Below are 201,883 nucleotides of genomic sequence, written 5' to 3'. Positions count from 1 at the left end.
ATCCCGCTGCGGCAGCAACGGCTCAATCCGAGCCCACGCAGCATCCGTTATCTCTCCTCGACCCACCACAAGATCAATTATGAGACACGGCCTAGAGCAGTTGGCCTGGTACGGCGACCGCCCGGCCCCGGGTGGTCAGCCCCCGGCGGCGGTGCGGACGTGGCAGTCCGCCAGGTGGTCGTCGACCAGTCCGCAGGCCTGCATCAGGGCGTAGGCGGTGGTCGGGCCGACGAAGCGGAAGCCCGCCTTCTTCAGCGCCTTCGCCAGCGCCGTCGACTCCGGCGTGACGGCCGGCACCTCGCTCAGCGCGCGGGGGGCCGGCCGGCCCGGCTCGGCGGCGAAGCGCCAGATCAGCGCGTCCAGACCGCCCTCCAGGTCGCGGGCGACCCGGGCGTTGGCGATCGCCGCCTCGATCTTGGCCCGGTTGCGGATGATGCCGGCGTCGGCGAGCAGGCGCTCCCGGTCCGCCTCGCCGAACTCGGCGACCCTGGCGATCTCGAAGCCCGCGAACGCGGCCCGGAAGCCCTCCCGGCGGCGCAGGATGGTCAGCCAGGACAGGCCGGACTGGAAGGCCTCCAGGCAGACCCGCTCGAACAGCGCGTCGTCGCCGTGCACCGGCCGGCCCCACTCGGTGTCGTGGTAGACGCGGTAGTCGTCGGTGGAGTCGCCCCAGCCGCAGCGGCGCAGGCCGTCCGCGCCGAGCACCGCGCCCTCGACGGCGTCCGTCACTTCTCCGTCCCCGGCCTGGCGTCCTCGGGGGCCTGCTCCGCGGCCGGCTGGGTGGCGGTCACCGCGGCCGGCTCGACCACCTGGGCGAACTGCTCCAGGCCTGGCAGCGGTTCGGCCGCCGGGTCGGGGGCGCTGGTCGCCTCGACCGCGCCGCGCAGGTGGGCGGCGGCCTCCAGCTCGGCGATCCGCGCGTCCCGGTAGGCGAGTTCGGCGCCGAGGCGGTCCAAAACGTCGTCCACCTCGTCCATCCGGTAGCCGCGCAGCGCCATCGGCAGGCGCAGTTCGTCCACGTCCGCCTTGCCCAGCGGGCGGTCCTGCGGCAGTCGCGCGGAGATCCGGTCCGGTGCCGCCTCCGGCATCGAGCCGCCTCCGCCGAGCGCCACCAGGGCGGCACCGCCGACCACCACGGCCATGGCGACCACGATCACCCAGAACACGAGCTGTCCTCCCGAACTCCCGGCCGGTCCGCTATGTGGTGGCAGGTAACCACACTGATCATGACAGCATGGTCCCTTAGTGAGGCCGGGGGCCATCATCGCACCCGTAGGAGCTGTGGAGGAGACATCGGTGGCACTGCGCCTGGGACCGCGGGAATTCGCCGACGACGAGCTGGTGATCATGGCGATCGTCAACCGGACGCCGGACTCGTTCTTCGACAAGGGCGCGACCTTCGCCGACGAGGCCGCCTTCGCCGCCGCTGACCGGGCGGTGGCCGAGGGCGCGGCGATCCTGGACATCGGCGGGGTGAAGGCCGGGCCGGGCGACGAGGTCACGGTCGAGGAGGAGCTGCGGCGCACCGTGCCCTTCGTGGCCGAGCTGCGCAGGCGCCACCCCGGGGCGGTGATCAGCGTGGACACCTGGCGGCACGAGGTCGGCGAGGCGGTCTGCGAGGTGGGCGCGGACCTGCTGAACGACGCCTGGGGCGGGGTGGACCCGAAGCTCGCCGAGGTGGCCGCCCGGTACGACGCCGGGCTGGTCTGCACCCACGCGGGCGGCGCCGAGCCCCGTACCCGGCCGCACCGGGTCGGGTACGAGGACGTGATGGCGGACATCCTGCGGGTGACGGTGGGCCTGGCCGAGCGCGCGGTGGAGCTGGGCGTGCGGCGGGACGCGGTCGTGATCGACCCGGGGCACGACTTCGGCAAGAACACCCGGCACTCGCTGGAGGCCACCCGGCGGCTGCCGGAGATGACCGCGACCGGCTTCCCGGTGCTGGTCTCGCTCTCCAACAAGGACTTCGTCGGCGAGACCCTGGACCGGCCGGTGAACGAGCGGCTGCTCGGCACCCTGGCCACCACCGCGGTCTCGGCCTGGCTGGGCGCCCGGGTCTACCGGGTGCACCAGGTCGCGGAGACCCGCCAGGTGCTGGACATGGTCGCCTCGATCCGGGGCACCCGCCCCCCGGCGGTCGCCCGCCGGGGGCTGGCGTGACCTAGATCTCGCCGGCGGGCCGGCGGGCGTCGGCGAGGATCTTCATGACCTCGTCGATCTCGTCGGTGATGTGGAACAGCTCCAGGTCGTGCGGGGCCGCCTTGCCCTGCTCGACCAGGGTGTTCTTCAGCCACTCGTAGAGCCCGCCCCAGTAGGCGCTGCCGTAGAGGATCACCGGGAAGCGGGTGACCTTCTTCGTCTGGACCAGGGTGAGCGCCTCGAACAGCTCGTCCAGCGTGCCGAGGCCGCCGGGCAGGACCACGAAGCCCTGCGCGTACTTCACGAACATCGTCTTGCGGACGAAGAAGTAGCGGAAGTTCAGTCCGAGGTCGACGAACTCGTTGAGGCCCTGTTCGAAGGGCAGCTCGATGCCGAGCCCGACGCTGAGGCCGCCGGCCTCGGAGGCGCCGCGGTTGGCGGCCTCCATCGCGCCCGGGCCGCCGCCGGTGATCACCGCGTAGCCGGCCTCGGCGAGGGCCCGGCCGATGGCCACGCCCGCCTGGTACTCGGGTGAGTCGGCCGGGGTCCGGGCGGAGCCGAAGACGCTGATGGCGGGCGGGAGTTCGGCGAGGGCGCCGAAGCCCTCGACGAACTCCGAGGTGATCCGCAGCACCCGCCACGGGTCGGTGTGCAGCCAGTCGGTGGGACCGGTGGTGTCCAGCAGGCGCTGGTCGGTGGTGCTGGTACCGACCTGGTCCCGGCGCACCAGCACCGGGCCCTGCTGCTTCTCGGGCCAGGCCTTCTTCTTCCGCGGCACCCCGACCTGCTCGGGACCGTGACCGTAGTGCTTCTCGTCTCCTGTGCCTGTCATGACGAAACCCTACGCCCGCCCTCCCCCGTTTTCAGGCAACGGGGGAAGGTCGGTTGGGCAACCGGAAGGTGGCGTTCGGCCGTTGATCGGACGATCGGCCCGGTGCCCTGCTCAGCTGGTCAGCCAGGCGCGCAGCCGCTCCTCGACCTCGGCGATGGCGCTCAGCGAGCAGTGCTCCTCGCGCTTGTGCGCCAGGTTCGGGTCGCCGGGGCCGTAGTTGACCGCCGGCACGCCGAGCGCGCTGAACCGGGCGACGTCGGTCCAGCCGAACTTGGCCCGGGCCTGGCCGCCGGTGGCCGCCAGGAAGGCCTGGGCGGCCGGCTGGGCGAGCCCGGGCAGGGCGCCGGCGGCGAAGTCGGTGACGGTCAGCTCGAAGCCGTCGAAGACCTCGCGCACGTGCTTCTCCGCGTCCGCCTCGCTGCGGTCCGGCGCGTAGCGGAAGTTGACGGTGACGACGCACTCGTCCGGGATCACGTTGCCGGCCACGCCGCCGTCGATCCGGACCGCGTTCAGGCCCTCGCGGTACTCCAGGCCGTCGATCTCCACCCGGCGCGGCCGGTAGTCCGCGAGCCGGGTGAGCACCTCGGCGGCGTGGTGGATGGCGTTGTCGCCGAGCCAGCTGCGGGCCGCGTGGGCGCGCACGCCGGTGAGCCGCACCTGCGCCCGCAGGGTCCCCTGGCAGCCGCCCTCGACCATGCCGCCGCTGGGCTCCATCAGCACCGCGAAGTCGCCGGCCAGCCATTCCGGGCGGTCCTTGGCGAGGTGGCCCAGGCCGTTGCGGTGGGCCTCCACCTCCTCGCAGTCGTAGAACACGAAGGTGAGGTCGCGGTTGGGCTCCGGGAGCGTGGCGGCGAGGCGCAGCTGGACGGCGACGCCGGACTTCATGTCCGAGGTGCCGCAGCCGTAGAGCAGGTCGCCCTCGACGTACGAGGGGAGGTTGTCGGCGATCGGCACGGTGTCCAGGTGGCCGGCCAGGACGACGCGCTCGGACCGGCCCAGGTTCGTCCGGGCGACCACGTTGTTGCCGTGGCGGTCCACGGTGAGGTGCGGGTAGCCCCGCAGCGCGGCCTCGACGGCGTCGGCGAGCGCCTGCTCGTCGCCGCTCACCGAGGGGAAGTCGACGAGCCGGGCGGTCAGCGTCCCGCCGTCGAGAGTGAGGTCCAGGGGCGTCGGGTTCGGGCTGCTCATGGGGCCAGCCTAGTGCGCGGCGCGGTCCCTCCGGCGGGTCCGCCCGGTGACACGGACCGGACCGCCGGCCGGGGCACGGGGAGGCGCGCGGACGGACATCGGCAACCGGGGGGCGCCGCACATCCGTCCGAGTGGGTACGGTGTCGCATTCAGGGAGCAGGCGCGAGAGGGGCGACGGTGGCCAGGAGAAGGAGCAGCGAGGAGTTGGGCGACGAAGAGGAGCCCACTCGCCGCCGCGGGCCGCTGCGCGCCCTGCTGATGGTGATCGTCGGGCTGCTCGGCCTGGCCCTGGTCGCCGGTCTGGCCGTGGTCGGGATCTGGTGGTTCGGCTTCAGGCCGGGCGCGTCCGAGGAGTGCTCGGTGAAGACCGCGGCCGGCAACGGCACGCTGGAGCTGCCGCAGGCCGCCAACGCCGCGACGATCGCCGCCGTGTCGCGCTCGCGCGGGCTGCCGGACCGGGCGACCACGATCTCGCTGGCGACCGCCATGCAGGAGTCCAAGCTGCGCAACCTGGCGGGCGGCGACCGGGACTCGATCGGCCTCTTCCAGCAGCGGCCGTCGATGGGCTGGGGCACCCCGGCGCAGATCTCGGACCCGGTGTACGCGACCAACAAGTTCCTGGACGGCCTGGTCAAGGTCCCCGGCTACACCCGGATGCCGCTGACCGACGCCGCGCAGACGGTGCAGAAGAGCGGCTACCCGCAGGCCTACGCCAAGCACGAGACCAAGGCGACGCTGCTCACCACGGCGCTGGCCGGCCGGGAGCCCGCCTCGTTCACCTGCGTGGTGCACGACTACGCCAAGCCGGACCCGGCGGACTCCGCCTCCGCCTCCGCCGCCCCGGGCGCGACCGCGACCCCGGCCGCGGCGCCGGACCGGGCCCAGGTGCTGTCCGACCGGGTGCGCCGGGAGTTCGGCCGCACGGTGACCCCGGCGACCGGCTACGCCTCGACCATCAAGGGCGCCGAGAACGCCGTCTCGCTGACCCCGGACCCGGCCACCGCCGCGCTGACCTCCTCCTCGGAGGCGGGGGCGGACGGCGGGGTGGGCGCCGAGCGGGCGAGCGGCTGGGAGGTCGCCCACTGGGCGGTCGCCCAGGCCCAGCAGCTGGGCATCGCGACGGTCGCCTACGACGGGAAGATCTGGCGCAAGTCCAAGTCCGAGGACGGCTGGCAGACCCAGACCTCGGGGACCTCGACCAAGCTCGTCCAGGTCACTCTGGCCCCGGCCGACAAGGGCTGACGCACTGGTGTTCGGGTTGCCGCCGATCGGGTGATTCCGGTCAACCCCGGTGGACCGACCCCCCGTTCCGGCGAACCGGGGTGGAGAACCGTCACTCCCCTTGGCCGGGCCGGTTCGACGGCGTCCGACCGGGCCCGGCGGGCGACCCTGCTGCGGTCGTACGATCCGATGGTCGGTCAGGAAGCTTCCTTGCACCGGCCGAAACCTTCTGGCTTCTCAAGCGGTAACAACGTCGTCCGCCCGGTCGTCCACTCCCGGTCCCCAGGGCGGACGGGACTGACCCAGACCCCTTCGAGGAGCCCCATGTCTCACCCCCTCACGCGCCGGATCGCCCAGGCCGCGCTCATCGTGGCCGCCGGAGCGACCCCGCTGGTCGCGGCCGGTTCCGCGTCCGCCCTGGGCGGGGACGCCCTGCTGCCCAAGAGCGACCTCGCGGCACCGCTGGGCCAGCTGACCAACAACGACACCGGTTCCACCCTCCAGCACACCACCCACCAGCTCGGCCAGGCCGCCGGCACCACCGGCGCGGCCACCGTCGCCGCGGGCGTACCGGCCTCCGCCGACGCCGCGGGCAACATCGTCGCCCAGCAGCTTCCCGAGGCGAACGAGAAGGCCGGCTCACTGACCGCTCCGGTCGACCAGACCGCCGCGACCGCGGGCCAGCTCTCCTCGGTCACCCCGAAGGTCGCCTCGGCCCTGGCCGGCAAGCTCGGCGAGGCCGTCACCGGCAAGAGCGCGGGCACCCGCAGTGCCACCGCCGACACCGGCCCGCTCGGCGGGCTCACCCAGACCGGCTCGGTCACCCAGGCCGTGCCGGGCGCCGAGACGCTCACCGGCGCCGTCCCCGGCGGCACCGCCGTCGCCGACGCCCTGCCGGTGGGCGCGGTGCAGCGTGCGCTGCCGCTCGGCTCGGTCGAGCGCGCCCTGCCGGCCGACCTGCCCGCCACCGACGTGCTCGGCCTGGCCGAGCACGGGTCGGCCAACCGCCTGGGCGGTGCCGACCTCGGCTCGAACAGCCCGCTGTCCGGCCTCACCGGCGCGCTCGGCCCGCTGGGCGGCCTGCTGGGCGGCCTCAACGGCGGCAACCTCGGCGGCGGCCTGCCGCTGTAACCCCCGCCTCCCCGGAGAAGCCCGAAGGGGGCCGGTGTCCGTGACACCGGCCCCCTTCGCCGTACGGCCCCCCGGGTGCGGTCAGCGCGCCGCGCCCAGCCGCTCCACGGCCGCGGCGACCCGCTCGTCGGTCGCCGTGAACGCGACCCGCACGAAGCGGTCGCCGGCCGGCCCGTAGAAGTCGCCGGGCGCCACCAGGATGCCCAGGTCGGCCAGTTCGGCCACGGTCTCCCAGCACGGGCGGTCCTGGGTCGCCCACAGGTAGAGGCTGGCCTCGGAGTGCTCGATCCGGAAGCCGTACGCCTCCAGCGCCGCCCGCAGCGCCGAGCGCCGGGCCGCGTACCGCTCGCGCTGCTCGGTCACGTGCGCGTCGTCCGCGAGCGCGGCGACCGTCGCCGCCTGCACCGGCGCCGGCACGATCATGCCGCCGTGCTTGCGCACCTCCAGCAGCTCCCCGACCACCACCGGATCGCCCGCCACGAAGGAGGCGCGGTAGCCGGCCAGGTTGGAACGCTTGGAGAGCGAGTGGACGGCCAGCAGGCCCTCGTGGCCGTCGCCGCAGACCTCCGGGGCCAGGACCGACACCGGGTCGGCCTCCCAGCCCAGCTCCAGGTAGCACTCGTCGCTGACCAGCAGCGCCCGGTGCTCCCGGGCCCACTCCACGGCGCGGCGCAGCTCGTCCGCGCCCAGCACCCGGCCGGTCGGGTTGGACGGCGAGTTCACCCAGAGCAGGCGCACCCGGGAGCCGTCCAGCTCGTCCACCGAGTCGTACTCGACCGGCTCCGCGCCGCACAGCCGGGCGCCCACCTCGTAGGTCGGGTAGGCCAGCCGCGGGTAGGCGACCTGGTCGCCGGGGCCGAGGCCGAGCTGGGTCGGCAGCCAGGCCACCAGCTCCTTGGAGCCGACGGTCGGCAGCACGGCCTGCGGGCCGATCCGCGCGCCGAGCCGGCGGTGCAGCCAGCCGGCGATCGCCTCGCGCAGCTCCAGCGGGCCCCAGACGGTCGGGTAGCCCGGGGTGTCGGTGTGCGCGGCCAGCGCCTTCTGGACCACCTCGGGGACCGGGTCCACCGGGGTGCCGACGGAGAAGTCGCAGAGCCCGCCCGGATGGGCCAGGGCGGTCCTCTTGTACGGCTCCAGCTTGTCCCAGGGGAAGACCGGGAGCTTGTCCGAAACGCGGCGCGCCGCCCCCGGGTGGCCCGGGAACGGCGCGCGCGTGCTGTTGGTGCTCACAGCTGAATTGCCACCGATCGTCAGTGGTCGGCGTTCTGCGGCGGCAGAGCGGCGATGAACGGGTGGTCACGCTCGATCAGGCCGAGCTTCGAGGCACCGCCGGGCGAACCCAGGTCGTCGAAGAACTCGACGTTCGCCTTGTAGTAGTCCTTCCACTCCTCCGGAGTGTCGTCCTCGTAGAAGATCGCCTCGACCGGGCAGACCGGCTCGCACGCGCCACAGTCGACACACTCATCCGGGTGGATGTAGAGCGATCGCTCGCCCTCGTAGATGCAGTCAACCGGGCACTCTTCGATGCACGCCTTGTCCTTCACGTCGACACAAGGCTGCGCGATGACGTAGGTCACGCTGTCGTTCCTCCTCGGAAGGGCCTGGTGGCCCGTTCTGTTCTGCTGCCGTGCGCGGTGAGCGCGGCGTCGTCGATGCCCGCCCCTAGTATCGCGGGTCGGGGACCGCAAATGCACAGGAGGTGGCCAGATGGCGACGGACAACCCGGTCGGCGACCGTCCGGAGGTCCGGATAGATCGCTCTGACGTGGGACGACGCGTGTCCGTCCGGCGCCTCGCGGAGTTCGTGGACGACCGGCCGGTGTTCCGTGATTCGATCGGCGTGCTCACATCGTGGGACGATCACGGCCTGACGGTCGCCCCGCGCTCCGGCGATCCGGTGTTCCTGCCGGAGAGGCTGCTGGTGGCGGGCAAGGTCGTGCCGCCGTTCCCGGCCCGGCGGGCCCCCCTGCCGGCCACCACGCCGGTCGGGCTGCAGCGGATCGCGGGTCGCGGCTGGCCCGCCGTCGAGCAGGAGCGGCTCGGCGAGTGGACGCTGCGCGCGGCGGCCGGGTTCACCCGGCGGGCCAACTCCGTCCAGGCCCTCGGCGACCCCGGACTGCCGCTGCCTCAGGCGCTGGCGGAGGTCCGCGCCTGGTACGCGGCGCGCGGACTGCCCGCGTACGTCGAGGTGGTCTCCCCCGGCTCGCCGGAGACGCTGGTCGCCGAGCTCGACCGGCTCGGGGCCGGGTACGCGCCCACCCTGGTCCTCACCGCCCCGCTGGCCGGGCTCGCCCGGGCCGGCGCCGGGCTCGACCGGGTGCGGCTGGCGCGCACCGCGGACGACCGGTGGCTGTCGGTGTACCGGCGGGTGAGCGGCGACCCGGCGGTGGAGGAGGCGGCCCGGCGGGTGCTGCACGGCGGCCCCTCGGTCTGGTTCGCCACCGTACCGGGCGCCCCCGGGCAGCCGCCGGCGGCGATCGGACGCTGCGTCATCGAGGGGGACTGGGCCTGCTTCGGCGCGATCGAGGTCCAGCCGTACGCCCGGCGGGCCGGGCTGGCCACGGCGGTCATGGCGGTGCTCGCCTCGCGCGCGGCCGAGGAGGGGGCGAGCGGCGGCTACCTCCAGGTCGAGGCGGAGAACGCGGGGGCGATCGCGCTCTATGACGGGCTCGGGTTCACGACCAGTCACACTTACCACTACGCCCTGCTTCCCCAGGGGTAGCCGCCAGGCCGTACCGTTCGCCCGTCCACCGGTTCGCCGGCCGGTCCGTCCGACCGTTCGTCCGACCGCTCGTCCGCTGGTTCATCCGCCAGTCCGCCCGTCCGCCGTCTTGTCCGTCCGCCGTACGAAAGCCGTCGCCGTCACCGTGACCGAGCAGAGCAGAGACCGCTTCCGGACCGCCGCCCGCTCCGAGCAGCCCGACCCGGTGCTGCTGTGCCTGCTCGCCGCCGCCGAGCACGGCATGGTGCCCGACCCCGGCGACCCCGGCGAGCCGCCGGGCGTGGACGCGCTGCTCGCCGCCTGCGAGGCCGCGCTGGAACGGCACGCGGCGGCGGTCCGGCAGGCGGTCGCCGAGCGGGCGCCCACCGGGCCGGAGGAGACCGCCGCCCTGCTCGCCGCGGTCCTCGGCGGGCGGGAGCGCTTCCACGGGCGGCAGTCGGACTACCGGCGGCTGGAGTCCTCGCTGCTGCCCGAGGTGCTGCGGCGGCGGCGCGGACTGCCGATCACCCTCTCCCTGGTGTGGATGGCGGTCGGCCGGCGGGCCGGGCTGGCCGTCCACGGCATCGCGCTGCCCGGCCACTTCATCGTCGCGGTCGGCGGCCCGGCGGGCGGCGAGGAGTACGTCCTGGCCGACCCGTTCCACGGCGGGCGGCTGCTCGACCAGGAGGACGTCGAGCGGCTGGTCGCCGCCGCCGGGGAGGAGTTCACCCCCGCCCTGCTCACCCCGGCCCAGCCGTTGGAGATCGTGCTGCGGGTGCTCGGCAACATCCGGGTCTGGGCCGCCGACCGCCCCGAGCACGCCCGCACCCAGCTCTGGGCCACCGAACTCGCCCTGCTGCTGCCCCGGCACCCCGCCCAGCTGCGGCTGGAGCGGGCCGAACTCCTCGTCCGCACCGGGGACTTCCTCGGCGGCTCGGCGGAGATGGACGCCTACGCGCAGATCCTGGACGCCTTCGACCCGGACACCGCCGCCAAGGTCCGGCAGGAGGCCCGGGCGGCCCGGCACCGGCTCAACTGAACCCGGCGGCACCTCCGGGGCCGCCCGGGCCGCCGCCTAGAGCCAGCCCTTCTCGCGGGCGATCCGGACCGCCTCGGTGCGGTTGCGGGCCTCGGTCTTCTGGATCGCCATCGACAGGTAGTTGCGCACCGTCCCCTCGGACAGGTGCAGCCGCCGGGCGATGTCCGCGTTCACCGCGCCGTCGGCGGCCGCGCCCAGCACGTCCCGCTCGCGCGGGGTCAGCGGGTTGGCGCCCTCCGCCAGCGCGGCGGCGGCCAGCACCGGGTCGATCACCCGCTCGCCGCGCAGCACCCGGCGGATCGCCTCCGCCAGCTCGGCGGCCGGCGCGTCCTTCACCAGGAAGGCGTCCGCGCCCGACTCCATCGCCCGGCGCAGGTAGCCGGGCCGGCCGAAGGTCGTCGCGATGACCACCTTCGTCCCGGGCGCCCGGCCCCGCAGCTCGGCGGCCGCCTCGATGCCCGTCATCCCCGGCATCTCGATGTCCAGCACGGCGACCTGCACGTCGTTCGCGAGCACCGCCGCCACCACCTCGTCCCCGCGGCCGACCTGCGCGACGACGTCGATGTCCCCCTCCAGCCCGAGCAGCGCGGCCAGCGCCTCCCGGACCATCCCCTGATCCTCGGCGAGCAGCACGCGGATCGAGGCCCCGTTGTCAGTGTCGTTCATGGCCAAGACATTAGGGCCCGCGCCGAACCCCGCGCCGACGGGCTTGCGTCTCCGGTAAGGGGAGAGTCCAGAGTGGGCCCCATGGACGGCAGCGACACGCTCTACTCGATCGGCGACCTGGCCCGCCGCACCGGGCTCACCGTCAAGGCCATCCGGTTCTACGCCGACACCGGCCTGGTGCCGCCCACCGACCGCACCGCCGCCGGCTACCGGCGGTACGACGTCCACGCCCTCGCCCGGCTGGACCTCGTCCGCACCCTGCGCGAACTCGGGCTCGACCTGCCCGCGATCCGCCGGGTGCTGGAGCGGGAGGCCCCGCTGCACGAGGTCGCCGCCGCGCACGCCGAGGCGCTGGAGGTGCAGATCCGCACGCTCCGGCTGCGCCGGGCGGTGCTGCTCGCCGTCGCCCAACGCGGCTCCACACCCGAGGAGATGAGACTCATGCACAAGCTCGCCAAGCTCTCCGACGCCGAACGCCGGCGCCTGGTCCACGACTTCATCGACGAGGCCTTCGGCGGCCTGGACGCCAACCCGGAGTTCGTCGCCATGATGCGCTCCGCCATGCCCGAACTGCCCGACGAGCCGACGGCCGAGCAGGTCGAGGCCTGGGTCGAGCTGGGCGAACTCGTCCAGGACCCGGACTTCCGGGCGGCGGTGCGCCGGATGGCCGAACAGCAGGCCGCCGAGCGCGCCGACGGGGACCGCACCGGCCTGCACACCGGGCTCACCGGGACGGTGGCCTCCCGGGTCCGGGCCGCGCTGGCGGCCGGCATCGCCCCCGGCTCCCCCGCCGCCGACCCGGTGGTCGACGCCCTCACCGCCGCCTACGCCGAGGTCTTCGGCCGCCCGGACGACGCGGGCCTGCGGCAGTGGCTGTCCGACCGCCTCCGGGTCGCCGACGACCCGAGGGCCGAGCGCTACTGGCAGCTGATGGCGACCGTCAACGGCTGGCCGGTCCAGGAGAGCCTGCGGGACGTATTCGAGTGGTTCGGCGAGGCCCTTCGGGCCAGACTGGCGGAATGCTGACCCTGGAACCGCTGCGCCCCGACCACGCCGAGGCCCTGCTCGACTTCGAGCGCACCAACCGTGCCTTCTTCGCCCGCAGCATCCCGGACCGCGGCGACGACTACTTCGCCCGGTTCGCGGACCGCCACGCCGCCCTCCTCGCCGAACAGGCCGAGGGCGTCTGCCGGTTCCACGTGATCCGCGACGCGGCCGGCGTCCTGGTCGGCCGCGTCAACCTGGTCGACCTCGCCGACGGCGGGGCCGAACTCGGCTACCGCGTCGCGGAATCCGCCACCGGCCGGGGCGTCGCCGGCGCCGCCGTCGCCGAGGTCTGCCGCCTCGCCGCCACCGCCTACGGCCTGCGCTTCCTCACGGCCGTCACCACCGTCGACAACCCCGCCTCCCAGGCGGTCCTCACCCGCAACGGCTTCGAGCTCGGGCACGAGTTCCTCCTCGGCGACCGCCCCGCGCTCGCCTACCGCCGCGAGCTGACCGACCTGGCCGACCCGGCCGACCCGGGCTGAGGGCACGCCCTGACTTCCGGAACGACCGCGCCCCACCCGCGAGTACCGGAGCCCGCCGCGCGGGAAGCCGGCCGGGCCGGCTTCCCGCTACGGCAGCCAGCGCCTGGCGGCTTCGACGCTGTCGGTGATGCCGGTGTTGAAGGCGAGCGCGGCCCGGGGGGCGTGGCGGCGGACGAGGTTGACGACGAGTTCGAAGAAGAGGAGCGCCGGTTCGGGCTTGCGGATGCCCCCGCCGATGACGACGACGTCCCAGTCCCGGCCGGTGAGGGCCGCCACGACGGCGGGCTCGGCGGTGCCGTCGGGGGCGACCAGCGCGGTGGCGGCCTCGATGCCGTGCTCGGCGAAGCGGACGAGCTCGGCGTCCAGGACTGCCTGCACGGCGTCGCCGTCCATGCCGGGCACGGCGTACGGGTCGAAGCCGATGACGAGAACAGTGGGCATGTCCGGTACGACGCTCGATCCCGCCGCCCGGGTTCCCCGTTCCGTGCCGGAACCGCCGTCGCTCAGGGGGACTTCGACACGGGGGCGGGCGCCGTCCGCAGCGGCACCGAGGCCCGCAGCCGGAAGCCCCGTCCGCGCTCTCCCGGCCCGGTCTCCAGCCGCCCGCCGACCAGCGCCAGCCGCTCCTCCAGCCCGGACAGGCCGTTGCCCGGCTGGGACTTGCCCGGCCCGCGCCCGTTGTCGGTGATCTCCAGGACGGCATAGCGCTCGCCGCTCGCCTCCCAGCTCTCGTCCGCCGTCACCGTGCAGACGGTGGCGTCCTCGCCGTGCCGGACGACGTTGGTGACGGCCTCGCGCAGCGCCCAGGCCAGCGCGCCGGTCTCCTCGTCGGCCAGCGACGGCCAGGCGTCCACCAGTTCCGGCGAGGCCTCCAACCGGACCTGCGCGGCGGCCAGCGCGGTACGGGCGGCGGCCAGTTCGACCGGCAGGGTCGGGCGGCGGAAGCCGGTCACCGCCTCCCGGACGTCGATCAGCGACTGCCGGGCGACCTGCTCGATGTCGGCGACCTGTGCCCGCGCCGCCTCGTCCTTGCCGGCGTCCATGAACCGCCCGGCCAGCTCGCTCTTCAGGGTGATCAGCGACAGCGAGTGCCCGAGCAGGTCGTGCAGGTCGCGGGCGAGCCGCAGCCGCTCCTCGGAGGCGGCCAGGTGGGCGACCGCGGCCCGGGCCTCGCGCAGTTCCTTCATGGTGGCGACCAGCCGCTGCAGCCCGGTCATCGCGATGCCGGAGAGGAAGGCGCTGAGCGCGAAGGTGGAGACGGTGTCGGCACCGGCCCCGACGCCCGTCCCGATCGCCGCGGTGAGCACCGCCATGGCGACCAGGGCGCGCACCGCGTACCGGACCGGCACGATGATCGCGACGCACACCGAGGCGTAGATGAACAGGGTCAGGAAGGCGGGGCCGAGGCCGACCGAGGCGGCGACGGCGAGCCCGACCATCGTCGTGACGATCACCAGGCAGGCCCTCGGCCGCATCCCGGCCTGGGAGCGGAAGATCACCAGCAGGATGTAGGCGACCACGAACCCGGCCAGGCAGCACCAGCCGAGCACCGTCCCGACCGTGCTGTGGCCGCCGCCCAGCAGGTCGCCCGCCGGGTACGCCAGGTAGAGCATCCACAGCGTCATCCAGGCGACCTTGACCAGCAGCTGCCGCCTGCTCTCCACCGGGGAACCGGGCACGTTCAGGAACGACGCGCGCGCCACGCCCACCTCCGGCGGTTCGTCGGGGCGGTGGGCCTGGCGCGCGTCACTCATGTGGATCATCATGCCTGGCGGGTGTCGCGGCGGTACAGCGCCGCGGCGGCGGTGGTGAACACCCCGAGGAAGGCGGCCAGTCCGAGGACGGCGACGGTGTCCAGGGAGTGCCCGGGCTGGGTGAAGGTGGCCAGCTGGTTGTACAGGTACACCGGGTTGAACCGGGCGAACCTCTCCATCGAGCCGCTCACCGGGAACCAGGTGCCGCCGAGCAGCGCCATCGCCATGTAGGTGATCATCACGATGGTCTGCACCGCGTCCGGCGCCGCCGCGTACCCGAGGGCCACCCCGAGCGCGGCGAAGACGAAGCTGCCCAGCCAGAGCGCGACGGCCAGTGCGGTCCACTGCGCCGCGGTGAGCGAGACCCCCTGGCTCGCGCCGACCGCGAAGACCACCAGGATCGCCGGCAGCGTGGTCACCGCGCTCGCCGCGATCTTGCCGACGGTGTACGCCCGGCCGGGCAGCGCGGTCAGCCGCAGCTGGCGCACCCAACCGCTCCGGCGTTCCAGCGAGATCCGCTGCGCGCTGTTGGTCAGGACGGCGCCGACCGCGCCGAACGTGGCCATCGAGACCATGAAGTAGGTCTTCACGGGCAGGCCGCCGGCCAGCCGGGTGGAGCTGTAGGCGTTGATGAAGAAGACGTACATCAGCGCCGGGTAGGCGACGGTGAAGAGCAGGTAGCGGCGGTTGCGGAGGGTCCGCAGGACCTCCAGCCGGATCAGGGTGGTCATCGCACGCCCTCCTTGTCGGCGTTCTCGGTGCGGTCCTCGCGGTCCTGTTCCCCGGTGATGGTCAGGAAGGCCTGTTCCAGGCCCACGCCGGTGACCTCCAGCCCGCGCGGGTACAGCCCCGCCCGGTAGATCCCGGCCACGCAGGCGTCGGCGTCCGCGGTCCGGATCCGCACCGTCCGCACCCCCGGGACCCTCGCGGTGACGTCCAGCGACCGCACGCCCGGCAGCGTGCGCAGCACCGCCTCGTCGGGGAACCCCCCGTCCTCGTCGTGGAGCTCGAAGGCGACCCGGCGGGCGCCGGCCCGCGCCTTGATCTCCGCCGAGCTGCCGTCGGCGATCAGCCGGCCCCGGTGCAGCACCAGGACGCGGTCGGCGACCGAGTCGGCCTCCTCCAGGTAGTGGGTGGCGAACAGCACCGTGCGCCCGGCGTCGGCCTGGGCGCGCATGCTCGCCCAGAACGACTGCCGCACGCCGACGTCCATGCCGGTGGTGGGCTCGTCCAGCACGATCAGATCGCTGTCGCCGGCGATGGCCAGGGCGAAGCGGACCCGCTGCTCCTGGCCTCCGGACAGCTTGTCGACCCGTCGTTCCGCCAGCTCGGCGATCCCGGCGTCGGTCAGCACCCCCGTGACCGACCGACCGCGCGGGTGGACGTCACAGGCGAGCCGTACCAGCTCGCGCACCTTGACGTCGGACATCAGCCCGCCGCTCTGCAGCATCGCGCCGACCCGGCCGGCCTCGATCGCGGCCCGCGGGGCGCCGCCGAACAGCGTCACACTGCCCTGGTCGGGGTCGCGCAGGCCGAGCAGCAGGTCCAGGCTGGTGGACTTCCCGGCGCCGTTCGGCCCGAGCAGGGCGACGGTCTCGCCCGGCCTGAGCACGAGGTCCAGTCCGTCCACGGCGCGCACCCGCCCGTAGCTCTTGCCCACGCCGCGGAAGGCGGCCACCTCGGTCACCATCGCCCCGCTCCTCTCCCTGGTGGTGTCACGCCCGTGGCGTCGGTGCTGTTCGCACCACCTCAGAGTCCCGCGCGGGCGGGTGGCGGCGGCAGTGTCCGCCGTCGTGCCTTGGGCATGACGGATGTCATGCCGGCGGCCGGTACCCCTGTCAGTCCGCGGGGACAGGGGTACCGGCCGCCGGGAGCGCGGGTCAGGCGGGTGTCACAGGCCCAGCGAGCGCTTCACGAAGTCGACCTGGAGCAGCAGCAGGTTCTCCGCGACCTCCTCCTGCGGGGTCATGTGGGTGACGCCGGACAGCGGCAGCACGGTGTGCGGGCGCCCGGCGGCGAGCAGCGCCGAGGACAGCCGCAGGGTGTGCGCGGCCACCACGTTGTCGTCCGCCAGCCCGTGGATGATCATCAGCGGGCGCTCCAGGCCCGCCGCGTACCCGCTCAGCGAGTTGGCGGCGTACACCTCGGGCCGCTCGGCCGGGTCGCCCAGGTAGCGCTCGGTGTAGTGGGTGTCGTACAGCTCCCAGTCGGTGACCGGCGCCCCGGCCACCGCCGCGTGGAAGACGTCCGGGCGGCGCAGCACGGCGAGCGCGGAGAGGTAGCCGCCGTACGACCAGCCCCGGATGGCGACCCGGTCGAGGTCCAGCGGGAACTCCCCGGCGAGCGCCCGCAGCGCCTCCACCTGGTCGTCCAGGGTGGAGCCGGCGAAGTCGAAGGCGATCGACTTCTCCCAGGCCGGCCCGCGCCCGGGGGTGCCGCGCCCGTCGGCGACGACCACGGCGAAGCCCTGGTCGGCGAACCACTGCGACTGCAGGTGCGGGTTGTGCGCCTGGTAGACGCGCTGGCCGCCGGGGCCGCCGTACGGGTCCATCAGGACGGGCAGCAGGCCGTCCCGCTCGCGGTCGTAGCCGGTCGGCAGGAAGACGGCGGCCGGGATGCGGCGCTCGCCGGCGAAGCGGAAGACCGGGCGGGCGGTGATGACCGGGGTCTCGGCGTACGAGGCGACGGTGGCGACGTCGTCGACCACCACGCCCTCGGGCAGGTCCCGGGCGACCTGCACCAGGGTGCCGGGCAGGTCGGGCTCGGCGGTGGCGCGGACGGTGATCCCGCCGCCGTGCACCGCGCTGGTGACGGAGGTGAACGGCCGTCCGTTGGCGGACTCCCAGCCCAGCCGGGTGCCGTCGTGGCTGATCCGGCCGACGCCGACCCAGCCCGGCTCGGGGTCGGCCTCCTCGGCGCCGCCGGAGGCGCTGAAGAACACCTCCCGCTCGGTGACCGCGACGACCGAGCGGACGTGCAGGTCGGCCCCGGTCACGGTGCGGTCGCCGATCACCAGCGCCCGCACTCCGCCCTCGTCGGAGATCCGGACCAGCTTGCCGTCCGGGGTCCAGGCCGGCGCGCCCGGGAACAGCTCCAGCCAGGCGCCGTCCTTCTCCTCGTGCAGCACCTCGGTGGCCCCGGTGGCGGTGTCCAGGCCGAGGATCCGCTGGCCGCGCTGGTCGCGGGTCTGGACCTGGAGCAGCGGTACGCCGCCCTTCGACCAGTGCACCCGGCCCAGGTACGGGTAGGCCTCGCGGTCCCAGACCACCTCGGTGCGGCCGCCGTGCAGGTCGAGCAGCCAGAGCCCGACCTCGGCGTTGGCGCTGCCGGCCGCCGGGTAGGCGATCTCGGCGGGCTCGCGGTCCGGGTTCGCCGGGTCGGCGATCCACCAGCGGCGCACCGCGCCGTCGTCGGCGCGCTCGACCAGCAGCCGGTCGCCCTCCGGGGACCACCAGAAGCCGCGGTCGCGGTCCATCTCCTCCTGGGCGATGAACTCGGCCTGGCCCCAGGTGACGTTCGGGCCGTCCGGCTCGGCGAGCACCCGGTCGCCGCTGCCGTCGGTGCGGGTCAGCCGCAGCTCGCCGGCGGTGTTGGCGTACGCGACGTGGGTGCCGTCGGGGGACGGCCGCGGGTCCAGCAGCGGCCCCTCGGCGGGCAGTTCGGCGGTGGCGCCGGTGGCCAGGTCGGCGGTGAACAGACGGCCGGAGAGGGCGAAGGCGGCGAGTCCGCCGGCCGCGTCCAGGGCGTAGCCGACGATGCCGGCCGAGCCCTCGCGGCTGCGCTCGCGGCGGGCCCTCTCGGCCGGCGAGAGGTCCTCCTCGCCACCGCCGAGCAGCGCGGCCGGGTCGGCGGCGACCCGCTCCTCGCCGGTGGCGGTGTCGAGGGTCCAGAGCAGGTTGGCCCGGTCGCGGCCCGAGCGCGAGCGGAGGAAGACGACCCGCGAGCCGTCGGGCGCGACGGAGAAGGAGCGGGGCGCGCCGACGGTGTACCGCAGGGTCCGCGCGTACTGCCGTGGAAAGGTGTCGGCAGAGGTGTGGGAGGTCATGGCACCAGACCTTATGACGCCGGACCACCGCCCCCGGACGCACGTTGATCACTCGTTCGGAGCATCGTCCGCAAGTGCACCCCAAAGGGGTCGAAACCGCCTCCGACCGGCCCATGCGCCCCTCGGACGCCACCGTGCCCCGGCGCGCACGGCCTCACCGAAGGTAATGGCACCCTCACCCATCGGGTATGACTTGTCCGGTGGGTGACCGTCGGGCCCCGTCCCGGACCGCGGTCGCCCGCAGCCCGCAGTCCCGCACCGTCCCTCGCCGCCCTCCCCCGGGGCGGCGTGCCCGAGAAGGGGTGTGAGCCGACATGGCCATGAACATCTCCGCCGCCGTGCTGATGCTGGTCATCGTGGTGGTGCTGATCCGCCGCTCCGGCCTGAAGCTGGCGCACGCCATCGTCTGCGCGCTGCTCGGCTTCTACCTGGCCTCCAGCTCGATCGCCCCGTCGATCAGCCAGGTCACCAGCAACCTCGCCGGAATGATCAACGGCCTGCGGCTCTGACCCCCGAGGCGGTCGCTAGGCTTCCTCCATGACCGCGACTACCGGACGCCGCCTCCTGCTGGTGCACGCGCACCCCGACGACGAGTCGATCGGCAACGGCGCCACCATGGCCCGGTACGTCGCCGAGGGCGCCCGGGTCACGCTGGTGACCTGCACCCTCGGCGAGGGCGGCGAGGTGATCCCCCCGGAGCTGGCCCACCTGACGGCCGATCGGGACGACACCCTCGGCGCGTACCGGATCGGCGAGCTGACCGAGGCGATGCGCGCCCTCGGCGTGACCGACTTCCGCTTCCTCGGCGGCCCCGGGCGCTACCGCGACTCCGGGATGATGGGCGTGCCCGAGAACGACGCGCCCGGCTGCTTCTGGCGGGCGGACGTCGAGCAGGCGGCCGGTCACCTGGTCGCGGTGGTCCGCGAGGTGCGCCCGCAGGTCCTGGTCACCTACGACCCGGACGGCGGCTACGGGCACCCGGACCACATCCAGGCGCACCGGGTCGCGACGCGCGCGTACGAGCTGGCCGCCGACCCGGCGTACCGCCCGGAGCTGGGCCCGGCCTGGCGGATCGCCAAGGTGTACTGGAACCGGATGCCCTGCTCGGTGCTCGACGCCGGACTGGCCGAGGCCGCGGCCAAGGCCTCCTTCCCGGGTGTCGCGCGGCCCGCCGACGTCCCCGGCGTGGTCGACGACGAGGTGGTCACCACCGTGCTCGACGGCGCCGCGTACGCGGGGCGCAAGCGCGCCGCGATGGCCGCCCACGCCACCCAGATCACCGTGGACGGCGACTTCTTCGCACTCTCCAACGACCTGGCCCAGCCGCTGTTCGCCACCGAGTACTACCAGTTGGTGCACGGCCAGGCCGGGCCGGGCGAGCCGGAGGACGACCTGTTCGCCGGCCTCGCGTCCGACGCCCCGCGGCCCGAGGAGGGCACCCGATGAGCAGGTCCGCCGCCCCGTCGCCGCGCCGCCCGCTGCCCGCCGTCGTCCTCGGCACCCGCGAGGAGCGGCTGGCCGAGGCCCAGCCGCCGCGCGTCGCCCGGCTCGCGGCCTATGTCCTGTTCTTCCTGCTGGGCGTCGCGGTGTCGGTCTGCGGATCCTTTGTGCAGGCCCTGTGGCCGCCGGTGGGGGTCCTGCTGGCGCTCGCCGCGACCGCCGCCACCTTCTACGGCGGCCTGCGGGTCACCGGCACCCGGCTCGGCGCGGGCGTGCCCGCCGCCGGCTGGTTCCTGGCGATGCTGCTGCTGATCGTGCCCCGGGCCGAGGGCGACAACGTGCTGTGGTCCAACGCCACCTCGCTGGCCTGGCTGTTCGCCGGCTCGGTGCTGGGCGTGATCTGCGCCACCCTGCCCACCCGCACCAGCTGGTTCCCGGGAGCGCCCGGCCCCACGCGCTGACCCGGGTCGCGCGCGGCGTACGCACCGCGCACGACGAGCAGTCAGGAGCTCGCGGCCTTACTCTCATACCGGAGGAACCGGACGTATCAGGATCTGTCCGAAGCCGTTCGCCGCTCAGTTCTTCCCAGTATGGTGGTCCCGCAGAACGCCGTACCCGACCGCCGCCCGCCCCAGTCAAGGCCCGGCGACCACGAACCGCGGTCGCGCCGCACGGCCCGCCCGCGAACCCGGAGCAGAGCAGCATTGAGCAGCCGCGAATCTGACAACGCCCACCCGACGCCCCGGCGCACGGGCCCGGACGCCTACCCGTCGGGCACCCCGCCCTACGGCACACCGGGGCTCCCCGGCGGCGACCGGGCCGACGCCGGACCGGGCGCCGCGTCGGGCGGCGAGGACGACGGTCCGAAGACCGAGACCACCCTGACCACCCGGGTCCGGATCAACATCCCCGGCTCGCGTCCGATCCCGCCGGTCGTCGTCCGCAGCACCGTCAAGAACGAGGACGGCCCGGGCGATGACGCCCCGGCCGCCGCCGAGCCGGGCGGCCCGCGGCACCGCTCCGCGCCGGCCTCGCCCGTCCTCGGCGTGATGGACGACGGCGGCCAGCAGGCCGCCCAGCCGAACCTGCCGCCGGAGTGGCAGATCCCGCCGATCCCGCCGGCCACCTCCGAGTCGGAGTCCACCGGCGCCTGGTTCCGGCCGCGCCAGAAGAAGGCCCCGGCCGCCGAGCCCGCCCCGGCCACCGTGCCGGCCGGCGCCGCGAGCCCGACGGAGGCCCCGGCCGCGCCCGGCACCGCCGCCGAGCCGCGCCCGCGCGGTGCCCGCCCGGCCGCGCCGGCCGCCCGCGCCAACGGCGCCCCGAACGGCCGCCCGGTGCCCGCCCAGGGCAAGCAGCCGAACCCGGCCGCGCCCGCCGCGCCGTTCCGCGCCGAGGCCCCGGCGGAGGAGCCCGGCGTGTACGAGGCCGCGGACCCCTTCGCCCCGGTCGCCGACCCGTTCGGCACCTCCGTGCCCGACGCCGGCCCCCAGGGCGGCCTCCCGCAGCGCAACCGCGGCCAGCAGAACGGGCAGCGGCAGAACCACGGGCAGCGGCGCGACGAGCGCGGCCCGCGGCAGCCCGGCCCGCAGAACGGCTTCCAGCCGAACGGCCACCCGGCGCCCGCGCCGCACCCGCAGGCCGGGCCGGCCGGCGAGCCGAACCCGGAGGACACCTCGGTCGACGGCTTCGCCCCGATCCGCGACAACGCCCCGCCGCCCGCCGCGATACCCGGCCTGTCCCGGAACGGCGCCCCGAACGGCGCCGACGGCCGTCCCCAGCCGGGCCTGTTCGCCTCGGCCCCGACGGGCACCGACCCGTTCGCCGCCCAGCGCCCGACCGGCACCGACCCGTTCGCCGCCCAGCGCCCGACGGCTCCCGGCCAGGACGTCCCCGCCGCCCCGGCGGGCCCCGGCGCCCTCTTCCCGGGCGCGCCCGGCGGCGCGCAGCTGCCCGGCGACCCGGAGGCCACCGCGGTCACCCCGATGCCGGCCCCCGGCCTCCGGCCCGAGGACACCGAGACCACCGAGGGCGACCAGGGCGACCGGTCCGCCCCCGCTCCGGCCCCCGCCAAGGCGAAGGCCGAGCCCGCCGCCCCCGCCAAGGCCAAGCGCGGCGGAGCCGGCAAGAAACTGGTCAAGCTGGGCGTCTACGGCGTCGTCGCGGTGCTCTTCCTCGGCGCCGCCGCGTACGGCACCGGCCTGATGCTCAACCAGTCCGACGTCCCCAAGGGCACCGTGGTGCTCGGCACCGAGATCGGCGGCAGCAGCCGCGACCAGGCGATCCACCAGCTGGACGAGTCGGTCGGCAAGGCCGGCCAGCAGCCGATCAAGCTGAAGATCGGCGACCAGACCGTGGACCTCGACCCGACGGTCGCCGGGCTGAGCTTCGACACCACCGCCACCGTGGACGGCCTGGCCCAGCACAGCTACAACCCGGTCGACGTCATCAAGTCGCTCAAGGGCGGCACCAAGGCCGTCGCCCCGGAGGTCAAGGTCGACAAGGCCAAGCTCAGGGCCGCCCTGGACACCCTGGCGGCCGGCTCCGGCCAGGGCCTCCAGGAGGGGTACGTCAAGTTCGGCGACGTCAACGGCGAGCCGATCGTCGTGCCCGGCCGGGCCGGCCAGGCGGTCGACTCGGCGGGCGCCCTGGACGTGATCGCGCAGGCCTACCGCGACCGCGCCGACGGCAAGCCCGAGCAGCCGATCGCCCTCGCCGTCACGGCCGCCCAGCCGAAGAACTCCACCCAGGCCCTCCAGGCCGCCGCCGACAGCCTCGGCAAGCAGGTGGCCTCCGGCAAGGTGCACGTCGTCGCCGGTACCAAGTCCTGGGACTTCGGCCCGAAGACCGCCGCCAAAGTGCTCACCCTCGTCCCGGACGCCTCCGGCAAGATCGTGCCCAAGTGGGACCTCGACGCGCTCTCCGCCCAGCTGGGCAACGTGTTCGACAAGGTGAAGGTCAAGAAGAACGGCCAGCTGGTCGCGGTCACCCCGCAGGACGTCGCGGACGGCATCGCCTCGGTCCTCGACAAGACCGGCGACAAGGACCGCACCTTCAAGTTCGCGGTCTGACCGATCCGCGGTCCGACCGACCGCGCTTCCGAGGGGCGGGCCCGCATCCGGGCCCGCCCCTCGACAACGCCCCCTCCCGGTCAGCAAGATGTGACGCCACACCATCCGCCACGTCCACCACGGGGAGCACGCCGATGCGCCGCCGCCTCCAGCACCACGGGACGGCCCTGCTCGCCGGTCTCACCGCCCTCACGCTCTCGCTGGCGCTCTGCTCCTGCACGTCCGGGAAGGACGGCTCCGGCTCCGACGCCCTGCCGTCCGCCCCCGCGTCGCCCAAGCTCACCTCGGTCGACATCAACCCGCAGGACCGGGCCCGGCTGCGCCAGGGCGGCACCCTGAACCTGGCGATCGCCCAGTTCTCCCGCCAGTGGTCGCCGATCCACACCGACGGCAGCGAGTCCTCGACCATCGCGGTCACCAAGCCGCTGCTGCCGACCTTCTTCCGCTCGGACGCGGCCGGCACCCAGACCCCCAACCCGGCCTACCTGCAGGACGTGCGCGCCGAGCTCAGGGACGGCCGGCAGGTGGTCACCTGGACCCTCAACCCGAAGGCCCACTGGTCCGACGGCACCCCGATCACCTGGCGCGACATCGAGGCCAACTGGCGCGCCCTGAACGGGAAGGACCCGGCCTACAAGTCCTCCAGCAGCACCGGCTTCGAGCTGGTCTCCGCGGTCGAGCGCGGCAAGGACGACTTCCAGGCCGTGATGACCTTCGACCGCCCGTTCTCCGAGTGGCAGTCGATGTTCAACAGCGCCGGCAACGCCCCGCTGCTGCCCGCCAGCCGGATCTCCACCCCGGAGCTGTTCAACAGTTCCTACGTCGACGCCGTCCCGGTCACCGCCGGCCCGTTCAGGGTCGAGCAGCTGGACCGCGCCGCCCAGACCGTCACCCTGGTCGCCGACCCCTCCTGGTGGGGCGACAAGCCGGTGCTGGACCGGATCGTCTTCCACGCGATGCTCCCCGACGCGATGCCCGCCGCCTTCGCCAAGGGGCAGCTCGACCTCGTCAACATCGGCCCGGACGTGGCCGGCTACCAGGCCGTCAAGAACACCAGGGGCGCCGTGGTGCGCCGGGCCGGCGGGCCGGACTTCCGCCAGTTCACCCTGAACGCCCGCTCCCCGCTGCTCGGCGACGCGACCGTGCGCCAGGCCGTCTTCCAGGCGATCAACCGCGACGCGGTGATCCGCGCCGACCTCAGCGGTCTGGACTGGCCGGCCGTCCCGCTCAACAACCACCTGCTGGTCACCAACCAGAGCGGCTACCGCGACAACTCCCTCGGCCTGGCCCGCTACGACCCCGCCGAGGCCGCCCGCAAGCTGGACTCGGCCGGCTGGAAGCAGGACGGCGACGTGCGCAGGAAGGACGGCCACGAGCTCAACCTGCGGATGGTCGTCCCGGCCGGCGTCACCCCGGCCCAGACGGAGGCCGCCAGCACCACCAGGATGCTCAAGGACGTCGGCATCAAGGTCACCACGGTGACCGCCCCCGCCAACGAGTTCTTCGACCGGTACGTCAACCGCAACGACTTCGACATCGCCGCCTACTCGCTGCTCGGCACCCCCTTCCCGGCCAGCGGCAACCGCGCCAACTTCGTCCAGGGCGGCGGCACCAACCACGTCGGCGCGGGCAGCCCGGCGGTGGACGCCGCGCTCGACCGGGCCGCCGCCGCGACCGACGCCGCCACCGCCTCCGAGGCGATCAACCAGGCCGACGGCGAGCTCTGGAAGGTGGCCGGCGTCCTGCCGCTCTACCAGCGCCCGCAGCTGTTCGGCGCCAAGGCCGACCTCGCCAACATCGGCGCGCAGGGCCTGTCCGACATCGTCTGGGAGAACGTCGGCTTCGTGAAGTAGCCGCCGTCCGGGGCGGGCGGGCCTCAGCCGTGCAGCGTCTCGCGCCAGTAGTGGCAGGCGCTGCGGCGGCCCGCAAGCTCCGTCCCGTGCTCGCCGGTCACCGGTGTCAGCGACGGCGGTTCGGTCCGGCAGCGGTCCTGGGCGCGGTCGCAGCGGGGGTTGAAGGCACAGCCCTCCGGGAGGCTCAGCAGGCTGGGCGGCAGGCCCTTGATGGCGTGCAGGTTCCGGCCCTTCTGGTCCAGCCGGGGGATCGAGTCCAGCAGCCCCCGGGTGTACGGGTGGGCGGGCCGGGCGTACAGCTCCCGCACCGGGGCCGTCTCCACGATCCGGCCCGCGTACATCACCGCGATCTTGTCCGCGACGTCGGCGACCACGCCCAGGTCGTGGGTGATCAGGATCAGCCCCATGTTGTACTCGGCCTGCAGGTCCGCGAGCAGGTCCATCACCTGGGCCTGGACGGTGACGTCCAGGGCCGTGGTCGGCTCGTCCGCGATGATCAGGTCCGGTTCCAGGGCCAGCGCCATCGCGATCATGATGCGCTGGCGCATGCCGCCGGAGAACTGGTGCGGGAAGTCGCCGACGCGCTGCCGGGCGGCCGGGATGCGCACCCGCTCCATCAGCTCGACGGCCTTCTCCCTCGCCTCCCTGCGGGAGACGCCGCGGTGCGCCCGGAACATCTCCCCCAGCTGGTAGCCCACGCTGAGCACCGGGTTCAGCGCCGACAGCGCGTCCTGGAAGATCATCGCGATGTGCCCACCCCGGATGGACCGCCGGGCGTTGGCGCCCATGGTCAGCAGGTCCTCGCCGCGGAACAGGATCCGCCCCGCGGTGATCCGCCCCGGTGGCATGTCCAGGATGCCCATGACCGCCTGCGCCGTCACCGACTTGCCCGAGCCTGACTCCCCCAGCACCGCCAGTGTCTCCCCGGCCGCGACGGAGTAGCTCACCCCGTTGACCGCCCTGGCGACGCCGTCCCGGGTGTGGAACTCCACGTGCAGGTCGTCGACCTCCAGCAGCGGCGTCCCGGGCTCCACGCTTCCCCGGCCGCCGCCGATCACCTCCACCGCGTCCATCAGAGCGGCCCTCCTCAGCACCACGGCGTCCACCACTGGGCGCAGAGCAACTATCAAGGAGCGGGCCGCACTTGGCGAGCCTGCGGCAGATCTCTTTTCCGTCACGGGACAGGGCGCGCCCCCACCTGCGAGGACGCGCCCTGGTCGTGGCCCCTCGGCCGTCAGCCCGGCCCGGCGCCCGGCCCGGCCGCGCCCGGCCCGTCCCCGCGCTCGGCCGCGAAGTGGCACGCCGAGTCGTGCCGCGCCGCCCCGTCCAGCCAGGACGGCGCGGCCAGCAGCGGCTCCTCGACCTCGCACCGCCGCTGCGCCTTCCAGCAGCGGGTGCGGAAGCGGCAGCCGGACGGCGGATTGGCCGGCGAGGGCACGTCGCCGGTGAGCACGATCCGGTCCCGCGTCTCCCGCGCCGTCGGGTCCGGCACCGGCACCGCGGAGAGCAGCGCCTGGGTGTACGGGTGCGTCGCGTGGTCGTAGATCTCCGTGTCGCTGCCGATCTCGACCATCTTCCCCAGGTACATCACCCCGACCCGGTCCGAGATGTGCCGGACGATGGAGAGGTCGTGTGCGATGAACATGTACGACAGGTCGAAGTCGCCCTGCAGCTGCTCCAGCAGGTTGATCACCTGCGCCTGCACCGAGACGTCCAGCGCCGAGACCGGCTCGTCGCAGATGATGATCTCCGGCTTGAGCGCCAACCCCCGTGCGATGCCGATGCGTTGGCGCTGCCCGCCGGAGAACTGGTGCGGATAGCGGTTGATGTACTCGGGGTTGAGCCCGACCACGTCCAGCAGGTCCTGGACGGCCTTGCGGCGGTCCCCCTTGGGCGCCACCTCGGGGTGGATCTGGAACGGCTCGCCGATGATGTCGCCGACCGTCATCCGCGGGTTGAGCGAGGTGTACGGGTCCTGGAACACCATCTGGATGTTCCGCCGGACGGCCTTCAGCCCCGCGCCGGAGAGCCGGGAGATCTCCTCCCCCTTGTACCGGACCGATCCCGCGGTGGCCGGCTCCAGGTTCATCAGCACCTTGGCCAGCGTGGACTTCCCGCAGCCGGACTCGCCGACGATCCCGAGCGTCTCGCCCTGCATCAGGTCGAAGGTGATCCCGTCGACCGCCTTCACCGCGCCGACCTGCCGCCTGAGCAGGACCCCCTTGGTCAGCGGGAAGTGCTTGACCAGGTCCCGGACTTCGAGGATCGGCTCGCCCCGCGGCACCTCCTGCTCGAAGACGACCTCCTCCGGCAACGCCGCGCCCAGTGCGCTGGCCCCGTCAACGGTCATGGAGGGTCTCCTTCCAGAAGAAGCAGGCGCTGCCGCGCCCCTCCAGCGGCGTCCCGTCCTCCTCGGTGACCGGGAACAGCTCCGGCACCTCGGCCCGGCAGACGTCCCGGGCGCGCGGGCAGCGGGGGTTGAAGGCGCAGCCGCTGGGGATGCGCAGCAGGTTCGGGGGCAGGCCCTTGATCGCGTAGAGCTCCTGGCCCTTCTGGTCCAGCCGGGGGATCGAGTCCAGCAGCCCCCGGGTGTACGGGTGGGCGGGCCGGGCGTACAGCTCGTGCACCGGCGCCGTCTCCACGATCCGGCCCGCGTACATCACCGCGATCTTGTCGGCGACGTCCGCCACCACGCCCAGGTCGTGGGTGATCAGGATCAGCCCCATGTTGTACTCGGCCTGGAGCTCGGCCAGCAGGTCCATCACCTGGGCCTGCACCGTCACGTCCAGGGCCGTGGTCGGCTCGTCCGCGATGATCAGGTCCGGTTCCAGGGCCAGCGCCATCGCGATCATGATGCGCTGGCGCATGCCGCCGGAGAACTGGTGCGGATAGTCGTTCACCCGCTGCTTGGCCGCCGGGATGCGCACCCGCTCCATCAGCTCGACGGCCTTCTGCCCGGCCTCCTTGCGGGAGGTCCCGCGGTGCGCCCGGAACATCTCGCCCAGCTGGTAGCCCACGCTGAGCACCGGGTTCAGCGCGGACAGCGCGTCCTGGAAGATCATCGCGATCTTCCGGCCGCGGATCCGCCGCCGCTCCTCCTTCCCCATGGTGAGCATGTCCTGGCCCCGGTACAGGATCTCGCCGCGCGGGATCCTGGCCGGCGGCATGTCCAGGATGCCCATGACCGCCTGCGCCGTCACCGACTTGCCCGAGCCTGACTCCCCCAGCACCGCCAGCGTCTCCCCGGCCGCGACGGAGTAGTTGACGCCGTTCACGGCCCTGGCGACGCCGTCCCGGGTGACGAACTCGACGTGCAGGTCCCGGACGTCGAGCAGCGGCCCCTGGTACGGCGCCTCCTGCCCGCGTCCGGTGATGCCCACCGCTGTGCTCACGATGCGCTCCCTCGCTCAGCGAAGCTTCGGATCGAGGGCGTCGCGCACCGCGTCGCCCAGCATGATGAAGGCCAGCACGGTGATCGACAGCGCCACGGCCGGGAAGAACAGCACGTACGGCGCGGTCCGGATCACCTTCTGGGCGGAGGAGATGTCGATGCCCCAGGAGATGGTCGGGTCCTGCAGACCGATGCCGAGGAAGCTCAGCGTCGCCTCGGTGGCGATGTAGCCGCCGAGCGCGATCGTCGCCACCACGATCACCGGGGCGATCGCGTTCGGCAGGATGTGCCGGAACATCAGCCGGCCCGTCCCGGCACCGAGCGCCCGGCCGGCCACCACGTAGTCGGACTGCTTGACGGTCAGCACCGCCCCGCGCATCACGCGGGCGATCTGGGTCCAGCCGAGCACGCCCAGCGCGATGACCACGCTCCACACCGTGCGGGTGGCGAAGGCGTTCAGCAGCACCAGAGCGCCCAGCAGCAGCGGGATGCCGAAGAAGATGTCGGTGATCCGGGAGAGCACCGCGTCGATCCAGCCGCCGAAGTAGCCGGCCACCATGCCGGTCAGCCCGCCGAGCACGGTGACGGCGGCGGTCACGAAGATGCCGACGGTGATCGAGGCCCGGGCCCCGTACACCACCCGGGCGAAGATGGACCGGCCCTGCGCGTCGTAGCCGAACCAGCCGGCCCCGAAGACGTCGCCCCAGTCCGGCCGCCTGAGGTAGTTGTTCACCAGGTCGGCCTTGCGCGGGTCGGCGTCGGTGAACGCCCAGGGGAAGACCGCCATCACCACCAGCAGCAGGATCAGGACCGCCGAGACCAGGAAGATCGGCCGCCCGCGCAGGTCCCGCCAGGCGTCGGCCCACAGGCTGCGGGCCTCCTCCCGCTTCACCACGTCGGGTTCGACTAACGTCTCCTGCTCGACCGCCATGCCCTGTTCGCCCGCGTAGTCGAGGCGCGAGACCCCGGGCTTGGGGTGCGGCTCGTACGACTCCTCGTCGTGGATGTCAGGCATAGCGGATCCTCGGGTCCAGGACCGCGTAGAGCAGGTCGACGAGCAGGCTGGCGACCAGGTAGACGATCACCAGGACGGTCACGATGCCGACCACGGTGGGGCCCTCCTTCTGGTTGATCGCCCGGTACAGGACGTTGCCGATGCCCTGCACGTTGAAGATCCCCTCGGTGACGATCGCCCCGCCCATCAGCGCGCCGAGGTCGGTGCCGAGGAACGTGACCACCGGGATCAGCGAGTTGCGCAGCAGGTGGCGGGAGATGATGGTGCGCCGGGGCAGGCCCTTGGCGACCGCGGTGCGCATGTAGTCCGCCCGCAGGTTCTCGCCGATCGACGTCCGGGTGAGCCGGGCGACGTACGCGAGCGAGAGCGAGCCCAGCACGATCGCCGGCAGCACCAGCTGGGACAGGTCGTAGCTGTCCTGCACCGTCGGGGTGACCCAGCCCAGGTCGGTGGCGATCACCGTCTGGGCGATGTACGCCAGCACGAAGACCGGGATCGAGATCACCACCAGGGTCAGGACGAGCACCAGGGTGTCCACCAGGCTGCCGCGCCGCAGGCCCGAGAGGAGGCCGAGGACCAGGCCCGCGATCATCTCGAAGACGAAGGCCAGCAGGGCGAGCCGGATGGTGACCGGGAAGGCGTCCGCCATGATGTCGGTGACCGGCCGGCCGGTGAAGCTGGTGCCGAAGTCCCCCTGGAAGAGGTTGCCCATGTAGTGCAGGTACTGCTTCCAGAGCGGCTGGTCCAGGTAGTACGTGTGCTTGATGCTGGCGACCACGGCCGGGTCGGCGGCCTTCTCGCCGAACAGCGCCGAGACCGGGTCGCCGGGCAGCGTGTAGACCATCAGGAAGATCAGCAGCGTGGTGCCGAAGAACACCGGGATCATCTGCAGCACCCGCCGCAGCACGTAACTGCCCATCCGAGCCTCCTTCCTAGGTTCCGACTGGGTGCCCGGCCGACCGGTCCGGCCGACCGGGAGACCGCGCCCCGCCCTCCGTGCGGGGAGGGCGGGGCCGGAGCGGGGGCCCGGCGGCTCAGCCCTTGACCTCGACCTGGGTCCAGGCCGGGTTTCCGAAGGAGTCGAACTTCACGTTCTGCACCTTGGTCGAGTAGCCCGAGGTGGTGCGGTAGTACCAGAGCGGGATGGCGGGCATCCCGCTCGGCAGCACCGCCTCGGCCTGCTGGTAGCCGGTCACCGTCTCGGCGACGCCGGCGGCCTCGTCGGCCTTGGTGGCCGCCTCGTCGAACTGCGGGTTGCTGTAGCCGAAGTCGTTGGACGCGGCACCGGTGCGGTACACGTCGGCGAGGAAGTTGGCGTTCAGCGGGTAGTCCTGCACCCAGCCGGTGCGGAAGGCGCCGTTGATCGTGTGCCCGGTGATCGCGGCCCGCGCGGTCTTGAAGTCGGGCTTCGGGTCGCCCAGGCAGTCGACCCCGGTGTTCTGCCGGATCGAGTTGCAGACCGCGTCGACCCACTCCTTGTGGCCGCCGTCCGCGTTGTAGGTGATCAGCAGCTTGTTGCCGGGGGCGCCGCCGCCCTCCTGGATCAGCTGCTTGGCCCTGGCCGGGTCGAACTTGCAGAAGTCGCCGCAGGCGCCGTCCTTGTAGCCCTCGACGCCCTCGGCCACCCAGGCGGTGGCGGGCTTGCGGGAGCCCTGGAGCACCGTCTTGGTGATGGTGTCGCGGTCGATCGCCATCGACAGGCCCTGGCGCACCTTGGCCTTGTCCGGCGAGGCCCAGTCGGCCTGGTAGAGCGTGAAGCCGATGTTCTGGATGGCGCCCTGCGGGGCGTCCACCGCGCGGTCGCCGAGGTCGCTCTTGTAGGTGGCCAGCGCGGACGGCGGCACCTGGTCCATCACGTCCAGGTTGTTGGACTGGAGGTCCGCGTAGGCGGCCTCGGACGTGGTGTACATCTTGAAGACGATGCCGCCGTTCTTCGGCTTGTCCACACCCTGGTAGTCCGGGAAGGCCTTGGTCACCAGGTTGCTGTTGTGCGACCAGCTGACGAACTGGTACGGGCCGTTGCCCACCGGCTTCTGGCCGTACCCGGCCGGGTCCTTGAAGAAGCCGTCCGGCAGCGGCGAGAAGGCGATGTAGCCGAGCTTGTACTCGAAGTACGAGACCTTGTGGTTCAGCTTGACGGTGAAGTGCAGGTCGTCGGTGACGGTCAGGCCGGACATCTTGTCCGTGGTCGGCTGGCCGGAGGCCGGGTGGACGTCCTGGTAGCCCTCGATGTCGGAGAACCAGGAGCTGTTGATCTGGTTGTTGGCGGGGTTGGCGCTCCAGTTCCAGGCGTCGACGAAGTTCCGGGCGTGCACCGGGGTGCCGTCGTGGAACTTCCAGCCGTCCTTCAGCGTGATGTCGAAGGTCAGCGAGTCGCTGGTGTCGATCTTGTCGGCGACCTGCATCCGGATCTTGGCGTTGCCGGGATCGTAGTCGACCAGCCCCTTGAAGAGGTTCTGGATGATGCGACCGCCGCCGGTCTCGTTGGCGTTGGCGGGCTGCAGGGGGTTCTGCGGCTCGCTGCTCTGGTAGCTGAAGGTCTTGCTGGCGTCCGACGAACCGCTGCCTCCTCCGCTGTCGTTGCTGCTGCACCCGGTGGCCACCAGGACCACGGACGTCGCAACGGCGAGGACCCAACGAGCACGGGCGGCTACGGGCATGGAGGTCCCTCCTCAGGGTGTGTGTCGCATCACACCCCATGAGAAGCGCGCCCCGGCGACGGCGCGAGTCAGGAGCACCCGGACGGGTGCCGTGACCCGCTCCGGAGTTGACGCGGCGCCGGATCGGCGCGCCGGCCCCGCCGAACGCCGGAAGGGCCCGCGGCGCGAACGCCACGGGCCCTTCCTGGGAACAGCGGGGATCAGGCCGCGGCCTGCTCCCGGACCTCCGGGAAGTGGCAGGCCGTCTCGTGGGCGGCCGCGCCCTTCAGCACCGAGGGGACCGCGAGCAGCGGGATCTCCTCGGAGCAGCGGTCCTCCGCCTTCCAGCAGCGGGTGCGGAAGCGGCAGCCGGACGGCGGGTTGGCCGGCGAGGGGATGTCGCCGGTCAGGATGATCCGCTCGCGGGTCTCGCGCGCCGCCGGGTCCGGCACCGGCACCGCGGAGAGCAGCGCCTGGGTGTACGGGTGGGTGGCGTTCTCGTAGATCTCCTCGTCCGAGCCGATCTCGACCATCTTGCCCAGGTACATCACGCCGACGCGGTCGGAGATGTGCCGGACGATGGAGAGGTCGTGCGCGATGAACATGTAGGAGAGGCCGAACTCGCCCTGCAGCTGCTCCAGCAGGTTGATCACCTGCGCCTGGACGGACACGTCCAGCGCGGAGACCGGCTCGTCGCAGATGATGATCTCGGGCTTGAGCGCGAGACCGCGGGCGATGCCGATGCGCTGGCGCTGACCGCCGGAGAACTGGTGCGGGTACCGGTTGATGTACTCCGGGTTCAGACCCACGACGTCCAGGAGGTCCTGGACGGCCTTGCGGCGGTCGCCCTTGGGCGCCACCTCGGGGTGGATCTCGAACGGCTCGCCGATGATGTCGCCGACCGTCATGCGCGGGTTGAGCGAGGTGTACGGGTCCTGGAACACCATCTGGATGTTGCGGCGGACGGCCTTGAGGGCCGCACCCTGCAGCGTGGAGATGTCCTCGCCCTTGAAGAGCACCTGGCCGGAGGTGGCCCGCTCCAGGTTCATCAGCACCTTGGCCAGCGTGGACTTGCCACAGCCGGACTCGCCGACGATCCCGAGCGTCTCGCCCTTCTTCAGCTCGAAGGAGATGCCGTCGACCGCCTTGACCGCGCCGACCTGCTTCTTCAAGAGGATGCCCTGGGTCAGCGGGTAGTGCTTGACCAGGTCCTTGACCTCCAGGATGTTCTCAGCCATGGAGGGTCTCCTTCCAGAGGTGGCACGCGCTGCGGCGGCCGGTGAGCTCCTTGCCGTCCTTGTCCGTCACGTGGTGCAGCGCCGGGATCTCGGTGCGGCACAGGTCGGTGGCGACGTCGCAGCGGGGGTTGAACGCGCAGCCCGTGGGGACCTTGAGCAGGTTCGGGGGCAGGCCCTTGATCGCGTAGAGCTCCTGGCCCTTCTGGTCCAGGCGCGGGATGGAGCGGAGCAGGCCCTTGGTGTACGGGTGCGCGGGGTTCGCGTACAGCTCGTGCACCGGGGCGGTCTCCACGATCCGGCCCGCGTACATCACGGCGATCTTGTCGGCGACGTCGGCGACCACGCCGAGGTCGTGGGTGATCAGGATCAGCCCCATGTTGTACTCGGCCTGGAGCTCGGCCAGCAGGTCCATCACCTGGGCCTGGACGGTGACGTCCAGGGCGGTGGTGGGCTCGTCCGCGATGATCAGGTCGGGCTCCAGGGAGAGCGCCATCGCGATCATGATGCGCTGGCGCATGCCGCCGGAGAACTGGTGCGGGTAGTCGTTCACCCGCTGGCGGGCGGCCGGGATGCGCACCCGCTCCATCAGCTCGATGGCCTTCTCCTTCGCCTCCTTCCGGGAGGCGCCCTGGTGCACGCGGAACATCTCGCCGAGCTGGTAGCCGACGCTGAGCACCGGGTTCAGCGCGGAGAGCGCGTCCTGGAAGATCATCGCGATCTTCCGGCCGCGGATCCGCCGCCGCTCCTCGTTGCTCATCTTGAGCATGTCCTGGCCGCGGTACAGGATCTCGCCCTGGGTCACCTTGCCCGGGGGCATGTCCAGGATGCCCATGATGGTCTGCGCCGTCACGGACTTGCCGGAGCCGGACTCGCCGAGCACGGCGAGGGTCTCGCCGGCCGCGACGGAGTAGTTGACGCCGTTCACGGCCTTGGCGACGCCGTCCCGGGTGTGGAACTCCACGTGGAGGTCCTTCACCTCGAGCAGAGGCGTGCCCACTTCGAGCCGCTCGTTCTTCTGGTTGTTCTCGATCACGGTGGTCATCGGGTCGTCACCTCTTCTCTCAGCGGAGCTTCGGGTCGAGGGCGTCGCGCACCGCGTCGCCGAGCATGATGAACGCAAGAACGGTGAGGCTCAGCATTCCGGCGGGGAAGAACAGGGCGAACGGAGCCGTACGGATCACCTTCTGGGCGGAGGAGATGTCGATGCCCCAGGAGATGGTCGGGTCCTGCAGACCGATGCCGAGGAAGCTCAGCGTCGCCTCGGTGGCGATGTAGCCGCCGAGCGCGATGGTGGCGACGACGATCACCGGGGCGATCGCGTTCGGCAGGATGTGCTTGAACATGATCCGGCCGGTGCCGGCGCCGAGCGCCTTGGCCGCCGTCACGAAGTCGGCCTGCTTGACCGTGATCACCGAGCCGCGCATGACACGGGTCATCTGGGTCCAGCCCAGGGCGACCAGCGCGAAGACCACGCTCCAGACGGTGCGCGAGGTGAAGGCGTTCAGGACCACCAGCGAACCGAGCAGCAGCGGGATGCCGAAGAAGATGTCGGTGACGCGGGAGATGATCGTGTCGACCCAGCCGCCGAAGTAGCCGGCCACCATGCCGGCGAGGCCGCCGAGGATGGTCACGCCCAGGGTGACGCAGATGCCGACCACGACCGAGGCGCGGGCGCCGTAGACGATGCGGGCGTAGATGCTGCGGCCCTGGAGGTCGTAACCGAACCAGTCGGCCTGGAAGAAGTGGCTGTAGTTCGGCTTGGTCAGGTAGTGGTTGCGCAGGTCGCCGGCCCGCGGGTCCACCGAGGTGAACAGGCCGGGGGCGATGGCGATGACGATCAGCAGCAGGATCAGCAGCGCGGAGATCACGAAGATCGGCTTGCGGCGCAGGTCGTGCCAGGCGTCCGAGCCGAGGCTGCGGGCCTTCTCCTGCTTGGGGGCCGGGGTGTCGGCCGCGCGCTGGGCCGGGATGTCCCCGGCGGTCTTCTTCTCGGTCAGGTCAGGCATAACGGATCCTCGGGTCCAGGACCGCGTAAAGCAGGTCGACGATCAGGCCGGCGGCCAGGTAGACGATCACCAGGAAGGCGACGAAGCCGGAGACCGTCGCGCCCTCCTTCATGTTGATCGCTTGGTAGAGCGCGTGGCCCACGCCCTGGACGTTGAAGATGCCTTCGGTCACGATCGCGCCGCCCATCAGGGCGCCGAGGTCGGTACCGAGGAAGGTGACCACCGGGATCATCGAGTTGCGGAGCAGGTGGGTGCCGATCACCTTGCGCCGGGGCAGACCCTTGGCCACCGCGGTGCGGACGTAGTCGGCCTTGATGTTCTCGGCTATGGAAGTACGGGTGAGGCGCGCGACGTAGGCCAGCGAGAGCGAGCCGAGCACCACGGCCGGCAGCACCAGCTGGGTGATGTCGTTGCTGTCCTGGACGGTCGGGGTGACCCACTTCAGGTTCTGCCCGAAGACCGTCTGGAAGATGAAGCCCAGCACCGGGACCGGGATCGAGATCAGCAGCAGGGTGAGGACCAGGGCGCCCTTGTCGAACACCTTGCCGCGGCGCAGGCCGGCGTACAGGCCGATGCCGATGCCCAGCACGATCTCGATGGCGAAGGCGAACAGCGCCAGCCGGACCGTGACCGGCAGCGCCTCGGTGATCTTGTCGATGACCGGTCGCTGGTCCAGGCCGGTGCCGAAGTCACCGGTGAACAGCTTGCCCATGTAGTCGAAGTACTGCTGGATCAGCGGCTTGTCGAAGCCCTGCTGGTGCTTCAGCGCGGCGAGCTGCACCGGGTCCGGTGCCTTGTCGCCCCACAGCGCTGCCACCGGGTCACCAGGCAGCAAGTGCACCATGAAAAAGATGAGTGCGGTCGTTCCGAGGAACACCGGGATCATCTGGAGCAGTCGCCTCGCGACAAAGCGCCCCATCGTGCCTCCATGTATGACTCTGCCGAGCCCGTCAACTCGGCAAGAGATAAGTCGGCGTGCCAACGGCCGGTGCCAGTCCTCGCCCTTGTGGGGATGGACGGGCACCGGCCGTTGTCACCGGGTCAGGCGGTGCCGACCGATTACTTCTTCTTCTTGACCTCGACGTCGGTGTAGACCGGGTCGCCGAAGGAGTTGAACTTCACGTTCTGGACGTTCTTGGAGTAGCCGGAGCTGGTCTTGTAGTACCAGAGCGGGATGGCCGGCATGTCCTTGGCCAGAACGGCCTCGGCCTGCTGGTAGAGCTCGGCGGTCTTCTCGACCGTGGTGGCCGCGTCCGCCTCCTTCGACAGCTTGTCGAACTCGGGGCTGGAGTAGCCGCCGTCGTTGGCCGCGGCACCGGTGCCGTAGACGTCGCGCAGGAAGTTGGCGTTCAGCGGGTAGTCCTGGACCCAGCCGGTGCGCATCATGCTCGGGACCTGCTTGTTGGTGATCAGGTCACGCGAGGTCTTGAAGTCCGGCTTCGGGTCACCGAGGCACTCGACGCCGGTGCTCTGGCGGATCGAGTTGCAGACCGCGTCCACCCACTCCTTGTGGCCGCCGTCGGAGTTGTAGACGATGCCGATCTTGCCGCCGGGGACGCCGCCGCCCTCGGTGATCAGCTGCTTGGCCTTCTCCGGGTTGAACTTGCAGGCGTCGCCGCAGGTGCCGGCCTTGTAGCCCATGACGCCGGGCGCCACGAACGAGTCGGCGGGCAGGCGGTTGCCGTTCAGCACGGTCTTGGTGATCGTCTCGCGGTCGATCGCCATCGAGAGGCCCTGACGGACCTTCTCCTTGCCCGGGGTGTCCCAGCCGCCCTGGTACAGCGCGAAGCCGATGTTCTGGATGGCGCCCTGCGGCTGGTCGACCGCGCGCTTGCCCAGGTCGTCCTTGTACTTCGGCAGGTCGGTCGGGTCGACCTGGTCCAGCACGTCCAGCGTGTCGGACATCAGGTCCTTGTACGCGGCCTCGCCGGCGGTGTAGTTGCGGAAGACGACGCCGCCGTTCTTCGGCTTGTCGATGCCCGTGTACTTGTCGAACGCGGCCAGCGTGATGGCCTTGTTGTGCTCCCACGAGACGAACTTGTAGGGGCCGTTGCCGACCGGCTTCTGGCCGTAGCCGGCCGGGTCGGCGAAGAAGCCCTCGGGGAGCGGGAAGAAGGCCGAGTAGCCGAGCTTGTACGTGAAGTACGAGACCGGGGTGGTCAGTTCGATGGTGAAGTGGGTGTCGTCGACGACCTTCAGGCCGGACATCTCGGTGGCGGTGGGCTCGCCCTTGTCCTTGTCCGGGTGCACGGCGTCGTAGCCGACGATGTCCGAGAACCAGTCCGAGTTGATCTGGTTGTTCTTCGGGTTGGCCGACCAGTTCCAGGAGCTCACGAAGGACTTGGCGGTGACCGGGGTGCCGTCGTGGAAGGTCCAGCCGGACTTCAGCGTGACGGTGTAGTTCTTGGCGTCGGTGGTCTCGATCTTGTCGGCCACCTGGTTGCGCAGCGCACCGGTCGCGGGGTCGTAGTCGACGAGGCCCTTGAAGAGCTGCTTGACGATACGGCCGCCCTGGTTCTCCATGGCGTTCGCCGGCTGGAGCGGACGCTGCGGCTCCGCGCTCTGGTAGCTGAAGCTGGCCCCGGGGTCGACCGCAGCACCATCGGTGCTACCCCCGGAGGAGTCGCCGCCGCTGCTGCACGCAGTCGCAGCGAGGGCGACAGCAACAGCTGCGACAACCCACTTGGCCTGGCTCGCACCGCGCATCGGTGTGCCTCCTGAATTCGACGTTGCAACGAGGAGGGCATCGCGGAACGGTTGTTCACCGGGCCCGCTGTGCCGTCCGCGCTCGTGGTTTCGGCGCGCACCCCTGCGCGTTCACCCTTGACCCGAGCCTGACTGCACCCACTATCCGTCACGCACGGACACGAAAGTGACCAGTGACGATCTCAATTAGGTCACATGAACAGTCGGTAAGTTTCGAAAACCGGACATTTGAGACATAGCCAGACAGGCACCAAACGGACAGTCGTCACGGATGACGAACTGTCATGTCCGCTCAGCGGACACTCGGGTGTGATGAGCGCTATTCCGTTAATAGCGGCCCCGACAACTTGGAGTAGTTGAAAAAGTTCGCCCCCCTCTCCATGGGAAAGGGGGGCGAATCATTCCGGCCAATGGCCGTTCAGTGCGTCCGGATCACGCCTTCTTGGCGCGCGAGGCAGTGCGTCCGCGGTCCTTCTGGTCAAGGACGACCTTACGGATGCGAACCGTCTCCGGGGTCACCTCGATGCACTCGTCCTCGCGGCAGAACTCCAGCGACTGCTCCAGCGAGAGCTTGCGCGGCGGGACGATCGACTCGGCCACGTCGGCGGTCGAGGACCGCATGTTGGTGAGCTTCTTCTCCTTGGTGATGTTCACGTCCATGTCGTCGGAGCGCGAGTTCTCGCCGACGATCATGCCCTCGTACACCTCGGTGCCCGGCTCGCAGAAGAGCACGCCGCGCTCCTGGAGGTTGGTCATCGCGAAGGCGGTGACCACGCCGGCGCGGTCGGCGACCAGCGAGCCGTTGTTGCGGGTGGTCAGGGTGCCGAACCACGGCTCGTGGCCCTCGTGGATCGAGTGCGCGATGCCGGTGCCGCGGGTGTTGGTGAGGAACTCGGTCCGGAAGCCGATCAGGCCGCGGGACGGGACGACGAACTCCATCCGGACCCAGCCCGAGCCGTGGTTGGACATGTTGTCCATCCGGCCCTTGCGGATGCCCATGAGCTGGGTGACGGCACCCATGTGCTCCTCGGGCACGTCCACGGTGAGGCGCTCGACCGGCTCGTGGGTCTTGCCGTTGACCTCCTTGGTGACCACCTGCGGCTTGCCGACGGTCAGCTCGAAGCCCTCGCGGCGCATGGTCTCGATCAGGATGGCCAGCGCGAGCTCACCGCGGCCCTGCACCTCCCAGGCGTCCGGGCGCTCGGTGTCCAGCACGCGCAGCGAGACGTTGCCGATCAGCTCGCGGTCCAGGCGGTCCTTCACCTGGCGGGCGGTGACCTTGCGGTCCACCTTGGCGCCGGACTTGGCGTCCGCGCCCTTGCCGCTGCCGCCACGGCCGACCAGCGGCGAGGTGTTGGTGCCGATGGTCATCGAGATGGCCGGCTCGTCCACCGTGATCAGCGGCAGCGCGATCGGGTTCTCCGGGTCGGCCAGGGTCTCGCCGATCATGATGTCGGAGATGCCGGCGACGGCGCAGATGTCACCGGGGCCGGCCACCTCGGCCGGCTTGCGGGTGAGCGCCTCGGTCATCAGCAGCTCGGAGATGCGGACGTTCGAGATGCTGCCGTCGCGCTTGATCCAGGCCACGGTCTGGCCCTTGCGCAGCTCGCCCTGCTCGACGCGGAGCAGCGCGATGCGGCCGAGGAAGTTGTCGGCGTCCAGGTTGGTGACGTGGGCCTGGAGCGGGGCGTCCTCGTCGTAGCTGGGGGCCGGGACGTGCTCCAGCAGGGTGGAGAAGAACGGCTCCAGGTTGGTGCTGTCGGCCGGGACGGTGCCGTTCTCCGGCTTGGTCAGCGAGGCGACGCCGTCACGGGCGCAGGCGTAGACGATCGGGAACTCGATCTGGTCCTCGTCCGCGTCCAGGTCCAGGAACAGGTCGTAGGTCTCGTTGATGACCTCGTCGATCCGGGAGTCCGGACGGTCGGTCTTGTTGATGCAGAGGATGACGGGCAGACGGGCCGAGAGCGCCTTGCGGAGCACGAAGCGGGTCTGCGGCAGCGGGCCCTCGGAGGCGTCGACCAGCAGGACGACGGCGTCCACCATCGACAGACCGCGCTCGACCTCGCCACCGAAGTCGGCGTGGCCCGGGGTGTCGATGATGTTGATGGTGATCGGCGCGCCACCATCCTTGGGGTGGTACTTGACCGCGGTGTTCTTCGCGAGAATGGTGATGCCCTTCTCGCGCTCCAGGTCGTTGGAGTCCATCATCCGGTCGTCGAGCTGCTGGTGGGCGGCGAAGGCGCCGGCCTGCTTCAGCATGGCGTCGACCAGCGTGGTCTTGCCGTGGTCGACGTGGGCGACGATGGCGACGTTACGGATGTCGTTGCGCGTGGGCATGCCTAGCGGATTCTCCCGGAATCGTGGGTTGCGGCGCCCGGCTGCGTGACGCGCACTTGCGATCCCTGTCGATCGCCGCCGCCCGTTCCGCCTGCTACTACCGGTCCACCCGCCGGGCACATGGCCATGCCTCGGCTTCCTCCTATCGTACGGGGAAGCACCGAGGTGGGCAGAAACGAGCAGGTCGGGCGGGATCAAGATCACAGGTGGGTCACACGCCCGCCACCTCGCGGCCGGGTCCCGGCCCCCTTCCGTTCGTGATCCGACGACTCGGTACCCCGCTGCCCCGGATGCTCCGCGCCGGCGTCGGGGGCGGCCTCGTGGGACGGGACGGCTACCCGCTCCAGCCCACGTCCTGGAAGCGCGGCCACCCGAAGCCGTACGCGCCCGCGCCGACCACCCCGGTGCGGACCCCGACCAGCTCCGGCCGCTGATAGAGCGGCACCGAGTGCCCGAGCTGCCAGATCCGTACGTCCGCCTCCTGGAGCAGGTCCAGCCGGGCCGCCGGGTCGGGTTCGGCGGCGGCCCGGTCGAACAGCCGGTCGATCTCCTCGGTGCCGCCGCGGCCGAAGTTGCCGCCCGGGTCGGGCACCCCGTCGGGGTCCGGCCGGGGCTTGGCGTAGGCGGGGCGCTGTTCGCCCGCCGGGCTGGGGCCGACCGGCCAGGAGAAGAGCGCGAGGTCGTAGTCCCCGGCCGCCAGGTGCTGCCCGACGAAGGACTCGGCGGGCGCGGGCACCTGCCGCACCGCGATCCCGGACTCCGCGAGGCCGGCGGTGAGCGCGTCGGCGGTGCGCCTGGCCGTCGCCGAACCGGCCGGGACGAGCAGCGAGAGGTCGAGCGGCCTGCCGTCCTTGGTCCGGGCGCCACCGCCGGCGGGCCGCATCCAGCCCGCGTCGTCCAGCAGCCGGCCCGGGTCCCCCGGACCGGCCGCGCCGCTGTTGTCCCGGTAGCCCTCCTGGTCGCCCGCGAGCAGGTGGTTGCCCAGCGGCGCGGCGGGCAGGCCGAGCGGGGTGAGCGCGGCGTCGGCGACCCGCCGCCGGTCGACGGCCAGGGTGAGGGCGCGGCGCACCACCGGGTCGGTCAGCGGGCCGCGCGCCGTGTTGAGGGTGAGCTGGGTGAGCGAGGCCGCGGCGGCCCGGTGCACGGTGACGCCGGGCAGCGACTCGGCCCGCCGCAGCGCCAGTGCCGCCGCCTCGGGCGCGGCCGCGGGAGGCGGTGCGGCGGACCCGGAGGCGGTGGCGGAGGCCGAGGCGGTGGTGGAGGCGGAGGCCGGGGCCGAAGCGGTGGCGGCGGGGGTGGCCGGCACCGCCCGGTCCACCGCCGCGGTGAGCGGGGCGACGTCCAGCCGGCCCTGGCCCAGCGCGTCCAGCCGCTGGTCGGGCGGCACGGCGATGAAGTCGATCCGGTCGGCCTTCGGCCGGTCGCCCCACCAGAGCGGGCTGCGCGTCAGGCTGACCGTCCCGCCCTCGGCGTCGTACCGGGAGAGGGTGTACGGCCCCGCGCTCGGCCGACCGCCGGTCAGCGGCCGGCCGAAGGCGGCCGGGGTGGCCGTCTCGGCGGCCGGGTAGAGCGGCCCGAACAGCGAGCGCCACTCCGCGTACGGCCGCCGGAAGGTCACCCGCACCTCGTGCGGGTCGGCGCCCTGGACGACCGAGTCGACGGCGTCGTACCCGGCCGCCCTCCGGCCCCGGTAGGCCGGGTCCAGGCCGGACAGCGCGGTCCGCTGGGCGTCGAGGTCGGCGGCCGAGACCGGGGTGCCGTCGCTCCAGACGGCGCGCGGGTTGAGCCGGTAGGTCACCACCTGCGGCGACTGCCCGGGCGGGGTGGACTCGGCGCCCGCCAGGTAGTCCGGGTCGGGGACGAGCCGGCCGTGCTCGTCGGGCCGGAACAGCGAGGGGTACAGCGCGTGGGCGAGCAGCGCCGAGTCGGCGGTCGCCGCGCCCTGGTAGGCGTTCAGCGTGGCCGGGACGCCGTCCACCGCCCAGCGCAGCGTGCCGCCGTCCCGGACGGCGGTGCGGTCGGCGGGCCGGACGTCCCCGGTGGTGGCGGTGGGCTCGGCCGGGACGGGCGCGGGGGCCGGCGTACGGGCGGGCCCCGGGTCGCCGGAGCAGCCGCCGAGGCCGGCGGCGAGCAGCAGCGCGGCGGCTGCGGTGGTGAGCTGGCGGACGCGCATGGCGGCCATCGAACGCCGCCCCGGGCGCCGGGCCCGGGCCGACACGGCGGGCCGCCGGGCGACTGCACCCGTCCGGCCCACCGCTCCGGGCGGTCCAGGGGGGTCCTTCGGGTTCCAGCCGGGCCCGCGGGACCGTACGACCCGCCCTACAGCGCCAGCTCGAACCAGACGATCTTGCCCTTGGGGGTGCGCCGGCTGCCCCAGCGCTCCGCCAGCAGGCTGACCAGCTGCAGGCCGCGCCCGCCCTCGTCGGTCTCCTGGGCGCGCCGCTGCCGGGGCTGCGCGTAGCCGTCGTCCCAGACCTCGCAGACCAGGCTGCGCTCGCGCAGCAGCCGCAGCCGGATCTCGCCCCGCCCGTGCTTGAGCGCGTTGGTGACCAGCTCGCTGACCAGCAGCTCGGTGGTGTCGACCAGCTCCTCCAGCCCCCGGGAGAGCAGCCAGCTGCACGCCAGCTCGCGGGCCTTGGCCACCGAGGTGGGCTCGGGCGGCAGGAACCAGTTGCCGACGGCGTCGTCGGGGAAGGCGTGCACCTTGGCCATCAGCAGGGCGATGTCGTCCTCGCCGTGGTGCGGGTTGAGCTCGCCGAGCACGTGGTCGCAGAGGTCCTCCAGCCCCTTGCCCTGGTCGGAGAGCGCGGAGCGGAAGGCCCGCAGGCCCTCGTCCAGCTGGTGCTTGCGGCTCTCCACCAGGCCGTCGGTGTAGAGGGCGAGCACGGCGCCGTCCGGGAGGTCGATCTCGACCTCCTCGAAGGGCTCGCCGCCGACGCCGAGCGGCAGCCCGGGCGGCACGTCGAGCATCCGGGAGCCCTCGCCGGGGCTGAGCAGCACGGGCGGCAGGTGGCCGGCGTTGGCGAAGATGCAGCGCCGGGTGACGGCGTCGTAGACCGCGTAGACGCAGGTGGCCAGGTAGACCTCGCGGGCCTCCTCGTCGGCCGTCGAGGTGAGGCGGCCGTACGGGGTGGGCGGGCCGGCCGGCACCGAGTCGTCGCCGAGGCCGCGGGCGATCTCGTCCAGGGCGCCGAGCACCTCGGCGGGGTCGAGGTCGAGCATCGCCAGGGTGCGGACGGCGGTGCGCAGCTGGCCCATCGCGACGGCGGCGCGCAGACCGCGGCCCATCACGTCGCCGATGACCAGCGCGGTGCGGTTGCCGGGCAGCGGGATGACGTCGAACCAGTCGCCGCCGACCTCGGTGTTGTTGTTGCTGGGCAGGTAGCGGCAGGCGATCTCCAGGCCGCTGGCGGCCGGGTTGCCCGGGGGCAGCAGGCTGCGCTGGAGGATCAGCGCCCGCTCGTGCTCGCGCCGGTACAGCCGGGCGTTGTCGATGCAGACGGCGGCGCGGGCGACGAGTTCCTCGGCGATCGCCACGTCGCGGGCGTCGAAGGGCTCGCTGCCGATCGCCCGGGAGAGCTGGACGAGGCCGAGCACCTGGTCGCGGGCGACCAGCGGGACGATCAGGGTGGAGCGCAGCAGCGGGTCGGGCCCCGGCTCGGGGACGACGCTCCGGCCGGTGCGCAGCGCCCGGGCGTGCGGGGAGCGGCGCGGGTAGCAGAGGGTGCCGCCGGCCTCGGCGATCGGCAGGCCGGTGACCGAGCCGAGCACCGAGGAGGCGCCGCCGACCACGCTGGAGACGGCGACCCGGCGCAGTTCGCCGCTGCCGTCGGTGAGCACGGTGTCGCCGAGCCGGCCGGCGCTGGGCACCGTCTCGCCGGAGAGCAGGGCGGTGTAGAGGTCGACGGTGGCGAGGTCGCAGAACGGCGGGACGACGACGTCCAGCAGTTCCTTGGCGGTGGTCTCCAGGTCCAGCGTGGAGCCGATGTGGGCGCTGGCCTCGTTGAGCAGGGCCAGGTTGCGGCGCACGCCGTCGGCCTCGCGCTCGGCGACGTGCCGGCTGGTGACGTCGGAGACCTGCCCGGCCACGCCCATGGTCTGCCCGGCGGAGCCGTTCAGGCGGTACAGCGAGACGGCCCAGAGCCGGTTGCCCTCGCGGGTCGGGACGGCGCCGTGGAAGCGGAGGTCGAAGACGGGCTCGCCGGTGGCCAGGACCTTGCGCAGGGCGGCGCTGAGCCGGTCGGCCTCGGACGGCGGGAAGAGGTCGTGCGGGGTGAGGCCCTCCAGGTCGGTGGGGACCAGGCCCATGCCGGAGGCGAAGGCGTCGTTGACCCGCTGCAGCCGCAGCCGGTGGTCGAACAGCACGAAGCCGGTGGGCGTCTGCCCGAAGACGGCCTCGGAGGCGGCCAGGTCGGTCTCGATCCGGCGCAGCCGCCCGAGGTCGACGGCCAGACAGGTGGCGCCCGCGGTGGGCAGGGCGCTGTCGGGCATCAGGTAGAGCTCGGCGAGCCCCTCGCCGCCGGCGGCGTCCCGGTACGGGGTGGTGCCGACCCACTCCTCGCCCGCCAGGGTGCGCTCCAGCCGGACCCGGCCGCGCTGCCAGAGCTCGCGGGGGACGAAGGTGGTGATCGGGTCGGAGCCCACGGCTTCGGCGGCCGGGACGCCGAAGAACTCGGCGGCGCGCTCGCTCCACTGGCTGATCCGCCCGTCGGGGCCGATCGCGAAGGTGGCGACCCGGATGTAGTCGTAGATCGAGCCCGGGTCGCCGCCGCCCCACGCCCGGTCCTCGGGGACGGGGCGGTGGCCGCGGCCGGTGACCGCGCCGTCCGCCGCGGGCAGGTGCGCGGAACCGGCCTGCCCGGGTACGGCGGCATGACCGCGGCTGCTCGGCGACGCGCTCCGCGCCGGAGTGCTGTTCAACGGACCGACCCCTCCAACCCGCGACCGTCCGGATGTCGAGAAGACCGAGTATTCATCATCGAGGGGTGCGTTCACACGCCCTCAACATCACAACATCAGATCGGGCGAAGGTTTTTGTCCTACCGCCCGCGCAACCACAATGCCACGCTCGCGCCCCCTTCCGGAGCGCGCGCTCCCCCTGAGCGCCCGATGGCATATGCGGCACCGCTCCCCTGCTGTTCGCTCCGCTCACGATCCGTCGGACTCATTACCCGGCAGCGCCTGCTCGAACCAGACCACCTTGCCGATGCCCTCGGCCCGGGCGCCCCAGCGCAGCGCCAGCCGGTGGACCAGTTCCAGTCCGCGCCCGCCCTCGTCGGCCTCGGCCGCGTGCCGCTCCCGGGGCGGGTCGGGCAGCGGGTCGGAGATCTCGACCAGCAGCGTCTCACCGAGCGTCAGCCGCACCCCGATGGGGGCGCTGGCGTACCGGACGGCGTTCGTGACCAGCTCACTGACCAGCAGCTCGGCGGTGTCGGTGAGCTCCTCGACACCCCACTCGACGAGCGTGGCGCGGACCAGTCGGCGGGCCCGGGAGACGGCGGTGGGCTCGGCCGGCAGCGTCCAGCCCGCCGTCGGGGTGCCGGCCTGGCCGTGGCCGAGCCGGGCCAGCAGCAGCGCGACGTCGTCCGGCTCCCGGCCCTGTTCCATGGTGTCCAGCACCGCCTCGCAGGCGGCCTGGATCGAGGCGTGCGGCTCCTGGAGCACGGTGACCAGCCGGCCGAGGCCGACGTCCAGGTCCTTGTCCCGGGACTCGACCAGGCCGTCGGTGCACAGCGCCAGCAGGCTGCCCTCGGGGATCTTCAGTTCGACCGATTCGAACGGGACTCCGCCCACGCCGAGCGGGGCGCCGGAGGGCAGGTCGAGGATGCGGCCGGCGCCGCCGGGCAGCGGGCCGCCGGTGCGGGTCGGCTCGCCGGCGTCCCCGCCCGGCACCACCAGCACCGGCGGGATGTGCCCGGCCTTGGCGACGGTGAGCCGGGCCGTCGCCGGGTCGAAGACCGCGTAGACGCAGGTCGCCAGCAGCGCCTCGTCCGGGCCCTGGGCGAGGTCGTCGGCCAGCTCGTGGACGTGCCGCAGCAGGACGTCCGGCGGCAGGTCGAGGGCGGCCAGCACCCGGACGGCGGTGCGCAGCCGCCCCATGGTGGCGGCGGCCCGCAGGCCGTGGCCCATCACGTCGCCGACCACCAGCGCGGTGCGGTCGCCGGGCAGCGGGATGACGTCGAACCAGTCGCCGCCGACCTCGGTGCCGCTGCTGCCGGGCACGTACCGGTAGGCGACCTCGACGCCGGTGGGCTGCGGGACCTGCTGCGGGAGCAGGGTGCGCTGGAGGGTGAGCGCGGCGGTGCGCTCGCGGGCGTAGAGGCGGGCGTTGTCCAGCGAGCTTCCGGCCCGGTCGGCCAGCTCGACGGTGAAGGCGAGGTCGTCCCGGTCGAAGCCCTCGCGGTAGCCGGCCCGGCTGACCAGCAGCAGGCCGATCACGATGCCGCGGGCGCGCAGCGGCACGACCAGCATCGAGTGCACGCCGAGGTCCCGGGCGGCCTGCATCTTCGGGTCACCGGGGTAGGTGACGTCCTCCAGCTGCTCGGCGCCGGAGAGCAGCTCGGGCACGCCGGTGCGCAGCACCCGGCCGCAGACCGAGTCCTCGGCGAAGGTGATCCGGGCGCCGCGGCGGAGCATCACGTCCACCTCGGGGCCGTCCTGGACGGAGGCGGTGCCGAGCTGGAGCAGCGAGGTGCGCCGGTCGTGGCCGTGCCGGGGCAGGTCGTCACCGTGCGCGACGGCCTGGAGCAGGACCACCGCCGAGTGGTCGGTCAGCCGGGGGACGACCGAGCCGGCCAGCTCCTGGGCGATCCGGGAGGCGTCCAGCAGGTCGCCGACCCGGGAGCCGAACTCGTTGAGCAGCGAGAGCCGGCGCCGGGCGTGCTCGACCTTGGCGACCGCCCGGTAGCGCTCGGTCACGTCCATCACGGTGCCGGAGATGCCGAGGACCCGGCCGGAGCGGTCGGTCATCCGGCTGTAGGAGATCGAGCGGTAGCCGGCCCGGGTGGTGACCGGGGAGGCCAGGGTGACGTCGATGACCGGCTCGCCGGTGGCCAGCACCTGGCGCTGGATGGCGGTGATCTCGTCGGCGGCCCGCTCCGGCAGGGTCTCCCCGGTGGTGCGGCCGACGTGGTCGTCCGGGGCGACGCCGTTCATCTCGGCCAGCGTCCGGTTGACGGCGGTGTAGCGCAGGTCGGTGTCCAGGATGGCGATGCCCAGCGGGGACTGCTCGAACAGCGCGTCGCGCACCGCGAGGTCCCGCTCGACGGCCCGGACGGCGGCCGCCTCGGCCATGTTGACCTGGAGGAAAGGGGTGCCGTCGCCGTCCACCAGGAGGGAGATCCGGGCGTCCACGGCGACCGGCAGGCCGTCCCGGTCGCGCAGCTCGGTGTGGCCGGCCCAGCGGCCCTGCCGCAGGGTGTCCTGGATCGCGGCCCGGATCCGGGTGACCTGCTCCCGGTCGGGGATCAGCTCGTCGATCCGGCGGCCGACCAGCAGCTCGTTCGGCCAGCCGAGCAGTTCCTCGGCGGCCGGGCTCCACAGCACCACCCGGCCCGCGGTGTCCAGGATCGCGATGGCGACCTTGAGCATGTCCAGCAGGCTGCCCTCGGCGGGCGTGCCCTGGCCGCCCTGGACGTCGGCGGGCCCGCCGGGGAACGGCCGGGCGGGGCGGCCGCGCAGGCCGGACCGGGTGCCCGGGTCGGCCACCGCCAGGGTGGGCGCCGGATGGTCGGGCCGCACGGTGTCGGGGGCCTCGACGGTGCCGCCGCGACGACGGCCGGCCGGCGGCTGGGGGGCGGCCGGACGGGCGGCGCGGCGCAGTCGGGCGCGGGCGGCGGCGCTCCCCGCGGAACCTGCCCGCCGCTCTTCCCCGCCACCGTTCCCGGTACTCGACACCGACGGGGCCTCCGGCTCTGGTCGGGATCGGCGTCGCCGGCTGGGGACGGCTCACCGATGGTGACGAATACTGCCGAAAAGTGACATACCCAGCAGCACCCAGGCTATCCCGGCCCCTGGGTCGTCTTGTCCGATTGACCTACCCGGCGGACGGCGCGTCGCCGGCCGTCGGCACGCCGTCCGGGGTTCCTGTCGAGGCGTCCGTCCGGGCCCGGCACGGGTGGCCGAGCGGGGCGCCTGACCGGGTGTCCGGGCGGGCGTCCGCTGGGGTGTGCGGTCGGGTGTGCGGTCGGGCGTGCGGTCAGGCGTCTGCTCAGGCCTCCGCTCGGGTGCCCGTGAGCAGGCGGGCGACGTGCGGCAGCACGTCACGGTCGTGGTCGATCCAGTCCACGGTGTCCAGCTCGTCCGGGCCCAGCCAGCGCAGCGCGTCGTGGTCCTCGAGCGCGCGCGGCTCGCCGGCCAGCAGTTCCGCGGCCCAGAAGCGCAGCTCCAGGCCGGGGCGCACGGCCCACGCGCCCGGCAGCCGGGTCAGCGCGCGCGCCCGGACGCCCAGCTCCTCCAGCAGCTCCCGCTCCAGCGCCTGCTCCTCGGTCTCACCGGGCTCGGCCTTCCCGCCGGGGAACTCCCACCGGCCGGCCACCGACTCGGGCGCGCTGCGCCGGGCGGCGAGCACCCGGCCACCGCGGACCAGCGCGCCGCCGACCACGATCCGGGGGGTGGCGGGGGTCTCGGGTGCGGCGGGGGTCGCGGGGAGGGCGGGGCTGCCGGGTGTCCCGGGCGTGGGGTGGCTGGCGTGGGTCGCGTCCATGGCCCCGACCCTACGACCTGTCGCAGGGCGGCTCAGGCGTTGCGGAGCGTTCCGTCCGCCGCCTCCGGCCGGGCCTCCCCGTCCGCCTCGACCCAGTACATCTGCTTGTGGCCGCGGGCCTCGAACTCGGCGGCCAGCCGCCGGGCCCCGGCCCGGTCGAGGTCCTTGGCGACCAGGAAGCGGTTGCCGTTGTCGTCCTGCCGCATCACCCGGTAGGTGCCCATGGCGGGAGCGTACCGGGGGCTGCCGCGGGCCGTCCCGATCCCGGCCCGTTCCGGCCCGTTCCGGCCCGTGCCCGTTCAAGGGACCGGCCGGGCCGGTCCCCGGCTCGCGTGGGGGTCGGGCCGGGGACGTGCCCACGACCGTACGGCCGACGGGTTACCGGCAGGTACGGGCGCGGTCAACGGCCGGTAACCGCCGGGCGCGGCCGCTCAGACCCGCAGGTCGGGCGCCTGCTCGCCGGTGGACAGGCCCAGCCCCCGGCGGATCTCCAGGTTCGTCGGCGCCGTCTTGGCCACCAGCGCCCTGGCCCGGCGGACGTCGCCCGCCACGTCGGTGCCGACGGCCGCGGCGTCCCAGGCGGCGGCGGCCTGGGACTGGGCGTCGACCAGCTTGGCGATGTTCGGCTGGACGTCGGCCGGCCAGGGCACCGACAGCCCGCCCAGCACCGCCGCCTCGGTCCGGGAGGCCACGGCCACCCGCCGGGCCCACGCCCGGTGCTCGGTCTCGGCCCCGGCGGGGTCGCCCTCCGGCGGGTCCCGGTAGACGTCGTTGAAGTCGCGGACGGCCTCCAGGTAGGCCAGCTGGGGCGCGGTCAGGCGGCTCCGGTCGGTGCGGACCGTCCCCTGGTGCCGGTCGTCGCGGTCCTCGAAGGCGCAGGTGACGGACCGCGCGCCGGACTCCCAGTTCCTCGCGGTCGGGTAGAGGTAGACGTCGTCCATGCCGTCCGGGACGACCCACTGGTCGAGCGCGTAGCCGTCCAGCACCTTGCGGCACAGCCGGCCGGCCGACTCACGGGCCTCGCTCTCGCCCGGGTAGAGGCCGTTGCCGCTCGGGATCTCGGCGCTGCCCGCCACCTCGCCGTGGTGCGGCTGGGCGCAGGCCACCCGGTGCACCCAGTACACCGTCACGTCGCCGTCCGCGTCCGCCGTCGAACCGCCCTCGGGGGAGTCGTAGCAGTCGCCGGCCCTGAGGTCGGACCAGTGCACCGAACCGGCCGGCGCCTTCGGGGCCTGGCCGAAGCGGCCGGCCCGCGGTGAGCTGAAGTCGGCCGCGCCGAGCAGGAGGGCCAGCAGCACCGTGCCGATCGTGCCGAGCACCAGGCCGGTCACCGCCATGCCGGAGCCGCGCTCCTTGCGGCGCTTGATCTGGACCAGCGCGAGGATGCCGAACACCAGGGCCACCGGGGCGACCAGGAGCAGCCCGGTGACCAGGGAGCCGACGGCGAAGCCGTTGGTGGGAGCGGGACCGGGGAGGTACCCGGGGAAGGGGGCGGCGGCCGGGCCCTGGCCGGGGCCCGTGCCCGGGACCGGGGCGTAGGGGTGGGCGGGCTGGAAGCCGGACTGGGCGGCGGGGGTGACGGAGGCCCAGCCGCCGGCGGGCAGCGGGTGCGGGGGCTGGGGCGGGGCGGCCGACGGCGGGACGGCGGCGGACGGGGCCGGGGCGGGCGGGACCGGGGCCGCGGACGGGCCGGCGGAGAAGTCGGGTGCGGCCCAGGGGTCGGCGGGGGCGGACTGCTCGGGTTCGGGTTCCGGCTCCGGCGCGGCTGCGGCGGGCTCGGCGGGCTCGGCGGGGCTCGGAGCGGGTTCGGCGGCGTCCTTGCGGAAGTCCACCCGGGGGTCCTGACCGGCCGTCGGCGCCTGCGCCGGATCCGTGACCGCGTCGGCGCCCGCGTCCGCGTCCGTACCCGTGTCCGCGCCGGTCCCCGAGACCGCGCCGGCCCCCGTGGCCGCGGGCGACTCCGGGCCCGGGACGGGCGGCTCGGACTCAGGCTTGGACACGTGGACTCCCCCAACCCGCCGGAACGGGCGTCGGCTCGGCGCTCGGCATCATGGCTCGGACCCGAACGGGCCCGATCTGAACGGTCGCGCGACTTTACCCGATCTTTCCGAACGCCTGCCCGTCCTCCCGGCCCGCCGTCCGCCGGCGCCCCTCGGCTCGCCGACCGCCGCCCGGTCGGCTCGGCCGGCTCGGCCGGCTCAGCCCCGGGCCAGGACCTCACCGTGCAGCATCGAGAACCAGCCGTCCCCGGCGGAGCTCCACTCCCGCCAGCCGTCCGCGATCAGGCCCAGCTCGTCCCGGTCCGCGAAGCCCAGCCCGACCGCCGTCCGGCCCAGCGCGGTGCCCGTCACCCGGTCCGCCCACATCCCGCCCCACCAGGCGCGCTGCTCGGGCGTCGCGTACGTCCAGGTGGAGGCGCCGGCGGTGACGTCGGTGAAGCCGGCCGCGCGGGCCCAGGACAGCAGCCGCCGGCCGGCGTCCGGCTCACCGCCGTTGGCGCGGGCGGTCCGTCGGTACAGCTCCAGCCACCGGTCCAGCGCTGGCACCTCGGGGAACCAGGTCATCGAGGCGTAGTCGACGTCGCGCACCGCGACCACGCCGCCCGGCGCCGTCACCCGCCGCAGCTCGCGCAGCGCGGCCACCGGGTCGGCCACGTGCTGGAGCACCTGGTGGGCGTGCACCACGTCGAACTCGCCGTCCCGGTACGGCAGTCGGTGCACGTCGGCATGCTGGACGACGACATTGGTCAGGCCCAGCCCGGCGATGTGTCCGGCGGCCCGCTCCAGCACCTCGGCGGAGGTGTCCACCGCGACCACCCGCCCCTGCGGGCCGACCAGCCCGGCCAGGTCCGCGGTGATCGTGCCGGGCCCGCAGCCGACGTCCAACAGGGCCTGTCCGGGCCGCAGTTCGGGCAGCAGGTAGCCGGCCGAGTCGGCGGCGGTGCGGGAGCGGTGCGAGCGCAGTACGGCCTCCTGGTGGCCGTGGGTGTAGACGGCGGCGGGCTGCGGTCCGGTCATGGGGTCCCCCTGGGCGTGGCGACTGGCTGCGGTCGGCCGCGGCGCTCCACGGCGCCTCCGACGCTACTCTTCGTCCCGCATCCCGAGAAGATATGTCTCATATTCCGATCACCAGGGGACCGGACCGCACCCCGCCGCCGTACCGTGGAGGCGCCCCCGACAGAACGGTCCCGCCCGATGCCCGGCCCGCGCCCCTACGTCCTGCTGAGCGCCGCCGTCTCCCTCGACGGCCACCTCGACGACGCCTCCCCCGACCGGCTGCTGCTCTCCAACGCCGCCGACTTCGACCGGGTCGACGAGGAGCGCGCGGCCGCCGACGCGATCCTGGTCGGCGGCAACACCCTGCGCGCCGACAACCCGCGACTGCTGGTCAACGACCCCGGGCGCCGGGCCGCCCGCCTGGCGTCCGGCCGGCCCGAGCACCCGCTGAAGGTGACGCTCTCCGCGAGCGGTGCACTCGGCGCCGACCTGCGGTTCTGGCACACCGGCGGCGCCCGGCTCGCCTACACCACGGACGCCGGAGCCGCGGTGCTGCGCCCCCGGCTGGAGGGGCTGGCCGAAGTGGTCGCGCTGGGCGGCGCGGTGGACCTCGGCGCGGTGCTGGACGACCTGGGCGCCCGCGGGGTGCGGCGACTGATGGTCGAGGGCGGCGGCGGCGTGCACACCCAGTTCCTGGCGCAGGGCCTCGCGGACGAGCTCCAGCTGGCCGTCGCCCCGCTGCTGGTCGGCCAGGCCGAGGCGCCCCGGTTCGTCCGCCCGGCCGCGTTCCCGGGCGGCCCGGCCCGGCGGATGCGGCTGCTGGAGGCACGTACCGTGGGCGACGTCGTCCTGCTCAGGTACGCCCCCAAGGAGCCCGCGCCGTGACCCAGCCCGCGTCCACCGACCTCGACCACCTGCGCCGAGCCGTCGAACTCTCCCGCCGGTGCCCGCCGTCCGAGACGGCCTTCTCGGTCGGCGCGGTGATCGTCGGCGCCGACGGCACGGTGCTGGCGGAGGGCTACAGCCGGGAGACGGACCCGCACGACCACGCCGAGGAGGCGGCCCTGGCCAAGCTCCCGGCGGGTGACCCGCGGCTGCGCGGCGCGACCGTCTACAGCTCGCTGGAGCCCTGTGGACAGCGCGCCTCGCGGCCGGTGCCGTGCGCCCGGCTGCTCGTCGCGGCGGGCGTGCCGCGGGTGGTGGTCGCCTGGCGCGAGCCGGACCTGTTCGTCACCGACTGCCAGGGCACCGCACTGCTGGCGGCGGCCGGGGTCGAGGTGGTGGAGCTGCCGGAGCTGGCCGAGGAGGCCCGCGCGGTCAACGCCCACCTGCTCGGACTCGCGTGACGTTTTGTACCATTCAGGAACAAATGCTGTTCACCCCTTGAGGAGCCGTCCCATGCCCGCCGCCCCCGTCCGGCTGACCGCCCGAGCCGTCCTCCTGGACATGGACGGCACCCTGGTCGACTCCGACGCCGTGGTCGAGCGCTGCTTCGGCCGCTGGGCCGAGCGGCACGGCCTGGACCCGGCCGAGGTGCTCGCCGTCGCGCACGGCCGCCAGGGCCACGCGACCATGGCCCACTTCCTGCCGGACCGCCCGATGGAGCTCAACCTGGCCGACAACGAGCGGATGCTCGCCGAGGAGCGCGCCGACACCGAGGGCGTCGTGCCGGTGCCCGGCGCCGGCGCCTTCCTCGCCTCGCTGTCCGGCCACCCGCACGCCCTGGTCACCTCCGCCGACCAGCCGCTCGCCCGGGTCCGGATGGCCGCCGCCGGGCTGCCGCTGCCGCCCGTCCTGGTCACCGCCGAGTCCGTCGGTGCCAGCAAGCCCGACCCCGAGGGCTTCCTCAAGGGTGCCGCCGCCCTCGGCTTCGCCCCCGCCGACTGCCTCGCCTTCGAGGACTCCGCCGCCGGCATCGCCGCCGCCAGGGCCGCCGGCACCCGCGTCGTCGGCATCGGCCCGCGCGCCCTCCCCCACCACCCCGACGCCCACGCCGCCACCCTCACCGCCGTCACCGTCACCGCCGCCCCCGACGGCCTCCTCACCGTCACCATCGGCTGAGCCCTCACACGACACCGATCCGGCGCCCCGGGCAGGCCGGACGACAGCGAAGGGGCCGGACCCCGTGTCGGGAGTCCGGCCCCTTCGAACCGTGCACGGTGACCGGTCACACGTTGAAGCGGAACTCCACGACGTCGCCGTCCTGCATGACGTACTCCTTGCCCTCGATGCGGGCCTTGCCCTTGGCGCGGGCGTCGGCGATGGAGCCGGTCTCGACCAGGTCGGCGAAGGAGATCACCTCGGCCTTGATGAAGCCCTTCTGGAAGTCGGTGTGGATGACTCCGGCGGCCTCGGGGGCGGTGGCGCCCTTCTTGATGGTCCAGGCGCGGGCTTCCTTGGGGCCGGCCGTCAGGTACGTCTGGAGGCCGAGGGTGTCGAAGCCGACCCGGGCGAGGGTGGCGAGGCCGGGCTCCTCCTGGCCCATGGACTGGAGGAGCTCCAGGGCCTCGGCGTCGTCCAGCTCGATCAGCTCGGACTCGATCTTGGCGTTCAGGAAGATCGCCTCGGCCGGGGCGACCAGCTCGCGCTGGGCCTTCTTGAAGTCCTCGTCGGCCAGCTCGTCCTCGTCCACGTTGAAGACGTAGAGGAAGGGCTTGGCGGTCAGCAGGTGGAGGTCGCGGATCGGGGCGGTGTCGAAGCCGGCCTCGAAGAGGGTCTTGCCGGTCTCCAGGATCGCCTGCGCGGCCTCGGCGGCGGCCAGCACGGCGGCGGTCTCCTTCTTGAGGCGCGCCTCCTTCTGGAGCCGCGGCAGGACCTTCTCGATGGTCTGGAGGTCGGCCAGGATCAGCTCGGTGTGGATGGTCTCGATGTCGTCCTTGGGCGACACCTTGCCGTCCACGTGCACCACGTCCGGGTCGGTGAAGGCGCGCACGACCTGGCAGATCGCGTCCGACTCGCGGATGTTGGCGAGGAACTTGTTGCCCAGGCCCTCGCCCTCGCTGGCGCCGCGCACGATGCCGGCGATGTCGACGAAGTCGACGGTCGCCGGGAGGATGCGCTGGGAGCCGAAGATCTCGGCCAGCTTCGCCAGCCGCTCGTCCGGGACGCCGACCACGCCGACGTTCGGCTCGATCGTGGCGAACGGGTAGTTGGCCGCCAGCACGTCGTTCTTGGTCAGGGCGTTGAACAGGGTCGACTTGCCGACGTTCGGCAGGCCGACGATTCCGATCGTGAGCGACATGAAGCGCAGTCCCGTGGGCTTGGAGGAGTTGGGTCGGCACCGTACGGGCCGACCCCCAAGTCTACGGGCAGCCCCCGCACTGCCTCACTCCTCGGTCGCCGCCGCCCGGGGCTCCAGGAACTCCAGCCGGTTGCCCAGGCTGTCGTCGGCGTAGAAGCGCCGGTGACCGGGCAGGTTGTCGTCCCAGGTCACCTGGTGGCCGTGCGCGGTGAGGCGGTCGGCCAGCGCGTCCAGCGAGCGGACCAGGATGCCCGGGTGCCCCTTGCGGGACGGACGGAAGTCCGGGGTCACGCCCAGGTGCACCTCGACCCCGCCGCCGCGGAACCAGCAGCCGCCGCGGGCGGCCAGCACCGGCGGCTTCGCCAGCTCGGTCATCCCGAGCACGCCGGACCAGAAGGCCCGGCACTCGTCCTCGGCTCCGGCCGGGATGTCGAGCTGGACGTGATCGAGCCGTTCGAACGTGAAATCGGTCATGCTGCTCCCCCGTGAAGAGACCCGTGAACGGATCCGGTGATCGTCGTGCGTCGGCGCGACCGCGCAGGTCAGCCGACCTGAGTGACGATCACATGACTACTCCACCCGGAGACACGGGACAAGACCTGAACGGTCCATTACACAGTGTGGCGATGATCGGACCGTACGTTGGGCGGGTGGAGCACAGCATCCGTACTCAGCCGCCAGGGCCCAGACGCCGTCCGCCGACCCGCGCGGCGGCAGCCGCCGTCCCCGGTCCGGGCCGGGCCCCCGGGGCCGCCGGCGCCCCCTCCGGGGCCGTCCCCGCCTCCCGGCTGCGCCCGGTGGCCGGCCCGTCCGGCGCCCCCCGCCCGACCGGCCCCCGGCTGCGGCTGCGCCTCCCCCTGCGCGGGCGCGGCGACGAGCAGCTGTACGGGCGGCGGCGCACCGGCCGGCCGACCCGGCTGACGGCCGTCGGCACAGGGGTGGCCGCCGTCCTGGCGACGCTCGCGGTGGCCGGCGTGGACCGGCTGCTGTTCGACGGCCTGGGCTGGCTGTTCGGCCTCGGCTACCTGGTGGTCTGCTTCCAGCTGGCCGTCCGGGTGCGCTACGCGGACCTGCTGGCCGCACCGATCAGCGGCCCGATCGCCTTCGCCGTCGCGCTGCTGCTGCTCGAACCGGTGAACTCCCCGGGTGTCACCGCCCAGGTGGTCTCGCTGGCGACCGGGCTGGCGCTGCGGGCCGGCTGGCTGTTCTCCGGCACCGGGCTGGCGGCGCTGATCGTGCTCGCCCGGTTCGTCGCCCAGCGCCGGATCCACCGCACGCGCTGACGTCGGACCCGCTGACGGCGGACCCGCTGGGGCCGTACCCGTCGGCACCCCGCCCGCCGGCACCCCGCCCGCCGGGCGAAGCCGTTCCGGCGAGGCGCCGCCCGACCAGGCCGCCGGCCCGTCGGCGGACGCCCCTCAGACCTCCGCCCTGGCCGCCGCCATGGCGGCTCCGACGATGCCCGCGTCGTTGCGCAGCTCCGCCGGGACGATCCGCGCCGCGCGGTCCTTCAGCAGCGGCAGGAACTTCTCGTGCTTGCGGCTGACCCCGCCGCCGATCACGATCAGCCGCGGCGAGAACAGCGTCTCGACCACGTCCAGGTACTCGTCGACCCGCCCGGCCCACTGCTCCCAGTCCAGCCCGTGCCGCTCCTTGGCGGCCGAGGAGGCCCGGCGCTCGGCGTCCTTGCCGCGCACCTCCAGGTGGCCCAGCTCGGTGTTGGGCACCAGCACGCCGTCCACGAACAGGGCGCTGCCGATGCCGGTGCCGAAGGTGAGCACCAGGACCACGCCCGGCTCGCCCCGCCCGGCGCCGTGCGTCAGCTCGGCCAGCCCGGCCGCGTCCGCGTCGTTCAGGACGGTCGCGGGCATCCCCAGCGCCTGGCGGAAGAGGCCGGCCGCGTCCAGGCCGATCCAGCCCTTGTCCACGTTGGCCGCCGTCCTGGTGCGGCCGTCGACCACCACGCCGGGGAAGGTCAGCCCGACCGGGCCCTGGTGGTCGAAGTGGCGGATCACCTCGCAGACGGCGGCGACCACGGCCTCGGGGGAGGACGGCTGCGGGGTGAGCACCTTGTGGCGCTCCTGGGCGAGCGCGCCCCGGGCGAGGTCGACGGGCGCGCCCTTGATCCCCGAGCCGCCGATGTCCACGCCGAATACCGCCGTCATCCCGTCCACCCTCCGCCGTCGGCCGCGGGACCGGCTCCGGACCGTCCGCGGCCGGTGAATCGTCCACAGCCTGTGCACAAAACTACGAGAGCGCGCCCGGGCGCGCACAGCAGGACACCGAACCGCGGGAAATCGCGCAGCCGGAGGGCGTGCAGCGGGAAAGCGCACAGCGGGAACCCGCGCACCCCCGGGAAGCAGCACCGGCGGCCGCACGGCGGAGCGGCAGGCCGCCGCCGCAGCGGAAAGGGCCGGCACCCCCGACGGGGTACCGGCCCTTCCGGGTCGGGTCAGAGCTTGCCCGCCGCCTCGGCGCGCAGGTCGCGGCGCAGCTCCTTGGGCAGCGAGAAGATCAGGTGCTCCTCGGCGGTCTTGACCGTCTCGACCGTGTCGTAACCGCGCGCGGCCAGGAACTCCAGCACGCCGTCGACCAGGATCTCCGGCACCGAGGCGCCGCTGGTCAGGCCGACCGTGGTGACGCCCTCCAGCCACTCCTCGCGGATCTCCTCGGCGAAGTCCACCAGGTGGGCGGCCTTGGCGCCGTACTCCAGGCCGACCTCGACCAGGCGGACGGAGTTGGAGGAGTTCTTGGAACCGACCACGATCAGCAGGTCGGCCTCCGGGGCCAGCTGCTTGACGGCGACCTGGCGGTTCTGGGTGGCGTAGCAGATGTCGTCGCTGGGCGGGCTGACCAGCGCCGGGAAGCGGTTCTTCAGCTCGCCGACGGTGGCCATGGTCTCGTCCACCGACAGGGTGGTCTGGGACAGCCAGACGACCTTGGACTCGTCCCGCACCCGCACGTTGGCGACGTCCTCGGCACCGTCCACCAGGTGGATCCGGTCCGGGGCCTCGCCCATGGTGCCGATGACCTCCTCGTGGCCCTCGTGGCCCACCAGCAGGATGTCGAAGCCCTCGTCGGCGAACCGCACGGCCTCCTTGTGCACCTTGGTGACCAGCGGGCAGGTCGCGTCGACGGTGGCGAGCTTGCCGGCCCGCGCCTCGTCGTGGACGGACGGGGCGACGCCGTGCGCGGAGAAGACGACGATCGAGCCCTCGGGCACCTCCTCCGTCTCGTCGACGAAGATCGCGCCCTTCTTCTCCAGGGTCTGCACCACGTACTTGTTGTGGACGATCTGCTTGCGGACGTAGATGGGCGCCCCGTACTGCTCCAGGGCCTTCTCCACGGCGATCACGGCGCGGTCGACTCCCGCGCAGTAGCCCCGGGGGGCGGCGAGCAGGACACGGCGCTGCGCGGTGTTGGACATGGCTCCATCGTACGGGCGGCCGCGACCGGCGCTCGCCTTCCCTGTCCCCGGCGGGAAGCCGCGCCGACGCCGGACACCTTCCGTGCAGATCCGGTCAATTGCGCTCAAAATACGGTGTCTATGAGCTCTGTGAGCGAGCGGGTGACGCCGAGCGGCCTGCGCCGCAGCCTGGGTGTCCGCGATCTGATGGTCTACGGACTGCTGTTCATCGCCCCGATGGCCCCGGTCGGCGTGTTCGGCGTGCTGGACGCCAAGAGCCACGGCGCCGTCGCCACGGTCTACCTGGCCGCGACGGTGGCGATGGGCTTCACCGCCGTCTCGTACACCCAGATGGTGCGCGCGGTGCCGCAGACCGGCTCGGTGTTCGCGTACGCACGGGCCGGGCTGGGCGAGGGGCCGGGCTTCATCGCCGGCTGGATGGCGATGCTCGACTACCTGCTGATCCCCGCGGTGGCCTACCTGTTCTCCGGGATCGCGCTGAACTCGCTGGTGCCGGACGTCTCGCGGTGGGTCTGGACGGCGCTCGCGGTGGTGGTGACCACCGCCCTCAACCTGGTCGGGGTGCGGACGGCGGCGGTGGTCGGCTTCGCGGTGCTCGCGATGGAGATCGCGGTGCTGGCGGTGTTCGTGGCCGCGGCCGTGGTGGCGCTGGCCCAGCACGGCGCCCGGCGCGGCTGGGACACCCCGTTCACCGCCGTCGGCGACTTCTCGCTGGCCGCGGTGGTCTCGGCGGTGTCCGTCGCGGTGCTCTCCTACCTGGGCTTCGACGCGATCGCCACCTTCGTGGAGGAGGCGGTCGGCGCCTCGGCGGCGGTGGCCCGGGCGGTGCTCTGGTGCCTGGCGCTGGCCGGGGTGCTGTTCGTCGCCCAGACCTACCTGGCGGCGCTGCTGGAGCCGACCGGCCCGCAGCAGCTGGCCGCCGACCCGGCGGCGCAGGGCTCGGCCTTCTACGACACCGTGGAGAGCGGCGTCGGGCACTGGCTGCACGTGCTGGTGGCGGCCAGCAAGGCGATCGGCGCCGCCTTCGCGGCCTTGGCCGGGCAGGCCGCGGCCGGACGGCTGGTCTTCGCGATGGCCCGGGACGGTCGGCTGCCGCGCCTGCTCGGCACGGTCGATCCGGCCAGCGCGGTGCCGCGCCGGGCGCTGCTGGCGGCCGCGGTGATCACGATGGCGGCGGCGGTCTGGGCGGCCGAGCGGGACGACGGGCTGGACCAGCTCACCTCGGTGGTGAACGTCGGCGCGCTGACCGCCTTCGCGCTGCTGCACGCCTCGGTGGTCGGCTGGTACGCGGTGCGGCACGGCTCGCGGCGGTGGCTCCCGCACGTGGTCGTGCCGGTGCTGGGGATCGCGGTGATCGGGGCGGTGGTGTCCGAGGCCTCGACCACCGCGCAGATCGTCGGGCTGGTCTGGCTGGCGGCCGGCCTGGTCGTGCTCGCCGTCCAGGGTGCCGCCGGCCGGGGCGGCCCCCGCGGCGGTCCCGGCGGGGCCGACGGGCGCCGGCGGCCGTGACCCGGACGGCGGGACGGCCTGCGGGACGGCAGGCGGGCCGGCGGGCCCCGGCGGACGCGACCGGGGTCGGCGGTCTCGGCCGTGTCGGCCCGCGCCGCTAGCCTCGTACGCATGGCCAACACCAGCTCCCCCGAAGCGCCGCTCCCGGTCGGCAAGGTCTCCGCGCTGATCGGCGGCTGGATCGACCGGCTCGGCGCGGTCTGGGTGGAGGGGCAGATCACCCAGCTCAGCCGCCGCCCCGGGGCGGGCGTGGTGTTCCTGACCCTGCGCGACCCGCAGGCCGACGTGTCGCTCACCGTGACCTGCTTCCGCTCGGTGTTCGACCAGGTCGCGGACGTGGTGCAGGAGGGCGCGCGGGTCGTCGTGCACGCCAAGCCGGAGTGGTACGCGGCGCGCGGCCAGCTGTCGATGCGCGCCTCGGAGATCCGCCCGGTGGGGCTCGGCGAGCTGCTGGCCCGGCTGGAGCAGCTGAAGCGGCGGCTCGCCGGGGAGGGCCTGTTCGCGGCCGAGCGCAAGAAGCCGCTGCCGTTCCTGCCGCAGTGTGTGGGGCTGGTCACCGGGCGCGGCTCGGCGGCCGAGCGGGACGTCCTGGAGAACGCCCGGCGGCGCTGGCCGGCCGTCCGCTTCGAGGTGCGCAACGTCCCGGTGCAGGGGGTCAGCGCGGTGGAGCGGGTGAGCGCGGCCGTGCGGGAGCTGGACGAGCACCCCGAGGTGGACGTGATCGTGGTGGCCCGCGGCGGCGGCAGCGTGGAGGACCTGCTGCCGTTCTCGGACGAGGGCCTGGTGCGGCTGGTCGCGGCCGCCCGTACGCCGGTGGTGAGCGCGATCGGGCACGAGCCGGACCAGCCGCTGCTGGACTTCGTGGCCGACCTGCGCGCCTCCACCCCGACCGACGCGGCCAAACGGGTGGTTCCGGACGTCGGCGAGGAGCTGGCCAAGGTCCGCCAGCTGCGCGACCGCGCCCGGCGGCACGTGCTGTCCCGGGTCGAGCGCGAGCAGCACGGGCTGGACGGGGTGCGCAGCCGCCCGGCGCTGGCCGCCCCGCACCGGATGCTGGACGGGCGCGGGCAGGAGGTGGACGGCCTGCTGGAGCGGGCCCGGCGCACCCTGCGGCACCGGCTGGACCACGCGCAGAGCGACCTCGGGCACACCCTGGCCCGGGTGGTGGCGCTCTCCCCCGCGGCCACCCTGGAGCGCGGCTACGCGGTGCTCCAGCGGGCGGACGGCACGGTGGTGACCGACCCGGCGCAGGCCGCGCCCGGCGAGGGGCTGCACGCCCGGGTGGCGGGCGGCGGCTTCGACGTCACCGTGGCGCCCGGGTAGTCCCCGCCGACCGGGGCTGGGGCGTGTCGGTCCGAGCCCCTACGCTGGCACGCATGGCAGAGCAGCAGGAGCAGCAGGACGCGGCGGCAGCGGCGGCGCCGAACCCGGACGACGCGCTGGGCTACGAGCACGCCCGGGACGCGCTGCTGGACGTCGTCCGGCAGCTGGAGAACGGCGGGACGTCGCTGGAGGAGTCGCTGGCGCTGTGGGAGCGCGGCGAGCAGCTGGCGAAGGTGTGCCAGCGCTGGCTGGACGGCGCCCGGGCCCGGCTGGACGCCGCGCTGGCCGCCGAGGAGGGCGCGGCCCCGGGCGGGGAGTGAGGCAGGTCACAAACACTTGGGGAATCGTTGAATATTCACCTATGTTGGACGGAGTGACCGGCTGCGGCCGATCATACCGACGAACTCCTTTTCCGCATGAGGTGCAGAAGCAATGACCACCGACGCCCTGGTACTCGACGCCGCCGCTCAGGACCTGCTGTTCCGTGAGGCCCGCACCGCGAACACCTTCACCGACGAGCCGGTCACCGAGGAGCAGGTCCAGGCCATCTACGAGCTGGTCAAGTTCGGCCCGACCGCCTTCAACCAGCAGCCGCTGCGCGTCGTCCTGGTCCGCTCGGAGGAGGCCCGCGAGCGCCTCGTCCGGCAGATGGCGGACGGCAACAAGGACAAGACCGCCGCCGCCCCGCTGGTCGCCATCCTGGCCGTGGACAACGAGTTCCACGAGGAGCTGCCGACCCAGCTGCCGCACTTCCCGCAGGCCAAGGACCTGTTCTTCTCGGAGCGCAGCGTCCGCGAGCAGTCCGCCACGCTGAACGGCGCCCTGCAGGCCGCCTACTTCATCGTCGGCGTGCGCGCCGCCGGCCTGGCCGCCGGCCCGATGACCGGCTTCGACGCCGAGGGCATCAACAAGGAGTTCTTCGGCGACGGCGACCACTCGGTGCTGGCCGTGGTCAACATCGGCAAGCCGGGCGAGGACGCCTGGTTCCCGCGTTCGCCGCGCCTGGCCTACGACGAGGTCGTCACCACGGTCTGATCCGCCGCGCGCGAAAGGGCCCCGCACCGGTTCGTCCGGCGCGGGGCCCTTCGGCGTGCGCGTGCCCGGCGGCGTGCGCGGGGCGCCACGGCCGGGGCGGGACTACTTGAGCGCCTGCGCCAGCTCGGCCAGCTCCTCGTAGGAGGCGGTGCCGGTGAGCAGCGTGGTCCCGGGGCCGGTCTGCACGGCCAGCGCGCGGGCCTTCTCGCCCTGCACCCGGTCCCAGGCGCGGCCGCCCGCCTCGGCGGTGCCGTCCGGCTTGGCGCCCGTCACGTGGTCGGCCAGCAGGGATTCGCGCGGCACGTCGCTCTGCTCGATCGCCGCGTACTGGCCGGAGGGGGTCACGAAGCCCAGGTGCCAGGCGTTGCCCTTGCCGTTGTTGTCGCCGGCCGGCCGGTAGCTGACCGAGGTGGCCCGCCACTTGTCCGGCAGCCCCTCCGGGGAGAGCAGCGGGTACGGCGCGGTGCGCTTGGCGGAGGCCGCCGCGACCTTGTACTCGACGACGTGCACCGGGTCGCCGTTGGCGTCGTGCGGGAGGAACAGGTACCCGACCCAGACGACGATCCCGACCGCCAGCATCGACAGGACCATGTCCCGTACGGTCTGCCGGCCCCTCATGCCCTTGCTGTCTGCTGCCACCCCCACATGGTGACTCATCCACATCTCCGGGCGGTCACCAGGGGTGTCCACGTACGGGTGAAAGGGGACGAACCGGTGTTTTCCGCGACAGAGCAGCGACCCGCGCCACAGACAGTCATCTCGTGGGCAGATACGATCGCAGAACCCTCACCACGGCGTTCGACCTGGCAGTAGTCGGGCGCTCACTGGCCGTCGCGTACAGAGAGGTAACGACGATGACCACGCAGTACCCGCACCACCTTCCCAGTGCCCTGGAGGTCGCGCCCGAGGCTCCGGACCGGAACCTCGCGCTCGAGCTCGTCCGGGTCACCGAGGCGGCCGCGATGGCCGCCGGCCGGTGGGTCGGACGTGGCGACAAGAACGGCGCGGACGGTGCCGCCGTGAAGGCGATGCGCACCCTCGTCTCGACCGTCTCGATGAACGGCGTCGTCGTCATCGGGGAGGGCGAGAAGGACGAAGCCCCGATGCTCTACAACGGCGAGCGGGTCGGCGACGGCACCGGCGCCGAGTGCGACGTCGCGGTCGACCCGGTGGACGGCACCACGCTGACCGCCAAGGGCATGAACAACGCGGTGGCCGTCCTGGCCGTCGCCGACCGCGGCACCATGTTCGACCCCAGCGCCGTGTTCTACATGGACAAGCTGGTGGCCGGGCCGGAGGCGGCCGAGTTCGTCGACATCACCGCCCCGGCCGCGGTCAACATCCGCCGGGTCGCCAAGGCCAAGGGCAGCGCCGTCGAGGACGTCACCGTCGTCGTGCTCGACCGCCCGCGCCACGACGGCCTGGTCCGGGAGATCCGCGAGGCGGGCGCCCGGATCAAGTTCATCTCGGACGGCGACGTGGCCGGCGCCATCATGGCCGCCCGCGAGGGCACCGGCGTCGACCTGCTGATGGGCGTCGGCGGCACCCCGGAGGGCATCATCGCGGCCTGCGCGATGAAGTGCATGGGCGGCGTGATCCAGGGCCGGCTGTGGCCCAAGGACGACGCCGAGCGGCAGAAGGCCCTGGACGCCGGGCACGACCTGGACCGGGTGCTCACCACGGACGACCTGGTCAGCGGCGAGAACGTGTTCTTCGTCGCCACCGGCATCACCGACGGCGAGCTGCTGCGCGGCGTGCACTACCGCTCGGAGACCGCCACCACCAGCTCGCTGGTGATGCGCTCCAAGAGCGGCACCATCCGCGAGATCAACTCCACCCACAAGCTCGCGAAGCTGCGGGCCTACAGCGCGATCGACTTCGACCGCGCCAACTGAGCCCCACCCGAGCGCACTTCGCGGCCCCGGCGGAATCCCCCTCCGCCGGGGCCGCGTCGCGTCCCCTGGGTCTCGGACCCGGCGTCACCCGGCTATCCGGCGCCGCGCGGCCGCCGTCACCCGGGCCGCCTCGCGCAGCTCCGCGTCCCGGCGGCGGCGCCGGGCCAGCACCACCCGCCGCTCGGCGGCCGTCAGCCCGCCCCAGACCCCGTACGGCTCCGGCTGCGCCAGCGCGTGCTCGCGGCACTCCAGCAGCACCGGGCAGCGGGCGCACACCTGCTTGGCCTGCTCCTCGCGCGACAGCCGGGCCGCCGTCGGCTCCTTGGAGGGCGCGAAGAACAGCCCCACCTCGTCCCGCCGACACGCGGCGCCGGTGTGCCAGGGGTTGTCCTCGCCCGCGGGGGAGCCCGCCGGGACGCCCGGGGACTGCGGCTGCGGCCGGACGCCGGGACGGCGCTCCAGGACCTGCTGCGCAGCGGCGGCTGGCGAGGTGGTGCGGGACTCGATCGGATGCAGCACGGCCGTACTCCTGACGAGGCTCTCGGACACGGGGAACCCTCGCTCCCCCGCCGGCCGCGAGCCCCCGCTGTCCCATCCGGGCGCGGCCGCTCGGCCGCCTCCGGTGCGCAGCCGTCCAAGAAGCGATGTGCGGAAGGAACTACCCCGCCCGGCCGCGATTCATGCACACTGCACGCAATCGACTACGCAGCGCACTGGCCGCAACGCCGAGCGCCCGACCGGGAGTTGGTCCCCGGTCGGGCGCGTTGCAGGTCAACGGGTGTCAGTCGGTGCCGAGTTGGCGGCGCACCCACTCCTTGAGCTTCTTGCCCCGGCGCGGCTTGGCCTCGCAACCGCCGAACAGCGCAAGGCCCTTGATCCGGACAACCGGAGCGTACGGGTCCGCCGCGGTCTGCTCCCGGACGTCGAAACCGCCGAAGATGCCGACGCCGGACCCCTGCAGGGTGACGTTCTCCGGCACCCGCACCTCGACGCCGCCGAAGACCGCCGTGACGGTGATCTCCACCTCGGGGGACTCGAACACGGCGTCGGTCAGGTCGATCTCCACCCCGCCGAACGCGGCGAAGGCGCTCAGCTGCGAGCCCACCCGCCAGCGGCCCTTGCGGGACGCGCCGCCGAAGACCGCCACCACCGTCGGGGACTCCTGGCGTGCGGGCGGCTGCGGGGTGCCCTGCGGGGCGTTCAGCGGCTGCTTCTCGAAGGACAGCGGGCGGGCCGGCAGGTCCCGGGTGAGCGGCGCGAGGTCGCCGAAGGTCTTCGCGGCGTAGGCGGCCTCGATCCGCTCGGCGTGCTCGTCCGCGTCCAGCCGGCCCTCGGCGTAGGCGTCCCGCAGCAGCTCCGCGACCTTCTCGCGGTCGGCGTCGGAGACGCGCAGCTCCGCCTGCGCGGCCGGCGCGTGCGGCCGCGGCGCGCTCTCCGCCCTGGCCTCGGGCCGGAGTTCGGGCTTGGGTTCGGATTTGGTCATCGGTACGGGCGCCGGCACCGGCGGCTGCCCCGAATCGTCGTGCGACGGCGAGTTGTCCACGGGGTCAGCCTAGTCGCTCGCACTCCTGCGCGAGTGAGCCCGGTCACGCAAGGCGGACCTGTCCGCGTGCCGACTTCCACCGGGTCCTACCCTGGATGGTGCTTCGCCGACGCAGCCGGACCAACTGGACAGCTAAGGACCGCCCCGATGGCTCCCACGCCAGACTTCGAGTACAGCGACCTGCTCCCCCTGGGCGCTGACCCGACCCCCTACCGCAAGCTCACCTCCGAGGGTGTCTCCACCTTCGAGGCCGGCGGTCGCACCTTCCTCCAGGTCGAGCCGGAGGCGCTGCGGCTGCTGACGGCCGAGGCGATGCACGACATCTCGCACTACCTGCGCCCCGCCCACCTCGCCCAGCTGCGCCGCATCCTGGACGACCCGGAGGCGAGCCCCAACGACCGCTTCGTCGCGCTCGACCTGCTGAAGAACGTCAACATCTCGGCCGGCGGCATCCTGCCGATGTGCCAGGACACCGGCACCGCGATCGTCATGGGCAAGCGCGGCCAGAACGTGCTGACCGAGGGCGGCGACGAGTCCGCCATCGCGCGCGGCGTGTACGACGCGTACACCAGGCTCAACCTGCGCTACTCCCAGATGGCCCCGGTGACCATGTGGGACGAGAAGAACACCGGCAACAACCTGCCGGCCCAGATCGAGCTGTACGCCACCGACGGCGACGCGTACAAGTTCCTGTTCATGGCCAAGGGCGGCGGCTCCGCCAACAAGTCGTACCTGTACCAGGAGACCAAGGCCATCCTGAACGAGGCGAGCATGCTCTCGTTCCTGGAGCAGAAGATCCGCTCGCTGGGCACCGCGGCCTGCCCGCCGTACCACCTGGCCATCGTGATCGGCGGCACCAGCGCCGAGTTCGCGCTGAAGACCGCCAAGTACGCCTCGGCGCACTACCTGGACAACCTGCCGACCGAGGGCAACGCCAGGACCGGCCACGGCTTCCGCGACCTGGAGCTGGAGGCCAAGGTCACCGAGCTGACCCAGAAGATCGGCATCGGCGCCCAGTTCGGCGGCAAGTACTTCTGCCACGACGTGCGCGTGGTGCGCCTGCCGCGGCACGGCGCCTCGCTGCCGGTCGCGATGGCCGTCTCCTGCTCCGCCGACCGCCAGGCGCTCGGCAAGATCACCGCCGAGGGCGTGTTCCTGGAGCAGCTGGAGACCGACCCGGCGAAGTACCTGCCGGACACCACCGACGAGCACCTGGACGACGACGTGGTGCGCGTCGACCTGAACCAGCCGATGTCCGCGATCCGCGCCGAGCTGTCCAAGTACCCGGTGAAGACCCGGCTCTCGCTCACCGGCACCCTGGTCGTCGCGCGCGACATCGCCCACGCCAAGATCAAGGAGCGCCTGGACGCCGGCGAGGGCATGCCCAAGTACCTCCAGGACCACCCGGTCTACTACGCGGGCCCGGCCAAGACCCCCGAGGGCTTCGCCTCCGGCTCCTTCGGCCCGACCACGGCCGGCCGGATGGACTCCTACGTCGACCAGTTCCAGGCGGCCGGCGGCTCGATGGTCATGCTCGCCAAGGGCAACCGCAGCAAGCAGGTCACCGACGCCTGCGCCGAGCACGGCGGCTTCTACCTCGGGTCGATCGGCGGCCCGGCCGCCCGCCTCGCCCAGGACTGCATCAAGAAGGTCGAGGTGCTGGAGTACGCCGAGCTCGGCATGGAGGCGGTCTGGCGCATCGAGGTCGAGGACTTCCCGGCCTTCATCGTCGTCGACGACAAGGGCAACGACTTCTTCCGCGAGACCACCGAGGGCCCGCTGATCACCAGCCTGCGGGTCCGCTCGAAGGAGTAGTCCCCACTGCCCCCGCACCGCCCCGGCCGCCCCTCGCGGCCGGGGCGGTGGTGCCGGGCGGTCGGCGCTCAGGCGTCGAAGTCGTACTCCAGGACGTAGGAGGCGGCGTCCAGGATCATCTCGTTGAGCTCGACGACCTGCCCCTCGTCGGCGAAGGCGGTGCGGCAGATCAGGATGACCGGGGTGCCGGCGGACAGCTCCAGGCGGGCCGCCTCCTCCCCGCTGGGCATCCGGGAGCGGACCTCCTCGCGGAAGTGCACGGGCTTGGCGCCGATCTCGGCGAGCCGGGCGTAGGTGCCGCCGGGGCCGGTGTCCTCGCGGGTTATGGCGGTGCCCGCGACCAGCAGGGCGGGCAGGTAGGAGGTCGAGAGCAGCACCGGCTTGCCGTCCAGGACGAAGCGGCGGTGCCGTACGCACATCGGGGCGCCCGGGCCGACCCCGAGCACCCGGGCCACGTGGTCGGGCGCGCCCCGCTCGGTGACGGACACCTGGTCGACCACCAGGCTGCGGTTGTCGATGTCCGCCGACCATATCGACCGGCCGGAGCCCCACTGCCCCTGCGCCAGCCGCTGGATGCCGCGCCGGCGCAGCGGGCGGAAGTCCCGGACGAACACCCCGGCGCCGCGGCGCGCCTCGGCGATGCCCTCGCTCTGCAGCACGCCCAGCGCCTGGCGGGCGGTCATCCGGGCCACGCCGTACTCGTCCATGAGGTCGTTCTCGCCGGGCAGGCGGTCACCCGCGCGGTACCGGCCGGTGTCGATGGCCGCCTTCAGCGCGTCGGCGATCCGCTGGTACTTGGGCTGCTTGTCGCCACTGCTGCCGGTCATCGCCGCTCCCTCTGCCTCGGAGAAATCGTAGGCGTGCCCGCGGCCTCCGGTAAGGAGATAGGACCGTTGACATCTCTAGAGATATTAGCTTCTCTAGAGATGCTGGCCAGTCGCCGACCAGAGCGAGGAGCAGCACGGTGAGCACCCGACAGCGCAACGCCCCGGCCTACCGGCCCCACGTGGGTGAACTCGTCCTCGACCGCAGGACCGGACGCACCGGCATCTACATGGACACCATCGGCGGCGAGCACTACCTGCGCCCCGAGCCCGGCGGCCGGGAATGGACGGCCGACCCGCACCAGGTCGCCCCCGCCCCCGGGACCGGCGATTCAGCCGAATACGATCTTCCTCGGCAATTTCGGCAAAACGCAGGCAAACAGCAACATTCCGACCACCGCAATACCCCCGGGTGAATCCGGAATTCCGGAACGGCCCGCGCCCTCCGCCGGGCACGTTACGGATATCACCGGTCACCATGAGTGCACCGCGGACACGTTTCGGCCACCCGGCGGACACCGGCGGGGAATTGGCGTGCCCGTAACCGCCGGTGCCCCCGCGCCCGGACGGGGGCGACGGGGGCACCGGACCGGCGCGGCTTACGGGTGGCCGGCGACGACGCTCGCGGACGCGCTAACGGCAGTCGCCAGGTAGCCGGCGGTCACGATAGCGGTCGACACGGCCACCACAGCAACCCTACGAAGCTTGCTCATGGAACCCCTCCAATTCATCTGGCCCACCCCCCTAGGTGAACATCAGTTCGATACTACACACCGTCAGGCCAGCTGTTCTGGATGGCAACGAACCGCGCCCCGCAGCCGGACGGGGCGACGGGGCGCCGGGCCGGCGCGGCTTATGCGTGGCCGAAGACGATGCTCTCGGGCTCGTACTTCTCGCCCGGCTTGGCGGTGTCCGGCTTGGCCGGCTCGGGCAGGCAGTCGGCCTCGTCGCCGAAGGCGCCGTTCTCGATCGCGTTCTTCCGGTCGGCACTCGGCTCGGTGTACTCGGTCGGGTTCGAGGCCGCGGCGACCGCGCCCTCGACTGCCTGGCCGGCCTCCACAGCGACGGCCGGGGCCGGGGTCTCCGCCTCGTTCTCGGGCGTCGACGGCACCGGGGTCTCGCTCTGGTCGTTGGCCATTGGCGGCCGCCTTTCGGTCATCGAATGTCGTCAGCCCGACCGGTTTGGCGCGGGCGCGGGGACAGTATCGTAGGGTTGATTAAATGTCCGATAAACATCGTGCGACTGGCGGAACCGTCCGGCAGAGTCGGACGTCCGCCTAAGCTGAAGCACCACGGCGGACCGCCGAGCGCCCTTTCGCGGAATCGACACCACAGGCCATCGGGGGACTTCATGGAGTTTCGGGAGACGCCGCAGAACCCTGCGCCGCGCTTCCAAGTCCTCGGCCCGGTCCAGGCCTGGATCGACAGCCAGCCCCTCTCGCTCGGATCCCCCCAGCAGCAGGCAGTCCTGACCACCCTCCTCCTGCACGCCGGACGCCCGGTCCCCACGCAGGACCTGGTCGACGCGCTCTGGGGCGACCGGCCGCCGGCCCAGGCGGTGGCTGCACTCCGCACCTACGTCTCCCGGCTGCGCTCCGTCATCGAACCCCGGCGGGAGGTACGCCGCCCCGCCGAGTTGCTGGTGTCGGTCGCCGACGGCTACGCGCTGCGCATCCCGGGCGAGGCCCTCGACCTGACGGTCTTCGAACGGCTCTGCGCCGAGGCCGCGACCGCCCGGGCGAACGGCGACAAGCACGAGGCGCACCGGCTGCTGACCGAGGCGCTGGGCCTGTTCAGCGGCCGCCCGCTCACCGGCATCCCCGGCCCCTACGCCGACACCCAGCGACTGCGGCTGGCCGAACGCCAGGTGACCGCCGCCGAGGAGCTGTGCGCCGCCGCCCTCGACATCGGCCGGCACGCCGAGATCGTCGGCGAGCTCAACAACCTGACCACGGAGCATCCGCTGCGCGAACGGCTGCGGGAGCTGCTGATGCTGGCGCTGTACCGCTGCGGCCGCCAGGCCGAGGCGCTCGGCGTCTACACCGACACCCGCAAGCTGCTCATCGACGAGCTCGGCGTCGAGCCGGGCGTCGGCCTGTCCACGATGCACACCCGAATCCTCGCGGCCGACCCGTCGCTCGCCCTCCCGGCCGCGCCCGAGGCTCTGGCGAAGGACCGTCCGGTCGCTCCGCCGCCAGCCCAACTCCCGGCCGACGTTTCGGACTTCAGCGGCCGCACCGAGCTGGTCAGCGACCTCTCGGCGGTCCTGATGAACGCCACCGGCCAAGCCGTGGTGGTCACCTCGCTGGCCGGCATCGGCGGCGTCGGGAAGACCACCCTCGCGGTGCACGTCGCCCACCGCGTCCGGGCCGAGTTCCCGGACGGACAGCTGTACGTGGACCTGCGCGGCGCCGGCGCCGCGCCGGCCGACCCGGTCGTCGTCCTCGGCGACTTCCTGCACGCCCTCGGAGCCACCGAGAACCCGGAGTCGATGGAGCAGCGCGCGGCCCTCTACCGCTCGCTGCTCGCCAACCGGCGGATGCTCATCCTGCTGGACAACGCGCGGGACGCCGACCAGATCCGGCCGCTGATCCCGGGCGTCTCCGGCTGCGCGGTGCTCGCCACCAGCCGCTCCCGGCTCGCCGGCATCCCCGGCGCACAGCTGTTCGACGTCGAGGAGCTGACGCCGCAGGAGGCTCTGGCACTGTTCTCGGCCATCGTCGGGGAGCAGCGGGTCACCGCCGAACCGGAGGCCGCCATGGCGGTGATCACCGCCTGCGGCTTCCTCCCGCTGGCGGTCCGCATCGCCGCCGCCCGGCTGGCAAGCCGGCCGCGGTGGAGCGTCTCCGACCTGGCCCGTCGGTTAGCCGACCAGCGCCGCCGGCTGGACGAACTCCAGCTCGGCAACCTGGCCGTGGAGACCACCATCGGGCTGGGCTACGGACAGCTGTCCCCGGCCGAGGCCCGCACCTTTCGGTTCCTCGCCCTGATCGACTCCCCCGACATCCCGCTCGCGGCCGCCGCGGCGTTGCTCGGCATGGACGAGGACGCCGCCGAGGACCTCGTCGAGGCCCTGGTCGAGGCGAACATGCTGGAGTGCTTCACCCCCGGCCGCTACCGCTACCACGACCTGCTCCGGCTCTACGCCCAGCGGCAGAACGAGCGGATCGGGGACACCGAGGAGCAGCAGCGGGCCGTCCTGCGGCTGCTCGACCTGCTGATCCCGACCGTCCGCAACGCGGCCCGGACCATCGAACCGGACGACCCCGAGCCCGAGTTGCTCACCACGCCCTCCTCGCCGGGGATCGGCCTGCCGACCATTGGCTCCGCCCAGTCCTGGCTGCGGGCCGAGAGCGCCCTGCTGCTCAACTCCGTGGCCGCGGCGGCGAACGGGCCGCGCGCCTCGCAGCACGCGGCGATCGACCTGCTGATCCTGCTGTACGGCCTCGACCCGGACCCGACCCACGGCCCCCAGGTGCGCCCCGTCCTGGAAACCCTCGGACGCGAGGCGGAGCTGCGCGACGACTCCCCCGCGCTCGCCCGGGTGCACTTCGTCCTGGGTGCCCTGAACTACGTCACCAGCGACTTCCAGGGCGCCGAACACTCGCTGCGCCAGAGCCTGGACCACCAGTCGCCGGACGAACCGACCGTCCAGCTGCTGGCCACCGCCAACATCCTGGGCGTGATCCTGAGCCTGGGCAACCGCCCGGCCGAGGCGCTGCCGTTCATGGAACAGGCGCGGGCCACCAGCCAGGCGGTCGGCGCGCCGACCGCCGAGGCCCGCATCGTCAGCAACATGGCCCGGGCGCAGCACCGGCTCGGGATGACCGAGACGGCGGTGCGGTCCGCCGGCGAGGGCGTCGCCGCCGCCCGGGAGTCCAAGAACGGTCCGCTGCTCGCCCAGACCCTCTACCAGCTGGGCGTGGTGCTCTCCGGCGGCGACGCCGTCCCGCACCTGCGCGAGGCGCACCGGCTCTACCAGTCGCAGCAGAACCCCCTGTGGGAGGGCTACACCCTGGCCCGGCTCGCCTCCGCCCTGCTCGTCGCCGAGCAGCCCGCCGAGGCGGCCTCGGCGGCCGGCGAGTCGCTGGCGATCGGCCAGGAGCTGGGCTCCGCCTACTGCCAGGGCCTGGCGAACGCCGCGCTGGGCGAGGCCCTGTTGACGCTCGCCCAGCCGGCCCGTGGACTCGCCTGCCTCCAGGAGGCGCACGCGATCTTCACGCGGCTCGGTGTGCCCGAGGCCTCCCCCGTGGCGGACCTCATCTCCCAGCAGCACACCGAGCCCCTCTCTCCCCCCGCGCCGTAAGGCTTCCGCTCCCCCACGGAGAACCTCCCCCGTTCCGCGCGTCGGCGCTCCCGCAGCCCCCCGGCTGCGGGAGCGCCCTCAACGCTTCCCCGGCGCTGGACTCCACTGTGCACCGGACCGATTGACGTTCGATAAACGTCAGATAGTCAGCCTGCGGCTCGGTAAAACCGCAGGTCATCGACCTTTCCCGGGCGCATCCTCCGGCGTGCGGGGTCCGGCGCACAACCCAGCCCGCACCCGAGTGCTTCCGCAACCCCGGCCACAACGGCCCAAGCACGGCGAGTTGGCCGGAAAGGGACCCCACGACGCGGTGATCACGCATATTCTCAGATGCCAGTACGCACACGAGTGTCTGCCGGACAACGCATCGGGGTGCCAGTCCGTCCGCGTGGTGCGCAGAGGGTGATGTACCGCCACCGGCAGCGGCCCGCGGGGCCGTGGAGGAGCCACCGGAGGCCACGGGTGGAAGGGTGCCTCGCAACGTGACGACCGGACAGATATCCGACCCGTTCCCCGTCGGCGAGGACGCCGGCGACGACGATCCCGAGGTACGGCGGCGGCGGGCGGCCCGGGTCCTGCAGGCGGTCGCCTTCGACACCATCGGCGCCGGGTACGGCGAGGCCTTCCCCGCCAAGGGCGGACAGCTGGCCTGCGTCCGGCGGCTGCTCGCCGGGCTCGAACCGGGCGCCCGGGTGCTGGACGTGGGCTGCGGCACCGGTGAGCCGACCGTCCGCCAGCTGGTCGCGGCGGGCCTGCGGGTGACCGGCGTCGACCTCTCCGACGGGATGCTCACGCTGGCCCGGCGGACCGCCTTCCCGGGCGTGTTCGCGCCGGTCCTCCATCGGATCGACCTGTACGATCTGGCCACCGAGCGTGCGGACCGGGTCTGGAACGCCCCCGGGCTGGGCCCGGACGGCCGGGGCGGCTTCGCCGCGGTCACCGCGTTCTTCTCGCTGATCCTGCTGCCGCAGGACGAGATCCCGACCGTGCTGGGGCGGCTGCGCGAACTCCTGCGGCCCGGTGGGCTGCTGGCGCTCGGTATGGTCGAGGCGGACCTGGATCACGTTCCGCTTCCGTTCCTTGGCAGAGAGCTGCGGATCAGTGGGTATCTGAGGGAGGATCTGGAGCGGGTTCTGGTCTCGGCCGGCTTCGCCGTCGAGGAGTGCTCGGGGCATCCGTACGCACCGGCCAGCACCTCGCTGCCGCCGGAGGAACAGCTGTTCCTGTGCTGTCGACGCGTCGGCTGATCGAACCGGGACAGGACCGGCCGCACTCGCGGCCGACGCAACAGAACAGCTCACCGACCACACCGAATCCAGGACAGGCAGCCGTGCGCGACCAGCTCAAGACCGAGGCGGAGCAGCCGCCCGCCGTCCCGGGCCAGCGCCGCCAGGTCCCGGCCGCGCCGCCGGCCCCGACCTCGGCCCCCACGGCGGCGGCCCCTGCTCCGAACCCGACGGCGCCGGCCCCGACGACGGCCCAGGCGACGACCCCGACGACGGCCCAGGCCCGCCGGCCGGGCGCCCGGCCGGAGCGCGCCGAGATGGCGGACCGGCTGGCGTACCTCGACTCGGCGACCCGGCGGATCAACAGCGCCCTCGACCTCGCCGCGACGCTGCGCAACATCGGCCGGGTGCTGGTCCCGACGCTCGCCGACGCCGCCGTCGTCCACCTGCGCGACCCGCTGCCGAACGTGGAACGCGAACCCGGCTTCCCGGAGGAGCTGCGGATACACCACAGCACCGGCACCCGGATCGGCCGCCGCGGCCGCCCGAGCCTGGACGACCGGCGCCGCTCCCGCTACGGCGCCCGCTCCACCGCCGACGGCGGCCCGGCCACCCCGGTGACCCGCGGCGGAGCCCTCGCCCACGCCCTGCTGAGCCGCCGCCCCGCCGAGGCGGCCGTCCTCGGCACCCCCGCCGCCGAGCGCTCCGAGACGCTGCTGCGCGAGCTGTACGGCACCCGAGGGGTGGCCCGGCTGGCCGCCGGCACCTCCGTCCTCGCCCTGCCGCTGCGCGGCCGCAAGGCCGTGCTCGGGCTGCTGATACTGATCCGCCGCCCTCCCGAACGCAGCGGCCGCCCGGTCTTCGACGCCGCGGACACCGCGACCGCCGCGCACCTCGCCACCCAGGCCGGGCTGGCCGTCGACACCGCGCTGCGCTACGCCCGCGAGTGGGAGATCGCCAACGAGCTCCAGCGCAGCATGCTGCCGCTGCGCCTGCCGCAGTCGCACGGTGTCCGGATCGCCCAGCGCTACCTGCCCGGTGAGCGCGGCGCGCAGGTCGGCGGGGACTGGTACGACGCCGTCCCGCTGCCCGGCAACCGGGTCGCCCTGATCGTCGGCGACGTGATGGGCCACTCGCTCACCTCGGCCGCCATCATGGGCCAACTGCGCACCAGCGCCCAGACCCTGGCCGCCCTCGACCTGCCGCCGCACGAGGTGCTCTACCACCTGGACGAGCAGGCCCAGCGGCTCGGCCGCGAACAGCACCTGGCCACCTGCGTCTACGCGGTGTACGACCCGATCGCCAACCGGGTGGTGATGGCCAACGCCGGGCACGTCCCGCCGGTGCTGGTCCGTCCGGACGGCACCGCCGAGCTGGTCGAGCTGGACTCCGGGGCGCCGATCGGCGTCGGCGGGGTGGACTTCAACTCCGTCGAGCTGCCCGCGCCGCCCGGCTCCGCCCTGCTGCTGTTCACCGACGGCCTGGTGGAGACCCGCACCCGCCCGATCAGCGACGGCCTGGAGGTGCTGCGCGCCCGGATCGCCGCAGCCCGCTGGCAGACCCCCGAGCAGCTGTGCCAGGAGTCGCTGCGGATCCTGCCGCCCGGCGACCGCGGCGACGACATCGCGCTGCTCGGCGCCTGCTTCGACGGCATCCCGGCCGGGGACGTCGCGCACTGGTACCTCCAGCCGCGCAACGAGACGCCGGGCCGGGCCCGCCGGCTGGCCGCGCACACGCTGCGCCGCTGGGGGCTGGACGAGCTCAGCGAGGCGACCGAGCTGATGGTCAGCGAGCTGGTCACCAACGCCGTCCAGCACGCGACCCGGCCGGTCACCCTGAGCCTGGTGCGCACCACCCGGCTGCGCTGCGAGGTCGGCGACGACAGCCCGCTGCTGCCGCGCCCGCGCCGCACCGGCCCGGAGGACGAACGCGGGCGCGGGCTGCAGATAGTGGCCAGGTGCGCGGACCGCTGGGGCGCGACCAGGCTGGGCACCGGCAAGGTGGTCTGGTTCGAGCAGCGGCTGCCCGCGCCCGTGCCCGTATCCCCCGGGGCCTGAACGCGGACGCGCCCGGCGGGAACGGATCCCACCGGGCGCCCCTGCCGGCCGTCAGACCCGGGTCGGCCGCCTGTCCCGCCCCGCCGGCGGCTCCTGCGGCCGTACCCGCGGCGGTTCCTGCGCCGACTGCTCCGCCACGTCCGTCGCCGACCGCTCCGCCAGCCGGGCGATCAGCTGCTCGCCCTCCATGTCCACCCGCGGCACGACCTTCCCCAGCCGCTCGGGGAACCACCAGGCGGCCTGGCCGAACAGCGCCATCGCGGCCGGCACCAGCGCCATCCGCACCACGAAGGCGTCCACCAGCACGCCCACCGCGAGGGCGAAGCCGATCGGCTGGACGATCGGGTCGTGGCCGAAGACGAACGAGCCGAACACCGCCACCATGATCAGCGCGGCCGCGGTGACCACCCGGGCCCCGTTGCGCACGCCGGCCACCACTGCCTCGCGCGGCGCCGCGCCGTGGACGTGCTGCTCCTTCATCCCGGAGACCAGGAACAGCTCGTAGTCCATCGCCAGCCCGAACAGCACGCCGATCAGCAGGATCGGCACGAAGCTGACCACCGGCCCGACCTTGGGCACGTCGATCACCCCGTCCAGCCAGCCCCACTGGTAGACCGCGACCACCGCGCCGAGCGAGGCGGTGATGCTGAGCAGGAAGCCGGCCACCGCCTTGAGCGGGACGAGCACCGAGCGGAACGCCAGCGCCAGCAGCACCACCGCGATCCCGACGATCACCGCGAGGAACGGCGGCAGCGCCTGGCCGAGCTTGGTGGAGACGTCGATGTTGGCGGCCGTGGTGCCGGTGACGGCGATGTCCGCGCCGGTCGCCGACTTCAGCTCCGCCTTCCGGTCGCGGATCCCGTCGACCAGCGCCTTGGTGTCCGCGTGGTCCGGGCCGGTCTTCGGGATGACGGTCACCAGCGCGGTGCCGCTCGCCTGGTCGACGGTCGGCGGCAGCAGCGCCCCGACCCCGTCGAGGGTCCGGAGCGTCGCGGCCACGCCCTGCACCGCCTGCTCGGGCCGCGGCGCGCCGTGGGCGTCCACCACGACCACCAGCGGCGCGTTGAAGCCCGGACCGAAGCTCTCGCCCACCAGGTCGTACGCCTTGCGCGCGTCCGTCCCGGTGGCCTGTGAACCGCCGCCCGGCAGGCCGAGGTCCAGGCTCGCGGCGGGCACCGCCAGGGCCCCCAGCCCGGCCAGGCCGACCAGGAGCACGGGCAGCGGGCGGCGGACCACGAAGCGGCCCCAGCGCTCGCCCAGGGTGGTGCGGCCGTCGGCGGCGAGCGCCCGCTTCCAGACCGGCAGCCGGTCGATGGCCCGGCCGGTGAAGCCCAGCACGGCGGGCAGCAGCGTGATCGCGACCAGGACGGCCACCACGACGGCCCCGGAGGCGGCCAGGCCCATCACGGTGAGGAACGGGACGCCCGCGACGGCGAGTCCGGCGAGCGCGACCACCACGGTCAGGCCGGCGAAGACGACGGCGCTGCCGGCGGTCGCGGTGGCCCGGGCGGCGGCCTCCTGCGGCTCCAGCCCGTCGGCCAGGTGCCGGCGGTAGCGGAAGAGGATGAACAGCGCGTAGTCGATGCCGACCGCGAGGCCGACCATCAGCGCCAGCACCGGCGCGGTGGTGATGATCTCGAAGGAGCCGGTGAGCGCCAGCAGCCCGGCCATCGTCACGGCGACGCCGACCAGCGCGGTCAGCAGCGGCAGTCCGGCGGCGACCAGCGTGCCGAGGGTGACCACCAGCACCACCCCGGCCACCACCAGGCCGATCGCCTCGCTGCCGCCCTCGATCTGGGCCATCCGGTTGTACGCGTCGCCGCCGAAGGCCACGTCCAGCCCGGCCGCGCGGGCCGGCTCGGCGGCGGCCTTCACGGCGTCCCGCTGCTGGTCGGTGACGTCGGCGAGCTTGTGGTCGAAGGAGACCAGGGCGATCGCGACCTTCCCGTCCGGGGAGAGCGCGCCGGTGGCGTACGGGTCGGGCACCGCGGCCACGCCCGGCACCCTGGCGATCCGGTCGACGGCCTCGCCGACCGCCCGGCCCGCCTCGGGTGTGCCGATGCCGCCGGGCGCACCGGCGGCGAAGACGACCTGCGCGGAGCCGTGGCCCTGTGCCGGGAAGGTGTCCTTGATCCGGTCCAGGGTGGCCTGCGCCTCGGTGCCGGGGACCTTGAACTCGTCGGTGGTCTTGCCGGCGAAGGCCCCCGCGGCTCCGCCGACGGCGATGAGCAGGGCGATCCAGACGGCGACGACGGCCCGCCGTCGCCGGAAGCAGTAGTGGCCCAGTCGGTACAGGTACGTGGCCATCGGCGGTCCCTCGAGGTCGGTCAGGGCAGGTCGCGTCCCACCGTAGACCTAACTTTGTCAGACGACAAAGTTGGCTGAAACAATCGGCCGACTCAGTTGCCCGACCATGGCGCTACCCTGGCTGGATGGCCCACGTCCCCGCCTCCGAACGCCGACCGCAACTGGTCCAGGCCGCGATCGACCTGATGACCAGGGAGGGAATCGCCGCCGGCAGCACCCGCGCGATCGCGGCCGAGCTGGGCGTGGCGCAGGCCACGGTGCACTACACCTTCGGCACCAAGAAGGACCTCTACCGGGCGGTCGTCGAGCAGCTGAAGTCCGACTTCGTCGGCGAGGTGCGCGCCGCCTCCCCCGGCGACGGCACCTTCGGCGAGCAGGTCCGCACCCTGGTGCACGCGCTCTGGGAGGCCGCCACCGGCGAGCACGGGCGCTGCGTGCTGCTGGGCGAGTTCGGGTCGCTGGCCATGCGCGACCCGGACATGCGGGAGATCATGCTCGGGCTCCAGCGCGACATCGAGGCCACCGCCGCCGAGATGCTCGACGCCGTCGCGGCCGCCCACGGCCTGACCCTGGCGCTGCCCGCCCGCCGGATCGCCGTCCACTTCCTCGGCGGCTTCAACGGCCTGACGGACCGCCACCTCACCCTGCACCGGGCCGGTGACCGGCCCGACCAGGACACCCTGGAGGCCCTGGAGCTGCTGGTCGCGACGACGGTCGGGCTCTGCCTGGGCGCCCCGGCGGCGGTCCGGCCGCCGCTCCAGACGCCCTAGCTAGGAGACGATCCGGACCGGCAGTTCGACCAGCACCTCGCGCAGCGCGGCCGCGAAGCGCTCGTACTCGGCGCTGCGGCCCGAGCCCGGCCGGACGGCCAGCCCGATCCGGCGGCCGGGCGCCGGGGCGGCGAAGCGTACGGCGGCCAGCCGGTCGGCGCGGCCGGCCTCGACGTCCAGCGCGGTGGCGGGCAGCAGGGTCACCCCGAGGCCGCCGGCGACCAGCTGCACCAGGGTGGACAGGCCCGCCGCGCGGGTGGTCGAGCCCGCCGGGTCGGCGCCGACCTCGCGGCAGATGTCCAGCGCCTGGTCGCGCAGGCAGTGGCCCTCCTCCAGCAGCAGCACGTCCAGGTCGAGCAGCACGTCGCGCGGCACGTCGACCCGGCCCGCGAGCGGGTGGCCGGGCGGGGTGACCAGGACGAAGTCCTCGTCGAACAGCGGGATGTCCCTGGTCGGCGAGGCCCCGCCGGCCGGCAGCGCCAGCAGCAGGACGTCCAGCCGCCCGGCGGCCAGGCCCTCCAGCAGCGAGGGGGTGCGTTCCTCGTGGACGTGCAGCTCCAGGTCCGGGAAGCGGTCGCGGACCAGCCGCAGCACGGTGGGCAGCAGGTAGGGCGCGACGGTCGGGATGACGCCCAGGTGCAGCGGCCCGGTGAACGGGCGGCGGGCGGCCTCGACCTCCTCGGTGAGGGCCTGCAGCGAGGCGAGCACCCGGCGGGCGTGCTGGTGCACGCGCTCCCCCAGTGGGGTGACAATCACCTTGCGCGTCGTACGCTCGACCAGCTGCGCGCCCAGCGACTCCTCCAGCGCCGCGACCGCCCCGGACAGCGCGGGCTGGCTGGTCCCGGTGGCGGCGGCGGCCTCCCGGAAGTGCCGGTGCTCGGCCACCGCGACGAAAGCCCGCAGCTGGGCGACGGTCGGGGTGCGGGGGCTGCGGACTGTGGCGCTCGCCACAGTCGGGTCGGTCTTGCCGCCGCCGTTCCTGCGGGCGCCCGGCCGCGACGTGGGGAATTCAGTACTGATAGCAATCTCCGATCAGACACATCCAGTGTAGCTATTTCCCTGATCAGTCCACGATATGGAATGGTGACTGTTGTCCGGATTCCGGACAAAGCCCCCTCATCTCACTTCAGGAGAAGCGAACGTGCTCACGATCGGTGACAAGTTCCCCGAGTTCGACCTCAAGGCCTGTGTCGACCTGGACGCCGCGAACGCCTTCGCCGACATCAACCACAAGTCCTACGAGGGCAAGTGGAAGGTCGTCTTCTTCTGGCCGATGGACTTCACCTTCGTCTGCCCCACCGAGATCGCCGCGTTCGGCAAGCTGAACGACGAGTTCGCCGACCGCGACGCCCAGATCCTCGGCGTCTCCGGCGACTCCGAGTTCGTGCACCACGCCTGGCGCAAGGACCACAAGGACCTGCGCGACCTGCCCTTCCCGATGCTGGCCGACATCAAGCACGAGCTGATGCAGGCCTGCGGCGTCCAGAACGAGGACGGCACCGCCCAGCGCGCCGTCTTCATCGTCGACCCGAACAACGAGATCCAGTTCGTCATGGTCACCGCCGGCTCCGTCGGCCGTAACCCCAAGGAGGTCCTGCGGGTGCTGGACGCCCTGCAGACCGACGAGCTGTGCCCGTGCAACTGGTCCAAGGGCGAGGACACCCTCGACGCCCAGGCCCTGCTGGCGGGCTGACCCATGGCCCTCGACGACCTGAAGGCCGCCCTCCCGGACTACGCCAAGGACCTCAAGCTCAACCTGGGCTCGGTCATCGGCAACTCCGACCTCCCCGCCCAGCAGCTCTGGGGCACCGTGCTGTCCTGCGCGATGGCCACCCGCAGCCCCGGCCTGCTGCGTGAGCTGGAGCCCGAGGCCAAGGCCAACCTCTCCCCGGAGGCGTACACCGCCGCCAAGGGCGCGGCCGCGATCATGGGGATGAACAACGTCTACTACCGGACGCTGCACCTGCTCTCCGACAAGGAGTACAGCACGATGCGGGCCGGTCTGCGGATGAACATCATCGGCACCCCGGGCGTCGAGAAGGTCGACTTCGAGCTCTGGTGCTTCGCGGTCTCGGCCATCAACGGCTGCGGCCAGTGCCTCGACTCGCACGAGGCCGTCCTGCGCAAGGCCGGCGTCGAGCGCGAGGTCGTCCAGGCCTCGATGAAGATCGCCGCCGTCCTGCAGGCCGTGGCCGGCGTCCTCGACTCCGAGGCCGCCCTCGCCGCCGTCAACGCCTGACGCACCCGGCACCCCGACGGGCCCCTCCCGGACACCACGTCCGGGAGGGGCCCGTCGTCGTTCCCCGCCCCGCCGTCCCTTCCCCGCGTCGCCGGTCTCCCCACCCGCCGGTCTCCGACGGGCGCCGCCGGACGACGGATCAGTCGGTGGCGGCTGCGGCCGGCGGGGCGGGACGGGTGGCCGCGGTGCGCCCGGCGGCCTCCTCCGCGGTGCGCTCGGCCGTCCGTTCGGCGGCCTCGCGGGCGGCTTCGAGCGCGGTGAAGACGGCCTGGCCGGCCTCGTTGCGGCGGCGCAGGTGGGTGACCACGGTGTTGGTGACGGCGATCAGCGGGACGGCGACCACCGCGCCGCCGATGCCGCCGATGATGCCGCCGGCCGCGACGCCGAGCACGACCCCGAGCGGGTGGACCCGGACGGCCCGGCCGAGGATCAGCGGCTGGAGGATGTGGCTCTCCACCTGCATCACCACCACCAGCACCACCAGCACCATCAGCGCCGTCCACGGCCCCTGGGTGACCAGCGCGATCAGCACCGCGACGGTGCCGGTGATCAACGCGCCGACCAGCGGGACGAAGGCGCCCAGGAAGATGATCACGGCCAGCGGCAGGGCCAGCGGCACGCCCAGCAGGTCGACGCCGATGCCGATGCAGAGCGCGTCGATGAAGGCCACGCAGACCGTGCCGCGCACATAGGCGGTGAGCGTCGTCCAGGCCTTGGGGCCGGCCCCGGCCATCGCGAAGCGGGAGTGCCGCGGCAGGCCGCGCAGCGCCCAGTTCCAGATCCTCCCGCCGTCGTAGAGGAAGAAGAAGGTGGTGAAGAAGGTCATCAGCAGCGCGGTCAGCACCTCGACGGCGATCTGCGCACCGGTGATCGAGGCCGAGGTGAGCTGGTCGGTGTTGGTGGTGATGGCCTTGGTGATCTGGTTGGCGAAGTCGGTGATCTGCTGCTGGGTCAGGTGCAGCGGCCCGGTGACCAGCCAGTCCCGCAGCTGGTTGACGCCGGTCTTCACCTGGGTGGTGACGTCCGAGAGGTTGGTCGTCACCTGCCAGACCACGAACCAGCCGACCAGCCCGATCCCGGCCAGACCGCTGAGGAACACCCCGCCCGCCGCCAGTGAGCGCGGCACCCCGCGCCGGCGCAGCCAGGAGACCGACGGCTCCAGCAGCGCGGTGATCAGCAGTGAGGCCAGCACCGAGAAGGCGACCAGCCGCAGCATGTCGACCACGTAGAAGACGACGTAGAGCGCGGCGCCGAGCAGCAGCAGCCGCCAGGTCGACTCGGCGGCCACCCGCAGCCCCCACGGCACCGCCTCGGCGGGCGTGGCCGGACGGCCGGGGTGGTACTCCCGGCCGAGGCCGGCGTGCGCGACCGGTGCGGGCGGGGCGGCCGGGGGCGCCGCGGCGGACGGCGCGACCGCCGCGACCGCCGGGCCGGTCGGCGCCGGGGCCGGGTCCGTCCGCGTGACCGGGACCGGGCCGGGCGCCTCGGCGAGTGCCGGGACGTGCCCGTCGGCCAGTGCCGGGAGGGCCTGCTCGTGCGGGTCGGCCGCCATCGCGGCGCGCCGGCGCCGTTCGATCACGGCGGCCGCGCTGGCCACCACGGCCATGCCCTTGGCCACGGCCTTGAAGGCCTTTCCGCCCCGCGCCATCCTCGCTACCACCGCTCCCCTGCCGAACCGCCGTGCCCGGCGGTACGCCGCGGGTCCCGCCGCGGCCGTCAGGGATGACGCTACCCCGGCGCGCGTGCGGCGAGTCCGGCCGCCGGTCCGTTCGACCCGTCGCCCCCGTCCCGATGATCCGGACAAAACGCCAGGTTCCATCTGGTTTCGGACGCGGCACGTGGGGGATGAGACGGGACGAGACCCCGGAGCCGAGCCGCCGAGGTCGCCCCACGGCCAACCGCCGGCGGACCGGCCGGTGCGGGAGGCAACCAGGACCCCTTCCCGCGCCCCGCGTCCGCAACCGGGACCGCACCGCCCGAGGGCGCACTGGTCAGCGCAACCCGGGCGGGGCGGTCCGCTCCTGCTCCGCGGCCGCCACCCTCACGTCGGCCCGCCACCCGTTCGTCGGCCCGAGCCGGAGAACGCCACGGCCCCGGCCGTCCGTCCGAGGAGGACGGGCGACCGGGGCCGTGGGGAACCGCGCCGCCGCGGCGGCGGCCGTTCCTAGTACCAGTTGTGGCCCTGCCAGAACGACCAGGCGCCGCAGGGGCTGCCGTAGCGGGAGTTCATGTAGCTGAGGCCCCACTTGATCTGGGTGGCCGGGTTGGTGCGCCAGTCGGCACCGGCCGAGGCCATCTTGGTGCCGGGCAGCGCCTGGACCAGGCCGTAGGCACCGGAGCTCTTGTTGGTCGCGGTGTAGTCCCAGCCGCTCTCGCGCTTCACGATCTGGCTGAAGCACTGGAACTGCGTGTCGTTGCCGACGATCTGCCGGGCCAGGTCCTGGACCGAACCGGGGCTGACCGAGACGGCCGGCGCGTCCTCCACCGCGGTCATCGCCGAGCGGGCCTTGGAGCGGTTGGCGGCGGCCTCGTCGGCCTTGCGCTTCTCCTCCGCGGCCTTGGCGGCCTTGTCCGCGTCGGCCTTGGCCTGGGCGTCGGCCTTCGCCTGGGCGTCCGCGGCGGCCTTCTGGCGCGCGGCCTCCTCGGCGGCCTTCTGCTCCGCGGCGGCCTTGGCGGCGGCGTCGGCGGAGGCCTGCTGGGCGGATGCCTGCTGGCCGATGTTGTCACTGATGGTCTGCGCCTGGGCGCCAGAGGGGACTTCGGCAAGCAGGGTCGCGCCGGCGACGTCGACCGTCTGCGTGGTCTTGCCCTCGCTGCCCGAGGCCATGCCCACGACGGCACCGACAGCGGTGACGGCGGTGGCGGAGGCCACAGCGACTCCCCGGACCGAGATCCGAGTCACATGGTTTCCTTCCAGCATCGCCCACGCGTGACCGTACGGGCGCAACATGCCCCTTGGCACGGACCTCCGCACGGTGCTCTGGTCACGGGAGGTGCTGGCCCGGCGTCCGGCCGAGGTGAGGCGACCGGGCGTTGAAATCGGGCGGCGTACGGCTCAACGGTCTTCAATTGTGTGTCCACCGACCGGAGTTGGCGGACCTTCCGGGGCCTGACCCCCGCAGTGCGGGAGCCCTGCCGCGCCGTACGCGGGGCCTGACAGAACCCTCACCATGCCGCACCGGGCACTGTCGACGCAATTCCCGCTCGCGTGGCGCATGTCACATCCACCGTACGGCAGTTCCCCGGACCGGAAAGCACTCGATGCGACGGGACGAGCGGAGCCCGCTCCCTCAGGAGCGGGCTCCAGAACGCGAGTTGACCGTATTGTCCGACTATGCCCCCATCAGGGGCGGATCACGGGTGGATGTCCTCCAGCATCTCCGTGACCAGCGCCGCGATCGGCGAACGCTCCGAGCGGGTGAGCGTGATGTGGGCGAAGAGCGGATGGCCCTTCAGCTTCTCCACCACCGCCACCACGCCGTCGTAGCGGCCCACCCGGAGGTTGTCCCGCTGCGCAACGTCGTGGGTGAGCACCACCCGCGAGCCCTGGCCGATCCGGGACAGCACCGTCAGCAGGACGTTGCGCTCCAGCGACTGCGCCTCGTCCACGATCACGAAGGCGTCGTGCAGCGAGCGCCCCCGGATGTGGGTCAGCGGCAGCACCTCCAGCATCCCGCGGGAGATGACCTCCTCGATCACGTCCGGGGTGGTGACGGCGGAGAGGGTGTCGAAGACCGCCTGCGCCCAGGGGCCCATCTTCTCCGCCTCGGAGCCCGGCAGGTAGCCGAGCTCCTGGCCGCCGACCGCGTACAGCGGCCGGAAGACCATCACCTTGCGGTGCTGCCTCCGCTCCAGCACCGCCTCCAGCCCCGCGCACAGCGCCAGCGCCGACTTCCCGGTGCCGGCCCGCCCGCCCATCGACACGATCCCGATCTCCGGGTCGAGCAGCAGGTCCAGCGCCACCCGCTGCTCGGCGCTGCGCCCGCGCAGCCCGAACGCCTCGCGCTCGCCGCGCACCAGCCGCACCCGGCCGTCGCCGGTGACCCGGCCGAGCGCCCGGCCGCGCTCCGAGGTCAGCACCAGCCCGGTGTGGACGGGCAGTTCGGCGGCCCCGTCGACGTCCACCCCGGCGTCGTGGCCGACCGAGAACAGCGCGTCGACCTGGTCGGCCGGGACGTGCAGCTCGGACATGCCCGTCCAGCCCGAGGTGACCGCCAGTTCGGCCCGGTACTCCTCGGCGAGCAGGCCCACCGAGCTGGCCTTGATCCGCAGCGGCAGGTCCTTGGACACGACGGTGACGTCGTAGCCCTCGGCCTGGAGGTTGCGGGCGACCGCGAGGATCCGGGTGTCCGCCTCGCCGCCGCCGGCCCGGTAGCCGACCGGCAGTATCGACACGTCGGAGTGGTTGAGCTCGACCCGGATGGTGCCGCCGAGCTCGCCGACCGGGATCGGCTCGTCGAGCCGGCCGTGGCGGATGCGGTAGTCGTCGAGCAGCCGCAGCGCCTGGCGGGCGAAGTAGCCCAGCTCCGGGTGGTGCCGCTTGGCCTCCAGCTCGGTGACGACCACCACCGGGAGGACGACCTCGTGCTCCTCGAAACGCGTCATGGCGAGCGGGTCCGCCAGGAGCACGCTGGTGTCGAGAACGTACGTGCGCCGGTCTGGTGTCCGGCGGCTCTTGGAACTGACCACTAGGCCTCCAGAGCGGATGACCCTGCGTCATCCGCGGCAAGCCGGCCCTCGCTGCCCCGGTGGCCTCGGGGCCGGACTGACTGGAGTATTCCCAGGCGAGGAGCGGTGCATTCGCGCCCCCGGCGAACTGACGGATCATTGCCGGTGAACGTTTGGCCTCGCGCGGGCGCCGGGTAGGCCAGGCCTACGGCGGTCATTTCCTCACGGCGGCCGGCACCCGGGGCCGGCGCCCCGGGAGCGCGCCGGGACACCACCGGGACGACGCCGGGGCCAGCCGGGACGACGCCGGGACACGACCGGGACGGCGTCGGGGCTACAGCCCCAGCCGCCGGTGGCGCTGTTCGTACGCGCGCAGCGCACGCAGGAAGTCGACCTTGCGGAAGGCCGGCCAGTACGCCTCGCAGAAGTAGAACTCGCTGTGCGCGCTCTGCCAGAGCAGGAAGCCGGAAAGCCGCTGCTCGCCCGAGGTGCGGATGATCAGGTCCGGGTCGGGCTGGTTGCGGGTGTAGAGGTGCTCGGCGATGTGCTCGACGGTCAGGATCTCGGCCAGTTCCTCGATCGAGGTGCCGCGTCCGGCCTGCTCCTGGAGCAGCGAGCGGACGGCGTCGGCGATCTCGTGCCGACCGCCGTACCCGACCGCGACGTTGACCGTGATGCCGTCGATGTCGGCGGTCTGGTCGGCGGCCCGCTTGAGCACGTCGGCGGTGTGCTGCGGCAGCAGGTCCAGCGCGCCGACCGGGTGGACCCGCCAGCGGCGGGCGGCGGCCAGGCCGGTGACGGCGTCCTCGATGATGCCGAGCAGCGGGACGAGTTCGTCGGCCGGGCGGTCCAGGTTGTCGGTGGAGAGCATCCAGAGGGTGACGACCTTGACGTGGGTCTCGTCGCACCAGCCGAGGAACTCGCTGATCTTGTCGGCGCCGCGCTGGTGGCCGTACGCGGTGGAGCCGCCGGCCGCCTTGGCCCAGCGGCGGTTGCCGTCCAGGATCACGCCGATGTGGCGCGGGGTGCTCGCGAGGTGGACCTCGACCCGTCGGCCGTAGAGCCCGTACATCCCGCCGAGCAGGGTGCGCAGCCCCGGCGTCCGTTCGGCGACATCGCGCAGACCCATGTTTCCCGGCCCCTCCGTGCTCGTTGCAACTGGTGCGTCTCCGCCCCCGGCGCAGCCTACTCCGGCGCGCAGGTGCTCGGTAAAGCCGCAGGTAGCGGTCTGGTCACGGTCCTGTACGAAGTCTGTCGCGACGGGCGTGTCGGGCGCCCTCCGGCCGAGCGCGCCGGGGGCCGTCCGGGCGGACCGCGCGGCCGTTCCGGCGCTCCCGGGGCGGGGACACGGAACGGTCTCCGAATCCTTAACGGAACCGTAAGCCGTCCGTCCGGTGCTTGACGACCAGTAATGGTCTAGTCCAGCTTTTGATCCGGGACGGAACGATCCTCCTCCTCCTCCTCCGCCCCGCAGGCTCACTTCGGACCTCCCCTCCCCCACACGCGGCCGCCGCGCCCCCCACCGCGGCGGCCGCTCCTCCCCCAGGAGCGTCACCCCATGGCCCGTACGCTGAACCAGCCCTCGCACAAGCGCCGGCGCAGCCCCCTCCCGGCCGTCGCGGCCGGTGCCACCGCCCTCGCCCTGGCCGGCGGCGGCCTCGCCCTCTTCGCCGGCGGCGCCAGCGCGGCGGTCGGCAACCTGGTCTCCAACGGCGGCTTCGACGGCGGGCTCGGGGGCTGGTCCTGCACCGGCGCCGCGACCACGGTCTCCTCCCCGGTCCACTCGGGCACCGGCGCGCTCCAGGCCACGCCGGGCGCCGGCGACACCGCCGAGTGCACCCAGACCATCAGCGTGCTGCCCAACACCAGTTACACGCTGAGCGCGTGGGTCCAGGGCCCGTACGTCTACCTCGGTGCGCGCGGCACCGGCGGCACCGACCCGTCCGCCTGGTCGAACCAGAACAGCTGGAACCAGCTGTCCACCACCTTCACCACCGGGGCGAACGCCACCAGCGTCACCGTCTACCTGCACGGCTGGTACGGCCAGAGCGCCTACCTGGCCGACGACGTCGCGCTGATCGGGCCGGGCGGCGGCGGCAACCCGTCGCCGACCGCGACCCCCACGCCCACGCCCACGCCGACGGCCACCGCCTCCCCCACGGCCACCGCGACGCCCACCAGGACGGCGACCCCGACGCCCACCGCCTCCCCCACGGCCACCGCGACGCCCACCAGGACGGCGACCCCGACGCCCACCGCCACCCAGACGGCGACGGCGACCCCGACCGCCACGCCGACCAGCACCACCCCGCCCACCGGGCTGCCCGCCCACCTGGTCACCGGCTACTGGCAGAACTTCGACAACAACTCGACCGTGCAGCGGCTGAGCGACGTCCAGAGCGCGTACGACATCATCGCGGTGTCCTTCGCCGACGCCGTGCCGACCCGGACCGGCGCGATCAGCTTCACCCTCGACCCCGGCCTCTCCAAGGCCCTCGGCGGCTACACCGACGCCCAGTTCCGCGCCGACGTCAAGGCCAAGCGGGCGGCCGGCAAGAAGGTCATCCTCTCCATCGGCGGCCAGAACGGCGCGATCACCGTCGGGGACGCCACCGCCGGCGCCAACTTCGTCGACAGCGCCTACGCGATCATCAAGGACTACGGCTTCGACGGCATCGACGTCGACCTGGAGAACGGCGTCCAGGCCGGCCCGCTCGGCGACGCGCTGCACGCCCTGCAGGCCAAGGTCGGCCCCGGCTTCGTCCTGACCATGGCCCCGGAGACCATCGGGATGTACAACACCTCCGGTGCCTACTTCCAGCTGGCGCTGAAGACCAAGGACATCCTCACCGTCGTCAACACCCAGTTCTACAACTCGGGCGGCATGAACGGCTGCGACGGCAAGGTCTACACCCAGGGCACCATCGACTTCATCACCTCGCAGGTCTGCACCCAGATCCAGGGCGGCCTGCGGCCGGACCAGGTGGGCATCGGCGTCCCGGCCTCCACCAAGGCGGCCGGCGGCGGCTACGTCTCCCCGGCCGTGGTGAACAACGCGCTGGACTGCCTGGCCACCGGCGCCAACTGCGGCAGCTTCGTGCCGCCGGCCAAGTGGCCGACCATCCGCGGCGCGATGACCTGGTCGACCAACTGGGACGCCAACAACGGCAACGCGTTCTCCAACGCGGTCGGCCCGTTCGTCCACGGGATGCGGTGACCGCGGGCCGGCCGAGGCCGGAGCCGCCAGAAGCTCAACTCCCCCGGCGCGCCGCTCCTTGAGGGTGGGGCCCGCGCGCCGGCGGCGGGGCCCGTCGCACCGACCGGTGCGGCGGGCCCTTCCGCCGCCCTCTCCTCGGTCGCTCTCCCCTTTATCAGTGCTGTCCCCTTTATTGGTGCTGTCCCTCGGCGCCGCCCTCAGCGCCGTCCTCGGTACCGTCCCTCAGCAGGGGTGGAACCGCGGGCGCGCTCACCGCGCCAGGACCGCGGTGAGCGCGCCGAGCAGCAGGAACGGGCCGACCGGGAGATCGAGCCCGCGCACCGGGCGACGGCGGGCCAGCGCGGCGGCGGCCCGCAGGGTGCCCCACAGCCCGGCGAGCACCATCGCCGCGAACAGCCCGCCGAGCGCCACCGACCAGCCGTACCAGCCGAGCAGCCCGCCCAGGGCGAGCCCGAGCGGGGAGTCCCCGGGGCCCAACGCGCCCAGCCAGACGGCGAGTTCGAGCAGACCGCCGACCGTGAGCGCGACCAGCAGACAGCGCAGCGGCACCCCGGGGCCGGCGGCCGGCGCCGCCGCCAGCAGCAGCGCGGCCACCCCGCCGAGCAGCGGCACGGTCAGTCGGTACGGCAGCCGGCGCACCCGCGCGTCGACGAAGCCGAGCGCCACGCCGAGCGCCGCCGCCCAGCCCAGCGCCAGGGCCACCGCCGCTGGCCGGTCCGCCGCGTACGCCACCGCGACGGCGACCGCCGCCGCGACCGCCTCCACCGACCAGGGGCCGGCGCCCAGCCGTTCCCGGCAGCCCGGGCAGCGCCCGGTCGGCGGCAGCAGGCGCACCCGGCGCCCGCAGGACGGGCAGCCGTCGCACCAGGGCTCGCCCTCCGGCACCGCGAACCGGGCGATCAGCCCGCGCAGCGGCGGAGCCGCCAGGAGACCGACCAGCACCGCCGCGACCACGACCGGGACCACCGGCGCACCCCCTCCTCGACCGACGCACCGGCCACATCCTCCCGCGCCGGGCAGTGTGCCGTCCGTCTCCTTCCACCCGGCGGCGCGGCGGCGCTCCTCGCATACAGGAGCATTCCGGACATCCGACCGCCGGTTCGCAAGGCGGCCCGCCGGCCCCGCCTGGCGATCCAAGGGGGTCGTTCGGGCCCTCCAAAGCGCCCCCGCGGAGACCCGCCGCACGCCCCCTCCGTACCCCTAAAGTAGGCGGACATGCAGGTCATCCAGTCCAGCAAGCTCGCCAATGTCTGCTACGACATCCGCGGCCCGGTGCTCGACGAGGCGATGCGGCTGGAGGAACAGGGCCATCGCATCCTCAAGCTCAACACCGGGAACCCGGCCGCCTTCGGATTCGAGGCGCCCCCGGAGATCCTCCAGGACATCCTGCGCAACCTCGCCACCGCGCACGGCTACGGCGACTCCAAGGGTCTGCTCTCCGCCCGCCGCGCGGTGGTCATGCACTACGAGGAGCGCGGGCTGCACGGCCTCTCCGTCGACGACGTCTTCCTCGGCAACGGGGTCTCCGAACTGATCCAGCTGGCGATGACCGCGCTGCTGGACGACGGCGACGAGGTGCTCGTGCCGGCCCCGGACTACCCGCTGTGGACCGCCTCGGTCTCGCTGTCCGGCGGCACCGCGGTGCACTACCGGTGCGACGAGCAGTCCGAGTGGTACCCGGACCTCGCCGACATCGAGGCCAAGGTCACCGACCGGACCAGGGCCATCGTGGTGATCAACCCGAACAACCCGACCGGCGCGGTCTACCCGCGCGAGGTGCTGGAGGGCATCGCGGAGATCGCCCGCCGGCACGGTCTGGTGGTCTACGCGGACGAGATCTACGACAAGATCCTCTACGACGACGTCGAGCACGTCCCGCTGGCCACCCTGGCCCCGGACCTCTTCTGCGTCACCTTCAACGGACTGTCCAAGGCGTACCGGGTCGCGGGCTTCCGCTCCGGCTGGATGGTGCTGTCCGGCGACCGGACCCGGGCCCGCAGCTACATCGAGGGCCTGACCGTGCTCGCCTCGATGCGGCTGTGCGCCAACATGCCCGCGCAGCACGCGGTGGCCGCCGCGCTCGGCGGACGGCAGTCGATCCGCGACCTGGTCCTGCCCGGCGGCCGGCTGCACGCCTCGCGCGACGCCGCGTACGAGCTGCTGAACCGGATCCCGGGGGTCACCTGCGTCAAGCCCAAGGGCGCGCTGTACGCCTTCCCCCGGCTGGACCCCAAGGTCCACAAGATCAAGGACGACGCCCGGATGGTGCTCGACCTGCTGCGCTCCCAGCGCATCCTGCTGGTCCAGGGCACCGGCTTCAACTGGCCCGAGCCGGACCACTTCCGGCTGGTCACGCTGCCCCGGGCGGAGGAGATCACCGACGCGGTGACCCGGATCGGCGACTTCCTCGACGGCTACGTCCAGCCGTAGCGGTCGGGCGGGAGAACACTACGGCCGGAGTTCCGGCCCGGGCGATCTCCTTGGTCGGGGGAAAATCGCCCGGCGGAACTCCGGCCGTCCTGCCGCTCGGCGGGGCGCGCGGTTCGTGCCGCGCGCCCGCCTCTGTCGCGGCTGAGGCTCAGGCTCAGCCGAGACGCGCGACGAGGTTCCGGTACTCGTCCCACAGCTCCTTCGGGGTGTGGTCGCCGAAGGTCTCCAGGTGGGCCGGCACGAGGGCGGCCTCCTGGCGCCAGATGTCGGCGTCCACGGTGAAGAGCAGGTCGAGGTCCTCCTTGGACAGGTCCAGGCCGCCGAGGTCGAAGCCGTCGACGGTCGGCAGCACGCCGATCGGGGTCTCGACGCCCTCGCCGGTGCCCTCCAGGCGCTCGACGATCCACTTGAGCACGCGGCTGTTCTCGCCGTAGCCGGGCCAGACGAACTTGCCCTCGGCGTTCTTGCGGAACCAGTTGACGTAGTAGATCTTCGGCAGCTTGGCGGCGTCCGCCTGGGCGCCGACCTTCAGCCAGTGGGCGAAGTAGTCGCCCATGTTGTAGCCGCAGAACGGCAGCATCGCGAACGGGTCGCGGCGCAACTCGCCCACGGTGCCCTCGGCGGCGGCGGTCTTCTCGGAGGCGATGTTGGCGCCCAGGAAGACGCCGTGCTGCCAGTCGAAGGACTCGGTGACCAGCGGGACGGCGGTGGCGCGGCGGCCGCCGAACAGGATCGCCGAGATCGGCACGCCCGCCTGGTCCTCCCACTCCGGGGCGATGGTCGGGCACTGCGCGGCCGGGACGGCGAAGCGGGCGTTCGGGTGGGCGGCCGGGGTGCCGGACTCGGGGGTCCAGTCGTTGCCGCGCCAGTCCGTCAGGTGCGCCGGGGGCTCCTCGGTGAGGCCCTCCCACCACACGTCGCCGTCGTCGGTGAGGGCGACGTTGGTGAAGACGGTGTTGCCCCAGAGGGTGTCGATGGCGTTGGCGTTGGTGTCCACGCCGGTGCCGGGGGCGACGCCGAAGAAGCCCGCCTCGGGGTTGATCGCGTAGAGGCGGCCGTCCTCCTTGTTGAACCGCATCCAGGCGATGTCGTCGCCGATCGTCTCGACCTTCCAGCCCGGGACCGTCGGCTGGAGCATGGCCAGGTTGGTCTTGCCGCAGGCCGAGGGGAAGGCGGCCGCGACGTACTTGGCCTCGCCGTTCGGCGGGGTGAGCTTCAGGATGAGCATGTGCTCGGCCAGCCAGCCCTCGTCGCGGGCCATGGTCGAGGCGATGCGCAGCGCGTAGCACTTCTTGCCGAGCAGGGCGTTGCCGCCGTAGCCCGAGCCGAAGGACCAGATCTCCTTGGTCTCCGGGAAGTGCGAGATGTACTTGGTGGTGTTGCACGGCCACGCCACGTCCGCCTGGCCCTCGGCGAGCGGGGCGCCGACGGTGTGCACGGCCTTGACGAAGTCGCCGTCCTCGCCGAGCTGGTCCAGCACGGCCTGGCCCATGCGGGTCATCACGCGCATGGAGACGGCGACGTAGGCGGAGTCGGTGATCTCGACGCCGTACGCGGCCAGCGGGGAGCCGACCGGGCCCATCGAGAAGGGCACGACGTACATCGTGCGGCCCTTCATCGCGCCGCGGAACAGGCCCTGCTCGCCCTGGAAGACCTCCCGCATCTCGGCGGGGGCCTTCCAGTTGTTGGTCGGTCCGGCGTCCTTCTCCTGCTCGGAGCAGATGTAGGTGCGGTCCTCCACGCGCGCCACGTCCGAGGGGTCCGAGGCGGCGTAGTAGGAGTTGGGGCGCTTCTCCTCGTTGAGCTTCTTGAAGGTGCCCTGCGCCACCAGCAGGTCCGCGAGGCGCTGGTACTCCTCGTCGGAACCGTCGCACCACTCGATGCGGTCCGGCTGGGTGAGCTCGGCGATCTCGCTCACCCAAGCGAGCAGCTGCTTGTGGCGGGTGGGCGCGGATGCGCTGAGAGCAGAGATCTCGTACGACACGATCGCTCCGTTTCACGCCATCTCGGCGAGGAGACGGCGTCGCGGGGGTCTGAGGGTGCTTGCAGCGTAGCTCCGGGCTCAAGGCCGGAACGCGGCGAAGCGTCGAAATTGACGCATCTTTTACTACAGCAAGTATGGTTACCAGCCGGTAATACGCCAAGCACACTCGCGACGGAGTGCGCGGGGCCACACTCCAAATACTCCAAAACGTCTAAGAGTGACGATCGCCACTTCCTACGCGCCAGTAACCTACGGGAGCGTAGGTAGCCGGTAGCATGCTGCGCATGACTGTTGCCGCGCTCGCGGAGAGTGCACTCACGGAGAGCAAGCCGAAGTGGCGCGGCTGGCTGCACGCCGGGATGTTCCCCGCCACGGTGGCCGCCGGGATCGTGCTGATATCCCTGGCCGACTCCACGCCCGCCAGGATCGCCTGCGCGATCTACTCGGTCAGCGCCTGGCTGCTGTTCGGCGTCAGCGCGGTGTACCACCGCTTCGACTGGGGCCCGCGCGGGGACGCCGTGCTGCGCCGGCTGGACCACGCGAACATCTTCCTGATCATCGCGGGCACCTACACGCCGTTCACGATGCTGCTGCTGGAGGGCGCCGACCGGCAGGTGCTGCTCTGGGCGGTCTGGGGCGGCGCACTGGCCGGGATCGCGTTCCGGGTGTTCTGGGTCGGCGCGCCGCGCTGGCTGTACACGCCGGTGTACCTCGCGCTGGGCTGGGCCGCCGCCTTCTTCCTGCCGGACTTCCTGCGCACCGGCGGGGTCGCCGTCCTGGTGCTGATGATCGTCGGCGGGGTGCTCTACAGCATCGGCGGCGTGGTGTACGGGCTCAAGCGGCCCAACCCCTCACCGCGCTGGTTCGGGTTCCACGAGGTGTTCCACGCCTTCACCCTGGGCGCGTTCATCGTCCAGTACGTCGGCGTCTCACTGGTGGCGTACAGCACGGCCGGCTGATCCCGGCGCGCCCCGGCGGGCGGTCGAACGGTCCACGGACCGGGCGGCCGCCCGTTCCGCCGTCCAGGGCCGCTCGTACGGGGCCCGGATCTGCGGGCGGCGCGGGTAGGACGAGTGGTCGGGGCCGCCGGGCTCCGGCTGCGGGCCGGAGTCCTGCAGCGGGCCGTGCACGTCGTGGTGCTCGCCGTGCGCGAGGTGCTGTTCCCCGTGCGACTCCCGGGAGGGCTCGCCGGACCGCCGGCGGGGCTCGGGCGGCGATCCGGCCGGCCCCGGGAGCGCCGCGGCCCCGGTCCGCCCGGGCGCACCGGCCGAGCGGGCCGCCTGCCGGGCGTCCAGCGCCTCGCGGGCCCGGCGGCAGCGCTCGCAGTGCGCCGCGTCCGGGATGCCGCGGCGCGGGCGGTGCCGGACCGGGGCCGGCTCGCCGCGCAGCGCCCGCCAACGGCGGGCGACGTAGACCATCAGCAGCAGGGTCTCCACCCCGGCCACCGCCAGGACCAGCGCGGCGCCGTTGATCAGGTAGGCCGCGACCACGGCCAGCGCAGAGCCCACCACCACCGCCGAACCCCACACCTGGGCGCTCGTCTGCTTGTCGTCCGCGTCGGCCACTCCGGTCCCCTTTCCCGGTGCCGGGCTCGTGGTCGGCTGCCGCCGCCCCACCTCTTCTCCGCTCTCGGCACGCGTCGGCCAGCACTGACCGATTGCCACATGGTATCTACCGTCAGTCATGGCCGACTGCCCCGGGGCGGCGAACGACAGATCAACGTTGCGTCAATTCCTTGTGCGGAAGCGGCACTTCCAGGACACATCACGGAGGGTAGCCAAAGGGGCGGCGGGCAGCCGACCCGGCCGCCCACCGCCCCTCGCTCTTATGTGTCCGCTTTCCTGCAGGCCCGCTCTCGTGCGTACCGCTCTCGGGCGTCCCGCTCACGGGCGTGTCCGGTTCTCCCGTGTGTCCGGTTCTCCCGTGTGTCCGGCGGGTGCGGATCGCGGAGCCCGGCCCGACCGGCCGGGCCCCGCCTGCCGTCAGCCGCGGCGGACGGCCGCCCTCCTGCGCCGCAGCACGGCACCCGCGCCCACCAGCGCGGTGGCTCCCAGGGCGGCCGCCGCCGTCACGGCCGACAGCGCCGAACCGCCGACCGCGGGCGCCGGTGCGGCCGCGAGCTCGGGTGCCGCCCCGAGCTCGGGCGCGGCCCCGGCGGGCGGTGCGGCGTCCACCTGGTAGCCGCCGCCCCGGCCCGCCCGGTCGTACGCCGAGCCGGGCAGCTTGTCCCCGTACCGCTGGTGCACCAGCTGCTGGTACGCGGCCAGCGTGACCCCGTCCGCGCCCACCGAGCGCCGGGCCTCGTCGTCCAGCGGCAGCACCCGGCCGTCGCGCAGCACGTACCAGGCGTTGACCTGCGGTTCGCGGAAGGCGGTGCCGCCGCCGCTGCCCGCGGCCTTCGCCGCGTAGTCGCCCTCGTCACCACCCGAGGCGATGTTGACCACCTTCCAGCCGCCGGCCTGCCGGACGGTCCAGACCGAGGCGGTCTGCCCGTCCGCCGCGACCACCGTGCTGGCGGTGAACTCGGCCTTCGCCACCGGCGCTCCCGGGGTGCCGGCCACGAAGCCGGGGTCCAGGAGGTAGACCGGGACGGTGTCGCCGGCCAGCCGTGGCGCGGCCGCGGCCGCCGCCCGGGCCTCCTCGGCGGCGCCGATGGTCAGCTGCTGGGTCGGCGGGACGCCCTTGCGGGCGAAGAAGTGACCGACCTTGTCGAGGACCGCCGGGTCCTGGACGGCGTTGCGGGCCTGCGCCAGTTCGGCGGCGGGCACCGGGGCCGGGGCGGCGGCGGCCTGCGCGACCGGGGCACCGGGGGCGACCGGCTCGGCGGCGTGCCCGGCCGGGGCGAGCGACAGCGCGAGGCCGACGGTGAACAGGGTGCTGGCGGCGGCGGTGACGGCGGTCGCGGCCCGACGGCGGCTCTTGATCTCGGTCATGGTCGCCCTCACGCGCCGATCCGGTACAGGGAGTGGGTCCACGAGAACGTGTTGTTGTTCACGTAGTACCAGTAGTCCGCCCAGTTGTAGCGGTAGTTGGAGGGCCACGGGTCGCCCCAGTAGACCCAGTTGTTCCCGGTGTCGTAGCCGTACAGGACGTGCATGTGGCCGCCGCCCGAACTCCACTGGATGCGCGTCTCGATCGGACGGTTGGCGTTCACCTCGGACTGCACGGTGCTGTAGTTCAGGTACCCGTTGATGTACGAGCCCGGGTTGATGCCGACCCAGTCCAGCCCGTTCTGCACATCGCCCAGCGTGGCCTGGCTGTTGGGGCAGCTGGAGTTGGCGGAGCGGCCGAACGCGGCGTTGCAGAACTGGTTCTGGCTGTAGTTGTAGCCGAACCAGGTGGCGATGGTGTTCCCGCTCGCCGCCCAGCACCAGTTGGTCTGCTGTTGCTGCTGCATGGTGATGTTGAGCTTCTTGTACGTGCCGGCCAGGTCGGCCGTACTGCCGGGCGCGGCGGCCGGGCGGACCTGGTGGACCTGCTGTGTGGCCCGGTCCTGGGCCTGGGCCTGGACCTGCTGCCCGGCCGGGGCGGCGATCGCGGGTGCGGCCATCGCGGCGGTTAGCGCCGGGCCCAGCACGCCGAGGGCGAGAACGGAGACCGCGCGGCGCAGCCGTATCCGTGGAACTGGCATGGGGGAATGCCTCCTTGCACGAGTGGAGCGAGGTGCTGTGTGGGGGCGCGGTCCGGATCGCGCCCCGAGCATCGCGCCTTGTCAGAGGCGGGTCAACGGCCTTCGGCGGGGCCCGGGCCGGGTGTGAACGGGCGGGCGCGGATGTGAACGGTGCCCCGGAAACCCCCGCGCGACAGGCCCGGACCGGTGACAAACCACCGCACCGATGTGAATATTCACGGTCAAACGCCGGTCCGGCCGAGCCCGCCCGCGCGCCGGACCCGCCCGCCCCCAGGAGGCCGCCATCCACAGGAGCGACCCAGCCGACCTCGCCGCCGCCCTGCGCACCGGCCCCTTCCACCTGGCCCTGCGCACCGCGATCTCCACCCGGGGCCTCGCCCTGCACCGCATCCGCCGCCATCTCGCGCTGCGCGGCGTCAACGTCGGCCTGACCAGCCTCAGTTACTGGCAGCAGGGCCGCCGCCGCCCGGAACGCGCCGAGTCCCTGCGCGCCGTCGCCGCCCTCGAAGAGGTCCTCGATCTGCCCGAGCACTCCCTCACCCGGCTGCTCGGCCCCCGCCGCGCCGCCGACCCCGCCCCGGCCGGACCGCCCGTGCGCCCCTACCGCGACCTGATCTCCCCGGCCGTGGCCGTCGACGACCTGCTCGCCACCCTGGCCGGTCCGCGCGACACCGGGCTGCACACCATCACCCACATCGAGCGCATCCGGATCGGCCCCGACCGCCAGCTCGCCCGCCGCGACTCCCAGCACGCCCTGCGCGCCCACCGCGACGGCATCGACCGCTATCTCGCCCTCTACCAGGGTGACCCGGGCAGCGACATCACCCGCGTCGGCGTCCGCGCCGAGGAGAACTGCCGCCCCGGCCGCATCCGCCGCGACCAGGCCCACCACCTGCTCGCCGCCGAACTCCTCCTCGACCGCCGCCTACGCGCCGGCGACACCCACCTGCTCGGCTACGGCTTCGACGACGCCCCGTCCCCCGTCCCCAGCTGCGAATACGTCCGCGGCTTCAACTCCGGCGCGGGTCAGTACGTCCTCCAGGTCACCTTCGACCCCGCCGCCCTGCCCGTCCGCTGCCACCGCTTCGCCCTCCACTCCCCCGGCGCCGTCCCCTACGAGACCGAGGAACTCACCCTCGACGGCCACCACTGCGTCCACCTGGTGGCCACCGCCCTGCGCCCGTGCCTGCTGGGGATCCGCTGGGACTGGGAGTGACGGCCGGCCGGCGGGCACACCGGCGCGGGCCGACCGGCCGGCGGCGCATCCGGGCGGGGACGGCCGGACGGCGGCGTACCCGGGCGGGGGCCGACCCGGGCTTCCTCGCCGCCGACTGTCCGGGCACCGCCGGAGCGCGCCCTACTCGACCGCCACGCCCAGCTTCCCGGCCAGCGCCGCCGGATCGGTGGTCGGAGCGTCACAGGCGAAGTGCCGGCACACGTACGCGGCGGGCGCCCCGCCGACCAGCGGCCGGTCGGCCAGCAGCGGCACCTCGGTCTCCCCGGGCGCGCCGACCGCGACCACCGCCCCCGGCACCGTCCCGAGCAGCGCCGCCCGGCGCAGCGCCGCGGTGGCCGGGTCGCCGTCCGGGCCGACCACGGCGACCTCGCGCGGCCCGTCGAGCAGCGCCTCGGCGACGGCGAGGCCCCAGCCGATGAACCGCGGTGCCCGGCCGGCGAGCGCGCCGACCACACCGAGGGCCCGCTCGGCGGCGGTGCGGTGCCGGTCGGAGCCGGTGTACGCGGCGTACGTGAGCAGGGCGCCGGCGGCGGCCGTCCAGCCGGACGGGGTGGCGTTGTCGGTCGGGTCCTGGGGGCGGCGGATCAGCTCCTCGGCGTCGTCGGCGGTGTCGTAGAGCGCGCCGGACGCCTCGTCGGTGAAGTGCTTGAGCACGGTGTCGAGCAGGCCGCCCGCCAACTGGAGCCAGGAGGCCTCACCCGTGACGGCGTACAGCGCGAGGAAGCCCTCGGCGGTGTCCGCGTAGTCCTCCAGCACGCCGGCGTTGGCACCGGCGCGGCCGTCCCGGGAGGTGCGCAGCAGCCGGCCGTCCGCGGTGAGGTGGACGGCGAGCAGCAGGTCGGCGGCGCGTTCGGCGGCCTCGACCAGGTCGGGGCGGTCCAGCAGCGCGCCGGTCTCGGCGAGCGCGGCGACGGCCAGGCCGTTCCAGGCGGCGACCACCTTGTCGTCCCGGGCCGGGGCGGGCCGGGCCGCCCTGGCCCCGGCCATCCGCGCCCGGATCGTCTCGTACTCGGCGACGTCCTCAGGATCGGCGGGGAGCTGGAGCACCGAGGTGCCGTGCTCGAAGGTGCCCTCGGCGGTGACGGTGAACAGCCGGGCGGCGGTGGCCGCGTCGGCCGGGCCGAGCAGGTCGACCAGCTGGCCGGGCTCCCACACGTAGTAGGCGCCCTCGGCGGACTTCCCGGTCTCCTCGTCCAGGCTGTCGGCGTCCAGCGCGGAGGCGAACGCGCCCTCGGGCGTGCGCAGTTCGCGCAGCAGGAAGTCCGCCGTGGACAGCGCGACCCGGCGGGCCGGCTCCGAGCCGGTGGCCCGCCACAGGTGCAGGTAGGCGCGCAGCAGCAGGGCGTTGTCGTACAGCATCTTCTCGAAGTGCGGCACCACCCAGCCGGCGTCCACCGCGTACCGGGCGAAGCCGCCGCCGAGCTGGTCGTGGATGCCGCCGCGGGCCATCGCCTCACCGGTGCGGACGGCCATCTCCAGCGCCGCCTCCGAGCCGGTCCGGGCGTGGTGGCGCAGCAGGAACTCCAGCACCATGGCCGGCGGGAACTTGGGCGCGCCGCCGAAGCCGCCGCGGCTCTGGTCGAAGTCCCGGCTGAGGGTCACCAGCGCCTGGTGCAGGTCCGCCTCGCCGGGCGGGTTGTGGGCACCGGCCGAGTAGACGGCGGCCCGCTCGGCCAGGTCGGCCCGGATCCGCCCGGCGACCTGGCCGACCTCCTCCCGCCGGTCCCGCCAGGCGGCCTCCACGCCCTCCAGCACCTGCCGGAACGACGGCATCCCGTGCCGGGGCTGCGGCGGGAAGTAGGTGCCGAAGTAGAACGGCTCCTTGTCGGGCGTGAGGAAGACCGTCATCGGCCACCCGCCCTGCCCGGTCGCGGCCTGCACCGCCTCCATGTACACGGCGTCGACGTCCGGCCGCTCCTCCCGGTCCACCTTCACCGGCACGAACCGCCCGTTGAGGTACTCGGCGAGCCCGGCGTCCTCGAAGCTCTCGTGCGCCATGACGTGGCACCAGTGGCAGGCGGCGTAGCCGACGGAGAGCAGGACGGGCACGCCGCGACGGCGCGCCTCGTCGAAGGCCTCGGGGCCCCAGGGCCACCAGTCCACGGGGTTGTCGGCGTGCTGGAGCAGGTACGGCGAGGTCGCGTCCGCGAGACGGTTCGGCATGCCCCCCATCCTCGCGCATCCGGCGGCCGGAGCGCGGCAGGTCAGGCCGGTCCGGACCAGTAGCTGATGCCCAGGTTGGCGTCGAAGGTGCGCATCCGCCCGAGCACCTGGTCGGGCGTCGGGCCGAGGAGTTCGTCGACGATGCGGCCGTCGGCGAGGAAGACGACGCGGTCGGCGTAGGAGGCCGCCACCGGGTCGTGGGTGACCATCACGACGGTCTGGCCGAGTTCCCGGACGCACCGGCGCAGCAGGCCGAGGATCTCGGCGGCGGAGCGGGAGTCCAGGTTGCCGGTCGGCTCGTCGGCGAAGACGACCCGGGGCCGGCCGACCAGTGCCCGGACGCAGGCGACGCGCTGCTGCTGGCCGCCGGAGAGCTGGGCCGGGCGGTGGCCGAGCCGGGCTCCGAGGCCGGCCGCCTCGATCAGGGTGTGCAGCCACTGCCGGTCGAGGCTGCGGCCGGCCAGGGTGAGCGGCAGGGTGATGTTCTCCGACACCGTCAGGGTGGGGATCAGGTGGAAGGCCTGGAAGACGAAGCCCACGTGGTCGCGGCGGAGCCTGGTCAGTTGGCCGTCGCTCAGCCGGGTGAGGTCCACGTCGCCGATCCGGGCGGAGCCCGAGGTGCAGGACTCCAGCCCGGCGAGGCACTGGAGCAGGGTGGACTTGCCCGACCCTGACGGGCCCATGATCGCCGCGAACTCCCCCTCCCGGAAGGCCACCGAGACCCGCTCCAGCGCCACCACCTGGGCCTCGCCCGAACCGTGCACCTTGGTCAGGTCGACGGCCGCCGCGGCGGCCGGGCCGTGGTTCGCGGCGCGGCGCGGGCCTCCGGGGAGGGGAGGGCCTCCGGGGAGGGACGGGTGCTCGGTCATCGGTGGTGCTCTCCTCGGCTGGAACGCGGGCGGCGGTCAGGACTGGGGTCGGGGCGGGGGGACGGACGGACCGGCGGGCGGCCGCAGGCCGGTGCCCGCGCCCAGCAGGGCGAGCGAGCGGACCGCGAGCTCCCGCCCGGCCGCGGCCGGGCGCCCCTGGTGGCCGCCGCTGTCGTGGTGGTCGAGCAGGACCGGCGCGGCCCCGGTACCGGCCTGCCCGAGCGCCGCGCAGAGCTTCCAGGCGTGCCAGGGCGGCACCCGCGCATCGTTCGCCCCGGTGGCGAACAGCACCGCCGGGTACTCCGTCCCGGGCACCACCCGGTGGTACGGGGAGTAGTCGAGCAGGGCCCGCAGCGTCCCCGGGTCGGCCGGGTCGCCGTACTCCTCCGTCCAGAGCCGGCCTAGGCCGCCGACCTGGTAGCGGGCCAGATCGGTGAGCGGGGCCGCGCACACGGCGGCGGACAGCAGCCCGGGCTCGCGGGTGAGCGCCGCGGCGACCACCAGCGCCCCGTTGCTGGCGGCCAGCGCGCCCAGCCCGCCGGCCGGGGCCTCGCCGCGTTCGACCAGCATCGCGGCGGCGGCCCGGAAGTCGTCCACGGTGGTGTTCTTGCCGGGGCCGCGGCCGGCGGCCGCCCAGGCGGGGCCGAGTTCGCCGCCGCCGCGGGCGTGCACCCAGGCGATCCGGCCGCCGGCCCGCAGCCAGGCCTCCATGGCCGGGTCCCAGCTCGGTTCCAGGGGGATCCCGAAGCCTCCGTAGACGGTGAGCAGGGTGGGGGCGGCGCGGCCGTGGTCCTGCGGCCCGGGGTCGCAGACCGTCACCGGGACGGGCGTGCCGTCCCGGCCGACGGCGGTGAGGGTGCGCAGCGCGGCGCGGTGCTCGGGCGGTTCGACCGGGCCGGTGCCGTCCAGGCTCCTGGTCCAGGTGCCGTACCGGGGGTCGTCGGCGAGCAGCCAGACCGACCCGCCGACCCGCCCGTCCCGGTCGTACGGGGTGGCGCCGAGGCGCAGCCGGGCGGGCCAGTGCAGCGCGGTGGCGGCGGCCGGCGCCCCGTCAGGTACTCCGTCGGGTCCTCCGTCCGACACGGGGCCCGGCGCCCCGTCCGGCAGTCCGTCCCGCTCTCCGTCCGGCCGGTGCGCGTCCGGCCGGTGGACGTCGAGCCGGTGGGTGGTGCCGAGTCGGCGGAGCAGCGCCAGGGCGGGCGTCCGGCCGGGGCCGAGCACCCGCAGGGCGGTGACCGGGCCCCCGGTCGGCGCTCCGGCGGCGGGCGGCGCCACGACGGCGGGCCGGCCGGCGGCGCCCCGGGCGAGCCCGTCCAGGTCCAGCGCGAGCAGTTCGTCGGCGGCGAGGAAGCAGACGGTCTCGTTCAGGTCGAACGCGGTGACCCGTCGGCCGTCGAGGTCCAGCGGCTGCCAGTGGGGCACCGTCCGGCCGGTCCACCGGGTGACCCACCAGCGCACCGGGCCGGACGGCTGCGGGCGGGTGCGCAGCAGCAGGTTCCCGCCGGGCCCGCCGTGGAGGGTGAGCCGGACCGGCCCCGACACCGGCAGGGCGAGCCGGCGGGCGGGCCCGTCGACCGGGTGACGCGCCACCAGGGCGTGCTCGGTGCGGGTGCCGGCGGTGTACACCAGCGCCTCGCCGACGAAGGCGAGGGTCGCGTACGGGGCGGCGTCGGGCAGGTGGTGGGGCTGACCGCCGGGCCGGGTGGGGAGCAGGTGCAGGCCGCCGTTCTCGGCTCCGTCCCGGTGCAGTTGGACGGCGACGAACCCGCCGTGCGGCGCGGGCTGCCAGCCGGCGATCCGGTCGCCGCGGCCGAGGACGCCCTCGGTCGGCGTCCGGCGGGTGCCGTCGGGGTGCCGTACGGTCAGGAGGTCCCCGTCCGGGCCGCGTTCGTGGCGGAAGAGCACCCCGCCGGCCTCGGCCGGCGGGGTGGGCGTCCGGTCGGGGGCCTCCCGTTCCACCCGGTCGAGCAGGGCGGCCCAGGCGGGCTCGTCGGAGCGCTGCGGGCGGACGTCGAGCCGCCGCCGCTGCTCGGCGAGCCAGGCGCGGGTGCGCGGGGTGTCCGCGTCCTCCAGCCAGCGGTACGGGTCCAACGGTGCGAGGGGCACCGTCCGGTGGTCGAGGTCAGCCACGGACGGCCTCCGCAGGGTTGTCGCTGTGTCGTTCCGGGACGTCCGCCGCCCCGGTCGGGTCGGGTGGCCCGCCGCCGGGCCGGCCCGCGGTGACGGCCGCTCCGACGGCGGCCAGCAGCACCACGACCGCCGACGCGCCGGCCACCGTGCCGGTCAGCCCGAAGGCGTGGGCGCACAGGCCCGCCAGGGTCGGCCCGGCGGGCGCCACCAGTTGGGCGAGGAAGCCGATGCCGCTGTGCACCCGGCCCTGCAGCCCCGGCGGGGTCACCTTCATCTGGGTGACCGCGACCAGCACGGTGACCACTGGTCCGGCAGCCGCGGCGAGGGCGAGCGGCAGCACCGCCACCCAGTGCCCCTGGGCCGCGGTGTAGCCGGGCAGGGCGAGCGCGACCACGGCGGTGCCGAGGGCGATGCCCCGGGCGGGCGGCAGCCGTCGGGCCAGGGCCGGCGCGAGCAGCGATCCGGCCAGACCGCCGGTGCCCAGGGCCGCGGTCAGCACCCCGATGTCCAAGGCGTCCCCGCCGGAGGCGATCACCACGATCAGCAGGCCGTTGAACACCAGGTTGAGAACGGCCGCGTTGACCACCGCGTACCGCAGGAAGGGCACCCGCCAGATGAACCGGACGCCTTCGGCCAGCGCGGCCCGGACGCCGGGCCCGGCGGCGGACCCGGCCGGGGCGTCCCCGGGGCGCTCCCGCATCCCCTTCGGCAGCAGCGCCACGCAGCAGACGGCCGCCAGGTAACTGCCGGCGTCGACGGCGAACACCCAGGACGGGTGGACGGCCAGCAGCGCGCCGCCGGCCAGCGGGCCGGCCGTCGCCGCGACGGCCGTCCGGCTCTGCAACAGGCCGACCGCGCGGGGCAGTTGCTCGGGCCGCACGACGGAGCGCACCACGACGTTCTCGACCGGAGCCAGGGTGCTGCCCACCGCGCCCAGCAGCAGGGCGGCGACGAGAACCGCCCACAACGGCGGCGCGCCACCGGAGGACGACAGGGCGAGCGCGGCCAGCACGAGGGCGCCGACCGCGTTGCAGAGCAGTAGTAGGGCCCGCCGCTCGCAACGGTCGGCGAGGACCCCGGCCGGTAACCGGGCTAGCAGGACCCCGACGGAGAGGGCCGTGCCGGCCAGTCCGGCCTGCCGGATGTCGCCGCCGGACCGCAGCGCGACCACCGGAAGGGCGATCACCGAGGCGGCCGTCCCCAGGGCCGAGGCGGATTCGCCGCCGTAGAGCAGCCAGAACGACCGCCCCAGCCTCCCCGCGGCCGCCCCGCGCACGCCGCTCACGCCGCTCCCGTCGCGAACTGGCGACGGATGCCGCGCAGCGGACGGGCCGCCAGCGCCGCCGGGACGGCCGTGGCGACCACCACTGCGAGCAGGACGCCGACCGTCCACGGCACGTCCACGTCCGGCAGCCCCTGGCCGACCGCCCGGGCCAGCGGCACCAGGCAGATCCCGGCCGTCACCACCGCCAGCACCGTGCCGACCAGCGCCGAGGCCAGCACCTCGTACACCACGCAGCGCAGCAGCTGCCCCCGGCCGAGGCCGAGGGCCCGCAGATGGGCGCGCTGGGAGCGGCGGTCCCGCTGGGCGATGGCGCAGGTGTTGGCGACGGCGAGCAGCGCGTACCCGGCCACCACGGACACGATCAGCCGGGAGGCCATGTCGTCCTGCACGCTGCGCGGCTTCAGGTGGGCCAGGTAGTCGGCCCGCCCGGCGAGCCGCTCGCCGGGCCGGAGCTCCCAGCCGGCCGGATCGCCGCGGAGCAGCACCCGGTCCGCGTACGGGGCCGGGGTGTGGGCGAGGGCGAGGTCGGCCGGGAGGACGTACGAGGGGAAGGCCAGGTCCCGCTGGTAGACGGCGACGAGCCGCAGCTGCGCCTCCTGCCCGTCGGCGAGCCTGAAGGTGACGTCCTGGCCGAGCTTCCAGTCGTGCGAGGCGGTCTCGGTACCGCCGGCGGCGAAGGTGCCGGGTGCCAACGCGTCCAGCCCGCCCTGCTGTTCGCCGAGGTCCAGGACGCTGCGCAAAGCCGCCCCGTCGACGCCCCAGGCCCGGGTGGGCCGGGGCTTGCTGTCGTAGAAGCTGGGCGGCGCCGTCACCTCGGTGGCGATCGGCGCGACGGCGGCCCCGCCGGGCAGGCCGGCGGGGGCGGGGCCGGCGGGGGCGGGGCCGGCGGGGGCGGGGCCGGCGGGCAGCCGGCTGCCCGGCTCGGCCGTCACCACGGCGTCGGCCCGCAGCGCCTGTTCGGTCTGCCGCTGGACGGCGGCGCCCATGGTCGCCCCCGAGCCGAGCAGGCAGACCACGGTGCCGACGGCCAGCAGGACGGGCACCGCGATCGCGGCCGTCCGGGCGGGCGCGGCCCGTAGTCCGGCGGCGGCGATCCGGCCGGCCTTCCGGTCCAGCAGCCGCAGCACTACGCAGACCGGGCCGGTGAGCAGCGGTACGAACCAGGGCGCGAGCACCGCGAGCGTGGGGATGACGGACATGGCCAGGCCGATCACCAGCGCGCCCTGGAGCACCGGCGGCATGTCCATCACAGCCATCAGGACCACGAGCGGTCCGCAGAGCAGGACGGCCATGGCGATGCCCGCCACCAGTCGGCCGGCGTTGCGCCGGGGCGGGGCCAGGGCCAGCGACTGGTCCTTGAGCAGGTCGATCGGCTGGACCCGGCCGGCCGCCAGCACACTGGCCAGCGCGGCCAGCACCGCGACCGCGCAGGTGCCCAGGCAGGCCCCGGCCGCGATCGCCCAGGTCTGCCCGGCGGAGGGCAGACCGATCGCGGCGGGGAAGAGTTCGCGCTCGACCAGCACCCGCCGTCCGAGCCCGGCCGCGGGGACCGTCCCGGCCAGCGCGGCGACGGCGGACGGGACGAACGCGACCAGCGCTACGTCCGCGACGACCAGGGCGCGCAGCCGACCGGCCGTCACCCCGAGGGCGCGCAGCACCGCGAACTGTCCGAGCCGCTGGTTGGTCCACAGGGCGACCGTCGATCCCGTGACCAGCACCGCCGACATCAGCAGCAGCGTCATCAGCAGGCCCAGCAGGCTCTGCGCGTCGGTGGCCGCCGCACGGGCCGCCGAGCCCTCCGGGGCGACCGGACCGCTGACCGCAGCGAGCAGCACCAGGCAGGCGCCCACCCCGGTGGCGGTGAGCGCGCAGGCGACCGCGACACCTATGACCCGCCCCGGGTACGCCCGGACCTCGGCGACACACAGGCGTAGCCCGCCGATCGGTCCACTCTGGCGGGTTGTCGGTTCCGGAGCCATGGCCACGGTTATCTCACCCCAAAACGGTAAATAGGATGCAGCGTTGGGGAAGGCCGCATGTGCCGCGGCCTTCCCCTCTGTCACCCGGTACTGCCGGACCTCGAGGGTCAGCAGTTGAACAGGCTGTACGAGCTGAACGGGGCGTCGACGACGATCTCCTCGTCGAGCTCCTGCAGCGCCAGAATGTCGGCCATCACAATCACCTCCCCCCACGGTCTCGTCCGAACACAGCGCCGAAGCACCGGAATCAGCAGTTGAACAGGCTGTACGAGCTGAACGGGGCGTCGACGACGATCTCCTCGTCGAGCTCCTGCAGCGCCAGAATGTCGGCCATCACAATCACCTCCCCCCACGGTCTCGTCCGAACACAGCGCCGAAGCACCGGAATCAGCAGTTGAACAGGCTGTACGAGCTGAACGGGGCGTCGACGACGATCTCCTCGTCGAGCTCCTGCAGCGCCAGAATGTCGGCCATCACAATCACCTCCCCCCACGGTCTCGTCCGAACACGGCACCGAAGCACCGGAATCAGCAGTTGAACAGGCTGTACGAGCTGAACGGGGCGTCGACGACGATCTCCTCGTCGAGCTCCTGCAGCGCCAGAATGTCGGCCATCACAATCACCTCCCCTCGCTGTCTCGCCGGGACGGGGTACCGGGCTCGGCCGGCTCCGGCGTCCACCCGTGGACCGGGTGGGCACCGGGGAGCAGGCACTGCCCGGGGCTCTTGGCGGCGGCCAGCGCCAGCAGGGCGCCGGCGGAGCCGGTGGCCAGGTCGGTCGAGAGCCGGACCAGCTGGTCCCCGTGCAGGACGCTGCCGTCCTGGTGCGGGGCCAGGTGCAGCTCCACCAGACGGAGTTGCTCCTCCGCCTCGGCCCGCCAGTGCGGCAGGCGGGCGGCGACCTGGAACAGGGTGTAGGCGAGCCCGGCGCGGCCGTTGAACAGCCCGCCCTGGACGACCACCCGGACCGCTCCGGCCCGGGCCGCGGCCTCCAGCACCCGCTCGGCGCCGAGGGTTTCCGCCTGGGCGTCGGGCAGCGCCAGGACGGCGAGCGCCACTCCGGCGGATCCCTCCGCCAGGTACGGCAGCAGCCGGCCCGAGCTGTACGTCTGGAGCATGTCGTCGACCAGCCGGCCGTGCCGCAGGTCGCAGCGGACGGCGCGCTCGGCGGCCTCGGCCCAGGCCCGGTCCCCGGTGAGGCGGGCGCAGCGGGCGAACAGCACCGCCGGTCCCGACCAGCCGCGCAGCAGCCCCGGCCGGTCCAGCAGCCCGGCCTCGCCGATCCGCCCGACGGCCTTGGCGGCCAACGCGAGCGCCTCGTCGGTCGTACCGGCCTCCAGCAGCAGGTGGGCGACGCCCGTCAGACCGCCGTGCAGGCCGAGCGAGGCGGGCAACGGGCCGGCCAGCAGCCGGTCCACCACGTTCGGGGCGTCCGGGTGCCCGAGCCGGTGGAACAGCCAGCCGGCGCCGGCCAGCCCGTCGTACAGCCCGACGGGCGTGTCCGCCGGGGCCCGCCGCACCGCGGCGGCGAGCCAGTCCAGGTGCTCCTCGTGCGGTGCGGCGCCCGCCAGGTGCCGGGCGAGCAGCACGCCGGAGGAGCCGTACGCCAGCCCGAGCGCACCGCCGGGACGCAGCCCGGCGGCGTCCCCGGGATGGAGGCGGTCCTCCCGCGCGGGGGTCGCCGACCGGTCGATGCCGCGCAGCAGCGCCGCGGCGGTGAGCCCCGCCGGGGCGTCGGCGGCGGCCCCGGCCCCGAGGTGGGGGCGCAGCGCCGGGGAGAGGGCGAGCCGCTCGGTCATCCGCTCGACGAATCCGGCGGGCACCGTCGGGAAGGACTCCGCGACGAGGTCGAGGAGCCCGGCGACGACGGCCGGGTTGCGCCTGGTGAGCGTGGTCAGCGAGACGAAGGCGGCGAGCTGGCAGCAGCCCAGCGCGAACAGGTCGGCCTCGCGGGCGTCGGTGATCGACGGGTCCGTGAAGCCGGGCGCACCGAGGGTGCGCCGGCGCGGCGTGTCCAGTGGCGTCGCGAGTTCGAAGTCGATCAGGGCGACGGTGCCGTCCGGCCGGATCATGATGTTGCGGTGGTGGAGGTCGCCGAACGCGATCCCCTCCCGGTGCAGCGCCGCGACGCACTCCTCGACCAGCGCGAGCCGGGTGGTCGCGAGCCCGGCGAAGTCGGCCAGGGCCCGGGCGTCCGGCCGGTGCCGGGTGAGCGGGTACTCCCGGCCGAGCCAGGCGCTGAAGGACTCGCCCGGGATGTACTCCATCACCAGGTAGTGGTGCTCCCAGCTGGTGAAGTACTCGTACAGCTCCGGCACGAACGGCAGGTGGCCGATCCGCTCCAGGACGTCCCGCTCGACCAGCAGCCGGGCCACCGCGTCCGTCTCCGAGGCGTCCAGCCCGGCGTGCGGGCGGGCCTCCTTGATGACGACCTGCCGGCCGTCCTCGTCCTCCGCGAGGTAGACCCCGCCGGCGTTGGAGAAGTGCAGCGCCTTGACCACCCGGTAGCGGCCCAGCCCGGCACCCGCCTCGGCGGAGGCCGCGGCGATCCGCTCGGCCAGGAAGTCCGGGGTGGCGGCCCACTCCGGGACGGTGAAGCGCGGGCGCCGCGCGTCCGGCACCAGCCGGCCGTCCGGGTCCTTCACGGCGGGCACCCTGGTGCCGTCCGGCAGCTCGCACCACATCAGGGCGAACCCGCCGTAGCGCACCGAGACCGGGCCCTGGTTCCACCGCAGGTCGGACAGGACGTACGGGCCCGCCCGGCCGCCCAGCGCCCCGTCCAGCTCGGCGAGGACCGTCTCCAGCTCCGCGGCCGTCCGCGGGTAGACGGTGACGGCCTTGCCGCTGGCGGACCGGTCGGCGTACTTCGCGTTCGTCACCGCGAGCACCAGCCGGCTGCGCAGGTACTTCCAGGGCAGCCCGAGCCGGCGGCACACCTGCCAGGCCGTCTCGATCGTCTCCTCGGCGGATTCCGGCGTGGCGCTGACGTGGACCTTCCAGCCCTGCTCCGGCAGCTCCGGGGAGCCGGGAGGTGCCAGCACCTCCCACACCCCCTGGGTGCGGCTGCGCCAGCCCTCGGGCAGCACGCCCCCGCCCGGCGCGAACCGGGAGTCCCGGTCGTCACACCGGTCCAGGGCGTCGTACCACACGGGGTCGGCAATCGCATACGACTCGTACTTCGCGTCCATTTCGCCGCCCGCCCCCTTTCCGCATTCCGCTGAAGCCCATTCCGGTCCACGCCCGAATTCCCGAACTTCCGGCGCCCCGTTCCGACAGGAACCATCCTTCCCTGACGCTCCGCCATGTGACAACGGTGTTAAGCGGGAACTGAATCCGGCACAGACCAGGCGGAATCCGGGCCATCACATCGGACCGGCCGAAAGCCCGTGCGACCATGACGCCATGAAGACGCGTGTCGTGATCGCTGACGACCAGGCGAACGTCCGCCAGGGGTTCCGGCACATCCTGGCGGCCCAGCCCGACATCGAGGTGGTGGCCGAGGCCGCGGACGGCCTGGAGGCCCTGGAGGCCGTCCGCGCCCTGCGGCCGGACGTCCTGCTGGTCGACATCCGGATGCCGGAGCTGGACGGGCTGGAGGTCACCCGCCGACTGGCCGGCATCACCCCCGAGGTGAAGGTCGTCGTGGTGACCACCTTCGACCTCGACGAGTACGTGCACACCGCGCTGCGCAACGGCGCCTGCGGCTTCCTGCTCAAGCACTCGGGCCCGGCCCTGCTGGCCGAGGCGATCCGCTCGGCGGTGGCCGGCGACTCGCTGATCAGCCCGCAGATCACCAGTCGGCTGCTGCGCCACTTCACCGGCCCGCGCCGGGTCGACCGCTCCCCGGTCGAGCCGCTGACGAGCCGAGAGGAGGAGATCGCCGTGCTGGTCGCCGAGGGGCTGACCAACTCCGACATCGGCGCCGAGCTGTTCATCTCGCTGAGCACCGTGAAGACCCACCTGGCCAACCTCCAGCGCAAGTTGAAGGCCCGCAACCGGGTGGGCATCGCCACCTGGGCGCGGGAGTCGGGCCTGACCGAGCGCGGCTGAGCCGGCCCGCCCGGGGCCGGCCGCGCGCCCCGGACGCCTCACCGCAGCGCCCGCGGACGGCCCTCGGCCCACCGCGGCGCCGCGCCGCCGACGTGCCGGACCTCCCCACCCGACGCCGTCTCACCCCGCAGCAGCGCCCGTCCCAGCGACGTGGTGGTGTGCAGCACGCCGTTGCCGCAGCGCCGGGTGTCGATCAGCCCGGCCGCCCGCAGCACGGCGGTGTGCTGGCTGACCGCCGAGGCGGTCACGCCGAGCCGGCCCGCCAGCTCGCCGGTGGTGCCGCCGTCCAGCACGGCGTGGAGCACCGCCGCCCTGGTCCGCCCGACCAGGGCGGCCAGCGGCTCCTCCCCGCCGCGGCGCGCGGACTCCGCGGCCTCCGGCACGCCCGCCGGCACCGGACCGCCCGTCCGGTCGGGACGCATCGCGAAGAGCAGCGTCGGGGCCTCGTCCGGCTCGTCCCGCCGGGGGCGGAGCAGCACCCCGGCACCCCGCAGGAAGAGCGACGGCGCCAGCCTCAACCCCTTGCCCCCGAGGTCGAGTTCGACGTCCCGCTCGGAGGGCACCTCCAGCACCGGGGCGTTCCAGCGGATCTGCGGGTGCAGCGTGCCGAGCAGCGCGTCCACCCCGCCGCGGCCGGCGATCCGGCGCCGGACGTCCCGCTCCGCCTCCAGCCGGGACCGGACGTCCGCCCAGCAGGGCCGCAGCGCCACCCGGTGGAACTCGCGGACCGCCGCGGCGACATCGGCCCGCCGGACCACCGGCTCGGCCCCGCTCCCGGACGCCATGATCCGGCCATTCGCCCACACCCGCAGTACGTCCCGGAAACCACCGTTGGCTCCCGAAAGGCGCCGCAGCCGTTCGGCCAGCACCGGCTGCCCGGCCATCTGCCTACGGACCGCCCGTTGCCAGGGGCCGAAGAACTCCCCGCCACTGCGCCACGCCTCCAGCGCCAGCACCGCCTCCATCTCCTGGTCGACATTTCCGGTAATTCGTACACGAGCCAGATCTTCGACAGACATGGCAATGCGAATCACAGGCTGATCCCCCGCTCGGGGTTCTGCGGTCATGACGGCCCAGGGGAACCCCCGCTCCCTGATCGCCGTACATCATCCTTGCCCGCCGCCGCGGCGCGCCGCCATCGGCCGATCGGCCCATTCGATCTTCCGGACGGCCGAATCGACCGCCTCCGCATGTGCCGAACGGCCTGGTCCGGCCCGTGAGCCCGCCCGGAACGCCCCACAGGCCGGCCCGGAACGCCCCACCGGCAGCCCCTGCCGGCAACCCCCGTCGACAAGCCCGGAACGCCCCACCGGCAGGCCCGGAGCGACGCGCCGACCGGCCGGGTCAGCCCCCGAGACCCGCCACGCCCTCCGTTGGGATCACCGCCGCCACCCGCCAGCCGCCCGCCGGCCCCGGCCCGGCCGTCAGCTCGCCGCCGGCCGCCTCCACCCGCTCCCGCAGCCCCGCGAGCCCGAAACCGCCGCCCTCCCGCTCGGCCCCGCCCAGCGCCCCGCCGGCACCCCCGGTTCCTCCGGCGCCCCCGGCACCGGCACCGTCGCCACCACCCGCACCCCCGGAGTCCCCCACCCCACCCGGCGCCCCGTCGTCGGTGACCGTGACCCGCAGCGCCGACCGCCCGCCGTGCCGGGCCGCACCGACCTCGATCGCCACCTCCCGGGCCCCGGGCGCGTGCCGGCGCACGTTGGTCAGCGCCTCCACCACCAGCCGGTAGCCGAGCCCGCTGATCGCCGCCGGCAGCTCCGCCAGCTCGGCCTCGTCCGGAGCCTCCAGCCGCACCCGCGCGGAGCCGCTGCGGGTGAACCGCTCGGCCAGCGCGGGCAGTTCGCTCAGGTCGCGGCGCAGACTGCGCACGCCGGGCCCGCCCGCCGGCCGCCCCGTCCCCCCGGCCGCCGCCGGGTCCGCGACCGCCGCCCCGAACCGCCCGCGCGGCTCCGGGTCGCCGTCGTCCGCCGCGAAGACCTGCACGGTCCGGTCCATGGTGACCAGCGCCTGCCGGCCGGCCGCCTCGATCCCGGCCAGCAGCTCGACCACCTGCCGGGGGTCCTGCTGGGCCAGCACCTGCGCGGCCTGGGCCAGCACCACCACCCCGGTGACGTCGTGCGCGGCGAAGTCGTGCAGGTCGCGGGCCAGGTCCAGGCGCTGCGCCCGCCGTTCGGCCGCCACCGCGGCCCGGGCCCGGGTGTCCATCGAGCGCAGGTAGCAGCCCACCCCCACCACCGCGCAGGACAACAGGGCCGAGGTCAGGCAGAGCTTGGTGGTCACGGAGGGCGGGGCCGGCGGGTCGGCCCACACCCCGACCCGCAGCGGCACCAGCGCCACCGCCACGACCAGCAGCGCGCCGTGGCCGAAGGCGGCCGCCGCCGGGGGCCTGCGCACCGCGGGGACGATCAGGGCCAGCAGCGCCACGGTCTCCAGCAGCCACCAGGTCTCGATGGCGCCGGACGCCGGTCCGCGGTAGCCGGCGGTCACCAGCAGCGAGACGACGCCGGCGGCCAGCACCGAAGGGCCGACCGCGCGCACCCGCCCCGGGGCCCAGAGCGCCGGCAACAGCCCGGCCACCACCGTCACCACAGCGGATCCGACGATCAGCGGCCCCGGGTCCCCCAGCCCCGCCGCCGCGGCCGCCAGCACCCCCGCCACCGCCGTTCCGTACCCCGCCCTGCGCACCACGGTGTGCCACGACCACGTCATGGTCCGGGATCCTACGAAGCCGGACGGCCCGGCAGGGCGGCTTCGCCGAAGGCCGGTTCCCCGCGGGGACCGGCCGACGGCTCACTCCTTCGGGGCCTCCGGCTGCTCGACGAAGTCGACCTTCTTGAACTGCTTGTTCATCGACTTGGCCAGGAACCAGGTCGCGACGCCCAGGGCGGCGAAGACGACGAAGCCGAGGAGGCCGGGGGTGACCTTGGCGTCGTCGACGGCGAGGTCAGCGGCGAGGTGGACGAGGTTCACGGAGGCACTCATATCTCTATGGTGGCCCGGCTCACGCGGAGCCGGGCCGTCGGGGGGTCGTTCAGTCGCGCGTGTCGGCGGCCTCGGCCGCCAGGGTGGGGGTGCGCAGGCCGGCGAACAGGTCGTCCTCCGGCAGGTCCACGTCGACCAGGGTACGGGCGAGCTCGTAGTCCTCGGTGGGCCAGACCTCCCGCTGGACGTCCAGCGGGACGCGGAACCACGGGCCGTCCGGGTCGATCTGGGTCGCGTGGGCGATCAGCGCGCGGTCGCGGGTCTCGAACCAGTCGCCGCAGCGGACCCGGGTGGTGATCTCGCGCTCCTTGCGGCCGCTCTTCTCCCACCCCTCGATCCACTCGCCGTACGGCGACTCGTGGCCGTGCTCGGTGAGGTACTCGTGCAGGGCCCGGATGCGGCCCATCGGGAAGCCGTGGTTGTAGTACAGCTTGAGCGGCTGCCAGGGCTCGCCGGCCTCCGGGTAGGCGTCCGGGTCACCCGCGGCGTCGAAGGCCAGCATGGTGATCTTGTGGGTCATGATGTGGTCCGGGTGCGGGTAGCCGCCGTTCTCGTCGTAGGTCGTGATGACCTGCGGCTTGAACTCGCGGATCAGCCGGACCAGCGGCTCCGCCGCCTCCTTGACGTCCTGGAGGGCGAAGCACCCCTCGGGCAGCGGGGGCAGCGGGTCCCCCTCGGGCAGACCGGAGTCCACGAAGCCCAGCCAGGCCTGCTCGACGCCGAGGATCGCCCGCGCCTCGTCCATCTCCTTGCGGCGCACCTCGTGGATGTTCTCCTCGATGTACGGGTCCCCCTGGAGCTTGGGGTTGAGGACCGACCCGCGCTCGCCCCCCGTGCAGGTGGCCACCAGCACGTCCACGCCCTGCTCGACGTACATGGCCATGGTGGCCGCGCCCTTGCTGGACTCGTCGTCCGGGTGGGCGTGCACCGCCATCAGTCGCAACTGCTCAGTCAACGCCTTGCGTTCCTTCCACACTCGTCGGGCGTTCCGCGGAGTCCGGGTCCGCCCACCGTACGAACCGCTCACTACGGGACCGCGTCGCCGCGGGACCGGGCCGCTGAACGTCTCCGGCGCGGCCGGGCCCTGCCCCCGCCGGACCGGCCGCGGGCGTGCCCCTCCTATAGTGACGGACTGGAGGAGCGTCGCATTCCCCCGCACCACCCCGCGCGGCCCCTCCCCCAGGAGAGGACGGAGTCCGATGAGTGCAGACACCACCGCCACCGGTCTGCCCGAGGGGCGTTACGGCCGCGGCGGCGACCGCGACCCGGACCGCCGTCTGAAGGTGGTCGGCGCGGTCTGCGGCGTGCTCGGCCTGGGCCTGGTCGCCTGGCTGGGCGGCTCCTACCTGCTGCGCGAGTCGAAGATCAACGGCTCGGTGCCGACCTTCCAGGTGCTCTCCGACTCCGAGGTCCAGCTGCACCTCACCGTGCGCAAGGGCGACGGGCAGGCCGGCACCTGCACGGTCCGCTCGCAGTCCGACGACCACGCGGTGGTCGGGGTGGCCGACTTCCCGGTCCCGGCGGCCGGCTCCAGCTACGACGCGGTGGTCACCCTGCGCACCACCTCGCGCGGCACCACCGCCGAACTGCTGGGCTGCACCCCGGCCGAGTAGCGCGCCCCGAACGGCGCACGGCGGCCGGGCCCGCGCACCGGGCGACGCGCCCGGGCGGCACCCGCGCGACACCCGGCCGACGCGCCCGGGCGGCGCACCCGCCACCGCCCCGCGCCGAGCGGCGCGCACCCCCGGCGACACGCGCCCCGGGCCGCGCGCCCGCCCCCGGTAGCGCGCATATTCGATCCGGAGAGCGGGCATCCGTAGAGGGTCCCGCACTCCGTTGCCGTACACCCGGGCGTCATGCCGCCGTCAATGGCGCGCAAACGGCTCTCCCGCTTGTCAGCAGGACTTGTTAGGCTCGTGGTTTCGCCCCTTCCGCACCGGATGGTACGGGAGCGGGCGTTGCTTTGTAGTTGAGACCGATATCACCACCGACCCTGCTGACGACTCACACCCTCAGCACAGCCCCAGCACCTACGAGGAGCACCCGTGACCCAGACCAGTGAGAACGTGACCTGGCTCACTCAGGCCGGCTACGACCAGCTCAAGGCCGAGCTGGACCACCTGACCGGGCCCTGGCGCATCGAGATCGCCCAGAAGATCGAGGCGGCGCGCGAGGAGGGCGACCTCAAGGAGAACGCCGGCTACCACGCGGCGAAGGAGGAGCAGGGCAAGTACGAGCTGCGCATCCGCCAGCTGACCCAGCTGCTGGAGCGCGCCAAGGTCGGCGAGGCGCCGGCCGACTCGGGCGTGGTGGCCCCGGGCATGGTCGTCACGGTCGCCTTCGACGGCGACGAGGACGACCTCATGGAGTTCCTGCTCGCCTCGCGCGAGGTGGCGGGCTCCGACACGCTGGACGTCTACTCCCCGCAGTCGCCGCTGGGCCGCGCGATCGACGGCAAGAAGATCGGCGACGAGGCCACCTACGAGCTGCCGAACGGCAAGCCCGCCATGGTGAAGATCGTCAAGGTCGTGCCGCACGCCGGCTGATCCGGCCGCACGGTGCGAGGGCGGCCGCGGAAGTCCGGGACTTCCGCGGCCGCCCTCGCACGTTCCGGGCCGCGCCCGCCGGCCGGCGGAGACGCGGTGCCCGTCAGGCGGTGGACGAGCGGTACTTGCGCACCGCCAGCCAGGAGAACACCGCGGTGATCACGACCGACCAGAGCACCGACACCAGCGCCGCGTGCTGCATCGGCCAGGCGTCGTCCACCGGCCCGACCTGGTTGCCGAACAGCACCCGGCAGGCCTGCACGGTGGCGCTGAACGGGTTCCAGTACGCGACCCCCTGCAGCCAGCCCGGCATCGAGGTGACCGGCACGAAGGCGTTGGACACGAAGGTCAGCGGGAACAGCCAGATCAGCCCGGCCGAGGTGGCCGCCTCGGGGCTGCGCACCGACAGGCCGATCAGCGCGCCGATCCAGGAGAAGGCGTAGCCGAGCAGGAGCAGCAGCCCGAACGCGCCGAGCGCCTTGAACGCGCCCTCGTGGATCCGCCAGCCGACCAGCAGCGCGACCAGCGCCAGCACGACCAGGATGAACGCGGTCTGGCACAGGTCCGCGAGGGTGCGGCCGACCAGCACCGCCGACCGGGCCATCGGCAGCGAGCGGAACCGGTCCACCAGCCCCTTGCTCATGTCCTCCGCGATGCCCGCCGAGGCGCCGGCCACGGCGAAGGTGACGGTCTGGGCGAAGATGCCGGCCATCAGGAACTGGATGTACGTGTCCGAGCTGGAGCTCGCACCGGGGATCTTGATGGCCCCGCCCATCACGTACGAGAACAGCAGCACGAACATGACCGGCTGCATCAGCCCGAAGACCACGATCTCCGGGATGCGGGTCATCCGGCGCAGGTTGCGCTTGGCGACCACCCAGGAGTCGTGCAGGGCGGCGGCGGCCCCCCGGCGCTGCCGGGGCATCGCCGGGCCGATGGCGTGCTCGGTGGCGGTGCCCATCTCAGCTCTCCTTCCCGGCCGCGACGGCCGCCTGCTCGTCCGGGCCCGACCCGTTCGCGCCGCCCCTGCCCCGGCCGCGTCCGTCGGGGCCGGGGGCGCCCTCGTCCTCGGCCCGCTCCTCGGCGACGTGGCCGGTGAGGGTGAGGAAGACGTCGTCCAGGGTCGGGCGGCGCAGCCCGATGTCGTCCATCTCGATCCCGCGGGAGTCCAGTTCGCGGATCGCGTCGGCGAGCACCCGGGCGCCGCCGCTGATCGGCACGGTGATCCGGCGGGTGTTCTTCTCCACCGTCGGCTCGCCCAGCGCGTAGCCGGAGAGCGCGGCGACGGCGTCGGACATCCGGCCCGGCTCGTGCACCACGACCTCGATCCGCTCGCCGCCGATCTGCGCCTTGAGCTGGTCGGCCGTGCCGCGGGCGATCACCCGGCCGTGGTCGACCACCGCGATGTCGTGGGCGAGCCGGTCGGCCTCCTCCAGGTACTGGGTGGTGAGCAGCAGCGTGGTGCCCTGCTCGACCAGCGTCTCGATGACCTCCCAGAGCGCGAGCCGGTTGCGCGGGTCGAGGCCGGTGGTCGGCTCGTCCAGGAACATCACCGGCGGCCGGACGACCAGCGCGGCGGCGAGGTCCAGGCGCCGGCGCATGCCGCCGGAGTAGGTCTTGGCGGTGCGGTCCTTGGCCCCGGTGAGGTTGAACCACTCCAGCAGCTCCAGCGCGCGGGCCTTCGCGGCGCGGTTGCTCATCTGGTAGAGCTCGCCGACCATGGTGAGGTTCTCGAAACCGGTCAGGTACTCGTCGACCGCCGCGTACTGGCCGGACAGGCCGATCAGGCTGCGGACCCGGTTGGGATGCTTGAGCACGTCGACCCCGGCGACCACCGCGCGGCCGGAGTCGGGACGGAGCAGGGTGGTGAGGACCCGCACGGTGGTGGTCTTCCCGGCGCCGTTCGGGCCGAGCAGCCCGAGCACCGTGCCCTCGGGGACGTCGAGGCTGACGCCGTCCAGGGCTCGTACGTCGCCGAAGGTCTTCACCAGGTTCTCGGCTTGGATGGCTGGCGCCATGGCCTTGCCTCATCTCCTCGAACGTATGGGGCGATCTGTCCCACTCTGCCCTGTTTCCGGGCATGCGGGCGACTCGATTCCCGACCCGTGGGACCAGAACGCGATGTATCGCGAGTCTCCCAGTACGCGATATATCGCGTCAAGGGACCGGGCCCGGTCGGAGCCGGTCCAGGGCCGATCCGAGACGGACCGGGGCCGGCCGGGGACGGACCGGGCTCAGTCGCAGACCACGTACCCCGCGTCCCGCAACTCCCCGACCACCAGCGCGCAGTGCTCCGGCCCCTTGGTCTCCAGGTGCAGGTCCACCTCGACCTCGGTCAGCCCCAGCCGCGGGTCGGTGCGCACGTGCGCCACGTCCAGCACGTTGGCGTCCACCCTGGTCAGCACCCCCAGCAGGTCCGCCAGCGCACCCGGCTTGTCCGCCAGCCGCACCCGCAGCGACAGGTAGCGCCCGGCCGCCGCCAGCCCGTGCCGCAGCACCCGCTGCATCAGCTGCGGATCGATGTTGCCGCCGGACAGCACCGCCACCACCGGGCCCTCGAAGGAGTCCGGCCGCTCCAGCAGCGCCGCGATCGGGGCCGCCCCGGCCGGCTCGACCACCAGCTTCAGCCGCTCCAGCCCGAGCAGCAGCGCCCGCGACAGCGCGTCCTCGGAGACCGTGCGGATGCCGTCCGCCAGCGTGTTGACCACCTCGAACGGGATGTCGCCGGGGCGTCCGACCATGATCCCGTCCGCCATGGTGGCGAAGTGCTCCAGCGACACCGGCCGCCCGGCCGCCAGCGAGGGCGGGTACGCGGCCGCGCCGGCCGCCTGCACCCCGACCACCCGGACGTCCGGCCGCAGCGGCTTGACCGCCGCCGCGATCCCGGCCAGCAGCCCGCCCCCGCCCACCCCGACCAGGACGGTCCGCACCTCCGGGCACTGCTCCAGGATCTCCAGCCCGACGGTCGCCTGGCCGGTGACCACGTCCCAGTGGTCGAAGGGGTGGATGAACACCGCGCCGGTCGCCTCCGCGTAGTGCTGCGCGGCCTGCAGCGCCTCGTCCACGGTGGCGCCGTGCAGCCGCACGTCGGCGCCGTACTCCCGGGTGGCCGCGACCTTCGGCAGCGGCGCCGCGACCGGCATGAACACCGTGGAGCGCACGCCCAGCAGCGCGGCCGCCAGCGCCACCCCCTGGGCGTGGTTCCCGGCGCTCGCCGCCACCACCCCGCCGGCCCGCTGCACCGGTGAGAGTCCCGCGATCCGCACGTACGCCCCGCGCAGCTTGAAGGACCCGGTGCGCTGGAGGTTCTCGCACTTCAGGTGGACCGGTGCGCCGATCAGCCCGGAGAGGTGCCGGCTGCCCTCCATCGGGGTCACCCGGGCGACCCCGGCGAGCATCTTCTGGGCACCGCGGACGTCGTCGAGGGTGATCGGCCAGTTGCGCATGGCGTCAGCCTACGGGCGGGGCGGCGGCAATCCGGGATGCCGGGCCTGTTCCCGGGCCCGCCCGGCCCGCGTACCCTGCTGCTTCTGAGCCTCCCTCACCGCACGACGATCGTGAGCCGCGATGACGACGACCTCGCCCCAGGCCACCGACCGCACCGACCCCGTGCACACCCAACTCCAGTACCAGCTCGCGGTGTTCGCGCGCCGCATGGAACAGGTCCGGACCTCCGGCGGCGGGGTCGGAGCGCTGGACCGGGCCGCCTACCTGCTGCTCGACCGGCTGGACCGGCACGGGCCGGCCAACGTCAAGGCGCTGGCCGAGGCGCTGGGCGTGGACTCCTCGACGGTGACCCGCCAGGTCGCCCCGCTGGTCGCGGCCGGGCTGGTCGGCCGGGTGCAGGACCCGGCCGACCGCCGCGCCGTACGGCTCGCGCTGACCTCGCACGGCGCCGGCCGGCTCGCCGAAGTCCGGGACGGCCGGGCCGAGTTGACCCGCCGCCTGGTGGCCGGCTGGCCGCCGGAGGAACAGCGCGCGTTCTGCGCCCTGCTGGCACGCTTCAACCTCGCGATGGAGTCGTACACGGCGGACCAGCAGGGGCAGTTCGGGGCCGCTGGGCCCCAACGGCCTTAGCCGAGCGCCTGCTTGAGGTCGGCCAGCAGGTCGTCGATCGACTCGATGCCGACCGAGACGCGCACCAGGTCGGACGGCACCTCCAGGGCCGAGCCCGCCACCGAGGCGTGGGTCATCCGGCCCGGGTGCTCGATCAGCGACTCGACGCCGCCGAGCGACTCGCCGAGGGTGAACAGCTGCGCGCGGTTGCAGACCTCGACGGCCGCCTCCTCGCCGCCGGCGACCCGGAACGAGACCATGCCGCCGAAGGCCTTCATCTGCTTGGCCGCGATGTCGTGGCCGGGGTGCTCGGGCAGGCCCGGGTAGAGCACCTGGCTGACCTTCGGGTGGCTCGCCAGCAGCTCGGCGACCTTCTCCGCGTTGGCGCTGTGCCGGTCCATCCGGACGCCCAGCGTCTTGATGCCCCGCAGCACCAGCCAGGCGTCGAACGGGCCGGAGACGGCGCCCATCGCGTTCTGGTGGTACGCGACCTCCTCGCCGAGGGCCGCGTCGGCCAGCACCAGCGCACCGCCGACCACGTCCGAGTGGCCGCCCATGTACTTGGTGGTGGAGTGCACGACCGCGTCCGCGCCGAGCGAGATCGGCTGCTGGAGGTACGGGCTGGCGAAGGTGTTGTCGACCACCAGGAGCGCGCCGGCACCGTGCGCGATCTCGGCGAGCGCGGTCAGGTCGGTGATGCCCAGCAGCGGGTTGGACGGGGTCTCCACCCACACCGCGCGGGTGTTGGGGCGCAGCGCCTCGCGGACGGTGGCCAGGTCCTGGGTGTTGGCCACCGAGAACTCGACGCCCCAGCGGGTCAGCACCTTGGCGAACAGCCGGAAGGTGCCGCCGTAGGCGTCGTTGGGGATGACGATGTGGTCGCCCGGCTTGAGGACGGTGCGCAGCAGCGTGTCCTCGGCGGCGAGGCCGGAGGCGAAGGCGAGGCCGCGGGCGCCGCCCTCCAGCGCCGCGAGGCACTCCTCCAGCGCGGTGCGGGTCGGGTTGGCGCTGCGGCTGTACTCGTAGCCGCCCCGCAGGCCGCCCACCCCGTCCTGCTTGTACGTGGACACCTGGTAGATCGGCGTGACGACGGCCCCGGTCTGGGGATCTGCTTCCTGACCCGCGTGGATGGCGAGAGTCTCGAAGCCCTGAGGAAGCTGGTGCTCGGTCATGGGTCCGAGCCTAGTGTGCGAATGCCGCCATGCCCGCACGAACCGGAAACCGGGACGAACCCGCAGGTGGGAGCGGGGGTGCGGCGGGCCGCGGCCGCGCCGCCCGGGGCCCGGGACCGCTGCCGGAATCCAGCGGCCGCCGTCCGCGTTGGACCCTGCGCCAGGATTCCCGACCCGCTGGAGCAGGCCGTGCTGTTCAACCGCCACAAGACCTCGCTCGTCCCCGCCGACCAGGCGCTGCCCGGCCGGGCGACCCCGGCCTTCACCCTGACCGAGCCGCACACCGTGCTCGGGCACCCGCTGTCCGGCCCGTACCCGGAGGGCCTGGAGGTGGCGGACTTCGGTCTCGGCTGCTTCTGGGGCGCCGAGCGCGCCTTCTGGCGGCTCCCCGGCGTCTGGACGACGCTGGTCGGCTACCAGGGCGGCCACACCCCCCACCCGACGTACGAGGAGGTGTGCAGCGGGCTGACCGGGCACACCGAGGCGGTCCGGGTGGTGTACGACCCGGCGGTGATCTCCTACGAGCGCCTGCTGAAGACCTTCTGGGAGGCCCACGACCCGACCCAGGGCAACCGCCAGGGCAACGACGTGGGCACCCAGTACCGCTCCGCCGTCTACACCCACTCCCCCGCCCAGGCCGAGGCCGCGGCGGCCACCCGGGACGCGTTCCAGCCGTCGCTGACCGCGCTCGGTTACGGCCCGATCACCACCGAGATCGCCCCGGCCGGGCCGTTCTACCCGGCCGAGCCGTACCACCAGCAGTACCTGTCGGAGGCCAAGAACCCCAACGGCTACTGCGGTCTCGGCGGTACGGGGGCCTCCTGCCCGATCGGCGTGGCCCGCACCCGGGGCTGACCTCCCTCCCCGGCCCGCCCCGGGGCGCGGCCACTCAACGTGACCCGTCCCCGATCGGGGCGCAGACTGGAAGGGCCAGCAGGGCCGGCCCGGCCACCCGCTGGTGGCCGGGCCGTCCTCGTGGGAGAGGAGTGCGCCATGTCCGGTCTCTACCAGCGGAACTTCGACGATCCCGAGGAGGTCCGCCCCTTCGAGGAGGGCAAGGGGGAGCTGCGGCTGGTCAACCTGGACGGCGGCCCGGTGGGACGGGCCGTGTTCGAGCCGGGTTGGCAGTGGTCCAAGCACGTGAAGCCGATCGCCGGGACCGACAGCTGCCAGGCCTCCCACGCCGGCTACGTGGTCTCCGGCCGGATGAGGATCGTCATGGACGACGGCCAGGAGTCCGAGATCGGCCCCGGGGACTTCATGACCTGCGCGCCCGGCCACGACGCCTGGACGGTGGGCCCGGAGCCGTGTGTGATCGTGGACTGGCAGGGCTTCGCGGACTACGCGAAGCGGTGAGCGGTCGACGGCGAGCCGATCGTCGGAGAGCCGGTCGACGGTGGGCCGGTCGACGGTGAGCGGGAGGGCTCAGAGCACGGCCGGCGGCTGCTCCTCGGCACCGTCCACCGTGTGGCCGGCGCGACCGGCCAGCAGCCTGCCGTCGGTGTCGTAGGCCCCGACGGCGGGCGCCTTCCAGCCGGGCTCCGGTACCGGTTCGACCACCGGCAGCACGGCGTAGTACCCGACCCAGTCCTTCATGCCCGCGGTGATGAGCAGGGTGGCGACGGTGACCCGGCCGCCCTCGAAGACCACGATCCTGGCCGGGGTCGGGCCCAGGTAGAAGCCGTGCACGAGGAGGCGGTCGGACGTCCGGCTGAGGTCCATCAGGATGCCGGGCCGTTCGACCGGCAGCTCGGGGTCGCTCAGGTCGACGCACGACACGCCCTGGTAGCCGTCGGTCGTCCGGTCGACGGCGTCCTGGCAGTTCTTGGTCGCGGTCACCGACAGCCGGAGCCCGTCGACCGGCTCGACCTCCTGTCCGGCGGCGACCCTCCACACCGGCGAGAGCGGCGGCCTGCTCGGGGTCGCCTGCGGGGTGGGGGTGGCGGCCGTGGCGGTGGGCGACGCGGTGACCGGCGACGGGGAGGCCGCCCCCGCCGGCGGAGCCGCGGCCGGCGCCGCGCCGCCCGCCACCCGCCCGGCGGGCCGGGCGCCTCCGGCCGTCACCGCGGTGATCCCGCAGACCAGGGCCACCGCCACGGCGGCCGCCCCGGTCCCGGCTCTGCGCCTGGCCCGGCGGCGCCGGGCGGCGGCGATGATCGGCACCGGGTCCGGCCCGATCACGTACGGGTCCTCGTCCTTGAGCAGTTCGCCGAGCCGGTCCTCGAAGCTCATACCGTCACCTCGATGCGCGTCGTGGGGTCCGTCGTCCCGCCGGAGCGGTCGGCGAGCTGGGGCAGTGCGCGCAGCTTGGCCATCGCCCGGTGCAGCGTGCTCTTCACGGTGCCCGGGGCGATGCCCAGTTCGGCCGCGATGTCGGCCTCGGCGAGGTCCCCGTAGTACCGCAGCACCACGACCGTCCGTTCCCGGCGGGTCAGGGTGCCCAGCGCCTGGTGCAGCAGGGCCCGCTCGGCCAGCCGTTCGGCGAGGTCCTCGGGGAACGGCTGGTCGGGGGTCTGCTCGGTGGGCAGTTCGTGGTTGCGCAGCCGGCGCCACCAGTCGCGGTGCTGGTTGACCACGATCCGGCGGACGTAGGCGCTCGGGTCGTCCGAGGTGATCCGGTGCCAGTTCAGGTAGGCGCGTTCCAGCGCGGACTGCACGATGTCCTTCGCCCGGTCCGGGTCCCCGGTCAGCAGTTCGGCCAGCCGCAGCAGCCGGTGGCCGTAGCCGGCCACGAACGCGCTGAACTCGTCGTCCTGGCGCTGTCTCCGCTCGCGTTTCACACCTCTTCGACTCCTCGGGCGGGCCGTGGGGTTCGGTCCTCCCGAGGAGTTCTTCCGACCGGATCGGGGAGCCGGGTCAGACGGCGCTGCCGGCCTTCCAGGCGGCCCAGCCCATGTTCCAGCCGTTCAGGCCGTTGTCCGGGGCGACCGTCTTGTCGCCGGAGTTCACGACCTCGACCACGTCGCCGATCATCGAGGACTTGTAGAACTTGTAGCCGTCCGTGCCGGTGTCCTGGGCGCCCTTGGCGTCCTGGAGGCCGATGCAGCCGTGGCTGGTGTTCTGGCCGCCGAAGATCGACGGCGAGGACCAGTAGTTGCCGTGGATGAAGGTGCCCGAGGTGCTGAGGCGCTGGGCGTGCGGCACGTCCGCGATGTCGTACTCGCTGCCCAGGTTGACGGTCTGCGAGTTCATCCGGGTCTGGGTGTACTGCTCGGAGATCACCATCTTGCCGCCCCAGGTGGTGTGCTCGGGCGAGCCGCCGGAGATCTTGTACACCGCGCTGACCTGGCCGTCCGTGGTGACGGTGAGCTTCTTGGTGGCGAGGTCGGCGACGCTGGTCTGGGCGCGGCCGATGGTGAACTTCACGTCCTTGGACTGGGTGCCGTACACGCCCTTGGCGCCCTCGACGTCCTTGAGCCGGAGCTTGAGGGTGACCTTGGTGCCCTTGGCCCAGTACTCCTGCGGCCGGAAGTCGAGCCGGGTGCTGGAGAACCAGTGGCCGACGATCTCGACCCCCGGCTCGGCTATCACCGTGATCGCCTGCTGGACGGCCTTGCGGTCGGTGATCGGCTTGCTGAAGTTGATCGAGACCGGCATGCCGACGCCGACCGTCGAGCCGTCCTCGGGGGTGAAGTAGCCGACGAAGGTGTTGGCCGGGGTCGCCGTGGTGAAGACGGCGTTGGAGTCCGCCTCCAGCTTGTCCTTGTCGAAGGCGGTCGCGGCGACGGTGTACTTGGTACCGCTGGCGGGGGCGGCGGCGGAGGTCCAGCTGGTGCTGTCGGCGGAGAGCTGGCCGGCCAGCTCCTTGCCGGTGGTGTCGGTGACCTTGACGCTGCTCAGGGTGCCGTTGGCGACGGTGACCTTGACCGGCTCGCTGAAGCTCGCGGAGGCGGCGCCGTCGGCCGGGGTGACGGTGATGACCGCGGTCGAGGTCTTCGGGGCGCTGCTCGCACCGCCGGAGCCCGGGCTGCCGCTCGCTCCGCCGGAGCCGCTGCCGGCGCCGCCACCGCTGCCGCCGGTGTCGTCGTTGCAGGCCGCCAGCAGCAGGACGGGTGCACCGATCAGTCCGGCGAGGACCCCGCGCCGGCTCCAGCTGCTTGCGGCCGCCCGTCCCTGACCGTCCCGTGCCGTCACGTCGCGTCTCCCTGCTGATCATCCCGGGCATTACGGATACAGAAACGCAATCCGCCCGTTCACGGTTCCATCACCGAAGAGTAAGCGATCGTATGAGATGACCCAACTTGCCAACGAACAGGGACGAAACGCCCGGCCCGCGAGGCGGACCGGGCGTTCGGGGGGTGGTGACGGCGGGCGCCGTCGACCGGCGTCCGCGTCCTACTCGGCGGACTCGTCCACCTGGTACTCGTCCCACTCCTCGTTGTCCGGGTCGAACTCGGTCTGCGCCGACTCCCAGGTCGCCGAGGCGAGCTCCACGCCGGGCACCTCGCCCAGCAGGGCGACGGGGTCGATGAAGTGGGCGAGCGAACCCGACGGGTCCACCTCGATGGCCTCGACGGACTGGGCGCGCTCCTCGTCGTCGAGGTACTCGTCGGCGGTGACCGCCTCCAGGGCGGCCGCCTTGAGGGCGCCCTCGTCGGTGATCTCCGCGATGAGCTCGATCTTCACCCGGACGTAGCGCGGGGCGTCCTGGTCGGTCGTTTCAGTGCTGGTCATGCGTGCGAGCGTACGGGACGGCCACGCCCGGCGTGCGGCACGGGCGGCCGCCCGGAGCACACCCCGCGCGCCCGGCACGGACGGCGCGAACGGCATGGACGGCACGAACGGAAGGGCCGGCACGAACGGAAGGGCCGGTCCCTCGGAGAAGGACCGGCCCCACCGTTCCCCGCACGGGCTCCCCCACCCGGGAGCCACGGGGACACGCGCCGTGCGGCGCGGTTCCGCCGCGGGAGCCGCCGCACCCTGTCAGCCGGCCGGGGCCGGGCAGGGGCGGGACGACGGCGCCTCCCACGACGGGAGGACACGGCGGCCGGGTCAGGGCCGCCCGGCGTGTCCGGAGCCGACCGCGACCGCCGGGGAGCCGCTCCCGGACGGTTGCCGTCGCCTCGTTCGGCGTCCTGCCGTTGACCACCACGATGCCCGAGCCGTGTTAACCACGTGCTGCGGACAGGTGACGCCGGTGTACCACTTCCCCCGTGGACGAATCCTCCGCATCCATCCGCGGAAGGGCGGTACGACGGCGTGGCGGTGACGTGCCGTCGGTGGCCGACCGCCGGCTGCGCCGGGCCGGTGACGGTCTGTCGGCGACGCCGGTCGGCGCCGCCGCGGTCGTACCGGCCGCGGGTCAGTGCTGGGCGCGCCCGGTCAGGAAGCCCAGCAGGTCCTGACGGGTGACGATGCCCTGCGGCTTGCCCTCGACCAGCACGACGGCCGCGTCGGCCTTCTCCAGCACAGTCATCAGGTTGGTGACGGTCTCGCCCGAGCCGACCACCGGCAGCGGCTTGGACATCACCTTGTCCAGCGTGTCGGTGAGCTCGATCTCCTTGGCGAAGATGCCCTCCAGCAGCAGCTTCTCCACCACCGAGCCGATCACCTCGCCGGCCATGATGTCCGGGTGCCCGGCACCCGGGGAGACCACCGGCATCTGCGAGACGCCGTACTCGCGCAGCACCCGGACCGCCTCGGCGACCGTCTCGTTCGGGTGCATGTGGACGAACTGCGGGACGCCGCCCTGCTCGATGGACTCCTTGCGGGCCAGCACCTCGCCGATGTGCGCCTCGTCCGTGGAGGAGGGCAGGAAGCCGTAGTCGGCCATCCAGTCGTCGTTGAAGATCTTCGACAGGTAGCCGCGGCCGCCGTCCGGCAGCAGCACCACCACGACGTCGTCCGGGCCGAGCTTCCTGGCGACCTCCAGCGCGGCCACCACGGCCATGCCGCAGGAGCCGCCGACCAGCAGGCCCTCCTCCTTGGCCAGGCGGCGGGTCATCTGGAACGAGTCCTTGTCGGAGACGGCGACGATCCCGTCCGCGACGGAGCGGTCGTAGGCGGTCGGCCAGAAGTCCTCACCGACGCCCTCGACCAGGTACGGACGGCCGGTGCCGCCCGAGTAGACCGAGCCCTCCGGGTCGGCGCCGATCACCTTGACCTTGCCGCCGGAGACCTCCTTCAGGTAGTTGCCGGTGCCGGAGATGGTGCCGCCGGTGCCGACGCCCGCCACGAAGTGGGTGATCCTCCCCTCGGTCTGCTCCCACAGCTCCGGGCCGGTGGAGTGGTAGTGCGAGGCCGGGTTGTCCGGGTTGGAGTACTGGTCCGGCTTCCAGGCGTTCGGGGTCTCCCGGACCAGGCGGTCGGAGACGTTGTAGTACGAGTCGGGGTGCTCCGGGGCGACGGCGGTCGGGCAGACGACCACCTCGGCGCCGTACGCGCGCAGGGTGTTGATCTTGTCCGTCGAGACCTTGTCAGGACAGACGAAGATGCACTTGTAGCCCTTCTGCTGGGCCACGATCGCCAGGCCGACACCGGTGTTGCCGGAGGTCGGCTCGACGATGGTGCCGCCGGGCTTGAGGGCGCCCGAGGCCTCCGCGGCCTCGATCATGCGCATCGCGATGCGGTCCTTGACCGAACCGCCGGGGTTGAAGTACTCGACCTTCGCCAGCACTGTCGCGCTGATGCCCTCGGTGACCTTGTTCAGCTTGACCAGCGGCGTGTTGCCGACCAGATCGATGATCGAATTGTGGTACCGCACGGGGGTCCTCCCGGTCTCTGGGCGTGCGAGTGCTTCTCGGTACTGCAAAGCCTAGGGCGTGGCAACCGCCCCGTGGCTCCCCTCCGGCTCGCGGCCACCAATGGCCCACCTCCGCCGACGCCCCCGGTACTCCCGGCCCGCGCGCGGGTAAGAGCGCTGTGCAGGCGTTGCCGTGGCCCGGAGGGGCCGGCAGGGAGCACGGGAAGGGGGCACCGGATGCCAGGGGCACAGGACTCGCGGGCCCGGGTGGCCCGTCGGATCGCCACCGCGGCGGCCTACGGCGGTGGCGGACTCGGGCTGCTCGGGGTGGGCCTGGTCGGCCTGCTGGTGACCGAGAGCAAACTCGCCGTCCAGGCCATCGGCGTCCTGGAGACCCACCCGCCCAGGGCCGACGGCGTCTACGGGGAGGCCTTCGCCGACCGCGCCGCCGCCCCGCAGGCCCCGCTGGTCCTGGCCGTCCTCGGCGACTCCACCGGCGCCGGCCTCGGGGTGGCCCGCTCCGGCGAGACCCCGGGCGCGCTGCTGGCCGCCGGCCTCGCCTCGGTGGCCGAGCGCCCGGTCCGGCTGGTCAACGTGGCCCGCTCCGGCGGACGCTCCGCCGATCTCTCCGGCCAGCTGGAGCAGGCGCTGCCGCACCGTCCCGACGTCGCCGTGATCATGATCGGCGCCAACGACGTGACCCGGCACAGCCCGGCCCAGCTGGCCGTCCGCCAGCTCGGCGAGGCCGTCGCCGCGCTGCGCGCCAACGGCTGCGAGGTGGTCGTGGGCACCTGCCCGGACCTCGGCACGATCAAGCCGGTGCGGCCGCCGCTGCGCTGGGTGGCCCGCCGGCTGAGCCGGCAGCTGGCCGCCGCGCAGACCATCGCGGTGGTGGAGGCGGGCGGCCGGACGGTCTCGCTGGGCTCGCTGCTGGGCCCGGAGTTCGCCGCGCGCCCGGAGATGTTCGCCGCCGACCGCTACCACCCCTCCGCCCAGGGCTACGCGACCGCCGCGATGGCCGTGCTGCCCTCGGTCTGCGCCGCGCTCGGGCTCTGGCCGGAGGACGAGCACCCGGCCGCGGCCGTCCCGGGCGACACCGTGCTGCCGGTCGCGGTGGCCGCCGCCGCGGCGGCCGGTCGGGAGGGCACCGAGGTGGCGGCCGTGCCGGCGGAGGGCGCGGGCCGCCGCTGGGCCCAGCTGAGGCACCGGCTGCGGATCCACCCGGCCGCCCCGGAGAACGGGAAGGAAGCCGGTGCGGCCCCCGGGAACACGTCGGCCAGCTCACACACCGGCGCGGGTGACGCCTGATCTACCAGACGGTAACTTTCCTCCCGGACGTCAGGTCCGCCGTCACCCAGCGAGGAGCCCGCCATGCCCGAAGCCGTCATCGTCAGCGCCGCCCGTTCGCCGATCGGCCGGGCGTTCAAGGGCTCGCTCAAGGACGTCCGCCCGGACGACCTGACCGCCCACATCATCCAGGCCGCCCTGGCCAAGGTGCCGGAGCTCGATCCGCGCCAGATCGACGACCTGATGCTGGGCTGCGGCCTGCCCGGCGGCGAGCAGGGCCACAACCTGGCCCGCATCGTGGCCGTCCAGATGGGCATGGACTACCTGCCCGGCGCCACCGTCACCCGCTACTGCTCCTCCTCGCTGCAGACCACGCGGATGGCACTGCACGCGATCCGGGCGGGCGAGGGCGACGTCTTCGTCTCGGCCGGCGTGGAGACCGTCTCGCGCAGCGTGAACGGCACCTCCGACGGCCTGCCGGGCACCATGAACCCGCTGTTCGACGAGGCCCAGGCCCGCACCAAGAAGCGGGCGGAGGAGGGCGGCGGCGAGTGGCACGACCCGCGCGAGGACGGCCTGGTGCCGGACGCCTACATCGCGATGGGCCAGACCGCCGAGAACCTGGCCGCGCTCAAGGGCGTCACCCGCGCCGAGCAGGACGAGTTCGGCGTCCGCTCGCAGAACCTCGCCGAGGCCGCCATCAAGGCCGGCTTCTGGGAGCGCGAGATCACCCCGGTCACCACGCCGGACGGCACCGTGGTCAGCACCGACGACGGCCCGCGCGCCGGCGTCACCCTGGAGGGCGTCTCGGGCCTGAAGCCGGTGTTCCGCCCGGACGGCACCGTGACCGCCGGTAACTGCTGCCCGCTGAACGACGGCGCGGCCGCGCTGGTCATCATGTCCGACACCAAGGCCCGCGAGCTCGGCATCACCCCGCTCGCCCGGGTGGTCTCCACCGGCGTCAGCGCGCTCTCCCCCGAGATCATGGGCTACGGGCCGGTCGAGGCCTCGAAGCAGGCGCTCCGGCGGGCCGGTCTGACGATCGGCGACATCGACCTGGTCGAGATCAACGAGGCCTTCGCCGCCCAGGTCATCCCGTCCTACCGCGACCTCGGCGTCGACCTGGACAAGCTGAACGTCAACGGCGGCGCGATCGCGGTCGGCCACCCGTTCGGCATGACCGGCGCCCGGATCACCACCACCCTGATCAACTCCCTGCAGTGGCACGACAAGCAGTTCGGTCTGGAGACCATGTGCGTCGGCGGCGGCCAGGGCATGGCGATGGTGCTGGAGCGCCTCAGCTGACCCTCCGGACGCCCTCCGAAGGGTCTGGACCACCCATTTGGAGTGACGCAGCGTAATTGAGGGCCGGATCACACCGCGAGGTCGATCCGGCCCTCTTTTCTTTCGTTTCCGGCCCGGAAATCGACACTGCGGAGCGGATCAACTCCACTGCGTAGAACGGTGTTACCTAACAATTTGGGGACAAGAGCGAAAGTCACGGACCAATCGGACATTCGCCCCTGCGTTAACACCCCCGGATGCGGCAGTGTGGAGACGTAACCCCGTTCCGCTCCTCGCTAGGAGTACGTTCCGTGAGCGCCGTCTACACCATCCTGCTGCTGATCCTGATCACCGTGTCGACCGCCGTGCTGCTCCACCTCCGCGGACTCTCCCGCCGACTGGACGCGCGGGCCGCGGCCCCGGCCGCGCCCGCACCGGTGGACGAGGCCGCGATACGCCGGGCCGTCGCCGAGGCGCTCGCCGCCGACCGCGAGCGGGAGATCACCGAGGCCCGGGCGTTCTGGGCCGAGCAGGAGGCCCGCGCGGCCGAGGACGCGCCGCTGTTCGACTCGCCGTTCTCCGGTGCGTTCTCCGGCACCGACGAGTGGCCGCTCTTCTTCCCCCGCCCCACCGGCCCGCAGGACGCCGTCGACAACGCCGGGACGATGGACCCGGAGTTCGGCGAGGCGCTGCGCTCCGCGCTGGAGGACCTGATCGGCGAGGGCGGCTACGCCCCGGCCGAGCCCGGCACCGACGGCGGCGTGCCGCTGCGCCCGGGCCACCCGGTCGGCGAGACCAAGGAGGCCCGGGCCCGCCGCGAGGCCGACCTGCTGGCCACCGGCCTGGAGGCCGGGCTGCTGGACACCGACCCGGCCGTCGAGGAGACCGCGGTCGCCGCGCCCGACCCGCGCCGCCACCCCTCGCACCCCGACTTCGTGCCCAGCCAGGCGCCGTCCCGGGAGTGGACCGACACCCGGCTGGCCGCCCTCGCCGAGGAGGCCGTCGCCCTGGTCGACGTCCGGCCGGGCCCGCTGGGCACCCTGGACGTGTACGCCTTCGCCGACGGCACCACGCTCTGCGTGGCCCCGGGCGACCGGGAGGCCGCCTACCGGCTGATCGACGCGGTCCGCGCCGGTGAGCACGTCCGGCTGCTCGGCGGCTCGCGCTTCTCCGGCTCGTACTCGCTGACCTTCTCCACCGACGAGGAGGCCGTGTACGTGCTGGCCGACCGGGTGGTCGCCAGCATCTGACACCGGCTCAGCGGCGCGCGGCTCACGGCGCGCCGGAGGCCGGCCCGGGTCAGGGGGTTACGACCCGGGCCGGCCTTCCGCCTGTCCGGCCCCGTCCGCCGCGCGCCCGTACGCGATCAGCCGCAGAGCGCCGCCGTCTCCCGCACCGCGGCCACCGCCGCGGCGAGCACCTCGGCCGCCGCCACCGGGCCGTCCGGCAGCGCCACCTCCGCACCCTCCGGCAGCGCCGCGAGCGCGGCCGCCAGGTCGTGCCCGGCGACGGCCAGCTGGTCCCCCACCGCGAAGGCCCCGGCGTCCGGGAGCTCCCGCCGCGGGCCGCCCTCGGCCGCCAGCGCCGCCCGGGCCAGCCACCGGGCCAGTCCCAGAGCGGCCGCCGCCCGCGAGGGGTACCCGGGCACGGCGCCCAGCAGCTTGCTCTGCGGCAGCGAGCGGAAACGATCCGCCAGTTTCTCGACGGCTTCGACCAGGGGCTCTACGTCATGCATGACAGCGAGCCTAGGCGAGAAAGCCGCCGGGCCCCGGAGCGAGTGCTCCGGGGCCCGGCGGCAGTGGTTCACGGCGGGAGGGACCGTCAGTCGTCGCCGCGCAGGATCGCGATCAGGCGCAGCATCTCCATGTAGATCCAGACCAGCGACAGGGTCAGCCCGAAGGCGGCCCGCCACGACTCCCGCTGCGGGGCGCCCTGGGCGATGGCCGTCTCGATCTCCGCGAAGTCCAGCGACAGGAAGAAGGCGCCCAGGCCGATGCCGACCAGGCCGACCACGATGCCCAGCGGGCCGGAGCGCAGCCCCATGTCGGCACCGAAGGCCGAGGCGACCACGTTGACCAGCATCAGCAGCACGAAGCCCATGGCGATCGCGATGCCGATCCGCTGGTAGCGCGCGGTGACCCGGATCCGGCCGCTCTTGTAGGCGAACAGCATCGCCGCGAAGACCGCCGCGGTGCCCAGCACGGCCTGGATCACGATGCCGTTCAGCATGGTGTTGAAGGCGTGCGAGACGGCGCCCATCGCGAAGCCCTGGAGGGCCGCGTAGGTCAGGATCAGCGGCGGGCTGACGCTGCGCTTGAAGGAGACCACCAGGCCGACGACCATGGCCACCAGGCTCGCGGCGATGGCGAAGCCGAAGTTCTCGAACGGCAGCGCGAACCAGGCCACCGCGCCGGCGACGACGAGGGTCAGCAGCGTCATGGCGGTGCGGGCGACCACGTCGTCCAGCGTCATCCGCCCGGTGGCGGCCGGACCGGCCGACGGGCCGTTGTACAGCTCGTAGAGCTGCTCGTCGGTCATCGGGGCCTGGCCCGGCTGCTGGGCGTAGGGCGTCCCCGCGTAGGGGTTGTTGCCGTACGGGCTCCCGGCCTGCGCGGTGGTACCGAATCCCGCGTAGCCGGTGTCGCGGGTGAAGGACCCCTCCCGCGAGAAGACCGGGTTGCTGCTTCTCATGTGCTCATTCCCTCCGTGGCGGCACTGCACCGCCCATTGCACAAGGGTAATGGCTTGGCAAAAATTCCGGGATACGCCGCGAGGAGGATCCGGTGAACAACGTCCGGCGGGGACGCCGTCGGCGCCCCCGCCGGGTGAATCGGTGCCCGGAGCCGGACTCGAACCGGCACGGCCTCGCGGCCAAGCAGTTTTAAGCTGCCCGTGTCTGCGTTCCACCATCCGGGCGTCTGCGAGACCACCCTGAGCCTAGTCGCCCGGATCACCCTTTCGCATGTTCCCAGCCCCGGAAGTTGTCATGTTTCCTTGCCATCTGACGAACTGTCCGGGATTCGGCCACGAAGGATATCCGTTCCGGCCATCCGGCCGCCTCAGGGTTCACGTCATACCGCAGGAGGAGGGGGCCACCCCTGCCGTACGCCCAGCGGTGGTAGGCCCAACCGTCCGGCGGAGCGACGCAGGACCATGATCACGTCGCGGAACATGGAGGTACAAGTCCGCGAGCACAAGGAGCCCCCCGTGACCACGTCGACCGCAACCGCCGTCCGCACCGGCCTGGCGGCCGCCCGAGCCACCGGCCTGAACAAGGTCTACGGGGAGGGGGAGACCCGCGTCGTCGCCCTCGACAACGTCAGCGTGGTCTTCCCCCAGGGCGAGTTCACCGCCATCATGGGCCCCTCCGGCTCCGGCAAGTCCACCCTGATGCACTGCATGGCCGGCCTCGACACCGTCACCTCCGGCTCCTCCACCATCGGCGACACCGAACTCGTCGGCCTCAAGGACAAGCAGCTCACCCAGCTGCGCCGCGACCACATCGGCTTCATCTTCCAGGCCTTCAACCTGCTCCCCACCCTGACGGCCCTGGAGAACATCACGCTCCCGATGGACATCGCCGGCCGCAAGGTCGACAAGCCCTGGCTGGACCGCGTCGTCGACACCGTCGGCCTCTCCGGCCGCCTCAGCCACCGTCCCTCCCAGCTCTCCGGCGGCCAGCAGCAGCGCGTCGCCTGCGCCCGCGCCCTGGCCGGCAAGCCCGACATCATCTTCGCCGACGAGCCCACCGGGAACCTCGACTCCCGCTCCGGCGCCGAGATCCTCTCCTTCCTGCGCAACTCCGTGCGCGAACTCGGCCAGACCGTCGTCATGGTCACCCACGACCCGGTCGCCGCCTCCTACGCCGACCGCGTCGTCTTCCTCGCCGACGGCCGCATCGTCGACGAACTCCACAACCCCACCGCCGACACCGTCCTGGACCGCATGCGCCGCTTCGACGCCAAGGGCCGCACCAGCTGACCCCGCCGCAGCCGTAGCCCGCTCACCGACCCCCTTCCCAGGACACCCCATGTATCGCACCGCACTGCGCAACGTGCTGGCCCACAAGGGCCGACTGCTGATGACGGCGCTGGCCGTCATGCTCGGCACCGCCTTCGTGGCCGGCACCATGGTCTTCTCCGACACCTTCGGCAAGGCCATGCGGGACAGCAACTCCAAGAGCTACTCCGACGTCTCGGTCCAGGTGGTGGACCGCGCGGCCGGCTCCACCGCCTCCGCCCGGCAGAAGAGCGAGGGCGGCTCGGCCACCCTCACCGACGCCACCGTCCAGCAGCTGGCCGCCCTGCCCGGCACCGCCGGCGCCCGCGGCGTGGTCAGTGGCTTCACCGGCGTCGCCGACAAGAAGGGTGACCTGATCGGCCAGGTCTGGGCCGCCAAGGGCGCCAACTTCGCGCCGGGCCAGGACGGCAAGGACCCGCGCTACCCGATGGTCGAGGGCCAGGGCCCGAAGGCCGCCAAGGAGGTCGCGCTCGACCGCAAGACCGCCGACAAGGGCGGCTACAAGGTCGGCGACACCGTCCGGGTCGCCGCCAACGGTCCGGTCGTCGAGGCGAAGCTCACCGGCGTCTTCACCACCGACGACCCGGTCGTGAACACCGGCGGCACGCTCACCCTGTTCGACAAGGCCACCGCCCAGCAGACCCTGCTGGAGCCGGGCCGCTTCAGCAGCATCGTGCTCACCGCCAAGGCCGGCACCAGCCAGGACGCGCTGCTCGCCGAGGTCCAGCCCAAGGTGCCGTCCGGCCACCAGTTCGACGTCGAGACCGGCGCCAAGCTCAAGGCCGACGAGCAGGAGCTGATCACCCAGGGCACCAGCAGCATGCGCACGATGCTCCTGGTCTTCGCCTTCATCTCGCTCTTCGTCGGCATCTTCATCATCGCCAACACCTTCACCATGCTGGTCGCCCAGCGCACCAAGGAGCTGGCCCTGCTGCGCGCCATCGGCGCCAGCCGCAAGCAGGTCACCCGGTCCGTGCTGATCGAGGCCCTGCTGATCGGCACCGTCTCCGCCGTGGCCGGCCTGCTCGCCGGCATCGGGATCGGCGCCGGGATGCAGTCGCTGATCGGCTCGCTGAACGAGAACATGCCGAACGGCTCGCTGGTGATCAAGCCGCTCACCGTGGTGGTGACGGTCGTGGTCGGCGTCGTGGTGACGGTCATGTCGGCCCTGCTGCCCGCCATGCGCGCCTCCCGGATCGCCCCGGTGGCCGCGATGAGCAGCGGCGACCAGCCGGTCTCCCAGAAGAGCCTGGTGGTCCGCAACACGATCGGCTCGGTGCTCGCCGGCGGCGGCCTCGCGCTGATCGGCTACGGCGCCTCGCTGGGCAACTCCGACGGCCGGCTGCCGGTCGGCCTGGGCGCCTTCCTGGCCCTGATCGGCGTGTTCGTCCTGCTGCCGCTGCTCTCCCGTCCGGTGGTCGCGCTGGTCGGCCCGCTGCTGCGCGGCCTCGGCGGCACCCCGGGCAAGCTCGCCCAGCAGAACGCGGTGCGCAACCCGCGCCGCACCGCGGCCACCGCCGCCGCGCTGACCATCGGTCTGACCCTGGTCACCGGCCTCACGGTGATCGGCGCCTCGGTCAACGACACCGTCGACCGGGCCGTCACCAGCTCGATGAAGGCCGACTTCATCATCGGGGCCGCCAACGGCATGAGCCTGTCCGAGCAGGTGCCCGCCCAGATCGCCAAGGCCCCCGGGGTCGCCGCCTCCTCCGCGATGACGACCGCGTACTGGGAGCTCAACGGCACCACCAAGACGGTCAACGGCCTGGACGCGGCCGTCCTGGACCAGCTCGCCGACGTCGAGCTGACCAGCGGTTCGACGGCCGGCTTCGGCAAGGGCCAGCTGCTGCTCGACGAGGACGCCGCCAAGAAGCTGAACGCCACCACCGGCTCGGTGCTGGACGTGGCCTTCCCGGACGAGACCACCGGCCGGCTCACCGTCGGCGGCGTCTACAAGTCGGGCGGCATGCTCGGCCCGGTCATGCTGGCCAACAGCGAGATCGCCAAGCACGAGCCGAAGCCGTACATCTCCGACGTCCTGGTCAAGGGCCGGGACGGCGCCACCGACGGCCTCAAGCAGTCGCTCAAGGACGCCACCGGCGCCAACCCGGTGATCGACGTGAAGTCCAAGCAGGACGTCCGGGACGAGTTCAGCCAGACCATCACCTTCGCGCTGAACCTGATGTACGGCCTGCTGGGGATGGCGGTCCTGATCGCGATCCTGGGCGTGGTCAACACGCTGGCGATGTCGGTCTTCGAGCGCAAGCGCGAGATCGGGATGCTGCGGGCGATCGGCCTGGACCGCTCGGGCATCAAGCGGATGGTCCGTCTGGAGTCCGTGGTGATCTCGCTGTTCGGCGCCGGCATCGGCCTGCTGCTCGGCTGCTTCATCGCCTGGGCGATCAACGGCACCCTGAAGTCCAGCCTCTCCGGGCTGACCACGGTCCTGCCGTACGGCCAGCTGGCGCTGTTCCTGGCGCTGGCCGGGGTGGTCGGCCTGGTGGCCGCGATCTGGCCGGCCCGCCGGGCGTCCAAGCTGGACATCCTGTCGAGCATCAAGACCGACTGACCGGTCCCGCGACGCGAAAGGTCCCCTGCCGGAGGGTTTCGGCAGGGGACCTTCTACTTCTGTACTCCGCCCGGTCGCACGGCCGGCTGAGCACCACGGAGGTCGTGGTCCGGCAACGCTGCCGGGCGGAGGGCCTCCGACTCATACCCCGGTGCTCCCACACCGGGGTCTCAGTCGCTTACTTGCTCGCGAGTTCCTTGTCGGCGGCCGGCTTGGCGGCCTCGACGGGCTTGGTGGGCGGAGTGACCTCCTGGATCGGCAGCTGCGGCCGCTCCATCTGGGAGAGGCCGACCATCTCGCGCTTGAGGAACATCGCGAGCGTCCAGTCGGTGAAGACGCGGACCTTGCGGTTGAAGGTCGGCACCATCGCACCGTGGTACAGGCGGTGGAACCACCAGGCCGGACGGCCCTTCAGCTTGTACTTGCCGAAGAGGATCGCCACGCCCTTGTGCAGGCCGAGACCGGCGACCGCACCCAGGTTCTTGTGCTTGTACTCCTTCTGCGGGAAGCCGCGCATGCCGGAGATCACGTTGTCGCCGAGGACGACGGCCTGGCGGCAGGCGTGCTGCGCGTTCGGCGGGCACCAGGCGCCCTCGCCCGCGGCGAGGTCCGGCACCTGGGCGTTGTCGCCGGCGGCCCAGACGTAGTCGAAGCCCTGGACCTGGAGGGTCGGCGCGGTGTCGACGTGGCCGCGCGGGCCCAGCGGCAGGCCGAACTCGGACAGCACCGGGTTCGGCTTCACGCCGGCCGTCCACACGATGGTGGAGGCGTCCATCTCCATGCCGTTCTTCAGCATGACGTGGCCGTCGACGCAGGAGTCCATGGAGGTCTCGATGTAGACCTCGATGTTGCGCTCCTCGAGCTTCTCCTTGGTCCACAGACCGAGGTCCGGGCCCATCTCGGGGAGGATGCGGTTGGCCGCCTCGACCACGACGAAGCGCATGTCGTCACGGCTGACGGTCTTGTACAGCTTGGCCGCGTCGCGGGCCATGTCCTCGATCTCGGCGACCGTCTCGATGCCGGCGAAGCCGCCACCGATCACGACGAAGGTCAGCGCCTTGCGGCGGACCTCCGGGTCCGTGGTGGACTCGGCCTTGTCGAGCTGGGCCATGACGTGGTTGCGGAGGCCGATGGCCTCCTCGACCGTCTTCATGCCGATGCCGTTCTCCGCCAGACCCGGGATCGGGAAGGTGCGGGAGACCGAGCCGGTCGCGACGACCAGGTACTCGAAGGGCAGCTCGTAGCTGTCGCCGGCCGCCGGCTGGATGGTGGCGACCTTGCGGGCGTGGTCGATGCCGGTGACGGACCCGGTCAGCACCTCCGCCTGCTTGAGGGCGCTGCGCAGCGGCGCGACGAGGTTGCGGGGCGCGACGTTGCCGCCGGCCGCCTCGGGGAGGAAGGGCAGGTACGTCATGTACGACCGCGGGTCCACGACCGTGACGGTCGCTTCGCCGTAACGCATCTTCTTGAGGATGCGCATCGCGGCATACAGGCCGACGTAACCACCGCCGACAATGAGGATGCGAGGACGCTCCGTGGTGCTCATATCCGAAAGTATCCAGCACCGTCCGGAGCAGCCTCCGTGAGCCCGGTCACAAGTTGACGGACCCCCCGTGCTACACTGCGCGGCCGCAAAAACGGGCCCGGCACGGCGGCCCCCACCCCTGGGCGGCCCCGCGCGGACGCGCGCCGGAGCACCACCGGCCTGAGCAGCAACGATCCGCACAGGGCCCGGGTTCCCGCGCGTGATTTCGATTTTCAAACCCCAACCGAGGCCTGACCTGCGATCCCGTGGGCCATCCCGCCGACGGGCCTTCGGTCCCACATTTCGGACGTAGCGGGCGAGCCGGTGCGGCGAATGGCCGGATCGCCATGTGAAGAAATTCACGAACTTTTCCGGCCGGGCCGGGCGCGCCCCGGCCCCGACCCCCCGAAAGGGGTGCCGGGGCCGGTTCGGGTAAGTCCCGCACGGGGTCAGCGGGCAATACCCCAGGCGATGCCGTCGAGGATGTCGTGCTCGCTGACGACCACCTCGGCGGCGCCGGTGCGCTCCATGATCTCCAGCAGCTCCAGCGCCCCGGCCGCGATCACGTCCACCCGGCCCGGGTGCATCGACGGGATGGCCGCCCGCTCGGCGTGGGTGGCGGCCAGCAGCCGCCGGGTGATCTCGGCGACCCGCTCCCGGCCGATCCGCGAGTGGTGGATCGCCTCGGAGTCGTAGCCGGGCAGGTCCTGGGCGATCGCGGACACCGTGGTGACCGTCCCGGCCAGGCCCACCAGAGTGGCCGCGCCGGTCAGCGGGACCACCTCCTCGGCCCGGTCCAGCTCGGCGCGGACGTGCGCCCGGGCGGCCGCGACCTGCTCCTCGGAGGGCAGCTCGGCGTCGCCGAAGTACCGCTCGGTGAGCCGCACGCAGCCGATGTCCACCGAGCGCGCCGCCTGCACGTCGTCCGTCCCGAGCACGAACTCGGTGGAGCCGCCGCCCAGGTCGAACACCAGGTACGGGCCGGGGAACTGACCACCGGTCAGCTCCTTGGTGGCACCCACGAAGGACAGGTGCGCCTCCTCCTCGCCGCTCACCACCTCGGGCTCGACGCCCAGGATGTCGCGCACGCCCTTGACGTACTCGTCGCTGTTCTCGGCGTCCCGGGAGGCGCTGGTGGCGACGAAGCGGACCCGCTCGGGGCCGACGCCGAAGCCGGAGATGATCTCCTGGTACTCCCGGCAGGCCGCGAAGGTGCGGGCCAGCGCGTCCGGGTGCAGCCGACCGGTCCGGTCCACGCCCTGGCCCAGCCGGTTGACGATCATCCGGCGGTCCAGGTCGGTGATCGCGCCGGTCTCCGGGTCGAGGTCGGCGACCAGCAGGCGGATCGAGTTGGTGCCGCAGTCGATCGCGGCCACGCGGGTCGTGCTCACTCGGACTCCTGCTCCGCCGCGGCCTCCTCGGCGGCCCGCTTCCTCGCGGCGCGCTCGGCGGTCTTCTGCTCCTTGGCCGCGATCACGGCCTCGTGGTCCTGCTCCTTGGCGCGGTTGCGGGCGACCCGCTCACCGGCGGCCTCGACCTCGGCCGGGGAGACGCACGGGCCCTTGGCCCACCAGTCCTCCAGCATGCCGATCGCCTCGTCGCCGAGCGGGTTGACGCCCTCGCCGGCCGCCAGCGAGTGGCCGACCAGCACGTGCAGGCACTTCACCCGGTCCGGCATGCCGCCGGCGCTCGGGAAGCCCTCCAGCACCTCGATCGCGTCGCGCCGGGCGATGTAGTCCTCGTGCGCCCTCCGGTAGGCGGCGGCCAGCTCCGGGTCCTCGGCGAGCCGGGCGCTCTGGTCCTTCATCACGCCCTCCGCCTCCAGGGTGCCGATCAGCGAGGCGGCCTTGGGGCAGGTCAGGTAGTAGAGCGTGGGGAACGGCGTGCCGTCCGGCAGCCGGGGCGCCGTCTCCACGACGTCCGGGTTGCCGCAGGGGCAGCGGTGCGCCACGCCGCGCAGGCCGCGCGGCACCCGGCCGAGCTGGGCGGCGATGGCCGCGACGTCGGCGTCGGAGACGGTGGGGTGGTTCTCAGTGGTCATGGGGGGAGGTGTCTCCAACGGGGGACGGTGGGAGGGGAAGGGGGGTGGCGGGGGCCGCCGCGGCGGTGTCGGCGGCGTCCACCGAGTCCCAGATGCTGGCGTACCAGGGCTTGGCGGCCTGCGCCGTACCGCCGGAGGAGGCGGGCGCGGCGGGCGCGGAGGGTCGGGCGCCCTGGCCGGCCGGGTCCACCGCGATGTACGGGGTCTCCCCCGGCACCGCGTAGTGCAGCCGGGCGCGGGCCTGCGCCTTGACGTACTCCGGGTCCTGCCAGCGGGCCTTCTCCCGGCGCAGTTGCTCGACCTGCTGGCGCGCGTGGTCGGCCTTCGCCCGCTGGGCGGAGATCTCGGCGCGCTGCGAGATGAACTGCCGCGTCGGGTAGGCGAGGATCGCCACCAGTGAGCAGAGCACCAGGACGAGGACGGTCGCCCGGCTCGTGAACCGGGGCCGGGCGGAAAAGCCCGGGATCCTCCAGCCAGCCATCTCCCGTATCCCCTCCTGGTCGCGACGGTGCCCCGCCGTCCACCCTACGGGGTGAACGGCGGGGCACCGGTCAGGCGTGCGCTACCGGGAGCGCCCGGCCCTCGTGCGGGCCGTGCGCGTCAGCCCTCGTGCTTGAAGCGCGGGAAGGCGCCGCGGCCGGCGTACTCGGCGGCGTCGTCGAGGATCTCCTCGATGCGCAGCAGCTGGTTGTACTTGGCGACGCGCTCGGAGCGGGCCGGGGCACCGGTCTTGATCTGGCCGCAGTTGGTGGCGACGGCCAGGTCGGCGATGGTGACGTCCTCGGTCTCGCCGGAGCGGTGCGACATCATGCAGCGGTAGCCGTTGCGCTGGGCCAGCTCGACGGCGTCCAGGGTCTCGGTCAGCGAGCCGATCTGGTTCACCTTCACCAGCAGCGCGTTGGCGGTGCCGGTCTCGATGCCGCGGGCCAGGCGGGCCGGGTTGGTGACGAACAGGTCGTCGCCGACCAGCTGGACCTTGTCGCCCAGCTTGTCGGTCATGGCCTTCCAGCCGTCCCAGTCCGACTCGTCCAGCGGGTCCTCGATGGAGACCAGCGGGTACGCGGCGACCAGCTCGGCGTAGTACTCGATGAGCTCGGCGGAGGTGAGCTCCTTGCCCTCGAACTGGTAGGCGCCGTCCTCGTAGAACTCGGAGGAGGCGACGTCCAGGGCCAGCGCGACGTCACGGCCGGGCACGTAGCCGGCCTTCTGGATGGCCTCGACGATGAGGTCCAGGGCCTCGCGGTTGGAGTCCAGGTTCGGGGCGAAGCCGCCCTCGTCGCCCAGGCCGGTGGACAGGCCGCGCTCCTTCAGCACGCCCTTGAGCGTGTGGTAGACCTCGACGCCCCAGCGGACGGCCTCGGAGAAGGACTCCGCACCGATCGGGGCGATCATGAACTCCTGGATGTCGACGTTGGAGTCCGCGTGCGAGCCGCCGTTGAGGATGTTCATCATCGGGACCGGCAGGACGTGCGCGTTCGGGCCGCCCAGGTAGCGGAACAGCGGCAGGTCGCTGGCCTCGGAGGCGGCGTGCGCGACGGCCAGCGAGACGCCCAGGATGGCGTTGGCGCCGAGCGAGGACTTGTCCGGGGTGGCGTCCAGGTCCAGCATGGCCTGGTCGATCAGGCGCTGCTCGGTGGCGTCGTAGCCGACCAGCTCCGGGCCGATCTGCTCGATGACGGCCAGGACGGCCTTCTCGACGCCCTTGCCGAAGTAGCGGTTCTTGTCGCCGTCGCGCAGCTCCAGGGCCTCGAAGGCACCGGTGGAGGCACCCGACGGGACAGCGGCACGACCCGTGCTGCCGTCGTCGAGGCCGACCTCGACCTCGACCGTGGGGTTGCCGCGGGAGTCGAGGATCTCACGGGCTACGACGACATCGATGGACGGCACGAGGCATCTCCTTGCGGAAGCAGGGTCCGGTCTGACGGTGGTGCTGTCAGCAGGACGATTGCGGAGTCGTTACGACCAGAGCCTAACCGCCCGGGCTCCCGGGGCCACGTCCGCCTCGGTCCCGTCTCAGCGTGTGGCCCCGCTACGCACCGGTAGTTCACCTGCTTGTCCCAGCTTGTCCCACCGGAGCGGGCGAATACGGACGAAGGGGACCGGTAGGACCGGTCCCCTTCGGACGGCGGGGTGGAACGGTGTCGGCGTCGGGCGCCGACGGGCGTCGTCACCGGGCCCGACGGCTCAGCCGAGGTGCAGCACCTGGCCGGGCATGATCAGGTTCGGGTCGCCGCCGACGGTGGCGTGGTTCTGCTCGTACAGCGCGTGCCAGCCGCCGGACACGCCCTGGGCGGCGGCGATGGTCGACAGGGTGTCACCGGCGCGCACGGTGTAGTCGTGGCCGGTGGCCTGCGGGGCCGACTGGGCGGCCTGCGGGGCGTACTGCGGCTGGGCGGCGGCCTGGCCGGCGTACTGCTGGTAGACGCTCTGGTGGCTGGTCCAGTACCAGGCGCCGTTGTTCTGGTACCAGTACACCTTGGCGTCGGCGTCCCAGCCGGCGTGGCCGGAGAAGCCCGGAGCCTGCGCCTGCTGCTGCGGGGCGGCCTGCTGGACCGGCTGCGCGGCGGGCTTCTGCACCGGCTTCTGCGCGACCGGCTTCTCGGCCGGCTTGGCGGCGGGCTTCGGGGCCTGCTGCTTCGGGGCCTGCTGCTTGGCGGCGGACTGCGGCTTGGCGTCCGAGGCGGTGTCGACCACGGCCGGGGCGCCGCCCTTGGTCAGACCGGCCTTCTGGGAGCAGACCGGCCAGGCGCCCGGGCCCTGCGAGGCCAGGACCTTCTCGGCGACCGAGATCTGCTGGGCCTTGCTGGCCTGGTTGGCCTGCGCCGCGTAGGCGGTGCCGCCGTACGCCTTCCAGGTGCTGGAGGTGAACTGGAGGCCGCCGTAGAAGCCGTTGCCGGTGTTGATGCTCCAGTTGCCGCCGCTCTCGCACTGGGCGACGGAGTCCCAGGTGGAGGCCGGGGCGGCGGAGGCGCCGGTGGCGGTGAGGAGCGGCATCGCGAGTCCGACGCCGGCCACACCGGCGACGGCGATGGCCTTCTCGGTCTGGGTGCGACGACGGTGGCGGCCAGTTCCAACGAACAGCATGAAGAGGTCCCTCTCCGCACGCCTGCGAGGTGAGCTGTCGGGTTCGGACCGGGAGGTGGCCCGGCCGCCGTACGCGGGAACGATCCCGCTCGGGCGGCTTCACCCCAAGCCGTGGGAGACGGCAACAAACCTGGTTCCCCCGCCCCTGCCCAGGGTCTGGTCGGTTTCCCGTGGCGCGGCGGGCAGGATTCGGCGTTCCGCGCACGAGGTCCGCAGCTGCGAACTCCAGGGAGAGTAGACAGATCATCAGACCAATCACAAGCTCATATCGCAGATATCACACGACAATTACGGCCCGTATCCGATCGCCTACCAACGGCGGCGTTATGTCCGGATTGATGGGTGTTCACACCCCCGTCGGCGAGCGTTCGGCGACCTCCGCCAGCGCGGTCTCAGCCTGTCGCGGGCCCGGACGTGGCCTGCGGAGGGGTGTGCGGGGAGCGGCTCTCCGGGCTGAATTCCACCGGCAGTTCGCGCAGCCCACGCATGATCAGGCCGCCGCGCCAGCGCAGGTCCTCCGGGCTTCCCGCGAGCCGCAGGTCCGGCAGCCGGGAGAGCAGCGTGGCCAGCGCGGCACGCCCCTCCAGCCGGGCGAGCGGGGCGCCGATGCAGTAGTGGATGCCGTGCCCGAAGCCCAGGTGGGGGTTGTCCGTCCGGGCCAGGTCCAGGGTGTTCTCGGCCGCGAACCGGGCCGGGTCGCGGTCCGCCGCCGCCAGCACCACCAGCACCGGGTCGCCGACCGGGATGTCCACCCCGCCGATGGCCAGCGGGCGGGTCGCGAACCGCCAGGTCGCCAGCTCCACCGGTCCGTCGTAGCGCAGGAGTTCCTCGATCCCGGTCTCCAGCAGCGCGCTCTCCCCGCGCGCCACCGACTCCTGCAGCAGCCGGCGCTGCTCCGGGTTGCGCAGCAGCGCGTACGTACCGTTGCCGATCAGGTTCACGGTGGTCTCGAAGCCCGCGAACAGCAGGATGAAGGCCATCGCCGCGGCCTCGTTCTCGGTCAGGTGCTCGCCGTGGTCACCGGCCCGGATCAGACCGGAGATCAGGTCGTCCCCGAGGTCCGCCCGCTTGCGGTGGATCAGCTCCAGCAGGTACGCCCGCATCCGCTTCACCGCCCGCCCCACGCCGCCGCGTTGGCCGCCCCCGTGCCGGATCATCATGCCGGCCCAGTCGCGGAAGTCGTCCTGGTCCTCGGACGGCACCCCGAGCATGTCGCAGATCGCGTAGATGGGGAGCGGGAAGGCGAACTCGTGGATCAGGTCCGCCGAACCGCGCTGCGCGAAGCCGTCGATCAGCCGGTCGGTGAGCTGCTGCACCCGCGGCTCGAACTCGGCCACCCGGCGCGGGGTGAACGCCTTCGACACCAGCCGGCGCAGCCGGGTGTGGTCCGGCGGGTCGATGTTCAGCAGGTGGGTCATCAGGTCCGCCTGCCGCTCCCCGGGGATGCCCACCCGGCCGGTGCGGTGCGCCTGCTCGCTGTGGTGCGCCGGGTTCTTCGACAGCCGGCCGTCCGCGAGCGCCTGCCGGGCGTCCGCGTACCGGGTCACCAGCCAGGCCTCGACGCCGCTCGGCAGCGTGGTGCGGTGCACCGGGGCGTGCTCGCGCAGCCAGGCGTAGGCGGGGTACGGGTCGGCGGCGAACTCCCAGGTGAACAGCTGCGGGGCGGGGGCGTCGGACGGCGCGGCGGCGGGCCGGGCGGGGTGGGGCTGAGCTGGCATGGACCGACCGTATCCGGTGCGACGGGACCGCCCTCCCTCCTCCGGACCGCCTCCGGCGCGCCCGACGGCCGGTGGCCGGTCGGTGACCGCCGCGTTGCCGGTGCCCGGACGGTCCGTAGCCGGTCGGTTGCCGCCGCGTTGCCGGTGCCCGGACGGTCCGTGGCCGGTCCGTGGACAGCTCTTGGCCGACTCTTGGCCGCGGGGCGGGCGTGAGTCTGGTCACCTGAGGGGTAATCCCTGTTGCGGGGGGTCGGGACGTGCCTACGATCCTCCGCAGTACGCGTGGGCGCCGGTGCGGTGTCGCCCACAGGGAGGAGCAGGCCATGCGGGTCAGCGGGTCAGTCGTCGTCGTCGCGGTCCTCGACGGCGGGTCGGGCGCGGGCCTCGCCCGCCGGTTCGCCGCGGCCGGCACCGTCGGCATGCTGATCGCCGACCAGCACGTCGGCATCGCCGAGGACCTCGCGGCCGAACTCGACCGGCCGGGCTGCCCCGTCGTCGGCGTCTGCGGCGACATCCGCCGCCCCAGCGACGTCGCCGCCCTCGTGGACACCGCCGAGAAGCACCTCGGACCGATCGACCTGTTCGCCGTGGCCGGCCCGGGCGGGGAGCGGATCATCTCGCTGGCCGAACTGCCCGCCCACCTCGACCTGGAGCGGCTCGCCGAACTGGTCGTCCTCGTCGGCGAGGCCATCGGCGAGCTCGTCCCGCCGCAGCGGCGCCCCGAGCCCGCCGCCACGGCGGCCTGAACCGCTACTCCCCGCCCGGCTCCCCGGCCGGCCCGAGGCCCTCGGCCGCGCGCACCGCGTCCCGGTAACCGCGCGCGGCCGACCGCAGCGCCGCGTCCACGTCCACCCCGGCGTCGTGCGCCCGCTGCGCCACCGCGAGCAGCAGCCGGCCCGCCGAGTCGGCGGTCAGCTCGGCCGGCAGCTCGTACGGCTCGTCCGGCACCCCGGTGAAGCCCGCCCGGCGCACCCGGGACACCAGCTTCGCCGCGTACGCCAGCGCGGGCAGTCCGGCCGGCACGCCGTCCAGCACCGACTCGCGGTCCGCCTTCTCGGCCGCCTTCAGCTGCTCCCAGTTCGCCTCCACCTCGGCGGCGCCGCCGGCCTCGGCGTCCCCGAACACGTGCGGGTGCCGGTACATCAGCTTCTCGACGATGTCCCCGGCCACGTCGTCGACGGTGAACGGCTCGGTCGGGTGCTCCTCGGCGATCCGGGAGTGGAAGAACACCTGCAGCAGGACGTCGCCCAGCTCCTCGCGCAGCGTCCCGCGGTCCCCCTCCTCGATCGCCTCGACCAGCTCGTACGCCTCCTCGACCAGGTACTTCACCAGGCTCTCGTGCGTCTGCTCGGCGTCCCAGGGGCAGCCGCCCGGGGAGCGCAGCCGGTCCATCACCGTCACCAGGTCCAGCAGCCGCGACCCCGGCAGGTCGTACGAGCCGGGCAGCACCTCGATCTCCGGCACCTCCCCGGCGTGCTCCACCGCGAGCCGCGCCAGCGCGTCCGTCAGCCCCGGGTCCCCGTCCGGGCTCCCCAGCCACACCGTCGGCCCGGCCCCGGCCGGCTGCCCGGTCAGCAGCCGCGCCAGCGCGGGCGCCGACCCGGGCGGCACGACCTCCACCGCCACCCCGGCCTGGCGCACCGCCGCCACCTGCGGATGCCCCTCGTCCCCCACCAGCACCCGCCCCGCCGACCGCAACGCCTCCCACGCCGGCCACGCCAGCAGGCCGGGAGCCACCCGGTGGGTGGTGGTCAGCAGGATCAGCTTCGCGCCCGGGGCGTTCGTCGGCACAGCATTCGTCGTCACACCCCGAACCTACTCTGCCGCCCTCCGGTGGTGCGGAGGTACCGGACGGTGTCCGGCGGGGGGGTCAGCGCGGGGCCGGGGGCCACGGGGTGGCGGCGGGGGTGAGGCTGGCGAGGGACTGGCGGAGGCGGCGGACGGCGGGGTGGTGGGGGCCGTCTCGGCGTTCGCGGTCGAGGAGCAGCGGGAGCAGCCACTGCCAGGCGTTGTGGGCGTCGCCGGTGGCGGCGAGCTGGAGGCCGATGCGTTCGCGCAGGTCGTAGCCGCGTTCGGGGTCGGTGTCGAGGCCGGCCTCCAGTCGGGCGGTGTGGGCGGAGAGGAGCGCCTGGTACTCGGCGAGGGCCTCGGCGCCGTGGCCGAGCCGGTCGAGGCAGAGGGCGGCGCGGTAGCGGTGGTCCAGGCCCTGGGGGCCGTGCGGGCCGCCGTCGGCGGTCGCGGCGAGGCGGCGGTACTCGGGGAGGGCCTGCTGAGGGTGGCCCTCGTGCAGCAGGGTGCGGGCGTAGATGGTGCGGATGGTGCGCACCAGGGGTGCGGCGTCGCCGAGTTCGGCCTCGGCCCGGGGCAGCAGCCGGGCGGCGAGGCCGAGCACCTCGGCGTGGCGGCCGGCGTCGACCAGGTCGGAGAGCCGGGCGCACTCGGCGCCGAGGTCCGGGCCGGCCGGGACGGGCGGGGGTGTCGGCGGGGCGGGCGGCATCAGGAAGGGCCGCGGCTCGGAGCGGACCGGCGGTGCCGGTACGGCCGCCGCGACCGGCGGCTGCGGCTGGTACGGGTAGCGGAAGGGGCGGGCCGGGTCCGGCAGCGGGGTGTAGCGGGGCTGCGGGGCCGCCTCGGCCGGGGGCAGCAGCGGGAGCAGCCGCGCGTACACGGCCCGGGCGTCGGCGGGGCGGTCGGCGGGCTGCTTGGCGAGCAGGTCGAGCACCAGCCGCTCCAGCGGCTGCGGCACCTCGGGGCGCAACTCCCGCAGCGGGACGGGCGGTTCGTCGACGTGGCGGCGCAGGACGCCGAGCGCGGTGGGGGCCCGGAAGGGCTCCTCACCGGCGAGCATCTCGTGCAGCAGGCAGCCGAGCGCGTAGAGGTCGCTGCGCGGGTCGGTGGTGGCGGCGAGGGCCTGTTCGGGCGCCATGTATGAGGGGCTGCCGACCGGCACGCCGGTGAGGGTGAGCCGGGTGGTCTCGGTGTCCAGGGCGGTGGCGATGCCGAGGTCGAGCAGGACGGTGCGGCCGTCCTCGCGGACCATGACGTTGCTCGGCTTGAGGTCGCGGTGGACCACCGGGATGGCGTGGACGGCGGCCAGCGCGGTGCACAGCTGCGCGGCGACGGCCGCCGCGCGCTCGATCGGGAAGGGCGCGTCCTCGGCGATGAGATCGGCCAGGCTGACCCCGGAGACGCGCTGCATGACGAGGTAGAGCTCGCCCTCGTCCTCGCCCGCGTCGAAGACGGTGACCAGCCCGGGGTGGTCGAGCGCGGCCGTGACCCGGCACTCGCGCAGGAAGCGTCGGCGCAACTCGTCGCCGTGGCGCGCCCGTTCGCCGCCGGAGCCGCTCCCTCCGGGGAGCAGGTGCTCGGGGCGGAGCAGCTTGACCGCGACCGGGCGGTGCAGCCGCTCGTCCTGCCCGGCCCAGACCTGGCCCATGCCGCCGTGGCCGATCTTCTCGGTGAGCCGGTAACGGCCCGCGATCAGCCGGGCGGCGGTCACGGGCGGTCCTCGCGGGCCTGGCGGCGCAGCAACTCGCCCAGTTCGCGCAGGTCGTGGTCGGTCTCGTGGGGCGGGGGCGCGGGGGGCGGTGTCGCGGGGAGCGGGGCTACGGGCGCGGTCGGCGCCGTGGGGGCGGTGGGGGAGGGTGCCCCGTAGCCGGGCACGGTCGCCGCGTACGGCGGCACGTTCGGTGCCGCGTACGGCGGGACGGCCCGTGGCGCGGCCGACGGCGCCGGCGGCCCGGCCAGCCAGACCGCACGGCTGTCCATCAGCAGGAAGTGCGCGGGCGGCAGGAGCCAGAGCACGGCCAGTGTGACCGAACCGGTGGTGTCGGCGGTCGGGTTCTTCAGAGTGCCCGCGACCCCGGCGGAGACGATCATGGCGAGCAGCAGCGCGCAGAACACCACCGCACCGGCGATGTCGTACGCCCGCCGGCGCCGGACCGCCAGCAGCAGTGAGGGGACGGCCCCGAGCAGACCGAAGGTGAGCAGCGGGGCCGCCGTGCACAGCACCCGCGCGGTCACCCCGAACCGCCCGGGAATCGCGGCCTGCCCGCCCACCGCCGCCGCCCCGGGCCGCGCCCCCGGCAGGGTACCCGGCGGGTGCCCCGGCCCGTACGGCGTGCCGCCGGGCGGCGGCCCGAACTGCCCGGGGTACTGCCCTGACATGCGCACTCCTGAGCTGGTGAGGACCGTCACCGAGGGCGGTGCGAACGGTTCCGCCACACCGTACCGCCCAACCCGCCCGCCCCGGAGGCCCTTCCGTCCGACCGCAGCGACAGCGGCGGGCACCGGCTCTGAGTCCGAGTCACCTCCACGGCGGCCCTCAGGCCGGCGGCACCAGCGTGCCGGTCGCCAGGGCATCGGTCGCCGCCTGGGTGAGGCTGCGGCCGAGGGCGGCGGCTTGGGCCAGGGCGGTGTCGAAGGCGGCGAGGCGGGCGAAGGCGGCGCCGAGGCGCCGCTGGGCGGGGAGCGGGAGGCGGGGGAGCTCGACCCGGCGGATGTCGAGACGGGCGGTGGTGGTGGCGTGGCTGGCGGCGCGCCGGGTGCCGGCGGTGGAACGGAACTGGCCGGCCAGGAACTCGGCGTCGAGGGCGGCCGGGTCGGGCCGCAGGAGGTGGAGCTGGCGGCCGAGTGCGACGCCGACCAGCGGCCCGTCGGCGGGAACGACCCGGGCGGTGCCGCCGCCGAGGGCGGGGACCAGGACGTCGCCGGGGCGGGTGCGGACGTCGCCGGCCGGGCCGGGGCAGTCGGCCAGGACGGCGCTGGGCACGGCGCCGGTGGCGAGGTCCTGGTCGGTGACGACGGGGGTGCCGCCCGGACCCGTCCCGGTCGGGCGGGTGGCGGCACCGGTGCCGGAGGAGAACACCTCCAGCACGCCGCCGCGGACCAGCTCGCCGATGGTGACCGTCCCGACCGGAGCTGCCCCGGACCCCCCGGACGCTCCGCCGCCGGCCCCGCCAGACGCCCCGCCGGGCGCGGCCGCCGGCTGCGGCAGCAGGGTGGCCGGGTCGGGCAGGCCGGCCAGCAGCTCGGCCAGCCGCCCGCCGAGGTGGCCGAGTTCGGCCGCGCCACCGAGCGGGGCCGCGGGCGGCACGTGCCGGGCCGGCGAGAGGTCGGTCTCGTCGTCCAGCAGGTCGATGGCGGCCATCGCCCGGTGGACGCCGGGGCGGTCGTCGGGGACCGGCAGGCCCTCGCGCGCGGCGAGGTCGAAGCCGCGCCAGGCCTCCAGGACGGTGCGCCGCAGCTCGGTCCAGTCGACCTTGTCCCGTCCGCCCTCGGCGGTCGGCGCCCCGGCGGCCCCGGCCGGACCGGAGGGCGCCGCCCCCGCGTCGAGCAGCAGCACCTGGCGGAAGTCGTCCCCCGGCCGGGGCGCGCGCAGCACCCACAGGTGCAGCGGGACGCCGTACGGCGGGGCGGCGCCGGCCGGCAGCGCGATGACGGCCCGCAGCGCGCCGGAGCGCAGCAGTTCGGCCCGGATGCGGCGGCCGGCCCGGCGGGCGGCGACGGTCGGCGGGAGCAGCAGCGCGGCGAGGCCGCCGGGGCGGGTGTGCGCGAGGCAGTGCAGCACCCAGGCGAGTTCGGACTCGCCGCGCGGCGGGACGAGCCCGCCGGGCCAGCGGGTGTCGAACTGCAGCTCGTCGTGGCCCCAGTCGCGTTCGTTGTACGGGGGCTGGCAGAGCACGGCCTCGAAGGTGTCGCCGGGGAAGCCGTCGGCGCGCAGGGCGTCGCCGGCCCGCAGGTCGAGCGGGAGCGGGCCGGGCTCGTCGGCGGGGGTGTGCAGGGCGAGCCGGAGCCGGGCGAGGGCGGCGGTCACCGGGTCGGCGTCCTGGCCGTAGCGGCCGGTGGTCGGCGGGTGGGCGAGCAGGACGGCGCCGAGGCCGACGGCCGGGTCGAGCACGGTGGCGGGAACGCCGGCGACGGCGGCGAGCAGTTCGGCGGCCTCCGGCGGGGTGGGGCTGAGCTGCCGGGTGTTGGCCTCGGCGTACCGGCTGAGCAGTTGCTCGTACGCGCCGACCGGACCGCTCCGGGCGGCGAGTTCGGCGAGCAACCGGGCGAGGTCCAGCTGGGTGCTGCCGAGCAGGCCCGGGAGGCCGAGGGTGCGGGCGCCGTCCGGGCCGAAGGCGTGCACGGCGGTGCCGGTGACGGCTCTGGGCAGTGCGACGGCGAGCCGGGTGTCCGGCCGGTCGGCGAGTTCGGTCCAATGCCCGGGCTCGCGGTGCAGCAGCAGGAGCAGGGCGCCCGCCTCGACCAGCGGGGCGGCGGGGTGGCCGGCCGGGTCGCGGAGGGTGTCGACGAGCTGCCAGACCCGCTCCAGCAGCGGAAGTTCGGCGATCTTGCCCTGGGCGCGCAGCCAGGACTCGACCTCCGGGAGCGCGAAGGCCGGGCTGGCGTCGGTGCCGCCGACCGGGCGCGGGAAGTCGGGGTGGCGGCGGCGCCAGTTGCTGACCGCGGCCCGGCCGACGCCGGCCAGCCGAGCGATCTCGGCGGCGGTCACTTCGGAACGGTCCGGCACGGGGGCTCCTTCGGTGGGGCTGCGACCGCACAGCAGGGGCGGGGGCTGTGACCACACAGCATAGCGACGCTCCTCGCCACCGGAGTTCACATGTGAATTGAGATGTTTTGTGAAATCCTGTTGACGCGGTTCACGTCCCGATGGTGTGATCTCCCCGTCGCCGCCGAACGGAGGCGACGCAGGGGAAGACCACCGATCCGCCGGGAGACACCCATGTCCGCGAACGCCCGCCGTACCGCCGTCCGCCGCACCACCGCCCGTCGCAGCGCCACCCGCCGCACCGCCCTGCTGCTGGGCGCCGCGCTGGTCACCCTGAGCGCGACGGCGTGCAGCTCCACCAGCGGCCCGTCCGTCTCGACGGAGCCGAAGCAGACCGCGGCCGCCACCGGCTCCGAGGCCGCCAAGCCCGCCGACGGCAAGCCGGCCGAGGACAAGCCCGCCGACACCGGCAAGGCCGCCGCCAAGGTCGGCGACACCATCGCGCTGAAGGGCAACGATCCGGCCGACACCGCCGACGTGACGGTGGTGAAGGTGGTCGACAACGCCGAGGGCGGGGACGAGTTCACCCACCCGGCCGAGGGCAACCGCTTCGTCGCGGTCCAGTTCCGGATCAAGGCGAGCGGCAAGAAGGCCTACAGCGACGTCCCGGGCAACAGCGCCAAGGTGGTCGACACCCAGGGCCAGGCCTTCGGCACCACGATCGCGGACACCAAGGCCGGCCCGAGCTTCCAGGTCCCCGCCAACATCGCCCCCGGCGAGAGCGCCCTCGGCTTCGTGACCTTCGAGGTCCCGAAGGACGCCAAGCTCGACAAGGCCCAGTTCGGCCTCGACAGCGGCTTCGCCCCGCAGACCGGTCAGTGGAAGCTCGGCTGACGCGTCGGTTCACCCGGTTCACGGTCCGGCCTGCGGGCCGCGTCCCGTCAACGACGGTCGGAGCCCGTTCACACGAAACGGCGGCCCCGGGGCAGAGCCCGAGACCGCCGTGGACCACCCGGAGGGCGGACGCTACTTCTTCGCGCCCGCCAGGTCGTCGAACATGGCCGACAGGAACTCGGTGCACCAACCCAGCAGTTCCCGCCCGACCAGCGGCTTGCCGCCGATCCGTCCGGTGCTCGGGCGCGGCACCAGCAGCTGCTGGGCCGCCGCCTTCACCTGGCTGCGCGGGTAGAGCCGGTTCAGCCGCAACTGCTGGGACTCCCGCAGCTCCACCGGCCCGAAGCGGACGTTGGAGCCTTGGAGGGTGATGTCCGAGATCCCGCACCGCCGGGCGTACAGCCGCAGCGCGGCGACCATCAGCAGGTTCTCCACCGGTTCGGGCAGCTTGCCGTAGCGGTCCACCAGCTCGTCCCGGACCTGCGTGATGTCCTCCTCGGAGTTGACCGCCGCGATCGAGCGGTACGCCTGCAGCCGCAGCCGCTCGCCGGGCGCGTAGTCGTGCGGCACGTGGGCGTCGACCGGCAGCTCGATCTTCACCTCCAGCGGCTCCTCCTCCGGCGCCCCGCCGTTGGCCAGCGACTCGCGGAACTCCGCCACCGCCTCGCCGACCATCCGCATGTAGAGGTCGAAGCCGACGCCCGCGATGTGCCCGGACTGCTCGCCGCCGAGCAGGTTGCCCGCGCCGCGGATCTCCAGGTCCTTCATCGCGACGTACATGCCGGCGCCCATCTCGGTGTGCTGGGCGATGGTGGCCAGCCGCTCGTGCGCGGTCTCGGTGAGCGGCTTCTCCGGCGGGTAGAGCATGTACGCGTAGCCGCGCTCGCGGCCGCGCCCGACCCGGCCGCGCAGCTGGTGCAGCTGGGAGAGGCCGAAGGTGTCGCCGCGCTCCACGATCAGGGTGTTGGCGTTGGAGATGTCGATGCCGGACTCCACGATCGTGGTCGACACCAGGACGTCGAACTCCTTCTCCCAGAAGTCGACGACGACCTTCTCCAGCTGGGTCTCCCCCATCTGCCCGTGCGCGGTGGCGATCCGCGCCTCGGGCACCAGGTCCTTCAGCCGGGCGGCCGCCTTGTCGATCGACTCCACCCGGTTGTGGATGTAGAACACCTGGCCCTCGCGCAGGAGTTCACGCCGGATCGCGGCCGAGATCTGCTTCTCGTCGTACGGCCCGACGAAGGTCAGCACCGGGTGCCGCTCCTCCGGCGGGGTGGTGATGGTCGACATCTCGCGGATGCCGGTGACCGCCATCTCCAGGGTGCGCGGGATCGGGGTCGCGGACATGGTGAGCACGTCCACGTTGGCGCGCAGCTTCTTCAGCTGCTCCTTGTGCTCGACGCCGAAGCGCTGCTCCTCGTCGACGATGACCAGGCCGAGGTCCTTGAACCTGGTCTCGGAGGAGAACAGCCGGTGCGTGCCGATGACGACGTCCACCGAGCCCTCGAACAGCCCCTCCAGGACGGCCTTGGCCTCGCTGTCGGTCTGGAAGCGGGACAGCGCCTTCACCGTCACCGGGAAGTTGGCGTAGCGCTCGGCGAAGGTCGAGAAGTGCTGCTGCACCAGCAGCGTGGTCGGCACCAGCACCGCCACCTGCTTGCCGTCCTGCACGGCCTTGAACGCGGCCCGCACCGCGATCTCGGTCTTGCCGTAGCCGACGTCGCCGCAGATCAGCCGGTCCATCGGGACGGACTTCTCCATGTCCGACTTGACCTCGGCGATGGTGGTCAGCTGGTCCGGCGTCTCCGCGTACGGGAAGGCGTCCTCCAGCTCCCGCTGCCAGGGGGTGTCCGGGCCGAAGGTGTGGCCGGGGGCGGCCATCCGGGCCGAGTACAGCCTGATCAGGTCGGCGGCGATCTCCTTGACCGCCTTCTTGGCCCGCTGCTTGGTCTTCGCCCAGTCCGCGCCGCCGAGCCGGTGCAGCGTCGGGGCCTCGCCGCCGACGTACTTGGTGACCTGGTCGAGCTGGTCGGTCGGCACGAACAGCCGGTCGCCGGGGTGGCCGCGCTTGGCGGGGGCGTACTCCAGCACCAGGTACTCGCGGGTGGCGCCCTGCACGGTGCGCTGCACCATCTCGACGTACTTGCCGACGCCGTGCGCCTCGTGGACGACGTAGTCGCCGGCCACCAGCGCGAGCGGGTCGATCGCGTTGCGGCGGCGCGAGGGCATCCGGCGCATGTCCTTGGTGGAGGACCTCTGGCCGGACAGGTCGGTCTCGGTGATGACCGTGAGCTTGAGGTTCTCGTCGACGAAGCCGTGCTCGATGGAGCCGCAGGAGACGTGGACGACGTCCCGGGTGGGCGCCTCCGCGAGGTCGGCGACCAGTCGGGCCGGGATGCCCTCGTTGCCCAGCACCTCGGCGAGCCGGGAGGCCGGGCCGTGGCCCTCGGTCACCATGACGACCCGCCAGTCGGCGGCCAGCCGCTCCTTGGCGTCGGCGATCGCCCGGGCGGTGTCGCCGCGGTAGGCCTCGACGGCGTGCATGCCGAGGGTCAGCGTGTTGGCGTCGAACTCCAGGATGCCGTCGACGGTCGACTCGCTGGTCGCGAACGGGCTGACGGACCACCAGGGCAGCCCGATCCGGTCGGCGTGCTCGCGCACCTCGGCGAGCGAGCGCAGCGAGGCGGCGGAGACGTCGATGGCCTCCAGGTCGATCGGACGGTCCCCGCCGGACGCGGCCGCGACCCAGGAGGCGTGCAGGAACTCCTGGCTGGTCGCCACCAGGTCGGCGGCCCGGGTGCGGACCCGCTCCGGGTCGCAGACCACCGCGACGGAGCCGAGCGGCAGCACGTCCAGCAGCAGCTCCATGTCGTCCACCAGCACCGGCGCCAGCGACTCCATGCCCTCGACCGCGATGCCCTCGGCGATCTTGTCCAGGATCTCGGCCAGCCCGGGGTGCTCGGCGGACAGCTCGGCGGCCCGGGCCCGCACCTCGTCGGTGAGCAGCAGCTCCCGGCAGGGCGGCGCCCACAGGCCGTGCTCGGCGATCTCCAGCGAGCGCTGGTCGGCGACCTTGAAGTACCGGATCTCCTCGACCTCGTCGCCCCAGAACTCCACCCGCAGCGGGTGCTCCTCGGTCGGCGGGAAGACGTCCAGGATGCCGCCGCGTACGGCGAACTCGCCGCGCTTCTCGACCAGTTCGACGCGCGCGTAGGCGGCGGCGGAGAGCCGGCGGGCCACCTCCTCCAGGTCGTACGACTCGCCGCGCCGCGCGGCCACCGGCTCCAGCTCGGCCAGCCCCTTGACCTGCGGCTGGAGCACCGAGCGGACCGGGGCGACGATCACCTGGACCGGCCCGGCCGCCGGGTCGTCCGCCCGCGGGTGCACGATCCGGCGCAGCACGGCCAGCCGGCGCCCGACGGTGTCCGAGCGGGGCGACAGCCGCTCGTGCGGCAGGGTCTCCCAGGCCGGGAACTCGGCGACGGCGTCGGCGGGCAGCAGCGAGCGCAGCGACGCCGCGAGGTCCTCGGCCTCGCGGCCGGTCGCGGTGACGGCGAGCACCGGGCGGCCGTGGTCCCCGGCGGCCTGCCCGGCGAGCGCGCGGGCCAGTGCGGCGACGGCGAACGGCCGGGCGGCGGGCGGGCCCACCAGGTCCAGGTGGCGGCGTCCGCCGGCCGCGGCTCCGGGGGCGGTGGCCGCCTCGATCGCCTCGGCGAGCGCCGCGTCCCGCGCGACGACATCGAGCAGTCCGGTCAGACTCATCTGGGGTCTCTTCTTCGTCCCGTGGCTGGTGCTGCCCCCGGGCGGCGAAGGCCCGCCGGGGCAACGCGAACGGCCCGGCACGCCGAGCGGCCGGGGGTCTCCAGCCTACGCCGAGGCACGGACACGCACGCGGTGCACGCCTTCGGCGGGGCCGGACCGGGGCCGTCGGCGGCTTGATCAGGACCGGCTCCGGGCCGGGTCGGGGGCCGAACCCCCGGCCGTCCCGGCGCCTTCCGGGCAGACTTGTCAGGGGCACATCCGAGGACGAACGACAGGACGGAGCACCGGTCCGCCCGGTGGACGAACCAACCGGGAGCCGTACCGGACCGGGCTCGGCTATCCGCCACGAACTGGACATACTCCTGTCACTGCCCGTCCATGGAGATCGCGCACCATGGTGAACGTGCCCGCCGCACCCAACCGTGGGGGATGGCTGCGGGGGCACTGTCGCACCACCGATGGGGGTCGGAGGTGCGAGGCCGGGCGGCCCTGGGTGGGGGCGCCCGCCCAAGCGCCGGGAACCGTGGCGCCCTTTCCTGGAGGGCGCCACGGGTCTCGGCCTCTTCCGTTCCCGGGGCCCACCCCGCCGGCCGGCCGCCCCTCCCGAACCCGCCACCCCGTCTCCCGGCCCGCCCGGCCCGCCCGGCCACCCGGCCACCGGCCCGCCGCACGGCCCCGCCGTCCGGCCGCCGGCCCGCCCGCCCGGCACGGCGAAGGCCCCGGCCGCCCGGCGGGGGCGGTCGGGGCCTTCGCGAAGCGCGGCCGGCCGGAGGTCAGCGGCGGCGGTAGCTCACCGTGTGCGGGGTCGCGTAGTCGCTGCCGTCGTCCACGATGATGATCTTCGGCACGATCCGGGTCTCGTCCTCCGACGGCTTCCCGGTGCCGTCCCCGGCGGCGGGCTTCCCGTCGGCGGCTCCGGCCGCCGGCCCGTCGCCCGCCGTCCCGTCCACCGTCTCCCCGGCCGGCGGCGCGGCCGGCTTCGGCGGCACCGGGCCGGTCGCCACCCGCCCGCCGATGGCCTTGGTGGCGCTGCTGCCGACCACCGGGGTCCGCAGCACGGTCGCGGACTGCTCCTGGACGGGCGCCTTGCCCCCGGCCGGAGCCTCGGAGGCCAGGGCCTTGCGCAGGTTCGCCACCGGGATCTCCCCGGTGTCCGCCTCCGAGTCCACCGGCGCGGCGTCGTCCACCGGCCCGGCATCGACGGCGGCGTCCGCCACCTCGTCCCGCGGCGCCGGCGGCGCAGGCACGGCCACCTCGGCGGAGTCCCGGGAGGCCCGGGCCGCCGCGGCCGCCGCCTCGGGCTCGATCTGGCCGACCGCCGCCCCGGTGAGCGAGGCCAGCGTGGCCTTGATGTGGTCCAGGTGCTGCTGCACCGTGTCCAGCCGGGCGTCGTACTCGCGCTGCTCGCGCTCGCTCGCCGCGTTGATCTCCTCGGCCTCCCGGCGGGCCCGCTCGATCAGCTGGTCGGCCTTGGCCTGGGCGTCCGTCTCCAGCTGCTTGATCCGGTTCAGCACGGTCTCCCGCTGCTGCTCCGCCTCCTTGACCCGGCGCTCGGCGGTCGCCGACACCTCCGCGTCCTCGGCGTCGGCCTTGGCCTGGGCGGCGGCGAAGGTCTCGTCGGCCTTGCGGCGCCGGGCGGCCAGCTCGGCCTCGGCCTGCTCGCCGGCCTCGGCGGCGGCCACCCGCACCTTGGCGGCGTAGGCGGTGGCGGCGTCCCGGACGGCGCGGCTCTCCCGGTCGGCGTCGGACCGGATGCCCTCGGCCTCGGCCCGGGTCCGCTCCTCGGTGCGGCGGGCGGCCGCGTCCGCGTCGGCCCGGGTCGCGGCGGCGTACTCCTTGGCGGCACTGGCGGCCGCCTGCCCGGCCTCGTAGACCTCGTCCCGGAGGTCCTCGGCGAAGCGCTCGGCCTTCTCCCGGACGGCGCGCGCCTCGTTCTCGGCCATCGCGGCCAGTCCGGCGGCCTGCTCGCTGAGCACCTGGTAGTCGGGGTCCGGGGCCTCCTCGGCGGTCCGGCGGATGTCGGCCAGCCGGGCCTCCATCTGCCGGATGCCTGCACCCAGGACGCTCAGCCGCTCCCACGCCTCGTCCCGCTGCGCGGTGAGAGCGGCGAGGGCTCGTTCGACCTGCTCGGGCGCGTAGCCACGGCGGGCCTGGGTGAAGCCGTACTGGGGGACGGCGTCGCTCATGGGCTCTTCCCCTCGTTTCGCGGGCTGCGGAGCCCATGATCGGACGGAACGGACGGATCCGGAACCGGTTCGGAGCCCGGGGCCGGATTCCGTCGCCGTACGGACCGGAATGTGTCGAGGACCGGACGAATAGACCCATCCTCTTGACCTATTTTGCGCAGATCCGGGCGAAACCCCAACGAGGCACAGCTGCGGCGGCATGCTGAAGGGGTCGTTCCGGACACCGGAACGACCCCTCCCACCTGCGAGGATCAGCGACGGTCCGCTACAGCAGGCCGTCCCAGAACTGCTCCAGCAGCACGGCCCACCACGTGTCCGCGTTTTGCAGGGCCGCCGGGTCGATCGCGGCGAGCTGGGCCTGGAAGTCGGTCGTCCAGCGACCGGCCTGGTCCGGCGTCAGCCCGTACCGCAGCCGCCACATCCGGCCCAGCAGGGCCAGCGAGCGGACGAACTCCGGTACACCGCTGTTGACGAACCGGGGCGGCTGGCCGGTTCCATCGATGTCCACGGCCACCACGTGCGCGGTGCCGTACTGGACGCACAGCTGGCGTCCGTAGTCGTTGCCCAGCACCAGGTAGCCGCCGAAGTCCGGGCCCGCGCCGAGACCGCGCTCGGCGGCCAGCTCGGCGAGCGTCGGGATCGGACGGCCCTCCTGCGCCTGCGCCCAGAAGAACGGCCCGAAGTCGCGCGGCAGCCCGGCCCACATCAGGGACTGGGACACCGGCTCGGGCACCCCCTGGCGGGAGACGGCGCGCTGCTCGTAGCGGAACAGGTTCTGCCCGAAGGCGGCGCCCGCCTCCTGGGCCAGCTGCTGCGGCGGGAGCGACGGCAGCGCCTGGACCGTCCCCGGGGCGGGCAGCGGCACCCGGAACGGGCGGACCCGCTGGGCGCCGGAGGCCAGCTGGTGCAGCTCGTCCAGGTGGTCCAGCAGCTCGGCCATCCCGGCCTGCCGGGAGGCGTGGTCCCGGCCGTACGGGGCGGTGTGGGTCAGGCGGACGTTCGGCCAGGACGCGGCGATCATGCGGTTGCAGTAGCCGCCCGGCAGGTCGCACGACTCCAGCTCGGTGTAGAGCTCCAGCACCTGCTCCGGCGGCACGTTGAGCCGGCGCAGGTCCTGGAGGATCTTCCACTCCGGGTGCGGGGTGCCGGGCTCGCTGCGGTGCAGCAGCTTCTGCTCCGAGCCGTCCGGGCCCCGGTAGCTGAGCGCGGCGAAGTACCCCGGGCCGACCGCGGGCACGCCCGGGGGCACCTGCGCGGACGGCGGCGAGCCGGGCGCCGCCGCCGGCGGGACGACCCCGGCGGCACCGCCCGCGTTCGGGTAGCCGTAGCCGGCCGCGGGCGCGGCCGGGGCCGCCGGGCCGCCGGGCGGCGGCGGGACGGCGGGGCCGCCGGACGGCGGGGTGCCCGGGTCCGCCGGGCCGCTCAGCAGCGCCGGGTCGATCGCGCCCGCCAGCTGGGTCGCCTCGTAGGCCGTCCCGGAAGCGGACGGACCGGCGGCGGACGGACCACCCTGCGGGGCCGCCGGGGCCTCCCCGCCGCGCAGACCCGCCGGAGGCGGAGGCGGCGGGGTGGAGGCGGCGCCGCGGCCGCCGGGGGCGGCGGCGGGCGTGCCGGAGCCCGGGGTGTGCTTCAGCCCGGCGGGCGGGGGCGGCGGCGGGACCGAAGCCGCGTTGCGCCCCAGCCCGGCGGGGGCTGCGCCCGCGCCGGGGGCACCGGCGGGGCCACCGCGCAGCGCGGCCGGCGGGGGCGGCGGCGGGACCGAAGCCGCGCCCCGGCCGAGCCCGCCCTGCGCCGCGGCGCCCTCCGGGGCACCGGGGACAGGGGTGCCGGGAGCCGGAGTGCCGGGGCCCGGGGCACCGGGCAGACCGGCCAGGCCGGGCAGACCGCCGGGCGGGGCCAGCATCGTCGGGGCGTGCTCGACCTGCGGGCCGCCGGCGGGCGGCGCGGCCGGGGCACCCGGCGGACCACCGGGGCCGGGCACACCGCCGGGCGGGGCCAGCATCGTCGGCGCCTGCTCCACCGGCGCACCGTCGGCGGGCGGCCCGGCCGGGGCACCCGGCAGGCCCATCAGCCCGGGCACGGCGTCCGGCGGGGCGAGCAGGGTGGGCGCCGGCTCGGCGGCCGGGGCGGGCACCGGGGCCGGCGGGGCGACGGGCGGTTCGGCGGCGGGCGGCGGGACCGGGGGCATGCCGTAGCCGCCGCTCGTCGGCGGCATCAGCATGGTCGCGGCCTCGGCACCGGCCGGCGCGGCGGGCTCGGGCCGGTCCGAGCCGGTGATCCGCAGCCCCTCGGGCATCAGGACGGTCGCGGCCTCGTCCCCGGCCGACGGCTGCCCCGGCCCGGCGGGCGCCACGGGAGCGACGGGCGGGACGGGCGCGGGAGCGACAGGTGCGACGGGCGCGGGCGGCGCCGCGGGCGGCGGCACCGGCTCGTCGTGCGGGGGCGGCGCGAGCATGGTCGGCGCGTCCCCGGCGGGCCGGTCGGAGACCGGCGGCTCGGTCAGCACAGCAGGCGCCGGCCGCGGCGCCGGAGCAGGAGCCGGAGCCGGAGCCGGAGCCGGAGCGGGAACCGGAGCCGGCGGCTCCTCGACCGGCGCGAGAGCAGCGGCAGCGGCGGCAGCCGGAGTCTCGGCGGCATCGGCGGCCTCCCCCTGCGGGCCGGCCGGAGCCGTCCCGAGCCGCTCCGCCTCCGCCGCGATCGCCGCGGCCCCCGCCTCCTGGAGCCACTGCGGCGGGCTGAGCAGGAAGGAGGTCGCCTCCACCGGCCCCGGCGCGGGCTTCGCCGCCCCGGCCGGGTTGGCCGCCACCGGCCGCCCGTAGACCTCCTCGTACTGCCGGACCACCTCGTTGACCGGCAGCGCGGGCCAGAGCGTACTGGCGCCCGAGTCCCGGGCGATCACCAGCCGCGCCTCCCCCGAGCCGCCGCTCCCGCCCGTACCGCCAGAGCCGTCGCCCGCGGGCGCCACCGCCCAGCAGACGAAGCCCAGGTCGAACTCCCGGACCCGTACCTCGCGCTGCTGCGAGCGCGGCACCCCGCCGTTGATCCACTCCTCGGCGAGCTCCTGCGCCTGCGCGTACGTCACCACGCCCGGTTCACCCCTGTCCGCATCCTCTTCGTCCCCCGTTCCACCGACACCACCGCGACCACCGAGACCACGCGCCTCAGCCCACCGGGACGGCCCGGGCGAACCCGCCGTCCACCATCAGCTCCGCGACCGTCTCCAGCTCCGGCGGGCTGCCCGCCAACCGCAGCAGGAAGGCGTCGAAGTCCTCGCCGCAGGGCAGCAGCAGCCGGGCGCAGCGGTCCTCCGGGGCCTCCGGGGCGCCGTTGTCGCGGGCGTCGTCGTAGAGGTGGAACCAGACCGAGCCGGCCCGCTCGCCGCGCACCTTGAGCGCGACCAGGCCGCCCTGCGCGTAGGCGATGCCCAGGTAGTCCTTGGTGAGGTGGTCGCGCAGGCACTTGTTGGCGTACACGAGGTCCTCGGTGCCGTACTCCTCGGTGAGGGTCAGGAACGGCTGGTCGAGCAGCAGCCCGAGCTCGGTGTCCAGCGCCACGCCGACGGGGGCGCGGCCGCCGCCCAGCTTGAGGAAGGTCCGGTAGGCGTCGGGCAGCCGGTAGCCGAGGCGCTGCTCGGCGCGCTGCACCAGGTCCTCGGGGACGCCGATCGGGTCGCCGCCGTCCATGGCCAGCGCGAAGTGCACCGGCCGGCGCTCCTGCAGCGGGCGGGTGCCGCGGCGGGTGTGGTCGGCGGCCGAGGTGGCCAGGCCGGCGTGGTGCCGCAGCAGCGCCTTGACCTCGACCGGGACGAGCTCCATCCGCCGCCAGCCGGGGGCGGCCCGGCCGACCGCGTGGTGCCAGGTCCAGCCGGGCGGGGTGGCGACGGCGGTCGGCAGGTCGGCCCAGAGCGGGTGGCCCTGGGTGTAGAGCGCGGCGTTGGCCGAGACGTAGTCGGTCAGCCGCAGCTCGTCCACGCCGAAGCCCTCCGGCGGGTCGGCGACCTCGGCCGCCGCGGCGGCGTACGGGCCGAAGTCCGGGAAGCCGTACTCGTCCACCCTGACCCCGGCGGGGTGCCGCTCCGCGCGGACCGGGTCCGGGAACTGCACCACCTGACCTGCGTACGCCGCGTTCGGTGCGGCGGCGACGCCGGGCCGACCTGTCGTCATCTGGGAGCCCCCACTGGCTGCTGCAAATACGGTGCTTGCTGGGCACCAGCCTAGGGCCTGCCTTCAACCCCCCGTCTGCCAGGCGGACGACCGGGGCCCCGGCCGCGGGCCGCGGGGTCGGTCCGCGGCCGGCCCCTCCGGCTCGCCACCGGCACCTCCCCCGGGGGCCCGGGGCCGGTGCCGGTGGATCAGCGGACAAGTCGTGACGGACGCATGCGCGTTCGACCGGCGCCGGGTGTCCGCCCGCCCGGTCCGTCGCGGCACCGGCCGCCGCCGCACCCCGGTTGTGCGGTTGTCGGTGCCGTTTGACAGGCTTGCCCAGGACCGGCCCGGTCGCTCCGGCCGACGCCGGATCACGAGGAGGAGGACGACGGATGACCACCGGTGAGCCGGCGGGCCCGCCCGTGCTGCGCCACCACCGCGACAGCCTGCTGCCCGCCGTCGCCGCCGCGCTGTCGCTCAAGGGCGGCGAGGTGCACACCCTGGCGGGCGACAAGGACCCGCGCCGCCCGGTGCTGCACCACCTGGTCGCCGACTTCCTGGACACCCTGCCGCCGGAGGCCCGCGAGCGCTTCACCGGCCGCTGTCCGGAGGCCGTCCTGCTCTCCCAGTACCTGACCGGGGTCGACGGCCGGCGCTCCAAGCGGGCCGCCCGCAAGCCGATGACCCTGCACGAGGCCCGCAAGGCGCTCAAGGGCTCCCGGATGACGACCGTTCGCATCCGCGAGGAGGGCGACCCGGCGCACGGCAGCCACGCCCCGCCGTGCCGTTCCTGCGACCCGATGCTGGAGCACTTCACCGTGCGCAGCGTCGCCGTCGGGCCGCCCGCGCACTGACCGGCCGCGTGTCGGCCCGTCCCCCCGTCCCCCAGCCCTGGAGCCCGCCCTGAACCCGCCCGTCCCGCCCGCACCGGCCACCCTCTCCCCCGCCGGCCCGCGGACCCGTCCGCGCTTCCCCGCCGACGTCGCCGCCGAGCTCAAGGCGGCCGGCTGGCACCCCGGCCGCTGGCAGATCCGGCAGGCCGAGGAGTGGGCCGACACCCTGGTCGGGTACGGCGCTCCCACCGGCGCCGGGCACGTGGTCTTCCCGGCGGCGGTGGAGGCCTGGGCCGAGTTCGGCGGCCTCGCCTTCGACCTGTCCGGCCCGGGCCGCCAGCTGGCCCGCACGCCGTTCCTGATCGACCCGCTGTGCGGCCTGCACCAGCCGCGCACCCTGCTCGACCTGGGCCGGGCGCTGGGCACCCGGCTGGCCCCGCTCGGCGAGGAGGCGTACGGGCAGGCGCTGCTGGCCGTCGACGAGGAGGGCCGGGTCTACAGCCTGGACCACACCGGCGAGTGGTTCCTCGGCCACGGCATCGACCAGGCGATCTCCACCCTGGTGCTGGGCACCGTCCCGGAACGGCTGCGCACCGCCGAGGAGTGACGCGGGGCGCCGGGTAAGGGCGCTGAGGACGGCTCAGCGCAGCCGCTCGGCCCGCACCGCCAGCCGGGACGGCAGCACCGCCTCGATCCGGAAGCCCCCGTCCGCCTCCGGCCCGGAGGAGAAGGTGCCGCCCAGCGCGATCACCCGCTCCCGCATCCCGACCAGCCCGTTGCCCCCGCTGGGCAGCTTCGCCGCGCCGTCCTCGCCGCCCGGGCAGGCGTTCACCACGGCCACCCGCACCCCGTTGGGCGCGTACGAGAGCAGGACGGACACCTGGGCGCCGCCGGCGTGCTTGTGCGCGTTGGTCAGGCCCTCCTGGACGACCCGGTAGGCGGTCTGCTCGGCCTCGCCGGTGAACTCCTGCCGGCTGCCGCTGACGGTCAGGGTGACCGCCATCCCGGCCGCCCTGGACTGGTCCACCAGCCGCGGCAGCCCGGCCAGCGAGTCCGGCTCCGGCTGCCGCTCGTCGTCCATCCGCAGCACCCCGAGGATCTCGCGCAGTTCGTTCAGCGCCTGCCGGCCCACCTCGCCCATCAGCTTGGCGCTCTGCGCCGCCTTGGCCGGGTCCTTGCCGGCTATCCGCTCCAGCGCCCCGGCGTGCACCACCATCAGCGACACCCGGTGCGCCACCACGTCGTGCATCTCCCGGGCGATCCGGGTGCGCTCCTCCAGCCGGGCCCGGCGGGCGCGCTCCTGCGCCTGCTCGGCGAGCAGGTCCAGCTCGGTCTCCAGGCCGTGCGCGCGGTCCTTGAGCGAGTCGATCAGCCGCCGCCGCGCGCCGACGTACAGCCCGGTCACCACCGGGGCGACGGTCAGCCCGACCGACACCAGCAGCGACAGCAGGATCTGACCCCACAGCGGCGGCGGGTCCACCGGCGAGTCCTCGGGCGTCATCAGCGACACCGCCATCACGGCGGCCGCCTCGGCGAAGGCCAGCGCGGACAGCGCCACCACCCGGCGGCGGCGCGAGGGCCATTCCCAGGTCGAGGCCAGCGTGTACAGCGCCACCACCAGCAGCACCACGCCCAGCATTCCGGGCATCACCAGCAGCGTCACCAGCACCGGGACGGCCGGCCAGCGCCGGCGCACCACCAGCGAGCCGCCGGCCAGCGTGCCGAGCACGGCTATGCCGACCGCTCCCGCGGTGGTGACGTGGATCCGGGCGGAGAGGAAGGCGATCGTGCTGGTCGCACACTCCACCGCGGCGAGCAGGGCCAGCCCGATGTCCAGGAAAGCGCTGCGCGGCCGCTTCCACCACCAGAACGACCGGACCGGCACGCGCTCCCCAGGCGACTTGCTCATGCCCCACAGCGTAAGCGGCAACCCCCTCCCCTCCCCACCGGGATTGCCCGGTACACCCCCCGAAGTCGCCAAGTGGTCCAGACCACAGGTGGTTTTCGGCAGCCCTGTCCGCCATCCGGCCACCTCGCGGACACCGCCCGCCCCGACACCTATGCTGGTCGCGTCGGACAGCGCGGTCCGCACGCGTCACACCCGCCACACGCGTGTGGACCTGTGACGATGAGCCGTTGCCGAACCCCACCACCACAGGGAGCCAGCCGTGACCGCTCCGGTCCCCACCCCGGCGGACAACCCCACGCCCGTCACCGCCGACAACGCCGCCCTGCGTGCGGACATCCGCCGTCTCGGCGACCTGCTCGGCGAGACGCTGGTCCGCCAGGAGGGCCCCCAGCTGCTGGGCCTGGTCGAACAGGTCCGCCTGCTGAGCCGCACCGACGGCGAGGCCACCGCCGAACTCCTCTCCGACATCGACCTGGACACCGCCGCCAAGCTGGTCCGGGCGTTCTCCACCTACTTCCACCTCGCCAACGTCACCGAGCAGGTGCACCGCGGCCGCGAGTTCGCCACCCGCCGCGCCCGGGAGGGCTCGCTGCTCGCGCAGACCGCCGACCAGCTCGCCGAGGCCGACCCCAAGCACCTCCGGGACACCCTGGCCCACCTCGCGGTCCGCCCGGTCTTCACCGCGCACCCCACCGAGGCCGCCCGCCGCAGCGTCCTCAACAAGCTGCGCCGGATCGGCGAACTCCTCGACCGCATCCACCGCGACGAGGTCACCTCCGGCCTGGCCGCCGCCGACCAGGCCCGCACCAGCAGCGCCAAGCGCTCCGCCGACCGCCGCCTGGCCGAGGTCATCGACCTGCTCTGGCAGACCGACGAGCTGCGCATCGCCCGCCCCGAGCCCACCGACGAGGCCCGCAACGCCGTCTACTACCTGGACGAGCTCTACCGCGAGGCCGTCCCCGAGGTCCTGGAGGAGCTGCACGAGGAGCTCGCCCGGGTCGGCCTGAACCTGCCCGACGGCGTACGGCCGCTCACCTTCGGCACCTGGATCGGCGGCGACCGCGACGGCAACCCCAACGTCACCCCGCAGGTCACCTGGGACGTCCTCAACCTCCAGCACGAGTACGGCATCAAGGACGCGCTCGCCGCGATCGACGACCTGCGCAACACGCTCTCCACCTCCGAGCGGCTGGCCGGCGCCTCGGTCGAGCTGCTCGCCTCGCTCAACACCGACCTGCACCTGCTCCCCGAACTCAGCCCGCGCTACAAGCGGATGAACGCCGAGGAGCCCTACCGCCTCAAGGCCACCTGCATCCGGCTCAAGCTGGAGAACACCCGCGAGCGGCTGGCCGGCGGCACCCCGCACGTCGCGGGCCGCGACTACCTCGGCACCCGCGAGCTGATCGCCGATCTGCGGCTGATCCAGGACTCGCTGCGCGCCCACCGCGGCGAGCTGATCGCCGACGGCCGCCTCGCCCGTGCCATCCGCACCGTGGAGGCCTTCGGGCTGCAGCTCGCCACCATGGACGTGCGCGAGCACGCCGAGGCCCACCACCACGCCCTCGGCCAGCTCTTCGACCGGCTCGGCGAGGAGGCCTGGCGCTACGCCGACATGCCCCGCGAGTACCGGCAGAAGCTGCTCGCCAAGGAGCTCCGCTCGCGCCGGCCGCTCGCCCCCACCCCGGCCCCGCTGGACGAGGCCGGCACCAAGACCCTCGGCGTGTTCAACACCATCCGCGGGGGCTTCGAGCGCTTCGGCGACGAGATCGTCGAGAGCTACATCATCTCCATGTGCCAGGGCGCCGACGACGTCTTCGCCGCCACCGTGCTGGCCCGCGAGGCCGGCCTGATCGACCTGCACGCCGGCATCGCCAAGATCGGCATCGTGCCGCTGCTGGAGACCACCGACGAGCTCCAGCAGGCCGACCGCATCCTCGACGAGATGCTCTCCGACCCGTCCTACCGCCTGCTCGTCTCGCTGCGCGGCGACGTCCAGGAGGTCATGCTCGGCTACTCCGACTCCTCCAAGTTCGGCGGCATCACCACCTCCCAGTGGGAGATCCACCGCGCCCAGCGCCGGCTGCGCGACGTCGCCCACCGCTACGGCATCCGGCTGCGCCTGTTCCACGGCCGCGGCGGCACCGTCGGCCGCGGCGGCGGCCCCTCGCACGAGGCCATCCTGGCCCAGCCCTGGGGCACCCTGGAGGGCGAGATCAAGGTCACCGAGCAGGGCGAGGTCATCTCCGACAAGTACCTGCTCCCCTCGCTGGCCCGGGAGAACCTGGAGCTGACCCTCTCCGCCACGCTCTCCGCCTCCGCGCTGCACACCGCCCCGCGCCAGGCCCCCGAGTCGCTGGCCCGCTGGGACGCCGCGATGGACCAGGTCTCCGAGGCCGCCCACACCTCCTACCGCGCCCTGGTCGAGCAGGAGGACCTGCCGAAGTACTTCTTCGCCTCCACGCCGGTCGACCAGCTCGCCTCGCTGCACCTGGGCTCCCGCCCGTCCCGCCGCCCCGACTCCGGCGCCGGCCTGGACGGCCTGCGGGCCATCCCGTGGGTGTTCGGCTGGACCCAGTCCCGGCAGATCGTCCCCGGCTGGTACGGCGTCGGCTCCGGCCTCGCCGCCGCCCGCGCGGCGGGCCTGGGCGACGTGCTGGACGAGATGTACGGCGAGTGGCACTTCTTCCGCAACTTCCTGTCCAACGTCGCCATGACGCTGGCCAAGACCGACCTGCGGATCGCCGCCCACTACGTCGAGCAGCTGGTGCCCGGCGAACTGCACCACGTCTTCGACCAGATCAAGGCCGAGCACGCGCTCACCCTGCGCGAGGTGCTCCGGCTCACCGGCGAGAGCGAACTGCTGGAGCACAACCCGGTGTTGAAGCAGACCTTCGCCGTCCGCGACGCCTACCTCGACCCAATCTCCTACCTCCAGGTCGCGCTGCTGCGCCGTCAGCGCGAGGAGCTCTCGGCCGGGCGCCAGGACGACCCGCTGCGCGCCCGCGCGCTGCTGCTGACCGTCAACGGCATCGCCGCCGGCCTGCGCAACACCGGCTGACGCCCGCCCCCGACCGAACTCCTCGGCCGGGGCCCGGGAACGACCGAGGGGCCGGTGTCCGGGACACCGGCCCCTCGCCGTGGGGTCCCTACTCCGCGCCCTCGCCCGCGCGCCTGCGCTTCAGCCACAGCGCCGCGCCGCCGGCCGCCACCACCAGGCCGCCGCCGACCGCCAGCAGCCCCGCGTCCGGGCCCATCGAGTCGCCGAGCACCGGGCCGAACTGCGCCGCCGCCGGCTCCGGGGCGACCGCCGGGTCCGACTCGGCGACCGGCTCCGCGTGCGCCACCGCGCCGCTCGACAGCAGCACCCCGGCCGCTCCCAGCGCACCGGCCGTACCGACCCGCCGTCCGAACCGCTTCAGCTCGACCACCCGGCTCCGCCGCACTCGGCGGACCGGACGCAATCCCCGCATCGAGAACTCCCCAGGACTGGTTCGCGTACCAGGCCGACGCTATCCGATCCGGCACGGGGTTCTCACACCGATTCAGGTGCGGACGGGCAAGCGTTGTACGACCGTTGCGTACCCGTGCCCGGCCCTGACGGGCGGTCAGCCGGTCAGGAGTTGTACGTCCCCTGGGCCCGCTCCAGCCCCTCGGACAGCAGCGCCTCCACCGCGTCCGCCGAGCGGTCCACGAACCACTCCAGCTCCTTGCGCTCGGCCGAGGAGAAGTCCTTCAGCACGAAGTCCGCGACTTCCATCCGGCCCGGCGGACGGCCGATCCCGCAGCGCACCCGGTAGTAGTCCGGGCCCAGCGACTTGGTGATCGACTTCAGCCCGTTGTGGCCGTTGTCCCCGCCGCCCAGCTTCAGCCGCAGCGCCGCGTAGTCGATGTCCAGCTCGTCGTGGACCGCGACCAGCGCCGACGCCGGCGCCTTGTAGAAGTCCCGCAGCGCCGTCACCGGCCCGCCGGAGAGGTTCATGAAGGACATCGGCTTGGCCAGCACCACCCTCCTGCCCGCCAGCCGCCCCTCGGCCACCTGCGCCCGGCTCTTGTGCGCCTTGAACCTGGCGCCCATCCGCTGCGCCAGCAGGTCCACCACCATGAAGCCGATGTTGTGCCGGTTCCGGGCGTACTGCTCCCCCGGGTTGCCCAGGCCCACCACCAGCCAGGGGCCGTCGTAGTCCTCAGCCATTCCTCAGCTCCTCGCCTTCGCGCTTGTCGTCATCATCCCGGACACACCGCTGCCCCGGGCGCTCCGACGGGAGCGACCGGGGCAGCGGTCTCAGCTGTTGAGAGCTAGGAGGCTCAGGCCTCGGCGCCCTCGGCGGCCTCCTCGTCGGCCGGGGCGGCCTGGGCGGCGATGACCTGCAGCACGACGGCGTCGGCGTCGACGGCCAGCGAGACGCCGGACGGCAGGGCGATGTCCTTGGCGTGGATCGAGGCACCGGCCTCCAGGCCCTCGACCGAGACGGTGACGGCCTCGGGCAGGTGGGTGGCCTCGGCCTCGACCGGCAGGGCCTGCAGGACGTGCTCCAGCAGGTTGCCGCCCGGGGCCAGCTCGCCCTCGGTGTGGACCGGGATCTCGACGGTGACCTTCTCGCCGCGCTTGACCAGCAGCAGGTCGACGTGCTCGATGGTCCGCTTGATGGCCTCGCGCTGGACGGCCTTCGGCAGGACGTACTCGTCCTTGCCCTCGATCGGGACGACCAGCAGGGCGTTCGGGGTCTTCAGGGCCATCATCAGGTCGTGGCCGGGCAGGTTCAGGTGAACCGGGGCGTGGCCGTGGCCGTAGACGACACCGGGGACGAAGCCGGCGCGGCGGGCGCGACGGGCGGCACCCTTGCCGAACTCGGTACGGGTCTCAGCGGCAAGACGGATCTCGGACACGACTGCACTCCTCGTGGAAATGGCGCGGGGGTGCAGGCAACGCGAAAAACCGCCGGGACCACACCCTCAGTACGTTCGGGGGTCACTCGGCGGCAACGGCCTGCCGGGCGGACGTTGATCCGGCACCGGCAGCGCGTCGATCACGGAGCGGGCACCCGGCGAGCGGGCGCACGGCATCCCTCGCCGAGCAGTTTCACGAGTCTAACCGCACGGGCGGCCTCTCGCGAAATCGGCGGCGGCCCCGGTCCGTCCGGACCGGGGCCGCCTGCGCGGGCTTCGTCAGTGCACGCCCTCGAAGAGGCTGGTCACCGAGCCCTCCTCGAAGACCTCGCGGATCGCGGCGGCGATCGACGGGGCGATGGACAGCGTGGTGATCTTGTCCAGCTGGAGCGAGGCCGGGGTGGGCAGCGTGTTGGTGAACACGAACTCGCTGACCCGAGAGTTCTTCAGCCGGTCCGCGGCCGGGCCGGAGAGCACACCGTGGGTGGCCGCCACCACGACGTCCGCGGCGCCGTTGTCGAACAGCGCGTCGGCCGCGGCGCAGATCGTGCCGGCGGTGTCGATCATGTCGTCGACCAGCACGCAGACCCGGCCCTTGACGTCACCGACGACGTCGGCCGACAGGATGGTGTTGGCCTGGGTGATGTCGCGGCGCTTGTGGATGATCGCCAGCGGGGCGTCCAGCCGGTCGCACCACTGGTCGGCGACCTTGACGCGGCCGGCGTCCGGCGAGACGACGGTCAGCTTCGAGCGGTCGACCTTCCCGCCGATGTAGTCGGCCAGCAGCGGCAGCGCGAACAGGTGGTCCACCGGGCCGTCGAAGAAGCCCTGGATCTGCGCGGTGTGCAGGTCCACGGCCATCAGGCGGTCGGCACCGGCCTGGCGCAGCAGGTCGGCGACCAGGCGGGCCGAGATGGGCTCGCGGCCGAGGTGCTTCTTGTCCTGACGGGCGTAGCCGTAGAACGGCAGGATCGCGGTGATGCTCTTGGCGGAGGCCCGCTTCAGAGCATCGATCATGATCAGCTGCTCCATGATCCACTGGTTGATGGGAGCCGTGTGGCTCTGCATCACGAAGCAGTCCGCACCGCGCGCGGACTCCAGGAAGCGGACGTAGATCTCGCCGTTGGCGAAGTCCAGGGCCTTGGTGGGGACCAGCTCGGTCCCGAGCGCCTCGGCCACCTCCTTCGCCAGCTCCGGGTGGGCACGGCCGGAGAAGAGCTTCAGCTTCTTCTCACCCGACGTCGTGATCCCGCTCACTGCACCGTCTCCTCGCGTTGCGGACGCTGAACCCTCGACCCGGTGCGGGCAGGCGAGGCCCACGCGCGGTACGGGGTCGGGGGAATGTCGGTACGCCTGGACACGGGCGGTAAGCCCAGTGGCGCACGTATGTCCCCAAGGTTACGCGCCCGCGCAGAAACCGTCCGCCTCGGGACCGGCCCTCGGGCTGCGGCCCGCCCGCTCAGGCCTGCTCGGCCCCGTCCACCGCCGCCCTCGCGGCCTGCGCGGATGCCGTCCCGGGGCGCTTGCGCTCGACCCAGCCCTCGATGTTGCGCTGCGTGGCCCGGCTCACACCGAGCGCCCCGGCCGGGACGTCGTTGGTGACCACCGAGCCGGCGGCGGTGTAGGCGCCGTCACCGATGGTGACCGGGGCGATGAACATGTTGTCCGAACCGGTGCGGCAGTGCGCACCGATGACCGTGCGGTGCTTGTTCACGCCGTCGTAGTTCACGGTGACCGAGGCCGCGCCGACGTTGGTGCCCTCGCCGATCGTGGCGTCGCCGATGTAGGACAGGTGCGGCACCTTGGCGCCCTCACCCAGCTCGGAGTTCTTCACCTCGACGTAGGTGCCGACCTTCGCCTTGCGGGCCAGCTTGGCGCCCGGCCGCAGGTAGGCGTACGGACCGGCGGTGGCCAGCTCGCCCACCTCGGCGCGGTCGGCCGTGGTGTTGCTCACCCGGGCGCCGGCGCCGACCAGGGTGTCCCTCAGGGTCGAGTTCGGGCCCACCTCGCAGCCCTCGCCCAGGTGCGTGGCGCCCTGGAGCTGGGTGTTCGGCAGCACCACGGCGTCCGGCTCGTAACTGACCTGCACGTCGAACCAGGTGGTCGCCGGGTCCACCACGGTGACGCCCTCGCGCATCGCCCGCTCCAGCAGGCGGTCGTTCAGCAGCCGGCGGGCCTGCGCCAGCTGGACCCGGTCGTTGATGCCCAGGATGTCCCGGTGGTCCTCGGCCACCACGGCGCCGACCCGGTGGCCCGCCTTGCGCAGGATCTCCAGGGTGTCGGTCAGGTACTCCTCGCCCTGCGAGTTGTCCGTGGTGAGCTCGGCCAGCGCCTCGGCGAGCAGCTTGGCGTCGAAGGCGAAGACGCCGGAGTTGATCTCGGCGATCGCGCGCTGGGTGGCGCTGGCGTCCCGCTCCTCGACGATCGCGGCGACGGTGCCGTCCTCGTCCCGCAGGATGCGGCCGTAGCCGAAGGGCTCGGGGACGACGGCGGTCAGCACGGTGACGCCGTTCTGCTGGGCGGTGTGCGCGTCGGCCAGCCGGCGCAGGGTCTCCCCGGTCAGCAGCGGCGAGTCGCCGGCGGTGACGATGACGGTGCCGTCCAGCACCACGCCGTCGGCGGTCAGCGACTCCAGCGCGGTGCGCACCGCGTGGCCGGTGCCGTTCTGCTGCTCCTGCACCGCGGTGCGGGTGGCCGGGTAGTGCTCCGCCAGGTGCGCCACGACCTGCTCGCGCTGGTGGCCGACCACCACGACCAGCTGGTCCGGAGTCAGTTCCCGGGCCGCCGAGACCGCGTGACCCACCAGCGAGCGCCCGCACACCTCGTGCAGCACCTTGGGCAGCTTGTTCGACTTCATCCGGGTCCCGCCACCGGCGGCGAGCACGACAACGGCGGCAAGCGAATTGGCACCCATGCGGGGAGGCTCCTCGGTAGGTTCACAGAGAGGGCAGAGCAGGCCCGGCCCGGACCCAGGCCGGTCGCCATTCGCACAGTCCGCCGAGCAGCACCGACAATACCGGCGCGGTGGAAAACGCCCGAACCCGAGGCGTGCAGAGGCTCCGCCGCTAGGATTCGAACCCAGACAAAGGCCTCCAAAGGGCCCTGTGCTGCCATTACACCACGGCGGACAGTCGTGTCAGACCCTACCCGAGTGGGCCCTGCCGTGGGTATCGACTTGCACCGATCCGCGGGCCCGTTTCCGTCCCCGGCGACCGAACCCGCCCGGCCCCCGGTTCATCCATCCAGTCGGGTGAATTCACTCGAGCGCCGCGCGGCGGAGTGTTCCCCTGGACACGAAGCGCAACCTACGATGCCGTAGGTTACGCCAACGTAGCTCCGCTTCTCTCCCGTTCCGGGACGCCGCACTAGGGACGCCCATGACCATCCAGGCAGGCGAGGCGCGCGCGGGGAACGCCGCGTCCCGCACTCCGTCTCCCGACTCCGACTCCGCCGATTCCGACTGTCCCGACGGGACCGCCGAGACCGACGCGGCCACCCAGCTGTCCGCCACCCGTGGCGGGGAGAAGCAGGGCCTGGCCGAACGGCTCGCGCTCTCGCTGTTCATCCTGGTGCCGTTCGCCGCCCTGGTGGCCGCCGTCCCGGTGGCCTGGGGGTGGGGGCTGGGCTGGACGGACCTCGCGATCACCGTCGCCATGTACTTCCTCACCTGCCACGGCATCACCATCGGCTACCACCGCTACTTCACCCACGGCGCGTTCAAGGCGAACCGCCCGATGCGCCTGGCCCTCGCGGTCGTCGGGAGCCTCGCGGTCGAGGGCCCGCTGGTGCGCTGGGTGGCCGACCACCGCAAGCACCACCGGTTCAGCGACAAGGACGGCGACCCGCACTCGCCGTGGCGCTACGGGGAGAGCGTCCCGGCGCTGATGAAGGGCCTGTGGTGGGCCCACATGGGCTGGATGTTCGACGAGGAGCAGACCTCGCAGGCCAAGTACGCCCCCGATCTGGTCCGCGACCCGGCCATGAGGCGGATCTCCCGGCTGTTCTGGCTCTGGACCACCATCTCGCTGCTGCTGCCCGCACTGGTCGGCGGCCTGGTGAGCCTGTCCTGGGAGGGCGCGCTGTCCGCCTTCTTCTGGGGTTCGCTGGTCCGGGTGGCGCTGCTGCACCACGTCACCTGGTCGATCAACTCGATCTGCCACGCCGTCGGCCGGCGCCCGTTCCGCTCCCGGGACCGCTCCGGCAACGTCTGGTGGCTCGCCGTGCTCTCCTGCGGGGAGTCCTGGCACAACCTGCACCACGCCGACCCGACCGCCGCCCGGCACGGGGTGCTGCGCGGGCAGATCGACTCCTCGGCCCGGCTGATCCGCTGGTTCGAGCTGGCCGGCTGGGTGCGGGACGTGCGCTGGCCGGACGCGCAGCGGATCGCCGCCCGCCGCGCCGCATGAGGCGGCGCTTCCAGCATGATGTAGGGGTGAACGGGAGCAGCGCAGACAGCACAGGCGGTCACCACAGCACGCGGACGGACGCGGCGCCCGCCACGGCGCCCGCCCGTCCGCGGGCCGCTGCACCGGCGGCCGGCACCGGCGACGCAGGCCCGGACCGGGGCAGCGGCGGCGGACCGGCCCCGGCCCCGCGCCGCCGGGGTGGCCGGGTCCGGATGACCGGCAAGCAGCGGCGCGAGCAACTGCTGGAGATCGGCCGGACGGTCTTCGCGGAGCGCGGCTACGACGGCACCTCGGTGGAGGAGATCGCCGAGCGCGCGGGGGTGTCGAAGCCCGTGGTGTACGAGCACTTCGGCGGCAAGGAGGGCCTGTACGCGGTGGTCGTCGACCGCGAGATGCAGCTGCTGCTGGACATGGTGACCGGGGCGCTGACCGGCGGGCACTCGCGCGAGCTGCTGGAGCAGGCCGCCTTCGCGCTGATGGACTACATCGACACCTCGACGGACGGCTTCCGGATCCTGGTCCGGGACTCGCCGGTGGCCCAGTCGACCGGCACCTTCGCGTCGCTGATCAGCGACATCGCCACGCAGGTCGAGGACATCCTGGGCCTGGAGTTCAAGTCCCGCGGCTTCGACGCCCGGCTGGCCCCGATGTACTCGCAGATGCTGGTCGGGATGGTCGCGCTGACCGGACAGTGGTGGCTGGAGGTCCGCAAGCCGGACAAGGCGACGGTGGCGGCGCACCTGGTGAACCTCGCCTGGCACGGGCTGGAGGGCCTGGAGCGGCACCCGAAGCTGGTCGGCGACCGCACGGGTTGACCGGCCGGGGCCCGGCCCTTCCCGGCCCGGCCCGGCCCGTCGAGAGCCGCCCGATCGGCCTGATCGGCCCGTCCGGCTCAACCCGACCGCTTGGTCCCCACCGCGAAGATCCGCCGGAACGGGAACACCGTCCCGTGCGGCCCGGCCGGGTAGGCCTCGTGCAGCAGCCGCCCGTACTCGGCGAGGAAGTCGGCCCGGTCGGCCGGATCGGTGAGCCGGGTGAGGACCGGGCGCAGCGCGGTGCCCTTGACCCACTCCAGGACCGGGTCCGGCCCCGGCAGCAGGGTCAGGTAAGTGGTCTCCCAGACGTCCGGGAGGCAGCCGGCGGCGGCCAGGGCGTCGAGGTAGCGCTCGGGCGGGTGGACGCCGGCCCGGGCACCGTCTCCGCCGAGCGCGTCCCGCCAGCGGGCGCTGCCGCGCAGGTCGGCGAGCAGGGTGTGACTGGGGGCGTCGAAGTTGCCCGGCACCTGGAAGGCGAGCACCCCACCGGGTTCGAGGGCGTCCGCCCAGCGCGGCAGCAGTGCCAGGTGCCCGTCCACCCACTGGAGGGTGGCGTTGGAGACGATCAGGTCGGGCCGGGCCGGCGCCGGGTCGTAGTCGCGGGCGTCGGCGAGCAGGTACTCGGCGTCGGGTTCGCCCTCGGTGCGGGCGGTGGCCAGCATCGGGGCGGAGTTGTCGACGCCGGTGAGGCGGGCCCGCGGCCAGCGCTCGCGCAGCACGGCGGTGGAGTTTCCGGGGCCGCAGCCGATGTCCAGGACCACCTCGGCGCCGGGGTGCGGAAGGGCGGGGACGCGGGCGAGCAGGTCGCGCAGCGGGCGGGTGCGTTCGTCGGCGAAGCGCAGGTACTGCGCCGGGTCCCAGACGGGGGTGTTCATGGTTCACCTCGCAGCTATCTCGACATCAAGATATCTCCCGGTAGCCTCGCCGGCACATTTCTCGACGTCAAGAGACTTCACATCGACACATCCACCGATACACTGATCGTCATGGAGGACGAGGTCGACAGGCTGGTCGCAGCGTGGCGCCGGGAGCGCCCCGACCTCGACGTGGAGCCGCTGGAGGTGCTCAGCCGGGTCAGCCGGCTCGCCCGGCACCTCGACCGCGCCCGCCGCGCCGCCTTCGCCGAGCACGGCCTGGAGCCCTGGGAGTTCGACGTCCTGACCGCCCTTCGACGGGCCGGCTCCCCGTACCAGCTCTCCCCCGGCCAACTGCTGACCCAGACCCTGGTCACCTCCGGCACCATGACCAACCGGATCGACCGGCTCACCGGCAAGGGCCTGGTCAAGCGCCTGCCCGACCCGGACGACCGGCGCGGCGTACTGGTCCGGCTCACGGACGACGGCCGCGACCGCGCCGACCAGGCGCTCGCCGGGCTGCTCGCGCACGAGCGCGAACTGCTCGCCCAGCTCACCTCCGGCCAGCAGACCGAACTCGCCGCGCTGCTGCGGCTGCTGGTCGCCCCGTTCGACAACATCCCGGGCTGACGACGGCCCCGGGCCCGGCGGGCCCGTCCTCAGGGCCGGTCGACGGTGCCGACCACCGAGGGCGGCGGGGGCCCGGCGGGCTCGGCGGGGCTGACCCCGGCCCGGCGGGCGACCGCGACGGCCGCCAGCGTGGAGTGCACCCCGAGCTTGCCCAGCACGTTCTGCATGTGCGTCCGGACGGTGTGCGGCGACAGGTAGAGCCGCTCCGCGACGGCCTGCCGGCCGAGGCCCGCGACCATGCAGCGCAGGATCTGCTTCTCCCGCGGGGTCAGGGTGTCCACCAGCCGCTCGCTCTCGGTGCGGTCCCGCCGGGCGGTGGTGAGTTCACGGATCACCCCGGTGAGCAGCGCGGGCGGCAGGTGGGTCTCGTCCCTCAGCACGCCCCGGACCACCGCGAGCAGCCGGGCCAGCGAACTCTCCTTGGCCACCCAGCCGGTGGCGCCCGCGTGCAGGGCGCGGGCCGCGCGGTGCGGGTCGTCGGCGGCGGCCAGGACGACGGCGCGCAGCCCCGGGTGGGCACGGCGGAGCCGGGCCAGCAGGGTGATGCCGTCGGGCGGCGGGGCGGCGGGTCTGAGCTGGTCGCCGCGCAGCGGGTCGACCGCGGACCGGGCGCCGGGCGGCAGCCCGCCCGTCGGCGGGACCGGCACCCCCGCCGGTACGGCCGGGCGGCGCGGCTGCGGCACCGGCGGAGCGGCGCGGCCGCGCCGGGCCTCCTCGGGGGGCTCCCCACCGGGCCGGCGGCGGGCGTGCGGAGCGGCCGCTCCGGAGTCGCCGGGTAACCCGGCCGTACCGGACGTTCCGATCACTCCGGCTGCTCCGGCCGTGCCGAGCACTCCTGCCGCGCCGGACGCCTCGGCGCCGAGGTCGGCGTCGATCAGTGCCACGTCGTAGGCCCGGCCCTCGCCGGCCGCCCGTTCCAAGGCCCGCTCGGCGGCGGCGGCACTGCCGGCCGCCCCCACCTCCACGTCCGGCTCGGCGGCCAGCGCCGCGGCCAGTGCCTCGGCGAAGATCCGGTGGTCGTCGACCACCAGGACGCGAATCCGCCCCATCGTCCCTCCCCCTGCTCACACCGCCCGAGCCCGGGGACGGGGACCGGCCCGGCGTCCGCGTTCCGGACCAGCCGTTCCGCCCGCCCACCGGTGGCCGATGAGGCCGAACGGGCGCCGGCCCCCACCGGTACCGCACTCAGCCTACGGGGCGGCAAACGCGCTCGTGGCGATTCGGTGAAGTTTCGCCAGGAGGCGTGCTGCTGGCCGGACTTGAACCGTCGAGCGGGCCGCCGCGGGGCGCCGTTTCCGGGCGTCCCGGGGGCGGCGCGCCCGCGGCGGCGGGGGCCACTCAGCCTCCAACCGGCCTGTGCCGCGCGGTCGTTGCTCGGCGGCCGCCGCTCAGAGGGGCCGCCACTCGACGGCGGCGGCTCGTCGGCGGTCGCCCACCGGGCCGTCGCTCACCGGCCTCCGCTCACTGACGGCCGCTCACCGGCCGTTCTTCGCCAGGGTGAACTTCCAGGCGTCGGCGACGATCTCGTCCAGGTCGGCGCGGCGCGGCGTCCAGCCGAGCACCTCGTGGGCGCGGGCGGACGAGGCCACCAGCACCGCCGGGTCACCGGCCCGGCGGCCCTCGACCCGCACCGGGATCTCCCGGCCCGTGACGCGCTTGACCGCCTCGATCACCTCGTGCACCGAGAAGCCGTTGCCGTTGCCCAGGTTGCAGATCAGGTGCTCACCCGGCTGGGCCGCGTCCAGCGCCAGCAGGTGCGCCTCGGCCAGGTCGGCGACGTGGATGTAGTCGCGGATGCAGGTGCCGTCCGGCGTCGGGTAGTCGTCGCCGTACACCGCGATGTGCGGGCGCTGCCCCAGCGCGGCCTGGAAGACCAGCGGGATCAGGTGCGACTCGGGGTCATGCCGCTCTCCGTACGCACCGTACGCGCCCGCCACGTTGAAGTAGCGCAGCGAGACGGCGGCCAGGCCGTGCGCGACGGCCTCACCGGTGATCAGGTGGTCCACCGCGAGCTTGGTGGCTCCGTAGGTGTTGGTCGGCGCGGTGCGGGCGGTCTCGGCGATCGGCACGGCCTCCGGCTCGCCGTAGGTGGCGGCGGTGGAGGAGAACACCAGCTTGCGCACGCCGGCCGCGCGCATCGCGCTGATCAGCTCCAGCGATCCGGCCACGTTGTTGCGCCAGTACTTCTCCGGGTCCGCGACCGACTCGCCGACCTGCGAGGAGGCGGCGAAGTGCAGCACGCCGTCGAAGGAGCCGTCCAGCACCTTGTCGGCCTCCTGGATCCGGCCCTCGACGAACTCGGCACCGGCCGGGACGCCCTCGCGGAAGCCGGTGGAGAGATCGTCCAGGACGGTCACCTGGTGCCCCGCCTCCAGCAGGTGGGCGGCGACCACACCGCCGACGTAGCCGGCGCCACCCGTGACCAGGTACTTACTCATGTTGCGACCTCCAGCGAACGACGGTCCGCCCGGGCGGGCGGAAGCCGTCGACGGAATGCGTACGACCGGGGTCATTCTCCCAATCCCCCCGGGGTGCTCCGCACCACCCGGACGGCGGCTTCCGGCCTTCCCGCCGCGTCCTCAGCCGCCGGCCATCCGTTCCAGCAGGCCGGTGCGGGCCGCCACCGCGGCCGCCTCCAGCCGGGTCCGCGCGCCGAGCTTCATCAGCACCCGCTGGACGTGCGTCCGGGCGGTGCTGGCCGCGATCCGCATCCCGGCGGCGATCGACGCGGTGTCCTCGCCGTCCGCGATCCGGGCCAGCACCTGCACCTCACGGCGGGTCAGCAGCCGCAGCAGCCGGACGGCCTCGTCGTCCGGTTCGGCCATCGGGCGCAGCAGTTGGTCGAAGGCGCCGCGCAGGACGTCCACCGCGACCGCGGCCTCGCCCGCGCGCGCCCGTCCGATGGCCCGCTCGACCACCTCGATCCGCTCGTCGCTGGGCACGTACCCGGCCGCTCCGGCCGCGAACGCCCCCGCCACGCCGCGCAGTTCACCCACCGGGCCGAGCACGATCACCGCCACCTCGGGGCGTTCCCGGCGGATCCGGCGCAGCCCCTCGAAGGCCCCCGGCTCCCCCGGCGCGGCCACCCCCAGCAGACACACTTCAGGCCGCCGTCCGACCACCAGGTCGGCGGCGACACCGGCCGGGGAACCCACCGCGAGCACCCGGTGGCCGCGCAGCTGCAGTGCGGTGGCCAGCGCCTCCGCCAACAGCCGGTGGTCGTCCACCACCACGAGTCGAACACCCATGACGCCCTCCCGGTCGGGGTTCGGCTCGTGCCCGCACCCCTCGGGCGGGCGGCCGATGACGCACCATCACAGCGCATTCCGTACCCGACCCGCTAGGCCGTGGCGTGTCGGCGGTGCGGAACCGGCCGGAGAACGCGAAAGACCCCCGCCGTGAGGCGGGGGTCTTCCAGTGGAGCCCCCATGCGGAATCGAACCGCAGACCTTCTCCTTACCATGGAGACGCTCTACCGACTGAGCTATAGGGGCTTGCTCGCTTGCCCGGTGTTTCTCCGAGCCGCTCGAACAAGGAAGACATTACACGGCCCCGGGCCCGGAAGGGAAATCGGCCTCCGCTCCGCCCGCCCCGGCGCCCCCGGCCCCCGCGGGGCGGCTCGGCCGCCTCCGTACCGCGCACCGCTACGCCGCCGGATCCGCCCCCCACCTGGGCATCCGGCGGCAGCCGCCGTCCCGCGAACCGTCCACCGCCCCTAGTAGGGCTTGGTCAGGTGTCCGCGCGGGTGGCGTGTCCTGCTGGAGCTCTGCGCGTTGATCGTGTGTGACACCTGAGGAGTTGGATCAGGTCCGGGAGGATCTGGTGGCGTTCACGGCGGAGATGTTCGAGGCGTTCACGCGCACCGATCAGCACCGCTGGGGGCAGGCGTACGTGCGCGGGCTGCTGCTGGACGGGCGGCGCAAGTCGGTGGAGCCGATGGCGGCCCGCCTGGGCGAGGACGGCAACCGGCAGGCTCTGGCTCACTTCGTGACCTCCAGCCCGTGGGACTGGGCTCATGTGCGGGCGCGGCTCGCGTGGCGGATGCAGAAGGAGATCGATCCGACCGTGCTGGTCGTGGACGACACCGGGTTCCTCAAGGACGGTGACGCCTCCGCGTGCGTATCGCGGCAGTACACCGGAACCGCGGGCAAGGTCACCAACTGCCAGGTGGGAGTGTCGGTGCACCTGGCCCGCGACCACGCCTCCGCGCCGGTCAACTGGCGCCTGTTCCTGCCTAAATCCTGGGACCCGGGCTCGGATCTGGCGGACCCGGTCAAGGTCGCCCGACGGGAACGCTGCGGCATCCCTGCCGACATTGGCCACGTCGAGAAGTGGCAGCTCGCACTCGACATGATCGACGAGACCAGATCCTGGGGAGTGGACGTCCCACTTGTCCTGGCCGACGCCGGGTACGGCGACAGCGCCGCGTTCCGGCTCGGGCTGAAGCAGCGGGGCCTGCACTACGTGGTCGGGATCTCCAGCACGCCGACCGCCCATCCCGCCGGCGCCCGCCCGGTCACGCCGCCCTACAGCGGTACCGGGCGGCCGCCGGTGGCCAAGTACCCAAACCCGGCCTTCTCGGTCAAAGCCCTGGTCATCGAGGCCGGCCGGAGTGCGGCCCGGCCAGTGCAGTGGCGCGAAGGGTCCCGCCCCGGCACCGGACGCACCGGTTACAAGCGGATGTACTCGCGTTTCGTGGCCCTGCGGATCCGTCCGGCAGGACGGGAGATCCGCGACGCCACCCAGGGTGTGGAACTCGCCGAGTGCTGGGTGCTGGCCGAATGGCCCGCCAAAGAATCCGAACCGGTCCAGTTCTGGCTCTCCGACCTGCCCACCGACACCCCGCTGACCACCCTGGTCCGGATGGCCAAACTGCGCTGGCGCATCGAACACGACTACCGCGAGATGAAGCAGGCCCTGGGTCTGGCCCACTTCGAGGGCCGTACTTTCAACGGCTGGCACCACCACGTCACCCTGGTCTCCCTCGCCCATGCCTTCTGCACCCTGCGCAGACTGGCCACCGCCCCAAAAGACGCGGCGCCGGCCTGAGTCTCTACCAAGTCGTCCGCGAGCTGCAGTTACTCCTCGCCACCTGGGCCGGCGCCTGCCCCACCTGTCACCGCGATATCACCGGACACAGTCGAACACCGGGGTCGCGGCCAGCGTTCGGGCGACTTCGGATATCCGACACAGGCCCTGGAAACGGGTCCTACTGACTCCACGGATGCAGGGCACTCCAGGTGCCGCCTGCTGCCGCGAAGACGAGTTCCGATCCCTCAAAGACTTCCTCGGAACTCGCGGGCCGTGGGCCGTCAAAACGCTCGGCGCAAAGATCCACCTGCAACAGTCCATCGAAGTGCGTGAATAGCGGTGACTCGTAGAGCACCCAGCTGAACCCGACGCTCTCGTCGATGCGGAACCGCCGGACGTCCACGAGATCCAGGCACACGGGCTCCCAGCGCAGCTCATCACTGACAACCCTGGCATCGATCACAAGCCTGACGACCCGTCCTCGTGCTGCCCGGGGACCGTATTCCTGATCAAGGATGACGCGCCGGAGGCAGGAGTCACCGAACTCGTAACGCGCCAGCAGGGACGCGATTCCGTCCTCGTCCAACGGATACGGCCCAAGCTTTCGCCCCGGAACTGGCGTGGTGAGCTCCACTGTCCTCCCTCATCGGTGCTGCAAGCGTAGGAGAGAGCCCGTACTCCAGCCTCATCGGGCCTCGAAGGGTCCCTCGTCTCGCATGTGGCGTGATCGAGACGGCTCGGGACACGCCACCGTTCTGTCGACCTGACCAAGCCCTACTAGCTCCGCGCCGGTGTTCTCCGGCAGCAGCCGCAGGCACCCCAGGGCCAGCACCCCCAGCACCGCCAGGTACCAGCCCACCGGCTGCGCCGTCCCGTACGCCCCGGTCAGCCGGGTCGCCACCAGCGGCGTCGTCGCCCCGCCGACCACCCCGCCCAGGTTGTACGTCAGCGCCGCGCCCGTGTAGCGCACCCGGGTCGGGAACAGCTCCGGCAGGAACGCCGCCAGCGGCCCGAACATGCCGCCCAGCACCACCATCGCCCCCGCCAGCCCGACGAACATCAGCGGCCGGCTCACCGTCTCCAGCAGCGGGAACAGCACCAGCGACCAGACCGCGGCCAGGCCCGTCGCCCACCGCAGGGTCCGCCGCCGCCCCCAGCGGTCACTGCGCGAGGCGCTCAGCCACACCGTCGCCGCCATCCCCACCGCGCCGACCAGCAGCATCGACAGCACCAGCGTGCTCGCCACCCCGAGCCCGGCCGTCGCGTACGCCAGCGCGTACGTCGTGGTCAGGTAGAACAGCGCGTACCCCACGGTGATCGCCCCGCCCCCCGCCAGCACCGGGCGCCAGTGCCCGCGCAGCACCTCCAGCACCGGCAGCCGCTCCCGCCGCCGCGCCGCCCGGAACAGCGGCGACTCCTCGAGCCGCAGTCGTACGAACAGCCCCACCGCGACCATGGCCAACGAGGCCAGGAACGGCACCCGCCAGCCCCACGCACGGAACGCCCCTTCGTCCAGGCCGAGTTGCAGCGCCAGGAACACCCCGTTCGCCAGCACGAACCCGATCGTCGGCCCCAGCTGCAGAAACCCCCCGTACCGGCCCCGCCGCCCGGCCGGGGCGTTCTCCGCGATCAGCAGCGCCGCCCCGCCCCACTCCCCGCCCAGCCCGACGCCCTGACACACCCGCAGCACCACCAGCACCCCCGGCGCCCACCACCCCCACACCGCGAACCCCGGCAGCAGCCCCACCGCCGCCGTCGCCAGCCCCATCAGCAGCAGCGACACCACCAGCGTCGTCCTGCGCCCCACCCGGTCCCCGAAGTGCCCGAACACCACCGCCCCCACCGGCCGGGCCAGGAACGCCACCGCGTACACCGAGAACGCCGCCAACAGCGCCCCCACGGCGCCCAGCCCGGGAAAGAACACCGGCCCGAACACCAACGCGGCCGCCGTCCCGTAAATGAAGAAGTCGTAGAACTCGATCGCCGTCCCGATCAGCGCCGCGGCCGCCGCCCGCCGCACCTGCCCGACCCGCCGAGCACCCTCCGCATCCATACCGCCAACCCTCACGACCCCCACCCCGCCCCGACCAGCCCCCACCCGAGTGACCGCGGCGCACACCCGCCACCCCACGCCCCCGACACGCGCGAGGGCGCCAGGTCCCCCTGGCGCCCTCGCATGCGTCGGCCACGTCGCGTCCGCGGCTACCTCGCGTACGGGTTGTCCTCCGGCGGCACGGGCGGCTGGTACGACGGCGGAGCCGGCGGCACAGTCCCCGTCGGCTGTTGCATCGGCAGTGGCGGCACCTGGGCCGCCACCTCAGGCTGCAGCTGCGCGGCAGGCTTCCGTCGCCGCCGCATCACGGCGACCACCACGCCGGCCACCAGCGCCAGCCCGACCACCACACCCGCCACGATCGGCAGCGTGCTGCTCGATCCCGACGGCTTCTCCGCCTTCGGCTGCGGCTGCGCCGACGGCGCGTCCACCGCCACTTCGGTCGGGCTTCCAGCGGGGCTTGGCACCGCTGACGCGGTAGCGGGTGAACTTGCCGAAGGCAACGGAGCCACCGGCGGCGCAACCGCATCGGCCGGAAGCGGTGACACGTCAGCCGGGCCAGGATCCCCCGGATCCGTCAATGCAATACGGGGCCGCACCGCACCGTAACCGATGAGGTCGTTGCGGCCGGTCGCGTCATTCGCTTTCCCCGCAGTGTTGATGAGGACTCGCAGAACCTGATTCGCCGTCCAGTCCTTGTGTACGGACCAGACCAGCGCTGCAGAGGCCGACGCCAAGGCAGTCGAGTCCGACGTCCCATGGCTCTTGCAGTAACCGGTGGAAGAAGTACATGCCGAGATCATGTCCATACCAGGAGCGATGAACGCCACTTGCGGCCCCCGATCAGACTCTGCCGTGACGGTTCCATTGCGGTCCGAAGCCCCCACGCCGACCACGTTCGGGAGCGCTCCGGGATACTCGACAAGGTTTCCGTGTTCGGCTCCGTTCCCGACGCTGGCGAATACCAGAACACCCTTCGCCCGGGCCCCTGCGAGGATCCCATTCAGTTTCGCCACATCAGCCGGGAATGCCGTCACCGCCTCGATCCCCTGCGAAATGTTGATGACCTTGGCGCCCTGGTCAACGGCATACGCAATCGACTGTCCGACCTGATCAAGGAAATCGGTCGAAACGAGCGTACCGACCTTCCCGGTATTGATCTTCAACGGAAGAAGCCTGACGCCTGGCGCCAGACCCTGCGCACCGGTCCCACCGTTTCCCTTGCCCGTCCCGGCGATGAGGCTGGAGATCGCTGTACCGTGGCCGTCCGCGAACGATCCCACACCCCCGGTGCTCCCGCTGAAGTCCTTGCCGGACAGGAACTGTCCTTCCAGGTCAGGGTGATCGAGCTTGAACCCACTGTCGATCACCGCGACCGTGATGCCCTGCCCCTTGGAGACCTTCCACATCTCTGAGGCATGCATGGCTTCCAGATGCCACTGCTGCTGCCGAATCGTGTCCTCGGCAACCGCGGGTGCTGCGATCGGGCCGACCACGATTCCCGCCGCCAGAAGCGCCGCAGCAGCAGCCCGCCAACGCGCTCGCGCGCTCGTCCGCCCCATCACAACTCCTCGTCAATCTCTCCGTCGACCGGGAAGCGTGCCCCGAACAGGACTGCCCGGCCACTGGGGATGCCCAGTGGCCGGGCAGTCGTTGCCGTCCTACTCAATCACGTCCGGGTTGCTGTGCGGCGTACCGCTGGTCCAGGTCTCCTCGTCCTCGTGGAGGTAGTCGGCCCGCTTGCGGCGGTCGCGCTCGTTGCGGCCGCCGTGGCCCGCCGCTCCGGGAGCCATCATGCCGTTCTGCCTGGACTGGGCGCCGCCTTCACCGGCTCCCGCCGCGCGGTTGCGCAGACCGGTACCGCCGGGCGTGAACTCCCCGCCCGCGGTCGGTCCCTTGCGACCGCCGACCGTCCCGCCGGTGGTCGAGGACAGGCCCCGGCCGCGCGAACCGCCGCCGGCGCCGACCGCACCTCCATGGGCGCCACCCATACCCGGGTGCATGCCGCCCATGCCGGGCCCACCGGTCCGGCCTCCGCCCGGCCCCGCCTCGCGGTTGCCGAAGACCGTCCCACTGGGCAGACCCGGGGTACCGCTCTTGCCCTGCCCCGGCGTTCCGCCGAACGGAGAGGTACGCGGCTGGACCTGACCGCCACCCTTGTTCGGGAGGGTTCCGCCGCCCGGGCCGACCGGGAAGCTCATGGACGGACCGTTGCCCGGGAGGCCGGGTCCGCCGCCCGGGCCGGTCGGCCCGGGCGGGTAGCCGGGGAGGCCGGTCGGCCCGTCTGTCGGCAGCTGGCCGCCGCCGGGGCCGTACGGACCGGTCTGGGTCGGCAGGGTGGGCAGGCTGTTGATGTCGGTACCGGGACGGTTGACCGGGTCCGACGGGTAGGACGGCGGGACCGAGGCCCCCGGGTCCTGCGGCGCGGGCGGCAGCTGGCCTCCACCGCTGTGCGGCGGGGGCGTGGTGCTGCCCGTACCGGACGGCCCGGGGCCGCCCGATCCCGGGTCACGGGGCAGGACCTTTCCGCCGCCGTAGCTTCCGCCACCCGACGAGCCGACGCTGCCACCCGTGCTGCCCACACCCGTCCGAGGGCTACGAACGGAACCACCGGAACCCACGGAGCCGCCAGTTCCGCCCGAAGCGTCCGACATGTCGTTCCTGCTGCTCTCCTTGCCGGGCGTCCCGGGCAGCACCACGTCCGAAGGAATCCCGTTCAGCGTGGTCGTCGCCGCGTTGTACGCCTGCGCCAGCTTCTCCATCTGGAGAACGGCTTCCTGGTGTTCCTTCTCGACCTTCGCCTTGGCCTGGTTGAACTCCGCCGCAGTCACCCAGTTGGGGTTGACCGACTTCATGTACTGGTCGGCGGTCTGGCCGACGGCGAGCTGGGGGATGCTGAGCAGGTTCGACTGGCTGTTGTGCTTGTTGACCGTCTGGATCTCCGTCTGCGGAGGCTCCGGCACGGCGACCTTGGCGGTGCTGAGCGCCTCACCGGCCTGGTGCATCGCGTTGCCCGCGGTCGTGGCGTGTTCGCCGATGATCTGCGCCGACTGCTGCAGGTTGTTCACCCAGGTCTTGAAGCTCTCGGCAGCCGGACCTTCCCAGGTCACATTGCCGACATGCGACTTGAGCGCCGTGCTCAGTTCCTTCAGCACCCGGCCGGCCGACTGCAGCTGGGTGCCGCGGCTCAGGACCGTCGCCGGATCCGTGCTGGACACCATCTTGCGCAGGTGGGCGTGTTCCAAGCTTTCGAAATTCGTGCTGGCTGACACTACTTGCTCCCCGTCTCCCCGTAGAACTCTCCCCAGGCGGCCATCAGTACCTGCCGTCGCCCGACCCCGGCGCCGGCGTGGTGACACCCGCGTTCTTCGCGACGGAGTTCTGCGCGGCCGTCGTGTGGTCCTCGTTGGTCACGTAGTTGCTCGCGGTCTGCGAGACCGCCGTCTGCATCGCCTGGATCTGCGCCGCGAAGTCCTTGTGCAGCTGGACGAGCTGGCCGTGGACCTTCTCGTAGGCGGTGGTCAGGGCCGTCGCCTCGGCGAACTCCGCGCTCGCGAAGCTCTTGCTCGTCAGCTTCTGCTGCTGGAGCTTGTACGGCGCGGCCGCCGAGCCCTCCATCGCGGCGAGCAGCGCTTCGACCTTCCCGGCGAACGTCCGGAGCGTATCGAGCTCGATCTGGACGTTCTGCTTTCCGAAGGCCGACACCAGGTCACTGGCGCTGCCGTTCGTCTGGATGGTGCTGACGATGGGGGCGAGGTTGATCCCGCCCAGCGGCCACGGAAGCTTCTGATCCAGCATGAACGGAGCCGTGTCGCCGGCGCCCGGGTCGGTACCCGACGGGCTCGGCGCCGGGCTGGACGCCGGGGTGGACGTCGGGCTGGGTGCGGGACTCGCCGAAGGGCTGGGCGAGGGGTTCGCCGACGGACTCGGCGAAGGGCTCGGCGAAGGAGTCGCCGTCGGCGACGGACTGGGCGACGGACTCGCCGAAGGAGTCGGCGTCCCCGAACTAGTTGCATTGCCTGCCACAGCAGTTCACCTCTCCCCCGTACGGCCGGTTCGCGCCCGGGCGTCCCGGGCGGCCCCCGCCGCAACACACCGTCAACTTCTGGGTCGTACCGTCCTGGTCGGTGCACCGTCCGCCCTGTGGACGGTTTCCGCCTCAGTCATCGTAGCCACCACCTCTGTCGGACCGGCAGGGCCCTTGGCCCGCCCGTACGCGATCGGTACGAACTTGACACGTACGAGCCGCCGGGCCCGCCCTGGGTAGACTGGCCCGGTACGCCCCATCTGCCGCGCAACGTCGCACAGCAGCGACCCCAGGCCGCAGAACGGACGTGACCGCGTGAGCTCCCCCGACGCCTCCCCCTCCCCCTGGTGGGCCCGTGCCGTGCGGCCGGCGCGGCCGCCGGTGCCGGTGGCGCTGATGGTGCGGGCGGCGTTGGGCATGGCGGTGCCGTTGGCGGTGGGGCTGCTGGCGCACCGGCTGGACCTGGGGGTGTTCGCCGGGCTCGGGGCGATGCACGCCACGATGAACGACCGGGTGGAACCGGGCGGGCTGCGGGCCGCCCGGATCGGGACGGCCGTGCTCGCCTCCGCGGTCGGCATGCTGATCGGCACCGCTCTCCAGCACGCCGGTGCGGACGGTCTCGTCCTGGGAGTCGCGCTGACGTCGACCGCCTTCGCCTCGGGCGCGCTGAGTGCGACCGGCCCGCGCGGTTCGGCGGCCGGGATGCTGCTGTCGGTGTCGGCGGCGCTGGGCAGTGGGATGCCGCTGCCGCAGCCGTGGTGGGCGGCGGCGCCGATGCTGCTGGCCGGGGCCGCGTTCGTGGTGCTGCTGGGCCTGCCGGCGGGTGCGCCGAGCCGGCCCGCCGCGGATCCGCGCAACCGGGCGCTGGCGGCCGCGTACGACGCGCTCGGCCGTACGCTCGCCGATCTGGGCGGCCCCCGGGCCGCCGCCTCGCGCCAGGTGCTGACGGCCCGCCTGAACCAGTTCCAGGACCTCCTCGGCACGACGCACCGGACGCCCCGGCCGCCCCGGCCGCCCCGGAACCGCTGGAGCCGTGGAACCCGAAAGGACCGACAGGACCGCCAGGACCGCCGCGCCCGGATGTACGAGGCCGCCCTCGCCGCCACCGAGGCGGCGACCGGCCTGCTCTGGGCCCGCCGCCCCGTCCCGCCGGAGGTGGCCGAGGTGCCGAACCGGCTGGCGGCCGCCGTACGGCAGGGCGGCGGCGAGGTCGCCGTCCCCGACTGGCGGCCCGACACCCCCTCCCGGCAGGCCCTGGACGTGGCCCTGCGCGCCGCCGCCGACACCGTGGCCGGCCGGGACACCCGGCTCGGCACCGCCCCCGCGCCGCCGCCGGACCCGTGGCGGCTGCGGGCGCGGCTGCTGTCCCGGGGGTCGGTCCGGTACGGACTGCGGGTCGCGCTGTGCATCGCGGTCGGCTCGGCGGTCACCGCCAACTTCCCGCTCAGCAAGAGCTACTGGGTGCCGATGACGATCGCCTTCGTGCTCAAGCCGGACCTCGGCTCGGTGTTCCTGCGTGCGGTGAGCCGATCGGTCGGCACGGTGCTGGGGGTGGCCGTGACCGCGGCGCTGCTCCTGGCCACCACCGACGAGTGGGCGCTGACCGCGATGGCCGCCGGCTGCGTGGCCCTGCTCCCGTACGCCACGGCGGCGCACTACGGGCTGAACACGGTGGTGATGACGCCGATGGCGCTGATCCTGCTGCAGCTCGGCGGGCAGAGCAGCGCCGCCGAGTTCTGGCCCCGGGTCCTGGACACCGTGCTGGCCAGCGGGATCGTCCTGCTCTTCGGGTACCTGCTGTGGCCGGAGCGCCCCCGCCACCGGATCGAGCCCGAGCTGGTCGGGGCGGCGACGGCGCTACGGGCCTACCTCGACGCCGTCGCCGAGGACACCGCCGCTGAGAACACCGACATCGGCACCGCCACCCGGCCCGGCAGCGCCCAGGTGTGGCTGCGCCGCACGGCCTACCGGTCACTGGCGGACGCCCGCCAGGAGGTGCGGCAGGGGCTGTCCGAGCCGCCGCCCACCGGCCGGCTGGCCGAGCGGTGGCTGCCGGCGACGGCGGCGCTGGAACGGCTGGGCGGCGCGGTGGCGGCCTTCGCCGCCCAGATCCGCTACGGCGGCCGGGTACCGGATCCGGCCGAGGTCGACCGGGTCCGGCGCGCGCTGGACGAACTGACCGCCGCCGCCCGGGCACACCGCCCGCCGACCGCCCCTGCGGTCCCGGCCGCCCAGGCTGCCGCGGCACACCGGGCGGCCAGTCCGACCACACCCCACGACCCGACGCGCAGCGCGCTGGGCCGGGCCGCGGAGGAGCTCGAAACGCTCCTCCGCACCCGGCCCGACGGGTAGACCGGCCTCAGACCTGCTCAGACCTGCTCAGAGCCCGGCCTCAGACCTGTTCAGAGCCCGACCTCAGACCTGCTCAGAGTCCTGCTCAGAGCCCGGTCAGACCTGCTCAGACCTGCTCAGACCTGCTCGGCCAGCTCCAGCCAGCTCATCTCCAGCTCCTCCTTCTCGTCCCGGACCGCGCGCAGCTGCGTGTCCAGTTCGGCGACCTTGGAGAAGTCGGCGGCGTGCTCGGCGAGTTGGGCGTGCAGCTTGGACTCCTTCTCGTCCAGCTTGGCGATCTGCCGCTCCAGCTTCTGCATCTCCTTCTTCGCCGCCCGCAGGTCCCCGCCGGACAGCGCCGGAGCAGCACCCGCGTCGGCCGAGGCACCCGCCCCGCCCGCGGAACCCGCAGCACCGCCGGAACCCGCACCCGCAGCGGGCACCGCAGCGGCCGCGGCGGCCATCCGGGCCCGGCGCTCCAGGTACTCGTCCACGCCGTTCGGCAGCATCCGCATCCGCTTGTCGCCCAGCAGTGCCTGGACGGTGTCCGTGGTGCGCTCGATGAAGAAGCGGTCGTGGCTGATGACGATCATCGAGCCGGGCCAGCCGTCGAGCAGGTCCTCCAGCTGGTTGAGCGTCTCGATGTCCAGGTCGTTGGTGGGCTCGTCCAGGAACAGCACGTTGGGCTCGTCCATCAGCAGCCGCAGCAGCTGGAGCCGGCGCCGCTCGCCGCCGGACAGGTCGCCGACCGGCGTCCACTGCTTGTCCTTGCCGAAGCCGAACTGCTCGCACAGCTGGCCGGCGCTCATCTCCCGGCCCTTGCCGAGGTCGACCCGCGAGCGGACCTGCTCGACGGCCTGGAGCACCCGGGTCGCCGGGTCCAGCTCGGCGACCTCCTGCGACAGGTAGGCCAGCCGCACGGTCTTGCCGACCTTGATGACGCCGGACGCCGGCTGGACGTCGCCCTCGCTCGCGTACGCGTCGCGCAGCGCGCGCAGCAGCGAGGTCTTGCCGGCGCCGTTGACGCCGAGCAGGCCGATCCGGTCGCCGGGGCCGAGCTGCCAGGTGACGTTCTCCAGCAGCAGCTTCGGGCCGGCCTTGACGGTCACGCCCTCCAGGTCGAAGACCGTCTTCCCGAGCCGCGCGTTGGCGAACTTCATCAGCTCGGACTTGTCGCGCGGCTCCGGCACGTCCGCGATCAGGGCGTTGGCGGCCTCGATCCGGTAGCGCGGCTTGGAGGTGCGGGCGGGGGCGCCGCGGCGCAGCCAGGCGAGCTCCTTGCGGGCCATGTTCTGGCGCTTCTGCTCCTCGACGGCCTCGATCCGGGAGCGTTCGGCGCGGGCGAAGACGTAGTCGGAGTAGCCGCCCTCGTACTCGTGCACCTCGCCGTTCTGGACGTCCCACATCCGGGTGCAGACCTGGTCGAGGAACCAGCGGTCGTGGGTGACGCAGACCAGCGCGGAGCGGCGCTTCTGGAGGTGCTGGGCGAGCCAGTTGATGCCCTCGACGTCGAGGTGGTTGGTGGGCTCGTCGAGGACGATCAGGTCGGGCGAGCCGAGCAGCAGCTTGGCGAGGGCGATCCGGCGGCGCTCGCCGCCGGAGAGCGGGCCGATGACGGTGTCCAGGCCGTCGGCGAAGCCGGGCAGGTCGAGGCCGCCGAAGAGGCCCTCGATGATGTCGCGGATGCGGGCGTCGCCGAGCCACTCGTGGTCGGCCCGGTCGGCGATCACCTCGTGCCGGATGGTGGCCGTCGGGTCGAGCGAGTCGTGCTGGGTGAGGACGGCCATCTGCAGCCCGCCGGAGTGGGTGATCCGGCCGCCGTCGGGTTCCTCCAGCTTGGCGAGCATCCGGATGAGGGTGGTCTTGCCGTCGCCGTTGCGGCCGACGACGCCGATCCGGTCGCCCTCGCTGACGCCCAGGCTGACCCCGTCCAGCAGGGCGCGGGTGCCGTAGACCTTCGTGACGGACTCGATGGTGGCGAGGTTGACGGCCACGTGTGCTGCGCTCCTGGGTTCGGCGGTCGCGGGGCGGCCCGCCGCTCGGCGGTCGGGCACCCCTCTCGGGACACCCCGATCTCTCCAGCCTAATGGGCCCGCCGGATCGGCTTCACCGCGTCGGCTGGACGACGGACGCGGTGAACCCGCCCGACCCGTCGGCCGACGACGGACGCGGTAGACCCCGCACCACCCCGCCGGCCGACGACGGACGCGGTGCCCCCGCACCACCCCGTCAACGTCAACGTCAACCGACGACCGACGCCCCCGGCACCGGCCCGTGGGTGGCGTGCGCGGTCCGGCAGGTGCCGGAGGCCCGCAGCGCGTCGGCCACCGCGACGGCGGCCTCGGCGTCCTTGACCAGGAAGGCGCAGGTCGGCCCGGAGCCGGAGACCAGTGCCCCGAGCGCGCCCGCCTCGGTGCCGGCCCGCAGGGTGGCGGCGAGCGCGGGGCGCAGCGAGAGCGCGGCGGGCTGGAGGTCGTTGGCGAGCGCGGTGGCCAGGGCGACGGCGTCGCCCCCGGCGAGGGCGGCGAGCAGGGCCGGGTCGGCGTCGGGGGTGGGGACGTCGGCGGCGCCGGAGCCGGTGCCGGCCTCCTCGCGCAGCCGGTCGCACTCGCGGAACACGGCGGGGGTGGACAGGCCGCCCTCGGCGACCGCGAACACCCAGTGGAAGGTGCCCTGGACGGCCAGCGGCTCCAGGATCTCGCCCCGGCCGCGGCCCAGCGCCACGCCGCCGAGCAGGGCGAACGGCACGTCGGAGCCGAGTTCGGCGGCCAGTTCCAGCAGCACCGGGAGCGGGGTGTCCAGCTGCCAGAGCGCGTCACAGGCGACCAGGGCCGCCGCGCCGTCGGCGCTGCCGCCGGCCATCCCGCCGGCCACCGGGATGGCCTTGGCGATGTGCAGGTGCACGCCGGGGTCGGCGATGCCGTGGTGGGCGGCGAGCAGCCGGGCGGCGCGGGCGGCGAGGTTGCCGTCGTCCAGCGGGACGACGGCGGCGTCCGGGCCGGTGCAGCTCAGCGTCACGCCCTCCCCCGGGGTGGCGGTGACCTCGTCCCCGAGGGCGACGGCGAAGAAGACGTTGGCCAGGTCGTGGAAGCCGTCGGCGCGCAGCCCGCCGACCCCCAGCTGGACGTTGACCTTGGCCGGTACCCGTACGGTGATCACTCGCTGTCCTTACCGGGGTCCTTCGCGGGCTTGTGTTCGGCGATCGCGGCGAACTGCTCCACCGTCAGCATCTCGCCGCGCAGCTTGTGGTCGATGCCGGCCGCGGCGAGCGCCTGCTCGGCCCCGGCGGCGGAGCCGGCCCAGCCGGCCAGTGCGGCGCGCAGGGTCTTGCGCCGCTGGGCGAACGCGGCGTCGACGACCGCGAACACCTCCTCGCGGCTGGCGCTGGTCCTCGGCGGCTCGCGGCGGATCAGCGAGACCAGCCCGGAGTCGACGTTGGGAGCGGGCCAGAACACGTTCCGCCCGATGGCGCCGGCCCGCTTCACGTCGGCGTACCAGTTGGCCTTGACCGACGGGACGCCGTACACCTTGTTGCCCGGCTTGGCGGCGAGCCGGTCGGCGACCTCGCTCTGCACCATCACCAGGGTCCGCTCGATGCTGGGGAAGGTCGCCAGCATGTGCAGCAGGACGGGCACCGCGACGTTGTACGGGAGGTTGGCGACCAGCGCGGTGGGCGCCGGCCCGGGCAGCTCGGTGACCTCCATGGCGTCGCTGAACACCAGGTCGAAGGCGTCCGCCCTGCCGGGCATCCGGGCCGCGACGGTGTCCGGCAGGTGCCGGGCCAGCACCGGGTCGATCTCGACCGCGGTGACGTGCCGCGCCACTTCCAGCAGCGCCAGCGTGAGCGAGCCGAGCCCGGGCCCGACCTCCACCACCGCGTCCTGCTCCGTCACGTCGGCGGCCCGGACGATCCGCCGCACGGTGTTGCCGTCGATGACGAAGTTCTGCCCGCGCTGCTTGGTCGGCTTCACGCCGAACGCGGCGGCCAGCTCCCGGATGTCGGCGGCGCCCAGCAGGTGGCTGTCAGGGGTGGGGTCGGTGGTGCTCACGCGCCAAGGATACGGGCGCGGGGGCCGCCGTCCGGACGCGCCGATCCGGACGGGCCCCGGCCCTCGTGCTCAGTACCCGAAGGCGCGCGCGGTGTTCTCCGCGACGGCCGCCGACAGCTCGTCCTCGTGCAGCCCCAGCGTCGCCGCCATCGAGCGCACCGTGACCGGGATCAGGTACGGGGCGTTGGGGCGGCCGCGGTAGGGGTGCGGGGTGAGGAACGGGGCGTCGGTCTCGACCAGGATCCGGTCCAGCGGGGTGGCGAGCAGGGCGTCGCGCAGCGGCTGGTTGGCCTTGAAGGTGACCGGGCCGGCGAAGGAGAGGTACCAGCCGTGCTCGGCGCAGGTCTTGGCCATGTCGGCGTCGCCGGAGTAGCAGTGGAAGACCGTCCGCTCCGGGGCGCCCTCCGCCAGCAGGAGGGCGATGACGTCGTCGTGGGCGTCCCGGTCGTGGATGACCAGGGCCTTGCCGTGGCGCTTGGCCATCTCGATGTGGCGGCGGAACGACTCCTTCTGGATCTCCACGCCCTCCGGGCCGGTGCGGAAGTAGTCCAGGCCGGTCTCGCCGACCGCCAGCACCTGCGGCAGGGCGGCGAGCCGGTCGATCTCGGCGAGCGCCTCGTCCAGCGCGGCGGCGCCGCCGGCCTTCCGCTGCTGCCCGGACCAGCCGTCCGCGTCGCCGAGGAAGATCCGCGGCGCCTCGTTCGGGTGCAGGGCGACGGCCGCGTGCACCTGCTCGTACTGCGCCGCCAGTTCGGCGGCCCAGCGCGAGCCGGGCACGTCGCAGCCCACCTGGACCACCGTGGTGACCCCGACCGAGGCGGCCTTGGCCAGGCCCTCGGCCGGGGTGCCGGACTGCATGTCGAGGTGGGTGTGCGAGTCGGCCACCGCCACCGCCAGGGGTTCCGGCAGCGGCGGCGGGGTCGACCGGGCGTCGTCCTTGGCGGCCATGTCAGGCGGCCGGCTTCTCTTCGAGGCGCGGGAAGAGGATCTCGCCCTTGGTGACGGTGGCACCGGCGGGCAGCCGGCCCCAGTCGGCGGCGGTGGCGACGGTCTGCGCGGAGAGCGCGCCCAGGCCGGCGGCCTCGGCGCCCAGCGAGGTCCACAGCTTCTCGGCGGTGGACGGCATCACCGGGTTGAGCAGGACGGCGGTGGCGCGCAGCGCCTCGGCGGCGGTGTAGAGGATGGTCGCGAGGCGGGCCCGGCCCTCCTCGGAGTCGTCCTTGGCGACCTTCCACGGCTCCTGCTCGGTGAGGTAGCCGTTGACCTGCTTGACGAACTCGAAGATCGCCGCGAGGCCGCCGGCGAAGTCCAGCTCCTCGCCGATCTTCCGGTCGGCCGTGTCGACGGCCCTGGCGAGCCCGTCGGCGATCGCCTGCTCGGCCTCGCCGTGCGCGGTCGCGGCCGGCAGCGCCCCGTCGAAGTACTTGCCGACCATCGCGGCGACCCGGGAGGCCAGGTTGCCGAAGTCGTTGGCCAGCTCGGAGGTGTACCGGGCGGTGAAGTCCTCCCAGGAGAACGAGCCGTCGGTGCCGAACGGGATCGCCCGCAGGAAGTAGTAGCGGTAGGCGTCCACGCCGAAGTGCGAGGTGAGGTCGGTGGGCGCGATGCCGGTCAGGTTGGACTTGGACATCTTCTCGCCGCCGACCATCAGCCAGCCGTTGGCGACGACCCGCTTGGGCAGCGGCAGCCCGGCGGCCATCAGCATGGCGGGCCAGATGACGGCGTGGAACCGCAGGATGTCCTTGCCGACCAGGTGGACCGAGGCGGGCCACAGCTCGGCGAAGCGCTCCGGGTCGCTGCCGTAGCCGGCCGCGGTGATGTAGTTCTGCAGCGCGTCGACCCACACGTAGAGGACGTGCTTCTCGTCCCAGGGCAGCGGCACGCCCCAGTCGAAGGTGGAGCGGGAGATCGAGAGGTCCTTGAGGTCCTGCTCGACGAAGCGCAGCACCTCGTTGCGGGCCGAGGCGGGCTGGATGAAGTCCGGGTTCGCCGCGTAGAACTCCAGCAGCCGCGGGCCGTAGGCGGAGAGGCGGAAGAAGTAGTTCTCCTCCTCCAGCCACTCGACGGGCCGCTTGTGGACGGAGCAGAGCTTCTCGTCCTCGGTCGCGCCGTCGAGCAGCTCGGACGGGAGCTTGAACTCCTCGCAACCGACGCAGTACGGGCCGGAGTAGCCGCCCTTGTAGATCTCGCCCTTGTCGAACAGGTCCTGGACGAACTCCTGCACCCGGGCGGTGTGCCGCTCCTCGGTGGTGCGGATGAAGTCGTCGTTGGCGATCTCCAGGTGCTCCCAGAGCGGCTTCCAGGCCTCCTCGACCAGCTTGTCGCACCACTCCTGCGGGCTGACGCCGTTCGCCTCGGCCGTCCGCATGATCTTCTGACCGTGCTCGTCGGTGCCGGTCAGGTACCACACCTTCTCGCCGCGCTGGCGGTGCCAGCGGGTGAGGACGTCGCCCGCCACGGTGGTGTACGCGTGGCCCAGGTGGGGGCGATCGTTGACGTAGTAGATCGGGGTGGAAACGTAGTACGCCGGGGCGCTCGCCCCGGTGGTGCTGTGGTCTGCAGTGGCCGCCATGGTCGGAAAGCTTAGTCGGGCGGGCGGGCCGCCCTCGACCGAGTTCTCTCCCGGCCGGGGGCGGTCCCTTCCACGTCGCCCCGGTGTCAGCCCAGCAGCCGCGACCAGAACCGGGCCCAGCGTCCGCGCGGCCGGACGGGCTCGGCCACCGGGGTCGTCCCGGCCGGCTCGGCGTGCGCCGGGTAGCCGGGGGCGTGGTGCCACGGCTGGTCCGCGGAGGCCACCCGGCCCTCGCGCATGATCCGTACGGTGTGGCCGCCGCATCCCGGGCAGGTCGGCTTGAGCAGCGGGGACGGCACCCGGACGCCGTTGGCGTGGTACTCGAACACGACGTGCCCGTCCTTGGCCACGTGGTGCTCGATGTCGTACGCCTGCTCCCAGCCGTACCCGCAGCGCAGGCACGCGAAGGAGTAGGCCTCCCGTACGGTCTCGACGGGAGTGTGCGGCCGGCCGGCCGGACCGGCGGTGCTCAGTGCGCTGCCACTGCGGGGGCTACCGACAACATCACTCATGGCCGTCTCCCAGCGCCCGCCGGACGCTCGTCCGGCTGGGTCTTTCCGTTCCAGGAAATGCCCGGACCGCCCCGGCCGACGCCCCACTTGTGAAGACTTGGATGCGGGTTGGGGAGCCCTATACGCAGGGCCCTCCCAGGACCGGAAACCGCGACCGAAACTTCAGCTCAGCGGGTGTTTACCGAGGCCTTCTCTCCACGGTACGACTCCCCGTGGGCAACGCAACCCCCGGGAGTTCACGGCTTCCCCGGGCGCCCCTCCAGGCCTTCCCGCTTGGCCGCCACGACCGCGTCGAAGACCTCGCGCTTGGGCAGCGAGAGTTCCACGGCGACGGCCGCGATGGCCTCCTTGCGCCGCTCCCCGGCCTCCTCCCGGAGGGCCACCAGCCGGGCCAGCTCGGCCGGGGTCAGCTCCTGGGGCGCGGCCGGCGGGGCGCCGGCGACCACGACGGTGATCTCGCCCTTGACGCCGTCGGCCGCCCAGACCGCCAGCTCGCCGATCGGTCCGCGCCTGACCTCCTCGTAGGTCTTGGTGAGCTCGCGGCAGACGGCGGCCGGCCGCTCCGGCCCGAACGCCTCGGCCATCGCCGTCAGCGCCTCGGCGATCCGGTGCGGCGCCTCGAAGAAGACCATGGTGCGCGGCTCGGCGGCGATCGAGGCGAGCTGCCGGGCCCGGTCGCCGCTCTTGCGCGGCAGGAAGCCCTCGAAGGTGAAGCGGTCGACCGGCAGGCCGGACAGCGCGAGCGCGGTGAGCACCGCCGAGGGCCCGGGCACCGCGGTGACCTTGACGTCGGCGGCCACGGCGGCGGCGACCAGCCGGTAGCCGGGGTCGGAGACCGAGGGCATGCCGGCGTCGGTGACCAGCAGCACCCGGGCGCCGCCGAGCAGCGCCTCGACCAGTTCGGGGGTGCGGCCGACCTCGTTGCCCTCGAAGTAGGAGACCACCCGCCCGGCCGGGGTCACCTCCAGCGCCTGGGTGAGCCGGCGCAGCCGCCGGGTGTCCTCGGCGGCGATCACGTCCGCCGTCGCCAGTTCGTGGACCAGCCGGGGCGGGGCGTCCGAGACGTCGCCGATGGGGGTGCCTGCGAGAACGAGTACTCCTGTCACGGTCCCCATCCTCGCAGCTGTGGAGCGCCCGGGGTTTTTGGTGACGATTCGGTCAGCTTCCGAGGGAGCGGACACGCGTACGAGGAGCGCCCCTACGATGTGGCGGATGAACGGCGACACGGCGGCGCAGACGCCCACTGGTACGGACCACTCCGCGTACGGCGGCGTCGGCCTGCCGTCCCCCCGCTCACCGCAGGCCGGACCCGTCGGCTGGCACGGACGCCTGGCCCGGTACGGCTACGCCGCCCGCCCCACGGCGACGCTCACCGAGCGCCTGGCGCCGCCGATGCCGGACGGCCCCCGGGTGACGCCCCGGGACGTGCCGCAGTCGCCGCTGCTGCTGCGGCTGGGCGTCTCGCTGCCGCAGGGCCTGTGGTCCTTCCTCTGCCGCTGGGCCGGCTGGCTGGGCCCGGTCGCGGTGGCGGTCTTCGCCGGCCTGCTGCGGTTCACCGGCCTCGGGCAGCCGCACGCGATCATCTTCGACGAGACGTACTACGCCAAGGACGCCTACGCGCTCTGGCACGGCGGCTACGAGATCAGCTGGCCGGAGGACGCCAACGCCACGATCATGACGCCGGGCGCGGCCGTCCCGTACCGGCCGACGCCCTCGTACGTGGTGCACCCGCCGGTGGGCAAGTGGATCATCGGCGCGGGCGAGCAGCTGTTCGGCATGAACCCCTTCGGCTGGCGGTTCGCGGTGGCCCTGCTCGGCACCCTGTCGGTGCTGATGCTCGCCCGGATCGCCCGCCGGATGTTCCGCTCCACCCTGCTGGGCTGCGTGGCGGGCCTGCTGCTGGCGGTGGACGGCCTGCACCTGGTGCTCAGCCGGGCCGCCCTGCTCGACCTGGTGGTGATGTTCTGGACCCTCGCCGCCTTCGGCTTCCTGCTGCTGGACCGCGACCGCACCCGGGCCCTGCTGGCCCGGCGGCTGGGCGGGGTCGAGGACCCGCGGCTCGCCCAGCGGCTGAACCTGGGCTGGCGCCCGTACCGGATCGCGGCCGGCGTCTGCGTCGGCCTGACCTGCGCCACCAAGTGGAGCGGCCTGTACGTCGCGGCGGCCTTCGGCCTGATGACCGTGCTCTGGGACGTCGGCGCCCGCCGCCTGGCCGGCGCCCCGCACCCGTTCCGGGCGGTGCTCGCCCGGGACGTGGTGCCGGCCTTCGTCTCGGTCGTGGTGGTCCCGGTCGGCGTCTACATCGCGTCCTGGTGGGGCTGGTTCGCCAGCAGCACCGCCCCCGGCCGGGGCGGCTGGGGCCGGGACTGGGCGGTCGGCCGCTCCACCGACTTCCCGTGGATACCCGAGGCCCTGCGCTCCCTGTGGCACTACCACTCGACGGTCTACGACTTCCACGTCGGCCTGAGCGACCCGCACACCTACCAGTCCAACCCCTGGTCCTGGCTGGTGCTGGGCCGGCCGGTGTCCTTCTACTACGAGTCCCCGAAGTACGGCCAGGCTGGCTGCACCGTCGCGGACTGCTCCCGCGAGGTGCTGGGCATCGGCACCCCGCTGCTGTGGTGGGCGGCCGTCGCTGCGCTGGCGTACTGCCTGTGGCGCTGGGCCGCCCGGCGGGACTGGCGGGCCGGCGCCCTGCTCTGCGGCCTGGCCGCCGGCTACCTGCCCTGGTTCGCCTACCAGCAGCGGACGATCTTCCTCTTCTACGCGGTGGTCTTCGTCCCGTTCCTGGTGCTCGCGGTGACGATGCTGGTCGGCGCCCTGATCGGCCCGGTCGGCGCCTCCCGGGACCGCCGGATCATCGGCTCCGCGGCGGCCGGCCTGCTGGTCCTGCTGATCGTCTGGAACTTCCTCTTCTTCTACCCGCTCTTCACCGGGCAGACCATCCCGCTGGAGGACTGGCGCCGCCGGATGTGGTTCAACACCTGGATCTGACCGGCCGCCGGGCCCGCACCGCGTTCCCGCGAACCGTCCGTACGCGGTGCACACCACGTACCAGATCCGTCACAAGTCCCGGGCGATTCGCCGACGCACCGATCCGGGCTGCCTAGGGTGGGGGGGTACCGCGTTTCCGGCCCCGGCCGGTTGCGCCCGGCCGCGAGACCCCTGGGGGAACTGCACCATGCGCAGTGGCGCGAAGATCGGCATCATCACCGGCGTGTCCATCGCCGTCCTCGCGGGCGGCGGCTACGGCGCGTACAGCCTGATGAGCGACTCGGGCGGATCCGAGGGCAAGAAGCCCCGCACGGTCGTCGCCGAGCCGCCGTCGGCCGAGCAGGCGGCAGCCGGCCTGAAGGACTTCCTGGCGGCCTGGGCGGCCGGCGACATCGCCAAGGCGGCCTCGCTGACCGACGATCCGGCCGCGGCCACCACCGCGCTGACCGCTTTCCGGGACCAGGTCAAGCCGAGCGCGCTGACCCTCACCCCGTTCGGTCCGACCACCCAGCAGGTCTTCTCCGCCGCCACCGGCACCCCCGCCCCGGCCCCCAAGCCGACCGCCGCCGCCTCCGGGACGCCCGGCGCCCCGGGCGCCGGCGACTCGCCGTCCCCGACCGCCACCCCCGGGCCCACCGGCACGCTGATGTCCTACAAGGCGCGCGCGGAGTTCGCGGGCACCAACCGGGCCTGGGACTACCAGGGCTTCCTGGGCGTCGTGAAGATGAGCGACAA

The 201,883-nt window shown here is 73.6% G+C and carries 162 protein-coding genes, 3 tRNA genes, 2 pseudogenes and 1 riboswitch (1 of these 168 cut by a window edge); of the genes and pseudogenes, 55 read left to right on the top strand and 112 right to left on the bottom strand.

All coding sequences use genetic code 11. The features are described from left to right. Positions 1-135: 135 nt before the first annotated feature. Together ACIQI7_RS26520 and ACIQI7_RS26515 are read right to left on the bottom strand one after the other, a co-directional pair. Positions 136-729, bottom strand: coding sequence for a DNA-3-methyladenine glycosylase I (locus tag ACIQI7_RS26520; protein ID WP_401114098.1), 594 nt, complete (start codon positions 727-729; stop codon positions 136-138). After that, on the bottom strand, positions 726-1,166 hold the full coding sequence (locus ACIQI7_RS26515) for a DivIVA domain-containing protein (protein ID WP_401114095.1): 441 nt from the start codon (positions 1,164-1,166) through the stop codon (positions 726-728). Before ACIQI7_RS26515 ends, ACIQI7_RS26520 begins: the two co-directional genes overlap by 4 nt. 181 nt (positions 1,167-1,347) lie before the next feature. On the opposite strand from ACIQI7_RS26515, the gene folP reads away from it, so the two are divergent. Beyond that, the gene (folP, locus tag ACIQI7_RS26510; protein WP_401114125.1) at positions 1,348-2,160 is read left to right on the top strand and encodes a dihydropteroate synthase; all 813 of its coding nucleotides are present in this window, start codon (positions 1,348-1,350) and stop codon (positions 2,158-2,160) included. Position 2,161: 1 nt separating this feature from the next. Here the strand turns inward: folP and ACIQI7_RS26505 are convergent, their stop codons facing one another. Further along, entirely contained in the window at positions 2,162-2,971 is an 810-nt protein-coding gene (locus ACIQI7_RS26505; RefSeq protein WP_401114092.1) for a TIGR00730 family Rossman fold protein, read from the bottom strand. A gap of 111 nt (positions 2,972-3,082) precedes the next feature. Next, the gene (dapE, locus tag ACIQI7_RS26500; protein WP_401114090.1) at positions 3,083-4,159 is read right to left on the bottom strand and encodes a succinyl-diaminopimelate desuccinylase; all 1,077 of its coding nucleotides are present in this window, start codon (positions 4,157-4,159) and stop codon (positions 3,083-3,085) included. 204 nt (positions 4,160-4,363) lie between these two features. On the opposite strand from dapE, the gene ACIQI7_RS26495 reads away from it, so the two are divergent. Further along, on the top strand, positions 4,364-5,401 hold the full coding sequence (locus ACIQI7_RS26495) for a hypothetical protein (RefSeq protein ID WP_401114087.1): 1,038 nt from the start codon (positions 4,364-4,366) through the stop codon (positions 5,399-5,401). Between the two features lie 303 nt (positions 5,402-5,704). Then, positions 5,705-6,511, top strand: coding sequence for a hypothetical protein (locus ACIQI7_RS26490; protein ID WP_401114085.1), 807 nt, complete (start codon positions 5,705-5,707; stop codon positions 6,509-6,511). Between the two features lie 81 nt (positions 6,512-6,592). On the opposite strand, the gene dapC is transcribed toward ACIQI7_RS26490, so the two are convergent. Further along, positions 6,593-7,741, bottom strand: coding sequence for a succinyldiaminopimelate transaminase (gene dapC, locus ACIQI7_RS26485; RefSeq protein ID WP_401114082.1), 1,149 nt, complete (start codon positions 7,739-7,741; stop codon positions 6,593-6,595). 20 nt (positions 7,742-7,761) lie between these two features. Next, positions 7,762-8,088, bottom strand: a complete 327-nt coding sequence (fdxA, locus tag ACIQI7_RS26480) for a ferredoxin (RefSeq protein ID WP_030061559.1) — start codon at positions 8,086-8,088, stop codon at positions 7,762-7,764. A 199-nt stretch (positions 8,089-8,287) separates the two neighbouring features. On the opposite strand from fdxA, the gene ACIQI7_RS26475 reads away from it, so the two are divergent. Together ACIQI7_RS26475 and ACIQI7_RS26470 are read left to right on the top strand one after the other, a co-directional pair. Further along, entirely contained in the window at positions 8,288-9,232 is a 945-nt protein-coding gene (locus ACIQI7_RS26475) for a GNAT family N-acetyltransferase (RefSeq protein WP_401114079.1), read from the top strand. A gap of 145 nt (positions 9,233-9,377) precedes the next feature. Continuing rightward, the gene (locus ACIQI7_RS26470; protein ID WP_401114076.1) at positions 9,378-10,250 is read left to right on the top strand and encodes a transglutaminase family protein; all 873 of its coding nucleotides are present in this window, start codon (positions 9,378-9,380) and stop codon (positions 10,248-10,250) included. Positions 10,251-10,286: 36 nt separating this feature from the next. On the opposite strand, the gene ACIQI7_RS26465 is transcribed toward ACIQI7_RS26470, so the two are convergent. Further along, positions 10,287-10,916 (bottom strand): response regulator, encoded by a 630-nt coding sequence (locus ACIQI7_RS26465; protein WP_387694240.1) that lies wholly within the window; start codon positions 10,914-10,916, stop codon positions 10,287-10,289. Positions 10,917-10,997: 81 nt separating this feature from the next. Between ACIQI7_RS26465 and ACIQI7_RS26460 the strand changes: the two genes are divergently transcribed. Then, the gene (locus ACIQI7_RS26460) at positions 10,998-11,942 is read left to right on the top strand and encodes a MerR family transcriptional regulator (protein WP_401114072.1); all 945 of its coding nucleotides are present in this window, start codon (positions 10,998-11,000) and stop codon (positions 11,940-11,942) included. Continuing rightward, positions 11,936-12,445, top strand: a complete 510-nt coding sequence (locus ACIQI7_RS26455; RefSeq protein ID WP_401114069.1) for a GNAT family N-acetyltransferase — start codon at positions 11,936-11,938, stop codon at positions 12,443-12,445. The genes ACIQI7_RS26460 and ACIQI7_RS26455 overlap by 7 nt, the downstream gene beginning before the upstream one ends. Before the next feature lie 87 nt (positions 12,446-12,532). On the opposite strand, the gene ACIQI7_RS26450 is transcribed toward ACIQI7_RS26455, so the two are convergent. From ACIQI7_RS26450 to ACIQI7_RS26430, 5 genes are all read right to left on the bottom strand, one after another. Further along, positions 12,533-12,886 carry a hypothetical protein gene (locus tag ACIQI7_RS26450; protein WP_401114066.1) on the bottom strand — a complete coding sequence of 118 codons (354 nt, stop codon included), beginning with the start codon at positions 12,884-12,886 and terminating at the stop codon, positions 12,533-12,535. Between the two features lie 62 nt (positions 12,887-12,948). Then, on the bottom strand, positions 12,949-14,199 hold the full coding sequence (locus tag ACIQI7_RS26445) for a sensor histidine kinase (protein ID WP_401114063.1): 1,251 nt from the start codon (positions 14,197-14,199) through the stop codon (positions 12,949-12,951). Positions 14,200-14,207: 8 nt separating this feature from the next. Beyond that, the gene (locus ACIQI7_RS26440) at positions 14,208-14,930 is read right to left on the bottom strand and encodes an ABC transporter permease (protein ID WP_387749855.1); all 723 of its coding nucleotides are present in this window, start codon (positions 14,928-14,930) and stop codon (positions 14,208-14,210) included. Then, the gene (locus tag ACIQI7_RS26435; RefSeq protein WP_401114060.1) at positions 14,927-15,889 is read right to left on the bottom strand and encodes an ABC transporter ATP-binding protein; all 963 of its coding nucleotides are present in this window, start codon (positions 15,887-15,889) and stop codon (positions 14,927-14,929) included. Before ACIQI7_RS26435 ends, ACIQI7_RS26440 begins: the two co-directional genes overlap by 4 nt. Before the next feature lie 201 nt (positions 15,890-16,090). Beyond that, positions 16,091-18,244 carry a prolyl oligopeptidase family serine peptidase gene (locus ACIQI7_RS26430; protein WP_401114057.1) on the bottom strand — a complete coding sequence of 718 codons (2,154 nt, stop codon included), beginning with the start codon at positions 18,242-18,244 and terminating at the stop codon, positions 16,091-16,093. A gap of 314 nt (positions 18,245-18,558) precedes the next feature. Between ACIQI7_RS26430 and ACIQI7_RS26425 the strand changes: the two genes are divergently transcribed. The 5 genes from ACIQI7_RS26425 (at position 18,559) to ACIQI7_RS26405 (ending at position 24,605) form a co-directional block, all read left to right on the top strand. Next, on the top strand, positions 18,559-18,753 hold the full coding sequence (locus tag ACIQI7_RS26425) for a DUF2304 family protein (protein WP_188296382.1): 195 nt from the start codon (positions 18,559-18,561) through the stop codon (positions 18,751-18,753). A 28-nt stretch (positions 18,754-18,781) separates the two neighbouring features. Continuing rightward, positions 18,782-19,690: an N-acetyl-1-D-myo-inositol-2-amino-2-deoxy-alpha-D-glucopyranoside deacetylase gene (gene mshB / locus ACIQI7_RS26420; RefSeq protein ID WP_401114055.1), complete on the top strand. Its 909-nt coding sequence runs from the start codon at positions 18,782-18,784 to the stop codon at positions 19,688-19,690. Continuing rightward, positions 19,687-20,145, top strand: a complete 459-nt coding sequence (locus ACIQI7_RS26415; RefSeq protein ID WP_401114052.1) for a DUF6113 family protein — start codon at positions 19,687-19,689, stop codon at positions 20,143-20,145. The genes mshB and ACIQI7_RS26415 overlap by 4 nt, the downstream gene beginning before the upstream one ends. A 243-nt stretch (positions 20,146-20,388) precedes the next feature. Then, positions 20,389-22,752 (top strand): hypothetical protein, encoded by a 2,364-nt coding sequence (locus ACIQI7_RS26410; protein WP_401114049.1) that lies wholly within the window; start codon positions 20,389-20,391, stop codon positions 22,750-22,752. Between the two features lie 134 nt (positions 22,753-22,886). Beyond that, a complete protein-coding gene (locus ACIQI7_RS26405) occupies positions 22,887-24,605 on the top strand; it encodes an ABC transporter family substrate-binding protein (RefSeq protein ID WP_401114046.1) in 1,719 nt (572 codons plus the stop codon). Positions 24,606-24,628: 23 nt separating this feature from the next. Here ACIQI7_RS26405 and ACIQI7_RS26400 read toward each other — a convergent pair whose 3' ends face one another. From ACIQI7_RS26400 to ACIQI7_RS26310, 19 genes are all read right to left on the bottom strand, one after another. Next, positions 24,629-25,678, bottom strand: coding sequence for an ABC transporter ATP-binding protein (locus ACIQI7_RS26400; protein ID WP_387749834.1), 1,050 nt, complete (start codon positions 25,676-25,678; stop codon positions 24,629-24,631). Between the two features lie 161 nt (positions 25,679-25,839). Further along, positions 25,840-26,955 (bottom strand): ABC transporter ATP-binding protein, encoded by a 1,116-nt coding sequence (locus tag ACIQI7_RS26395; protein WP_401114042.1) that lies wholly within the window; start codon positions 26,953-26,955, stop codon positions 25,840-25,842. Further along, a complete protein-coding gene (locus ACIQI7_RS26390; protein ID WP_401114039.1) occupies positions 26,945-27,997 on the bottom strand; it encodes an ABC transporter ATP-binding protein in 1,053 nt (350 codons plus the stop codon). The genes ACIQI7_RS26395 and ACIQI7_RS26390 overlap by 11 nt, the downstream gene beginning before the upstream one ends. A gap of 15 nt (positions 27,998-28,012) precedes the next feature. Further along, positions 28,013-28,927, bottom strand: a complete 915-nt coding sequence (locus tag ACIQI7_RS26385) for an ABC transporter permease (protein WP_401114122.1) — start codon at positions 28,925-28,927, stop codon at positions 28,013-28,015. A 76-nt stretch (positions 28,928-29,003) separates the two neighbouring features. Next, positions 29,004-29,930 carry an ABC transporter permease gene (locus ACIQI7_RS26380; protein WP_387749825.1) on the bottom strand — a complete coding sequence of 309 codons (927 nt, stop codon included), beginning with the start codon at positions 29,928-29,930 and terminating at the stop codon, positions 29,004-29,006. 115 nt (positions 29,931-30,045) lie between these two features. Beyond that, positions 30,046-31,671, bottom strand: a complete 1,626-nt coding sequence (locus ACIQI7_RS26375) for an ABC transporter substrate-binding protein (RefSeq protein ID WP_401114036.1) — start codon at positions 31,669-31,671, stop codon at positions 30,046-30,048. A gap of 200 nt (positions 31,672-31,871) precedes the next feature. Beyond that, positions 31,872-32,888 carry an ABC transporter ATP-binding protein gene (locus ACIQI7_RS26370; RefSeq protein WP_401114033.1) on the bottom strand — a complete coding sequence of 339 codons (1,017 nt, stop codon included), beginning with the start codon at positions 32,886-32,888 and terminating at the stop codon, positions 31,872-31,874. Beyond that, positions 32,881-33,930: an ABC transporter ATP-binding protein gene (locus tag ACIQI7_RS26365; protein WP_401114030.1), complete on the bottom strand. Its 1,050-nt coding sequence runs from the start codon at positions 33,928-33,930 to the stop codon at positions 32,881-32,883. Before ACIQI7_RS26365 ends, ACIQI7_RS26370 begins: the two co-directional genes overlap by 8 nt. 19 nt (positions 33,931-33,949) lie before the next feature. Further along, positions 33,950-34,894, bottom strand: coding sequence for an ABC transporter permease (locus ACIQI7_RS26360; protein ID WP_401114026.1), 945 nt, complete (start codon positions 34,892-34,894; stop codon positions 33,950-33,952). Then, positions 34,887-35,813, bottom strand: a complete 927-nt coding sequence (locus ACIQI7_RS26355; RefSeq protein WP_387749811.1) for an ABC transporter permease — start codon at positions 35,811-35,813, stop codon at positions 34,887-34,889. Before ACIQI7_RS26355 ends, ACIQI7_RS26360 begins: the two co-directional genes overlap by 8 nt. Positions 35,814-35,953: 140 nt before the next feature. Continuing rightward, positions 35,954-37,600 (bottom strand): ABC transporter substrate-binding protein, encoded by a 1,647-nt coding sequence (locus ACIQI7_RS26350; RefSeq protein WP_387749808.1) that lies wholly within the window; start codon positions 37,598-37,600, stop codon positions 35,954-35,956. 432 nt (positions 37,601-38,032) lie between these two features. Beyond that, complete coding sequence (gene typA / locus ACIQI7_RS26345) at positions 38,033-39,937, bottom strand: translational GTPase TypA (RefSeq protein ID WP_401114021.1); 1,905 nt, start codon at positions 39,935-39,937, stop codon at positions 38,033-38,035. 334 nt (positions 39,938-40,271) lie between these two features. Next, positions 40,272-42,110: an ABC transporter family substrate-binding protein gene (locus ACIQI7_RS26340; protein ID WP_401114018.1), complete on the bottom strand. Its 1,839-nt coding sequence runs from the start codon at positions 42,108-42,110 to the stop codon at positions 40,272-40,274. Between the two features lie 146 nt (positions 42,111-42,256). After that, complete coding sequence (locus tag ACIQI7_RS26335) at positions 42,257-44,857, bottom strand: SpoIIE family protein phosphatase (RefSeq protein ID WP_401114016.1); 2,601 nt, start codon at positions 44,855-44,857, stop codon at positions 42,257-42,259. 228 nt (positions 44,858-45,085) lie between these two features. Next, positions 45,086-47,833, bottom strand: a complete 2,748-nt coding sequence (locus tag ACIQI7_RS26330) for a SpoIIE family protein phosphatase (protein ID WP_401114013.1) — start codon at positions 47,831-47,833, stop codon at positions 45,086-45,088. Positions 47,834-48,146: 313 nt separating this feature from the next. Continuing rightward, complete coding sequence (locus tag ACIQI7_RS26325) at positions 48,147-48,641, bottom strand: NUDIX domain-containing protein (RefSeq protein ID WP_401114010.1); 495 nt, start codon at positions 48,639-48,641, stop codon at positions 48,147-48,149. A gap of 32 nt (positions 48,642-48,673) precedes the next feature. After that, positions 48,674-48,865, bottom strand: coding sequence for an SPOR domain-containing protein (locus ACIQI7_RS26320; protein ID WP_401114007.1), 192 nt, complete (start codon positions 48,863-48,865; stop codon positions 48,674-48,676). 207 nt (positions 48,866-49,072) lie between these two features. Continuing rightward, complete coding sequence (locus ACIQI7_RS26315) at positions 49,073-50,641, bottom strand: DUF4190 domain-containing protein (RefSeq protein WP_401114004.1); 1,569 nt, start codon at positions 50,639-50,641, stop codon at positions 49,073-49,075. A gap of 198 nt (positions 50,642-50,839) precedes the next feature. Next, positions 50,840-51,658 (bottom strand): methyltransferase domain-containing protein, encoded by an 819-nt coding sequence (locus tag ACIQI7_RS26310; protein WP_401114001.1) that lies wholly within the window; start codon positions 51,656-51,658, stop codon positions 50,840-50,842. A 177-nt stretch (positions 51,659-51,835) separates the two neighbouring features. On the opposite strand from ACIQI7_RS26310, the pseudogene ACIQI7_RS26305 reads away from it, so the two are divergent. Beyond that, positions 51,836-52,983: pseudogene (locus ACIQI7_RS26305) on the top strand (dihydrofolate reductase family protein). A gap of 52 nt (positions 52,984-53,035) precedes the next feature. Beyond that, a complete protein-coding gene (locus tag ACIQI7_RS26300; protein WP_401113999.1) occupies positions 53,036-53,698 on the top strand; it encodes an HAD-IA family hydrolase in 663 nt (220 codons plus the stop codon). 106 nt (positions 53,699-53,804) lie between these two features. On the opposite strand, the gene ychF is transcribed toward ACIQI7_RS26300, so the two are convergent. Continuing rightward, positions 53,805-54,878, bottom strand: coding sequence for a redox-regulated ATPase YchF (ychF, locus tag ACIQI7_RS26295; RefSeq protein ID WP_401113996.1), 1,074 nt, complete (start codon positions 54,876-54,878; stop codon positions 53,805-53,807). Positions 54,879-54,962: 84 nt separating this feature from the next. Beyond that, positions 54,963-55,352, bottom strand: coding sequence for a VOC family protein (locus tag ACIQI7_RS26290; protein ID WP_401113993.1), 390 nt, complete (start codon positions 55,350-55,352; stop codon positions 54,963-54,965). 176 nt (positions 55,353-55,528) lie between these two features. Between ACIQI7_RS26290 and ACIQI7_RS26285 the strand changes: the two genes are divergently transcribed. Beyond that, positions 55,529-56,161 (top strand): DUF6542 domain-containing protein, encoded by a 633-nt coding sequence (locus ACIQI7_RS26285; RefSeq protein WP_401113990.1) that lies wholly within the window; start codon positions 55,529-55,531, stop codon positions 56,159-56,161. 135 nt (positions 56,162-56,296) lie between these two features. Here the strand turns inward: ACIQI7_RS26285 and ppgK are convergent, their stop codons facing one another. Further along, positions 56,297-57,043 carry a polyphosphate--glucose phosphotransferase gene (gene ppgK, locus ACIQI7_RS26280; RefSeq protein WP_401113988.1) on the bottom strand — a complete coding sequence of 249 codons (747 nt, stop codon included), beginning with the start codon at positions 57,041-57,043 and terminating at the stop codon, positions 56,297-56,299. A 287-nt stretch (positions 57,044-57,330) separates the two neighbouring features. Beyond that, on the bottom strand, positions 57,331-58,305 hold the full coding sequence (locus ACIQI7_RS26275; protein WP_401113985.1) for a 4-hydroxy-3-methylbut-2-enyl diphosphate reductase: 975 nt from the start codon (positions 58,303-58,305) through the stop codon (positions 57,331-57,333). A gap of 120 nt (positions 58,306-58,425) precedes the next feature. On the opposite strand from ACIQI7_RS26275, the gene ACIQI7_RS26270 reads away from it, so the two are divergent. The 4 genes from ACIQI7_RS26270 to ACIQI7_RS26255 all read left to right on the top strand — a co-directional run bounded on the left by ACIQI7_RS26270 (position 58,426) and on the right by ACIQI7_RS26255 (position 62,172). Next, the gene (locus ACIQI7_RS26270; RefSeq protein WP_401113982.1) at positions 58,426-59,814 is read left to right on the top strand and encodes an APC family permease; all 1,389 of its coding nucleotides are present in this window, start codon (positions 58,426-58,428) and stop codon (positions 59,812-59,814) included. A gap of 111 nt (positions 59,815-59,925) precedes the next feature. After that, on the top strand, positions 59,926-61,137 hold the full coding sequence (gene xseA / locus ACIQI7_RS26265; protein WP_401113979.1) for an exodeoxyribonuclease VII large subunit: 1,212 nt from the start codon (positions 59,926-59,928) through the stop codon (positions 61,135-61,137). 53 nt (positions 61,138-61,190) lie between these two features. Beyond that, a complete protein-coding gene (locus tag ACIQI7_RS26260) occupies positions 61,191-61,457 on the top strand; it encodes an exodeoxyribonuclease VII small subunit (RefSeq protein WP_387749757.1) in 267 nt (88 codons plus the stop codon). Positions 61,458-61,569: 112 nt separating this feature from the next. Further along, a complete protein-coding gene (locus ACIQI7_RS26255; RefSeq protein WP_401113976.1) occupies positions 61,570-62,172 on the top strand; it encodes a malonic semialdehyde reductase in 603 nt (200 codons plus the stop codon). A gap of 102 nt (positions 62,173-62,274) precedes the next feature. Here ACIQI7_RS26255 and ACIQI7_RS26250 read toward each other — a convergent pair whose 3' ends face one another. Then, the gene (locus tag ACIQI7_RS26250) at positions 62,275-62,811 is read right to left on the bottom strand and encodes a DUF4245 domain-containing protein (RefSeq protein WP_401113973.1); all 537 of its coding nucleotides are present in this window, start codon (positions 62,809-62,811) and stop codon (positions 62,275-62,277) included. A 215-nt stretch (positions 62,812-63,026) separates the two neighbouring features. Here ACIQI7_RS26250 and glpX point away from each other — a divergent pair, with 215 nt between their 5' ends. Beyond that, entirely contained in the window at positions 63,027-64,067 is a 1,041-nt protein-coding gene (gene glpX / locus ACIQI7_RS26245) for a class II fructose-bisphosphatase (protein WP_387749748.1), read from the top strand. Positions 64,068-64,151: 84 nt separating this feature from the next. Here the strand turns inward: glpX and ACIQI7_RS26240 are convergent, their stop codons facing one another. Both ACIQI7_RS26240 and ACIQI7_RS26235 read right to left on the bottom strand, forming a co-directional pair. Beyond that, on the bottom strand, positions 64,152-64,529 hold the full coding sequence (locus ACIQI7_RS26240; RefSeq protein ID WP_401114119.1) for a WhiB family transcriptional regulator: 378 nt from the start codon (positions 64,527-64,529) through the stop codon (positions 64,152-64,154). A 319-nt stretch (positions 64,530-64,848) separates the two neighbouring features. Continuing rightward, on the bottom strand, positions 64,849-65,550 hold the full coding sequence (locus ACIQI7_RS26235) for a DUF1707 domain-containing protein (protein ID WP_401113970.1): 702 nt from the start codon (positions 65,548-65,550) through the stop codon (positions 64,849-64,851). Between the two features lie 207 nt (positions 65,551-65,757). On the opposite strand from ACIQI7_RS26235, the gene ACIQI7_RS26230 reads away from it, so the two are divergent. Beyond that, positions 65,758-67,425, top strand: a complete 1,668-nt coding sequence (locus ACIQI7_RS26230) for a fumarate hydratase (protein WP_401113967.1) — start codon at positions 65,758-65,760, stop codon at positions 67,423-67,425. A 68-nt stretch (positions 67,426-67,493) separates the two neighbouring features. On the opposite strand, the gene ACIQI7_RS26225 is transcribed toward ACIQI7_RS26230, so the two are convergent. Beyond that, a complete protein-coding gene (locus ACIQI7_RS26225) occupies positions 67,494-68,252 on the bottom strand; it encodes a GntR family transcriptional regulator (protein ID WP_401113964.1) in 759 nt (252 codons plus the stop codon). 137 nt (positions 68,253-68,389) lie between these two features. Between ACIQI7_RS26225 and ACIQI7_RS26220 the strand changes: the two genes are divergently transcribed. Further along, complete coding sequence (locus ACIQI7_RS26220; protein ID WP_401113961.1) at positions 68,390-68,665, top strand: hypothetical protein; 276 nt, start codon at positions 68,390-68,392, stop codon at positions 68,663-68,665. Positions 68,666-69,102: 437 nt separating this feature from the next. Here the strand turns inward: ACIQI7_RS26220 and ACIQI7_RS26215 are convergent, their stop codons facing one another. Then, positions 69,103-69,387, bottom strand: a complete 285-nt coding sequence (locus ACIQI7_RS26215) for a hypothetical protein (protein ID WP_401113959.1) — start codon at positions 69,385-69,387, stop codon at positions 69,103-69,105. A gap of 213 nt (positions 69,388-69,600) precedes the next feature. Between ACIQI7_RS26215 and ACIQI7_RS26210 the strand changes: the two genes are divergently transcribed. The 3 genes from ACIQI7_RS26210 (at position 69,601) to ACIQI7_RS26200 (ending at position 75,838) form a co-directional block, all read left to right on the top strand. Beyond that, positions 69,601-72,555 carry an AfsR/SARP family transcriptional regulator gene (locus ACIQI7_RS26210; RefSeq protein ID WP_401113956.1) on the top strand — a complete coding sequence of 985 codons (2,955 nt, stop codon included), beginning with the start codon at positions 69,601-69,603 and terminating at the stop codon, positions 72,553-72,555. Positions 72,556-73,130: 575 nt separating this feature from the next. Further along, positions 73,131-73,802, top strand: a complete 672-nt coding sequence (locus tag ACIQI7_RS26205; RefSeq protein ID WP_401114116.1) for a class I SAM-dependent DNA methyltransferase — start codon at positions 73,131-73,133, stop codon at positions 73,800-73,802. Between the two features lie 83 nt (positions 73,803-73,885). Further along, complete coding sequence (locus ACIQI7_RS26200; protein ID WP_401113953.1) at positions 73,886-75,838, top strand: SpoIIE family protein phosphatase; 1,953 nt, start codon at positions 73,886-73,888, stop codon at positions 75,836-75,838. Positions 75,839-75,889: 51 nt separating this feature from the next. Here ACIQI7_RS26200 and ACIQI7_RS26195 read toward each other — a convergent pair whose 3' ends face one another. Further along, the gene (locus ACIQI7_RS26195) at positions 75,890-78,145 is read right to left on the bottom strand and encodes an MMPL family transporter (RefSeq protein WP_401113951.1); all 2,256 of its coding nucleotides are present in this window, start codon (positions 78,143-78,145) and stop codon (positions 75,890-75,892) included. A 125-nt stretch (positions 78,146-78,270) separates the two neighbouring features. Between ACIQI7_RS26195 and ACIQI7_RS26190 the strand changes: the two genes are divergently transcribed. Continuing rightward, positions 78,271-78,915, top strand: coding sequence for a TetR/AcrR family transcriptional regulator (locus ACIQI7_RS26190; protein WP_401113948.1), 645 nt, complete (start codon positions 78,271-78,273; stop codon positions 78,913-78,915). On the opposite strand, the gene ACIQI7_RS26185 is transcribed toward ACIQI7_RS26190, so the two are convergent. Next, positions 78,916-79,866, bottom strand: a complete 951-nt coding sequence (locus ACIQI7_RS26185) for a LysR substrate-binding domain-containing protein (protein WP_401113945.1) — start codon at positions 79,864-79,866, stop codon at positions 78,916-78,918. It abuts the gene before it with no gap. A gap of 190 nt (positions 79,867-80,056) precedes the next feature. Here ACIQI7_RS26185 and ACIQI7_RS26180 point away from each other — a divergent pair, with 190 nt between their 5' ends. Together ACIQI7_RS26180 and ACIQI7_RS26175 are read left to right on the top strand one after the other, a co-directional pair. Further along, positions 80,057-80,608, top strand: a complete 552-nt coding sequence (locus ACIQI7_RS26180; protein ID WP_387749720.1) for a peroxiredoxin — start codon at positions 80,057-80,059, stop codon at positions 80,606-80,608. A gap of 3 nt (positions 80,609-80,611) precedes the next feature. After that, entirely contained in the window at positions 80,612-81,154 is a 543-nt protein-coding gene (locus tag ACIQI7_RS26175) for an alkyl hydroperoxide reductase (protein ID WP_387749717.1), read from the top strand. A gap of 139 nt (positions 81,155-81,293) precedes the next feature. Here the strand turns inward: ACIQI7_RS26175 and ACIQI7_RS26170 are convergent, their stop codons facing one another. The 4 genes from ACIQI7_RS26170 to ACIQI7_RS26155 all read right to left on the bottom strand — a co-directional run bounded on the left by ACIQI7_RS26170 (position 81,294) and on the right by ACIQI7_RS26155 (position 86,951). After that, positions 81,294-82,802 (bottom strand): AI-2E family transporter, encoded by a 1,509-nt coding sequence (locus ACIQI7_RS26170; protein WP_401113941.1) that lies wholly within the window; start codon positions 82,800-82,802, stop codon positions 81,294-81,296. A gap of 516 nt (positions 82,803-83,318) precedes the next feature. Next, positions 83,319-84,074 (bottom strand): transglycosylase SLT domain-containing protein, encoded by a 756-nt coding sequence (locus tag ACIQI7_RS26165; RefSeq protein WP_401113938.1) that lies wholly within the window; start codon positions 84,072-84,074, stop codon positions 83,319-83,321. A 434-nt stretch (positions 84,075-84,508) separates the two neighbouring features. Continuing rightward, positions 84,509-85,843: a PhoH family protein gene (locus ACIQI7_RS26160; protein ID WP_401113936.1), complete on the bottom strand. Its 1,335-nt coding sequence runs from the start codon at positions 85,841-85,843 to the stop codon at positions 84,509-84,511. Between the two features lie 313 nt (positions 85,844-86,156). Further along, a complete protein-coding gene (locus ACIQI7_RS26155; RefSeq protein WP_387749705.1) occupies positions 86,157-86,951 on the bottom strand; it encodes an isoprenyl transferase in 795 nt (264 codons plus the stop codon). A gap of 429 nt (positions 86,952-87,380) precedes the next feature. On the opposite strand from ACIQI7_RS26155, the gene ACIQI7_RS26150 reads away from it, so the two are divergent. Continuing rightward, the gene (locus tag ACIQI7_RS26150; RefSeq protein WP_401113933.1) at positions 87,381-89,039 is read left to right on the top strand and encodes a chitinase; all 1,659 of its coding nucleotides are present in this window, start codon (positions 87,381-87,383) and stop codon (positions 89,037-89,039) included. Between the two features lie 249 nt (positions 89,040-89,288). On the opposite strand, the gene ACIQI7_RS26145 is transcribed toward ACIQI7_RS26150, so the two are convergent. Continuing rightward, a complete protein-coding gene (locus ACIQI7_RS26145) occupies positions 89,289-90,005 on the bottom strand; it encodes a prepilin peptidase (protein WP_401113930.1) in 717 nt (238 codons plus the stop codon). A gap of 249 nt (positions 90,006-90,254) precedes the next feature. Between ACIQI7_RS26145 and ACIQI7_RS26140 the strand changes: the two genes are divergently transcribed. Beyond that, positions 90,255-91,469, top strand: a complete 1,215-nt coding sequence (locus ACIQI7_RS26140; RefSeq protein ID WP_401113928.1) for a pyridoxal phosphate-dependent aminotransferase — start codon at positions 90,255-90,257, stop codon at positions 91,467-91,469. A gap of 154 nt (positions 91,470-91,623) precedes the next feature. On the opposite strand, the gene ACIQI7_RS26135 is transcribed toward ACIQI7_RS26140, so the two are convergent. Next, positions 91,624-93,453: a phosphoenolpyruvate carboxykinase (GTP) gene (locus ACIQI7_RS26135; RefSeq protein ID WP_387749694.1), complete on the bottom strand. Its 1,830-nt coding sequence runs from the start codon at positions 93,451-93,453 to the stop codon at positions 91,624-91,626. A gap of 284 nt (positions 93,454-93,737) precedes the next feature. Here ACIQI7_RS26135 and ACIQI7_RS26130 point away from each other — a divergent pair, with 284 nt between their 5' ends. Next, positions 93,738-94,412 (top strand): hemolysin III family protein, encoded by a 675-nt coding sequence (locus ACIQI7_RS26130; protein ID WP_401113925.1) that lies wholly within the window; start codon positions 93,738-93,740, stop codon positions 94,410-94,412. Here ACIQI7_RS26130 and ACIQI7_RS26125 read toward each other — a convergent pair. From ACIQI7_RS26125 to ACIQI7_RS26115, 3 genes are all read right to left on the bottom strand, one after another. Then, complete coding sequence (locus ACIQI7_RS26125; protein WP_401113924.1) at positions 94,383-95,018, bottom strand: hypothetical protein; 636 nt, start codon at positions 95,016-95,018, stop codon at positions 94,383-94,385. The two genes, ACIQI7_RS26130 and ACIQI7_RS26125, sit on opposite strands and share 30 nt — an antisense overlap. Before the next feature lie 417 nt (positions 95,019-95,435). Next, the gene (locus ACIQI7_RS26120; RefSeq protein WP_401113922.1) at positions 95,436-96,386 is read right to left on the bottom strand and encodes a hypothetical protein; all 951 of its coding nucleotides are present in this window, start codon (positions 96,384-96,386) and stop codon (positions 95,436-95,438) included. An 8-nt stretch (positions 96,387-96,394) separates the two neighbouring features. Then, positions 96,395-97,084 (bottom strand): papain-like cysteine protease family protein, encoded by a 690-nt coding sequence (locus tag ACIQI7_RS26115; protein WP_401113920.1) that lies wholly within the window; start codon positions 97,082-97,084, stop codon positions 96,395-96,397. Between the two features lie 283 nt (positions 97,085-97,367). On the opposite strand from ACIQI7_RS26115, the gene ACIQI7_RS26110 reads away from it, so the two are divergent. Then, a complete protein-coding gene (locus ACIQI7_RS26110; protein ID WP_401114113.1) occupies positions 97,368-98,300 on the top strand; it encodes a hypothetical protein in 933 nt (310 codons plus the stop codon). Between the two features lie 141 nt (positions 98,301-98,441). Here ACIQI7_RS26110 and ACIQI7_RS26105 read toward each other — a convergent pair whose 3' ends face one another. The 6 genes from ACIQI7_RS26105 to lanKC all read right to left on the bottom strand — a co-directional run bounded on the left by ACIQI7_RS26105 (position 98,442) and on the right by lanKC (position 109,934). Then, on the bottom strand, positions 98,442-100,484 hold the full coding sequence (locus tag ACIQI7_RS26105) for a thioredoxin domain-containing protein (RefSeq protein ID WP_401113917.1): 2,043 nt from the start codon (positions 100,482-100,484) through the stop codon (positions 98,442-98,444). Between the two features lie 41 nt (positions 100,485-100,525). Continuing rightward, positions 100,526-101,353, bottom strand: coding sequence for an ABC transporter ATP-binding protein (locus ACIQI7_RS26100; protein ID WP_401113914.1), 828 nt, complete (start codon positions 101,351-101,353; stop codon positions 100,526-100,528). A 36-nt stretch (positions 101,354-101,389) separates the two neighbouring features. Continuing rightward, the gene (locus ACIQI7_RS26095) at positions 101,390-103,483 is read right to left on the bottom strand and encodes a prolyl oligopeptidase family serine peptidase (protein ID WP_401113911.1); all 2,094 of its coding nucleotides are present in this window, start codon (positions 103,481-103,483) and stop codon (positions 101,390-101,392) included. Further along, entirely contained in the window at positions 103,476-104,768 is a 1,293-nt protein-coding gene (locus ACIQI7_RS26090) for an MFS transporter (protein ID WP_401113909.1), read from the bottom strand. The genes ACIQI7_RS26095 and ACIQI7_RS26090 overlap by 8 nt, the downstream gene beginning before the upstream one ends. Then, positions 104,765-106,747: an FtsX-like permease family protein gene (locus ACIQI7_RS26085; protein ID WP_401113906.1), complete on the bottom strand. Its 1,983-nt coding sequence runs from the start codon at positions 106,745-106,747 to the stop codon at positions 104,765-104,767. The genes ACIQI7_RS26090 and ACIQI7_RS26085 overlap by 4 nt, the downstream gene beginning before the upstream one ends. Before the next feature lie 619 nt (positions 106,748-107,366). Continuing rightward, positions 107,367-109,934, bottom strand: coding sequence for a class III lanthionine synthetase LanKC (gene lanKC / locus ACIQI7_RS26080; protein ID WP_401113903.1), 2,568 nt, complete (start codon positions 109,932-109,934; stop codon positions 107,367-107,369). A gap of 214 nt (positions 109,935-110,148) precedes the next feature. On the opposite strand from lanKC, the gene ACIQI7_RS26075 reads away from it, so the two are divergent. Beyond that, the gene (locus tag ACIQI7_RS26075) at positions 110,149-110,796 is read left to right on the top strand and encodes a response regulator (RefSeq protein ID WP_401113900.1); all 648 of its coding nucleotides are present in this window, start codon (positions 110,149-110,151) and stop codon (positions 110,794-110,796) included. A gap of 38 nt (positions 110,797-110,834) precedes the next feature. On the opposite strand, the gene ACIQI7_RS26070 is transcribed toward ACIQI7_RS26075, so the two are convergent. The 4 genes from ACIQI7_RS26070 to mca form a co-directional block, all read right to left on the bottom strand. Continuing rightward, positions 110,835-111,761: an ArsR/SmtB family transcription factor gene (locus tag ACIQI7_RS26070; protein WP_401113898.1), complete on the bottom strand. Its 927-nt coding sequence runs from the start codon at positions 111,759-111,761 to the stop codon at positions 110,835-110,837. Positions 111,762-112,140: 379 nt separating this feature from the next. Further along, positions 112,141-113,508 (bottom strand): sensor histidine kinase, encoded by a 1,368-nt coding sequence (locus ACIQI7_RS26065; protein ID WP_401113895.1) that lies wholly within the window; start codon positions 113,506-113,508, stop codon positions 112,141-112,143. An 81-nt stretch (positions 113,509-113,589) separates the two neighbouring features. Continuing rightward, positions 113,590-113,781 (bottom strand): hypothetical protein, encoded by a 192-nt coding sequence (locus tag ACIQI7_RS26060; protein ID WP_387749670.1) that lies wholly within the window; start codon positions 113,779-113,781, stop codon positions 113,590-113,592. A 49-nt stretch (positions 113,782-113,830) separates the two neighbouring features. Further along, positions 113,831-114,736, bottom strand: a complete 906-nt coding sequence (mca, locus tag ACIQI7_RS26055) for a mycothiol conjugate amidase Mca (RefSeq protein ID WP_401113893.1) — start codon at positions 114,734-114,736, stop codon at positions 113,831-113,833. 244 nt (positions 114,737-114,980) lie between these two features. Here mca and ACIQI7_RS26050 point away from each other — a divergent pair, with 244 nt between their 5' ends. Both ACIQI7_RS26050 and greA read left to right on the top strand, forming a co-directional pair. Beyond that, complete coding sequence (locus tag ACIQI7_RS26050; RefSeq protein ID WP_401113891.1) at positions 114,981-115,394, top strand: DUF4307 domain-containing protein; 414 nt, start codon at positions 114,981-114,983, stop codon at positions 115,392-115,394. Positions 115,395-115,826: 432 nt separating this feature from the next. Then, on the top strand, positions 115,827-116,327 hold the full coding sequence (gene greA / locus ACIQI7_RS26045; RefSeq protein WP_387749662.1) for a transcription elongation factor GreA: 501 nt from the start codon (positions 115,827-115,829) through the stop codon (positions 116,325-116,327). 103 nt (positions 116,328-116,430) lie between these two features. Here greA and ACIQI7_RS26040 read toward each other — a convergent pair whose 3' ends face one another. The 3 genes from ACIQI7_RS26040 to ilvA all read right to left on the bottom strand — a co-directional run bounded on the left by ACIQI7_RS26040 (position 116,431) and on the right by ilvA (position 119,773). Then, complete coding sequence (locus ACIQI7_RS26040; protein WP_387749659.1) at positions 116,431-117,288, bottom strand: ABC transporter permease; 858 nt, start codon at positions 117,286-117,288, stop codon at positions 116,431-116,433. A 1-nt stretch (position 117,289) separates the two neighbouring features. After that, entirely contained in the window at positions 117,290-118,345 is a 1,056-nt protein-coding gene (locus tag ACIQI7_RS26035; protein WP_401113887.1) for an ATP-binding cassette domain-containing protein, read from the bottom strand. 216 nt (positions 118,346-118,561) lie between these two features. Beyond that, on the bottom strand, positions 118,562-119,773 hold the full coding sequence (gene ilvA / locus ACIQI7_RS26030) for a threonine ammonia-lyase (protein WP_401113885.1): 1,212 nt from the start codon (positions 119,771-119,773) through the stop codon (positions 118,562-118,564). Positions 119,774-119,894: 121 nt separating this feature from the next. Between ilvA and ACIQI7_RS26025 the strand changes: the two genes are divergently transcribed. After that, the gene (locus ACIQI7_RS26025) at positions 119,895-120,404 is read left to right on the top strand and encodes a MarR family winged helix-turn-helix transcriptional regulator (RefSeq protein WP_387749651.1); all 510 of its coding nucleotides are present in this window, start codon (positions 119,895-119,897) and stop codon (positions 120,402-120,404) included. On the opposite strand, the gene ACIQI7_RS26020 is transcribed toward ACIQI7_RS26025, so the two are convergent. Continuing rightward, positions 120,401-121,555 carry a cystathionine gamma-synthase gene (locus ACIQI7_RS26020; RefSeq protein ID WP_401113881.1) on the bottom strand — a complete coding sequence of 385 codons (1,155 nt, stop codon included), beginning with the start codon at positions 121,553-121,555 and terminating at the stop codon, positions 120,401-120,403. The genes ACIQI7_RS26025 and ACIQI7_RS26020 overlap by 4 nt on opposite strands. A 189-nt stretch (positions 121,556-121,744) precedes the next feature. Between ACIQI7_RS26020 and msrA the strand changes: the two genes are divergently transcribed. Both msrA and ACIQI7_RS26010 read left to right on the top strand, forming a co-directional pair. Then, positions 121,745-122,410, top strand: a complete 666-nt coding sequence (gene msrA, locus ACIQI7_RS26015) for a peptide-methionine (S)-S-oxide reductase MsrA (RefSeq protein ID WP_401113878.1) — start codon at positions 121,745-121,747, stop codon at positions 122,408-122,410. 138 nt (positions 122,411-122,548) lie between these two features. After that, positions 122,549-122,911, top strand: a complete 363-nt coding sequence (locus ACIQI7_RS26010) for a cupin domain-containing protein (protein ID WP_387749643.1) — start codon at positions 122,549-122,551, stop codon at positions 122,909-122,911. Between the two features lie 69 nt (positions 122,912-122,980). Here the strand turns inward: ACIQI7_RS26010 and ACIQI7_RS26005 are convergent, their stop codons facing one another. The 5 genes from ACIQI7_RS26005 to ACIQI7_RS25985 all read right to left on the bottom strand — a co-directional run bounded on the left by ACIQI7_RS26005 (position 122,981) and on the right by ACIQI7_RS25985 (position 128,258). Further along, positions 122,981-123,787: a hypothetical protein gene (locus ACIQI7_RS26005; RefSeq protein WP_401113874.1), complete on the bottom strand. Its 807-nt coding sequence runs from the start codon at positions 123,785-123,787 to the stop codon at positions 122,981-122,983. Then, positions 123,784-124,335: a SigE family RNA polymerase sigma factor gene (locus ACIQI7_RS26000; RefSeq protein WP_401113871.1), complete on the bottom strand. Its 552-nt coding sequence runs from the start codon at positions 124,333-124,335 to the stop codon at positions 123,784-123,786. The genes ACIQI7_RS26005 and ACIQI7_RS26000 overlap by 4 nt, the downstream gene beginning before the upstream one ends. Positions 124,336-124,411: 76 nt before the next feature. Further along, positions 124,412-125,689: an Ig-like domain-containing protein gene (locus ACIQI7_RS25995; protein ID WP_401113868.1), complete on the bottom strand. Its 1,278-nt coding sequence runs from the start codon at positions 125,687-125,689 to the stop codon at positions 124,412-124,414. 201 nt (positions 125,690-125,890) lie between these two features. After that, positions 125,891-126,229: a hypothetical protein gene (locus ACIQI7_RS25990; protein ID WP_387749632.1), complete on the bottom strand. Its 339-nt coding sequence runs from the start codon at positions 126,227-126,229 to the stop codon at positions 125,891-125,893. 628 nt (positions 126,230-126,857) lie between these two features. Further along, complete coding sequence (locus ACIQI7_RS25985; RefSeq protein ID WP_401113865.1) at positions 126,858-128,258, bottom strand: cystathionine beta-synthase; 1,401 nt, start codon at positions 128,256-128,258, stop codon at positions 126,858-126,860. Positions 128,259-128,474: 216 nt separating this feature from the next. On the opposite strand from ACIQI7_RS25985, the gene ACIQI7_RS25980 reads away from it, so the two are divergent. The 3 genes from ACIQI7_RS25980 (at position 128,475) to ACIQI7_RS25970 (ending at position 132,058) form a co-directional block, all read left to right on the top strand. Then, on the top strand, positions 128,475-129,545 hold the full coding sequence (locus ACIQI7_RS25980) for an SGNH/GDSL hydrolase family protein (RefSeq protein WP_401113862.1): 1,071 nt from the start codon (positions 128,475-128,477) through the stop codon (positions 129,543-129,545). 63 nt (positions 129,546-129,608) lie between these two features. Beyond that, positions 129,609-130,829, top strand: a complete 1,221-nt coding sequence (locus tag ACIQI7_RS25975; protein ID WP_401113859.1) for an acetyl-CoA C-acetyltransferase — start codon at positions 129,609-129,611, stop codon at positions 130,827-130,829. Between the two features lie 290 nt (positions 130,830-131,119). Next, positions 131,120-132,058 carry a hypothetical protein gene (locus ACIQI7_RS25970; RefSeq protein WP_401113856.1) on the top strand — a complete coding sequence of 313 codons (939 nt, stop codon included), beginning with the start codon at positions 131,120-131,122 and terminating at the stop codon, positions 132,056-132,058. A 116-nt stretch (positions 132,059-132,174) separates the two neighbouring features. On the opposite strand, the gene ACIQI7_RS25965 is transcribed toward ACIQI7_RS25970, so the two are convergent. From ACIQI7_RS25965 to ACIQI7_RS25955, 3 genes are all read right to left on the bottom strand, one after another. Further along, a complete protein-coding gene (locus tag ACIQI7_RS25965; protein WP_401113854.1) occupies positions 132,175-132,543 on the bottom strand; it encodes a hypothetical protein in 369 nt (122 codons plus the stop codon). Between the two features lie 86 nt (positions 132,544-132,629). Beyond that, complete coding sequence (locus tag ACIQI7_RS25960) at positions 132,630-133,499, bottom strand: Bax inhibitor-1/YccA family protein (RefSeq protein WP_387749616.1); 870 nt, start codon at positions 133,497-133,499, stop codon at positions 132,630-132,632. Between the two features lie 143 nt (positions 133,500-133,642). Next, positions 133,643-133,724, bottom strand: a tRNA-Leu gene (locus ACIQI7_RS25955). A 255-nt stretch (positions 133,725-133,979) separates the two neighbouring features. Here ACIQI7_RS25955 and ACIQI7_RS25950 point away from each other — a divergent pair. Both ACIQI7_RS25950 and ACIQI7_RS25945 read left to right on the top strand, forming a co-directional pair. Next, a complete protein-coding gene (locus ACIQI7_RS25950) occupies positions 133,980-134,789 on the top strand; it encodes an ABC transporter ATP-binding protein (RefSeq protein ID WP_401114110.1) in 810 nt (269 codons plus the stop codon). Positions 134,790-134,838: 49 nt separating this feature from the next. After that, positions 134,839-137,397 (top strand): ABC transporter permease, encoded by a 2,559-nt coding sequence (locus ACIQI7_RS25945; RefSeq protein ID WP_401113850.1) that lies wholly within the window; start codon positions 134,839-134,841, stop codon positions 137,395-137,397. A gap of 178 nt (positions 137,398-137,575) precedes the next feature. On the opposite strand, the gene ACIQI7_RS25940 is transcribed toward ACIQI7_RS25945, so the two are convergent. The 7 genes and pseudogenes from ACIQI7_RS25940 to ACIQI7_RS25910 all read right to left on the bottom strand — a co-directional run bounded on the left by ACIQI7_RS25940 (position 137,576) and on the right by ACIQI7_RS25910 (position 145,765). After that, positions 137,576-138,943, bottom strand: coding sequence for an NAD(P)/FAD-dependent oxidoreductase (locus ACIQI7_RS25940; protein WP_387749608.1), 1,368 nt, complete (start codon positions 138,941-138,943; stop codon positions 137,576-137,578). Between the two features lie 428 nt (positions 138,944-139,371). Further along, positions 139,372-140,313: an exopolyphosphatase gene (locus tag ACIQI7_RS25935; protein WP_401113846.1), complete on the bottom strand. Its 942-nt coding sequence runs from the start codon at positions 140,311-140,313 to the stop codon at positions 139,372-139,374. Positions 140,314-140,441: 128 nt separating this feature from the next. Next, positions 140,442-140,981, bottom strand: a pseudogene (locus tag ACIQI7_RS25930) (DUF501 domain-containing protein); the annotation flags it as partial. Further along, positions 140,953-141,444 (bottom strand): septum formation initiator family protein, encoded by a 492-nt coding sequence (locus ACIQI7_RS25925; RefSeq protein WP_401113843.1) that lies wholly within the window; start codon positions 141,442-141,444, stop codon positions 140,953-140,955. The pseudogene ACIQI7_RS25930 and the gene ACIQI7_RS25925, both read right to left, overlap by 29 nt. Positions 141,445-141,563: 119 nt before the next feature. Next, entirely contained in the window at positions 141,564-142,850 is a 1,287-nt protein-coding gene (gene eno, locus ACIQI7_RS25920) for a phosphopyruvate hydratase (protein WP_387749599.1), read from the bottom strand. Between the two features lie 297 nt (positions 142,851-143,147). Then, on the bottom strand, positions 143,148-144,047 hold the full coding sequence (locus ACIQI7_RS25915) for a transglycosylase family protein (protein ID WP_401113839.1): 900 nt from the start codon (positions 144,045-144,047) through the stop codon (positions 143,148-143,150). A 5-nt stretch (positions 144,048-144,052) separates the two neighbouring features. Beyond that, positions 144,053-144,219: riboswitch (cyclic di-AMP (ydaO/yuaA leader) on the bottom strand. Positions 144,220-144,439: 220 nt separating this feature from the next. Then, a complete protein-coding gene (locus tag ACIQI7_RS25910; protein WP_401113836.1) occupies positions 144,440-145,765 on the bottom strand; it encodes a cytochrome P450 in 1,326 nt (441 codons plus the stop codon). 323 nt (positions 145,766-146,088) lie between these two features. On the opposite strand from ACIQI7_RS25910, the gene ACIQI7_RS25905 reads away from it, so the two are divergent. Then, positions 146,089-146,511 (top strand): SDR family NAD(P)-dependent oxidoreductase, encoded by a 423-nt coding sequence (locus tag ACIQI7_RS25905; protein WP_387749591.1) that lies wholly within the window; start codon positions 146,089-146,091, stop codon positions 146,509-146,511. 4 nt (positions 146,512-146,515) lie between these two features. Here the strand turns inward: ACIQI7_RS25905 and ACIQI7_RS25900 are convergent, their stop codons facing one another. The 4 genes from ACIQI7_RS25900 to ACIQI7_RS25885 all read right to left on the bottom strand — a co-directional run bounded on the left by ACIQI7_RS25900 (position 146,516) and on the right by ACIQI7_RS25885 (position 152,279). Further along, positions 146,516-147,571, bottom strand: coding sequence for a MazG family protein (locus ACIQI7_RS25900; RefSeq protein ID WP_401113832.1), 1,056 nt, complete (start codon positions 147,569-147,571; stop codon positions 146,516-146,518). A 64-nt stretch (positions 147,572-147,635) separates the two neighbouring features. Beyond that, positions 147,636-149,264, bottom strand: a complete 1,629-nt coding sequence (locus ACIQI7_RS25895; protein ID WP_401113829.1) for a protein kinase — start codon at positions 149,262-149,264, stop codon at positions 147,636-147,638. Further along, positions 149,261-149,932: a hypothetical protein gene (locus tag ACIQI7_RS25890; RefSeq protein WP_401113826.1), complete on the bottom strand. Its 672-nt coding sequence runs from the start codon at positions 149,930-149,932 to the stop codon at positions 149,261-149,263. The genes ACIQI7_RS25895 and ACIQI7_RS25890 overlap by 4 nt, the downstream gene beginning before the upstream one ends. A gap of 157 nt (positions 149,933-150,089) precedes the next feature. Beyond that, complete coding sequence (locus ACIQI7_RS25885) at positions 150,090-152,279, bottom strand: N-6 DNA methylase (protein ID WP_401113823.1); 2,190 nt, start codon at positions 152,277-152,279, stop codon at positions 150,090-150,092. A 213-nt stretch (positions 152,280-152,492) separates the two neighbouring features. Here ACIQI7_RS25885 and ACIQI7_RS25880 point away from each other — a divergent pair, with 213 nt between their 5' ends. After that, positions 152,493-153,152 (top strand): DUF4352 domain-containing protein, encoded by a 660-nt coding sequence (locus tag ACIQI7_RS25880; protein WP_401113820.1) that lies wholly within the window; start codon positions 152,493-152,495, stop codon positions 153,150-153,152. A 132-nt stretch (positions 153,153-153,284) separates the two neighbouring features. Here the strand turns inward: ACIQI7_RS25880 and mfd are convergent, their stop codons facing one another. The 4 genes from mfd to ACIQI7_RS25860 form a co-directional block, all read right to left on the bottom strand. Continuing rightward, positions 153,285-156,914: a transcription-repair coupling factor gene (mfd, locus tag ACIQI7_RS25875; protein ID WP_401113817.1), complete on the bottom strand. Its 3,630-nt coding sequence runs from the start codon at positions 156,912-156,914 to the stop codon at positions 153,285-153,287. 773 nt (positions 156,915-157,687) lie between these two features. After that, a complete protein-coding gene (locus ACIQI7_RS25870) occupies positions 157,688-159,100 on the bottom strand; it encodes a hypothetical protein (RefSeq protein WP_401113815.1) in 1,413 nt (470 codons plus the stop codon). A gap of 265 nt (positions 159,101-159,365) precedes the next feature. Continuing rightward, positions 159,366-162,185 (bottom strand): SUKH-4 family immunity protein, encoded by a 2,820-nt coding sequence (locus tag ACIQI7_RS25865; RefSeq protein WP_401113812.1) that lies wholly within the window; start codon positions 162,183-162,185, stop codon positions 159,366-159,368. A 76-nt stretch (positions 162,186-162,261) separates the two neighbouring features. Beyond that, entirely contained in the window at positions 162,262-163,263 is a 1,002-nt protein-coding gene (locus tag ACIQI7_RS25860) for an SMI1/KNR4 family protein (RefSeq protein WP_387749569.1), read from the bottom strand. A 374-nt stretch (positions 163,264-163,637) separates the two neighbouring features. Here ACIQI7_RS25860 and ACIQI7_RS25855 point away from each other — a divergent pair, with 374 nt between their 5' ends. Beyond that, positions 163,638-164,099, top strand: coding sequence for a YwqJ-related putative deaminase (locus ACIQI7_RS25855; RefSeq protein ID WP_401113809.1), 462 nt, complete (start codon positions 163,638-163,640; stop codon positions 164,097-164,099). A 49-nt stretch (positions 164,100-164,148) separates the two neighbouring features. After that, a complete protein-coding gene (locus ACIQI7_RS25850; protein ID WP_401114108.1) occupies positions 164,149-164,685 on the top strand; it encodes an SUKH-3 domain-containing protein in 537 nt (178 codons plus the stop codon). Between the two features lie 33 nt (positions 164,686-164,718). Here ACIQI7_RS25850 and ACIQI7_RS25845 read toward each other — a convergent pair whose 3' ends face one another. Next, on the bottom strand, positions 164,719-165,987 hold the full coding sequence (locus ACIQI7_RS25845; protein WP_401113806.1) for a sensor histidine kinase: 1,269 nt from the start codon (positions 165,985-165,987) through the stop codon (positions 164,719-164,721). Between the two features lie 259 nt (positions 165,988-166,246). On the opposite strand from ACIQI7_RS25845, the gene ppc reads away from it, so the two are divergent. Further along, positions 166,247-169,045 (top strand): phosphoenolpyruvate carboxylase, encoded by a 2,799-nt coding sequence (gene ppc / locus ACIQI7_RS25840; RefSeq protein ID WP_401113803.1) that lies wholly within the window; start codon positions 166,247-166,249, stop codon positions 169,043-169,045. 88 nt (positions 169,046-169,133) lie between these two features. Here ppc and ACIQI7_RS25835 read toward each other — a convergent pair whose 3' ends face one another. The 6 genes from ACIQI7_RS25835 to ACIQI7_RS25810 form a co-directional block, all read right to left on the bottom strand. Further along, a complete protein-coding gene (locus tag ACIQI7_RS25835) occupies positions 169,134-169,415 on the bottom strand; it encodes a hypothetical protein (protein WP_401113800.1) in 282 nt (93 codons plus the stop codon). Between the two features lie 185 nt (positions 169,416-169,600). Next, positions 169,601-170,179, bottom strand: a complete 579-nt coding sequence (gene pth / locus ACIQI7_RS25830) for an aminoacyl-tRNA hydrolase (protein ID WP_401113798.1) — start codon at positions 170,177-170,179, stop codon at positions 169,601-169,603. A gap of 113 nt (positions 170,180-170,292) precedes the next feature. Further along, entirely contained in the window at positions 170,293-170,874 is a 582-nt protein-coding gene (locus tag ACIQI7_RS25825; RefSeq protein ID WP_401113795.1) for a 50S ribosomal protein L25/general stress protein Ctc, read from the bottom strand. Between the two features lie 279 nt (positions 170,875-171,153). Continuing rightward, positions 171,154-172,131 (bottom strand): ribose-phosphate diphosphokinase, encoded by a 978-nt coding sequence (locus ACIQI7_RS25820; protein WP_401113792.1) that lies wholly within the window; start codon positions 172,129-172,131, stop codon positions 171,154-171,156. Positions 172,132-172,333: 202 nt separating this feature from the next. Next, positions 172,334-173,788: a bifunctional UDP-N-acetylglucosamine diphosphorylase/glucosamine-1-phosphate N-acetyltransferase GlmU gene (glmU, locus tag ACIQI7_RS25815; protein WP_401113789.1), complete on the bottom strand. Its 1,455-nt coding sequence runs from the start codon at positions 173,786-173,788 to the stop codon at positions 172,334-172,336. 143 nt (positions 173,789-173,931) lie between these two features. Beyond that, positions 173,932-174,002, bottom strand: a tRNA-Gln gene (locus ACIQI7_RS25810). Between the two features lie 249 nt (positions 174,003-174,251). Between ACIQI7_RS25810 and ACIQI7_RS25805 the strand changes: the two genes are divergently transcribed. Together ACIQI7_RS25805 and ACIQI7_RS25800 are read left to right on the top strand one after the other, a co-directional pair. Then, on the top strand, positions 174,252-175,280 hold the full coding sequence (locus ACIQI7_RS25805; protein ID WP_401113786.1) for an acyl-CoA desaturase: 1,029 nt from the start codon (positions 174,252-174,254) through the stop codon (positions 175,278-175,280). 212 nt (positions 175,281-175,492) lie between these two features. Next, positions 175,493-176,095, top strand: a complete 603-nt coding sequence (locus tag ACIQI7_RS25800; protein ID WP_387749538.1) for a TetR/AcrR family transcriptional regulator — start codon at positions 175,493-175,495, stop codon at positions 176,093-176,095. Between the two features lie 77 nt (positions 176,096-176,172). Here ACIQI7_RS25800 and ACIQI7_RS25795 read toward each other — a convergent pair whose 3' ends face one another. After that, positions 176,173-176,970, bottom strand: a complete 798-nt coding sequence (locus ACIQI7_RS25795) for a methyltransferase domain-containing protein (RefSeq protein WP_401113782.1) — start codon at positions 176,968-176,970, stop codon at positions 176,173-176,175. 111 nt (positions 176,971-177,081) lie between these two features. On the opposite strand from ACIQI7_RS25795, the gene ACIQI7_RS25790 reads away from it, so the two are divergent. Beyond that, a complete protein-coding gene (locus ACIQI7_RS25790; protein WP_387749532.1) occupies positions 177,082-177,579 on the top strand; it encodes a MarR family winged helix-turn-helix transcriptional regulator in 498 nt (165 codons plus the stop codon). A 29-nt stretch (positions 177,580-177,608) separates the two neighbouring features. On the opposite strand, the gene ACIQI7_RS25785 is transcribed toward ACIQI7_RS25790, so the two are convergent. From ACIQI7_RS25785 to ACIQI7_RS25770, 4 genes are all read right to left on the bottom strand, one after another. Then, on the bottom strand, positions 177,609-178,628 hold the full coding sequence (locus ACIQI7_RS25785) for a LuxR C-terminal-related transcriptional regulator (RefSeq protein ID WP_401113778.1): 1,020 nt from the start codon (positions 178,626-178,628) through the stop codon (positions 177,609-177,611). A 426-nt stretch (positions 178,629-179,054) separates the two neighbouring features. Continuing rightward, positions 179,055-180,017, bottom strand: a complete 963-nt coding sequence (gene galE / locus ACIQI7_RS25780; RefSeq protein ID WP_401113775.1) for a UDP-glucose 4-epimerase GalE — start codon at positions 180,015-180,017, stop codon at positions 179,055-179,057. Between the two features lie 141 nt (positions 180,018-180,158). After that, positions 180,159-180,827, bottom strand: a complete 669-nt coding sequence (locus ACIQI7_RS25775) for a LuxR C-terminal-related transcriptional regulator (RefSeq protein WP_401113772.1) — start codon at positions 180,825-180,827, stop codon at positions 180,159-180,161. A 170-nt stretch (positions 180,828-180,997) separates the two neighbouring features. After that, a tRNA-Thr gene (locus ACIQI7_RS25770) sits at positions 180,998-181,073 on the bottom strand. Positions 181,074-181,419: 346 nt separating this feature from the next. Between ACIQI7_RS25770 and ACIQI7_RS25765 the strand changes: the two genes are divergently transcribed. After that, on the top strand, positions 181,420-182,628 hold the full coding sequence (locus ACIQI7_RS25765) for an IS701 family transposase (protein ID WP_401114105.1): 1,209 nt from the start codon (positions 181,420-181,422) through the stop codon (positions 182,626-182,628). Positions 182,629-182,788: 160 nt separating this feature from the next. Here ACIQI7_RS25765 and ACIQI7_RS25760 read toward each other — a convergent pair whose 3' ends face one another. From ACIQI7_RS25760 to ACIQI7_RS25740, 5 genes are all read right to left on the bottom strand, one after another. Continuing rightward, the gene (locus tag ACIQI7_RS25760; RefSeq protein WP_401113769.1) at positions 182,789-183,244 is read right to left on the bottom strand and encodes a hypothetical protein; all 456 of its coding nucleotides are present in this window, start codon (positions 183,242-183,244) and stop codon (positions 182,789-182,791) included. A gap of 51 nt (positions 183,245-183,295) precedes the next feature. Beyond that, positions 183,296-184,663 carry an MFS transporter gene (locus ACIQI7_RS25755; RefSeq protein WP_401113766.1) on the bottom strand — a complete coding sequence of 456 codons (1,368 nt, stop codon included), beginning with the start codon at positions 184,661-184,663 and terminating at the stop codon, positions 183,296-183,298. A 149-nt stretch (positions 184,664-184,812) separates the two neighbouring features. Continuing rightward, positions 184,813-186,225 carry a S8 family serine peptidase gene (locus tag ACIQI7_RS25750; protein WP_401113763.1) on the bottom strand — a complete coding sequence of 471 codons (1,413 nt, stop codon included), beginning with the start codon at positions 186,223-186,225 and terminating at the stop codon, positions 184,813-184,815. Positions 186,226-186,324: 99 nt separating this feature from the next. Further along, positions 186,325-187,908, bottom strand: a complete 1,584-nt coding sequence (locus ACIQI7_RS25745) for a WXG100 family type VII secretion target (RefSeq protein WP_401113760.1) — start codon at positions 187,906-187,908, stop codon at positions 186,325-186,327. 70 nt (positions 187,909-187,978) lie between these two features. Continuing rightward, positions 187,979-188,461, bottom strand: coding sequence for a hypothetical protein (locus ACIQI7_RS25740; protein ID WP_401113758.1), 483 nt, complete (start codon positions 188,459-188,461; stop codon positions 187,979-187,981). A gap of 544 nt (positions 188,462-189,005) precedes the next feature. Between ACIQI7_RS25740 and ACIQI7_RS25735 the strand changes: the two genes are divergently transcribed. Next, a complete protein-coding gene (locus tag ACIQI7_RS25735) occupies positions 189,006-191,042 on the top strand; it encodes an FUSC family protein (protein WP_401113754.1) in 2,037 nt (678 codons plus the stop codon). Positions 191,043-191,158: 116 nt separating this feature from the next. Here ACIQI7_RS25735 and ACIQI7_RS25730 read toward each other — a convergent pair whose 3' ends face one another. The 7 genes from ACIQI7_RS25730 to rsmI all read right to left on the bottom strand — a co-directional run bounded on the left by ACIQI7_RS25730 (position 191,159) and on the right by rsmI (position 199,260). After that, entirely contained in the window at positions 191,159-193,015 is a 1,857-nt protein-coding gene (locus tag ACIQI7_RS25730; protein ID WP_401113751.1) for an ABC-F family ATP-binding cassette domain-containing protein, read from the bottom strand. Between the two features lie 247 nt (positions 193,016-193,262). Then, a complete protein-coding gene (locus tag ACIQI7_RS25725; RefSeq protein WP_401113748.1) occupies positions 193,263-194,180 on the bottom strand; it encodes a 4-(cytidine 5'-diphospho)-2-C-methyl-D-erythritol kinase in 918 nt (305 codons plus the stop codon). After that, positions 194,177-195,070, bottom strand: coding sequence for a 16S rRNA (adenine(1518)-N(6)/adenine(1519)-N(6))-dimethyltransferase RsmA (gene rsmA, locus ACIQI7_RS25720; protein WP_401113745.1), 894 nt, complete (start codon positions 195,068-195,070; stop codon positions 194,177-194,179). The genes ACIQI7_RS25725 and rsmA overlap by 4 nt, the downstream gene beginning before the upstream one ends. Positions 195,071-195,139: 69 nt before the next feature. Beyond that, positions 195,140-196,018 (bottom strand): TatD family hydrolase, encoded by an 879-nt coding sequence (locus tag ACIQI7_RS25715; RefSeq protein WP_401113743.1) that lies wholly within the window; start codon positions 196,016-196,018, stop codon positions 195,140-195,142. Position 196,019: 1 nt separating this feature from the next. Continuing rightward, the gene (metG, locus tag ACIQI7_RS25710; protein WP_401113740.1) at positions 196,020-197,642 is read right to left on the bottom strand and encodes a methionine--tRNA ligase; all 1,623 of its coding nucleotides are present in this window, start codon (positions 197,640-197,642) and stop codon (positions 196,020-196,022) included. A gap of 86 nt (positions 197,643-197,728) precedes the next feature. Next, the gene (locus ACIQI7_RS25705) at positions 197,729-198,154 is read right to left on the bottom strand and encodes a hypothetical protein (protein WP_401113738.1); all 426 of its coding nucleotides are present in this window, start codon (positions 198,152-198,154) and stop codon (positions 197,729-197,731) included. A gap of 236 nt (positions 198,155-198,390) precedes the next feature. Further along, positions 198,391-199,260 carry a 16S rRNA (cytidine(1402)-2'-O)-methyltransferase gene (gene rsmI, locus ACIQI7_RS25700; protein WP_401113736.1) on the bottom strand — a complete coding sequence of 290 codons (870 nt, stop codon included), beginning with the start codon at positions 199,258-199,260 and terminating at the stop codon, positions 198,391-198,393. Between the two features lie 97 nt (positions 199,261-199,357). Here rsmI and ACIQI7_RS25695 point away from each other — a divergent pair, with 97 nt between their 5' ends. Together ACIQI7_RS25695 and ACIQI7_RS25690 are read left to right on the top strand one after the other, a co-directional pair. Continuing rightward, positions 199,358-201,148, top strand: a complete 1,791-nt coding sequence (locus ACIQI7_RS25695; RefSeq protein WP_401113734.1) for a dolichyl-phosphate-mannose--protein mannosyltransferase — start codon at positions 199,358-199,360, stop codon at positions 201,146-201,148. 187 nt (positions 201,149-201,335) lie between these two features. Then, positions 201,336-201,883, top strand: partial view of a penicillin-binding transpeptidase domain-containing protein gene (locus tag ACIQI7_RS25690; RefSeq protein ID WP_401113731.1) — the 5' end (the start) only. The gene runs 1,210 nt beyond the window's last position; 548 of the gene's 1,758 nt are visible here — the first part of the coding sequence; its start codon is at positions 201,336-201,338; its stop codon lies off the right edge, out of view.

This window comes from Kitasatospora sp. NPDC092039, from assembly GCF_044756065.1.
Classification (GTDB): Bacteria; Actinomycetota; Actinomycetes; order Streptomycetales; family Streptomycetaceae; genus Kitasatospora.
The sequence above is the reverse complement of the archived record's forward strand: the minus strand, read 5'-3'. Positions and strand labels throughout refer to the sequence as shown.

What these genes read in the sequence shown, in the direction of transcription:
- folP (WP_401114125.1), top strand. Translation starts at nt 1,348, where the DNA reads ATGGCGATCGTCAACCGGACGCCGGACTCGTTCTTCGACAAGGGCGCG.
- ACIQI7_RS26505 (WP_401114092.1), bottom strand. Translation starts at nt 2,971, where the DNA reads ATGACAGGCACAGGAGACGAGAAGCACTACGGTCACGGTCCCGAGCAG.
- dapE (WP_401114090.1), bottom strand. Translation starts at nt 4,159, where the DNA reads ATGAGCAGCCCGAACCCGACGCCCCTGGACCTCACTCTCGACGGCGGG.
- ACIQI7_RS26490 (WP_401114085.1), top strand. Translation starts at nt 5,705, where the DNA reads ATGTCTCACCCCCTCACGCGCCGGATCGCCCAGGCCGCGCTCATCGTG.
- ACIQI7_RS26465 (WP_387694240.1), bottom strand. Translation starts at nt 10,916, where the DNA reads ATGAACGACACTGACAACGGGGCCTCGATCCGCGTGCTGCTCGCCGAG.
- ACIQI7_RS26460 (WP_401114072.1), top strand. Translation starts at nt 10,998, where the DNA reads ATGGACGGCAGCGACACGCTCTACTCGATCGGCGACCTGGCCCGCCGC.
- ACIQI7_RS26455 (WP_401114069.1), top strand. Translation starts at nt 11,936, where the DNA reads ATGCTGACCCTGGAACCGCTGCGCCCCGACCACGCCGAGGCCCTGCTC.
- ACIQI7_RS26450 (WP_401114066.1), bottom strand. Translation starts at nt 12,886, where the DNA reads ATGCCCACTGTTCTCGTCATCGGCTTCGACCCGTACGCCGTGCCCGGC.
- ACIQI7_RS26445 (WP_401114063.1), bottom strand. Translation starts at nt 14,199, where the DNA reads ATGAGTGACGCGCGCCAGGCCCACCGCCCCGACGAACCGCCGGAGGTG.
- ACIQI7_RS26440 (WP_387749855.1), bottom strand. Translation starts at nt 14,930, where the DNA reads ATGACCACCCTGATCCGGCTGGAGGTCCTGCGGACCCTCCGCAACCGC.
- ACIQI7_RS26435 (WP_401114060.1), bottom strand. Translation starts at nt 15,889, where the DNA reads ATGGTGACCGAGGTGGCCGCCTTCCGCGGCGTGGGCAAGAGCTACGGG.
- ACIQI7_RS26430 (WP_401114057.1), bottom strand. Translation starts at nt 18,244, where the DNA reads ATGACCTCCCACACCTCTGCCGACACCTTTCCACGGCAGTACGCGCGG.
- ACIQI7_RS26425 (WP_188296382.1), top strand. Translation starts at nt 18,559, where the DNA reads ATGGCCATGAACATCTCCGCCGCCGTGCTGATGCTGGTCATCGTGGTG.
- mshB (WP_401114055.1), top strand. Translation starts at nt 18,782, where the DNA reads ATGACCGCGACTACCGGACGCCGCCTCCTGCTGGTGCACGCGCACCCC.
- ACIQI7_RS26415 (WP_401114052.1), top strand. Translation starts at nt 19,687, where the DNA reads ATGAGCAGGTCCGCCGCCCCGTCGCCGCGCCGCCCGCTGCCCGCCGTC.
- ACIQI7_RS26405 (WP_401114046.1), top strand. Translation starts at nt 22,887, where the DNA reads ATGCGCCGCCGCCTCCAGCACCACGGGACGGCCCTGCTCGCCGGTCTC.
- ACIQI7_RS26400 (WP_387749834.1), bottom strand. Translation starts at nt 25,678, where the DNA reads ATGGACGCGGTGGAGGTGATCGGCGGCGGCCGGGGAAGCGTGGAGCCC.
- ACIQI7_RS26395 (WP_401114042.1), bottom strand. Translation starts at nt 26,955, where the DNA reads ATGACCGTTGACGGGGCCAGCGCACTGGGCGCGGCGTTGCCGGAGGAG.
- ACIQI7_RS26385 (WP_401114122.1), bottom strand. Translation starts at nt 28,927, where the DNA reads ATGGCGGTCGAGCAGGAGACGTTAGTCGAACCCGACGTGGTGAAGCGG.
- ACIQI7_RS26380 (WP_387749825.1), bottom strand. Translation starts at nt 29,930, where the DNA reads ATGGGCAGTTACGTGCTGCGGCGGGTGCTGCAGATGATCCCGGTGTTC.
- ACIQI7_RS26375 (WP_401114036.1), bottom strand. Translation starts at nt 31,671, where the DNA reads ATGCCCGTAGCCGCCCGTGCTCGTTGGGTCCTCGCCGTTGCGACGTCC.
- ACIQI7_RS26370 (WP_401114033.1), bottom strand. Translation starts at nt 32,888, where the DNA reads ATGGCTGAGAACATCCTGGAGGTCAAGGACCTGGTCAAGCACTACCCG.
- ACIQI7_RS26365 (WP_401114030.1), bottom strand. Translation starts at nt 33,930, where the DNA reads ATGACCACCGTGATCGAGAACAACCAGAAGAACGAGCGGCTCGAAGTG.
- ACIQI7_RS26360 (WP_401114026.1), bottom strand. Translation starts at nt 34,894, where the DNA reads ATGCCTGACCTGACCGAGAAGAAGACCGCCGGGGACATCCCGGCCCAG.
- ACIQI7_RS26355 (WP_387749811.1), bottom strand. Translation starts at nt 35,813, where the DNA reads ATGGGGCGCTTTGTCGCGAGGCGACTGCTCCAGATGATCCCGGTGTTC.
- ACIQI7_RS26350 (WP_387749808.1), bottom strand. Translation starts at nt 37,600, where the DNA reads ATGCGCGGTGCGAGCCAGGCCAAGTGGGTTGTCGCAGCTGTTGCTGTC.
- typA (WP_401114021.1), bottom strand. Translation starts at nt 39,937, where the DNA reads ATGCCCACGCGCAACGACATCCGTAACGTCGCCATCGTCGCCCACGTC.
- ACIQI7_RS26340 (WP_401114018.1), bottom strand. Translation starts at nt 42,110, where the DNA reads ATGCGCGTCCGCCAGCTCACCACCGCAGCCGCCGCGCTGCTGCTCGCC.
- ACIQI7_RS26325 (WP_401114010.1), bottom strand. Translation starts at nt 48,641, where the DNA reads ATGGACGCGACCCACGCCAGCCACCCCACGCCCGGGACACCCGGCAGC.
- ACIQI7_RS26320 (WP_401114007.1), bottom strand. Translation starts at nt 48,865, where the DNA reads ATGGGCACCTACCGGGTGATGCGGCAGGACGACAACGGCAACCGCTTC.
- ACIQI7_RS26310 (WP_401114001.1), bottom strand. Translation starts at nt 51,658, where the DNA reads ATGACCGGACCGCAGCCCGCCGCCGTCTACACCCACGGCCACCAGGAG.
- ACIQI7_RS26300 (WP_401113999.1), top strand. Translation starts at nt 53,036, where the DNA reads ATGCCCGCCGCCCCCGTCCGGCTGACCGCCCGAGCCGTCCTCCTGGAC.
- ychF (WP_401113996.1), bottom strand. Translation starts at nt 54,878, where the DNA reads ATGTCGCTCACGATCGGAATCGTCGGCCTGCCGAACGTCGGCAAGTCG.
- ACIQI7_RS26290 (WP_401113993.1), bottom strand. Translation starts at nt 55,352, where the DNA reads ATGACCGATTTCACGTTCGAACGGCTCGATCACGTCCAGCTCGACATC.
- ppgK (WP_401113988.1), bottom strand. Translation starts at nt 57,043, where the DNA reads ATGACGGCGGTATTCGGCGTGGACATCGGCGGCTCGGGGATCAAGGGC.
- ACIQI7_RS26275 (WP_401113985.1), bottom strand. Translation starts at nt 58,305, where the DNA reads ATGTCCAACACCGCGCAGCGCCGTGTCCTGCTCGCCGCCCCCCGGGGC.
- ACIQI7_RS26270 (WP_401113982.1), top strand. Translation starts at nt 58,426, where the DNA reads ATGAGCTCTGTGAGCGAGCGGGTGACGCCGAGCGGCCTGCGCCGCAGC.
- xseA (WP_401113979.1), top strand. Translation starts at nt 59,926, where the DNA reads ATGGCCAACACCAGCTCCCCCGAAGCGCCGCTCCCGGTCGGCAAGGTC.
- ACIQI7_RS26260 (WP_387749757.1), top strand. Translation starts at nt 61,191, where the DNA reads ATGGCAGAGCAGCAGGAGCAGCAGGACGCGGCGGCAGCGGCGGCGCCG.
- ACIQI7_RS26255 (WP_401113976.1), top strand. Translation starts at nt 61,570, where the DNA reads ATGACCACCGACGCCCTGGTACTCGACGCCGCCGCTCAGGACCTGCTG.
- glpX (WP_387749748.1), top strand. Translation starts at nt 63,027, where the DNA reads ATGACCACGCAGTACCCGCACCACCTTCCCAGTGCCCTGGAGGTCGCG.
- ACIQI7_RS26235 (WP_401113970.1), bottom strand. Translation starts at nt 65,550, where the DNA reads ATGACCAAATCCGAACCCAAGCCCGAACTCCGGCCCGAGGCCAGGGCG.
- ACIQI7_RS26230 (WP_401113967.1), top strand. Translation starts at nt 65,758, where the DNA reads ATGGCTCCCACGCCAGACTTCGAGTACAGCGACCTGCTCCCCCTGGGC.
- ACIQI7_RS26225 (WP_401113964.1), bottom strand. Translation starts at nt 68,252, where the DNA reads ATGACCGGCAGCAGTGGCGACAAGCAGCCCAAGTACCAGCGGATCGCC.
- ACIQI7_RS26215 (WP_401113959.1), bottom strand. Translation starts at nt 69,387, where the DNA reads ATGGCCAACGACCAGAGCGAGACCCCGGTGCCGTCGACGCCCGAGAAC.
- ACIQI7_RS26210 (WP_401113956.1), top strand. Translation starts at nt 69,601, where the DNA reads ATGGAGTTTCGGGAGACGCCGCAGAACCCTGCGCCGCGCTTCCAAGTC.
- ACIQI7_RS26195 (WP_401113951.1), bottom strand. Translation starts at nt 78,145, where the DNA reads ATGGCCACGTACCTGTACCGACTGGGCCACTACTGCTTCCGGCGACGG.
- ACIQI7_RS26190 (WP_401113948.1), top strand. Translation starts at nt 78,271, where the DNA reads ATGGCCCACGTCCCCGCCTCCGAACGCCGACCGCAACTGGTCCAGGCC.
- ACIQI7_RS26175 (WP_387749717.1), top strand. Translation starts at nt 80,612, where the DNA reads ATGGCCCTCGACGACCTGAAGGCCGCCCTCCCGGACTACGCCAAGGAC.
- ACIQI7_RS26170 (WP_401113941.1), bottom strand. Translation starts at nt 82,802, where the DNA reads ATGGCGCGGGGCGGAAAGGCCTTCAAGGCCGTGGCCAAGGGCATGGCC.
- ACIQI7_RS26165 (WP_401113938.1), bottom strand. Translation starts at nt 84,074, where the DNA reads ATGCTGGAAGGAAACCATGTGACTCGGATCTCGGTCCGGGGAGTCGCT.
- ACIQI7_RS26155 (WP_387749705.1), bottom strand. Translation starts at nt 86,951, where the DNA reads ATGGGTCTGCGCGATGTCGCCGAACGGACGCCGGGGCTGCGCACCCTG.
- ACIQI7_RS26150 (WP_401113933.1), top strand. Translation starts at nt 87,381, where the DNA reads ATGGCCCGTACGCTGAACCAGCCCTCGCACAAGCGCCGGCGCAGCCCC.
- ACIQI7_RS26140 (WP_401113928.1), top strand. Translation starts at nt 90,255, where the DNA reads ATGCAGGTCATCCAGTCCAGCAAGCTCGCCAATGTCTGCTACGACATC.
- ACIQI7_RS26130 (WP_401113925.1), top strand. Translation starts at nt 93,738, where the DNA reads ATGACTGTTGCCGCGCTCGCGGAGAGTGCACTCACGGAGAGCAAGCCG.
- ACIQI7_RS26120 (WP_401113922.1), bottom strand. Translation starts at nt 96,386, where the DNA reads ATGACCGAGATCAAGAGCCGCCGTCGGGCCGCGACCGCCGTCACCGCC.
- ACIQI7_RS26115 (WP_401113920.1), bottom strand. Translation starts at nt 97,084, where the DNA reads ATGCCAGTTCCACGGATACGGCTGCGCCGCGCGGTCTCCGTTCTCGCC.
- ACIQI7_RS26105 (WP_401113917.1), bottom strand. Translation starts at nt 100,484, where the DNA reads ATGCCGAACCGTCTCGCGGACGCGACCTCGCCGTACCTGCTCCAGCAC.
- ACIQI7_RS26100 (WP_401113914.1), bottom strand. Translation starts at nt 101,353, where the DNA reads ATGACCGAGCACCCGTCCCTCCCCGGAGGCCCTCCCCTCCCCGGAGGC.
- ACIQI7_RS26085 (WP_401113906.1), bottom strand. Translation starts at nt 106,747, where the DNA reads ATGGCTCCGGAACCGACAACCCGCCAGAGTGGACCGATCGGCGGGCTA.
- lanKC (WP_401113903.1), bottom strand. Translation starts at nt 109,934, where the DNA reads ATGGACGCGAAGTACGAGTCGTATGCGATTGCCGACCCCGTGTGGTAC.
- ACIQI7_RS26075 (WP_401113900.1), top strand. Translation starts at nt 110,149, where the DNA reads ATGAAGACGCGTGTCGTGATCGCTGACGACCAGGCGAACGTCCGCCAG.
- ACIQI7_RS26070 (WP_401113898.1), bottom strand. Translation starts at nt 111,761, where the DNA reads ATGGAGGCGGTGCTGGCGCTGGAGGCGTGGCGCAGTGGCGGGGAGTTC.
- ACIQI7_RS26065 (WP_401113895.1), bottom strand. Translation starts at nt 113,508, where the DNA reads ATGACGTGGTCGTGGCACACCGTGGTGCGCAGGGCGGGGTACGGAACG.
- ACIQI7_RS26060 (WP_387749670.1), bottom strand. Translation starts at nt 113,781, where the DNA reads ATGAGTGCCTCCGTGAACCTCGTCCACCTCGCCGCTGACCTCGCCGTC.
- ACIQI7_RS26050 (WP_401113891.1), top strand. Translation starts at nt 114,981, where the DNA reads ATGAGTGCAGACACCACCGCCACCGGTCTGCCCGAGGGGCGTTACGGC.
- ACIQI7_RS26040 (WP_387749659.1), bottom strand. Translation starts at nt 117,288, where the DNA reads ATGGGCACCGCCACCGAGCACGCCATCGGCCCGGCGATGCCCCGGCAG.
- ACIQI7_RS26035 (WP_401113887.1), bottom strand. Translation starts at nt 118,345, where the DNA reads ATGGCGCCAGCCATCCAAGCCGAGAACCTGGTGAAGACCTTCGGCGAC.
- ilvA (WP_401113885.1), bottom strand. Translation starts at nt 119,773, where the DNA reads ATGCGCAACTGGCCGATCACCCTCGACGACGTCCGCGGTGCCCAGAAG.
- ACIQI7_RS26025 (WP_387749651.1), top strand. Translation starts at nt 119,895, where the DNA reads ATGACGACGACCTCGCCCCAGGCCACCGACCGCACCGACCCCGTGCAC.
- ACIQI7_RS26020 (WP_401113881.1), bottom strand. Translation starts at nt 121,555, where the DNA reads ATGACCGAGCACCAGCTTCCTCAGGGCTTCGAGACTCTCGCCATCCAC.
- ACIQI7_RS26010 (WP_387749643.1), top strand. Translation starts at nt 122,549, where the DNA reads ATGTCCGGTCTCTACCAGCGGAACTTCGACGATCCCGAGGAGGTCCGC.
- ACIQI7_RS26005 (WP_401113874.1), bottom strand. Translation starts at nt 123,787, where the DNA reads ATGAGCTTCGAGGACCGGCTCGGCGAACTGCTCAAGGACGAGGACCCG.
- ACIQI7_RS25990 (WP_387749632.1), bottom strand. Translation starts at nt 126,229, where the DNA reads ATGACCAGCACTGAAACGACCGACCAGGACGCCCCGCGCTACGTCCGG.
- ACIQI7_RS25980 (WP_401113862.1), top strand. Translation starts at nt 128,475, where the DNA reads ATGCCAGGGGCACAGGACTCGCGGGCCCGGGTGGCCCGTCGGATCGCC.
- ACIQI7_RS25975 (WP_401113859.1), top strand. Translation starts at nt 129,609, where the DNA reads ATGCCCGAAGCCGTCATCGTCAGCGCCGCCCGTTCGCCGATCGGCCGG.
- ACIQI7_RS25965 (WP_401113854.1), bottom strand. Translation starts at nt 132,543, where the DNA reads ATGCATGACGTAGAGCCCCTGGTCGAAGCCGTCGAGAAACTGGCGGAT.
- ACIQI7_RS25960 (WP_387749616.1), bottom strand. Translation starts at nt 133,499, where the DNA reads ATGAGAAGCAGCAACCCGGTCTTCTCGCGGGAGGGGTCCTTCACCCGC.
- ACIQI7_RS25950 (WP_401114110.1), top strand. Translation starts at nt 133,980, where the DNA reads ATGGAGGTACAAGTCCGCGAGCACAAGGAGCCCCCCGTGACCACGTCG.
- ACIQI7_RS25945 (WP_401113850.1), top strand. Translation starts at nt 134,839, where the DNA reads ATGTATCGCACCGCACTGCGCAACGTGCTGGCCCACAAGGGCCGACTG.
- ACIQI7_RS25940 (WP_387749608.1), bottom strand. Translation starts at nt 138,943, where the DNA reads ATGAGCACCACGGAGCGTCCTCGCATCCTCATTGTCGGCGGTGGTTAC.
- ACIQI7_RS25925 (WP_401113843.1), bottom strand. Translation starts at nt 141,444, where the DNA reads ATGGCTGGCTGGAGGATCCCGGGCTTTTCCGCCCGGCCCCGGTTCACG.
- ACIQI7_RS25915 (WP_401113839.1), bottom strand. Translation starts at nt 144,047, where the DNA reads ATGCTGTTCGTTGGAACTGGCCGCCACCGTCGTCGCACCCAGACCGAG.
- ACIQI7_RS25910 (WP_401113836.1), bottom strand. Translation starts at nt 145,765, where the DNA reads ATGCCAGCTCAGCCCCACCCCGCCCGGCCCGCCGCCGCGCCGTCCGAC.
- ACIQI7_RS25905 (WP_387749591.1), top strand. Translation starts at nt 146,089, where the DNA reads ATGCGGGTCAGCGGGTCAGTCGTCGTCGTCGCGGTCCTCGACGGCGGG.
- ACIQI7_RS25890 (WP_401113826.1), bottom strand. Translation starts at nt 149,932, where the DNA reads ATGTCAGGGCAGTACCCCGGGCAGTTCGGGCCGCCGCCCGGCGGCACG.
- ACIQI7_RS25880 (WP_401113820.1), top strand. Translation starts at nt 152,493, where the DNA reads ATGTCCGCGAACGCCCGCCGTACCGCCGTCCGCCGCACCACCGCCCGT.
- mfd (WP_401113817.1), bottom strand. Translation starts at nt 156,914, where the DNA reads ATGAGTCTGACCGGACTGCTCGATGTCGTCGCGCGGGACGCGGCGCTC.
- ACIQI7_RS25870 (WP_401113815.1), bottom strand. Translation starts at nt 159,100, where the DNA reads ATGAGCGACGCCGTCCCCCAGTACGGCTTCACCCAGGCCCGCCGTGGC.
- ACIQI7_RS25860 (WP_387749569.1), bottom strand. Translation starts at nt 163,263, where the DNA reads ATGACGACAGGTCGGCCCGGCGTCGCCGCCGCACCGAACGCGGCGTAC.
- ACIQI7_RS25855 (WP_401113809.1), top strand. Translation starts at nt 163,638, where the DNA reads ATGACCACCGGTGAGCCGGCGGGCCCGCCCGTGCTGCGCCACCACCGC.
- ACIQI7_RS25845 (WP_401113806.1), bottom strand. Translation starts at nt 165,987, where the DNA reads ATGAGCAAGTCGCCTGGGGAGCGCGTGCCGGTCCGGTCGTTCTGGTGG.
- pth (WP_401113798.1), bottom strand. Translation starts at nt 170,179, where the DNA reads ATGGCTGAGGACTACGACGGCCCCTGGCTGGTGGTGGGCCTGGGCAAC.
- glmU (WP_401113789.1), bottom strand. Translation starts at nt 173,788, where the DNA reads ATGGGTGCCAATTCGCTTGCCGCCGTTGTCGTGCTCGCCGCCGGTGGC.
- ACIQI7_RS25805 (WP_401113786.1), top strand. Translation starts at nt 174,252, where the DNA reads ATGACCATCCAGGCAGGCGAGGCGCGCGCGGGGAACGCCGCGTCCCGC.
- ACIQI7_RS25800 (WP_387749538.1), top strand. Translation starts at nt 175,493, where the DNA reads ATGACCGGCAAGCAGCGGCGCGAGCAACTGCTGGAGATCGGCCGGACG.
- ACIQI7_RS25795 (WP_401113782.1), bottom strand. Translation starts at nt 176,970, where the DNA reads ATGAACACCCCCGTCTGGGACCCGGCGCAGTACCTGCGCTTCGCCGAC.
- ACIQI7_RS25790 (WP_387749532.1), top strand. Translation starts at nt 177,082, where the DNA reads ATGGAGGACGAGGTCGACAGGCTGGTCGCAGCGTGGCGCCGGGAGCGC.
- ACIQI7_RS25785 (WP_401113778.1), bottom strand. Translation starts at nt 178,628, where the DNA reads ATGGGGCGGATTCGCGTCCTGGTGGTCGACGACCACCGGATCTTCGCC.
- galE (WP_401113775.1), bottom strand. Translation starts at nt 180,017, where the DNA reads ATGAGTAAGTACCTGGTCACGGGTGGCGCCGGCTACGTCGGCGGTGTG.
- ACIQI7_RS25775 (WP_401113772.1), bottom strand. Translation starts at nt 180,827, where the DNA reads ATGGGTGTTCGACTCGTGGTGGTGGACGACCACCGGCTGTTGGCGGAG.
- ACIQI7_RS25765 (WP_401114105.1), top strand. Translation starts at nt 181,420, where the DNA reads ATGTTCGAGGCGTTCACGCGCACCGATCAGCACCGCTGGGGGCAGGCG.
- ACIQI7_RS25755 (WP_401113766.1), bottom strand. Translation starts at nt 184,663, where the DNA reads ATGGATGCGGAGGGTGCTCGGCGGGTCGGGCAGGTGCGGCGGGCGGCG.
- ACIQI7_RS25750 (WP_401113763.1), bottom strand. Translation starts at nt 186,225, where the DNA reads ATGGGGCGGACGAGCGCGCGAGCGCGTTGGCGGGCTGCTGCTGCGGCG.
- ACIQI7_RS25740 (WP_401113758.1), bottom strand. Translation starts at nt 188,461, where the DNA reads ATGCTGGATCAGAAGCTTCCGTGGCCGCTGGGCGGGATCAACCTCGCC.
- ACIQI7_RS25715 (WP_401113743.1), bottom strand. Translation starts at nt 196,018, where the DNA reads ATGGCCGCCAAGGACGACGCCCGGTCGACCCCGCCGCCGCTGCCGGAA.
- metG (WP_401113740.1), bottom strand. Translation starts at nt 197,642, where the DNA reads ATGGCGGCCACTGCAGACCACAGCACCACCGGGGCGAGCGCCCCGGCG.
- ACIQI7_RS25705 (WP_401113738.1), bottom strand. Translation starts at nt 198,154, where the DNA reads ATGAGTGATGTTGTCGGTAGCCCCCGCAGTGGCAGCGCACTGAGCACC.
- ACIQI7_RS25695 (WP_401113734.1), top strand. Translation starts at nt 199,358, where the DNA reads ATGTGGCGGATGAACGGCGACACGGCGGCGCAGACGCCCACTGGTACG.